225 protein-coding genes, 3 tRNA genes, 1 other RNA gene, 4 pseudogenes and 1 riboswitch (2 of these 234 cut by a window edge) are annotated in these 230,686 nt (G+C 38.8%); of the genes and pseudogenes, 124 read left to right on the top strand and 109 right to left on the bottom strand.

The window, feature by feature from the left end; all coding sequences use genetic code 11:
• From hflK to ACUXZ4_RS06650, 3 genes are all read left to right on the top strand, one after another.
• Positions 1–985: the 3' portion of an FtsH protease activity modulator HflK gene (gene hflK, locus ACUXZ4_RS06660; RefSeq protein WP_464972435.1), read on the top strand. It extends 260 nt beyond the left edge of the window; only the last 985 of its 1,245 coding nucleotides appear in the window; its start codon lies beyond the left edge, outside the window; the stop codon is at positions 983–985.
• Entirely contained in the window at positions 985–1,872 is an 888-nt protein-coding gene (gene hflC / locus ACUXZ4_RS06655) for a protease modulator HflC (protein ID WP_464972434.1), read from the top strand. Before hflK ends, hflC begins: the two co-directional genes overlap by 1 nt.
• Before the next feature lie 110 nt (positions 1,873–1,982).
• On the top strand, positions 1,983–3,281 hold the full coding sequence (locus tag ACUXZ4_RS06650; RefSeq protein ID WP_464972433.1) for an adenylosuccinate synthase: 1,299 nt from the start codon (positions 1,983–1,985) through the stop codon (positions 3,279–3,281).
• 104 nt (positions 3,282–3,385) lie between these two features.
• Here the strand turns inward: ACUXZ4_RS06650 and argG are convergent, their stop codons facing one another.
• From argG to ACUXZ4_RS06625, 5 genes are all read right to left on the bottom strand, one after another.
• Positions 3,386–4,720 carry an argininosuccinate synthase gene (gene argG, locus ACUXZ4_RS06645; RefSeq protein WP_464972432.1) on the bottom strand — a complete coding sequence of 445 codons (1,335 nt, stop codon included), beginning with the start codon at positions 4,718–4,720 and terminating at the stop codon, positions 3,386–3,388.
• Between the two features lie 78 nt (positions 4,721–4,798).
• Positions 4,799–5,599, bottom strand: coding sequence for a Rossmann-fold NAD(P)-binding domain-containing protein (locus ACUXZ4_RS06640; protein WP_464972431.1), 801 nt, complete (start codon positions 5,597–5,599; stop codon positions 4,799–4,801).
• A 71-nt stretch (positions 5,600–5,670) separates the two neighbouring features.
• A complete protein-coding gene (locus ACUXZ4_RS06635) occupies positions 5,671–6,531 on the bottom strand; it encodes a phosphoribosylaminoimidazolesuccinocarboxamide synthase (protein ID WP_464972430.1) in 861 nt (286 codons plus the stop codon).
• A gap of 167 nt (positions 6,532–6,698) precedes the next feature.
• The gene (rplY, locus tag ACUXZ4_RS06630; protein WP_464972429.1) at positions 6,699–6,986 is read right to left on the bottom strand and encodes a 50S ribosomal protein L25; all 288 of its coding nucleotides are present in this window, start codon (positions 6,984–6,986) and stop codon (positions 6,699–6,701) included.
• Positions 6,987–7,175: 189 nt separating this feature from the next.
• A complete protein-coding gene (locus ACUXZ4_RS06625) occupies positions 7,176–7,310 on the bottom strand; it encodes a hypothetical protein (RefSeq protein ID WP_464974037.1) in 135 nt (44 codons plus the stop codon).
• 105 nt (positions 7,311–7,415) lie between these two features.
• On the opposite strand from ACUXZ4_RS06625, the gene ACUXZ4_RS06620 reads away from it, so the two are divergent.
• The 5 genes from ACUXZ4_RS06620 to can all read left to right on the top strand — a co-directional run bounded on the left by ACUXZ4_RS06620 (position 7,416) and on the right by can (position 11,185).
• Complete coding sequence (locus ACUXZ4_RS06620) at positions 7,416–8,189, top strand: FNR family transcription factor (protein ID WP_464972428.1); 774 nt, start codon at positions 7,416–7,418, stop codon at positions 8,187–8,189.
• Between the two features lie 133 nt (positions 8,190–8,322).
• Positions 8,323–9,249, top strand: coding sequence for a universal stress protein UspE (uspE, locus tag ACUXZ4_RS06615; protein ID WP_464974006.1), 927 nt, complete (start codon positions 8,323–8,325; stop codon positions 9,247–9,249).
• A gap of 62 nt (positions 9,250–9,311) precedes the next feature.
• Positions 9,312–9,635, top strand: a complete 324-nt coding sequence (locus tag ACUXZ4_RS06610) for an HI1450 family dsDNA-mimic protein (protein ID WP_464972427.1) — start codon at positions 9,312–9,314, stop codon at positions 9,633–9,635.
• Positions 9,635–10,474: an NADPH-dependent 7-cyano-7-deazaguanine reductase QueF gene (gene queF / locus ACUXZ4_RS06605; protein WP_464972426.1), complete on the top strand. Its 840-nt coding sequence runs from the start codon at positions 9,635–9,637 to the stop codon at positions 10,472–10,474. The genes ACUXZ4_RS06610 and queF overlap by 1 nt, the downstream gene beginning before the upstream one ends.
• Positions 10,475–10,495: 21 nt before the next feature.
• Positions 10,496–11,185 (top strand): carbonate dehydratase, encoded by a 690-nt coding sequence (can, locus tag ACUXZ4_RS06600; RefSeq protein ID WP_464972425.1) that lies wholly within the window; start codon positions 10,496–10,498, stop codon positions 11,183–11,185.
• A 47-nt stretch (positions 11,186–11,232) separates the two neighbouring features.
• On the opposite strand, the gene pntB is transcribed toward can, so the two are convergent.
• The 6 genes from pntB to topA all read right to left on the bottom strand — a co-directional run bounded on the left by pntB (position 11,233) and on the right by topA (position 19,664).
• Positions 11,233–12,684 carry a Re/Si-specific NAD(P)(+) transhydrogenase subunit beta gene (gene pntB, locus ACUXZ4_RS06595; RefSeq protein WP_464972424.1) on the bottom strand — a complete coding sequence of 484 codons (1,452 nt, stop codon included), beginning with the start codon at positions 12,682–12,684 and terminating at the stop codon, positions 11,233–11,235.
• 11 nt (positions 12,685–12,695) lie between these two features.
• Complete coding sequence (gene pntA, locus ACUXZ4_RS06590; protein ID WP_464972423.1) at positions 12,696–14,228, bottom strand: Re/Si-specific NAD(P)(+) transhydrogenase subunit alpha; 1,533 nt, start codon at positions 14,226–14,228, stop codon at positions 12,696–12,698.
• 230 nt (positions 14,229–14,458) lie between these two features.
• Entirely contained in the window at positions 14,459–15,970 is a 1,512-nt protein-coding gene (gene purF / locus ACUXZ4_RS06585) for an amidophosphoribosyltransferase (RefSeq protein ID WP_464972422.1), read from the bottom strand.
• Between the two features lie 12 nt (positions 15,971–15,982).
• Entirely contained in the window at positions 15,983–16,486 is a 504-nt protein-coding gene (locus tag ACUXZ4_RS06580) for a CvpA family protein (RefSeq protein ID WP_464972421.1), read from the bottom strand.
• A gap of 86 nt (positions 16,487–16,572) precedes the next feature.
• Positions 16,573–17,013, bottom strand: coding sequence for a terminus macrodomain insulation protein YfbV (gene yfbV, locus ACUXZ4_RS06575; RefSeq protein WP_464974005.1), 441 nt, complete (start codon positions 17,011–17,013; stop codon positions 16,573–16,575).
• Positions 17,014–17,057: 44 nt separating this feature from the next.
• Positions 17,058–19,664 carry a type I DNA topoisomerase gene (gene topA / locus ACUXZ4_RS06570; protein WP_464972420.1) on the bottom strand — a complete coding sequence of 869 codons (2,607 nt, stop codon included), beginning with the start codon at positions 19,662–19,664 and terminating at the stop codon, positions 17,058–17,060.
• Between the two features lie 107 nt (positions 19,665–19,771).
• Between topA and ACUXZ4_RS06565 the strand changes: the two genes are divergently transcribed.
• Complete coding sequence (locus tag ACUXZ4_RS06565; RefSeq protein ID WP_464972419.1) at positions 19,772–20,662, top strand: LysR family transcriptional regulator; 891 nt, start codon at positions 19,772–19,774, stop codon at positions 20,660–20,662.
• 19 nt (positions 20,663–20,681) lie between these two features.
• On the opposite strand, the gene rnm is transcribed toward ACUXZ4_RS06565, so the two are convergent.
• The 14 genes from rnm to ACUXZ4_RS06495 form a co-directional block, all read right to left on the bottom strand.
• Complete coding sequence (gene rnm, locus ACUXZ4_RS06560; protein WP_464974004.1) at positions 20,682–21,506, bottom strand: RNase RNM; 825 nt, start codon at positions 21,504–21,506, stop codon at positions 20,682–20,684.
• 64 nt (positions 21,507–21,570) lie between these two features.
• Positions 21,571–22,593, bottom strand: a complete 1,023-nt coding sequence (gene pyrD / locus ACUXZ4_RS06555) for a quinone-dependent dihydroorotate dehydrogenase (RefSeq protein WP_464972418.1) — start codon at positions 22,591–22,593, stop codon at positions 21,571–21,573.
• Positions 22,594–22,671: 78 nt separating this feature from the next.
• Entirely contained in the window at positions 22,672–25,278 is a 2,607-nt protein-coding gene (gene pepN, locus ACUXZ4_RS06550) for an aminopeptidase N (protein ID WP_464972417.1), read from the bottom strand.
• A gap of 109 nt (positions 25,279–25,387) precedes the next feature.
• The gene (locus tag ACUXZ4_RS06545; RefSeq protein ID WP_464972416.1) at positions 25,388–25,894 is read right to left on the bottom strand and encodes an NlpC/P60 family protein; all 507 of its coding nucleotides are present in this window, start codon (positions 25,892–25,894) and stop codon (positions 25,388–25,390) included.
• Between the two features lie 59 nt (positions 25,895–25,953).
• Positions 25,954–26,250 carry an integration host factor subunit alpha gene (locus ACUXZ4_RS06540; RefSeq protein WP_464972415.1) on the bottom strand — a complete coding sequence of 99 codons (297 nt, stop codon included), beginning with the start codon at positions 26,248–26,250 and terminating at the stop codon, positions 25,954–25,956.
• A gap of 2 nt (positions 26,251–26,252) precedes the next feature.
• Complete coding sequence (gene pheT / locus ACUXZ4_RS06535) at positions 26,253–28,640, bottom strand: phenylalanine--tRNA ligase subunit beta (protein ID WP_464972414.1); 2,388 nt, start codon at positions 28,638–28,640, stop codon at positions 26,253–26,255.
• An 11-nt stretch (positions 28,641–28,651) separates the two neighbouring features.
• Positions 28,652–29,131 carry a hypothetical protein gene (locus tag ACUXZ4_RS06530; RefSeq protein WP_464972413.1) on the bottom strand — a complete coding sequence of 160 codons (480 nt, stop codon included), beginning with the start codon at positions 29,129–29,131 and terminating at the stop codon, positions 28,652–28,654.
• Between the two features lie 11 nt (positions 29,132–29,142).
• A complete protein-coding gene (pheS, locus tag ACUXZ4_RS06525) occupies positions 29,143–30,132 on the bottom strand; it encodes a phenylalanine--tRNA ligase subunit alpha (protein ID WP_464972412.1) in 990 nt (329 codons plus the stop codon).
• Positions 30,133–30,296: 164 nt separating this feature from the next.
• Positions 30,297–31,022, bottom strand: coding sequence for a dethiobiotin synthase (gene bioD / locus ACUXZ4_RS06520; protein ID WP_464972411.1), 726 nt, complete (start codon positions 31,020–31,022; stop codon positions 30,297–30,299).
• A 106-nt stretch (positions 31,023–31,128) separates the two neighbouring features.
• Entirely contained in the window at positions 31,129–33,105 is a 1,977-nt protein-coding gene (gene recD, locus ACUXZ4_RS06515; RefSeq protein WP_464972410.1) for an exodeoxyribonuclease V subunit alpha, read from the bottom strand.
• Entirely contained in the window at positions 33,098–36,826 is a 3,729-nt protein-coding gene (recB, locus tag ACUXZ4_RS06510) for an exodeoxyribonuclease V subunit beta (RefSeq protein ID WP_464972409.1), read from the bottom strand. The genes recD and recB overlap by 8 nt, the downstream gene beginning before the upstream one ends.
• Positions 36,827–36,891: 65 nt before the next feature.
• Complete coding sequence (locus ACUXZ4_RS06505) at positions 36,892–37,248, bottom strand: DsrE/DsrF/TusD sulfur relay family protein (protein ID WP_464972408.1); 357 nt, start codon at positions 37,246–37,248, stop codon at positions 36,892–36,894.
• A 16-nt stretch (positions 37,249–37,264) separates the two neighbouring features.
• Complete coding sequence (locus ACUXZ4_RS06500; protein WP_464972407.1) at positions 37,265–38,560, bottom strand: NCS2 family permease; 1,296 nt, start codon at positions 38,558–38,560, stop codon at positions 37,265–37,267.
• A 49-nt stretch (positions 38,561–38,609) separates the two neighbouring features.
• A complete protein-coding gene (locus ACUXZ4_RS06495) occupies positions 38,610–39,578 on the bottom strand; it encodes an oxidoreductase (RefSeq protein ID WP_464972406.1) in 969 nt (322 codons plus the stop codon).
• A gap of 62 nt (positions 39,579–39,640) precedes the next feature.
• On the opposite strand from ACUXZ4_RS06495, the gene ybaK reads away from it, so the two are divergent.
• From ybaK to ACUXZ4_RS06475, 4 genes and pseudogenes are all read left to right on the top strand, one after another.
• On the top strand, positions 39,641–40,120 hold the full coding sequence (gene ybaK / locus ACUXZ4_RS06490) for a Cys-tRNA(Pro) deacylase (protein ID WP_464972405.1): 480 nt from the start codon (positions 39,641–39,643) through the stop codon (positions 40,118–40,120).
• Between the two features lie 80 nt (positions 40,121–40,200).
• Positions 40,201–40,581, top strand: a complete 381-nt coding sequence (locus tag ACUXZ4_RS06485; RefSeq protein WP_464972404.1) for a hypothetical protein — start codon at positions 40,201–40,203, stop codon at positions 40,579–40,581.
• Positions 40,582–40,707: 126 nt separating this feature from the next.
• Positions 40,708–40,794: transfer RNA gene (locus tag ACUXZ4_RS06480), tRNA-Leu, on the top strand.
• Positions 40,795–41,030: 236 nt separating this feature from the next.
• A pseudogene (locus ACUXZ4_RS06475) lies at positions 41,031–41,249 on the top strand (integrase arm-type DNA-binding domain-containing protein); the annotation flags it as partial.
• On the opposite strand, the gene ACUXZ4_RS06470 reads toward ACUXZ4_RS06475, so the two are convergent.
• Positions 41,197–41,691: a phage tail tape measure protein gene (locus ACUXZ4_RS06470; RefSeq protein ID WP_464974003.1), complete on the bottom strand. Its 495-nt coding sequence runs from the start codon at positions 41,689–41,691 to the stop codon at positions 41,197–41,199. The pseudogene ACUXZ4_RS06475 and the gene ACUXZ4_RS06470 sit on opposite strands and share 53 nt — an antisense overlap.
• 280 nt (positions 41,692–41,971) lie before the next feature.
• On the opposite strand from ACUXZ4_RS06470, the gene ACUXZ4_RS06465 reads away from it, so the two are divergent.
• On the top strand, positions 41,972–42,343 hold the full coding sequence (locus tag ACUXZ4_RS06465; protein ID WP_464972403.1) for a hypothetical protein: 372 nt from the start codon (positions 41,972–41,974) through the stop codon (positions 42,341–42,343).
• On the opposite strand, the gene ACUXZ4_RS06460 is transcribed toward ACUXZ4_RS06465, so the two are convergent.
• The 9 genes and pseudogenes from ACUXZ4_RS06460 to ACUXZ4_RS06420 all read right to left on the bottom strand — a co-directional run bounded on the left by ACUXZ4_RS06460 (position 42,338) and on the right by ACUXZ4_RS06420 (position 50,428).
• Positions 42,338–42,472, bottom strand: a complete 135-nt coding sequence (locus ACUXZ4_RS06460; protein ID WP_464972295.1) for a GpE family phage tail protein — start codon at positions 42,470–42,472, stop codon at positions 42,338–42,340. The two genes, ACUXZ4_RS06465 and ACUXZ4_RS06460, sit on opposite strands and share 6 nt — an antisense overlap.
• Before the next feature lie 20 nt (positions 42,473–42,492).
• Entirely contained in the window at positions 42,493–42,771 is a 279-nt protein-coding gene (locus tag ACUXZ4_RS06455) for a phage tail assembly protein (protein WP_464972296.1), read from the bottom strand.
• A gap of 84 nt (positions 42,772–42,855) precedes the next feature.
• Positions 42,856–43,374 (bottom strand): phage major tail tube protein, encoded by a 519-nt coding sequence (locus ACUXZ4_RS06450; RefSeq protein WP_464972402.1) that lies wholly within the window; start codon positions 43,372–43,374, stop codon positions 42,856–42,858.
• A 9-nt stretch (positions 43,375–43,383) separates the two neighbouring features.
• Positions 43,384–43,743 (bottom strand): annotated as a pseudogene (locus tag ACUXZ4_RS06445) (phage tail sheath family protein); the annotation flags it as partial.
• Positions 43,744–44,065: 322 nt separating this feature from the next.
• Positions 44,066–44,530, bottom strand: a complete 465-nt coding sequence (locus ACUXZ4_RS06440; protein WP_464972401.1) for a phage virion morphogenesis protein — start codon at positions 44,528–44,530, stop codon at positions 44,066–44,068.
• A 173-nt stretch (positions 44,531–44,703) separates the two neighbouring features.
• Positions 44,704–45,984: a phage head morphogenesis protein gene (locus ACUXZ4_RS06435; protein WP_464972400.1), complete on the bottom strand. Its 1,281-nt coding sequence runs from the start codon at positions 45,982–45,984 to the stop codon at positions 44,704–44,706.
• Positions 45,981–46,343, bottom strand: a pseudogene (locus tag ACUXZ4_RS06430) (DUF935 domain-containing protein); the annotation flags it as partial. The gene ACUXZ4_RS06435 and the pseudogene ACUXZ4_RS06430, both read right to left, overlap by 4 nt.
• Positions 46,344–46,441: 98 nt before the next feature.
• Positions 46,442–46,936, bottom strand: a complete 495-nt coding sequence (locus ACUXZ4_RS06425; protein WP_464972399.1) for an OmpA family protein — start codon at positions 46,934–46,936, stop codon at positions 46,442–46,444.
• Between the two features lie 54 nt (positions 46,937–46,990).
• On the bottom strand, positions 46,991–50,428 hold the full coding sequence (locus tag ACUXZ4_RS06420) for an autotransporter outer membrane beta-barrel domain-containing protein (protein WP_464972398.1): 3,438 nt from the start codon (positions 50,426–50,428) through the stop codon (positions 46,991–46,993).
• A 117-nt stretch (positions 50,429–50,545) separates the two neighbouring features.
• On the opposite strand from ACUXZ4_RS06420, the pseudogene ACUXZ4_RS06415 reads away from it, so the two are divergent.
• A pseudogene (locus ACUXZ4_RS06415) lies at positions 50,546–50,677 on the top strand (IS3 family transposase); the annotation flags it as partial.
• 58 nt (positions 50,678–50,735) lie between these two features.
• Here ACUXZ4_RS06415 and ACUXZ4_RS06410 read toward each other — a convergent pair.
• From ACUXZ4_RS06410 to ACUXZ4_RS06385, 6 genes are all read right to left on the bottom strand, one after another.
• Complete coding sequence (locus tag ACUXZ4_RS06410) at positions 50,736–51,347, bottom strand: hypothetical protein (RefSeq protein ID WP_464972397.1); 612 nt, start codon at positions 51,345–51,347, stop codon at positions 50,736–50,738.
• Positions 51,348–51,414: 67 nt separating this feature from the next.
• Positions 51,415–54,282, bottom strand: coding sequence for a valine--tRNA ligase (locus ACUXZ4_RS06405; protein WP_464972396.1), 2,868 nt, complete (start codon positions 54,280–54,282; stop codon positions 51,415–51,417).
• A 264-nt stretch (positions 54,283–54,546) separates the two neighbouring features.
• Complete coding sequence (locus tag ACUXZ4_RS06400; protein WP_464972395.1) at positions 54,547–55,302, bottom strand: ADP-ribosylglycohydrolase family protein; 756 nt, start codon at positions 55,300–55,302, stop codon at positions 54,547–54,549.
• 222 nt (positions 55,303–55,524) lie between these two features.
• Entirely contained in the window at positions 55,525–56,025 is a 501-nt protein-coding gene (gene tpx, locus ACUXZ4_RS06395; protein ID WP_464972394.1) for a thiol peroxidase, read from the bottom strand.
• Between the two features lie 215 nt (positions 56,026–56,240).
• The gene (locus ACUXZ4_RS06390; RefSeq protein ID WP_464972393.1) at positions 56,241–56,693 is read right to left on the bottom strand and encodes a DIP1984 family protein; all 453 of its coding nucleotides are present in this window, start codon (positions 56,691–56,693) and stop codon (positions 56,241–56,243) included.
• A gap of 8 nt (positions 56,694–56,701) precedes the next feature.
• Entirely contained in the window at positions 56,702–57,151 is a 450-nt protein-coding gene (locus tag ACUXZ4_RS06385; RefSeq protein WP_464972392.1) for a DNA polymerase III subunit chi, read from the bottom strand.
• Between the two features lie 163 nt (positions 57,152–57,314).
• Here ACUXZ4_RS06385 and queA point away from each other — a divergent pair, with 163 nt between their 5' ends.
• The 8 genes from queA (at position 57,315) to ACUXZ4_RS06345 (ending at position 65,241) form a co-directional block, all read left to right on the top strand.
• Positions 57,315–58,382 carry a tRNA preQ1(34) S-adenosylmethionine ribosyltransferase-isomerase QueA gene (gene queA, locus ACUXZ4_RS06380; protein ID WP_464972391.1) on the top strand — a complete coding sequence of 356 codons (1,068 nt, stop codon included), beginning with the start codon at positions 57,315–57,317 and terminating at the stop codon, positions 58,380–58,382.
• A gap of 56 nt (positions 58,383–58,438) precedes the next feature.
• On the top strand, positions 58,439–59,590 hold the full coding sequence (tgt, locus tag ACUXZ4_RS06375) for a tRNA guanosine(34) transglycosylase Tgt (RefSeq protein WP_464972390.1): 1,152 nt from the start codon (positions 58,439–58,441) through the stop codon (positions 59,588–59,590).
• A complete protein-coding gene (locus tag ACUXZ4_RS06370; protein ID WP_464972389.1) occupies positions 59,583–60,095 on the top strand; it encodes a hemerythrin domain-containing protein in 513 nt (170 codons plus the stop codon). Before tgt ends, ACUXZ4_RS06370 begins: the two co-directional genes overlap by 8 nt.
• Complete coding sequence (locus tag ACUXZ4_RS06365) at positions 60,095–60,319, top strand: sulfurtransferase TusA family protein (protein ID WP_464972388.1); 225 nt, start codon at positions 60,095–60,097, stop codon at positions 60,317–60,319. Before ACUXZ4_RS06370 ends, ACUXZ4_RS06365 begins: the two co-directional genes overlap by 1 nt.
• Before the next feature lie 76 nt (positions 60,320–60,395).
• Entirely contained in the window at positions 60,396–60,689 is a 294-nt protein-coding gene (yajC, locus tag ACUXZ4_RS06360; RefSeq protein ID WP_464972387.1) for a preprotein translocase subunit YajC, read from the top strand.
• A gap of 22 nt (positions 60,690–60,711) precedes the next feature.
• The gene (secD, locus tag ACUXZ4_RS06355; protein WP_464972386.1) at positions 60,712–62,562 is read left to right on the top strand and encodes a protein translocase subunit SecD; all 1,851 of its coding nucleotides are present in this window, start codon (positions 60,712–60,714) and stop codon (positions 62,560–62,562) included.
• A gap of 80 nt (positions 62,563–62,642) precedes the next feature.
• On the top strand, positions 62,643–63,536 hold the full coding sequence (secF, locus tag ACUXZ4_RS06350; protein WP_464974002.1) for a protein translocase subunit SecF: 894 nt from the start codon (positions 62,643–62,645) through the stop codon (positions 63,534–63,536).
• A gap of 247 nt (positions 63,537–63,783) precedes the next feature.
• The gene (locus ACUXZ4_RS06345; protein WP_464972385.1) at positions 63,784–65,241 is read left to right on the top strand and encodes a DASS family sodium-coupled anion symporter; all 1,458 of its coding nucleotides are present in this window, start codon (positions 63,784–63,786) and stop codon (positions 65,239–65,241) included.
• Positions 65,242–65,326: 85 nt separating this feature from the next.
• Here ACUXZ4_RS06345 and thiP read toward each other — a convergent pair whose 3' ends face one another.
• From thiP to fdhD, 5 genes are all read right to left on the bottom strand, one after another.
• Positions 65,327–66,955 (bottom strand): thiamine/thiamine pyrophosphate ABC transporter permease ThiP, encoded by a 1,629-nt coding sequence (thiP, locus tag ACUXZ4_RS06340; protein WP_464972384.1) that lies wholly within the window; start codon positions 66,953–66,955, stop codon positions 65,327–65,329.
• Positions 66,931–67,932 carry a thiamine ABC transporter substrate binding subunit gene (gene thiB / locus ACUXZ4_RS06335; protein WP_464972383.1) on the bottom strand — a complete coding sequence of 334 codons (1,002 nt, stop codon included), beginning with the start codon at positions 67,930–67,932 and terminating at the stop codon, positions 66,931–66,933. The genes thiP and thiB overlap by 25 nt, the downstream gene beginning before the upstream one ends.
• Positions 67,933–67,986: 54 nt before the next feature.
• Positions 67,987–68,083: riboswitch (TPP riboswitch) on the bottom strand.
• Positions 68,084–68,123: 40 nt separating this feature from the next.
• A complete protein-coding gene (gene rarD / locus ACUXZ4_RS06330; protein WP_464972382.1) occupies positions 68,124–69,005 on the bottom strand; it encodes an EamA family transporter RarD in 882 nt (293 codons plus the stop codon).
• Positions 69,006–69,009: 4 nt separating this feature from the next.
• Positions 69,010–71,190 (bottom strand): DNA helicase II, encoded by a 2,181-nt coding sequence (uvrD, locus tag ACUXZ4_RS06325; RefSeq protein WP_464974001.1) that lies wholly within the window; start codon positions 71,188–71,190, stop codon positions 69,010–69,012.
• A gap of 86 nt (positions 71,191–71,276) precedes the next feature.
• A complete protein-coding gene (fdhD, locus tag ACUXZ4_RS06320) occupies positions 71,277–72,122 on the bottom strand; it encodes a formate dehydrogenase accessory sulfurtransferase FdhD (protein WP_464972381.1) in 846 nt (281 codons plus the stop codon).
• A 177-nt stretch (positions 72,123–72,299) separates the two neighbouring features.
• On the opposite strand from fdhD, the gene fdnG reads away from it, so the two are divergent.
• The 4 genes from fdnG to fdhE all read left to right on the top strand — a co-directional run bounded on the left by fdnG (position 72,300) and on the right by fdhE (position 77,935).
• The gene (gene fdnG, locus ACUXZ4_RS06315; RefSeq protein WP_464972380.1) at positions 72,300–75,365 is read left to right on the top strand and encodes a formate dehydrogenase-N subunit alpha; all 3,066 of its coding nucleotides are present in this window, start codon (positions 72,300–72,302) and stop codon (positions 75,363–75,365) included.
• A 1-nt stretch (position 75,366) separates the two neighbouring features.
• Positions 75,367–76,281, top strand: a complete 915-nt coding sequence (gene fdxH / locus ACUXZ4_RS06310) for a formate dehydrogenase subunit beta (protein ID WP_464972379.1) — start codon at positions 75,367–75,369, stop codon at positions 76,279–76,281.
• Positions 76,281–76,970 carry a formate dehydrogenase subunit gamma gene (locus ACUXZ4_RS06305; RefSeq protein ID WP_464972378.1) on the top strand — a complete coding sequence of 230 codons (690 nt, stop codon included), beginning with the start codon at positions 76,281–76,283 and terminating at the stop codon, positions 76,968–76,970. The genes fdxH and ACUXZ4_RS06305 overlap by 1 nt, the downstream gene beginning before the upstream one ends.
• Positions 76,971–77,035: 65 nt before the next feature.
• Entirely contained in the window at positions 77,036–77,935 is a 900-nt protein-coding gene (fdhE, locus tag ACUXZ4_RS06300; RefSeq protein WP_464972377.1) for a formate dehydrogenase accessory protein FdhE, read from the top strand.
• A 146-nt stretch (positions 77,936–78,081) separates the two neighbouring features.
• Here fdhE and ACUXZ4_RS06295 read toward each other — a convergent pair whose 3' ends face one another.
• Positions 78,082–80,175: an autotransporter outer membrane beta-barrel domain-containing protein gene (locus ACUXZ4_RS06295; RefSeq protein WP_464972376.1), complete on the bottom strand. Its 2,094-nt coding sequence runs from the start codon at positions 80,173–80,175 to the stop codon at positions 78,082–78,084.
• 425 nt (positions 80,176–80,600) lie between these two features.
• Between ACUXZ4_RS06295 and ydiJ the strand changes: the two genes are divergently transcribed.
• The 6 genes from ydiJ to ACUXZ4_RS06265 all read left to right on the top strand — a co-directional run bounded on the left by ydiJ (position 80,601) and on the right by ACUXZ4_RS06265 (position 89,332).
• Complete coding sequence (ydiJ, locus tag ACUXZ4_RS06290) at positions 80,601–83,690, top strand: D-2-hydroxyglutarate dehydrogenase YdiJ (protein ID WP_464972375.1); 3,090 nt, start codon at positions 80,601–80,603, stop codon at positions 83,688–83,690.
• Positions 83,691–83,713: 23 nt separating this feature from the next.
• On the top strand, positions 83,714–84,142 hold the full coding sequence (locus ACUXZ4_RS06285) for a hotdog fold thioesterase (protein WP_464972374.1): 429 nt from the start codon (positions 83,714–83,716) through the stop codon (positions 84,140–84,142).
• The gene (gene hemH, locus ACUXZ4_RS06280) at positions 84,135–85,106 is read left to right on the top strand and encodes a ferrochelatase (RefSeq protein ID WP_464972373.1); all 972 of its coding nucleotides are present in this window, start codon (positions 84,135–84,137) and stop codon (positions 85,104–85,106) included. The genes ACUXZ4_RS06285 and hemH overlap by 8 nt, the downstream gene beginning before the upstream one ends.
• 48 nt (positions 85,107–85,154) lie before the next feature.
• A complete protein-coding gene (prlC, locus tag ACUXZ4_RS06275; RefSeq protein WP_464972372.1) occupies positions 85,155–87,191 on the top strand; it encodes an oligopeptidase A in 2,037 nt (678 codons plus the stop codon).
• An 11-nt stretch (positions 87,192–87,202) separates the two neighbouring features.
• Complete coding sequence (locus ACUXZ4_RS06270) at positions 87,203–88,504, top strand: L-cysteine desulfidase family protein (RefSeq protein ID WP_464974000.1); 1,302 nt, start codon at positions 87,203–87,205, stop codon at positions 88,502–88,504.
• Between the two features lie 81 nt (positions 88,505–88,585).
• Positions 88,586–89,332: an SDR family oxidoreductase gene (locus tag ACUXZ4_RS06265; protein WP_464972371.1), complete on the top strand. Its 747-nt coding sequence runs from the start codon at positions 88,586–88,588 to the stop codon at positions 89,330–89,332.
• A 57-nt stretch (positions 89,333–89,389) separates the two neighbouring features.
• Here ACUXZ4_RS06265 and mdh read toward each other — a convergent pair whose 3' ends face one another.
• Positions 89,390–90,319, bottom strand: a complete 930-nt coding sequence (gene mdh, locus ACUXZ4_RS06260) for a malate dehydrogenase (RefSeq protein ID WP_464972370.1) — start codon at positions 90,317–90,319, stop codon at positions 89,390–89,392.
• Between the two features lie 252 nt (positions 90,320–90,571).
• On the opposite strand from mdh, the gene argR reads away from it, so the two are divergent.
• The 4 genes from argR to ACUXZ4_RS06240 are packed head-to-tail and all read left to right on the top strand — an operon-like array spanning position 90,572 to position 95,870.
• Entirely contained in the window at positions 90,572–91,039 is a 468-nt protein-coding gene (gene argR / locus ACUXZ4_RS06255; protein WP_464972369.1) for a transcriptional regulator ArgR, read from the top strand.
• A 1-nt stretch (position 91,040) separates the two neighbouring features.
• Complete coding sequence (locus tag ACUXZ4_RS06250; protein WP_464972368.1) at positions 91,041–91,943, top strand: TIGR01777 family oxidoreductase; 903 nt, start codon at positions 91,041–91,043, stop codon at positions 91,941–91,943.
• A gap of 32 nt (positions 91,944–91,975) precedes the next feature.
• Positions 91,976–93,220, top strand: coding sequence for a PqiA/YebS family transporter subunit (locus ACUXZ4_RS06245; protein ID WP_464972367.1), 1,245 nt, complete (start codon positions 91,976–91,978; stop codon positions 93,218–93,220).
• Complete coding sequence (locus ACUXZ4_RS06240) at positions 93,210–95,870, top strand: PqiB family protein (protein ID WP_464972366.1); 2,661 nt, start codon at positions 93,210–93,212, stop codon at positions 95,868–95,870. Before ACUXZ4_RS06245 ends, ACUXZ4_RS06240 begins: the two co-directional genes overlap by 11 nt.
• A 67-nt stretch (positions 95,871–95,937) precedes the next feature.
• On the opposite strand, the gene pepT is transcribed toward ACUXZ4_RS06240, so the two are convergent.
• Positions 95,938–97,176, bottom strand: a complete 1,239-nt coding sequence (gene pepT, locus ACUXZ4_RS06235; RefSeq protein ID WP_464972365.1) for a peptidase T — start codon at positions 97,174–97,176, stop codon at positions 95,938–95,940.
• Between the two features lie 303 nt (positions 97,177–97,479).
• Here pepT and potA point away from each other — a divergent pair, with 303 nt between their 5' ends.
• From potA to argA, 5 genes are all read left to right on the top strand, one after another.
• On the top strand, positions 97,480–98,592 hold the full coding sequence (potA, locus tag ACUXZ4_RS06230; protein ID WP_464972364.1) for a spermidine/putrescine ABC transporter ATP-binding protein PotA: 1,113 nt from the start codon (positions 97,480–97,482) through the stop codon (positions 98,590–98,592).
• The gene (potB, locus tag ACUXZ4_RS06225) at positions 98,576–99,433 is read left to right on the top strand and encodes a spermidine/putrescine ABC transporter permease PotB (RefSeq protein WP_464972363.1); all 858 of its coding nucleotides are present in this window, start codon (positions 98,576–98,578) and stop codon (positions 99,431–99,433) included. The genes potA and potB overlap by 17 nt, the downstream gene beginning before the upstream one ends.
• On the top strand, positions 99,433–100,203 hold the full coding sequence (gene potC / locus ACUXZ4_RS06220) for a spermidine/putrescine ABC transporter permease PotC (RefSeq protein WP_464972362.1): 771 nt from the start codon (positions 99,433–99,435) through the stop codon (positions 100,201–100,203). Before potB ends, potC begins: the two co-directional genes overlap by 1 nt.
• Before the next feature lie 133 nt (positions 100,204–100,336).
• Positions 100,337–101,386 (top strand): extracellular solute-binding protein, encoded by a 1,050-nt coding sequence (locus tag ACUXZ4_RS06215; protein ID WP_464972361.1) that lies wholly within the window; start codon positions 100,337–100,339, stop codon positions 101,384–101,386.
• A 155-nt stretch (positions 101,387–101,541) separates the two neighbouring features.
• Positions 101,542–102,855, top strand: coding sequence for an amino-acid N-acetyltransferase (gene argA / locus ACUXZ4_RS06210; RefSeq protein ID WP_464972360.1), 1,314 nt, complete (start codon positions 101,542–101,544; stop codon positions 102,853–102,855).
• A gap of 90 nt (positions 102,856–102,945) precedes the next feature.
• On the opposite strand, the gene ACUXZ4_RS06205 is transcribed toward argA, so the two are convergent.
• Positions 102,946–103,587 carry an OmpW family outer membrane protein gene (locus ACUXZ4_RS06205; RefSeq protein WP_464973999.1) on the bottom strand — a complete coding sequence of 214 codons (642 nt, stop codon included), beginning with the start codon at positions 103,585–103,587 and terminating at the stop codon, positions 102,946–102,948.
• Positions 103,588–103,848: 261 nt separating this feature from the next.
• Between ACUXZ4_RS06205 and ACUXZ4_RS06200 the strand changes: the two genes are divergently transcribed.
• From ACUXZ4_RS06200 to ACUXZ4_RS06170, 7 genes are all read left to right on the top strand, one after another.
• The gene (locus ACUXZ4_RS06200; RefSeq protein WP_464972359.1) at positions 103,849–104,628 is read left to right on the top strand and encodes a hypothetical protein; all 780 of its coding nucleotides are present in this window, start codon (positions 103,849–103,851) and stop codon (positions 104,626–104,628) included.
• Positions 104,629–105,162, top strand: coding sequence for a septation protein A (locus tag ACUXZ4_RS06195; RefSeq protein WP_464972358.1), 534 nt, complete (start codon positions 104,629–104,631; stop codon positions 105,160–105,162).
• A 3-nt stretch (positions 105,163–105,165) separates the two neighbouring features.
• Entirely contained in the window at positions 105,166–105,621 is a 456-nt protein-coding gene (gene yciA, locus ACUXZ4_RS06190) for an acyl-CoA thioester hydrolase YciA (protein ID WP_464972357.1), read from the top strand.
• Positions 105,622–105,634: 13 nt separating this feature from the next.
• Entirely contained in the window at positions 105,635–105,919 is a 285-nt protein-coding gene (locus ACUXZ4_RS06185) for a YciI family protein (RefSeq protein ID WP_464972356.1), read from the top strand.
• Between the two features lie 69 nt (positions 105,920–105,988).
• Positions 105,989–107,929, top strand: a complete 1,941-nt coding sequence (locus ACUXZ4_RS06180) for a DNA topoisomerase III (protein WP_464972355.1) — start codon at positions 105,989–105,991, stop codon at positions 107,927–107,929.
• Between the two features lie 100 nt (positions 107,930–108,029).
• Positions 108,030–108,374, top strand: coding sequence for a preprotein translocase subunit SecG (secG, locus tag ACUXZ4_RS06175; protein WP_464972354.1), 345 nt, complete (start codon positions 108,030–108,032; stop codon positions 108,372–108,374).
• Between the two features lie 12 nt (positions 108,375–108,386).
• Positions 108,387–108,472 (top strand) — tRNA-Leu (locus tag ACUXZ4_RS06170).
• A gap of 98 nt (positions 108,473–108,570) precedes the next feature.
• Here ACUXZ4_RS06170 and sucD read toward each other — a convergent pair.
• From sucD to sucA, 4 genes are read right to left on the bottom strand one after another with little or no spacing between them, the layout of a single operon-like run.
• On the bottom strand, positions 108,571–109,440 hold the full coding sequence (gene sucD, locus ACUXZ4_RS06165) for a succinate--CoA ligase subunit alpha (RefSeq protein ID WP_464972353.1): 870 nt from the start codon (positions 109,438–109,440) through the stop codon (positions 108,571–108,573).
• An 8-nt stretch (positions 109,441–109,448) separates the two neighbouring features.
• On the bottom strand, positions 109,449–110,609 hold the full coding sequence (sucC, locus tag ACUXZ4_RS06160) for an ADP-forming succinate--CoA ligase subunit beta (protein WP_464972352.1): 1,161 nt from the start codon (positions 110,607–110,609) through the stop codon (positions 109,449–109,451).
• Between the two features lie 36 nt (positions 110,610–110,645).
• Positions 110,646–111,869, bottom strand: a complete 1,224-nt coding sequence (gene odhB, locus ACUXZ4_RS06155) for a 2-oxoglutarate dehydrogenase complex dihydrolipoyllysine-residue succinyltransferase (protein ID WP_464972351.1) — start codon at positions 111,867–111,869, stop codon at positions 110,646–110,648.
• 18 nt (positions 111,870–111,887) lie between these two features.
• Positions 111,888–114,707 (bottom strand): 2-oxoglutarate dehydrogenase E1 component, encoded by a 2,820-nt coding sequence (sucA, locus tag ACUXZ4_RS06150; RefSeq protein ID WP_464972350.1) that lies wholly within the window; start codon positions 114,705–114,707, stop codon positions 111,888–111,890.
• Positions 114,708–114,976: 269 nt separating this feature from the next.
• Here sucA and ACUXZ4_RS06145 point away from each other — a divergent pair, with 269 nt between their 5' ends.
• Complete coding sequence (locus ACUXZ4_RS06145) at positions 114,977–116,260, top strand: citrate synthase (protein ID WP_464972349.1); 1,284 nt, start codon at positions 114,977–114,979, stop codon at positions 116,258–116,260.
• A 61-nt stretch (positions 116,261–116,321) separates the two neighbouring features.
• Here the strand turns inward: ACUXZ4_RS06145 and pgi are convergent, their stop codons facing one another.
• The 4 genes from pgi to ACUXZ4_RS06125 form a co-directional block, all read right to left on the bottom strand.
• On the bottom strand, positions 116,322–117,971 hold the full coding sequence (pgi, locus tag ACUXZ4_RS06140) for a glucose-6-phosphate isomerase (RefSeq protein ID WP_464972348.1): 1,650 nt from the start codon (positions 117,969–117,971) through the stop codon (positions 116,322–116,324).
• Positions 117,972–118,088: 117 nt separating this feature from the next.
• Positions 118,089–119,165 (bottom strand): alanine racemase, encoded by a 1,077-nt coding sequence (gene alr / locus ACUXZ4_RS06135; protein ID WP_464972347.1) that lies wholly within the window; start codon positions 119,163–119,165, stop codon positions 118,089–118,091.
• 20 nt (positions 119,166–119,185) lie between these two features.
• Positions 119,186–120,031 (bottom strand): PhzF family phenazine biosynthesis protein, encoded by an 846-nt coding sequence (locus tag ACUXZ4_RS06130; protein WP_464972346.1) that lies wholly within the window; start codon positions 120,029–120,031, stop codon positions 119,186–119,188.
• Positions 120,032–120,060: 29 nt separating this feature from the next.
• Positions 120,061–121,458 (bottom strand): replicative DNA helicase, encoded by a 1,398-nt coding sequence (locus ACUXZ4_RS06125; RefSeq protein WP_464972345.1) that lies wholly within the window; start codon positions 121,456–121,458, stop codon positions 120,061–120,063.
• Positions 121,459–121,648: 190 nt separating this feature from the next.
• Here ACUXZ4_RS06125 and ACUXZ4_RS06120 point away from each other — a divergent pair, with 190 nt between their 5' ends.
• The 3 genes from ACUXZ4_RS06120 (at position 121,649) to rnb (ending at position 125,170) form a co-directional block, all read left to right on the top strand.
• Positions 121,649–122,263: a histidine phosphatase family protein gene (locus tag ACUXZ4_RS06120; protein ID WP_464972344.1), complete on the top strand. Its 615-nt coding sequence runs from the start codon at positions 121,649–121,651 to the stop codon at positions 122,261–122,263.
• A gap of 70 nt (positions 122,264–122,333) precedes the next feature.
• Positions 122,334–123,122 (top strand): SDR family oxidoreductase, encoded by a 789-nt coding sequence (locus ACUXZ4_RS06115; protein WP_464972343.1) that lies wholly within the window; start codon positions 122,334–122,336, stop codon positions 123,120–123,122.
• A gap of 68 nt (positions 123,123–123,190) precedes the next feature.
• Positions 123,191–125,170, top strand: coding sequence for an exoribonuclease II (rnb, locus tag ACUXZ4_RS06110; protein WP_464972342.1), 1,980 nt, complete (start codon positions 123,191–123,193; stop codon positions 125,168–125,170).
• Between the two features lie 40 nt (positions 125,171–125,210).
• Here the strand turns inward: rnb and ACUXZ4_RS06105 are convergent, their stop codons facing one another.
• The 3 genes from ACUXZ4_RS06105 to rbfA are packed head-to-tail and all read right to left on the bottom strand — an operon-like array spanning position 125,211 to position 127,398.
• Positions 125,211–126,023 carry a glycosyltransferase family 8 protein gene (locus ACUXZ4_RS06105; RefSeq protein ID WP_464972341.1) on the bottom strand — a complete coding sequence of 271 codons (813 nt, stop codon included), beginning with the start codon at positions 126,021–126,023 and terminating at the stop codon, positions 125,211–125,213.
• Between the two features lie 53 nt (positions 126,024–126,076).
• On the bottom strand, positions 126,077–127,000 hold the full coding sequence (gene truB, locus ACUXZ4_RS06100) for a tRNA pseudouridine(55) synthase TruB (RefSeq protein ID WP_464972340.1): 924 nt from the start codon (positions 126,998–127,000) through the stop codon (positions 126,077–126,079).
• Positions 127,001–127,002: 2 nt separating this feature from the next.
• Positions 127,003–127,398 (bottom strand): 30S ribosome-binding factor RbfA, encoded by a 396-nt coding sequence (rbfA, locus tag ACUXZ4_RS06095; protein WP_464972339.1) that lies wholly within the window; start codon positions 127,396–127,398, stop codon positions 127,003–127,005.
• 338 nt (positions 127,399–127,736) lie between these two features.
• Between rbfA and ACUXZ4_RS06090 the strand changes: the two genes are divergently transcribed.
• Positions 127,737–128,996, top strand: coding sequence for an NRAMP family divalent metal transporter (locus ACUXZ4_RS06090; RefSeq protein WP_464972338.1), 1,260 nt, complete (start codon positions 127,737–127,739; stop codon positions 128,994–128,996).
• A 108-nt stretch (positions 128,997–129,104) separates the two neighbouring features.
• Here ACUXZ4_RS06090 and infB read toward each other — a convergent pair whose 3' ends face one another.
• The 5 genes from infB to ACUXZ4_RS06065 all read right to left on the bottom strand — a co-directional run bounded on the left by infB (position 129,105) and on the right by ACUXZ4_RS06065 (position 134,082).
• Positions 129,105–131,615, bottom strand: a complete 2,511-nt coding sequence (infB, locus tag ACUXZ4_RS06085) for a translation initiation factor IF-2 (protein WP_464972337.1) — start codon at positions 131,613–131,615, stop codon at positions 129,105–129,107.
• 16 nt (positions 131,616–131,631) lie between these two features.
• On the bottom strand, positions 131,632–133,164 hold the full coding sequence (gene nusA / locus ACUXZ4_RS06080; RefSeq protein ID WP_464972336.1) for a transcription termination factor NusA: 1,533 nt from the start codon (positions 133,162–133,164) through the stop codon (positions 131,632–131,634).
• Positions 133,165–133,199: 35 nt separating this feature from the next.
• Positions 133,200–133,655, bottom strand: a complete 456-nt coding sequence (gene rimP / locus ACUXZ4_RS06075) for a ribosome maturation factor RimP (protein ID WP_464972335.1) — start codon at positions 133,653–133,655, stop codon at positions 133,200–133,202.
• 175 nt (positions 133,656–133,830) lie between these two features.
• Positions 133,831–133,907 (bottom strand) — tRNA-Met (locus ACUXZ4_RS06070).
• A gap of 52 nt (positions 133,908–133,959) precedes the next feature.
• Positions 133,960–134,082, bottom strand: a complete 123-nt coding sequence (locus ACUXZ4_RS06065; RefSeq protein ID WP_464972334.1) for a hypothetical protein — start codon at positions 134,080–134,082, stop codon at positions 133,960–133,962.
• A gap of 155 nt (positions 134,083–134,237) precedes the next feature.
• Here ACUXZ4_RS06065 and ACUXZ4_RS06060 point away from each other — a divergent pair, with 155 nt between their 5' ends.
• The gene (locus ACUXZ4_RS06060; protein ID WP_464972333.1) at positions 134,238–134,801 is read left to right on the top strand and encodes a YceB family lipoprotein; all 564 of its coding nucleotides are present in this window, start codon (positions 134,238–134,240) and stop codon (positions 134,799–134,801) included.
• 71 nt (positions 134,802–134,872) lie between these two features.
• Here the strand turns inward: ACUXZ4_RS06060 and ACUXZ4_RS06055 are convergent, their stop codons facing one another.
• Positions 134,873–138,013: a type I restriction endonuclease subunit R gene (locus ACUXZ4_RS06055; RefSeq protein ID WP_464972332.1), complete on the bottom strand. Its 3,141-nt coding sequence runs from the start codon at positions 138,011–138,013 to the stop codon at positions 134,873–134,875.
• 291 nt (positions 138,014–138,304) lie between these two features.
• Between ACUXZ4_RS06055 and ACUXZ4_RS06050 the strand changes: the two genes are divergently transcribed.
• The gene (locus ACUXZ4_RS06050; protein WP_464972331.1) at positions 138,305–138,790 is read left to right on the top strand and encodes a transposase; all 486 of its coding nucleotides are present in this window, start codon (positions 138,305–138,307) and stop codon (positions 138,788–138,790) included.
• Between the two features lie 140 nt (positions 138,791–138,930).
• Here the strand turns inward: ACUXZ4_RS06050 and ACUXZ4_RS06045 are convergent, their stop codons facing one another.
• The 3 genes from ACUXZ4_RS06045 to ACUXZ4_RS06035 all read right to left on the bottom strand — a co-directional run bounded on the left by ACUXZ4_RS06045 (position 138,931) and on the right by ACUXZ4_RS06035 (position 141,156).
• Positions 138,931–139,842 carry a hypothetical protein gene (locus ACUXZ4_RS06045; protein ID WP_464972330.1) on the bottom strand — a complete coding sequence of 304 codons (912 nt, stop codon included), beginning with the start codon at positions 139,840–139,842 and terminating at the stop codon, positions 138,931–138,933.
• The gene (locus ACUXZ4_RS06040) at positions 139,839–140,246 is read right to left on the bottom strand and encodes a restriction endonuclease subunit S (RefSeq protein ID WP_464972329.1); all 408 of its coding nucleotides are present in this window, start codon (positions 140,244–140,246) and stop codon (positions 139,839–139,841) included. Before ACUXZ4_RS06040 ends, ACUXZ4_RS06045 begins: the two co-directional genes overlap by 4 nt.
• Positions 140,247–140,475: 229 nt before the next feature.
• Positions 140,476–141,156 carry an XRE family transcriptional regulator gene (locus ACUXZ4_RS06035; protein WP_464972328.1) on the bottom strand — a complete coding sequence of 227 codons (681 nt, stop codon included), beginning with the start codon at positions 141,154–141,156 and terminating at the stop codon, positions 140,476–140,478.
• Positions 141,157–141,387: 231 nt separating this feature from the next.
• Between ACUXZ4_RS06035 and ACUXZ4_RS06030 the strand changes: the two genes are divergently transcribed.
• The 22 genes from ACUXZ4_RS06030 (at position 141,388) to ACUXZ4_RS05925 (ending at position 154,646) form a co-directional block, all read left to right on the top strand.
• Positions 141,388–141,657, top strand: a complete 270-nt coding sequence (locus tag ACUXZ4_RS06030) for a helix-turn-helix domain-containing protein (protein ID WP_464972327.1) — start codon at positions 141,388–141,390, stop codon at positions 141,655–141,657.
• A 34-nt stretch (positions 141,658–141,691) separates the two neighbouring features.
• Positions 141,692–143,701, top strand: a complete 2,010-nt coding sequence (locus ACUXZ4_RS06025; RefSeq protein WP_464972326.1) for a transposase domain-containing protein — start codon at positions 141,692–141,694, stop codon at positions 143,699–143,701.
• A 13-nt stretch (positions 143,702–143,714) separates the two neighbouring features.
• Entirely contained in the window at positions 143,715–144,635 is a 921-nt protein-coding gene (locus ACUXZ4_RS06020; protein ID WP_464972325.1) for an AAA family ATPase, read from the top strand.
• The gene (locus ACUXZ4_RS06015; protein WP_464972324.1) at positions 144,632–144,931 is read left to right on the top strand and encodes a hypothetical protein; all 300 of its coding nucleotides are present in this window, start codon (positions 144,632–144,634) and stop codon (positions 144,929–144,931) included. The genes ACUXZ4_RS06020 and ACUXZ4_RS06015 overlap by 4 nt, the downstream gene beginning before the upstream one ends.
• 226 nt (positions 144,932–145,157) lie before the next feature.
• The gene (locus ACUXZ4_RS06010) at positions 145,158–145,676 is read left to right on the top strand and encodes a host-nuclease inhibitor Gam family protein (protein WP_464972323.1); all 519 of its coding nucleotides are present in this window, start codon (positions 145,158–145,160) and stop codon (positions 145,674–145,676) included.
• A 65-nt stretch (positions 145,677–145,741) separates the two neighbouring features.
• Positions 145,742–145,939 carry an ANR family transcriptional regulator gene (locus ACUXZ4_RS06005; protein WP_464972322.1) on the top strand — a complete coding sequence of 66 codons (198 nt, stop codon included), beginning with the start codon at positions 145,742–145,744 and terminating at the stop codon, positions 145,937–145,939.
• Between the two features lie 2 nt (positions 145,940–145,941).
• Positions 145,942–146,106 carry a hypothetical protein gene (locus tag ACUXZ4_RS06000; RefSeq protein WP_464972321.1) on the top strand — a complete coding sequence of 55 codons (165 nt, stop codon included), beginning with the start codon at positions 145,942–145,944 and terminating at the stop codon, positions 146,104–146,106.
• Positions 146,103–146,264, top strand: a complete 162-nt coding sequence (locus ACUXZ4_RS05995; RefSeq protein ID WP_464972320.1) for a hypothetical protein — start codon at positions 146,103–146,105, stop codon at positions 146,262–146,264. Before ACUXZ4_RS06000 ends, ACUXZ4_RS05995 begins: the two co-directional genes overlap by 4 nt.
• A gap of 66 nt (positions 146,265–146,330) precedes the next feature.
• Entirely contained in the window at positions 146,331–146,627 is a 297-nt protein-coding gene (locus ACUXZ4_RS05990) for a hypothetical protein (protein WP_464972319.1), read from the top strand.
• Positions 146,624–147,082, top strand: coding sequence for a gp16 family protein (locus ACUXZ4_RS05985; protein ID WP_464972318.1), 459 nt, complete (start codon positions 146,624–146,626; stop codon positions 147,080–147,082). The genes ACUXZ4_RS05990 and ACUXZ4_RS05985 overlap by 4 nt, the downstream gene beginning before the upstream one ends.
• Positions 147,083–147,248: 166 nt before the next feature.
• The gene (locus ACUXZ4_RS05980) at positions 147,249–147,629 is read left to right on the top strand and encodes a Mor transcription activator family protein (RefSeq protein ID WP_464972317.1); all 381 of its coding nucleotides are present in this window, start codon (positions 147,249–147,251) and stop codon (positions 147,627–147,629) included.
• Between the two features lie 243 nt (positions 147,630–147,872).
• Positions 147,873–148,118, top strand: a complete 246-nt coding sequence (locus ACUXZ4_RS05975; protein ID WP_464972316.1) for a hypothetical protein — start codon at positions 147,873–147,875, stop codon at positions 148,116–148,118.
• A gap of 81 nt (positions 148,119–148,199) precedes the next feature.
• Positions 148,200–148,745: an N-acetylmuramoyl-L-alanine amidase gene (locus ACUXZ4_RS05970; RefSeq protein WP_464972315.1), complete on the top strand. Its 546-nt coding sequence runs from the start codon at positions 148,200–148,202 to the stop codon at positions 148,743–148,745.
• 96 nt (positions 148,746–148,841) lie between these two features.
• Positions 148,842–149,066 carry a DUF2644 domain-containing protein gene (locus ACUXZ4_RS05965; protein WP_464972314.1) on the top strand — a complete coding sequence of 75 codons (225 nt, stop codon included), beginning with the start codon at positions 148,842–148,844 and terminating at the stop codon, positions 149,064–149,066.
• On the top strand, positions 149,063–149,317 hold the full coding sequence (locus ACUXZ4_RS05960; RefSeq protein ID WP_464972313.1) for a DUF2681 domain-containing protein: 255 nt from the start codon (positions 149,063–149,065) through the stop codon (positions 149,315–149,317). Before ACUXZ4_RS05965 ends, ACUXZ4_RS05960 begins: the two co-directional genes overlap by 4 nt.
• A complete protein-coding gene (locus ACUXZ4_RS05955) occupies positions 149,310–149,441 on the top strand; it encodes a hypothetical protein (RefSeq protein ID WP_464972312.1) in 132 nt (43 codons plus the stop codon). The genes ACUXZ4_RS05960 and ACUXZ4_RS05955 overlap by 8 nt, the downstream gene beginning before the upstream one ends.
• Positions 149,438–149,767, top strand: coding sequence for a DUF2730 family protein (locus tag ACUXZ4_RS05950; RefSeq protein WP_464972311.1), 330 nt, complete (start codon positions 149,438–149,440; stop codon positions 149,765–149,767). Before ACUXZ4_RS05955 ends, ACUXZ4_RS05950 begins: the two co-directional genes overlap by 4 nt.
• Positions 149,764–150,057 carry a VpaChn25_0724 family phage protein gene (locus tag ACUXZ4_RS05945; RefSeq protein WP_464972310.1) on the top strand — a complete coding sequence of 98 codons (294 nt, stop codon included), beginning with the start codon at positions 149,764–149,766 and terminating at the stop codon, positions 150,055–150,057. Before ACUXZ4_RS05950 ends, ACUXZ4_RS05945 begins: the two co-directional genes overlap by 4 nt.
• Before the next feature lie 22 nt (positions 150,058–150,079).
• Positions 150,080–150,652, top strand: a complete 573-nt coding sequence (locus tag ACUXZ4_RS05940) for a DUF3486 family protein (protein WP_464972309.1) — start codon at positions 150,080–150,082, stop codon at positions 150,650–150,652.
• Positions 150,639–151,952 carry a terminase large subunit domain-containing protein gene (locus ACUXZ4_RS05935; protein ID WP_464972308.1) on the top strand — a complete coding sequence of 438 codons (1,314 nt, stop codon included), beginning with the start codon at positions 150,639–150,641 and terminating at the stop codon, positions 151,950–151,952. The genes ACUXZ4_RS05940 and ACUXZ4_RS05935 overlap by 14 nt, the downstream gene beginning before the upstream one ends.
• A gap of 1 nt (position 151,953) precedes the next feature.
• Positions 151,954–153,375, top strand: a complete 1,422-nt coding sequence (locus tag ACUXZ4_RS05930) for a DUF935 domain-containing protein (protein WP_464972307.1) — start codon at positions 151,954–151,956, stop codon at positions 153,373–153,375.
• Complete coding sequence (locus ACUXZ4_RS05925) at positions 153,372–154,646, top strand: phage head morphogenesis protein (protein WP_464972306.1); 1,275 nt, start codon at positions 153,372–153,374, stop codon at positions 154,644–154,646. Before ACUXZ4_RS05930 ends, ACUXZ4_RS05925 begins: the two co-directional genes overlap by 4 nt.
• Positions 154,647–154,851: 205 nt before the next feature.
• On the opposite strand, the gene ACUXZ4_RS05920 is transcribed toward ACUXZ4_RS05925, so the two are convergent.
• Entirely contained in the window at positions 154,852–155,439 is a 588-nt protein-coding gene (locus tag ACUXZ4_RS05920; RefSeq protein WP_464972305.1) for a hypothetical protein, read from the bottom strand.
• A gap of 13 nt (positions 155,440–155,452) precedes the next feature.
• Here ACUXZ4_RS05920 and ACUXZ4_RS05915 point away from each other — a divergent pair, with 13 nt between their 5' ends.
• From ACUXZ4_RS05915 to ACUXZ4_RS05870, 10 genes are all read left to right on the top strand, one after another.
• On the top strand, positions 155,453–155,917 hold the full coding sequence (locus ACUXZ4_RS05915; RefSeq protein ID WP_464972304.1) for a phage virion morphogenesis protein: 465 nt from the start codon (positions 155,453–155,455) through the stop codon (positions 155,915–155,917).
• A gap of 258 nt (positions 155,918–156,175) precedes the next feature.
• Positions 156,176–157,270, top strand: coding sequence for a peptidase (locus ACUXZ4_RS05910; RefSeq protein WP_464972303.1), 1,095 nt, complete (start codon positions 156,176–156,178; stop codon positions 157,268–157,270).
• Positions 157,271–157,281: 11 nt separating this feature from the next.
• Positions 157,282–158,217, top strand: coding sequence for a major capsid protein (locus ACUXZ4_RS05905; RefSeq protein ID WP_464972302.1), 936 nt, complete (start codon positions 157,282–157,284; stop codon positions 158,215–158,217).
• A gap of 87 nt (positions 158,218–158,304) precedes the next feature.
• A complete protein-coding gene (locus tag ACUXZ4_RS05900) occupies positions 158,305–158,595 on the top strand; it encodes a DUF7210 family protein (protein ID WP_464972301.1) in 291 nt (96 codons plus the stop codon).
• Entirely contained in the window at positions 158,595–159,026 is a 432-nt protein-coding gene (locus tag ACUXZ4_RS05895) for a gp436 family protein (RefSeq protein ID WP_464972300.1), read from the top strand. Before ACUXZ4_RS05900 ends, ACUXZ4_RS05895 begins: the two co-directional genes overlap by 1 nt.
• Positions 159,027–159,527: a Gp37 family protein gene (locus ACUXZ4_RS05890; RefSeq protein WP_464972299.1), complete on the top strand. Its 501-nt coding sequence runs from the start codon at positions 159,027–159,029 to the stop codon at positions 159,525–159,527. It begins immediately after the preceding gene.
• Positions 159,528–159,542: 15 nt separating this feature from the next.
• Positions 159,543–160,928 carry a phage tail sheath family protein gene (locus tag ACUXZ4_RS05885; RefSeq protein ID WP_464972298.1) on the top strand — a complete coding sequence of 462 codons (1,386 nt, stop codon included), beginning with the start codon at positions 159,543–159,545 and terminating at the stop codon, positions 160,926–160,928.
• Positions 160,929–160,937: 9 nt separating this feature from the next.
• A complete protein-coding gene (locus ACUXZ4_RS05880; RefSeq protein WP_464972297.1) occupies positions 160,938–161,456 on the top strand; it encodes a phage major tail tube protein in 519 nt (172 codons plus the stop codon).
• An 84-nt stretch (positions 161,457–161,540) separates the two neighbouring features.
• A complete protein-coding gene (locus tag ACUXZ4_RS05875; RefSeq protein WP_464972296.1) occupies positions 161,541–161,819 on the top strand; it encodes a phage tail assembly protein in 279 nt (92 codons plus the stop codon).
• A 20-nt stretch (positions 161,820–161,839) separates the two neighbouring features.
• Positions 161,840–161,974, top strand: coding sequence for a GpE family phage tail protein (locus ACUXZ4_RS05870; RefSeq protein ID WP_464972295.1), 135 nt, complete (start codon positions 161,840–161,842; stop codon positions 161,972–161,974).
• Here ACUXZ4_RS05870 and ACUXZ4_RS05865 read toward each other — a convergent pair.
• On the bottom strand, positions 161,969–162,340 hold the full coding sequence (locus ACUXZ4_RS05865) for a hypothetical protein (protein ID WP_464972294.1): 372 nt from the start codon (positions 162,338–162,340) through the stop codon (positions 161,969–161,971). The two genes, ACUXZ4_RS05870 and ACUXZ4_RS05865, sit on opposite strands and share 6 nt — an antisense overlap.
• Positions 162,341–162,377: 37 nt before the next feature.
• On the opposite strand from ACUXZ4_RS05865, the gene ACUXZ4_RS05860 reads away from it, so the two are divergent.
• The 13 genes from ACUXZ4_RS05860 to ACUXZ4_RS05800 all read left to right on the top strand — a co-directional run bounded on the left by ACUXZ4_RS05860 (position 162,378) and on the right by ACUXZ4_RS05800 (position 173,300).
• Positions 162,378–164,837 (top strand): phage tail tape measure protein, encoded by a 2,460-nt coding sequence (locus ACUXZ4_RS05860; protein ID WP_464972293.1) that lies wholly within the window; start codon positions 162,378–162,380, stop codon positions 164,835–164,837.
• The gene (locus tag ACUXZ4_RS05855) at positions 164,837–165,784 is read left to right on the top strand and encodes a phage tail protein (RefSeq protein ID WP_464972292.1); all 948 of its coding nucleotides are present in this window, start codon (positions 164,837–164,839) and stop codon (positions 165,782–165,784) included. The genes ACUXZ4_RS05860 and ACUXZ4_RS05855 overlap by 1 nt, the downstream gene beginning before the upstream one ends.
• Positions 165,765–165,995: a tail protein X gene (locus ACUXZ4_RS05850; protein ID WP_464972291.1), complete on the top strand. Its 231-nt coding sequence runs from the start codon at positions 165,765–165,767 to the stop codon at positions 165,993–165,995. Before ACUXZ4_RS05855 ends, ACUXZ4_RS05850 begins: the two co-directional genes overlap by 20 nt.
• The gene (locus ACUXZ4_RS05845) at positions 165,988–167,052 is read left to right on the top strand and encodes a phage late control D family protein (RefSeq protein WP_464972290.1); all 1,065 of its coding nucleotides are present in this window, start codon (positions 165,988–165,990) and stop codon (positions 167,050–167,052) included. The genes ACUXZ4_RS05850 and ACUXZ4_RS05845 overlap by 8 nt, the downstream gene beginning before the upstream one ends.
• Positions 167,033–167,572 (top strand): phage baseplate assembly protein V, encoded by a 540-nt coding sequence (locus tag ACUXZ4_RS05840; protein ID WP_464972289.1) that lies wholly within the window; start codon positions 167,033–167,035, stop codon positions 167,570–167,572. Before ACUXZ4_RS05845 ends, ACUXZ4_RS05840 begins: the two co-directional genes overlap by 20 nt.
• A 53-nt stretch (positions 167,573–167,625) precedes the next feature.
• Entirely contained in the window at positions 167,626–168,003 is a 378-nt protein-coding gene (locus tag ACUXZ4_RS05835; protein ID WP_464972288.1) for a GPW/gp25 family protein, read from the top strand.
• Positions 167,993–169,105 (top strand): baseplate assembly protein, encoded by a 1,113-nt coding sequence (locus ACUXZ4_RS05830; protein WP_464972287.1) that lies wholly within the window; start codon positions 167,993–167,995, stop codon positions 169,103–169,105. The genes ACUXZ4_RS05835 and ACUXZ4_RS05830 overlap by 11 nt, the downstream gene beginning before the upstream one ends.
• Entirely contained in the window at positions 169,098–169,664 is a 567-nt protein-coding gene (locus ACUXZ4_RS05825) for a phage tail protein (RefSeq protein WP_464972286.1), read from the top strand. The genes ACUXZ4_RS05830 and ACUXZ4_RS05825 overlap by 8 nt, the downstream gene beginning before the upstream one ends.
• Before the next feature lie 27 nt (positions 169,665–169,691).
• Positions 169,692–170,900, top strand: coding sequence for a hypothetical protein (locus tag ACUXZ4_RS05820; protein ID WP_464972285.1), 1,209 nt, complete (start codon positions 169,692–169,694; stop codon positions 170,898–170,900).
• The gene (locus ACUXZ4_RS05815) at positions 170,900–171,487 is read left to right on the top strand and encodes a DUF4376 domain-containing protein (protein ID WP_464972284.1); all 588 of its coding nucleotides are present in this window, start codon (positions 170,900–170,902) and stop codon (positions 171,485–171,487) included. The genes ACUXZ4_RS05820 and ACUXZ4_RS05815 overlap by 1 nt, the downstream gene beginning before the upstream one ends.
• Positions 171,488–171,489: 2 nt before the next feature.
• Positions 171,490–171,981, top strand: coding sequence for an enoyl-CoA hydratase (locus ACUXZ4_RS05810; RefSeq protein WP_464972283.1), 492 nt, complete (start codon positions 171,490–171,492; stop codon positions 171,979–171,981).
• Positions 171,978–172,418, top strand: coding sequence for a Gp49 family protein (locus ACUXZ4_RS05805; RefSeq protein ID WP_464972282.1), 441 nt, complete (start codon positions 171,978–171,980; stop codon positions 172,416–172,418). The genes ACUXZ4_RS05810 and ACUXZ4_RS05805 overlap by 4 nt, the downstream gene beginning before the upstream one ends.
• 96 nt (positions 172,419–172,514) lie before the next feature.
• The gene (locus ACUXZ4_RS05800) at positions 172,515–173,300 is read left to right on the top strand and encodes a hypothetical protein (protein ID WP_464972281.1); all 786 of its coding nucleotides are present in this window, start codon (positions 172,515–172,517) and stop codon (positions 173,298–173,300) included.
• A 106-nt stretch (positions 173,301–173,406) separates the two neighbouring features.
• Here the strand turns inward: ACUXZ4_RS05800 and ACUXZ4_RS05795 are convergent, their stop codons facing one another.
• The 4 genes from ACUXZ4_RS05795 to rsmI all read right to left on the bottom strand — a co-directional run bounded on the left by ACUXZ4_RS05795 (position 173,407) and on the right by rsmI (position 178,317).
• Positions 173,407–174,396, bottom strand: coding sequence for a restriction endonuclease subunit S (locus ACUXZ4_RS05795; protein WP_464972280.1), 990 nt, complete (start codon positions 174,394–174,396; stop codon positions 173,407–173,409).
• On the bottom strand, positions 174,389–176,143 hold the full coding sequence (locus ACUXZ4_RS05790) for a class I SAM-dependent DNA methyltransferase (protein ID WP_464972279.1): 1,755 nt from the start codon (positions 176,141–176,143) through the stop codon (positions 174,389–174,391). The genes ACUXZ4_RS05795 and ACUXZ4_RS05790 overlap by 8 nt, the downstream gene beginning before the upstream one ends.
• 221 nt (positions 176,144–176,364) lie before the next feature.
• A complete protein-coding gene (cra, locus tag ACUXZ4_RS05785) occupies positions 176,365–177,354 on the bottom strand; it encodes a catabolite repressor/activator (protein WP_464972278.1) in 990 nt (329 codons plus the stop codon).
• 120 nt (positions 177,355–177,474) lie between these two features.
• Positions 177,475–178,317, bottom strand: a complete 843-nt coding sequence (gene rsmI, locus ACUXZ4_RS05780) for a 16S rRNA (cytidine(1402)-2'-O)-methyltransferase (RefSeq protein WP_464972277.1) — start codon at positions 178,315–178,317, stop codon at positions 177,475–177,477.
• Between the two features lie 73 nt (positions 178,318–178,390).
• On the opposite strand from rsmI, the gene ACUXZ4_RS05775 reads away from it, so the two are divergent.
• The 6 genes from ACUXZ4_RS05775 to ACUXZ4_RS05750 all read left to right on the top strand — a co-directional run bounded on the left by ACUXZ4_RS05775 (position 178,391) and on the right by ACUXZ4_RS05750 (position 183,329).
• Positions 178,391–180,118 (top strand): penicillin-binding protein activator, encoded by a 1,728-nt coding sequence (locus ACUXZ4_RS05775; protein ID WP_464972276.1) that lies wholly within the window; start codon positions 178,391–178,393, stop codon positions 180,116–180,118.
• Between the two features lies 1 nt (position 180,119).
• Entirely contained in the window at positions 180,120–180,479 is a 360-nt protein-coding gene (locus ACUXZ4_RS05770) for a YraN family protein (RefSeq protein ID WP_464972275.1), read from the top strand.
• 1 nt (position 180,480) lies between these two features.
• A complete protein-coding gene (locus ACUXZ4_RS05765; RefSeq protein ID WP_464972274.1) occupies positions 180,481–181,068 on the top strand; it encodes a D-sedoheptulose-7-phosphate isomerase in 588 nt (195 codons plus the stop codon).
• 57 nt (positions 181,069–181,125) lie between these two features.
• Entirely contained in the window at positions 181,126–181,707 is a 582-nt protein-coding gene (dolP, locus tag ACUXZ4_RS05760) for a division/outer membrane stress-associated lipid-binding lipoprotein (protein ID WP_464972273.1), read from the top strand.
• A 74-nt stretch (positions 181,708–181,781) separates the two neighbouring features.
• Positions 181,782–182,444, top strand: a complete 663-nt coding sequence (locus ACUXZ4_RS05755; protein ID WP_464972272.1) for an NAD(P)H-dependent oxidoreductase — start codon at positions 181,782–181,784, stop codon at positions 182,442–182,444.
• Between the two features lie 66 nt (positions 182,445–182,510).
• Positions 182,511–183,329 (top strand): pyridoxal phosphatase, encoded by an 819-nt coding sequence (locus ACUXZ4_RS05750; RefSeq protein ID WP_464972271.1) that lies wholly within the window; start codon positions 182,511–182,513, stop codon positions 183,327–183,329.
• A gap of 94 nt (positions 183,330–183,423) precedes the next feature.
• Here ACUXZ4_RS05750 and araD read toward each other — a convergent pair whose 3' ends face one another.
• The 8 genes from araD to yiaK form a co-directional block, all read right to left on the bottom strand.
• The gene (araD, locus tag ACUXZ4_RS05745; RefSeq protein ID WP_464972270.1) at positions 183,424–184,116 is read right to left on the bottom strand and encodes an L-ribulose-5-phosphate 4-epimerase; all 693 of its coding nucleotides are present in this window, start codon (positions 184,114–184,116) and stop codon (positions 183,424–183,426) included.
• On the bottom strand, positions 184,110–184,970 hold the full coding sequence (locus ACUXZ4_RS05740) for an L-ribulose-5-phosphate 3-epimerase (RefSeq protein ID WP_464972269.1): 861 nt from the start codon (positions 184,968–184,970) through the stop codon (positions 184,110–184,112). The genes araD and ACUXZ4_RS05740 overlap by 7 nt, the downstream gene beginning before the upstream one ends.
• Positions 184,971–184,985: 15 nt before the next feature.
• Complete coding sequence (locus ACUXZ4_RS05735) at positions 184,986–186,443, bottom strand: FGGY-family carbohydrate kinase (RefSeq protein ID WP_464972268.1); 1,458 nt, start codon at positions 186,441–186,443, stop codon at positions 184,986–184,988.
• A 227-nt stretch (positions 186,444–186,670) separates the two neighbouring features.
• Positions 186,671–187,654, bottom strand: a complete 984-nt coding sequence (locus ACUXZ4_RS05730; protein ID WP_464972267.1) for a TRAP transporter substrate-binding protein — start codon at positions 187,652–187,654, stop codon at positions 186,671–186,673.
• A 17-nt stretch (positions 187,655–187,671) separates the two neighbouring features.
• Positions 187,672–188,952: a TRAP transporter large permease subunit gene (locus ACUXZ4_RS05725; RefSeq protein ID WP_464972266.1), complete on the bottom strand. Its 1,281-nt coding sequence runs from the start codon at positions 188,950–188,952 to the stop codon at positions 187,672–187,674.
• Positions 188,949–189,431, bottom strand: coding sequence for a TRAP transporter small permease subunit (locus ACUXZ4_RS05720; RefSeq protein ID WP_464972265.1), 483 nt, complete (start codon positions 189,429–189,431; stop codon positions 188,949–188,951). Before ACUXZ4_RS05720 ends, ACUXZ4_RS05725 begins: the two co-directional genes overlap by 4 nt.
• A gap of 8 nt (positions 189,432–189,439) precedes the next feature.
• Positions 189,440–189,904: a NanQ anomerase/TabA/YiaL family protein gene (locus ACUXZ4_RS05715; protein ID WP_464972264.1), complete on the bottom strand. Its 465-nt coding sequence runs from the start codon at positions 189,902–189,904 to the stop codon at positions 189,440–189,442.
• 11 nt (positions 189,905–189,915) lie between these two features.
• Positions 189,916–190,914, bottom strand: a complete 999-nt coding sequence (yiaK, locus tag ACUXZ4_RS05710) for a 3-dehydro-L-gulonate 2-dehydrogenase (protein WP_464972263.1) — start codon at positions 190,912–190,914, stop codon at positions 189,916–189,918.
• A 212-nt stretch (positions 190,915–191,126) separates the two neighbouring features.
• Between yiaK and ACUXZ4_RS05705 the strand changes: the two genes are divergently transcribed.
• Positions 191,127–191,912: an IclR family transcriptional regulator gene (locus ACUXZ4_RS05705; protein ID WP_464972262.1), complete on the top strand. Its 786-nt coding sequence runs from the start codon at positions 191,127–191,129 to the stop codon at positions 191,910–191,912.
• A gap of 32 nt (positions 191,913–191,944) precedes the next feature.
• On the opposite strand, the gene ulaR is transcribed toward ACUXZ4_RS05705, so the two are convergent.
• A complete protein-coding gene (gene ulaR, locus ACUXZ4_RS05700) occupies positions 191,945–192,694 on the bottom strand; it encodes an HTH-type transcriptional regulator UlaR (RefSeq protein WP_464972261.1) in 750 nt (249 codons plus the stop codon).
• Between the two features lie 106 nt (positions 192,695–192,800).
• Positions 192,801–193,892 carry an L-ascorbate 6-phosphate lactonase gene (gene ulaG / locus ACUXZ4_RS05695; RefSeq protein WP_464972260.1) on the bottom strand — a complete coding sequence of 364 codons (1,092 nt, stop codon included), beginning with the start codon at positions 193,890–193,892 and terminating at the stop codon, positions 192,801–192,803.
• A 371-nt stretch (positions 193,893–194,263) separates the two neighbouring features.
• Here ulaG and ACUXZ4_RS05690 point away from each other — a divergent pair, with 371 nt between their 5' ends.
• The 4 genes from ACUXZ4_RS05690 (at position 194,264) to ACUXZ4_RS05675 (ending at position 198,777) form a co-directional block, all read left to right on the top strand.
• The gene (locus tag ACUXZ4_RS05690; RefSeq protein ID WP_464972259.1) at positions 194,264–196,057 is read left to right on the top strand and encodes a PTS ascorbate-specific subunit IIBC; all 1,794 of its coding nucleotides are present in this window, start codon (positions 194,264–194,266) and stop codon (positions 196,055–196,057) included.
• A 61-nt stretch (positions 196,058–196,118) separates the two neighbouring features.
• Positions 196,119–196,589, top strand: coding sequence for a PTS sugar transporter subunit IIA (locus ACUXZ4_RS05685; RefSeq protein WP_464972258.1), 471 nt, complete (start codon positions 196,119–196,121; stop codon positions 196,587–196,589).
• Between the two features lie 56 nt (positions 196,590–196,645).
• Complete coding sequence (locus tag ACUXZ4_RS05680) at positions 196,646–197,323, top strand: 3-keto-L-gulonate-6-phosphate decarboxylase UlaD (protein WP_464972257.1); 678 nt, start codon at positions 196,646–196,648, stop codon at positions 197,321–197,323.
• Positions 197,324–197,565: 242 nt separating this feature from the next.
• A complete protein-coding gene (locus tag ACUXZ4_RS05675) occupies positions 197,566–198,777 on the top strand; it encodes an aromatic amino acid transporter (RefSeq protein WP_464972256.1) in 1,212 nt (403 codons plus the stop codon).
• Between the two features lie 29 nt (positions 198,778–198,806).
• Here the strand turns inward: ACUXZ4_RS05675 and ACUXZ4_RS05670 are convergent, their stop codons facing one another.
• Positions 198,807–199,079, bottom strand: coding sequence for a YcgL domain-containing protein (locus ACUXZ4_RS05670; RefSeq protein WP_464972255.1), 273 nt, complete (start codon positions 199,077–199,079; stop codon positions 198,807–198,809).
• Between the two features lie 85 nt (positions 199,080–199,164).
• On the opposite strand from ACUXZ4_RS05670, the gene sfsA reads away from it, so the two are divergent.
• Positions 199,165–199,881, top strand: a complete 717-nt coding sequence (gene sfsA / locus ACUXZ4_RS05665; RefSeq protein ID WP_464972254.1) for a DNA/RNA nuclease SfsA — start codon at positions 199,165–199,167, stop codon at positions 199,879–199,881.
• Between the two features lie 206 nt (positions 199,882–200,087).
• On the opposite strand, the gene kdsA is transcribed toward sfsA, so the two are convergent.
• The 14 genes from kdsA to ACUXZ4_RS05595 all read right to left on the bottom strand — a co-directional run bounded on the left by kdsA (position 200,088) and on the right by ACUXZ4_RS05595 (position 211,693).
• A complete protein-coding gene (kdsA, locus tag ACUXZ4_RS05660) occupies positions 200,088–200,939 on the bottom strand; it encodes a 3-deoxy-8-phosphooctulonate synthase (RefSeq protein WP_464972253.1) in 852 nt (283 codons plus the stop codon).
• 36 nt (positions 200,940–200,975) lie between these two features.
• Positions 200,976–201,794 carry a SirB1 family protein gene (locus tag ACUXZ4_RS05655; RefSeq protein ID WP_464972252.1) on the bottom strand — a complete coding sequence of 273 codons (819 nt, stop codon included), beginning with the start codon at positions 201,792–201,794 and terminating at the stop codon, positions 200,976–200,978.
• The gene (gene prmC / locus ACUXZ4_RS05650) at positions 201,791–202,675 is read right to left on the bottom strand and encodes a peptide chain release factor N(5)-glutamine methyltransferase (protein WP_464972251.1); all 885 of its coding nucleotides are present in this window, start codon (positions 202,673–202,675) and stop codon (positions 201,791–201,793) included. Before prmC ends, ACUXZ4_RS05655 begins: the two co-directional genes overlap by 4 nt.
• On the bottom strand, positions 202,672–203,223 hold the full coding sequence (locus tag ACUXZ4_RS05645) for an RDD family protein (protein ID WP_464972250.1): 552 nt from the start codon (positions 203,221–203,223) through the stop codon (positions 202,672–202,674). The genes prmC and ACUXZ4_RS05645 overlap by 4 nt, the downstream gene beginning before the upstream one ends.
• Positions 203,224–203,277: 54 nt before the next feature.
• Positions 203,278–204,360 carry a peptide chain release factor 1 gene (gene prfA / locus ACUXZ4_RS05640; RefSeq protein ID WP_464972249.1) on the bottom strand — a complete coding sequence of 361 codons (1,083 nt, stop codon included), beginning with the start codon at positions 204,358–204,360 and terminating at the stop codon, positions 203,278–203,280.
• Between the two features lie 76 nt (positions 204,361–204,436).
• Positions 204,437–205,099 carry a hypothetical protein gene (locus tag ACUXZ4_RS05635; protein ID WP_464972248.1) on the bottom strand — a complete coding sequence of 221 codons (663 nt, stop codon included), beginning with the start codon at positions 205,097–205,099 and terminating at the stop codon, positions 204,437–204,439.
• Positions 205,100–205,110: 11 nt separating this feature from the next.
• Positions 205,111–205,614: a GNAT family N-acetyltransferase gene (locus ACUXZ4_RS05630; protein ID WP_464972247.1), complete on the bottom strand. Its 504-nt coding sequence runs from the start codon at positions 205,612–205,614 to the stop codon at positions 205,111–205,113.
• Positions 205,604–205,897, bottom strand: coding sequence for an AbrB/MazE/SpoVT family DNA-binding domain-containing protein (locus ACUXZ4_RS05625; RefSeq protein ID WP_464972246.1), 294 nt, complete (start codon positions 205,895–205,897; stop codon positions 205,604–205,606). The genes ACUXZ4_RS05630 and ACUXZ4_RS05625 overlap by 11 nt, the downstream gene beginning before the upstream one ends.
• A 181-nt stretch (positions 205,898–206,078) precedes the next feature.
• Complete coding sequence (locus tag ACUXZ4_RS05620; RefSeq protein ID WP_464972245.1) at positions 206,079–206,336, bottom strand: YkgJ family cysteine cluster protein; 258 nt, start codon at positions 206,334–206,336, stop codon at positions 206,079–206,081.
• Positions 206,324–208,108 carry a DNA repair protein gene (locus tag ACUXZ4_RS05615; protein ID WP_464972244.1) on the bottom strand — a complete coding sequence of 595 codons (1,785 nt, stop codon included), beginning with the start codon at positions 208,106–208,108 and terminating at the stop codon, positions 206,324–206,326. Before ACUXZ4_RS05615 ends, ACUXZ4_RS05620 begins: the two co-directional genes overlap by 13 nt.
• A 62-nt stretch (positions 208,109–208,170) precedes the next feature.
• Positions 208,171–209,256, bottom strand: coding sequence for a chemotaxis protein (locus ACUXZ4_RS05610; protein WP_464972243.1), 1,086 nt, complete (start codon positions 209,254–209,256; stop codon positions 208,171–208,173).
• Positions 209,257–209,269: 13 nt separating this feature from the next.
• A complete protein-coding gene (locus ACUXZ4_RS05605; protein ID WP_464972242.1) occupies positions 209,270–209,656 on the bottom strand; it encodes a DNA repair protein in 387 nt (128 codons plus the stop codon).
• 109 nt (positions 209,657–209,765) lie between these two features.
• On the bottom strand, positions 209,766–210,791 hold the full coding sequence (locus ACUXZ4_RS05600; RefSeq protein ID WP_464972241.1) for a biotin/lipoyl-containing protein: 1,026 nt from the start codon (positions 210,789–210,791) through the stop codon (positions 209,766–209,768).
• A gap of 11 nt (positions 210,792–210,802) precedes the next feature.
• Positions 210,803–211,693 carry a helix-turn-helix transcriptional regulator gene (locus tag ACUXZ4_RS05595; RefSeq protein WP_464972240.1) on the bottom strand — a complete coding sequence of 297 codons (891 nt, stop codon included), beginning with the start codon at positions 211,691–211,693 and terminating at the stop codon, positions 210,803–210,805.
• 217 nt (positions 211,694–211,910) lie between these two features.
• Here ACUXZ4_RS05595 and ACUXZ4_RS05590 point away from each other — a divergent pair, with 217 nt between their 5' ends.
• From ACUXZ4_RS05590 to ACUXZ4_RS05550, 9 genes are all read left to right on the top strand, one after another.
• A complete protein-coding gene (locus ACUXZ4_RS05590) occupies positions 211,911–212,264 on the top strand; it encodes a helix-turn-helix domain-containing protein (RefSeq protein ID WP_464972239.1) in 354 nt (117 codons plus the stop codon).
• Between the two features lie 169 nt (positions 212,265–212,433).
• Positions 212,434–213,012 (top strand): electron transport complex subunit RsxA, encoded by a 579-nt coding sequence (rsxA, locus tag ACUXZ4_RS05585; RefSeq protein ID WP_464973998.1) that lies wholly within the window; start codon positions 212,434–212,436, stop codon positions 213,010–213,012.
• Between the two features lies 1 nt (position 213,013).
• On the top strand, positions 213,014–213,601 hold the full coding sequence (gene rsxB / locus ACUXZ4_RS05580) for an electron transport complex subunit RsxB (protein WP_464972238.1): 588 nt from the start codon (positions 213,014–213,016) through the stop codon (positions 213,599–213,601).
• A gap of 1 nt (position 213,602) precedes the next feature.
• A complete protein-coding gene (gene rsxC / locus ACUXZ4_RS05575) occupies positions 213,603–216,044 on the top strand; it encodes an electron transport complex subunit RsxC (protein ID WP_464972237.1) in 2,442 nt (813 codons plus the stop codon).
• 9 nt (positions 216,045–216,053) lie between these two features.
• On the top strand, positions 216,054–217,124 hold the full coding sequence (gene rsxD, locus ACUXZ4_RS05570; protein WP_464972236.1) for an electron transport complex subunit RsxD: 1,071 nt from the start codon (positions 216,054–216,056) through the stop codon (positions 217,122–217,124).
• The gene (gene rsxG / locus ACUXZ4_RS05565; protein ID WP_464972235.1) at positions 217,124–217,726 is read left to right on the top strand and encodes an electron transport complex subunit RsxG; all 603 of its coding nucleotides are present in this window, start codon (positions 217,124–217,126) and stop codon (positions 217,724–217,726) included. Before rsxD ends, rsxG begins: the two co-directional genes overlap by 1 nt.
• Positions 217,727–217,765: 39 nt before the next feature.
• Positions 217,766–218,416 (top strand): electron transport complex subunit E, encoded by a 651-nt coding sequence (locus ACUXZ4_RS05560; RefSeq protein WP_464972234.1) that lies wholly within the window; start codon positions 217,766–217,768, stop codon positions 218,414–218,416.
• The gene (nth, locus tag ACUXZ4_RS05555; protein ID WP_464972233.1) at positions 218,413–219,048 is read left to right on the top strand and encodes an endonuclease III; all 636 of its coding nucleotides are present in this window, start codon (positions 218,413–218,415) and stop codon (positions 219,046–219,048) included. Before ACUXZ4_RS05560 ends, nth begins: the two co-directional genes overlap by 4 nt.
• 12 nt (positions 219,049–219,060) lie before the next feature.
• Positions 219,061–220,299 carry a DUF2254 domain-containing protein gene (locus ACUXZ4_RS05550; RefSeq protein ID WP_464972232.1) on the top strand — a complete coding sequence of 413 codons (1,239 nt, stop codon included), beginning with the start codon at positions 219,061–219,063 and terminating at the stop codon, positions 220,297–220,299.
• Positions 220,300–220,322: 23 nt separating this feature from the next.
• Here ACUXZ4_RS05550 and zevB read toward each other — a convergent pair whose 3' ends face one another.
• Genes zevB through ACUXZ4_RS05535 form a run of 3 tightly spaced genes read right to left on the bottom strand, consistent with a single transcriptional unit; the run spans position 220,323 to position 222,546 of the window.
• Positions 220,323–221,315 (bottom strand): zinc transporter permease subunit ZevB, encoded by a 993-nt coding sequence (gene zevB / locus ACUXZ4_RS05545; protein WP_464972231.1) that lies wholly within the window; start codon positions 221,313–221,315, stop codon positions 220,323–220,325.
• Complete coding sequence (gene zevA / locus ACUXZ4_RS05540; protein ID WP_464972230.1) at positions 221,306–221,935, bottom strand: zinc transporter binding subunit ZevA; 630 nt, start codon at positions 221,933–221,935, stop codon at positions 221,306–221,308. The genes zevB and zevA overlap by 10 nt, the downstream gene beginning before the upstream one ends.
• The gene (locus tag ACUXZ4_RS05535) at positions 221,935–222,546 is read right to left on the bottom strand and encodes a riboflavin synthase subunit alpha (RefSeq protein ID WP_464972229.1); all 612 of its coding nucleotides are present in this window, start codon (positions 222,544–222,546) and stop codon (positions 221,935–221,937) included. The genes zevA and ACUXZ4_RS05535 overlap by 1 nt, the downstream gene beginning before the upstream one ends.
• A gap of 75 nt (positions 222,547–222,621) precedes the next feature.
• Here ACUXZ4_RS05535 and ACUXZ4_RS05530 point away from each other — a divergent pair, with 75 nt between their 5' ends.
• A complete protein-coding gene (locus ACUXZ4_RS05530) occupies positions 222,622–224,028 on the top strand; it encodes an MATE family efflux transporter (RefSeq protein ID WP_464972228.1) in 1,407 nt (468 codons plus the stop codon).
• Between the two features lie 24 nt (positions 224,029–224,052).
• Here the strand turns inward: ACUXZ4_RS05530 and ffs are convergent.
• From ffs to ACUXZ4_RS05510, 4 genes are all read right to left on the bottom strand, one after another.
• Positions 224,053–224,151: signal recognition particle sRNA small type (gene ffs, locus ACUXZ4_RS05525), an RNA gene on the bottom strand.
• Positions 224,152–224,318: 167 nt separating this feature from the next.
• The gene (locus tag ACUXZ4_RS05520) at positions 224,319–225,644 is read right to left on the bottom strand and encodes an SLC13 family permease (RefSeq protein ID WP_464973997.1); all 1,326 of its coding nucleotides are present in this window, start codon (positions 225,642–225,644) and stop codon (positions 224,319–224,321) included.
• A gap of 242 nt (positions 225,645–225,886) precedes the next feature.
• Positions 225,887–226,525 (bottom strand): tellurite resistance TerB family protein, encoded by a 639-nt coding sequence (locus ACUXZ4_RS05515; protein ID WP_464972227.1) that lies wholly within the window; start codon positions 226,523–226,525, stop codon positions 225,887–225,889.
• 119 nt (positions 226,526–226,644) lie between these two features.
• Positions 226,645–228,663 (bottom strand): BCCT family transporter, encoded by a 2,019-nt coding sequence (locus ACUXZ4_RS05510; protein ID WP_464972226.1) that lies wholly within the window; start codon positions 228,661–228,663, stop codon positions 226,645–226,647.
• 232 nt (positions 228,664–228,895) lie between these two features.
• Between ACUXZ4_RS05510 and ACUXZ4_RS05505 the strand changes: the two genes are divergently transcribed.
• Positions 228,896–230,155 carry a NupC/NupG family nucleoside CNT transporter gene (locus tag ACUXZ4_RS05505; RefSeq protein ID WP_464972225.1) on the top strand — a complete coding sequence of 420 codons (1,260 nt, stop codon included), beginning with the start codon at positions 228,896–228,898 and terminating at the stop codon, positions 230,153–230,155.
• Between the two features lie 49 nt (positions 230,156–230,204).
• Here the strand turns inward: ACUXZ4_RS05505 and rsmC are convergent, their stop codons facing one another.
• Positions 230,205–230,686 carry the 3' portion of a 16S rRNA (guanine(1207)-N(2))-methyltransferase RsmC gene (gene rsmC, locus ACUXZ4_RS05500; RefSeq protein ID WP_464972224.1) on the bottom strand. 517 nt of this gene lie beyond the right edge of the window, so the window shows 482 of its 999 coding nt (coding positions 518–999); its start codon lies beyond the right edge, outside the window; it ends in the stop codon at positions 230,205–230,207.

Raw genomic sequence — 230,686 nt, 5'->3', positions numbered from 1 at the left:
TGCTGTTGGTATTGGTGCAGTAATTTGGGGATTAAGCGGGTTTTATACCGTAAAAGAAGCGGAACGTGGTGTGGTAACACGTTTTGGACAATTACATTCGATTGTACAGCCTGGTTTAAACTGGAAACCGACTTTTATCGATCAAGTGTTGCCAGTTAATGTTGAGCAAGTAAAAGAGCTGAAAACCCAAGGTTCTATGTTGACGCAAGATGAGAATATGGTGAAAGTGGAAATGACGGTGCAATACCGCGTACAAGATCCTGCAAAATTCTTATTTAGTGTAACCAATGCCGAAGACAGCTTAGGGCAAGCCACAGACAGTGCTCTACGTTATGTGATTGGTCACATGACAATGGATAACATTCTGACAACAGGTCGTGCTGTTGTGCGTGAAAATACGTGGAAAGCACTAAATGATATTATCAAACCTTATGATATGGGTTTAGAAGTCATTGATGTGAACTTCCAATCTGCTCGTCCACCTGAAGAAGTGAAAGATGCATTTGACGATGCGATTAAAGCACAAGAAGACGAACAACGTTATATTCGTGAAGCTGAAGCTTACGCGCGTGAACGTGAGCCAATTGCTCGTGGTAATGCACAACGAATTTTAGAAGAAGCAACTGCTTATAAAGATCAAATTGTGCTTGATGCTAAAGGGGAAATTGAACGTTTCCAACGTTTATTGCCTGAATTTAAACTTTCTCCTGAAGTATTAAAACAGCGCCTATACATTCAATCCATGGAAAAAGTGATGGCTAAAACGCCGAAAGTGATGATGGATTCAGGTAATAATATTACTGTATTACCATTAGACCAAATGTTGCGTGGTAAATCAGAAAATGTACAAGAAAACACACCAAAAGCCATTGAAAGAAGCGCTCCAGTACGTTCTGAGCCACAAAGTGCGGTGAATTCTCAGCCAGTTTCTGAATCTTACAAAGGGGCAAATACAGAACAAGAACGTAGAGGGAGATTTAACTAATGCGTAAATTTTTAACGCCAATTATCATTGTTTTAGGTTTAGTCATCTACTCTAGTGTTGTTATCGTACAAGAAGGTTCACGCGGTATTATGTTGCGTTTTAGCAAAGTACATCGTGATGCAGATAATAAAGTGGTCGTGTATAACCCAGGTTTACATTTTAAAGTGCCATTTATTGATAACATCAAAATTTTAGATGCACGCATTAAAACTCTTGATGGTCAGCCAGACCGTTTCGTTACTGTAGAGAAAAAAGACTTATTAGTAGATTCCTATGTAAAATGGCGAATCAGCGATTTTGGTCGTTTTTATACAGCAACAAGTGGCGGTGACTATAACCGCGCTTCTAGCCTATTACGCCGTAAAGTCAACGACAGATTACGTTCAGAAATTGGTTCTCGTACCATTAAAGATATTGTCTCTGGCACCCGAGGCGAATTAATGGAAGGAGCGAAAAAAGCATTGAATTCAGGGCAAGATAGCACCGCTGAATTAGGTATTGAAGTAGTTGATGTTCGTATTAAACAAATCAACTTACCTGATGAAGTGTCTTCATCAATTTACCAACGTATGCGTGCTGAACGTGACGCGGTAGCGCGTGAACATCGTTCACAAGGTAAAGAAAAAGCCGCTTTTATTCAGGCTGATGTAGATCGTAAAGTCACCTTAATTTTAGCCAATGCCAATAAAACAGCACAGCAATTACGCGGTGAAGGCGATGCCTTAGCAGCTAAACTCTACTCTGATGCTTTTAGTCAGGAAGCTGAATTCTATGGTTTCTTGCGTAGTTTAAAAGCATATGAAAACAGCTTTACCGGTTCTGAAAACATGATGATCTTAAAACCGGGTAGTGAGTTTTTCCGCTTTATGCAATCACCAACAAAATAAATAAAAATACCAGCCTAATCGTCCAATGATTAGGCTTTTTTCATTGAGATTTTAGCTAAAAAATAGTAAAGTAACGGCTGTCATTTTTTGAAATACAACAGGAAAAGATTATGGGAAAAAGTGTTGTTATCCTTGGCGCTCAATGGGGCGATGAAGGAAAAGGTAAAATCGTTGATTTATTAACAGATCGCGTTAAATATGTTGTTCGTTATCAAGGCGGACATAATGCTGGTCATACATTAATTATAAACGGTGAAAAAACCGTATTACGTTTAATCCCAAGCGGTATTTTACGTGATAACGTGACCTGCTTAATTGGTAACGGTGTTGTACTCTCCCCTGCTGCATTAATGCAAGAAATGGGCGAATTAGAAAGCCGCGGTATTAAAGTGCGCGAACGTCTGTTAATTTCTGAAGCTTGCCCATTAATCTTACCTTACCATATCGCAATGGATCACGCGCGTGAAGCGGCATTAGGTAATAATAAAATCGGTACAACGGGACGTGGTATCGGTCCAGCTTATGAAGATAAAGTGGCACGTCGTGGTTTACGCGTTAGCGACTTATTCAATCGTGAAAAATTCGCAGAAAAATTAAAAAATATCTTAGAATACTACAACTTCCAATTAGTGAATTACTACAAAGTAGAACCTGTTGACTACCAAAAAACCTTAGATGAAGTCATGGCAGTAGCAGATACATTAATTGGCATGGTAGCTGATATCAGCACTATCTTAGATAAAGCACGCAAAAATGGCGACAATATTTTATTTGAAGGTGCTCAAGGCACTATGTTAGATATCGACCATGGTACTTATCCATTCGTAACGAGCTCTAATACTACTGCTGGCGGTGTGGCAACTGGTGCAGGTTTCGGTCCTCGTAATATCGACTATGTATTAGGTATTATCAAAGCTTACTGTACTCGTGTTGGTGGCGGTCCATTCACCACTGAATTATTTGATGATGTAGGCGCAGAAATTGCACGCAAAGGCAATGAATTTGGTGCGGTAACAGGTCGTCCTCGTCGTTGTGGTTGGTTTGATGCAGTAGCAATGCGTCGTGCAATTCAAGTCAACAGCATTTCTGGTTTCTGTATGACTAAATTAGACGTATTAGACGGTTTTGATGAAGTGAAAATCTGTGTAGGCTACAAACTACCAAACGGTGAAGTGGTTGACTTTGCCCCACTTTCAGCAAAAGACTGGGAAGGTGTGGAACCAATTTACGAAACTATGCCAGGTTGGAAAGAAAATACCTTCGGTGTCACTGATGTAAACCAATTACCAGAAAATACCCGTAAATATGTCAAACGTATTGAAGAAGTAACCGGTGTTCCTGTAGCTATTCTTTCAACAGGTCCAGATCGTGTTGAAACAATGATTCTACAAGATCCATTTGCCGCTTAATCTTTCTATAAAAATCTCCTTTCAATTGAAAGGAGATTTTTTATGCTCAGAAAATAACATAAAAAAATACCGCACTTTTGTGCGGTATTTTTAGTTGGATAATCTTATTTTTTACCTAGCTGTGGTAAAACTGATTCTTTACCAGAAATTAATAACCCAGCATTTGCATAAATACCTAATTTATCGCGTGTATCCACGATATCTAAATTACGCATTGTTAATTGACCGATACGATCGATTGGATCAAATGGTGCATTTTCCACTTTTTCCATACTCAAGCGTTCTGCTGCATAGGTTAAGTTTGGTGAAACCGTATCTAAAATTGAGTAGTCATTACCACGACGTAGTTCTAAGGTCACTTCACCTGTAATTGCACGCGCGACCCAACGTTGTGCAGTTTCACGTAACATTAATGCTTGCGGATCGAACCAACGACCTTGATACAATAAACGACCTAAACGTAAACCATTGATACGATATTGTTCGATGGTATCTTCATTGTGAATACCGGTGACTAAACGCTCATAAGCAATATGTAATAATGCCATTCCCGGCGCTTCATAAATACCACGAGATTTTGCTTCAATGATACGGTTTTCAATTTGGTCTGACATACCTAAACCATGGCGACCACCAATACGGTTTGCTTCTAAGAACAGTTCTACTGCATCACTAAATGTTTTGCCATTTAATGCGACAGGCACACCTTCTTCGAAACGAACGGTAACAGTTTCCGCTTTCACTTCAACGTTTTCATCCCAGAATGCGACACCCATAATTGGTTTCACGATTTTAATGCCTGTGCTTAAGAATTCTAAGTCTTTTGCTTCGTGAGTCGCACCAAGCATATTTGAGTCAGTTGAATATGCTTTTTCTACTGACATTTTATAGTCAAATCCATTCGCAATTAAGAATTCAGACATTTCAAAGCGTCCGCCTAATTCGTGGATAAATTGATCATCTAACCAAGGTTTGTAAATTTTTAAATTAGGATTGGTTAATAAACCGTAACGATAGAAACGTTCAATATCATTACCTTTGAAAGTGGAACCATCACCCCAAATATTTACATCATCTTCTTTCATCGCAGAAACAAGCATTGTACCCGTAACTGCACGACCTAAAGGCGTGGTGTTAAAATAAGTAATACCACCAGTAGAAACATGAAAAGCACCTGATTGAATTGCCGCAATACCTTCATGAGCAAGTTGTGCTCGGCAATCAATTAAACGTGCTTTTTCCGCACCATATTCCATTGCTTTTCTTGGAATCGCTTCATAGTCTTCTTCATCTGGTTGACCTAAATTCGCGGTATAAGCATAAGGTACCGCACCTTTTTGGCGCATCCACAATAAAGCGGCACTCGTATCTAAACCACCAGAAAAAGCGATACCGACTTTCTGACCAACGGGAAGATTTTGTAAAATAGTGTTTGACATACATTATCCTATTGTTGCTGATTACTTGTTAAAAAATCATTTTATTATCGGTTAAAAATTTCGAATTTTCAACCGCACTTACATGGAAAATGGATCTGGATATTGATAAACAAAATCCAGTTCCTGACAAATTTTATTCGCTAAAATAATACGTTTTGGATCTTGCTCAGAGCACTTAAAGCGCGCTGGTTTTATGCCAAATTTCTGCGCCATTGCTTCGTAATATTCCGCTCTCGTTGGATGTTTCGGTGCAACCAAATGATATAATCGATGACCACTACGAGTTTCAAGCAAACTTTGTATTGCTCTTGAGCAATCCTCTAAATGAACAAGATTCACCGGCATATTGCCTAAGCTCACGTCCTTATCTGCCATTGAATATACGGGATGACGATCTTCACCTATTAAGCCACCAAAGCGCACAATATCCACATCAATATCTTGTAATTGAAACAACATTTGTTCCACTTTATATAAAGCTGAGTCTGTGTTTGGCTGCGATTTTTCATCAAACTCCCCTGCTTCCATATTAAATACGGACGTGGAGCTAATGAAAATAATATGATGTACACCGCACAACAAGGCTTCATGAACTAAATTTTCAATGCCTTTGATGTAACTGTCTGCATCAAAAAAATACTCACTAGGTGGAATATTTATCACTAAACTATCCACCGAAAGCAATGCTGCCAGATCATCGGGATCGGCATTAATTTCAGGATCTAACTGCAGTTGATAGGTTTCCAAACGCCACAAACGCATTTCATCAACGCCGTCATGGGTGCGTTTACTGCCTTTCACATCCCAACCAAGATTGCGTAAATCGCGCGCTAAAGGCAATCCAAACCAACCTAAACCAACAATAGCGACAGATCGCATACTACTCCTTAATTCAATGAAAAAGTGCGGTGATTTTTCAAAAAGTTTTGAAAAACACACCGCACTTTTGTTTATTTAGTTAATAAATCTAGCGCTTCTCGATATTTTGCAACCGTTTTTTCGATCACATCTGCTGGCACTTTTGGTGCTGGAGGCTGTTTATTCCATCCGCTATTGTTTAACCAATCACGCACGAATTGTTTATCAAAAGATGGTGGATTTGTGCCTTCTTTATAAGTCTCAATCGACCAAAAACGGCTTGAATCTGGTGTTAATACTTCATCCATTAACGTTAATACACCGTTTTCATCTAAACCAAATTCAAACTTAGTATCACAAATAATAATACCTTTTGTTAATGCATAAGCCGCAGCTTCTTTATATAACTTAATCGCAGATTCTTTCACTTGCGCTGCTAATTCAGCACCAATTTGGCGCTCACATTCCGCATAACTGATATTAATATCATGATCGCCCACTTCTTCTTTGCTTGAAGGGGTAAAAATAGGTTCCGGCAATTTACTTGCTTCCACTAAGCCTTTTGGTAATTCTAAGCCACAAATTGTGCCTGTTTGCTGATAATCTTTTAAACCTGATCCCGTTAAATAACCACGCACAATACTTTCAATTTTAATTGGCGTTAATCGTTTACATACAACTGCGCGATCTTTTACTAAATCTGCTTCTTCTTTTGGTAAGACATCATAAACTGTGTCACCAGTAAAGTGATTAGGCATAATATGTGCTAATTTGTTAAACCAAAAATTAGAAATTTGCGTGAGAATTTCCCCTTTACGTGGAATAGGATCATCCAAAATCACATCAAACGCAGATAAACGGTCTGTTGCCACCATTAACATGCGTTTATCATCAATTTCATAAAGATCACGCACTTTACCTGAATAAATTTTTTTAAGACTTAATTCCTTCATTATGTTGCCCTTATCATATTGTTATGAAAATTTCCGCAAATTATACCGCACTTTTCATTAAAGATAAGCAAACGATTGCATTTTTCTTAAGAAAATTTTTTAAGGAAAAAACGGAACAACAAAAAAGCCCTTTGTATTAACAAAGGGCTTTTATCTTTCAAAACAAATTACGCACGTTTGAAATCAATGTGAACTAATTTTGGTTTGAATGGGTGACGTTGCATTGCTTGTACTTTTACAGCAACTTCTTTACCATTGATAACCAATGTGATCACTTCTGAATAGAAGCTATCATGAGCTTGCGCGTTGTTTAATTCATCGTGGTTTAATACGATTGAAACTGGCTCTTCACTACCACCGTAAACGATAGCAGGGATTTGACCATTGTGACGCAGGCGGCGGCTCGCACCCTTACCTTGCGCTGTACGAACTTCAGCGTTAAATTTAAATGCCATTTTATGTTCTCTTTAAATAAAAAGTTAAATTCAGAAATTGCAGGCGACCCAGCAATTCCCCAGTGTTTAGCTCAAAGATAAACTTTGAGAGGGCGTAATTATAATCAAATTTCATGAAAAAGCAAATTTTATGTGCTTCTTTTAGCTGTTAAATTCAAAAATTACGCCATTTTACACCGCACTTTTAAGCTATTGTTTTTCTACAATCGTTTCTTTTTCTGCTTCATAATGCTGATAAGTTTTATAAAAAAATGCAGATAATAAGATACCAAGCATAACAATGAGTTGAATAAGGCGTTTTTTTGTTAATTTTTCAGCTGGCATAGGCTTTCTTTCACTATTTATTACTTCTTTATTTACTATTTTAATGCTATCATTTATTGAGTTAGATCAATTTTATCACATTTTATTATAAATATTGGGAACATAATGAGTATTTTATCTTCAGAACATCGCATCGGACGCCGAATTCAGTCAGGTGGTTGTGCTATTCACTGCCAAGACTGCTGTATTAGTCAATTATGCATTCCATTTACTTTAAACAAACACGAACTCGACCAACTTGATAATATTATTGAACGTAAAAAGCCGATTCAAAAATCACAAGTTATGTTTAAAGCTGGAGATGAATTAACCTCTCTTTATGCTATTCGTTCTGGCACCATAAAAACCTACACCATTAGCGAAACAGGCGAAGAACAAATTACCGCTTTCCACTTACCAGGTGATTTGGTGGGTTTTGATGCTATCACAAATATGCGCCACCCAAGCTTTGCGCAGGCATTAGAAACTGCCATGGTGTGTGAAATTCCTTTTGACATTTTAGATGATCTTTCAGGAAAAATGCCGAAATTACGCCAACAAATTATGCGTTTAATGAGTAGTGAGATTAAGAGCGATCAAGAAATGATTTTGTTACTATCAAAAATGAATGCAGAAGAACGTTTGGCAGCTTTCATTTACAATCTATCTAATCGTTATTCTAACCGCGGTTTTTCTGCTCGTGAATTCCGTTTAACCATGACACGTGGTGATATTGGTAATTACCTCGGTTTAACCGTAGAAACCATCAGCCGCTTATTAGGACGTTTTCAAAAAATGGGAATTCTATCGGTGCAAGGGAAATACATTACGATCAACGATTTGCCACAATTAACTGAAATCGCTGGTATTAACCGCACTAAAATTCAATTTGTTGATTAATAGATTCAGGCTGATATTTCAGCCTGTTTTTTTTATTGAGGCATATCACATTTTGACATACTCTAACTTGTTATTTATTTCAATCTACTCTATGATGAACTAGAGTCGTGACTATAACGTAATGGAGGTTATGATGAAATTCAATAATATTTTAGTGGTACTCAACCCTGAAAATGAAAAACAATATGGACTTGCACGTGCAGTACGCTTAGTTAAAGAACAAAAAAGCGAAAATCCTGTTAACATTACCGTATTTTTACCCATCTATGATCTTTCTTACGAAATGTCAGCGTTACTTTCTTCTGAAGAAAGACAGGAAATGCATCAAACGGTTATTACACAACGCCAAAAAGAGTTACAGCCCTATTTGGATAAATATGCCGATCCGATGATCAATTTCCGACCTGTTGTTGTATGGAACAGCAACGAAGCCGAAGCGATTGCGGCAGAAATTGAAAATCAAAATTACGATCTTGTCGTTAAATACACCAAAGAAGAAGAAAGCCTCACTTCCCTTTTCATTACTCCAATGGATTGGCAATTATTACGCAAATGCCCGACTCCATTATTAATGGTTCGTGATGGAGATTGGAAGCACCAGCGTCGCATTTTAGTTGCGGTCAACGTATCTGGTGATGAAGAATATCACGAGCAATTTAATAAAGAATTAGTTTCCTTAAGTATGGACTTAGCGGATCAATTAGAACGTGGTAATATTCACTTAGTCAGCGCGTATCCGCCGACACCAATGAATATTGCCATTGACTTACCAGAATTCCACACTGCTGAGTACATTAATAGTTTACGTGGTCAACATTTATTAAATATGAAAGCACTACGTCAACATTTCGGTATTTCTGAAGATCATACACATGTACGAGAAGGTTTCCCTGAAGAAATCATTCCTGAAGTAGCGAAAGAATTGGAAGCCGAATTGGTTGTATTAGGCACCGTTGGGCGCACAGGACTCTCCGCCGCCCTGCTCGGCAATACAGCAGAACATGTGATTAGTAAATTAAAATGCAATTTACTTGCCATTAAACCGTCGAAAAAATCCTAATGAATTGAACAAAAAAGTGCGGTTAATTTCACCGCACTTTTTGTTTTTATAGAGAAAAGCAAATGAATGAAACAACAAACAAACTAACTCCTGATGAAGCAATTGATATCGCCTATGATATTTTCTTAGAAATGGCAGCAGAAAATCTCGATCCTGCTGATGTTTTGTTATTTAACCTACAATTTGAAGAACGTGGCGCAGTCGAATTTGTTGATACTGCTGATGATTGGGACCAAGAAATTGGCGTATTAATTGATCCTGAAGCCTATGCTGAAGTTTGGATTGGCCTGGTCAACGAACAAGATGAAATGGACGATATTTTTGCTAAATTCTTAATTTCTCATCGTGAAGAAGATCGCGAATATCATGTAATTTGGAAGCAATAATGTACGAAAATAATCAAAGTTTAAAAGAATTAAAACTCGGTCAAAAAACGGAATATCAATCAATTTATGACCGCACTTTATTACAACCTGTTCCTCGTGCACTTAACCGCGATAGCTTAGCTATCACAGAGGTCCAACCTTTTCATATTGGTGCAGATATTTGGACAGCTTATGAAATTTCATGGTTAAATAACAAAGGTGTACCACAGGTTGCCATTGCTGATGTTGAAATTGATTTTCGCTCAGAAAATCTTATCGAATCAAAGAGTTTTAAACTTTATCTCAATAGCTTTAACCAAACAAAATTTGATTCTTGGCAGCAAGTGGAACAAACCATGCAACAAGATTTGAGCGATTGTGCCAAAGGTGATGTCAAAGTGCGGTTAAATTCTTTAGCTTTTTATCAAAACCAAGCCATTGCAACCTTAGCTGGCGATTGCATTGATGATCAAGATATTGAAATAACAAGCTATGATTTTAACGCTGATTTACTACAAGGTTGCACACAGGATCAACAAGTTGAAGAATATTTAGTTAGCCACTTATTAAAATCTAATTGTTTGATTACTAGTCAACCCGATTGGGGAACAGTGCAAATTCATTATGTTGGTAAACAAATTGATCGTGAGAAATTATTACGTTATTTCATTTCTTTCCGTCAACACAATGAATTCCATGAACAATGTGTAGAGCGCATTTTCTGTGATTTAATGCGTTTTGCACAACCAGAAAAATTAACTGTCTATGCGCGTTATACAAGACGAGGTGGGTTAGATATTAATCCATTCCGCTCTAATTTTGAGTCAGTTCCTGAAAATCAGCGCTTGGCAAGACAATAAAAACACATAAAAGGATGTACTATGAAACGAATTGAACAGCTTTTTGCCAACAATCACAGTTGGGCATTGCGCATGAAAGAAGAAAACTCGCTTTATTTCAAAGAGTTAGCAGAACATCAAACGCCACATTATTTGTGGATTGGTTGTTCTGATAGTCGTGTACCTGCTGAAAAGCTGACAAATTTAGAACCGGGCGAATTATTTGTTCATCGTAACGTGGCAAACCAAGTTATTCATACCGACCTAAATTGTCTTTCTGTTGTGCAATATGCTGTCGATGTGCTGAATATTGAACATATTATCATTTGTGGTCACACTAACTGTGGTGGTATTAAAGCAGCAATGAGCAGACAAGATCTTGGGTTAATCAATAACTGGCTATTACATATTCGTGATATTTGGTTTAAACACAGCCATTTGTTAGGTAATTTAAGTCCTGAAAAACGCGCAGATATGTTAACCAGAATTAATGTTGCAGAACAAGTTTATAACCTTGGGCGCTCCTCTATTGTACAATCAGCTTGGGCGCGTGGTGCAAAACTCTCTTTACATGGCTGGGTATATGATGTCAACGATGGTTTTTTAGTGGATCAAGGGGTATTAGCAACCAGCAGAGAAACACTTGAAATTTCATATCGCAATGCTATTGCACATTTGCTTACCCTAAGTGAAGAAGATGATATTATAAAGAAACCATTAGAAGAAAAGTAAACGAAAAAATACCGCACTTTAAAGTGCGGTATTTTTTTACTTCGTTTTTATAATGCTTTAAGAATGTCATCAACGCGTTCTTTGGCATCACCAAACAACATTTGAGTATTTTCTTTAAAGAATAATGGGTTTTGTACGCCCGCATAGCCAACAGCCATTGAACGTTTAAATACCACAACATTCGCTGCTTTCCATACTTCTAATACAGGCATACCTGCGATTGGGCTATTTGGATCTTCCATTGCCGCAGGGTTAACCGTATCGTTCGCACCAATAACCAATACCACATCGGTATCAGCGAAATCGTCATTGATTTCATCCATTTCTAATACCACATCATAAGGTACTTTTGCTTCCGCTAATAATACGTTCATATGACCAGGTAATCGGCCTGCAACTGGGTGAATACCAAAACGCACATTAATACCACGATCACGTAGTTTTTGCGTAATTTCAGCCACTGGATACTGTGCCTGTGCAACAGCCATACCATATCCCGGAGTGATGATAACAGAGCTTGCATTTTTCAACATCTCTGCCACTTCTTCAGCTGTGGTTTCACGATGTTCACCTTGTTCTTCATCGCTTGATACTTGAACGTCGTTACCGAAGCCACCAGCAATTACGCTGATAAATGAGCGGTTCATCGCTTTACACATGATGTAAGAAAGAATCGCACCTGAAGAACCCACTAATGCACCTGTTACGATTAATAAATCGTTGCTTAACATGAAACCGGCTGCCGCTGCTGCCCAACCTGAGTAAGAGTTAAGCATTGACACGACTACTGGCATATCCGCACCACCGATAGATGCCACTAAATGCCAACCGAATGCAAGCGCAATTGCGGTCATTAATAATACAGGGAAGATATTATGTGGATTGTTTAAAAATGCCACCATTAATAATGCAGAGAACACTAACGCAGCTAAATTTAATTTATGGCGATGAGGTAGCATTAAAGCTTTAGAATTGATAATGCCACGTAATTTACCAAATGCAACCACAGAACCTGTGAAGGTTACCGCACCGATAAAGATACCTAAGAACACTTCAACATTGTGGATATTCGCTAATACTTCTTGTTTCGCTTCGAAAGCTGCTTTTGCTTTTTCTAATGCTTCTTCGCTAATAAATGCGGTGCCTTCTGGCGCAACAAAATCAGGCGTGATATGTAAACCAAAGCTATTGAAACCTACTAAAACAGCCGCTAAACCAACGAAGCTATGTAAAATAGCCACTAATTCAGGCATTTCAGTCATTTCAACTTTAAGTGCACGTTGAATACCTAGCACACCACCTACAGCCATTGCGATCAGGATCCAAAATTCACCATTTGTTGCAGGACCGAAAATAGTCGCAACTAACGCAATCGCCATACCGATAATGCCATACCAACAACCAGCTTTAGCGGTTTCATGTTTAGAAAGACCGGCTAAGCTCATAATAAACAGTAATGCCGACACAATATAAGCGGCTTGTACAAGACCTACTGACATTTACTTTCTCCTTAACCTTTTCTAAACATAGCAAGCATACGTTGGGTAACTTTGAAACCACCAAAAATATTGATACTTGCCACTAAAATTGCAATAAATGCTAATATGCTGACAAAGAAGCTGCCTTGCGCAATTTGCAATACCGCACCAACGATAATAATACCTGAAATAGCATTGGTTACCGCCATTAATGGTGTATGCAGTGCATGGCTTACGTTCCATACAACATAGTATCCGACTACGCAAGATAAAACGAATACGGTGAAATGAGAAAGGAACTCAGGTGGTGTGACTGAAGATAAACCAAGGAACAATAACGCAATTACTGCCATCACACCAAATTTAATGCGAGGATCTGCTGGTTTTTCTTCTTTTTTCGCCACAGGTGCAGCTGCCGCTTTTTGTTGCGGTTGAGCAGAAACCTGAATTGGCGGTGCTGGCCATGTGACTTCACCATCACGAACCACTGTTACACCACGTAATACCACATCGTCAAAATTAATATCAATTTGACCATCTTTATTTGGCGCTAATAGTTTCAATAAATTCACTAAGTTTGTGCCGTAAAGTTGGGAAGATTGAGTAGGTAAACGTGCAGGGAAATCAGTATAACCAATCACTTTCACTTGGTTATCTGTAACGAAAATTTCATTTGGTTTGGTGTATTCACAGTTACCACCTGTTAATGCAGCTAAATCCACAATCACAGAACCTGGTTTCATTGAATCAACCATTTCTTTAGTAATAAGGCGAGGCGCTGGTTTACCCGGAATCGCAGCGGTGGTAATGATAATATCCACTTCTTTCGCTTGTTCCGCATAAAGTGCCATTGCACGACGGTTAAATTCTTCAGACATCACTTTTGCATAGCCATCGCCTGAACCGCCTTCTTCTTCGAAATCAATTTCTAAGAAGTCTGCACCCATTGATTTTACTTGTTCTTTTACTTCTGGACGTGAGTCAAATGCACGAACAATCGCCCCTAAGCTGTTAGCTGCACCGATAGCGGCAAGACCTGCAACACCCGCACCAATCACTAACACTTTCGCAGGAGGCACTTTACCTGCTGCCGTAATTTGTCCAGTGAAGAAACTACCAAATGCGTTTGCGGCTTCAATAACCGCACGATAACCCGAAATATTTGCCATTGAAGAAAGCGCATCTAATGCTTGTGCACGAGAAATTCGAGGTACCGCATCCATGGCTAACACATTAATTTTCTTAGCTGATAATTTTTGCATTAATTCTGGATTTTGCGCAGGCCACACAAAGCTTACTAAGGTGGCGCCCTCTTTAATGAGTGCAATTTCTTGTTCTGTTGGCGCATTTACTTTAAAAATAATATCAGCATTCCAAACCTCTTGTGCTGAGCCAACTTTAGCCCCAGCAGCTACAAATGCTTGATCTTCAAAACTTGCCTTAAAGCCCGCATCATGCTCAACGATAACTTCAAAACCTAATTTTAAAATTTGTTGAACCGTCTTTGGCGTTGCCGCAACACGAGTTTCATTATCAAGCAGTTCTCTAGGTACACCAATTAACATAATGTTTCCTTCAAATTGGTTGATTTTATTTCCCTGAGGAAAATCCTCCTCAAGCCCGAATATGACAAAAAGTCAAAGCTTTCTAAATGTATCTTAAATGCCAAGAAATTGAAAACAATTTTTACAGGAAAAAGAAGTAAATTTGACTTAAATTAGAAAATAAATAAAACAATATAAAAAAGAACCGCACTTTATCTAAAGTGCGGTGGAAAAAGGAGGAATTTTATGAATTATCTTTCATTGTGAATTTCAAGATTGGTCGCGTCTTTTTCTCGCTTTGTTTTCGCGCCATCATTACGTTTAGCTGCAATATTATCCAAGTATTCCGGAGTCACATCACCTGTCACATAATGTCCGGTGAAAACAGAGGTATCAAACTCACGAATTTTTGGATTTTCCTGCTGAACAGAAATCTGTAACGCTTCTAAATCTTGGAAAATTAAGCCATCAACACCAATCAATTTCGCTACTTCTTCTACATTACGATTATAAGCAATGAGTTCGTGCTTGGTTGGCATATCAATACCATACACATTCGGGTAACGAATTTCTGGTGCAGCTGAAGCAAAATAAATTTTATTAGCGCCAGCCGCTCTTGCCATATCCACAATTTGTTCAGACGTTGTGCCACGCACAATCGAGTCATCTACTAATAACACATTTTTGCCTTTGAATTCAGAAGCAATGGTATTTAATTTACGACGAACCGCACTAATACGTTGTTTTTGCCCTGGCATAATGAAGGTGCGACCAACATAACGGTTTTTCACGAAACCTTGGCGATAAGGCTTATTCAACACATGAGCAATGCGTAATGCAATATCATTTGAGGTTTCTGGCACTGGAATAACCACGTCAATATCAATATCCTTCCATTCACGCGCAATTTTCTGCCCTAAGCGTTCGCCCATATGCACACGAGCTGCATAGACTGATACACCATCAATGGTACTATCAGGACGTGCAAAATAGACGTATTCAAAAATACAAGGACACAATTTTGGATTATCCGCACAAATTTCAGAATAAATTTGATGATCAAAGGTGACATAAACTGCTTCACCAGGTTCAATATCGCGAACAAATTCAAAGCCCGCGGTATCCAATGCAACGGTTTCTGAAGCAAACATATATTCCATTTTGCCATTTTCTTCACGCTGACCTAGCACTAATGGGCGAATACCATTTGGATCACGAAATGCCACTAGGCCATGGCCAATAATCATCGCAATACAAGCATAAGCGCCTTTAATATCTTGGTTAGTCGCACGAATCGCCGCGAAAATATCATTTGGCGTTAACTGTTCTTTATCAATTTGATCAATATGATATGCCAAAATATTTAATAGAGATTCCGAGTCAGAGGTGGTGTTCACATGACGACGTGCTAATTTGTAAAGTTTGTCCTTTAATTCTTGTGAATTGGTTAAATTCCCATTATGGACTAAGCTCAAACCATAAGGTGAATTCACATAGAATGGTTGTGCTTCTGACACGCTAGAACAACCAGCAGTTGGGTAACGAACATGCCCAATACCTGCATTACCTTGTAATCTGTTCATATGAACTTGCTGGAAAACGTCACTTACCAAACCATTGGCTTTACGTAAGCGGAAACAATTTTCGTCATCGATTGTAACAATACCTGCTGCATCTTGACCGCGGTGTTGTAACACCGTTAATGCATCATAAATAGATTGGTTAACTGGGCTTTGGCTAATGATACCGACAATACCACACATGGAAACGACCTTTTATTGAGTTGGATTTAACGTTGAATTTAAGAAACTAGAACTGGCTTGTAATTGTTGGAAAAACCATTCTACAACAAAGCCAAAGTGCGGTATTAATTGAGACGATTTCCACACATCGCTTTGTTCAAAATTAGTAAAGGTATCCACAAAAAACAATAACGCGGCAACGATTAATACGCCACGTAAGAAACCAAAACAGGCACCTAAAATACGATCTGTGCCTGATAAACCTGTTTTATCCACTAATTGTGAGATCACATAATTGACTACGCCCCCCACAATGAGCGTTAAAATAAATAAAATACCAATGGCAACGCCATTGCGTACATATTCTGATTGGATTTGAGTTAAGAAATTGGCAAGGTAAGGATAAAATTTGCTTGCAACAACAAACGCCACTACCCAGCAAGTAAGGGACATGACTTCGCGCACAAAACCGCGCAATAAACTCACAATCACAGAAAAGGCAATAATGCCAATAATAACATAATCAATAACAGACATAATCACTTCAAAATATCGAATTTTTTAACCGCACTATTCTACCCAAATCATCTAAAAAAGAAAACGTTTGCGTAGAATAAATTTCATTAAAGTTCATTCCAAAAATCAGTAGACAAATGCTGCTCCGCTTTTTGCAGCAATAACGCTAAATCTTGATAAGTGGGCTTTTCAACAGGCATAACCGCAACATTTTCTTTGCATAATTGCGAAAAAAGTTGCTGATATTTCACCGCACTTTGTGGCGATAAAGCTTGGGTTGCCCGTTTTCCCAACCAATATAATCCCTGCAAAGGGAGGCAAAGCGCAAAAAGTGCGGTCAAAATCGCAGCAGTTAATGCCACGAAATGATGTGGTGCTAACATTTGTTGCCAAACAATCGCAAACACTGCAATAAATGGCATCATTTTTTGTGCAAACGTTGTGGCTTTAATTACCCGATTTTCAGGAAATATTGCCCCTAATTTAGGGTGCATTGGCCAAGTTTTTAGATAAGTTTGCCCTTGGTTAAAAATAGTCAATAAACTCATTGCTAAAAAAAGATAAGCCATTCTTGAGAATGGCTTAATTAATATTATTTGCTACGTACTTTCCATTGTCCATCAATAAAATCGACAATCCATTTGGTTTGTTTACCATTTTTTTCGGAAGTCACATATTGACGTTTTTCTTTACGACTAAAGCGCACAATAGCTTCATTTCCTTCAGGATCTTTAGCCGGCGCATCAGCTAAATAGCGTAATTTTTCTGGTAAACGATCTCGATATAATGCTAATTCTGCCACTTTTGGTGCGCGCGTCTCTCTTGATTTAGGGAAATTATGTGCTGACATAAACACCCCACTTGCACCATCTCGCAACACAAAATAAGCATCAGATTTTTCGCATTTCAATTCAGGGAAATGTGTTGGTTCTTCTTTTGGTGGCGCTACTTCGCCATTTTTCAAGATCTTGCGCGTATTATCACAGCTTGTGCAAGCCATGTATTTACCAAAACGACCTAATTTCAAGTGCATATCTGCGCCACATTTATCACATTCAACAATTGGCCCATCATAGCCCTTAATTTTAAATGTGCCTTGCTCAATAAGGTAGCCATCGCAATTTGGGTTATTACCACAAATATGAATTTTTCTTTCAGGATCAATTACGTAGCTATCCATGGCAGATTCGCATTTCGGACAACGTTTACGTGCCATGAGAGCCTTAGTTTCACTTTCGCTATCCAGTACATTGAGCAATTCAGCTTCTGGAATTAAATTCATTGTGGTTTTACAACGTTCTTTCGGTGGTAAAGCATAGCCTGTACAACCTAAGAAAACGCCGGTACTTGCAGTACGAATTGCCATATTACGTCCACAAGTTGGACAAGTGATTTCTGTTGGTACCAAACTATTGGGTTTCATTCCACCTTCAAGTTCGTCTAATTCCGCTTGACTTAATTGATGAGAAAAATCTTTAAAGAATTGGTTTAATTCTATTTTCCAATTTTTACTACCATTAGCAATTTTATCCAAGGTATCTTCCATGTTGGCAGTAAAATCATAGTTCATCAAATCAGCAAAGGATTGATTTAAACGATCTGTTACAATTTCGCCCATTTTTTCTGCATAAAAACGACGATTTTCTGTACGTACATAGCCGCGTTCTTGAATGGTTGAAATAATTGCAGCATAAGTTGATGGACGACCAATACCGCGTTTTTCCAATTCTTTTACTAACGCCGCCTCAGTAAAACGTGCTGGTGGCTTAGTGAAGTGTTGACTTGGTAACACTTGTTGTAAACTGAGTAATTCTTTTAATGTTACCGCCGGTAATTCTTGATCCTCTGGCGACTTACTCATTTGTGGCAATACTTTGGTCCAACCATCAAAACGTAAAATACGCCCTTTTGCTTTTAACTCATAATCGCCCGCACTAACAGTTAATGTCGTACTATCATATTGTGCCGCTGGCATTTGGCAAGCCACAAACTGACGCCAAATCAGATCGTATAAACGCTCTGCATCTTTTTCCATACCCGTTAATTGGGCGGCAGAAATATTGACATCTGAAGGACGAATTGCTTCATGGGCTTCTTGCGCATTTTCTTTGCTGGAATAGAAGTTTGGTTTAACTGGCAAATAATCTTTACCATAATTACTATCAATATAACCACGCACCATATTCAACGCATCTTGACTTAAATTTGTTGAGTCTGTACGCATATAAGTAATGTAGCCCGCCTCGTATAAACGTTGCGCTAACATCATGGTTTTCTTCACACTAAAGTTTAATCTTGTGCTCGCCGCCTGCTGTAATGTCGAGGTAATAAATGGCGGACGCGGTTTTGAATTTGTCGGTTTAGTCTCTAAGTCTGATACTACGAACTCAGATTTTGTTAAAAAATCCACCGCACTTTGAGCTTGTTGCTGATTTTTAGGTTCAAATTTTTTATTTTGATAAGCCACTACATCCAAACGAATTGGATCTTTTTTCGCTGTTAAGCTATCAACTACAACATGCCAATATTCTTCTGGCTGAAATGCTTTAATTTCGCGCTCACGTTCGACTAATAATTTCACAGCAACGGATTGAACACGTCCTGCAGATAAACCACGAGCCACTTTTTTCCATAGCAATGGCGACACCATAAAACCAACAACGCGATCTAAAAAACGACGGGTTTGTTGCGCATTCACGCGATCCATATTTAGTTGTTCAGGGTGCTCAAATGCTTGTTTAATGGCATTTTTAGTGATTTCATTAAATACAACACGACTAAAACGCTCATCATCGCCACCAATAACTTCGCGTAAATGCCAAGCAATCGCTTCTCCTTCTCTATCCAAATCGGTTGCCAGATAAATATGATCCGCTTTTTTAGCTAATGCTTTCAATTCAGCAACCACTTTTTCCTTACCAGGCAAAATTTGATAATTGGCTTTCCAATCATGATAAGGATCCACGCCCATACGTTTTACAAGGGATTGTTGTTCCTTCTCTGCTTTAATGCTCGCTTTTTGTTCTGCACTTAATCCTTTAGTTGAAACAGGTTTCGCTTTCTCACCAGTACTACTTCCTGCAGTGGGTAAATCACGAATATGCCCAACACTCGACTTCACCACATACTCATTACCTAAGTATTTATTAATGGTTTTCGCTTTAGCTGGTGATTCCACGATAACTAAAGATTTACTCATATATTTATTACCTAATTCACTTAATTTGTGTAAAATTTTAAAAATTCTATTTATATTGCCTAACGAGAGGTTATTAGGTCAATATTTTTTTTCAAAAAGGGGGATAAATGGATAAACTAAATGCAATTTCGGTCTTTTGTAAAGTCGTAGAAACGCAAAGTTTTACCCAAGCCGCTGCCCATGAAAACATTTCCGTTGCCATGGCAAGTAAACTCGTTGCACAGCTCGAAGAACAATTACAAATCAGATTGTTACAACGCACAACAAGAAAAATCTCCACAACGGAAGCCGGCTCTCTCTATTACCAAATGTGTCACCCCTTGTTAGCGGAATTAAAAGAAGCGGATGAAAGTATCAGCAATCTTTCAACTTCATTACAAGGTAAATTAACCATTTCAGTGCCAATGGATTTTGGTCTGCGATTTATTGCCCCTAATTTATCCGCCTTTGCGCAAGCTCATCCCAACCTACAAATTGAAATGGATTTTAGCGATCGACGAGTCAATTTAACGGAAGAAGGCTATGATATGGCACTACGTATTGGCAGATTACGCGATAGCTCTTTAATTGGAAAAAAATTATCAACCAGCACCATTCATTATGTTGCTTCTCCTGATTATTTAGCCAAACGTGGCATACCTCAAAATGCAGAAGACTTATTGCAGCATGACTGCCTACTCTATAAAGCCATTGGTAACCAAATTTATTGGGAATTTACTTTGCCCGATGGACAAACCCAACGCCTAAAAATGCATTCCAATATGATTTCCAATAACGGTTCAACCTTAGTGGAAATGGCAAAAGCGGGGCTAGGTATTATCAAAGCACCACATTTTCTAATTAAAAAAGAACTTGACTCTGGCGAACTTGTGGAAGTATTAGCCCATTATCCTAAACAAACGATTGATTTAACGGTACTTTATCCAAATCGTCGTTATTTACCTGCAAAAGTAAAAGCCTTTATTCAATTTTTAGAAAGCTTAAACTTATGCAAATAATGTGGCTATTTGAGCAATACTAAAACACCGTTAAAATTGACCGCACTTGTTGCGGCAAGGCTAAGCCTTTTCCGAGTTCAATCCAACCACAAGGGAAATGGAAATCAGATCCTGCCGATGCTAGCAAGTCAAATTCATTTGCCCAACGAGCAAGTAATTGGCGTTGATCTGGCGATTGACCACAACCCGCCACTTCAATGCCATCTCCGCCCCATTGCTTAAAGTCCGTAATCAGTTTTCGAATCCAACGGTTCGTCATGGTATAACGCAAAGGATGCGCAATCACAGCTAATCCTCCCGCTTGATGAATCACCTTAATTGCGGTTGGAATATCAACCCATTCCGATTTTACAAAGGCTGGTTTTCCCCCTGACAAATAGCGTTTAAACGCCTGCTCTTGATTATTCACTACACCAATTTGCATCAGATAACGCGCATAATGTGCTCGCGTCACTTCGCCCGACGCTAATGCTTTCGCCCCTTCAAAAGTATTGGGAATCCCCATTTTGTCAAATTTTTCCCCAATGGCTAAAGCACGTTTTAATCTTAATTCTGCTTGTTGCTGTAAAAGTGCGGTCATTTCTGGCGAAGTTTCATCAAAATTTAACCCTACAATATGAATACCGCGGTTTTCCCATAGCGTTGAAATCTCAACCCCATTAATCAATTTAATATGATGGCGCACCGCAGCTTCTCGTGCTTCGGCTAAACCTGAAATACTATCATGATCGGTCAATGCTAATATGTTCACGCCCATTTCTGCGGCACGTTGCACCACTTCCGTAGGTGTTAATACGCCATCAGAGGCGGTACTATGGCAATGTAAATCGTAAATTTGTTCAATCATTCTTTTCTCTAAAGCAAATAAAAAATGCGGTAAAATCCACCGCACTTTTTGTCGTTTGTGATTATTTTATTGCGCTAACCAGCGCTTTTATTAAAGCTGGTCCATGGTAAATCAATCCTGAATACACCTGTAACAATTGGGCTCCCGCCTCTATTTTTTGTTGTGCATTTTCAACACTATCAATGCCACCACTACCAATAATTGGAATGTCACCTTTTAATTCTTGCTGTAAACGGCGAATAATTTCAGTACTTTTATGTTGTAATGGCTTACCGCTTAATCCGCCTACTTCTTGCGAATTTTTTAACCCCGCAACTGTATCTCTGCTAATTGTGGTATTGGTTGCAATCACACCATCCATTTTGTGACGACGTAACTGATCCGCAATTTCTACCACTTCTTGTTCCGATAAATCTGGCGCAATTTTCACTGCAATCGGCACATATTTATTGTATTTATCCGCTAAAATATGTTGACGTTCTTTAATGCTTTTTAATAAATCTTCCAACGCATCACCATATTGCAGTTGGCGCAAATCAGGCGTGTTCGGTGAGGAAATATTTACCGTAATATAATCTGCATAGTTGTAGGCTTTATTTAAGCAGAAAATATAGTCGTCTTTACCATATTCAATGGGGGTAACTTTGTTTTTACCAATATTTATTCCTAAGGTGCCATCATATTTTGCTTTTTGCACATTTTCGATTACATAATCGATACCTTTGTTATTGAAACCATTGCGATTAATGATTCCCTCCGCTTCTACAAGACGAAATTGACGTGGTTTCGCATTGCCATCTTGTGCTAATGGTGTCACCGTTCCCACCTCAATAAAACCAAATCCCATTGCACCAAAACCATCAATGGCTTCGCCATCTTTATCAGCACCCGCGGCTAAACCAATTGGATTTTTGAATTTAATGCCCATTACTGTTTTTTCTTGACCTTGAGGACAAGCCAGCAGTTTTTTCAAAGCAAAATTCAGCACAGGATTACTCGCCAAATGCAAAGCTGAAATGGCTAAATTATGGGCGGTTTCAGGTTGTAATGCAAAAATACCTTTGCGGAGAATTGGATAAAACATAGGTCATCATCTCATTAGCAAATAAATAAAAAGTGCGGTTAATTCTACCGCACTTTTTCTGTTTACTCTAGATCTTCGTTACTGCAACGCTTTCTCAATTTTTTCATATAAATCTTTGGATAGATTATCTAATTCAGATAAGCGCATTAACGCACGTTTCATTAACGTTTGTCGTTGGCTATCATAGCGACGGAAACGAATTAATGGTTCAATTAAACGAGCCGCAACCTGAGGATTACTTTCATTTAAACGTACCAAGACCTCGGTCAATAAACGATAGCCTGAGCCATCAATGGCGTGAAAAGCACGTAAATTGTGATTAATAAAGCTACCTACTAAGGCTCTTAAGCGGTTTGGATTATTGAAGTTAAAACTTGGATGATCCATTAAACGTTGAATGAATAAGCTGTCCGCATCAGGTCTCGTCGCTTGTAAATTAAACCATTTATCCATGACTAAACCATCTTTTTTCCATTTTTGCTCAAAATCGCTGAAAATATCATCGCGACAAACGAGCTGCGCCTTGCTTGCGGCATTTAATGCTGCCAGAGTATCCGTCATATTATCCGCATATAAATAATGCTGATTAACTAAGCTATTACCAAATTCAGTGAACGCCAAATAATGCAAGCAAAGATTACGCAAAGCACGCAATGCAATATCTTCTGTCGTGATTTGGTAGCCTTGTAACTGAATTTTGCGATATAGCGCTAACCACTCATTTTTCAGACTATTGGCTAAGGCACGCTGCATAAAATCACGTACTTTAGCAATGCCTTCCGGATCAATAATATGGAATTGCTCCGCAAACTCCACTTCTTTTGGCAAGGTAAGAATTAATGTGGCTAATTCAATATTTTCTTCATATTGGGCTAGCACTTGTGAAAGTGCAGTTAAAATTTCTTGAGAAAATTCAAGCGATTGCTCTTGTTGATATAATTGTAACAAACGGCGTAATTCACTGGTCAGCAACATCTGCGCGGCATCCCAACGAACAAATTCATTCTGTGAGAATTTAAGCAATGTGATTAGTTGTGCCGTACTGTAATCATAATCCAATTTCACTGGCGCTGAGAAATCGCATAATAATGCCGGCACAGGGCGACTGCTAATATCATGAAATTCAAAGGTATGTTCATTTTCAGTGAGATGTAATAAATCCCCTGTTAATTCCCCGTTATTCAACAAGGTGAATGGCATACCATTTTGTGCATACAAAGCAATCTTTAACGGAATATGTAAATTAGCTTTGCTTAATTGATCCGCAGTTGGTGGTGTCATTTGTGACACCATTAATTTATAAATGCGATTTTTCTCATCATAGCTGTCGGTAATAGTTAATTCAGGCGTGCCTGATTGACTATACCAACGACTGAATTGTTTTAAATTTAATCCTGACGCTCGTTCCATTGCAGAAACGAAATCTTCACAGGTGGCCGCTTTACCATCATTTTCAGCAATATATAATTTCATGCCTTGTTGGAATTGCTTTTCACCTAACAGCGTATGCAACATACGAATGACTTCTGCCCCTTTTTCATAAACAGTCATCGTATAAAAATTGTTCATTTCTAATACTTTTTCAGGGCGAATTGGGTGCGCCATTGGACTAGCATCTTCCGCAAATTGTGCGGTACGCAACAATTTCACATTGTTAATACGATTAACTGCTCGAGAACCTGTATCGGAAGAAAATTCTTGATCGCGGAAAACCGTCAAGCCTTCTTTTAGACTTAATTGGAACCAATCTCGACAAGTCACGCGATTTCCCGTCCAGTTATGGAAATATTCATGAGCAATCACGCTTTCAATGGCGAGATAATCTTCATCCGTTGCGGTTTCAGGGTTAGCTAACACAAATTTAGAATTGAAAATATTTAGCCCTTTATTTTCCATCGCCCCCATATTAAAGAAATCAACAGCAACGATCATGTAAATATCGAGGTCATATTCCAAACCAAAGCGTTGCTCATCCCATTTCATTGATTTTTTCAAGCTTTGCATTGCCCAATCTGCACGATTAAGATTACCGCGATCCACATAGAGTTCTAATGCTACTTCTCTGCCACTTTGCGTAGTAAATTTATCTTGTAATAAATCAAAATCGCCAGCGACCAAAGCAAACAAATAGCAAGGCTTAGGGAAAGGATCCTGCCATTCAACCCAATGGCGACCATCTTCTAATTCCCCATTTGCAACACGATTACCATTGGATAATAAATAAGGATAACGCGCTTTATCTGCCGTAATACGCACGTCATAACGGGCTAATACATCGGGACGATCGAGCGTGTAAGTAATTTGACGAAATCCCTCTGCTTCACATTGTGTACAAATCGCTTCGCCTGATTGGTACAAACCTTGTAACGATGTATTTTCTGCAGGAAGCAAATTCGTCACAATTTCAAGTTCAAATTGCGCTAAATCCTGCTGACTTAAATCAAGGGTTAGACTTTCGCCATCTTTCTGATAAGCTGTAAAAGCATTGCCATTTAATTTAATCGAAACAAATTGAAAACTGTCTCCATCTAAACGTAATTGTTTAGCTTCAGGATTTAATCGTTCAAACTGGCTAATTGCAGTGACTTGGGTATGTTGAGGATCAAGTTGGAAATCAAGGAAAATATGCTTAATGGTAAAATCAGGCGTTTTATAATCTTTTCTGTATTTAGCTTTAGACAACATAGGGATATCTCAAAATCAGATAAAAAATTTGTACTTAGGATAGGTCTTTTACTGCGAAGTTGCAATAGGAATTAAAAAAGTGCGGTGGAAATTACCGCACTTTTGAGCATTAAATTCGGCGCACTTGCCAAAAGGTTTTGGTCCAATAGGGACTATTTAAAGAAGAATAAATCACACCGCCTTTAGTGGAAGCGTGTAAGAATTTATCCTCTTTAACATAAATGCCTACATGGTAGCCATTAGGTCCTCTGCCCGTTTTGAAAAACACTAAATCCCCAGTTTGTATTTGAGAACGAGGCACTTTTTTGCCATAAGTTGCTTGTTCTGTTGTTGTACGAGGTAAATGAATATTAAAACGATCCATAAAGGTCGTTCGGGTAAAACCAGAGCAATCCACCCCAGCTTTTGTATTACCACCCAGCATATAAGGCGAACCAGCCCATTCACGCTGTTGTTCACTTAACAGGGTAATAACCATAATGGGATCATCTAGCTGCCCTTTGTAATTTATACCGTCATATTCAGAACGATTTAGTACATGATTAGAAGAGGAGCAACCCGCAAGAATAAAGGGAAAAAACAAAGCAAATGCTTTTAATTTTTTAAAATAATGCATTTTATTTCCGTTATAAATCGTCAAAAAAGCTACCTAAATTGATAGCTTTTTTAATGACTTTAATCTTTTGGTTTAGCCTTTTCTACACGAGAACGCAATTTTTGTCCTGGTCGAAACACAACAACACGACGCGCGGAAACCGGTACGCTTTCTCCTGTTTTAGGATTTCGTCCTGGGCGTGTTGCTTTATCGCGTAATTCAAAATTACCAAAGCCAGATAATTTAATATCTTCTCCACGCTCTAGAAAACCTCTAATTTCTTCAAAAAAGTTTTCAACTAACTCTTTTGCTTCCATCTTCGTTAAACCATGTTTGACGATCAGATTTTCTGCAATTTCTACTTTTGTTAAAGTCATAATTAATCTCTCAAGTATGCATTAAAACGTTGTTTTAATTCGGCTAATACAACAGAAATTACCGCATTAATATCCTCTTCTTCCAAGGTTTTTTCAGTGTCTTGAATAGTTAAGCTAATCGCTAAGCTCTTATGACCTTCAGGTACACCTTGACCTTGATAAACATCAAATAAATTCACTTGGGTTAATGTCTTGCCTGCAACAGCTTTACAGCTATCAATAATATCGCCGGCTGCCACGTTTTCTGCGACAACTAAAGCTAAATCGCGGCGGTTAGCAGGGAAACGTGAAATTTCTTTCGCCTGAACCACAGAACGATTCGCAATCTTATTCCAAAGAATTTCAAACACCACAACTTTGCCATTTAAACCAAGTTGTTGGCTTACTTTTGGATGAAGCGTGCCGATAAAACCAATTTCTTCGCCATTAAGCATAATAGCGGCTGATTGTCCTGGATGTAAGGCTGGGTAAGATTTTGCAACAAATTTCACCACATTGCCTGTTGCTGTTAACGATAAGATACTCTCTAAATCGCCTTTTAAATCAAAGAAATCAACAGATTCCGCTTTACCTGTCCAATGTTCCGCTTTTTTACTGCCCGTAATCACTGCAGATAACACTAATTCTTGACGCACACCAAATTCAGCACTTTGATCTGGAATAAAGCGTAATCCTGTTTCAAATAAACGAACGCGCGTTTGCTGACGATTTTGGTTATATTGTACCGCACCTAACAAACCACTTAATAGAGACAAACGCATTGCTGACATTTCTACAGAAATTGGGTTAGGTAAAATCAATGCTTCTTGTTGTGGATGTAATAGATTCTGTACTTTTGGATCCACAAAGCTATAAGTAATGGCTTCTTGGTAATCCGCGTCCACAAGTGCGGTCTTAATTCGTGCTAAATCTAAATCCGCTTCTTTATGCTCTCTCATTCTTAAATGCGCTAAAGGAGCATTGTTTGGAATACTGTTATAACCATAAATGCGAGCCACTTCTTCGATGAGATCTTCTTCAATTTCAATATCAAAACGCCAGCTTGCTGAAGTTACCGTCCAAACATCATCGGCATAGCTTACTTCTAAACCTAAACGTTGGAATATCTCAGTCACTGTCTCAGTTTCAATATGATGACCAAGTAGTGCATCTAATTTGCTACGACGCAATTGTACTTGATTTAATTTTGGTAAATCCGCTTCACTCACTGCTTCACAGATCTCACCAGCTTCACCACCACAAATATCGATGAGTAATGCTGTCGCACGTTCCATGGCGTGACGTTGTAACTCAAAATCCACACCACGCTCAAAACGATGAGAAGAATCTGTATGTAAGCCATATTGTCTTGCTCTACCAGCGATAGCTAAAGGTGCAAAGAATGCAGCTTCTAAAATAACATCTTTAGTTTCTGCATTAACGCCACTGGCTTCACCACCAAAAATACCAGCCATTGCTAAAGGACCTTTTTGGTCCGCAATCACAAGAGTATTTTCTTTTAATTTAGCCGTTGAACCATCTAATAATACAAGTTCTTCCCCTGTTTTAGCCATACGTACTTGCACTGGTTGAGCCACTTTCGCCATATCAAATGCGTGCATTGGTTGACCTAATTCCAACAAAATATAGTTAGTGACATCCACTACAGGATCAATGGAACGAATACCGCAACGGCGCAATTTCTCTTGTAACCACATTGGCGATTGAGCTTGTACATTTACATTTTTCACAACACGCAATAAATAGCGAGGGCAAGCTTCTGGCGCATCTACTTGCATTGCAACCTTATCAGCAATTGTTACTTTTGCCGCTTCAAACTGCGGTGCATTTACAGTAGATTTATTCACAACGCCTACTTCACGAGCAATACCCGCAATACTTAAACAATCGGCTCTATTCGGGGTTAAGCTAATCTCAATGCAGTTATCATCTAGTTGTAAATATTCTCTTAGGTTAACACCTACGGGCGCGTCTTGTGGTAATTCAATAATGCCATTTGACTCAACTGAAATACCTAACTCAGTGAAAGAACAAAGCATTCCTTCTGAAGGTTGACCACGTAATTTGGTTTTCTTGATTTTGAAATCGCCAGGTAATAAAGCACCTTCTGTTGCACAAGCTACTTTTAAACCTTGACGGCAATTTGGCGCACCACATACGATATCTAATAAACGATCACTACCCACATTCACTTTGGTCACGCGTAATTTATCCGCATCTGGATGTTGTGCACATTCCACTACTTCACCAATCACAACGCCTGAAAAATCACCTGCTACTTTTTCCACACCATCTACTTCTAAACCAAGCATGGTGATTTGGTCACATAATTGATCCGTATTTACAGCAGGATTCGTCCACTCACGAACCCATAATTCACTAAATTTCATCTATACTCTCTCTATTTTAAAACTCTAAATGATAATCCCTTAAATACGGTGTCATTAAATTGCACTTCCAATGTGTAATTTCCAATTGGATCTTTTTTATCGAAAATCCAGCATTGGTGAACAGCATTATTTTGAATTGCATTTTTTGGAATAGTGAAGCTCACTAAATGTTCTTTTTTATCTTCAGAAGATTGGATATTAGCTTGTCCTTTAATATTCAGCTCCATTGCATTAGGTGCTTTAAAAAACTGATGAAACGTATTTTGTTCTTTAATTTCGACATTGCCAACAACAACACATAATTCTCTCATCTTAGAACGAGAAAGTGCATTGCCTTCCAATAATTTTCGTTGTTTACCAGAAGTATCAAAGATCTGTAAGACTGCTAAAGGTTTTTTAGCTTCAATCGCATTTTGAATTTCGTTTTTTTGTTCATTCGCCAATGCCACTGCAGAGAAAAACACCAATCCCATTGCCATTAATTTTTTCATTATCCTATCTCCTATTTAAACTGTTTTAAGAAGCGTAAGTCATTTTCAAAGAAAGAACGTAAATCTGTGACGTTGTAGCGCAACATGGTTAAACGCTCAACCCCCATACCTACGGCAAATCCAGAGTATTCATTTGGATCAATACCTACATTACGAAGTACATTAGGATGAACCATACCACAGCCTAACACTTCCAACCATTTGCCATTTTTGCCCATTACATCCACTTCAGCAGATGGTTCTGTAAATGGGAAATAAGATGGACGGAAACGCACTTGTAAATCTTCTTCAAAGAAAGCGCGTAAGAAATCATGCAACAACCCTTTTAACTCAGTAAAGTTGGCTTTTTTATCTACATAAAGTAATTCAATTTGGTGGAACATTGGTGTGTGTGTTTGGTCGTAGTCGTTACGATAAACACGTCCCGGAGCCATAATACGAATTGGCGGCTGCATTTTTTCCATGGTACGAATTTGCACACCTGAAGTTTGAGTACGTAATAACAACTCAGGGTTAAACCAGAATGTGTCATGATCAGCGCGCGCAGGGTGATGTTTAGGAATATTCAACGCATCAAAGTTATAATAGTCACTTTCAATTTCTGGACCACTTTCTACTGAAAAACCCAATTCAGAAAAGAACTTTGTAACTCGCTCAATAGTAATAGAAACAGGATGCAACCCACCCGTTTCTACTTTGCGACCCGGCAACGAAACATCAATACGTTCTTTTTCTAATTGCGCATTTAATGCTGCCTGCTCTAACTGTTCTTTTTTTAGATTTAAAATATCCAATACAGCTTGTTTTGCTTCATTAATTTTTGCACCAACAGCTGGACGTTCATCTGCAGGCACATCACGTAGCCCTTGCATTAATTGAGTAAAATGCCCTTTTTTACCGAAATATTCTACTCGGAAATTTTCTAAAGCTTCTAATCCTTGATGATGAAGCTCATCTAACACTGCTTTCGCCTGTTCTGTAATCTGTTTCAGGTCTTGCATACTATCCTTCTTAACCTCAAGATTTATCGTTCAAAATTGCCATAATGATAATATTAACTCATTAAAAAATCACGCAATTTCTCATAAAAACTGAATTTTTGACCGCACTTTAAAAAAAATTCAAAAATAAAGGGGCAAAAGCCCCTTTTCAAATAGAAAATTAATTATTTGACCAACTCCGTTTTCATATAAGTCAAACGATCAATATTTGTAATGAATTTACCAATTTCCTGTGTTTCTGGTTTATATAAATAAGGGATTTCACCGAGTAATGGCGCATCAATTTTCTCAGTGAGAATATCAATAATTTCTGCATAATGTGCCAATCCTGGATTAATGCGATTCGCTACCCACCCCAATAATGGTAATCCCGAATTCATAATAGATTGCACAGTTAATAAAGAATGATTAATACAACCTTCTTTAATCCCTACCACCAACACAATTGGCATTTGTTGTTTTTTCGCCCAATCCGCAAAACTAAAATGTTTATTAATCGGCGAAAGCCAACCAAAACAGCCTTCAACTAATACAGTTTGATATTTATTGTTCAAACGAGAGAGATCTTTATCCAATTTCTCAATTTGAATTCGCTCACCTTCATCAGTAAAGAGCGGAATAGTATGCGCAAAAGTATAGCTATTAATATCTTGATAGCTCACTTTTTGGTTGGTTGCATCAATTAAGGTTAATACATCTGAATTATTTTGTTCCCCATAATCGCTTTCTTGCTGAACAAAATCAGGCGTTTCATCGCCTTCTTGTGCACAAGCGATAGGTTTATATCCCACAATTTGCACATCTGCCGCTTGTAAGGCTTGAATAATTGCTCGGCTAGCAACGGTTTTCCCCACATTCGTATCTGTGCCAGCGACAAAAAAACAGCTCATAATTTATTTCCTCGAATATAAAACAGGCAAATTGTAAAATAAATTTAACAAATAGATGTTGAGCTAACGCAAATTTTTCTTATTTTTTACGGATTTTTATCGCAATTTATTGATCTATAACAAATCTTAAGCCACTTTGTCGTTTGGTATTTTTTTGCACCGCACTTTTCCAAACCGCTTCTGTACAGAAAACCGTAAACTGCTCTTTTGCTCTGGTTACTGCGGTGTAAACCAATTCTTTACTCAATACAGGATTCATTTCGGGTGGCAATACTAAAATCGTATGCTCAAATTCAGACCCCTGCGATTTATGCACCGTCATCGCAAATGCTGTTTCATATTGAGTAGGAATACGGCTACGCGAAATTAATCGATAGCCTTTGCTTGTATCGAAACAAAGTTGATTTTTACCAATATACAAACCAATATCGCCATTTGATAATCCCGTATTATGATCATTTCGCGTAATCATAATAGGTTTACCAATATACCAATCACGTTCATATTGAAAAGACACCAATCCCGCATTTTTTAACTGTTCGGCGATCTGCTTATTTAATTGCTCAACGCCGAAATGCCCTTCACGAAGTGCGGTTAAAAAACGGATCGAATTAAATTTTTTGAATAATTGTTGTAAAAATGCTTCATCTGTTCTATTCGGATTTTCGGTTAAGAACAATAAATAATCTTGATATTTTTGCACCGCACTTTGTGTGATTTGGCTTACACAATGCTGCACATAGTTTGCTGATTCCGTCTCTTGTGATGGATAACATTCAATATCCACTCGCCCTTTGTTAAATTGTTGTTGCAGAATAGACCAACTCAATTCTCCCGCTTGTTTATCTTTTCGATTAATCGCAGTCGCTAATTGTCCGATACCTGAATCTTGGCTAAAACGGCGGCTATCGGGTAAATAACATAAACAATTGGCTAAAGGGTGAAGAGGTTGTGAACTGCTTTGCAAATTTTCATCAGTCACAGAAGTGAGATATTCGGTGAATTCATATCCATAGCAACCTATCATTTTTTGACGCTGTTCATCATAATACATCCCCATAAATTGCCCTAGCTCACCCAAAATTGCTCCTGCCTCCACCGAAGCCAGCTGATCTTTATCGCCTAATAAAATCAATTTGCAATTTGCTGATAATGCTGCACGCAGCTTGTCCATCATAGATAAATCGATCATAGAAGCTTCATCCACAATCAATACATCATAAGGCAAAGGATGATTTGCATTGTAAAGCGGTTGCTCGCTAAAAGGTCGAACACCAAGCATTTTATGCAAGGTTTGTGCTTGAGTAATTGTCAGATTATGTTTTAACTCAGAAATAGCCTTTTTAAGCGCCTGACTTGCAAATTCTTTTGCAATACTTTCATCTAATCGGGTAGCTGCTTTCCCTGTTGGTGCCGCCAAACCAATTTTCAATTGACCATTATGTAATTCTTGTAACGCTAATAATAAACGAGCAACCGTATAGGTTTTGCCGGTTCCTGGTCCGCCTGAAATCAAACAAAAAGATTGGCGCAGAGCAATGGCGACCGCTATTTTTTGCCAGTTAGTTTGTTCACTTACAGGCGCAAAATAACGCTGTAAAATCGTTTTAACCTGTTCTTCATTAAAGAAAACTTGCTCTTTTTTCACCGCACTTTTAATAAAATCAGCTAAACGATATTCATCTTGCCAACTGCGATAAAAATACAATGCATTATGCTGAAAAACCAAAGGAGCAATTTTATCCAAAGGCGCACAACTAAAAGCAATATGATCTTGCAAGCTATTTGCCCATTCAGACATGGGAAGATGTCCTATTTTCTGCTCAATTTCTGCCATATAATCCACGTCTAATTTGGCAAATCCCAATCCGAAATAATTACGTTGCAGATCTTTATCTAAAAATAAACAGGTATTGCCCTGCGATAAACTATATTGGCAAAGTGCAGCTAATAAAATGGCGAGATCTTGCGTTTCCTTAGGATAATCAAAACCCTTTTGTTTCTCTGCAATAAATTTTGCGAAATAATAATCAGCTCGGCTAATTCGCTGCTGTTGGCAAAGTTCTTCTAAAAGTTTAAGCATTGAATAATCCCTCTAATTCATTGATGAGCTGATAACTTGGGCGATCAAAAAAGAGGCCATAGTCAGTATTCTGTCCATTCATTCCACGTAAAAACGTATAAATGACGCCACCAAAATGGGTTTCATATTGGTAATCAGGCAAACGAGAACCTAAATAGCGATTTAATGCTAAGCAATAAAGCAAATATTGAATATCATAATGATGATTTTCCATCACCTTATTTAACTCATCGCGATGATAAGCTTGTTTATTCTTGCCCAAAAAGTTGGATTTGTAATCCACAATGTAATATTTGCCCTGATGTTCAAATACTAAATCAATAAAGCCTCGCAGCATGCCTTGAATATCATCAATATTTAGCGGTTGGCTGGCTAATTTATGGTGCTGTTTCAATATGCGATTGAACGTTTCAGCCTTAAAAGTGCGGTGTAAATTAAAGTAGAATTGCATTTCTTTTAAGCAATGTTTTGGCTGCAATTGCGCTAGGCTGAGATCATTATCAGCCAATAATGGCGTATGTAAAATCTGTTCAATCCATTGATGTAATGGTGCTTGCCAATTTTCATCTAATTGCAATTGCTGGCAGAGCTTAGCGATATTTTCTGCATTAATCGCTTGATTAAAAGGCTGTTTTTCTAAGAAATGATGTAGCAATGTGCCCACATAGCTGCCTTGTGGAAAATCAACGGGACGGTATTGTTCAGGATAATCTTCCCAACCGTCTTCTCTATCTAAAAGATTGGCTTCATTTTTTAATGGTATCAAAGTTTGATCCTGATCTTTGGCAAGATCAAAAACAGCTAAATTTTGCACCGCACTTTGTGATTGCTGCTTGTGCAAATTATTTTCATGATTTCGGATCAATCCAGTAAAACTGGACAATTGCCAGTTCATCTCAATATTACCTGTAAAAGTTGCAGCTTGTAATTTTTCCGTTGCTTCGATGGATTGATACTCAATATATGTAAACTGTTGTTCTTCTATTTCTTTAACCACAACGTCTAGCCCATTTTGTGTCAATGAGTTAAGTAGTTCCAAAGTATTATCTACCTGATCTGGCTCAATTTTCCCTCGACTTAACACATACCAAATAGAAGACCACTTTTCGCTAAAGAACGTTGGCAACGTAATATTTACCTGCTCTTCCGCTCGCGTTAATGCCACATAGAGCAAACGAATTTTCTCCGCCTTCTCTTCATCCAAGCTAAGTTCATTTTGAGTACCATCTATATTCCAGTACCGCTGTTCAGTTGTTGCATCATAATAAGTAGCAAAATCGCTTTTATGTGGATTGGAAAAAGCTAAGAAAGGCAACCAAACTAAAGGATATTGCAAGCCTTTCGATTTATGAATGGTGATGATTTTCACGCGTTCATTTTCACTTTCTAAACGCTGTTGTTGCTCATCTTCTCGCGCTTCTTGATTCTGAATTTGTAACTCAAACCAACGTAATAAACTCGCTTCCGTTTCATTTAATGGCGCGGCTTGTTGCAATAATTCAGCTAAATGTAAGAGATCAGTTACTCGACGTTCACCATCTTGCATTGAACGTATTTTGTCTAAAATGCAGCGCTGATGTTGATCTTTTGCCAAAAAGAGTTGATACAACATCGCCAATACACCTTGGTTCAACCAACTTTTTTGATAATATTCAAATCGCGTAACCCAACGATCTAGCAAATGATCATCAAGTTTAATTTGTTGAATTTCTTTTTGTGTTAAAGCAAAAATACTGGTCGCAAGGGCATTTAAAATCGCGGAAATATTCGTTGGATTTAAACAAGCTGCAAGAATATAGCTCAGCTCTTGCGCTTCATCTGTATCAAAAACATTACTACGATCTGACAAATAAACCGAGGCAATACCGCGATCTGCCAATGCCAGTTTAATAAGCATTGCTTCATGCCAACTTTGCACTAACACTGCGATATCATTATCTTTAACTGGAGTCGTTTTTTCGCCTTTCTCAAAAACTGCTGTATTTTCCACCGCACTTTGCTCCCCACAAGAAGAGGTTTGCAACCATTCGGCAATGGAATTCGCGCAAGTGTCGGCAAAAAGTTGTTTGGTTTCCGTCCCAAGTAAAGTGATATCGCCCTTTTTTGATGTTTTTTGTCTATCACCAATATGAAATATCATCGCTGGCTGCTTTTTGCCTTGAAATGAGAATCTTGTCTGTGAACGAAAAGCCTCGACAGGCAAGAACTCAATTTCAGAATATAAAAAAGGCTTAGGCGTAAAATTAAATAAATGATTGATGGCTCTCACTAATGGTTCAGTAGAACGATAATTACGCTCTAATGTGAAACGTTTTGCCTGCTTCGATGCATTTAAATAGGTAAAAATATCAGCGCCGCGGAATTTATAAATGGCTTGTTTAGGATCGCCAATCATGATAAAGCCAGTATCTGATTGATGTTGATAGATTTTCTTGAAAATTTGATATTGACGACTATCAGTATCCTGAAACTCATCGATCATTGCAAAAGGATATTGGCTACGAATTCGCTGAGCAAGCTCATCACCTTGCGTTGACATTAATGCATCACGCAATAAACGCAGCAAATCATCGAAACTTTTTTCCTTATGATCTTGCTTATATTCATTTAAACGCGTTGTTAGCCATTGAATGTAATGATAAAGTACTACATTTTTATATAGAGAAAAATTGATTTGCTGAACTTCATCCACCAAACTAAATACGGGATGAGATAGTGGCTCTGCGCCTTCTACTAAATCATATGTATCAAATCGTTGTTGAGAAAAATATTTCGTCAAACCTTCTGGTAATTTTATCTGATAAGTATCATTTGCCCATTCATTAATCTTACGTATTGCCAATTCAAACCAACGCCATTGGGACGGTGTATTATCCCCTTTTGAACGATATCTTTTATATAATTCTTCTCTTAATAAACCGGTAACTTCCTCTACTTTTTCTAACCAAATCTGTTTTAAATCAATGATTTTTTGTAATTCAGGATCAAGGTAAGTAGTCAAAAATTCCGATAACGTAGGCGTTAATAAGTGCGGTTCATTTATGCTGACTTTTGGTAAATCGCCTTTTAAAAAAGATTGCACATTGCTCAACATCTTTGAGGGCGATTGTAAGTATTGATGAATAAAATAAGTGGATAAGTAAGAAGTTGGATAAAATTGCTCTCGCCAAAATTGATTGCTCAATTGTTGCAATAATTGGTTTTCGTCTTTGGTTAATTCTAATTCGAAATGAATACCTGAATGGAACGCATATTGCATTAAAACGCGGCGGCAAAAGCCATGAATGGTATAAATAGAAGCTAAATCTATATTTTGTTCAGCTAAACGTAAACGTTGAATAGCAATATCAAGATCATCAATATAATCCAGCAAATCAATTAAAGGCTGATTATCAGCAAAAATCGCCTTTATCATTTGCTCTTTATTGTCTTTTGTTATTTGCGCTCGTTGCTGACAATACTGCTCAAGTTGTTGTTTGCAAAGATGGATACGTTCTCTAATTCGTTCTTTTAATTCTTGTGTCGAAGCTTCAGTAAAGGTTACCACCAAAATTTCATTTACCGTTAAGGCTCGAGGAAAATTATTCTCACCCGCCTGTAATAATAAACGAATATACAACGAAGCCATGGTATAGGTTTTACCCGTTCCAGCCGAAGCTTCAATTAATGAGGTGTGGATTAAGGGAGTTGTCACATAATTTAAAGACGCAAATTCTGACATAAATGAAAATAAATAAGGCTAGCAATCATTATTGCTAGCCTATCATATTATGAAGGTATTTTTAATTAGAAATTGATCACTTTATCTGCCCATAAAGTCCAAGCAGAAACATCGTCTAAAGTCCCCACAGACACACCTTGAACTAAAGGTAAATTTGTAATACCGCGTGCTTTAGTACAGCTTGTGCAAAGTTTTGCTTCAGCGCCTAAACCTGTTAACACTTCTAATGTTTGTTGCACATTGTAGCCATCATTTGGATTCTGACCCGCTAGACCAGCTAACACCGCATCAGAAAAGAAAAAGGCTTTCACTTCCACTTCTTTGCCAAATTCTTCCAATAAATTAACAGCATAGCGTAAACCATTAAAGGTTTTCTCTGTACCATAAGGTGATTCATTAAAAATAAATAATAACTTTTGCATAACATTCTCCTAGGAATTAACCAACCCAAATAAATTTAATTAAGAATAAAATCGAGACTACCCATACCGAAGCATTCACTTCTTTAATTCTACCGCTAAAGGCTTTCATAATGCAGTAACTCATAAAACCAAATGCAATACCTTCGGTAATTGAATAGGTAAATGGCATCATTACTGTTGTGATAAACGCAGGTGTCGCTTCTGTTAAATCATCCCATTTCACTTCAATTAAACTAGAAGCCATTAAGATCCCTACGAACACTAATGCACCTGCCGTTGCATAAGGCGGCACAAGACCCGCTAATGGCGAGAAGAAAATAGTTAACAAGAAAAGTACGCCAACAACGACCGCAGTTAATCCTGTACGTCCACCAACAGATACGCCAGAGCCACTTTCAATATAGGTACTAATGGCCGAAGTCCCCATAAATGTCCCCACCATTGCAGAAGTACTGTCCACCAACAAGGCTTGTTTCATTTTTGGAAAACGTCCTTTTTCATCAGCAAAACCTGCTTTGGTTGTAACCGCAATTAATGTGCCGGATGAATCAAATAAGTTGACTAATAAGAAAGAGAAAATAATCCCTGCTAAGCCAACATCAAGGGCCCCCATCACATCCACTTGACCAACAACTGCGTCAAGACTTGGTGGCATAGACATCACACCATTAAAGCTCACCGCAGGATCAAACATCAATGCAAGTGCGGTGATAATGACGATAGAAATTAACACACCTGAATGAATTCCTTTGGCTGCTAATACCACAATAATAAAGAAGCCCAAAGCGCCCATTAATACTTTAGGATCATGCAAGTCACCCAATGCCATCAAGGTTGCAGGATTGGCGACTACTAAGCCCATATTTTTAAATCCAATCAAGGCGATAAATAAACCAATACCCGCACCGATGCCCACTCTCAATCCTAATGGAATGGCAGACATAAACCAGTAGCGCACTTGTAATACCGTCAACAAGAATAAGCCAACCGATCCTAAGAAGATAGCGCCCATCCCCACTTGCCAAGAATAGCCTAATTTAGATACAACGACATAAGCGAAGAACGCATTTAACCCCATTGCTGGCGCTAAAGCGATAGGTAAATTACTAAATAAGCCCATCGCAATGGTACCAAAAGCGGCGATTAAACAGGTGGTAACAAATACCACTTGTGTATCCATGCCTGCCACGCCCAAAATAGAAGGGTTAACAAAAACAATATAGACCATAGTAAAAAAGGTTGTGATACCAGCGATCACTTCCGTTTTTACATTTGACCCTTTTTCTTTTAGCTGAAAGAATTTTTCCAACATAATTTTTCCTTAGTTTTGTGACAAATCTAATGCTCCTATCAAAACCTGCTTAATAAGCAGATGGCGATAAGCTCATTTTTTCTAATAACTGCACTGTTAAAAATGCCAAGCTGAAACGCTGATCATCAGCAACGGTCCAAAATTCTACGCCATTTTCCACCGCACTTAAATCACTAATATGCAATTTTACTTTTTCCTCATGCGCTTCTCTTTCTCCATTTAACACTGGCGTCATTTTTTCCTGTTCAACTTGAATAAAATCATTTTCACGCCAATTTTGCATGAAGTTTTCCGTATCTAATCCATAGTTCGAAACTAATGTCACTTTTTGCGCTAACCCATAAAATACAGGCACTTGAATACTATGGAAAACCACATTAATAGAAGGAAATATTTTCTGAAATTGTGTGGTTAAACTCGCCATAGAATGAGGGAAAACATCAAAAGCAAAGCGAGGTTCATTATCCTCTAATGGAATACCATTTAACAAACGAGCTGTTTGCCCCGCTAATTTCTCAACAGTTTCACTGTTTGTATAAGAAGTAGGTAATAAAGAAGTGGCAAAGACGGAATGGATCTCAGCTTGCTGAAGAGTTTGCGCTAAAACCAAAGCTAATTGACTCACTTGAGGATCTGGCAAACACACTATATTACGTTGTGACAGGTTAGCTAACTGCTCATCATTCACATTTGGTACAACAACAGGCACACCTGAAATACTTGCACAAATCGCTTTCATATCAATAACGATAACACCCGCTTCCGCTGCATCCGCAATTTGTGCAGCCTGTGATACATCACCAGCAAATAAAAGATATTGATAATTCGACCAATTCAGATCCTCAGTAGATAATTGTTCTACTGCGCGATTATTAAAACGAATTCCTTGTTCCTCACTAAAGGGATAAATTTCCCAAATCGACAGCTTTTCAACTGCAATCTGCGATTGCTCTAAAAACTCAACCACTTTCTCACATAGCTCAAATTCTGCTGCAACAAGAAGATTTAACTTATTCATTTTTTCATCCTGACATTATAAAATAACTCGCCTATTCTACTGATTTTTAGGATAAAAATAAAATGACACCCGCAATAGATTTATTAAAAAAGCACAAAATTCCTTTTACATTACATAGCTATGATCATGATCCTAATAATACGCATTTTGGCGATGAAGCTGCGGAAAAATTAGGTATCTCACCCTCACAATCTTTTAAGACCTTATTAGTCGCCGAAAATGGAGATCAAAAAAAGCTCGCTTGCTTTGTCTTACCCACCGCTAATATGCTCAACTTAAAGAAAGCCGCCAAAGCCATTGGTGCTAAAAAAATTGAAATGGCAGACAAAGAGATGGCACAAAAAAGTACAGGATATTTAGTCGGCGGCATCAGCCCATTAGGACAAAAGAAAAAACTGAAAACAATTATTCATCAAAGTGCGGTGGAATTTTCACACATTTTTGTATCCGGTGGGAAACGAGGACTTAGCGTTGAATTATCGCCCAATGACTTAGCACATTTACTCAATGCGCAATTTATCGACATTGTAGATGAAGAATAAAATAAACCGCAATAAAATATTCGTAAAGTAAAAAATATTTAGTAAAATAGCGCCCTTTTTATTGCTATCGGAAATCTACGATGAAATTATTAAACATAGTTATTTTTACTGCGTCTTTCTCTATGTTAGCTGCCTGTAGTAGCAGTTATTCATCAACAGCAGATGAAAGCCTCAAACCTTACAGTGTTTATGGAAGTGCGACAAAACGCATCAATACGACTCAATGTAAAGATGTTGATGACTGGTATTTAGACGGATATCGCGTGGGTAAATCCTTCAACCAACAAAAACAGCAACAATTAGAACAAAGAGTCCATTTTTGTAAAACAACTGTTGCACAATTGTCTGCTGAATTGAAGAAAAGTTGGGATCAAGGCTTTGCGATTGGTTATAAAGAAAGCAGTCATCCTCAAGTAACAAAAAACACAAGAAAACAAAAAGGAAAAAAACGGAAAAAATAACTTAATTTCACACTAAAAAAGAAGGACTTGATGAAAATTAAATCAAGTAATTCTTTATTTAGAGTTTATACTTGAAACTATTTTTCATCATTGTATAATGCTGCTCGAAAAATAGTTTCAACACTTGCCAGTGTGACGAAATTGGTAGACGTAGCGGATTCAAAATCCGCCGCCCTTAAAAGCGTGTCGGTTCGAGTCCGACCACTGGCACCATATTGCCTTTTCTACTCTTTCGTAATCTTCCCAACTCTTACACTAAACCCCTTGATACATAAGGCTTCATAGCGCATTTATCTTTTCTATTCTTTCGCGTTCTTATCAAATTATACATTTACAATCGCGGATTTTTGTAGGATATTTAGTAGGATAATATTGTAGGATAGCTTTTAAATATCAAAAATCACTAAAAATATCCTACAAAGAACGTGGCAAGGCTTGAGGGGTAAGGCATGGCAAGGGGTGGAAAATCTTTAACTGATACACAAATAGCAAAGGCAAAACCAAAACTAGAAAATGGGGCGTTAGTTGAAAACTGTCTTTATGATAAAGTCGGCTTGCAATTAGTTGTTACCCCAAAAGGTCGCAAGATATGGCGGTTTAACTATTGTAAACCTATCACAAAAAAGCGAACTGAAATAAGTCTAGGCAAATATCCCGAAATTTCACTACAACAGGCGAGAAAGTTACGAGATGAATATTTAGTCTTACTTGCGCAAGGTATAACCCCAACATTCTTGTATCCGAACCTGCGCGAGCGATCACATTCACAATATCTGCTGCTTTAGCATTTGCGTTGTCTGATAAATGATTGATCACATCGCCAAAACGTGCCATTTCCTTGATAGGCTTACCGAGTACGTTTGCCATTGTTGCCATTGCCGTCCCTGCATCGCCTGCTGCCATATCAAAAGCAACACCCATTTTGGCTGCGTCCTGCGCATAACCAAGCAAATATTCTCGAGCGATACCAGCTTGTCCTCCTGCTGCCACAATCGCTGCTATTTCCTCGCCAGCCATCGGAATTGTGCGCGTTAATTGCAGAATATCTTGCCCCATTTCTTTAAACTGTTTTGGGCTATCAAAATTGACAACCTTTTTCACATCTGCCATTGCGCTTTCAAATTTTATCGCGGGCTGTGCTGCTGCAAGAATGGAGCTTGCGGTAGCAGTTCCCAAAGAAATAAGAGAGCCAGTACTTAATGCTGCATTTTTGAATAATGCTCCGATACGTTGTCCCGTAGTTTGTGTATCATCTCGAAATAGCTTTAGACTGTTTCGCACATTTCTGATGCCCGAAATCGCGCCACCAACAGAGGCTCCGATGACTAAAGATATTGCTAAATTAGACGACATAATTTATAGTTCCCTTTAAATGTAGAGGAGAAAAAGTATGATATTGAAAGCACTTTTTGAGTTCATTGAGGATGTACTTATCTTAATCGGCGCTTGTATTTTGCTGCTCATCCTATTCATTGGAGTGATGATTGCCTTTCATTTCTATCCAATTATCACAAGTATTATTGGAGGTCTTATTGTCTTTGGCTGTGTTGGCGCGTTATTAGAAACGATACTAACAAAAAGACAATTAGAACTCACATCAGAATGGTTTGCTTATACAATAGCAGCTGGGTTATTGCTTACTGCTATCGGTTTCGCCTTTTACTATTTCACCAAAACCACCGCAGTTATCTGCGCTTTTATTTTGCTCGGTTTGATTGTCGAACAAGTCGAAAAACACAAAGCTAAAAAAGCCACGTCATAGCGTGGCTTTTGTATATCCTGCTTTAATTTGGCGGTTGGCTTGTTCCATCCAAGTTTGTAGCTCCGCTAAGCTCATTTGCTCAATTTCGCTGACATTCCAACCATACCACCAAGCCACATCTGCAATCATTTCATCAAGCTGACTACTAGTTACTTTCCCTTTTGCATCTCGGCAAAGGCTTTTTGCACATTGGCATAGTCAGCAATATCCAAATCATCTAAATCTTCAGGGACTAATCCTGTAAGCAATGCCAGCATATAGACTTCTTTGTCCGCATCGCTACCTTGTAATTCGTTCATTCGCTTGATGTCGCGCACTTTAGCTCGGCGTACATTCAACTCAGTAATTTCTTTGCCTTCGCCGTCACGAATAGGGAAAAGCAATTTAATTTTGCGATAGAGATTAATTTCTTTGGTTAGTTCAGACATAAAAAAACTCCTTAGTGGTTGTTAGATTTCACTAAGGAGTTTAATTAAATTGCGGTTAAATTGATTTTAAACCAGTTTAAAGATTTACTGACCAATATTGGTGCGGTATTTGCGCAATACATCTTCGCCATTAACGCGCAGGATATTAGCAAACGCATCATAGAACAAGATTTCTTTACCATCCACCATTTGCTTAATAGAATGGATTTGGAAACTGTCTTGATGTTCGGTTGCCTCTTTATTTTTTAGGCTACCACCTGTGGTTTTATTAAAACTCACATTCATCACCGTAACCATTGGCACTTCAGCCTCTAAGCCGCGCGAACTGAAGACCTGCAAGTTGGACCGCACCATTAATTGCACGTTTTTAAACGGATTATAAGCACGTGCGCGCACTTCAGGATAAAAGCTATCCCAAGTAACCTCACCTTCTAAGGCGTTCATGCCAGCTGGCAATTTAATTGTACCAATAAGCCCCAAACCTTTATGTTCAATTTGTTCGAATTCAATGTCTGGCAACTTGAACTCTTTGGCTTTACCCAATAAGGAGTTGCCATCCATATAAACATTGGCGTTGACGATTTGATTAATTGTAGTACTCATTTATCACTCCTATTTTTGTGATACCAAATTGACCAGATATTTACGGGTCATCACCGATTTATTGGTAATGCGCTCCCCAGGGATTTTTGGAGTGTAGTCATAAACCAATGGGATTTGTCCCTCACTAAAGGCATTGACGAGATCATATTCATGGTCAAGTCCGACACTATAACCCACCAACGATTTTTGCGAACGCAGGAAGGTATCCAAGGTTTCGATAAAACTATCAATTAAGGCATCATCAATCGGTTTATCAATGTATTGCAATTCGGCTTGACGAATACTTTCGTCGATAATATCACCTGTGCGTGATGCCACCTCAAAATTGCTAATATGAGTGACCGTTGGGTAATTAGATGAACGGTTACCTGTATCGAAGATACCGAAAATATCTGCTGTATCAGAGGTGAATTCGCCTGCTCGGAAAATTTCGATCAGTTCCACGCTTACTCCTATAAGCAATTCGCTTTAATAAAGTTTAGCGTAGCGAAAAAATGATGAGAATAATTTTAAAGCACTTTAAAGATTAGTCTGTTTCTTTACTGCTTTTTAAAATTCCAGTTAAAGTGGAAAGTGGGATAGCGTTAAAATGGCGTTAAAATGGATTAAATGGCGTTTAAATTTTTTTAGATGATAAATTACAACATAACTCCACTGAGAGCGATTGTGGCGTTATTTTAATAATTATTCATTAGCGCACAAGTTGATTAATTTGTCGTTGCAAAAGTTCGGTGGCTTTTTGTAATAATTTCTCGCCATCTTGTTGATTAATGCCAAGCCAAGGACGTGCAGGAATAGTTACTTTATGTCCTTGTCCTGCTTTACCACCAAATTGGTGCAGTCGTGCGTATGGCATTTCCGAACCAAACTCTACACCGCGATCATCAAAATTATAAGCCAGCCGATCAGCAAGATTACCATCTTGGCGCAAAATCTTACGGCTTTTACCGCGTTTTGCTTTGGCAACCAATGTTTTCGGCGCAAGTGGCTGCCATTTTTTGCCATCAGGATCAACTTCTAACTTAAAGCGTTCAGTGTGGATTTTCTTTAAGGTTTCACCGAGCACACCGTAGAGCTTTCGAGGGTGTTTGAGTTGCAATGCTATACGCTCAAGCTGAGCTTGGGCTTGGCTGTCTTTGAGTGTAATTTTGATCATAGTTGATGATCTCCGTAGCTTGAATTAATGACTTAATTATGTATAAACAAACGCTTATTGTTGATTAAAAAATCGTTTGGGCGTATATTTAACTTACTCACAGGGGGTTTCCTACTGGAAAGGTTACGCTGTAAAAGGGGTATTATCCTGTTCGAATCAGGCAAACCTGTGAGTTAATCTAAATTCCCCCATAATAACTCAAAGTCGTATAATGCGGTTTTATCCTTAAATATACTCCCAGTCGTCACCATATTAATTTTAGCCATTTGCTTTTTACCGCTTAGTTTGTCTTTCAATCTGACTTCATAGTCCATTTTGATTGCCACTTTTCCTTTGTCGGTTTCATAAACAAAGAGTAAGGTATCAAGGTTTTTTGCTGGATTTTCAAAACCCTCTTTCGGTTGTAATAAAATCGCTTTTGGCTGACGCAATTTCTCAGGCAACTGTTGCCAAAATTCTAATGGTAACGCAATGCTTTCGTTTTGTTTAAGCTCTCGCAATCCATGCAATACATCTTTATCTCGTACTGCAATAACCGCACTTTGCGGCGATTTATCAAGTGCAGTTAATTTTTCGATGACTTTTTCAGGTAGTACGCCGACGTATTTCATCTCGCCACGTGCAACTTTTTCAAAGCTGACGCGCTGCACCATTGCCGACATTGATTGGTTTAACATCGCCACAGTTGCAGGATATTTTATCATCACATCTTTAATCAATAGACTGGCGAACTGCGGTGTAGAATTAGCGAGTTTTTGAAAGAGTACCTTGTCAATTTCCGCATTTCGCCCAGCAGTGAGTCTGTCAAAATCATGGGGTACAAACCCCACATCATAACCTTTCGGCAAATTCACTATACGTGGATTGCCAGCACGTACGCCTACCCATTTTTCTTGATATTCAATTTCCACTGGAGGACTGACAGTTTTGCCCATGTTTTTTAAATCTGCTTCATCATGGGCAATGACGGTGCAATGGCAGCCATAAGCTTTGATTGGGTAGTAATATTTCCAAAATGGATCGCTCGCAGGACGAATGGTGCCATCTAAATCAACGTGTGCTTGGCGAGGATGGGCATTGTCATTGTGTTGATATTCCCAATAAGGTAGCACATCAGCTAGTTCTAAATGCTGTTTGAGGCGACCGCGGTTGTATGCCCCATAAACATTGGTGTCGTAAATAATACGTGTGCGCCAATTACGTCCGCCTTTGTATTGCCAACCTGTGTTGTCCACAATCTCGTCAAAGTCTTTGCGAAATTGTGACAAAGTGGCGCCTTGTTCTATGGCGTTATCAACAGCCTGCCTAAAAGCGTCCACGATTTCATTACGATTTGCACCTGCGACCACGAAAAAATAATCATGCTCTTCGCCTTGAATATCGAGGTAGCTTTCTGTTGGCAGGTTTATTTTCTTGGCAAAATAACGCGCTTGCTCTTGGAATTGAAATGTCATTTTTGCTCCTCAATCACCGCATATCGACCTGCTAACTCTGCGACGGTTGATGCCCACGCTAACACTTCTGCGTATTCCACGAAGCTGAGTTCAGGGATCAGGCTATCCAGTTGATGGCGAAAATCCTCCAAACTATCTGCTTGCTGAAGTCTATCTTGGATAGCTTGCATCCAATTTTCCACATAGGGTTCGCCTTCTAACTCAAGCTGTTCTACGATACCGTCTGCAATATTGGGTGGTAGTTGGGGTTCGTTAAATTGTGCGGACTTTTGCACCGCACTTTCAGATGAGAGTACAATATCACCTTGTTCAAAACCGTAGGTCCGCGCGAGATATTGTTCGGTAAATTGCACGCCCATACAGCAATGAATTTAGTAGTATTAATTAACCTCACAGTATAAATAAAGCCTTTCGTTATTTATCGAAAGGCTTTAATTTTAATTATTTCTAATAGCTATTATTGTTTTTTAATGCCATGAATTTTGACTGCTACACGTCTATCTGGTTGTAAACAAGCTGTTAATGCTTTTGTGGCTTTTTCGCCAACGCAATCCTTAGTTAAAGGCATTGTTTCACCTGCACTTTCAACGCTCATTGGCACAGCTATTTGTTTATCTGCTAAATACTGTTTTACTGTATTTGCTCGTTTTAACCCCAACTCATAGTTATATTTTTCACTACCTAAACGATCTGTATGACCAACTAAGTGAATATTCTCTACTTTCGCATAGCCTGAGGTTAATTTATCTGCTAATTGATCTAATTCTACTTTTCCTTTTGGTAATAAATCTTTTACATCTGATTTATCAAAGCGGAATAATGCATCTGCGGATAAATTCACTTCTTCAGTCTGTACTGGAGGACACCAGCTATGCTCTACATCTTTTAATTGTGAACAAGCCGTTAAGCTTAACAATGCACAAGATAATAAGGTTAATTTTACATTTTTCATATTTCTTTCCTTATTTGATAAAGGGAAGATAAAACCTCCCTTTACCTCATCAAATTACCAGTTATATTTAATACCTAAAGAACCACGATATCCATCACGTCTTTGATGTTTAGAGAAACTACCTTCATAGTGAGCATCTAAATAAACGTAAGCTTTTTGAGCAACTGGATATTGCACTCCAACACCTGCATCCCACCAAGTTTTTGCATATTTTTCACGTAACTTATCTTGTCCGATTTGAACAGACTTCATATTAGTGAAATCATGCAATATATTTGCTGTTACATAGAATGTTTTCGTTCTATTATCTTCTGTTGGTGCGTTGTATGCTAAACGAACTCCAGCGCGACCTCTCAAGCCAAATGTATCGCCTTGATCAACTTTTTTACCTTGTTCATCAGTAAAGCGTTTTAAATCAAGATATTGTGCAATTAATTGTGCTTGTGGCTCAATTAACCAGCCGCCTTCTGTTTTACCTCTTTCACCTAATGCATAAGGGCGACCAACTTCAGCAGAAAGTAAGTAGCTCATACCTTTATTTTTCGCACTAACGTTATTTCGAGAAGTATATTTATTATTGATAAATGAAACTTGACCAACTAAATCAACATAACTGCCATTTGCTGCATAACGAGTATGAGTCAAACCAAAGCTCCAAGATTTAGATTTACCTGAACCAGTAAATTTATCATCAACAAGTTTTGCATTCACTCTTCTTTCATCATCAAAGAAGTTCGTTTTCGCTTGTGTATATGTTGCGTAAACACCAGTTAAACGATGACCGTTCTCTGCAGTACGTTGTACAGCAAAATCATGCCCAAGTTGAACACCAAATAAATTTGTATCAAAATTTAACCGCACTTTTCCATCAGCTTCTAAGTGCGAACCAAAAACTCTTGCCCAACTTTGTCCTTTTACATCACTTCCACAACGGCTGCAATCATCCCAAGCTAATGTCTGATTTTCACCACGACGCGTATGCAATGTTGCAATCGAAGCATAACCCTGTTCTAAGTTTACGCGAGGCATTTGTACATAACCTGAAACAGATTGCGCATAAATAGGGGTTGGTTTCGGTTGTGGTTTCGGCTCAGGTTTAGGTTCTGGCTTCATCCCTGGTTTAGGCGTTGGCTCAGGTTCTGGCTTCGGCTCAGGTTTAGCATCTGGCTGCGGTTCAGGTTCTGGCTCAGGCGGAATAGGATTTACCGCAGTAATGGTCCAATAATACTCACGTACCATTTTGCCGTCTTTTTCCACAGTTCGTTCTGCTAACTGTAATTCTCCAGCACCCGTTGTTTGTGCTGTTCCTTCAAAGGCATGGTTATTACCTGCACTAAGATCATGTACACGAACAACAACTTCACTGTTTTTATGTAAATCTGCTGCAATAGAACCAATAGAGCCATCAATTACGTTTTCTGCACTACCGTCAGCTTTAACCGTAACAACATTAGTTCTTCCAGAAGCAGCCCCTTTAATTTCAAATAAATCCGATTTAGAATTTTCACCATTCTCACCGCCTGGCGAATTCCATTCCGTATTCACTTTTAAGGTTGCACCAGCAGCACCTGCATAATTGCCTTCAAGGGTTAACACATCATTGTATCTATCATTCGCTAAGGTAATCACCCCACCGTTTTTCAAAATACCATCTGTATTTGTACCATCACTAGTTAAACGGACTGTATATTCAGCACGATTTAGAGGACCTTTTGCTGCTAAATCTTGAGCAGCCACTAAATTTGCAGTAGCGGTCTCTATTGTTTTTTGTTTTCTAACATTAAATTTCTCTACAGACTCATACCAAGCTCTTTCCATATTATTAGCTTTATTTAATGCATCTTGTGCAGCAGCAACGCTATCATCTAGCTCTGCTTGTGTTAAAGAAGACATTTTAGACGCATCTAATACACCGCCATTATTTAGATTTACACTATTTGCAGTACTAATGTTATCGCCTTTTTTCTTTAATTCCCAAGTGGCGTCATCCACATTCATAATTAAAGAAGACGATAATTCTTTATGCACTAATCCCACAACTTTTGCTTTCTTTTCAATGTTAGCAGTTAGGCTAGAAGAATTATCTTTTTGTCCTTGCACTTCAATTAACCAACCTTTATCTGCGGCAGTTGCTAAGGATTTATCACCTGTTAAGGTAAATGTCGCATTTTGAACATTAAAAGAGCCTGAATTTAGCTGCGATGAAAATTTAGAGGCATACCCAAAACTTTCATCTCTCACTTGTTCCGCTTTGACTTTAACTAAACTAGCATTCTCTGAATTTGTTTGCAGTTTTGTATTATTCAAAATAACAGATTGATCAATGCCATTCTCATTACGGGAGGCTTTAATTTCTCCCAAAATAGTTTCCGCTTGTAATTGATAATCTTGCGTATCAAAAACAATCGCAGAGTTGCCTGAATGAATTAAAGATTGTTCTTCCGTTTTCTCCCCGGTTACTTTCAATTGAGAAGAGTTACCAAATAAACGAATAGCAGCAGAATCTTTTGTCTCCGTGGTATCCACCACTAATTTGCCATTAGCAATTACTGAAGAACCTTTCTCACCAACAACAGTGCCACCATCAAAAGGTTTACCAATTTTAATACCCGCCGAGTTAATACCATTCGCTGACACCTTAATTTCTGTATCGCCATTAAATGTTGCTTTCGAACCATGGCCTGAAATATACAGACCAACTAAATAATCACCCGCTTTAGCTACACTGCTATCCGTCACATTAATATTAACCTTACCATTTGAGGTAAACTCAGGTATAGCACCATCAGTTCTATAAATTTTTAAGCCTGATAATTGATGACCGAAAATAGCCGTTGCTGAAACCCAGCCACTACCTACAGTTCTTCTTGAGTATTTAGTATTAGGCGTATTAGTGACATTGATTTCCGCATTTTCTACGGTTAATAAGGATTTATCCGCACTACTACCTCCAGCATAATTATAGCCAACGGCAACGCCATATCCTGCATTAGAATCTGCGGGTACTGAATATGCTTCAGTCTCACTCGCCAAAACAGCATTGACTAATAAATCTTTGATTTGTGTATCTGACTTAGATCTAACAATGATACCTTTTGGGCGATTATGAAGATTTGTTCCGACTGGTTGGTAATTGATGGAAACTTTGCCGTTTGCAATTAAATTACCATTAGTAATATCAAAACCTCTTGGTTCTGATTCATTTCCAGTTTGTAAGTTTAAAGTAAGAGGATCATTCAATGTTGCGGTTGCTGCATTACCGATACTAATTGCAGAACCGCCATTAACTGAAAGATCTCTCACGCCACCAACTAATGTTGTATCAGTAGTAATTGACTCAGGATTACTCGGTGCTGCACTAACAGAACTAATGACACTTGCAGTAAGTAACACAGCTCCCGCTGAAACTTTTCCAGCTCGTTTAGCTAATTCAGAACAAGCCACATAAGTTTGTGTTGCTACACACCATTTTGATTTGAAAATTTTATTCATGGAAAATCTCCTTTATCGATCATATTTCTGCTTAATTATAATACAAATAAAGATCAATTAACGAACAGATTTTTGTTAATAAATGTAAAGACATGAATAAAGTAGGGATTTAAAAACAAAAAGTTTGAGTGTTTTGCTGAACTAGAGCGTACTATTCACGAATACGTGCATTACTACAACAATGAGCGTATTCAAGTGAAATTAAAAGGACTAAATCCCGTACAATACAGAACTCAGTCCTTCAATTAAATCAGTCTAACTTTTTTGGGGCAGATCAAAAGATAAGCCTTTTCAATACTATGGACGACTAATTTGAAATAGCCTTTGGCTGTTTGGCTTCTTTTTCAAACTCTTCAAATTTTTTTCCGTCTGGTAAAAGCCATTCAGAAGGTTTTAGTAATTCCTTTTTGATGTTTATCTGCTCTAACCAAGAGTAAAGTGATTGGAATGCCTTACTATCTTCCTCATAGTTATTTTTAAATCTCCCATTACCTAATATGCGAACAGCATCAAAATTACCGATATAGACTACTTCACCTTGCTTAATACTAAACTCAAACGGCTCTTTTGGCTTTTCGGCAGGCTTCCCTTGCGTACGAATAAATTCCCAAGAAGTGAATTTATAATTTCCTTCAGGTAATTCAAATGCACGAAAGAATTTTCGCACTCCTCTTTTCTTTAATGAAAAGAGTTCATCCCAATCATTTACAACTAAAACAGTCTTTTTATTATTTATATCTTCTATAGTAAAAGAGATTCCTGTCGCAGTAAAAAGAGCTCGATCAGTCACTGCTAGGAGAAGAACCCCTTTCTCTTGAAGATTTGGTTTTCCATATTTTGAGATTCCATTTGTTGTAGAACAGGCACTTAGCACTAAACTCAAAAATACAGAAAAAAGTAGGAAAATTTTTCTAATCATAATCTTTACTCTCCGATTAAAGAAAGACAGTCCATTCTAAATGAGCTGCCTCTATCTTATTTAATAATTACAACGCTTCAATCGCTTGATACTGCTGTTGCAGTTTTTCCAAGCCTTCAGCGTATTCCGCCATTTTGGCGCGTTCTTTGTCGATGACTGCTGGTGGGGCTTTGGCGACAAAGGCTTCGTTGGCGAGTTTGTTTTCAATACGTTGGATTTCGCCTTGGTATTTTTCAATCTCTTTATTCAAACGAGCCAGTTCTGCGTCTTTGTTGATGAAACCTGCCATTGGCACAAGCACTTCGGCGTTACCCACTAATTTCGCTACGGAAAGTGGGGCGGTGGCGCCAGCGTCGAGTGCGTTCACACTGTCGAGTTTCGCCATTGCCTGCAACAAGCGGTGGTTTTCTGCCAAGATTTTACGATCTGCGTCGGTGATGTTGCGAACGAGTAAATCTAGCGGTTTGCTTGGAGCGATGTTGCTTTCGGCACGAATGTTACGCACGGCGACGATGATTTCTTTCAACCATTCGATTTGTGCCACCGCTTCATCGTCCACAAGGCTTGCGTCAAATTTCGGGAATGGTTGCAACATAATGGTGTCGCCTTCCACGCCTGCAAAGCCTTTCACTTTCTGCCAAATTTCTTCGGTGATGAACGGGATCACTGGGTGAGCTAAACGCAATAATTTTTCCAACACGTTCACCAGCGTAAAGCACGCACCGCGTTTTTGTGCATCCGAACCGTTGGCGAAGACTGGTTTGGTAAGTTCCAAATACCAGTCGCAGAATTGGTTCCACGTGAATTCGTAAAGGGTGTTCGCTGCCAAGTCGAAACGGTATTGCGAAAGGGCGGTACGGAAGGTTTGCACGGCGTTGTTAAATTCTGCTTGGATCCAACGATCCGCCAAGCTGAACGCTTTTTCGCCTTCGCCTAATTCTAAGTTGTTGATATTCATCAGGGTAAAACGGCTAGCGTTCCACAATTTGTTGCAGAAATTGCGGTAACCTTCCAAACGTTTCATATCCCAGTTGATGTCACGACCGTTGCTCGCCAACGCAGCCAACGTGAAACGCAATGCGTCCGTACCGTGAGCAGAAATGCCGTCTGCAAATTCTTTGCGTGTGGCTTTGGCGATTTTTTCCGCTAATTGCGGCTGCATCATATTGCCCGTGCGTTTTTCAAGCAGATCTTCAAGGCTGATGCCGTCGATCATATCGATCGGATCCAACACGTTACCTTTCGATTTGGACATTTTCTGCCCGTTTTCATCACGAATTAGCCCCGTGACATACACAGTTTTGAACGGCACTTGCGGCTTGCCATTTTCGTCTTTGATGAAGTGCATCGTAAACATAATCATACGCGCAACCCAGAAGAAAATGATGTCAAAGCCCGTGATCAACACATCCGTTGGGTGGAACATTTTTAGATCCTTGGTTTGCTCCGGCCAGCCAAGAGTGGAGAACGTCCACAAGCCTGATGAGAACCAAGTATCCAACACGTCTTCATCTTGTTTTAACACTAAATCCGCAGGCAAGTTGTGTTTCGCACGCACTTCCGCTTCATCACGCGCCACATACACATTGCCTTGCTCGTCATACCACGCAGGAATGCGGTGCCCCCACCAAAGTTGGCGAGAAATACACCAGTCTTGAATATCACGCATCCAAGAGAAGTAGAGATTTTCATACTGTTTCGGCACGAATTGAATTTCGCCATCTTCCACCGCTTTCACCGCCACTTCCGCCAGCGGTTTCACGCTCACATACCATTGGTCAGTAAGCATTGGCTCAATTGGCACGCCACCACGGTCGCCATAAGGCACTTTCAAATCGTGCGGTTTGATTTCCTCTAACAAGCCAAGGGCTTCAAAATCCGCCACAATTTTCTTACGCGCCGCAAAACGCTCTAAGCCTTGATAATCCGCTGGAATAAGTGCGGTGTAATTCTCAAGAATTTTACCGTCTGAACCGACGATTTCCGCTTCCGCACGAATATCGGCGTTCAGTGTCATCACATTGACCATTGGCAAGCTATGGCGTTTGCCCACTTCGTAGTCGTTGAAATCGTGGGCAGGGGTAATTTTTACCACGCCCGTACCAAATTCACGATCCACATAATCATCGGCAATAATTGGAATTTCACGATTGGCTAACGGCAACACCACGGTTTTACCGATAAGTGATTGATAACGTTCATCTTCTGGATGAACCGCCACCGCCGTATCGCCCAACATTGTTTCAGGACGCGTGGTCGCCACCACTAAATAATCCTTGCCGTCTGCGGTTTTCGCGCCATTTGCCAACGGATAGCGGAAGTGCCAAAGTGAACCTTTGCTCTCTTTGTTTTCCACCTCCAAATCAGAGATCGCCGTGTGAAGTTTTGGATCCCAGTTCACAAGGCGTTTGCCACGATAGATCAAGCCTTCTTCGTGCAAACGTACAAACACTTCTTTCACCGCATTGGACAAACCTTCGTCCATTGTGAAACGCTCACGATCCCAGTCAATTGAGTTACCCAAACGGCGAATTTGTTGGCTGATCGTACCGCCTGAATAAGCTTTCCAGTCCCAAATTTTTTCGATGAACGCTTCACGCCCATAATCGTGGCGAGTTTTGCCTTCTTCCGCAGCAATTTTACGTTCCACCACCATTTGGGTGGCAATCCCAGCGTGGTCAGTCCCTGCCTGCCACAAGGTATTATTACCTTCCATACGGTTAAAACGGATCAGCGTATCCATTAAAGTCTGCTGGAAAGCATGCCCCATATGCAATGAACCCGTCACATTCGGAGGCGGAATGGCAATGCAATAACTTGGCTTAGTGGTATCTTCCGACGGTTTAAAATAACCGCTCTCTTCCCAGTGTTTATACAGGGCTTGTTCTACTGCTGACGCATCAAAACGGTCAGCCATTTCAAAGGTTTTTGTCATTGGTTTTTCTCTTGATCTTTATTTTCAAAATCTAAAATTGTAGGGTAAACCCAAATATTTATTGCATCTTCTGCAAGTTGTCACCCCGCTAGCGCTCGTGTCCACACGAGTGCTTTTCTAGTCAAAATTACAGCACTCGTCAAAGACGAGCGCTATCTATTTACATCGCTGACAACGGATCACAATGTTGAAAATTTTTGCACTTTATTTCTCAAATCTGCCTCTTGTAGCCATTTGCGTTAATTTTAAAAGTAGTCCAACGAGCTAAATCCGCTCAAGAATACTCAACATTTCATCAGGCAAATAGGCTTTTACTTGTTGTTTTAGAGAGTCTGGCACGCCGTAAAAGGCTTCGGCAATGGATCCTGTAATCGCTGCCAATGTATCGGAATCACCTCCTAAGGAAATCGATAATCTCAACGCTTGTTCAAAATTTTCGCTTTCCAAAAACGCGATGATAGCAGGCGGCACAGAGCCTTGACAACTCACATCAAAGGTGTAATTTGGGCGAATTTCATCGCAAGTACTGTTTAAATTATAGCCAAATAGCTCAATAAATTGCTTAATTGCCGCTTTGTTTTCGCCTTTACGAGCCAAGAAAATGGCGGAAGCAACAGCTTGTGCCCCTTTAATTCCTTCTGGGTGGTTGTGGGTAATGTCTGCGGAGCGTTTGGCGTATTCCAACACGCTTTCCATATCCTCACACAACCAGCCCACCGCTGAAACTCGCATCGCGGAACCATTGCCCCAGCTATTATAAGGTTGTGGTTCAAAACGGGGGTTTAGCCAACGGCAAAACATTCCACCATAGCCCGCATTGCGGTATTTGTTGCCCCATTTCCGTACTGTATCAGGCAAATCAAGTTGAAAGCCACTCAATGCCCATTCTGAAATAGCGACGGTACACACCGTATCATCAGTAAACTTGCTAGCAGGGGTAAAGAGTTCAAAATCTGTGCCTTTGTAGTTATTCCACTCAAAACGAGAGCCGATAATATCGCCGATTGCTGCACCTAACATAGTTATTCTCCTAAATGTTGTTTATAAATTATGGCTATTCAAATAATGCTAATGTCAGTATAAACAACTGGTGCGACAGGTTGTGTCTCATGACATCTATTTCTATTAATTTCAGGATAAAAATCGACCTTAGAACTTAAATGCAAATTCTTTGTTTAAATCAGAATAACCTATCATTTAAACAACATCAGGGGCAATTGCCCCTGTATCACTTAGTTAAGCTTATTTCAATACTGCTAAAGCGGCTTCGTAGTTTGGTTCTTGTTTAATTTCTGGCACTAATTCGCTATGTAGCACGTTATTATTTTCATCTAACACGATCACTGCGCGTGCAGTTAATCCAGTTAATGGGCCCGTTACCATATCCACACCTAATTGTGCATGAACTGCTTTGTTGCGGAATGAAGATAAGGTTAATGCGTTTTCAATACCTTCTGCACCACAGAAACGTGCTTGAGCAAATGGTAAATCCGCAGAAATGCATAACACAACGGTATTGGTTAAATTTGCGGCTTGTTGATTAAACATACGAACTGAAGCTGCGCAAATGCCTGTATCAATACTTGGGAAAATGTTTAATACTTTGCGTTTACCCGCAAAATCCGCTAATGCCACATCCGCTAATTCATTATTCACTAATACAAAGTTTGCAACTGTTTCACTTGCTTTTGGGAAGTTACCCGCTACTTCTACTGGGTTGCCTGCTAATGTAATTTGACTCATAAGTTTGTCCTCATAATAAAAATAAAATCCCCGTTCCCACCCATTTTTATTCAGATCAACACAGGGTTGTTACAATACAAAGTATGTGTACCATGTCACTTGTACGGAGCAAAAGTTGTTCAGAAAAAAATGAACTGCTCTTCGTTCTCGTAATGGTGTTTTTTGTGTTCGCCTCTGAATAAAAATACCTAAAATTTCACCGCACTTTATTCAGATTAGATCTCGTATTGCCAGTTAGCCTGTTGCACTAAAACATCTAACTCGCGGTGTTGTTTCGCAAGTTGATCCGCTTGCTTGCGAATAGCCTTAATGTCCACCGAAGCCAAGGTTTTAATTTCACTGCGACTATAACGATCTTGCTCTGGTAACGCTGACTCAGCTAAACGAATTAAGGTTGAATGTTCTTCTTTTAATCGATCACGTTTGGCCAAAGCTTGTAACATTGTTAAACCATTGGATAGGCTAATTGTTTGATTTGCTTGGTTAATTTTCACCACTAAAGTTTCCAAACTATCCGCAGTTTGTCGATATTCTGCCAATAATTCCATTGGATTTTCCGCAGGAGTTTCGCCTTCTTGGTGCTTCGCATTTTGTTGTAATCGTTGTTGAAGCTGTGCTAAACGACGTTGTGCATCTGCACGTTCCATTAATGCTTCTGCTAATTTCATATAAATCCTTATTTCGTACTCTGTTCTGTCGATAATTGCCAACCCTGTTGTCTGAGTTGTTTATAACGTTCTCGCGCCAATACTTTTTGTTGTTCATCAGCGGGAACAAAATCAATGAGTTGGTTAAAACTATTAATAAAATCCGGCAATTCTCGTTGTAATAAAATGAGCACATCTCGACGCTGTGCATTACGTTTGCCTTTCCAGCTAATTTCAATCGGTGTGGCATAATTTGTCACTTCACCTGAAAGATTGTGTGGCACAAATTGCTCGGGTTCTCGCTGCCACAAAGCTTCATCTAAACGCAATGCTTGTTGCTCTGTTTCACAAGCGATTAATACTCGCTTGCCTGCTCGCCATATTTCAGCGGACAAATCGCAAGCAAGCGCTTCATCAGGCGAAAGTTCGCCTTGATATTCTGTGGAAGAGAGAAGATAAAATGTTGCTTGCTTAGCCATGCGACTTTCCGTTGAATAAGAAACTGATCTGCGAGATTCTAACTAAGAATGAGGCAAAAATAAAGGTTTTACTTGTACTTAGGCAAAAATCACAATAGACTACCACCACTTCATAAAGTGGGTAAATTTACCCGCACTTTTTAGATAAAAAATTCTCATACATATGTTAGTTTCTGATTTTTATTTTGACTTACCCGATGAACTGATTGCTCGCTACCCAAAAACAGAGCGTAGTTCTAGCCGATTGCTACATTTGGATGGCAAAAACGGTGAATTTTTTCACCGCACTTTTACCGATATTCTTGATCTTATCGACGCTGGTGACTTGTTAATTTTTAACAACACACGAGTGATTCCTGCGCGTATGTTTGGTCGTAAAGCCAGTGGCGGAAAAATTGAAGTGTTGGTAGAGCGCGTATTAACCGAAAGCACCTTTCTCGCGCATATTCGCTCAAGCAAAGCGCCTAAAGTGGATAGTGAATTATATTTGGGCGAAGATAAATTAGGCGAAGGCAAAGGAATCAAAGCCATTATGCGAGGGCGACAAGATGCCTTATTCGAAGTGGAAATTGTGGATAAATCCACCGCACTTTTAGATTTATTACAGCAAATCGGGCATATGCCATTGCCTCCCTATATTGATCGTCCAGATGAAGACAGCGATCAAGAACGCTATCAAACCGTTTATAACAAAGTACCGGGCGCTGTTGCTGCACCAACCGCTGGTTTACATTTTGATGATGCGCTATTAGAAAAGCTCAAAAATAAAGGAGTAAATTTTGCTTTCGTCACCTTACATGTTGGCGCTGGCACGTTCCAACCTGTTCGAGTGGAAAAAATTGAAGATCATCATATGCACGCCGAATATGTTGAAGTGAGTCAAGATGTGGTAGATGCGATTTTAGCAACTAAAGCCGCAGACAAGCGTGTTATTGCTGTAGGCACAACTTCTGTTCGTTCTATCGAAAGTGCAGCTTTAGCAGCAGAAGAAAAAGGCTCAAATGAATTAATTACGCCTTTTTTTGCTGACACGTCTATTTTTATTTATCCAGGTAAAAAATTCCGCGTTATTGATTGCTTAATCACCAACTTCCACTTACCTGAAAGTACGTTGATTATGTTAGTTTCCGCCTTTGCTGGCTATGAAAATGTGATGAACGCTTATAAAAGTGCGGTGGAAAATCGCTATCGTTTTTTCAGTTATGGCGATGCGATGTTCATCACTAAATAATATGTAAAAATTTAAATTAATTTCGTTGAACTGTTTATTCGACAAAAGGAAAATACATGAAATTTAACCTAAAAACCACGAGTGGCACAGCTCGTCGTGGAGAAATGATTTTTAAACGCCCACAAGGCGAATTTTCGGTACAAACGCCCGCCTTTATGCCTGTTGGTACTTATGGCACTGTAAAAGGCATGACGCCTGAAGAAGTACGAGCCACTGGTGCAGAAATTCTATTGGGTAACACTTTCCATTTATGGCTCCGCCCAGGGCAAGAAGTGATGCGTAAACATGGGGATTTACATGATTTTATGCAATGGCATCGTCCAATTCTAACGGACTCTGGCGGCTTTCAGGTATTCAGCTTAGGTAAACTACGTAAAATTAAAGAAGAAGGGGTCCATTTCCAAAATCCAATTAATGGCGAACGTATTTTCCTATCGCCTGAAAAATCTATGGAAATTCAATATGATTTGGGTTCCGATATTGTGATGATTTTCGACGAATGTACACCTTATCCTGCTACATTTGATTATGCTAAAAATTCAATGGAAATGTCATTGCGTTGGGCACAGCGTAGCCGTAATCGTTTTGATGAATTAGGTAATCAAAATGCGCTATTTGGTATCGTACAAGGCGGCACTTACGAAGAATTACGCAAAATTTCGGTAGAAGGTTTGGTCAATATTGGCTTTGATGGCTATGCTGTCGGCGGTTTAGCTGTGGGCGAACCTAAAGAAGAAATGCACCGTATTTTAGAATTTGTTACTCCATTATTACCACAAGACAAACCACGCTATTTAATGGGCGTGGGCAAGCCTGAAGATTTAGTGGAAGGCGTACGTCGTGGCATTGATATGTTCGATTGCGTTATGCCAACCCGTAATGCACGTAATGGACATCTATTTGTCAGCGATGGCATTGTAAAAATCCGCAATGCCAAATATAAAGATGACACCACAGCCTTAGATCCGGAATGTGATTGTTATACCTGTAAAAATTACACCAAAGCTTATTTATACCATTTAGATAAGTGCGGTGAAATTTTAGGTGCAAGATTAAATACCATTCACAATTTGCGTTACTACCAACGTTTAATGGAACAAATTCGTACAGCGATTGAACAAGATCGTTTTGAACAATTTGTAACAGAATTTTATGCCAAAATTGGCAAAGAGGTTCCGCCATTACAACAGGAATTAGCCAATGATTAATTTAGCACCTGAACAATTTGCTAGCTGGGAGCAACCGATTGATATGCTTTATGCTTGCCATAATCGAGTAAAGAGTTTCTGTCGCCAATTAGCGATTTTGCCAGAATATTTACAGAAAAATGGTGTTAATCAAGCTGTAAAAAATGATGTTCAGCAAATTCTGACCTATTTTAATGTGGCTGCTCCGCTGCATCATGATGATGAAGAAAAAGATTTTTTCCCTGCGCTATTGAAATATGCACCTCAAGCACAGAAAAATATTGATGAATTGGAAAGCCAACACATTGTGTTACACAAGAATTGGGATAATCTTTCCATTCAATTGCAAAAATTATTGGATGATGAAATCAGCCATATTGAGCCAGAACTGATTCTTCAATTTATTTCAGGTTATGATGTACATATTGCCTTAGAAGAACCCTTGTTCGCTTTAGGTCAACAACATATCCCTGCGGAAGAATTAACGACTATGGGTCAAATCATGGCAAATCGTCGTAAAATTTAATGGAATATCAGATAGATCTCCGTCAATACCATTGCCCTCTGCCACTGTTTATGGTGCAAAAGGCAATGGAGCAATTGGAATCAAAAGCGATATTATGTGTCATCCTAAACCACACAAGTGCGGTGCAAGATTTTAAAGTTTTATGCGATAGGAAAGATTATCGCTGGATTTCTTGTCAGAAATTAACCGCACTTGGATGGCAAATCAAGCTACAAAAGCCTTAGCTTTTCCCTTGATTTTGTGGTATTTTAGCCACCTCAATTTTTATTTATCAACTTTATCAACTAAAAGGAAATTATCATGGACGCACAACAAGGCAGCCCAATGTTAACTGTGATTATGCTTGTCGCATTTGGTTTAATCTTCTATTTTATGATTTACCGCCCACAAGCGAAACGTAACAAAGAGCACAAAGCGTTAATGGAATCATTAAACAAAGGCTCTGAAGTTTTAACTTCAGGTGGTTTAATCGGCAAAATCACAAAACTAGCAGATGATGAAGTAGTGATTGCATTAAACCCAACAACCGAAGTAACAATCAAACGTAACTTTATCGTTGCAGTATTGCCAAAAGGTTCAATCAAATCTCTTTAATTCCAATGAAGGTTATTAACTTATGTTAAACCGTTTTCCTTTATGGAAGAATCTAATGGTGATCCTCGTGATCGCCATTGGTGCTTTATATGCGCTTCCAAATATTTATGGCGAAGATCCTGCGGTACAGATTTCTGGCGTTCGCGGACAACAAGCCAACGAAACCACATTAAACGATATTCAACATCTACTTAACGCCAACCAAATTGAACCAAAATCATTGTTATTAGAAAATGGATCAATCTTAGCGCGTTTCCACGACACCACAGCGCAATTACTTGCTAAAGATAAAATTGCTGAAAAATTAGGAAATAGCTACTCTACTGCCCTAAACCTTGCGCCATCAACACCTGAATGGTTAAGAAATATTGGTGGTAATCCAATGAAATGGGGCTTAGACTTGCGTGGTGGTGTTCGCTTCTTAATGGAAGTAGATATGAATACTGCGCTTGGCAAACGCCAAGAGCAATTACAAGATAGTTTACGTACTGAGTTACGCAAAGAAAAATTGCAATATTCTGCTATTAAAGCAGGGGAAAATTTCAGTACGCTTGTGACTATCATTAATCCTGAAAAAGTCTTTGCAGCACAACAATTCTTACGTAAACAACATCCTGAATTAGAAATAAATAAAGTCTCTGATAACACCATTTCTTTAAGCCTTTCTGAAGCAGGATTAAACACCTCTCGTGATAATGCAATTGAGCAAAACCTCAGTATTTTACGTAAACGTGTTGAAGAATTAGGTGTGGCAGAAGCTGTTATTCAACGTCAAGGTGCTGAACGTATTGTTGTTGAATTACCAGGTATTCAAGATACCGCACGTGCAAAAGAAATCTTAGGTGCAACTGCAACCTTAGAATTCCGCATTGTAAATGGCAATGTTAGCCCTGAAGCACTCTCTCGCGGCGTTGTGCCATCAGATACTGAAATTAAATTTAACCGAAACGGTCAGCCTGTTGCCCTTTATCGTAAAACCGAATTAGGTGGTGAACATATTACCAATGCAACAGCGGGTATTGACCAACAAACTTCTACCCCTCAAGTGAGTATTACTCTTGACAGCGAGGGGGGGAACATTATGGCAGATATCACTCGTTTGAATTATAAAAAACCAATGGCAACCTTATATGTAGAATATAAGGACAATGGTAACAAAGACGAAAATGGTAAAGTCATCTTAGAAAAACATGAAGAAGTCGTGAATGTGGCGACAATTCAAGGGATCTTCGGTAGTAAATTCCAAATTACAGGTATTGATAGCCTAGCTGAAGCACAAAACCTTTCTGTTTTATTACGTTCTGGTGCTTTAACTGCCCCTATTCAAATTGTTGAAGAACGTACTGTTGGACCTTCATTAGGGGCTCAAAACGTTGAACAAGGCTTAAAAGCAGGTCTTTGGGGCTTGGCTATCGTTATTGTCTTCTGTTTAATTTTCTATAAATTATTTGGTTTAGTAGCAAGCCTTGCTCTTTGCGTCAATATGATTTTGGTAGTAGGTTTAATGTCACTTCTTCCAGGCGCAACCTTAACCATGCCAGGTATTGCAGGGATTATTCTTTCTGTGGGTATGTCCGTCGATGCAAACGTATTGATCTTCGAACGTATAAAAGAAGAAATCCGTAATGGAAGACCAATACAGCAAGCGATTCATGAAGGATATAATGGTGCTTGGACATCAATTTTTGATGCTAACCTCACAACAATCCTCACCTCAATTGTACTCTATGCGGTAGGAACTGGTCCTGTGAAAGGCTTTGCGATTACACTTTCATTAGGGGTTGCAATTTCTATGTTCACAGCAATCACTGGAACCCGTATGCTAGTCAACTGGTTATACGGCGGTAAACGTGTTGAGAAATTATCCATTTAGCAAGGAGAGAAATTGTGAGCTCAATTAAATCAAAACATGAATACCAAGGTGTTTCCTTGCCATTCCCATTAATTCGCTTTATGAGATACCGTAAATTCGGTTACATTTTCTCATTATTGATAACCAGTTTCTTCCTGTTTACTATTTTTACAAAAGGGTTTAACTGGGGGCTTGATTTTACTGGTGGTATGGTGGTTGATACCCATTTTTCACAAGCAGTAAATCTTGACAATATTCGCTCAAGCTTAGTGGAAAATAATATTACTGGTGCATTAGTGCAAACATCAGGCTCAACAAGTGATGTTATTATTCGCTTGCCGACGTCTACAAGTGATGCACAAATGAGCAGTAAAATTAAAGAAATTATGACCGCACTTGATCCTAATATTCAAATCAGAGCGGTTGAATTTGTAGGTCCAAATGTAGGGGAAGAACTGACTCAAGGAGCTACTTATGCGATGTTAGCAACCCTTGTGATGCTACTTGCGTATATTGGGATGCGGTTTGAAGTGCGCTTAGGCGCAGGTGGTATTTTAGCACTCGCCCACGACGTGATCGTTACATTAGGTATTTTCTCTTTCCTACAAATCGAAATGGATCTGAGCTTCGTTGCTGCGATTCTGACGGTTGTGGGTTACTCGCTCAATGATAGTATCGTTGTATTTGACCGCGTACGTGAAAACTTCCGTAAAATTCGCCGTATGAGTAGTGAAGAAATCATTGATATTTCTTTAACGCAAACCTTAGCGAGAACAATGATTACTTCGGTAACCACGTTATTCGTGGTATTCGCCTTGCTCTTTTTCGGTGGTCCAACAATTTATAGCTTCTCATTAGCCTTATTAATTGGTATTGGATTTGGTACCTATTCATCGATTTTCGTTGCGATTGCAGTTGCATTTGATCTCGGCTTAAAACGTGAACATATGCAAATCAAAATTAATGAAAAAGAAGATTGGGAAGAAGGTTTCTAAATACACAAAACACAAAAAACGCCACAATAAAATGTGGCGTTTTTTATTGAAAAATTTGAACAAAGTGCGGTGAATTTCCTTCTATTTTATATATCATTTAAATAATATCGTTTCAGTATTAAATAACACTTACTAACTCATTAGTGGTATGCTAGAATCGATACTCGAATGATGGTATTTTATACATAACCTCATTTGGCGGGGATATCATCAAGATATCCCTTTTTTATTTTGTTGGAGGGAATATATGATGGCTCAAGCAAAAAATCATATTGAAGTAAAACTCGGATTTAAGTGGCAAGGTTTACTCATCGCCATTTTAGTGGGATTGGCGATTTGGTTTTGCCCAACTCCTGAAAATTTATCACCTAAAGCATGGGGAATGTTAGCTTTATTCGTTGCAACCATTGTTGCAATTATTGCGAAAGCGATGCCTATGGGGGCTGCTACTCTCGTCGCTTTAGTGGTAAGTGGTTTAACGGGATTAACACCACTTTCAGCCAAACAAGGCGATGTTGGTATGCTTTCAGGCTTTGCCAATGGTACTATCTGGTTAATTGGTATTGCCATGTTTTTATCACGTGCCGTCATAAAAACAGGCTTAGGGAAACGCATTGCACTCTATTTCGTAGCTCGTTTTGGTAAAAAAATGATGGGTGTTGCCTATGGTATCGCCTTAGCCGATGTAATTATCGGACCTGGTATTCCGTCAGCATCTGCTCGTGGGGGCGGTATTATGTACCCTATCATGCAATCCATTGCTGATGCTTACGATTCAAAACCTGGCCCAACGGCTCGCCGCGCAGGTGCATTTTTAGCAATCGCTGTATCACAAATTGATACCATAGTTTGTACTATGTTCTTAACCGCTATGGCAGGAAACCCGCTTATTGCCGAACTAGCCAAAGGGCAAGGCGTTAATATTTCTTGGATGACTTGGTTCTTAGGTGCCATTGTTCCAGGTATTGTGAGTTTAATTGTCTTGCCTTATTTTGTGTATCTGATTTATCCACCAGAACTCAAAAACACGCCAAAAATGGCAGAAATGGCAAAAGAAGAACTCAAAAATATGGGACCTATGAGTAAAGCAGAAATCATCCTTGCTTTAGATTTCGTTTTACTTTTATTCCTTTGGACTGTTGGTGATCTTGTTTTCCATATTCCAGCTACAGTTTCTGCCTTTATTGGCTTAGTCATTTTATTATTTACTAATATCATGACGTGGAAAAACATTGTCGAAGAAACAACCGCTTGGGATACTATGTTCTGGTTTGCTGTATTAGTTATGATGGCAAATGCATTGAATAAATACGGTGCAATTGCGTGGGTGTCAAACCATATCGCAAATTCAGTAGGAACATTTAGCTGGCCTATTGCATTCTCTATTTTGGTACTGGTTTATTTTTATACCCGTTACTTCTTCGCCTCTGCTATGGCGCATATTTCAGCGATGTATTTAGCCTTCTTGGCAGCTGCTATCGCAGTAGGGACACCACCAATTATTGCGGCAATTGGTCTAGGTTATACTTCTACGTTATCAATGAGCTTAACACAATATGCTGGCGGTCCAGGGCCTGCATTATATGGTTCAGGTTACAACAGCACTGGGCAATGGTGGGGAGTAAGCTTCGCAGCTTCAATTGTCTCACTCATTATTTGGTTTGGTGTTGGCGGTATTTGGATGAAAATGTTAGGTTGGTGGTAATTCCATCTCCCAATAATCAACAAGGCAAAGTTTAATCACTTTGCCTTTATTTTTGCTTAAAAGTGCGGTGGATTTTCTGCTATTTTTATTCGTTATGTTTATGCTTTTCTAACCAGTAGAATAATCCCAAACAACTTAATAATAAAATCAGTGCTGTAACTGCACTTTCATCACCACGATAGCTGCCTAATTGTTGATAAAGCAAATAAGGCAGTGAACTAAAGTCTTGATTACCAAATAATGCGATCGCCGTAAAATCGCCCAGAGACAGACAACAAGCAAGTGCAAAAGCATATTTCATTGGTGCCGATAAACTGTGCCATTCAATTAATTTGAAACGTTGCCACCCCGTAATGCCTAATGACTGACAAAGTTTTTCATAATGGCTCAGATTATATTTCATTGGGCTTGCGAGAATACGAATTACAAAAGGCAATGCCATCACAGAATTACAAAAGATCAGTAAAATAAAGAGATGAATTCGGGTAAAGTCCCATTCTCTTAACCATAAGAACAGTCCCATAGCGAGCAATAACATTGGAATCGCTAAAATTGCCAAACTAAAATGGATCATTCCATCAGAAAATCGTTGAAATCCTAACCAATATAATCGTCTTGACGCTAGCAATAATGATATTGCCATAACAACAGATGCCAGCGCGGATAAAGGAGCGATACTCATTGAATAAGTGACTGCTTTCCATAACGCGACTTGTTTCCATGCAGTCAAAATCGCCTCAGATGAAACCGCACTAATCACAATATTCATTAAGGGTAAAAGTAAAAATAAGCTCGTGATGAATATCAATGTAATCTGCCAGTATTGTACCCATTTTGATTGGTGCGCAACCCAATAGCTACGTTGGCTTAGTTGTGTTTCTGCTGTTGGGCTAAACCAACTGCTTAATAAAAATAATAGGATACAAAAAACAAATTGTAATAATGCAAATTGCACCGCTTTGGGTAAATCAAAATCAAATATGATCGCTTGATAAATAGCGACTTCTAATGTGGTGTACTTAGGTCCACCGCCCAATACAAGTACAATAGCGAAACTGGTAAAACACAGCATAAAAATCATAATAAATACGGGCAATATTTGTTGTTTTAAATAGGGAAGTTCAATCCAACGAATAAATTGCCAACCGCGTAAATTGATCTGTGCTGCAAGCTGATGTTGTTGATAAGGAATTGATTGATATGCTTGCAAAAACAATCGGGTTGCTAAAGGAATATTAAAAAATAAATGCGCAATCAGAATCCCTGTCAAACCATAGATAGAAGGCGTCCAACTAAAAGCGAATTGTTTACTTAATCCGCCTAACCAACCAGATGCACCATAAACACCAAGGATACCGAAAATAGCAACGAGTGAAGGTAATACAAAGGTCAATGAAAATAATCTGAGTAAGACACTTTTGCCCTTAAAACTTTGATAGAAAAAAGCGCGGGCAAATAGTAATCCAATAATCAGAGATAACAAAGCTGATAATGAGGCTTGAGTTAAGCTAAAAGAGATAACTTGATAAATATAAGGATCTTGCCATACACCTTGCAAAACGTTGTCGCCAACTTGCCAAACCGCGCGCAAGCTAGAAAAATAAACAGACAATAAAATAGATAAAACGATCAAGGCAGCAATATAATGCTGCCAAGATAAACGCGGTAAATTTTGTTTAACGGCAATCTTTATTGACTTAAAATCGATTGCCATGCCGATGTCCATTGCTTAATGTTTTGCTCTGTTACTTTTTCTGTATTCAGGCTTTTCACCTTAAACTGTTGTTGTTTTAATGCATCAAAATGTGGCTCTACTTCTGTTGCAATCACAGAAAGCATGACATTTTTCTGACTAATCTCTTTTTGTGCTGCTGGTGATAGGACAAATTGGATAAATTGATCCGCACATGGATTATCATGCCTTGCAATTTTCGCCATAGTATCCACTTGATACAAAGCTCCTTCACTAAAATCAGTGGCAACATATTGATCAGTTTTATCATTAAGCACATGGTAAATTGGCGAAGTATTGTGACTAAATACTAGATCTGATTCACCTTTGAGGAATACACCGTAAGTTTCGCTCCAACCTTTACCCACTGTTACCGTATGTTTCGCTAAGTTTTTCCAAGCTTGTTCAATTTTATCTGCGGGATAAACCACATTCATCCAAGCTAATAAACCACGCCCCATACTGCTAGTACGAGGATCTTGATAAATGATGCGCAAGTCCTGACGCTCAACTAATTCTTGCAAACTTTTTGGTGGATTTTTCAATTTGTTCTTATCATAAATAAAGGCAAATTGACCAAACTCATAAGGAACAAAAGTTTGATCTTGCCAATCAAATGGTAGTGAAAGTGCGGTTAAATCTACTGATGTTTTTGCAAATAATCCTGTTTTTTGTGCAGCTTCCATTTGGAAATTATCCAACCCTAACACAACGTCCGCTTTGGTTTTCTTTCCTTCTAAACGAAGACGATTTAATAAAGTATTTCGGCTATCGAACACTTGATAATTCACTGAACATTGTGGGAATTGTTTTTCAAACAATTGTTTCACTTCTCCACCCGGTCCCCATTCAGAACCAAAAAACTCTTCAGAATACACATTGACAGTGGTGCTATTAGCAAGTACAGAAGTGGAAAATAAAGAAAGTGCGGTGATAAAACCATATGTTTTGTTAGACATAAAAAATCCTCTAATCAAAAATTAAAGGAATTTAAGTGCGGTCAAATTTTGTTAAAGTTGACGTTTCTCAAATCCCTACGCTGATATTAATCGGTTCAGGTTCAACGGGTATTTTCTCAGCCAATGAATATTAGCACCCCGATGAGAACGGTTTAGTGTAAGTGTTTTTGCCCAAACTTAGCAATAAAAATCTATACCTTAATTCGTCTTTTAGGTAAATTCGCAATACCATCCCAAACTAAAAGCGCAACGGCAATAAGTAAACAGATCATTAAAAGGTAAGAATCGCTTTGTAAGCTTTCACCAATTAAGAAAGAAACACATAACATGAAAAAAGGTTCAAAATATCCTAATAATCCCAATAAATTAATAGGTAAACATTGGCTTGATAAAATATATAACCCCAGTGCTAAACCACCTACAGCACCAAGCAACGCAAGCCAGAGATAGATATGAGGATTTTGACTTTGAATCCAAACCATATCCGTTTGGGAAGCAAAATAAATTGAAGCGGGTACCAGTAACAACATTTCAAAAATAAAACTGGATAAATGCAGCACATTAAAATATTTTCTTACAGCAAAATAGACGGGATAGCCAATACAAACCAAGCCCGTTTCCCAAGAGAAAACGCCCGTCAAAATCACTTTACTTAGCACGCCGATAGCTGCAAATAAAACCGAATAAGTCTTTATTTTAGACATCCGTTCTTTATAGAAAAAACGCCCAATTAATACCATAATTAAAGGCATTAATAGATAACCAATTGAAACCTCAATGGCTCGATTATGTACAGGCGCCCATACAAATAACCACATTTGCACACCCATAGTGGCACTTGTAAAAAGCAGAACAATAAATAAGCGCGGTTGATTTTTTACTTGGATTAAAAATTGAAAAAAGGCTTTGTGCTGTTTCAAGCTGTAAAGTAGCACAGCTAGAAAAGGTAAGGTCACTAACGTTCGCCAGCCAAATAACATTTCGCCTTCCAGCGGTTGTAGCACCGTAGAAAGAAAATACACAATGCCGAACAATAAAGAGGCAATGATAGAAAACGAAATCCCTTTAATCATATATTTATAACCGTTCTAATTTTGCTAAATGCGCAATAAGCCACTTAATGCCTTGACCTTGGAAGGCGATTTGTAATCTAGTGTTGTTATCCGCACCTTCGACATTAATAATGGTGCCTTGGCCAAATTTCTCGTGGCGCACTTTTTGTCCTGCTTTCCAACCACTATTTTCGTCCACAAAAACTCGGCTAGAATTCACCGCACTTTGATTGTAGGCGCGGGTTACTGTACCACGTAAACGCACCGCTTGGATACATTCATCAGGCAATTCACTAATAAAACGCGAAGGGATATGGCGTTCTTCTTTACCATATAAACGGCGGCTTTCAGCATAACAAATAGTTAATTTTTGTTTTGCTCGTGTAATGCCCACATAAGCCAAACGACGTTCTTCTTCTAAGCGCCCTGGTTCCTCTAAGGATAAGAAACTCGGGAAAATGCCCTCTTCAACTCCTACCATAAAAACACGAGGAAACTCTAACCCTTTCGCTGAATGTAAGGTCATCATCTGAACACTTGCTTGATGCGGATTGGCTTGTTCTTCGCCCGCTTCCAATGACGCGTGCGTCAGAAATGCAGTTAAATCAGACATATCTTCCGCATCATCAGGTTTAATAAATTCTCTCGCTGCAGACACTAATTCAGCTAAGTTCTCAATACGTACTTCGCCTTTTTCGCCCTTTTCTTGCTCATACATTTGATATAAACCAGAATGTTTAATCACAAAATCGGTTTGCTCAAATAATGGCATATCCATACTATCTTGGGCTAATGAATTGATTAATTCCACAAAACGTAATAACGCGGTGGCTGCTCGCCCTGCTAACATATTCTCTTGCATCGCAATTTGCGTGGCTTGCCACAGAGTGACTTCTCGCTCTCTGGTCAGTTGACGTAAGGTATCTAAAGTGCGGTCACCAATTCCTCTGGTTGGTGTGTTAATCACACGTTCAAACGCAGCGTCATCATGTCGATTATTAACTAAACGTAAATAGGCCAAAGCGTCTTTAATTTCTTGGCGTTCGAAGAATCGCATTCCACCATAAATGCGATAGGGAATTTGCGCGCGAATTAATGCTTCTTCTAGCACACGAGATTGGCTATTGCTACGATAAAGCACTGCACAATCATCTAATTTACCACCATCTTCTAACCAAATTTTAATTTGCGATGATACAAATAAGGCTTCGTCTAATTCATTAAATGCCGCGTAAATTCCCACAGGATCACCCTTATCGCCATCCGTCCATAAATCTTTACCTAAACGGTTGTCATTATTAGCAATCAGCTCATTTGCAGCTTGTAAAATATTGCCTGTGGAGCGGTAATTTTGCTCTAAACGAATAGTTTGAGCTTGATGGAAATCATCTAAAAAATGCTGAATATTTTCAATTTGTGCACCACGCCAACCATAAATTGACTGGTCATCATCGCCTACAATCATCACATTTGTGTTCTGACCGGCTAATAATTTGATCCAAGCATATTGAATTTTGTTGGTGTCTTGAAACTCATCCACCAGAATTTGACGAAAACGGCGTTGATAGTTTTGTAAAATGATGGGTTTGGTTAAAAAGAGCTCATAAGCTCTCAATAGAATTTCAGCAAAATCCACTAAACCTGAACGATCGCAAGTATCTTGATAAATTTGATAAATTCGAACCCACTCTTTCTCTTGCCGATCATTCATATGATCAATTTGATGAGGTCGCAATCCTTCATCTTTTTTCTGATTGATATACCAACAAGCTTGTTTAGGCGGAAATATTTTTTCATCGTAATGATGTAACTTCAATAAGCGTTTAATTAAACGCAATTGATCTTCACTGTCTAAAATTTGGAAATCTTGCGGTAAATTTACATCAGCATAATGAGCTCGTAATAAGCGATGAGCAATGCTGTGGAAAGTGCCGACCCACATACCAAACAAACTATGTTGTGAATATTGCGCAAGGGTTGATTGAATACGATGACGCATTTCAGCCGCAGCTTTATTGGTAAAAGTGACCGCCATAATACCACCTTCCGAAATCCCTTCTACTGCTATGAGCCACGCAATACGATGAGTAAGCACACGCGTTTTTCCAGAACCCGCGCCAGCCAGTACCAAATAATTGCCTAAAGGTGCTGCCACCGCTTCACGTTGCTTGTCATTTAATCCATCAAGAAGTTGCGAAATATCCATCATCTATTATTTATCATTACTATCTGTTTATATTTACAGTGCATTATAGAGAAAACTTATAAAAAAACAACCGCAGTTTTATCTACTTATTCGTTGGGATTGTCCCAAATTAAACGCTGTTCGCCATGATAAACCGTTGCTCGCCCTTCTCGCACAAAACCTAATAAGGTTAAATCAACCTCTTCCGCCATGTTTACCGCAAGCTCTGTTGCTCCTGAAATAGCCGCCAGAAGCTCAACACCACAGGTTGCGGCTTTCTGCACCATTTCGTAACTCGCTCGGCTAGTGACCAAAATAAAGCCCTGCGGTTTATTTGATTTCGCTTGCCAACCTAATAATTTATCCAAAGCAACATGGCGTCCCACATCTTCGCGAATAGCTAATAAATCGCCTTGAATATTAAAAAAGGCTGCGGCATGCGTTGAACCTGTTTGCTGACCTAATGTTTGAACTTGATACAATTTATTTAAACAGCTATCTAACAAATGCAAATTGAGCTGTAAAGTGCGGTCTAATTTGGGTAACTTTTTCGTGACTTGTTCTAATTGTTCCGAACCGCAAATCCCACACCCTGTTCTGCCTGTTAAAGTGCGGCGTAGTTCTTTTAAACGAACAAAACAACGGGTTGCCAACTCGATCTGCACTTCAATGCCATTGCAGGTTTCCACAATATCGATACCATAAATATCCGACGGTTTATCAATAATGCCTTCGGTTAAAGAGAATCCATAAGCAAAATCCGCTAGATCAGTTGGAGTGCACATCATGACCGTATGAGAAATACCGTTATAAACTAAAGCAACAGGCACTTCTTTAGCCAGAAAGTCCTCTTTCTCCTTTAAAACCGCGGATAAGTGAAAATCATTATCAATATGTTGATTATTTGTTAATTTTTTGAAAAATTTAATTGTTCTTTTTGTAATCTGTGTCAAAATATACCTCATTGCTAAAAAATGGTTATAGATTTCATACGCTAACATAAGGTATGCTACTCACAATTTCTGTGCCCTGTTTATTTTAGGGACAGAAAAACCATTACGCAAATAATTCTACTAAACTTATTTAACGAATCTTTCCACCCTACTTCCAATTTTGGATAAGGATTATCTATGCAGATCACAAGACGTAAGTTCTTTAAGGTCTGTGCAGGTGGTATGGCGGGGACATCTGTTGCAGCATTAGGTATGTTACCTACCGCTGCATTAGCCGCACCTCGAGAATACAAACTATTACGCACTCGTGAAACGCGTAACACCTGTACATACTGTGCTGTTGGCTGTGGTATGTTGCTATACAGCCTAGGCGATGGCGCAATGAATTCCAAAGGCAAACTCATTCACATTGAAGGGGACCCAGATCACCCAGTAAGTAGAGGGGCATTATGTCCTAAAGGCGCAGGCGCATTAGATTATGTAAATAGCGACCGCCGCGTTAAATATCCTGAAGTCAGAGAACCTGGCTCAAAAGAATGGAAACGCATTTCTTGGCATGAAGCAATTGAACGTATTGCTCGCCATGTAAAAGACGACCGAGATGCTAACTTTGTTGAGAAAAATGAAAAAGGCGAAACTGTCAATCGTTGGATGACAACGGGTTTTCTAGCCGGCTCAGCTTGTAGTAATGAAACCGGTATATTAACCCAAAAATTTGTGCGTTCTCTCGGTATCGTCTTTACCGACAACCAAGCGAGTATCTGACACGGACCAACGGTAGCAAGTCTTGCTCCATCATTTGGTCGCGGTGCGATGACAAACCACTGGGTTGATATTAAAAACTCTGATTTAGTAATTGTAATGGGCGGTAACGCTGCGGAAGCACACCCTGTTGGTTTCCGTTGGGCGATTGAAGCCAAAAAACAAAACGGTGCGAAGTTAATGGTGGTGGACCCACGCTTTAACCGCTCTGCAGCTGTGGCAGATATTTATATGCCTCTGCGTCCCGGCACTGATATTGCTTTCTTATCTGGCGTTATTCGTTATTTATTGAAAAACGATAAAATTCAACACGAATACGTTAAGCACTACACCAATGCGGCATTCTTAGTAAATGAAAACTTCAAATTTGAAGATGGTTTATTCACTGGTTATGACGAAGCCACTCGCAAATATGATCGTTCAACTTGGTCATATCAATTCGATGCGGAAGGTAACGCCAAACGTGATTTAACCTTACAAGATCCTCGTTGTGTCATTAATTTATTACGTGAACACGTTGAACGCTATACACCTGAAATGGTAGAACGTATTACGGGTACATCACAAAAAGATTTCCAAATTTTCTGTGAAGAAATTGCCAAAACCTCTGCACCAGATAAAGCAGCAACATTCTTGTACGCTTTAGGTTGGACGCAACATACAGTTGGCGCCCAGAACATTCGTACCATGGCAATGATTCAATTACTACTTGGTAACATTGGGGTATCCGGTGGTGGTGTAAACGCTTTACGTGGTCACTCAAATGTACAGGGTATTACAGACTTAGGTTTATTCCCTGCTCGTTTACCAGCTTATTTACCTCTACCAGGCGAAGCTGATAGTTCTTTAGAAAAATTGTTGAAACGTATCACACCAAAAACAATGCTTAAAGATCAGGTCAACTACTGGAAGAACACGCCTAAATTTATGGTAAGTATGTTGAAATCATTCTATGGTGATAAAGCAACGCCTGAAAATGAATTTGGCTACCATTATTTACCAAAATTACCATTAGGTGGCACTGATCATTTCCGTTACATGGAAGATATGTATCAGGGCAAAGTCAATGGTTTCTTCTGCCAAGGTATGAACCCTATTGCTTCTTATGCAAATTCACAAAAAATGATCAAAGCATTAAGCAAGTTAAAATTCCTAGTTATCTGTGATCCATTGATTACTGATACATCAGAATTTTGGAAAAATTACGGTGAATACAATGATGTGAATCCTGAAGAGATCCAAACTGAAGTTTTCCGCTTACCAACAACTTGTTTCGTAGAAGAAGATGGTTCAATTGCTAACTCTGGACGTTGGTTACAATGGCACTGGAAAGGTGCTGAACCACCAGCAGAAGCAAAAACAGATGGGGAAATTCTTTCTGAATTACGTGCTGAACTTATCCATCTTTACCATAAAGAAGGCGGTAAAGCACCATTAGAACCACTTGAAGCGATGTCTTGGGATTATGCAAATCCACTTGAGCCAAAACCAGAAGAAGTGGCAAAAGAAAATAATGGTTATGCCCTAGCAGATCTGAAAGATGAGAATGGCAATATCATCCTGAAAAAAGGTCAGTTACTTTCAAGCTTTGCTCAAATGCGTGATGATGGTACCACTTCAGGTGCTTGCTGGATTTATACAGGTCAATGGACTGAGCAAGGTAACCAAATGGCGAACCGCGATAATTCAGATCCATCAAACTTAGGAAATACATTAGGTTGGGGCTTTGCATGGCCGTCAAACCGCCGTATTCTTTATAACCGCGCAAGTGCTGACTTAGCAGGTAATCCATTTAACCCTAAACGTCAATTAGTGAAATGGAATGGTAAAAACTGGAACTATGTGGATATCGCTGACTATGGTACAGCACCACCAAATAGCCCTGTATTACCATTTATTATGCAACCTGAAGGTGTTAGTGGTTTATTCGTACGTGAACGTATGGTTGATGGGCCATTCCCAGAGCATTACGAACCAATGGAAAGCCCAATTGGTACAAACCCACTGCATCCAAATGTAGTATCTAGCCCAGTGGCACGTATCCTAGATAATGATAAAGCAGATTTAGGTACTAATGATGAGTTCCCTTATGTAGGTACAACTTATCGCTTAACAGAGCATTTCCACTATTGGACAAAAAATGCGTTACTCAATGTAATTGCTCAACCAGAACAATTCGTTGAAATTAGCGAAGATCTTGCGGCTGAAAAAGGCATTAAACAAGGCGATACAGTAAAAGTGTCTTCAAAACGTGGCTATATCAAGGCTGTGGCTGTTGTCACAAAACGTATTCGCACCTTAGTCGCTGATGGCAAACCAATTCACACAGTGGGTATTCCAATTCACTGGGGCTTTGCAGCCACAACTGGAGCGAAAAAAGGTTTCTTTGCCAATAACTTAGCGGTGCGTACAGGTGATGCTAATACTCAAACACCTGAGTCAAAATGTATGTTAGTTAATATTGAAAAAGTGGGGGCATAATATGGGTGTAGTTCAATCTCAAAACATTATTAAGGCCTCTGCAACTTCAAGCCTAACTCCACCACCACAAGCGCGCGATCACCAAGTTGAAGTCGCTAAATTGATCGATGTAACAACCTGTATTGGTTGTAAAGCTTGTCAAGTTGGTTGTTCTGAATGGAATGATTTACGTTCAGAGCCAGAAGCTTGCGTTGGTGTTTATGACAACCCAATCGATCTTAATGCAAAAGCATGGACTGTGATGAAGTTCAACGAAGTGGAAGAAAACGACCGCTTAGAATGGCTGATTCGTAAAGATGGTTGTATGCACTGTGCAGAACCGGGCTGCTTAAAAGCCTGCCCTGCACCAGGCGCAATTATCCAATATGCGAACGGTATTGTGGATTTCCAATCCGATAAATGTATTGGCTGTGGTTATTGTATCGCAGGTTGTCCTTTCAACATTCCACGCATGAATGAAGAAGATCACCGCGTTTATAAATGTACACTTTGTGTAGATCGTGTTGCAGTTGGTCAAGAGCCTGCTTGCGTGAAAACCTGTCCAACAGGTGCAATCCGTTTTGGTAGCAAAGAAGAAATGCTCGACTACGGTGAAAAACGCGTGGCAGATCTGAAATCTCGTGGCTATAAAAATGCGGGTATTTATAATCCTGAAGGTGTGGGCGGTACGCATGTAATGTATGTGTTACATCATGCAGATAAACCTGAACTTTATTCTGGTTTACCAAAAGATCCTAAGATTGATCTCGGCGTCCAAATTTGGAAGGATATCTTAAAACCAGTCGCTGCGGTTGCAATGGGTGGCTTGGCATTAGCTGAAATTGGTCACTACCTCGTTGTTGGTCCAAACAATGAAGAAGATGTTGAGGATCACAGCGAAAAATTTGAGCAAGAAGATAAGGAAGGGGGCAAATAATGAGTCACTCAGAAAAATTGACTGAAATCACGAATGATACCAAAATCATTCGTCATAAAACCCCTTCACGTTTAAGCCATTGGTTGTTGGTAATTTGCTTTTTTACCACCGCACTTTCAGGGATCGCATTCTTTTTCCCTGACTTTGCTTGGCTAACGGAAATCTTAGGTACGCCTCAAATCGCACGTGCAGTACACCCATTTACAGGGATAATCATGTTTGTTGCGTTCTGGATTTTAGTGGTGATTTACTGGCGCCATAATATTCCAGAAAAAAACGATCTTCGCTGGCTTAAAAACGTGGGCGAAGTCCTAAAAGGTAACGAACATGCGGTTGCTTACAACGGCAAATATAACTTAGGGCAGAAAATGTTATTCTGGACATTGATTCTCGCAATGATCACCCTATTAGTAACGGGTATCATTATGTGGCGTCAATATTTCAGTCACTACTTCCCTATCCCTGTTCTTCGCATTGCGATTTTACTTCACTCTGCAAGTGCATTTGCCTTGTTCACTGGTATTATGGTGCATATGTACATGGCATTTTGGGTCAAAGGCTCAATTCGCGGCATGGTTGAAGGTTGGGTAACTGTTCGTTGGGCGAAAAAACACCATCCTAAATGGTACAATGAAGACGTGTTGCCTCAATTAGAAAAAGAAATTGAAGCGAACAAAAACGCCAAATGATAACAATCAACTAATCAAAAAGTGCGGTAAAATCTACCACACTTTTTTACAACAGATGTAGAACTATGAGTATTCGAATTCTTCCTGAAAACGAGATTAGACAAGCGGCACATTCTTTCCAACAACCTGCGCTGCTTTTTGCTAATCCTAAAAATCTTTATCAACGCCGAGCCAAACGCCTACGGGAATTAGCTCAGCAACATCCTTTTGCAGATTATCTGAATTTTGCCGCACAACTTGTGGACGCACAATTACTCATTCTGCAAGAAAATCCCTTACCAAAACAAACATTGTCCACTGCGGAAACCTTGCCATTAAACATCAAAACATGGCAACGTGATACAAAATGGCGTGAATATTTAACCGCACTTTTAGCGGAAATGAAGCCTCATGCCAATGAACAAATTTTGGCAACGATTGACTGGTTAGAAAAAGCATCCCATGATGAACTTGAACAATTAGCGGATAAATTACTGGCACAAGATTATGCCAATGTATCCAGCGATAAAGCCATTTTCATTTGGGCCGCATTATCGTTATATTGGTTACAACTGAGCCAACAGATTTCACATAATGCTAATATGGAAAGTAACGATGGCTTACATCATTGCCCAATTTGTGCATCTGCACCAGTAGCAAGTGTAGTGCATTTTGGTTCAGCACAAGGACTGCGTTATTTGCATTGTTCCTTATGTGAAAGTGAATGGAATGTTGTACGTGCAAAATGCTCTAACTGTGATCAATCAAAAGAACTTAACTATTGGTCGATTGATAATCAAGCAGCAGCCGTTAAAACCGAAAGCTGTGGCGATTGCCATAGTTACTTAAAAATTCTCTATCAAGAGAAAGATCCACAGGTTGAAGCAGTAGCTGATGATCTAGCAAGTCTTTTCTTAGATATTGAAATGGAAGAAAAAGGCTTTGCTCGCAGTGGACTGAACCCATTCATATTCCCCGCTGAATAAATAATAAAAAAGCAAGGATTTTATTTAATAAAGCGCGGTCAAAAATAAGAAAAATTTGACCACGCTTTTTTAGTTTATCGTTTCTTAAGTACAACAAAAAAGCACCTTTCGGTGCTTTTCATTAAAATAAATAACCTAACAAGTTATTAGAATTGGCCTGTTAAATTCAAACTTACATCCCAGCGTACTGGTCCATGGTTCACTTTGGTGACTTTTGGCATTAACTCAAGACGGAAGTTCTGGTTAAGTTTGTATTCAACACCTGTCGCAAATGAAATTGACGTTTTGGGCATGGTTTTGCTGTGGGTCATTTCACCTAAATATTGGTTGTAGGCTTTCATTTCTGGGTGTTTTTGCTTGAATGCTGTTTCCACTTCTAATGCCGCTAACCAATTAAGTTTCTCTGTGACCGCTTTTTTCACATTTAAACCTGCAAATACGCTGATATCTTTGTAGCTTGCTTTACCATAGCTGATTGGGAAAGCAATATCTGTTTCATTGTAGGCATTTTGTGCTAAGCGGCTGTGGCGTACACCTGCATTCCAACCTAATGCAAATTCTTTACCTTGGTAGTTTTGACCTAAGGTTAATGACAGCATTAAGCCTTTAAAGCGTGTTTTGCCATGACCTAATTCTGTACCCGCTAACATTGGACGGTCTACGTTCATTTTATAGTTGCTGAAGCTTAACGCTGGGCGAATATAAAATTCGGTAGTGTCGTTGTATTTATTTTTCCATTGTGCGTGCACGCTTGCGCCGTAGTTGTTTTTGTTACGGTGATAGCCATCTGTCCATTTTGCATAAACTGTATGATCTAATACAAAACCTGCTGACCAGTTTTCAGTGAAGTTATAGGCACCACTTACGCCAACTTTCACTTCTCTCGCATTTTGACGACCTGCTAAATTTGAACGTGCTGATACGCAATAGCTGCCTGCTTGTTCGTTTTCAATATCACAACCGTTTAATAAACTGCGTAAACCATAATATTGGTTTTCAAACATGTTTAAAGTGCTTGCTGCACGTTTCGCTACGCTTTCACGGGTTTTCGCCGCATCAATTGCAACAGTATCAAAATCATTTTTTGGTTGTTCAGGCTCAACTTGAGGTGCTACTTGAGGCTCTATTTGTGGTTCTTCTTTTTTAATTAATTTCCATAATGTGACGGCATATTTACCTTCTGCGTTAGTCGATAAACCAGTCATCACTTCACCATCATCAGACATCGCATATACAATACCTTGATCTGTATCTTTTTGACCTAAAGTACCTAAATCTTTAGTTTCTGACCAATCTTTGCCAAACCAAATTACAGGACGATATTCCCTACGGAAATCATTACCTCCCTCAAGTTGAGGACCAGCAATTGAACCGCCTAACACCGAACCATCTTTATTTGCTACTTGTAATATAACTACACTATTAGGATCTGTTTTACCATTTAATGTTTTGCTAACAACCGTTTTTTTCTCATAATCAGGTCCTGAATACACAATATCGTGATTCATAATCACATTACCATCAGGGCTAACTTTAGCAAGTTCACCACTCACTAAACCAGAAATCCCATCTGCATATACGCCATCTTTAAAAAAGATAAGTTCTTTCTTTTTACTATAATTCTCGCCATAATACACTGTTGGGTTACCAAACTTAGTTAATAGCACTGAGCCATCATGGTTACGCCCAACAATTGGAGCGAATTTGCCTATAAATTTTTCTTTAACCACTTTATGATCAATAGGGGTTCTCAACTGAATGGCATTATCATTTCCAATACCATAGAGTAAGCCACTTGGTGTAACGCCTAATAAGGTATAATTCTCTGTCTCAGGGACTTTATGCTCAATCCATTTATCCCCTTCACGCACAGTATAAGTATTAAAATAATGAACAACAATAGAACCATCATAACTGAGCGTTGGCACACCGTTATCTACATCCCCTGAAATAATGTGTTTTTTACTAAAATCATCGCCAAAAAATATTCTTGAGGCAGTTTCCTGAGCACCAGAAAAATCTGCCGCAAACAACACAAGCACTTTTCCATCACCACTCATTATTGTATTTTGTTCTAACACACTTCCATTATCTGCATTAAGAATATGAGCAAACTCACTACCGATCTCAGTACGTGAGATTTCCTCTGGTGTTTTGGCAGTGGTTAATGAGCTAGCATAAACCGCCCCTGTTGCTAATGTAGAGGCAATCACTATTGCCAATTTTGTTTTTGAAAACATATTATGTGTTCCTTATAAGATTAAATATTAAATGAGAATATTACTGAAATATCCTTTGTTGACTTAATAACATTTGTTAAACAATTAAGTTTCATTGATAAAGCTCATCAACCCAAACTATACTGAGATTTGATTTACTTTAAACGGGCGAAATTGTACAAAAAAAAACAACTCGACTACTAATTAATCATCTTTTTGTAAAAAAATGAGTAAATTTATCAAAATTGAACGGGAAAATGATTGATTTAATCAAGTGCGGTAAAATAAATGCTATTTTACTAAGTTCTGACTACGCAAACGATGAAATGAAGCCTGATGTTTTTTACTGGTCATGTTCCTTGCTTTTTTATTGAATAAATACTTTTTTAATTCAATTTTGTGATAAGATTTCAGGCAGTTTTGACTTTAATAGGCAGAGAAATTTTATGCTACCTCGTTTAAAAGATGTGCCCCAACTTAATCCTGTTGTGGCAGATTATTTACAAGATCTACAACAACAATCTTTTGAAGGCGATATTGCTTCAAATTATGCCGATCGTCTCAGTCTTGCCACTGATAACAGTGTTTATCAATTACTTCCGCAGGCTATTTTATTTCCTAAATCCGTTGCTGATGTGGTACGTCTTACTAAATTAGCACAACGCGAAGCATACCAATCTTTAACTTTCACGCCGCGTGGCGGGGGTACTGGCACAAACGGGCAATCTCTGAATAATAATATTATCGTTGATTTGTCACGCCATATGACTGGCATTTTAGAACTCAATGTCGAACAACGTTGGGTAAGAGTACAAGCTGGTGTCGTAAAAGATCAACTGAATCAATATCTCAAACCTTACGGATTGTTTTTTGCGCCCGAACTTTCTACCAGTAACCGAGCAACCATTGGAGGCATGATTAATACAGATGCTTCGGGGCAAGGCTCATTACAATATGGCAAAACATCCGATCATGTGCTTGGCTTAAAAAGCGTATTAATCAACGGGGAAATTTTAGATACAAGTGCGGTGAAAACAGTGCAATTTTTACAGAATTTACCTGATAATCTTTCTGCCCATGGAAGACAATTACATGAAGAAATATTCAATCGTTGCCAACAAAAACGTCAATCGATTCTCAATGATCTGCCGCAATTAAACCGTTTTCTAACAGGCTATGATCTTAAAAATGTCTTTAATGATGATGAAAGTGCCTTTAATTTAACCCGAATTTTAACGGGCTCCGAAGGTTCCCTCGCCTTTATATGCGAAGCGGTGTTAGATTTAACCCCAATTCCGCAATATCGCACCTTAATTAATATTAAATACAGTTCCTTCAATGCTGCATTACGCAATGCGCCTTTTATGGTTGCAGCCAATGCGCTATCTGTTGAAACTGTAGATAGCAAAGTGTTAGGTTTAGCGAAAGAAGATATTATTTGGCATTCCGTCAATGATTTATTAACTGAAGAACCTGAAAATCCAATTTTAGGTTTAAATATTGTGGAATATGCAGGCAATAACCAAGCAAAAATTCACGCACAAGTCACCGCACTTTGTCAGCAATTAGACCAAAAAATAGCACAGAAACAGGATAACATTATTGGTTATCAAGTCACTTCAGACCTTGCTTCTATTGAACGTATTTACGCGATGCGTAAAAAAGCGGTGGGATTATTAGGTAATGCAAAAGGTTGGGCAAAACCTATTGCCTTTGTTGAAGATACCTGCGTGCCACCAGAGCAATTAGCGGATTACATCTTAGAATTTCGTGCTTTATTAGATAGCTACAATTTACAGTATGGCATGTTTGGACATGTTGACGCTGGTGTCTTGCATGTTCGTCCAGCCCTTGATTTGACGGATGTTGAGCAAGTAAAACTATTTAAACAAATCTCCGATCAAGTTGCCGATCTCACATTAAAATATGGCGGTTTAATTTGGGGTGAACATGGTAAAGGCATGCGTTCACAATATGGGGAAAAATTCTTTACCCCAGAACTTTGGCAAGAATTACGCTATGTGAAGTTCCTCTTTGATCCACATAATCGCCTCAACCCAGGCAAAATTTGCACACCACTTAATTGCGAAGATGAGCTCTACTCTGTTGCTGCAACCACAATGCGTGCAGATTACGATCGCCAAATTCCGATTCAAATACGAGAAGAATTTTCTGGCGCAATGAATTGTAATGGTAATGGACTTTGCTTTAATTTTGATGTGTATAGCACCATGTGTCCTTCGATGAAGGTTAGCCGAAACCGTTTACTTTCGCCAAAAGGTCGCGCTGCTATGGTGCGTGAATGGTTACATTTAATGGCAAAAGAACAGGTTCAACCTGAGCAATTAAAATTTAAACAAAGCAACATAAAACTCAGTGAGTTTGTTCAAAAAATCAAAAACACATTGAAAAAAGACAAAGAATACGATTTTTCTCATGAAGTGAAATCGGCAATGGATACTTGCTTAGCCTGTAAAGCCTGTGCAAGTCAATGCCCAATTAAAATTGACGTGGCAAGTTTCCGTTCAAAATTCTTTTACTTTTATCATCAACGCTATGCACGCCCAGCAAAAGATTATGTGGTGGCGAATTTAGAAGTTGCAGCGCCTTATATGGCGAAAGCACCTCGTTTTTTCAATTTCTTTACCAAAGCAAAACTGGTACAAAGTGCGGTGGAAAAAACTTTAGGAATGGTGGATTTACCTCTACTTTCCCAACCTAATTTACAACAGCAATTAGTGCAAATTGGTTATAGAGATAAACCGCTCGAGCAATTAGAATCGCTATCTGCGCAAGAAAAAACCAATATGTTGTTTATTGTGCAAGATCCTTATACTTCTTATTACGATGCTAAAGTGGTAGCTGATTTTGTTGAGTTATGCCAAAAATTAGGTTATCAACCGATTGTGCTACCCTTCAAACCAAATGGGAAAGCACAACATATTAAAGGCTTCCTCAATCAATTTGCGCAAACTGCTCGCAATCAGTCCGCATTTTTGAATCGAGTGGCAGATTTAGGGATTCCATTAGTTGGGGTCGATCCAGCCATTGTTTTGTCTTATCGTGATGAATATAAAGAAGTTTTAGAACATGAACGTGGCGATTTCCAAGTCTTAACATCGCACGAATGGTTAAGCGCTCAGCTGAATACTGAAGTATTCAAAAGTGCGGTGCAAAATCGTGAAATTTCTGACCGCACTTTAGCTGCAGAAAGTTGGCATCTATTCCCACATTGTACTGAAGCGACTGCAATGCCAACCAGTCCAAAAATATGGCAACAAATTTTTGCTGCTTTTGGAGAAGAACTACAAATTCATACGGTGGGCTGCTGCGGTATGGCTGGTGTCTTTGGTCATGATTTAAATAATCAAGAGATGTCAAAACAAATCTATGATATTTCTTGGCAAAAGAAATTACAGGGAAAAAATCCACAACGTTGTTTAGTCACTGGCTATTCTTGTCGCAGCCAAGTAAAACGATTTGAACAATTTACCGCCTTGCACCCAGTGCAAGCATTATTAACACTTTTTAAATAACGATTAACATTAAGGAAAGTAAAATGGCGATTTGGAAACGCGAATTTAGCTTACAAGACCTCAATGAAGGCTGTAAGCATTGCGCGATAGAATATCTTGGCATTGAATTTATTGCCAAAGGCGATGATTGGCTTGAAGCAAAAATGCCTGTTAATGAAAAAACAATGCAACCTGTAGGCATTTTGCATGGTGGTGTGTCAGCGGCACTAGCAGAAACCGTCGGATCATTAGCAGGTTATTGTTGCACCGAAGAAGGCAAAATCGTGGTAGGAGCTGAAATCAACGCTAGCCACTTGCGTCCTGCTAAAAAAGGGGGCTTTGTTATTGGTAAAGCTTATCCAATCAAAATTGGACGCACACTTCAAGTATGGCAAATTGACATTCGTGATCAAGAAGATAAACTATGCTGCACTTCACGTTTAACACTTTCGGTAATAGATCATAATGAATAAAAAAATTGGTATTTTATTAGCCAATCTGGGCACACCAGATGCACCAACTCCAGAAGCCATTAAGCCTTATTTGCGTCAATTTTTGACAGATCCTCGCGTTGTGGATCTGCCTAAATGGCGCTGGTGGCCATTACTTAACTTTATTATTCTTCCACCTCGTTCAAAACGAGTTGCAAAGAATTACCAATCGGTGTGGACAGAACAAGGCTCGCCTCTCTTAGCAACCACCAAGCAGCAGCAAGAAAAATTACAGGCTTATTTTGCACAACATCATGCTGATTTAGATATTGAAGTGGAAATTGGCATGAGTTATGGCAATCCTTCCATTCAAAGTGCGGTGCAAAAATTAACAGATTTGAATGTGGAAAAAATCGTTGTGTTACCACTGTACCCACAATACAGTAGTACAACTACTGCTTCCGTTTTTGATGCCTTTGCTGATGCATTGAAAAAACAGCGCCATATTGTGCCTTTTGACTTTATTCATTCTTATCATTTAGATGAAAACTATATTTCAGCTTTAGTGCGTTCCATCAAAGCGAAAATGCAAGAAGATGAGTTTTTACTGTTCTCTTATCATGGTATTCCATTAAGTTATGAACAAAAAGGCGATTATTATCGTGAGCATTGTCGTCAAACCACCATTGCAGTTGTTGATCAACTCGGTTTGAAAGAAACGCAATGGCAAATGACCTTCCAATCACGTTTTGGAAAAGAAGAATGGTTACAGCCTTATACGGATGAATTTATGCAAAATGCAGCAAAAAATGGCATTGAAAAAATTGCTGTTGTTTGTCCGGGATTTTCTGTGGATTGTTTAGAAACCATTGAAGAAATTGATGAAGAAAATCGTGAATATTTCTTAGAACATGGTGGCAAAACCTTCCAATATATTCCGGCATTAAATGCAGATGATGACCATATTGCAATGATGGCAAATCTTATTCTTACTAAAATCAACTAATAAATAACAAACGGAGCAATGTTTTCATTGCTCCCCATAAGGATATTTATGACAAACCCATTATTAGAAAATAATACATTACCTCCTTTCTCAAAAATTGAACCTCAACATATTCAACCTGCGGTAGAGAAATTAATCCAAGATTGTCGTGATGTGACAGAACAACTATTAAAGCAACCTGAGCCTAGTTGGCAAAACTTTTACTTGCCATTAGCAGAAGTGAATGATCGTTTAAGTAAAGCTTGGTCGCCAATTGGTCATTTAAATGCGGTGAAAAATAGCCCTGAATTACGCGAAGCCTATCAAGCGTGTTTGCCGTTATTATCGGAATATGGCACTTGGGTTGGGCAACACCAAGGACTATATAATGCTTATCTCGCATTAAAACAAAGCCCAGAATATGAACATTACGATGTGGCGCAAAAAAAAGCCATTGAAAATAGCCTGCGTGATTTTGAGCTCTCTGGTATTTCCTTACCAGCAGAACAACAAAAACGTTATGGCGAAATTGCTGCTCGTTTATCCGAATTAAGCTCGCAATTCAGCAATAATGTGCTTGACGCTACAATGGGCTGGGAAAAAATTATTACCGATGAATCACAATTAGCAGGCTTACCAGAAAGTGCATTACAAGCTGCTAAACAATCGGCTGAAAGCAAAGGTATGACAGGCTATCGTTTTACCTTGGAATTCCCAAGCTATTTACCTGTAATGACTTATTGCGAAAATGCTGAATTACGCGAAGAAATGTACCGCGCTTTTGTCACTAGAGCCTCAGATCAAGGCCCAAATGCAGGTAAATGGGATAACTCAGAAATCATGGGTGAAATTCTTGATTTACGCGTGGAATTGGCTCAACTGCTTGGATTTGAACGCTATACCGATCGTTCACTTGCCACCAAAATGGCAGAAAATCCACAACAGGTTTTAGATTTCCTTGAAGATCTAGCAAAACGTTCTAAGGATCAGGCAAAAAAAGAACTTTGTGATCTGAAAAAATTTGTGCAGCAAGATCAAGAATATATTTATTTACAACCTTGGGATATTTCGTTTTATAGTGAAAAGCAAAAACAAGCCCTCTATTCGATTAATGATGAAGAATTACGCCCGTATTTCCCAGAAAATCGTGTTCTTTCAGGATTATTTGAATTGATCAAACGTATTTTTAACATTAATGCGGTAGAACGCTTTGATGTTGACACCTATCACAAAGATGTTCGCTTCTTTGATTTGGTGGATGAACAACATCAAGTGCGTGGTAGTTTCTATTTAGATTTATATGCTCGTGAAAATAAACGTGGCGGTGCTTGGATGGATGATTGCGTTGGTCGCAGACGTTTAGCTGATGGTTCAATTCAAAAGCCCGTTGCCTATTTAACCTGTAACTTCAATGCACCTGTGGGCGACAAACCTGCATTATTCACACATGATGAAGTCACTACCTTATTCCATGAATTTGGGCATGGTATTCATCATATGCTCACACAAATTGACGTGGGTGATGTGGCAGGTATTAACGGCGTGCCATGGGACGCGGTGGAATTACCAAGCCAATTCTTAGAAAACTGGTGCTGGGAAGAAGAAGCACTCGCCTTTATTTCAGGACATTATGAAACTGGAGAACCGCTACCAAAAGAAAAATTAACTCAATTAATCAAAGCGAAAAACTTCCAAGCGGCAATGTTTGTTCTCCGCCAATTAGAATTTGGTTTATTTGATTTCCGTTTACATCATCAATATCAAATTGGTCAAACCAATCAAATTTTGGATACATTAAACCAAGTAAAACAAGATGTCTCTGTTATCAAAGGCGTTGATTGGGCAAGAACACCACATAGTTTTAGCCATATTTTCGCTGGTGGTTATGCAGCCGGTTATTACAGCTATCTCTGGGCAGAAGTGCTATCTGCAGATGCCTATTCACGCTTTGAAGAAGAAGGTATTTTTAATCCAGTAACAGGTAAATCCTTCCTAGATGAAATTCTGTCTCGTGGTGGTTCTGAAGAACCAATGGCATTATTTGAGCGTTTCCGCGGTCGCAAACCAACATTAGATGCGCTATTACGTCATAAAGGGATTGAATAAACTTTATGGATATGGATATCAATCAGCAAAATTTAGAACAAGCGATTCTTACCGCTGTAACTAATGAAGTGGTTCCTGCTCTGGGTTGTACAGAACCCATTTCATTGGCGTTGGCGTCTGCTATTGGACGCCAGCATTTAGGCTATATTCCTGAACGTATAGAAGCAAAAGTATCGCCTAATCTCATGAAAAATGGCATGGGCGTTACTGTTCCTGGTACAGGTACTGTGGGATTAGCCATGGCTGCTGCTATCGGCGCAATTGGAGGCGAACCGAACGCTGGATTGGAAGTATTAAAGCAGATTACTGCAGAACAAGTTAAGCAAGCCAAAGCCATGCTAAGTGAAGACAAGGTCTCCGTTTCAATTTTTGAAACAGAGCATATTCTTTACTCAGAAGCGAATTTATTCTATCAAGATGATATCGTTCGTGTTCGTATTGCTGCTCATCACACCAATGTGATTTATATTGAAAAAAATGGTCAGTGCATTTTTAGCAAACCTTGCGCCGTAGAAAATGATGAAATTGCAGATATTTTCACCGCACTTTCCGCAAAAGATCTGTTCGATTTTTCAATGAATGTCGAGTTAGAAAAAATCCGTTTTATTGAAGAGGCAGCAAAACTCAATAGTGCACTTTCACAAGAAGGCTTACGCACTGATTACGGTTTGCATATTGGTCGCACGTTGCAAAAACAAATTGGTATGGGATTAATTAGCGACGATTTGCTCAACCGAATTGTTATTGAAACCACTGCTGCTTCTGACGCAAGAATGGGCGGAGCCAATCTTCCTGCGATGAGTAACTCAGGCTCAGGCAACCAAGGCATTACTGCAACTATGCCTGTTGTAGTGGTCGCGCGTCACATCAATGCAACGGAAGAGCAACGTATTCGTGCACTATTTTTATCTCACTTAATGGCAATTTATATTCATAGCAAACTCCCAAAACTTTCTGCCCTTTGCGCTGCCACTACCGCAGCAATGGGAAGCTGCGCTGGTGTTGCTTGGCTATTAACTGGGAAATTTGAAAGTATTAGCATGGCAATCAGCAGTATGATTGGCGATATCAGTGGCATTATCTGTGATGGTGCGGCAAACAGTTGTGCAATGAAAGTGTCAACCAGTGTCACTTCGGGTTATAAGTCTGTTTTAATGGCATTAGATAACAGTCAGGTCACAGGTAATGAAGGCATTGTTGAGCATGATATTGATCGCTCCATCAATAACTTATGTAATATTGCCTCTCGCAGTATGCAATATACAGACCGACAAGTGATTGAAATCATGGTCAGTAAACCGAAATTAACATAATCCATAAAAAATCCTACGTTCATTCCATTTGCGTAGGATTTTTTGTTATGATAAATCAATATTTTAAATACAGGAGGTTATATGGCAATTTTAGTTACAGGCGCATCAGCAGGATTTGGTAAAGCGATTTGCTCAGCCTTTATCAATGCAGGCTACAAAGTCATTGGTGCAGCTCGCCGTTTAGATAAATTACAAGCACTACAACATGAACTCGGCGAAAATTTCTATCCGTTACAAATGGATGTGTCCAAAACACAAGAAATTGACACCGCACTTTCGCAATTGCCAGCTGAATGGGCTGATATTGACTTATTAGTGAATAATGCAGGGCTCGCATTGGGATTAGAGCTTGCTCACCAAGCAAAATTTGACGACTGGTTGACCATGATCAATACCAATATTGTGGGTCTTACTTATCTTACTCATCAAGTATTGCCTAAAATGGTCGAAAAAAACAAAGGACATATTATCAATTTAGGATCTATTGCGGGGACTTATCCTTATCCAGGCGGCAATGTCTATGGTGCAACCAAAGCTTTCGTTGAGCAATTTAGTTTAAATTTACGAGCGGATCTTGTTGGTACAGCTATTCGTGTTACCAATATTGAGCCAGGCTTATGTGGCGGTACTGAATTTTCCAATGTCCGTTTTAAAGGTGATGATGAAAAAGCGGCTGATCTTTATAAAGGCGTGCAATCCATTCAACCAGAAGATATTGCCAACGCAGCGCTTTGGATTTACCAACAGCCTGCCCATGTCAATGTGAATCGCATTGAAATCATGCCTGTAGCACAAGCTTTCTCCCCTCTCAAAGTGGTCAGAAAATAGAAAAAAATAAACCGCACTTCAAAGTGCGGTTTATTTTTTATAAGTTTTGAAATGTAATTAAACGAATTTTTCGCCTAATTCAATATCCGCTTTCAACTGCGGTAACATAGCGTCTAACTGCTCTTTTTCAAACGCACTTAATGGACCAATTGGTAACAATGCTTCAACACCTTCTTTACCAAAACGAATTGGTTGAGAGAAGAAACGAGCATATTCGCCATCACCTTCCACATAAGCACATTCAACAGCTAATTCACCACGTAAACCACGAACTAGTGCTAAGGTAAAGCGTGCTGCTGCCATAGCCATTGATAATGTTGCTGAGCCAGCGCCTGCTTTCGCATTTACAACATCAGTACCTGCATTTTGGATACGTTTAGTTAATTCAACCACTTCTTCATCGCCCCAAGTTGCATATTGAACTTGTGAAAGAAGAGGTAAAATTGTTGTACCTGAGTGACCACCAATGACTGGTACACTATTGCGCTCAACTTCTAAGCCTTTTTGTTCTGCAATGAAGGTTTCAGCACGTAATACGTCTAAGGTGGTCACACCAAATAATTTACGTTTATCATATACGCCTGCACGTTTTAATACTTCAGCAGCAATCGCAACAGTGGTATTAACTGGGTTAGTAATGATGCCAATACAAGCTTTTGGCGCAAATTTAGCTACATTTTGGACTAAATCACGAATGATACCTGCGTTGATGTTGAAAAGATCTGAACGATCCATACCAGGTTTTCTTGCCACACCCGCAGAGATCACAACAACATCTGCACCTTGTAAAGCTGCACCAATGTCATCGCCTGCATAGCCTTCAACTTTAACCGCGGTGGAAATATGGCTTAAATCTTTTGCCACACCCGGTGTCATAGGTGCTACATCATATAATGCTAGTTCTGAACCAGCTGGAAGTTGTAATTTCAATAATAATGAGAGTGGTTGACCAATACCACCTGCGGCACCTAAAACTGCAATTTTCATTTTTGTCTCCTTAAACATCTAAAAATTAGGGCTTATAAAAACTGTGATCAATTTTTATGAGTGCTAACTCTATTTGATTACCTCCTAGTTTACGTATAAGATCAATATAATTCAAATAGCAAAATCCAAATTTGAGATCTACTTCAAATTTTACCGCACTCTTTTTTCCACAAATAAATAATTTCAATTTTTATTGATTAATTTTGCATTTTTATGCACAATTTATGCAAATCAATTGAATAATGAAAATCTATGACTCAACAAAAAAATGATAGCTTAACAAATGCGTTTAAAGCATTACTGGCACAAGAACGTTTTGGTTCTCAAAGTGAAATCGTTACCGCTTTGCAAGATATGGGCTTTGCGAATATTAACCAATCAAAAGTTTCACGTATGCTGACTAAATTTGGTGCAGTACGAACCCGAAATACAAGAATGGAGATGGTGTATTGCTTACCTAACGAATTAAGCGTACCAAATACAAGTAGCCCTCTCAAAAATCTGGTTTTAGATATTGATTACAATTCATTATTAGTAGTTGTAAAAACAAGTCCTGGTGCTGCACAGTTGATTGCACGTTTGCTTGACTCCGTAGGAAAAGCAGACGGTATTCTCGGCACTATTGCAGGCGATGATACAATTTTCATCACGCCCACTCAAAATACAACAACAGAACAGTTAATCAAAAATATCCAACGTTTATTTGAAAATTCGTTATAGCATGGTTATTTTTATTACAGGGGGAACAGGTTTAATTGGGCAAGCCCTTGTCAGAAAATGGCTTGCACAACATCATCAAATTACAATATTAACCCGCTCTCCGACAAAAGCACTTGCCCTATTTCAACATCACCCACATTTAACTGCGGTAGATTCTTTGCCCGTTTCTCTACAAGCTAATGTAGTCGTTAATTTAGCTGGGGAACCCATTTTTAATAGACGTTGGAGTAATAAACAAAAAAAACGGTTATGGGATAGTCGAATAAAATTAACCGAAAAATTGACCGCACTTATTAATGCTGCCAACACACCTCCAGACTGTTTTATTTCCGCTTCGGCTTCTGGCTATTATGGCAATACAGGAGAACAAGCAATAAATGAACAACAGCCAGCAGACCATTCTTTTGTTGCATCCCTTTGTCAACAATGGGAAAAAGCCGCGAAATCTGCCAATACGCGAGTCTGTTTGTTAAGAACAGGTTTCGTCTTATCACCACAAGGTGGGGCATTGCAAAAAATGTTACCCCTATACCAATGCGGATTTGGTGGAAAATTAGGTAATGGCAAACAATTTATGCCTTGGATTGCTTTAGAAGATATGGTGAATGCCATTGATTTTTTAATTCATCATCCATCTTGTCATGGTGCTTTCAACCTCAGTGCACCCAATCCTGTCACAAATACGGAATTTAATCGCTTATTGGCTCGCCAACTAAAACGACCTTATTTTGCTCAGGCTCCCGCCTGCTTATTAAAATTGCTCTTAGGCGAACGTGCAGCTTTATTGTTAGACAGCCAAAATATGCAACCGCAAAAACTATTACAACAAGGTTTCCACTTCAAATATTCCCAATTACAAGACTATTTCTCGGCGACATTTGGCAAGCCTAATATTAATGTATAAAATGGTGATTTGAAAAATTATCTAGGAAAACTATGCAGGCAACTTATTCAAACGACAAAATCGATCATGTTTCTCGCTGTTGTGAATGCGATGCCTTAGTTGCTATTCCGCATTTACAAAAAGGTGAACATGCGGTTTGTCCTCGCTGCCAGCATGAATTACAATCGCAAGATCATTGGTCGCTAAAACGCTGCTCAATTATTGCCTTTTCTATTCTCATTCTCATGCCTTTTGCACTGAACTACCCTTTATTAACTATTCATTTGATTGGTGTTAATGTTGATGCGTCAATTTGGGGAGGTGTTTGGAAAATGGCAACAGAAGGCTATGCCTACACTGCATTTTTAATTTTCTTATGTGCGGTATTTATTCCTATCGCTTTTTGTCTTTTGATTATCTTGTTACAGTTCTCAAAATTAATGGGAATCAAACCTCGCAACCTATTGATTACATTAAATTATATAAAACCTTGGGTCATGTTTGATGTGTATTTGGTTGCAATTGGCGTAACAGCATTTAAAGTGAGAGATTATGCAAGTCTCTCTTTTGATATTTATTTAATTGCCTTTTTGGTTGTGGCACTACTGACAACCTTGCTTTTTGCCAAAATTGAGCCAAGTGCATTGTGGGATAACTTTTATCCTCAAAATGTCAAATATTCCGCAAAATCCTTAAAAAATACACCGCACTTTTGTATTCATTGCCAATATACTTTTGAGCAACCTATAAAAAATCATAAAAATGAGGATCGCTGCCCTCGTTGCCATAGCGCGCCAGAAAAATCAGCGGATATCAGTCTACAACAAACTTGGGCAGCACTTTTAGCTGGCATGATAATGATCTTCCCTGCTAATATATATCCGATTTCTTATATTGCGATGAATAATCTTTCTACTGGAGATACGCTCATCTCGGGCGTTATTTCCTTTATTGATATGGGTAGCTATTTTGTCGCTTTTATCGTGTTTTTTGCGAGTATTTTTGTGCCAATCAGCAAAATTATTATTATGCTCTATTTGCTGTTTAGCATACATTTCCGTTGGCAACATTCTTTAAAATGGCAACTGAAATTGTTTCATGTTGTTCACTTTGTTGGGCGCTGGTCCATGCTTGATTTGTTTGTACTCGCCCTCATGATGTCATTAGTCACACGCGGGCAAATTATCAATTTTTCTGTAGGACCTGCCGCAATTTATTTTGGTTTATCGGTATTTTTAACTATGATCGCAACGACCACTTTTGATAGTCGTTTACTTTGGAAAATTTATGACAAATAATCATCAAATTCATTCAGCAGAAGAAACTTCAGTAGCACAAAAGCTACCTGAAGCAAATGTGAAAAAAAGCCGTCGTATATCGCCATTTTGGTTACTGCCTATCATTGCATTAATTATTGGTGCGACCTTATTCTTCCAAATCATTAAAGAGCAAGGCGAAACGATCCATATTACTTTTGCAACAGGTGATGGTTTAGTTGCCAATAAAACGCAAGTTCGTTACCAAGGATTACAAATTGGTGTAGTTAAAAAAGTGAATTTTGCCGATGACTTAAAAAGTGTAGCGGTCGAAGCTAATATTTATCCTGAAGCAAAAACTGTTTTAAGAGAAACAACGAAATTTTGGTTAGTCCAACCAAATGCATCTTTAGCTGGGATTTCAGGTTTAGACACCTTAATTTCTGGTAACTATATTACGCTTCAACCGGGTGAAGGCGATTATAAATATGATTTTGTGGCGGAAACAGAAAGTCCAATCGCTCAAATTGATGATGGCGATTTATTAATTCGATTAATTTCAGAAGATTTAGGTTCTATTTCCCCTGGCGCTGCTGTTTTTTATAAAAAACTTCCTGTGGGTAAAGTATTAAAATACGGCTTTACGCCTGATCAGAAAAACGTTGAAATTCACGTAGCCATTGAGAAAGCCTACAAAAATCTTATCAAAAAAGACAGCCGCTTTTGGAATATCAGTGGTATTCGTGCTGATGTTGATTTTAGCGGAGTAAATATCAATGTGGATAGTTTGCAAGCTGTCGTTCAAGGCGCCATTACCTTTGACTCACCAGAAAAAAGCGAACTTGCCAATCAAAATGAACAATATACTCTCTATCCTGATCTTCGTTCTGCTCAACGAGGTATCGAAGTTGAAATTACACTACCCAATGATTCTTCATTTAAAGAAGGCATAACCGAAGTCTATTTACAAGGATCGCCTGTGGGCATTATTTCTTCCATTGACGATGCAGATGTCAATGATGACTATATGGAAGGCACCTTATTGTTAAATCCAAGCATTAAGGATTCATTACGCCAAACCACTCAATTTATTATCCATTCGCCTAAACTTAATTTGGGTAATTTAGAAAAATTACCTGATATGTTGCGTGGTGTTTATTTAGAAATGATTGCGGGTAAAGGCGAACCAAGCACTAAATTCAGTGCACTAAGAGAAGATGAATTATTGCTTAATCAGCCCAATACGCTCATTTTGACCTTAACCGCGCCTGAAACCTACGGCATTAACAAAGGTGAATATATTTATTACAACAATATTAATATTGGGCGATTAATCGAACAAAAAGTAGATATCGATGGCGTACGTTTTAAAGCTGTGATTTCACCTCAATACCGCAATTTAATTCATGCTGGCACACAATTTATTGCCGCCACGAATTTTGATATTTCTTTCGGATTAGATGGATTGAAAATGCATGCTGCACGACCAGAAAAATGGTTGCAAGGTGGCGTTCGTATCATTTCAGGAAAACCGCATGGCGAAGCCAAAACAAGCTATCCAATTTACAAGGATCAGTCTCATGCAGAAATGGGGTTAGTCAGCACAAATTTAAAACCAAGTATTACTTTGCAAACCAAACAATTACCAAGTATCAGCAAAGGTTCCTTGGTTCTTTACCGCCAATATGAAGTGGGACAAGTATTAGAAGTGCGTCCATTAAAAGAACACTTTGATGTAGATATCGCCATTTATCCTAAATTTGCCCATTTATTAACACCAAACAGTCGTTTTTGGGTAGAAAGTGCAGCACAAATTGATATCACACCAAAAGGCATTAGTATTCAAGCAACGCCTATTGCTCGTTCGTTAAAAGGTGCTATTAGTTTTGATAATCATGGTAGCGGAAAAAATACCGCCTTGTATGCAAGCGAACTGAAAGCAAAATCTGCAGGACAAATCATTACACTAATCACAGATGATGCCACAAATCTCAGCACTGGCATGGATCTTCGCTACATGGGATTAACCGTAGGTGAAATTGAGGAAATTAGCTTAGATAAAGCTACAAAGAAAATCAAAGCTAAAGCCTTAATGAACCCAAATTATATGTCGATTGTGGCAAAAGAAAACAGCGTATTTAAAGTCATTTCGCCACAAATTTCTGCTGGTGGAATTGAGAATATAGACAGCTTATTACAACCTTACATCGACATTGAAGCAGGAGCTGGTAAATATAAAACACAATTTAATTTATCGGATAACAACAATTCCAAAGCTCTGAAATTCACACAAGGTTTCCCGATTATTTTGGAAGCGAATGATGCGCTAAATCTTACTGAAGGCTCGCCTGTGATGTATCGTGGTGTGGATGTGGGTAAAATTCGCCAATTAACACTTAATAATTTAGGTGATCGTGTATTGATCCACATTGCAATTGCACCAAAATATGCTCATTTAGTACGACAAAACTCGCAATTCTGGATCACAACAGGTTATTCGGCAGAACTTGGTTGGTCTGGCATTGAAGTAAATACAGGATCTGTCCAGCAGTTATTGAAAGGCGGTATATCTTTCTCTACCCCGTCGTCAACTGTTGTTCAACCTCAAGCAAAAGCAAACCAACGATTCTTACTGCAAGTGAAAACTCCGAAAGACGCGAAGCAGTGGAATTCAGGTGTGCTAGCCGAATAAACAATGATAAAAAAGACCGCACTTTTCATTATAAAGTGCGGTCTTTTTCCGATTAGTTTTCAATAAGTTACTTATACAGTTGCGTTGCTAGCTGCGCTATTTTTACAATCGTTTCTACTGCACTTTGCATACTTTCCAAACAAATTAATTCATGCTTACTATGGAAATTATAGCCACCGGTAAAAATATTCGGACAGGCTAATCCCTTCTCGCCTAACCAAGCTCCGTCCGTTCCCCCGCGAATTGCTTTATGTTGCGGTGAAATACCACATTCACGCATAGCACGATCTGCTAATTCAATAGCTTGTGGTACTTTTTTAACAGTCTCATACATATTTTTATAGCTATCAGTAATCTCTATTTGAATTGGATGGAGCAAGCCTTTTTCCTGATTAAACTGAGCGACATTGCTTAACAAAAATGCCTTACGCTGTTCAAATTGTTCCGCATCGAAATCACGAATTAAATAATGTAATTCCACTCGTTCAATGTCACCAGAAAAACGATGTAAATGGAAAAAGCCTTGTTTATTCTCTGTTTTTTCTGGTACTTCCTGCGCTGGAAGCTGTTGTTGAAATTCACAAGCTAATGCCAATGCATTCACCATTTTTCCTTTCGCATAACCGGGATGAATATTGCGACCCACGAAGGTAATAGTGGCACTTGCTGCATTGAAATTTTCATATTCCAATTCCCCTAATTCGCCACCATCAATGGTATATGCCCAATCGCAAGCGAATTGTTCTAAAGGGAAATGTTGCATACCCAAACCGATTTCTTCATCTGGTGTGAAAGCGATGCGTAAATGACAGCGAGGCTGATTGCTCTCTTTTAAAATAGAAAGTGCGGTGATAATTTCTGCAATTCCAGCTTTATTGTCTGCGCCTAATAAAGTTGTACCGTCCGCAACAATTAAAGTTTTACCAATTAATTGGTGCATAAATGAATAGTAAACGGGGCTAATAAATTCCTCACCAATGCCTAAAGCTATATCACCACCGCGATAATTTTGGATCACTTCAGGCTTCACATTTTTGCCACTGCAATCTGGTGAGGTATCCAAATGTGCAATGAGTCCAATTGTTGGCGAATTTGGCACATTGCCTTCTAAATAAGCAGTTAAAACGCCTTGTTTAGAAAGTTGGATATCAGTTAAACCAATAGCTTGTAATTCTTGTGCTAAATGTTGTGCTAACTTTAACTGTCCTGAAGAACTTGGCGAACTTTTGGCACCGATTTTAGCCTGCGTATCAAATGACACATAATTTAAAAAACGTTCGAGTAAATATTGTTGCGAAGTTTGCATAATTCTCTCCTTATGGGAATTGATTATGCAAAAACATAAAGTGCGGTGCAAATTTTTTACGAAAAATTACACCGCACTTTTACCTAAATCAAATTTTATAAAAATAACACTTTCTATTACTGTTCAAAATTAATACGATTCTGTAAATTATTTAAACAAAATGATATTCTTCCCTTTTCATTAAGTCGTAATAGCTATATCATTACTGTTTGAAATTTCGGTGCTTATTTATCTGACAAATAAGCGTTTTGCTTCTATTCAAACTAATCTCATTTTAGTTTTTCAGGGAGAAAACCAAAGCTAGTGGAAAAAACTACTAAACCTATCGTTGAGCTACGCTCGCTTAAAAAAGCTTATGGTGATAACACTATCATCAATGACTTTAACTTAACCATTAACCATGGTGAATTTGTCACCATTTTAGGTCCTTCAGGCTGTGGTAAAACCACCGTTTTACGCTTAATTGCTGGTTTTGAAGAAGCGAATGCGGGTCAAATCATTATTGATGGCGAAGATGTTACCAACATTCCTGCTGAAAATCGCCATATTAATACGGTATTCCAAAGTTATGCATTGTTCCCACATATGACAATTTTTGACAATGTGGCTTTTGGTTTACGCATGCAAAAAGTATCTGAGGCAGAAATTAAGCCTCGTGTAATGGAAGCATTGCGTATGGTTCAGTTAGAAGACATGGCTGATCGTAAACCTGCACAACTTTCTGGTGGTCAACAACAACGTATCGCTATCGCGCGTGCCGTAGTAAATAAACCGAAAGTATTATTACTGGATGAATCACTCTCTGCATTAGATTACAAATTGCGTAAAAAAATGCAGAACGAATTGAAATCATTACAACGTCAATTAGGTATTACCTTTATTTTCGTTACTCATGACCAAGAAGAAGCCTTGACGATGTCTGATCGTATTATTGTGCTGAAAAAAGGTCATATTCAGCAAGATGGTTCACCGCGTGAAATCTATGAAGATCCGAAAAATTTATTCGTCGCGAAATTTATCGGTGAAATTAATATCTTTGATGCAACAGTGATTGAGCGTAAAGATGAAAAACGTGTTCGTGCCAATGTTGAAGGCAGAATTTGTGATATTTACACCGCACTTGATGTACAAGCTGGACAAAAATTAAAAGTCTTGTTACGTCCTGAAGATATTGTGATTGAAGAACTAGATGAAAATGAAAGTTCCAAAGCAATTATTGGGCACGTAGCGGATCGTAATTATAAAGGGATGACATTAGAATCTAATGTGACCTTAGATCACAATGGTATGAACGTATTAGTCAGCGAATTCTTTAATGAAGACGATCCAAATATCGATCACTCTTTAGGTCAAAAAGTGGCTCTCACATGGCACGAAGGCTGGGAGGTTGTATTAAACGATGAAAACGACCAATAAGTTCCAGAAATTCGCTGTTGGTATCATCTTTGCTTGGTTAATTTTCTTTGTTTTTGCACCAAACTTTTTGGTGTTTATTGTGAGTTTCCTCAGCAAAGACAGTAGTAATTTCTATGCCTTACCTTTTACCTTTGAGAACTATACGCGCTTATTTGAGCCATTGTATGGCAAAGTGGTATGGAACTCATTGTATATGTCGCTCATCACGACGATTTTATGTTTAGTGGTTGGCTATCCTTTTGCATTTATCATGACCAAGATAAATCCAAAATACCGCGCTTTTTTAATGTTTTTGTTGGTACTTCCATTCTGGACAAACTCATTAATCCGTATTTATGGTATGAAAATCTTTCTTGGCGTGAAAGGTGTACTAAACGAAATCTTACTCTCTATTGGTTTGATTAGTGAGCCTATTCGTATTTTAAATACTGAAGTAGCAGTGATTATTGGTTTAGTGTATTTGCTATTACCATTTATGATCTTACCGCTCTACTCTGCTATTGAGAAATTAGATCTTCGCCTACTTGAAGCGGCAAAAGATTTAGGCGCAAATGCGTTCCAACGTTTCATTAAGATTATTATCCCATTGACTATGCCTGGAATTATCTCTGGTTGCTTATTAGTATTGCTACCAGCGATGGGGATGTTCTATGTAGCCGATTTACTTGGTGGAGCGAAAGTCTTATTAGTGGGTAACGTGATTAAGAGTGAATTCTTAATTTCACGTAACTGGCCATTTGGTTCAGCAATTAGTATTGGCTTAACGATTTTAATGGCGTTGTTAATTATGGTTTATTATAAAGCCAATAAATTATTGAATAAGAAAGTGGAGTTAGAATAATGGGTCGCATACTACGTAGTTTCTTTATGTTGGTTGTGTACGCCTATTTGTACATTCCAATTGTTATCTTAGTTACCAACTCTTTTAATACAGACCGCTATGGTTTGTCATGGAAAGGTTTTAGCTGGAACTGGTACGAACGCTTATTTAATAATGATACTTTAATTCAATCTGCTATCCATTCTGTTGTTATCGCTTTTGTAGGTGCAACCATTGCAACATTAATTGGTAGCTTAACCGCTATTGCTCTTTATCGTTACAAATTCCGCGGTAAACAAGCTGTAAGTGGAATGCTATTTATTGTGATGATGTCGCCAGATATTGTTATGGCAGTATCTTTATTAGCGCTATTTATGATGGTAGGCATTTCATTAGGCTTTTGGTCATTGCTATTAGCACATATTACGTTCTGTTTACCTTATGTTGTAGTGAGTGTTTATTCTCGCTTAAAAGGCTTTGATGTGAGAATGTTAGAAGCAGCAAGAGATTTAGGTGCAAGTGAAGTAACGATTTTACGTAAAATTATTTTACCATTAGCGTTACCTGCAATTGTTTCAGGTTGGTTATTAAGCTTTACACTTTCATTAGATGATGTGGTTGTATCCTCATTTGTAAGTGGCGCAAGCTATGAGATCTTACCACTCAAGATTTACTCATTAGTAAAAACTGGTGTAACGCCTGAAGTCAATGCATTAGCAACCATTATGATCGTGCTTTCTCTTGCTCTTGTCTTATTAGCGCAATTAATTGGCAAAAAAGATAAAGCCTAGACAAAATAACGATTTACACATAAAATAACGCCGGACATTAGGCCCTAAACCGAAGTCAGGCGTTTTTTTATTTCTTCGAGAAAAAGAAGGACGGATTTTACTCTTAATTAATTCATCACAGGAGATGATCTAAATGAAAAAATTAGCAGGTCTTGTTGCAGCTGGCCTAATTTCAGTTGCATTACCAGCTGTAGCAAGTGAAGAGAATACAGTAAACCTCTACACTTGGACCGAATATGTACCAGATGGTCTATTAGACCAATTTACTCAAGAAACTGGTATTAAAGTGAATCGTTCAAGTCTTGAATCAAATGAGACAATGTTCGCTAAAGTGAAATTACAAGGTGCAGGTTCTGATAGCTATGATGTTATTGCGCCATCAAACTACTTCGTGTCAAAAATGGCTCGCGAAGGTATGTTAAAAGAACTTGATCACAGCAAATTACCTGTTATTGCAGAATTAGATCCAGATTGGTTGAATAAAGATTACGATAAAGGTAACAAATATTCTTTACCACAATTATTAGGTGCACCAGGTATTGCATTCAATACAACTGCTTATAAAGGTTCTGATTTTACTTCTTGGGGTGATTTATGGAAAGCTGAATATGCAGGTAAAGTACAATTATTAGACGATGCTCGCGAAGTATTTAACATTGCATTATTAAAATTAGGTAAAAACCCTAATACCACTAATCCAGATGAAATCAAAGCAGCATACGAAGAATTATTAAAACTTCGTCCAAATGTCCTTTCATTCAACTCTGATAACCCAGCAAGTTCATTTATTGCAGGCGAAGTTGAACTAGGTCAATTATGGAATGGTTCTGTGCGTATCGCTAAGAAAGAAGCACCAGGTACTATCGACATGGTGTTCCCAAAAGAAGGTCCAGTATTATGGGTTGATACATTAGCAATTCCAGCTAATGCAAAAAATTCAGATGCAGCGCACAAATTAATTAACTATATGTTAGGTGAAGCAACTGCTGAAAAATTAACGTTAGAAATTGGTTACCCAACCTCTAACTTAAAAGCAAAAGCTAAATTACCAACAGAAATTACTCAAGATCCTTCAATCTACCCTACAGCTGAAATCTTGCAAAATTCTTACTGGCAAGATGACGTAGGTGAAGCGGTTGAGTTATACGAAAAATACTATCAAGAATTAAAAGCAGCAAAATAATTGCTATACAAAAGGCTTTCTTAATTGAAAGCCTTTTTATTATCCTCAAAAGTGCGGTGTAAAATAACAAAGTTTTCTATTTCCATAAATTTCACTTGCATATTCATAAAATTGAATATAAATTCAATATTAGTGAATAAATATAAGGATTTATTATGCGTAGTACTGAGTTAGTCCATTGGTTTCGCCAATCAACCCCCTATGTGAATATGCACAGAGGCAAAACCTTTGTCATCATGCTTGATGGCGATACCATTGCAAGCCCTAATTTCATTAATATTATTAACGATATTCGTTTACTACATAGTCTTGGGATTAAACTCATTATTGTTTTTGGTGCTCGTTTACAAATTAACGAATTATTACAACAACATAGTATTGTTCCTCAATATCATAAAAATATTCGCATAACGGATCTCAAAACCCTTGATTTAGTGAAGCAAGCTGTAGGCAAGCTAAATTATGATATTACCTCTCGCCTTTCTATGCGTTTACCTCACGCACCATTGCTCAATGTGGTCAGCAGTAATTTCATTCTTGCGCAACCTATTGGTGTGGATGATGGAGTTGATTATCAATTAAGCGGTAAATTACGCCGCATTGAAACTGAAAATATCAAACAACAATTAGAACGTGATGCCATTGTATTAATTGGACCTGTTGCCCCTTCTGTTACAGGCGAAAGTTTTAACCTGCCTTTTGAAGAAATTGCCACTCAAGTGGCGATAAAAATTAAAGCGGAAAAATTAATTGGCTTTAGTTCAACACAAGGGATTTTGGACAAACAAAAACAAACCATTTCCGATCTGCTACCACAACAAGCCGAAGAATATTTAACTCATTTTATTCAAAAAAATGAATACCACAGTTCCCAAGCACGTTTCTTGCAGGCTGCTATTGATGTTTGTCGTTCAGGAGTAAAACGTTCCCATTTATTAAGCTATGAAGAAGACGGTTCTTTATTACAAGAGCTATTTACGCGTGATGGTGTGGGTACGCAGCTTTCTATTGAAAATTCAGAAGATATTCGCATTGCAACAGCTCGCGATATTCCGGGATTACTTCAATTAATTCATCCGCTTGAACAACAAGGTATTTTAGTAAAACGTTCGCGTGAACAATTAGAAATGGATATTGAAAAATACACCATTATTGATCGTGATGGTGTTATTATCGCTTGTGCTGCACTCAATAGTTATCCTGAAGAAAAAATGGCAGAAATGGCTTGTGTTGCAGTTCATCCTGATTACAGAAATTCATCTCGAGGCGATATTCTCCTCGAAGCGATTCAAAAAAGAGCAATCAATCAAGGAATTGAAAAATTATTTGTGTTAACCACAAGAACAGTGCATTGGTTCCAAGAACGTGGCTTTAGAATGGCAAACGTGGAAGATTTACCAACAGAGAAAAGAGAAAATTATAACTATCAGCGTCGTTCTAAAATTCTTATTCTCAATCTATCCCAATAAAAAATAAGAAAAAACACACCGCACTTTTCTTATATTTTTCCAACAAAAAAGCCCTTAATTCAATTAAGGGCTTTGCATTTCTAAATGAAATTAGAAACGGTAACCTAAACCTAGGAAGTAAACCATTGGGTCAAGTTTTACTTTTTGTGATACTGGTGCACCACCTAAATCAAATTTTGCAGTTGTTTTGATTTTTGCATAATGCATTGCTGCATTTAAGAACAAGTTATCTGCTAAATTAATATCAACACCTGCATTAGCAACTACGCCCCAAGAATCTTTTAATTTGAGGTTTGTCATGCCTGGTAACACTTCTTTCTCACTGAAGAAAGTAGTGTAGTTCACACCAACACCTACATATGGACGTGCTTTCGCATCTTTATCTAAGAAATAATATTGTGCATATAAGCTTGGTGGTAAATGTTTAGTTTTAGCAACAACAGTATTACCTAATTTGATGCTATGGCTAAATGGTGTTGCGGCTAATAATTCCACACCAATGTTATCAGTGATCATATAAGTCGCTGTTAAACCTAATTGTGCATTAGAATTCACATCTAAAGATAAAGGTGCAGCTTGTTTAGCTCCGCCAATTGATAAATCTGAATTTGAAGTTTTAGGCACAACTAATACGCCACCCGCACGAACAAGAACACTGCCTGCTTCGTGAGCCATTGTTGCACCACTTACTAATGCTGCTGCTAAACCTAATGCTAAAGCTGTTTTTTTCATCATAGACTCCTTAGTTAATATCCACAAAAAATATACGTCATTAAACGTGGAGTTAAATATACTTCTTTTTGAGTACAAAAACTGTGATCGAGATCATAAAACAATAAAAAAGTTAAAAAAAGATAATGTTGATTGTCTATTTTTTAATTTTTTACTTAAAACCTTATTTTTGATATAGATCAATTTTAACTTTTTTATACTTTTTCCATCAAAGCAGGTATAATAGACAACCAAATTTTGCCATATTTTATAAGGGATATTATGCCAATTAATTTCACGCAACTTTTCAAAGATAGCTGGCATTTTTTGCAAAATCAGCGCCAATTTTCTATCACTTTTCTTGTTATTTTAAGTTTAAATACATTGATGGCAATCCTATTACATCCAACCGTTGCTATTGAAAATGCCGAAGCATTAACTCAAGAACAACGTATGGAAATTTTATTACAGCAAACCCAAAATGCAGATGGCCGCTTAATCACCGTTGTTCAATTTTTAGTGGGGCTATTTATTTCTTATTGGGGAATATTAACTGTCCATAAAATTAGTCAACGTGAGTTTCAAGGTATTATCCCAACCGCAATCTCTCATTTACCTCGTTTATTGGGAGCCATCATCATGGCGCTCATGATTTTAATTCCTGTATTAATCAGCATTGTTTACTTAGCAACTGCTGTACTTAGCCATCTATTTCAAGGGGTTGAACCAATATCACCACTTCCAGCATTAATTTTGGTTATTATCGCCAGCTGGTTAGCAATCCGTCTTTGTTTATCCCCAATTGCTTATTTAAGTAATAATTCTTCCTTTAGAAATACGTTAAAAGTGAATTTTCAATTAGGTAAGAAAGGCTATTCATCCTTATTTTTTTACTGTGTCATCAACTATTTTCTTGCTACTATATTGAATGCGCAAATTGCATTATTAGCTCGTAATGAAGTGATGATGATTTTAGCAGTCGTCCTCACTTCTGCTCTCAACCTCTTTTTAATGGTATTTAGCTATCGTTTCTATCAAGTTTTCACGCAAAAGGCATCATAAATGAAACAACTTTTAGAATTTATCCCACTGATTTTATTCTTTGTGGTATATAAATTAGCAGGCATAAGAGAAGCGGCAATCGTACTGGTTATTGCCACAATGATTCAAATGCTAATCTTAAAATTAAAATATAAAAAAATCGAAAAACAGCAAATCATTCTAGGTGGGTCTGTTGTCTTCTTTGGTTTGCTGACTGCTTATTTTGATGATATTAAATATTTGCAATGGAAAGTCACATTAATTAATGCTCTGTTTGCCGCTGTCTTATTAATTGGTCAGTTTGTATTTAAAACCCCATTGATCCAAAAATTACTCGGTAAAGAAATTCAATTACCAACTGCGGTGTGGAATCGCTTAAATTTAGGCTGGGCATTTTTCTTTATTCTTTGCATGCTGACCAATATATATATCAGCGTTTTCCACAGTGAATACTGGGTTGGGTTTAAATCATTTGGCTTAATTGCGATGACTTTAGTTGCAACGATTATCACTGGACTTTATATTTATCGTTATCTTCCGCAAGATAAGGAGTAATTTATGAGCTGTACGCTATCAAATGAAAATGAACACCGTCAACCTAAGGGTTCATTATTGCTAAGAACATTAGCAATGCCATCAGATACCAATGCTAATGGCGATATTTTTGGTGGTTGGATAATGTCACAAATGGATATGGGCGGTGCAATTTTAGCGAAGGAAATTGCCAAAGGTCGAGTTGTAACAGTTTGTGTAGATAAAATGACTTTCCTTCATCCTATTGCGGTGGGAGATGTAGTATGTTGCTACGGACAATTAGTGAATATTGGTCGAAGCTCAATGCAAGTAAAAGTAGAAGTCTGGATTAAAAAAGTGTTCCAAGGCTCGCGTGAACGCACTTGTGTAACAGAAGCGCTATTCACATATGTTGCCATTGATAGCAACGGTAAACCAAGAATAGTACCAAGAGAAGATAACCCAGAGTTAGAACAAGCATTAAGCCAAATGTCATTATAAAAGGAGAAAGGCAATGGAATACTATGTTATTTTTGCACAAGATAATCCAAACACATTAGAACAACGCTTAGCTGTACGTCCTCAACATCTTTCACGTTTGGAACAATTAAAAGCCGAAGATCGTTTATTAACCGCAGGACCAAATCCGAGTGAAGATGGTAGTTCCATAACTGGTTCAACAGTGATTGCAAAATTTGAATCCTTACAACAAGCTCAACAATGGGCGAAACAAGATCCTTATGTTGATGCTGGCGTTTATGGCGAAGTGATTATCAAACCATTCAAAAAAGTATTTTAATTACCGTTCTCACAGTAAAAACAAGATTTTTATAGCTCATAGAAATCTTGTTTTCATTATTTTAACTTTATGCGACTTTTTATTGCCGAAAAACCCAGTCTCGCTCGCGCTATTGCCGACGTATTGCCCAAACCTCACCAACGAGGTGACGGTTTTATCCGTTGTGGCGAAAATGATTATGTCACCTGGTGTGTTGGTCACCTCTTAGAGCAAGCAGAGCCTGATGCCTATAATCCTAATTTTAAGCAATGGCGACTAGAACATTTGCCTATTGTTCCAGAGAAATGGCAATTAATTCCGCGTAAAGAAGTGACAAAACAACTCAATATTGTGGAAAAACTGATTCATCAAGCCGAAGTATTAGTGAATGCAGGAGACCCTGATAGAGAAGGTCAACTGCTTGTTGATGAAGTTTTCAGTCACGCCAATTTATCAGCAGATAAACGTGATCAAATCCAACGCTGCCTAATTAGCGATCTCAATCCAAGTGCGGTAGAAAAAGCAATCAAAAAATTACAACCGAATCGTAACTTCATTCCGCTTGCCACATCGGCATTAGCGCGCGCAAGAGCAGATTGGTTGTATGGTATAAATATGACTCGCGCTTATACCATTCGTGGACGACAAGCTGGCTACAATGGCGTATTGTCTGTTGGCAGAGTACAAACTCCTGTATTGGGACTTATCGTACGGCGCGATCTTGAAATAGAGAATTTCCAACCAAAAGATTTCTTTGAGGTTGTTGCCAATATCTCTGCCGATGAAAAAAGTGCGGTTATTTTCACCGCACTTTGGCAGCCAAGCAAAGCCTGTGAAGACTATCAAGATGAAGATGGACGTGTACTTTCTCAAGCCCTAGCTGAAAACGTGGTCAAACGCATTTCTCAACAACCTGCAGAAGTCACCGATTACGAAGATAAGAGAGAAAAAGAAACCGCCCCCTTACCCTATTCTTTATCTGCATTACAAATTGACGCTGCCAAACGCTTTGGTATGTCAGCGCAAGATGTACTAGATACTTGCCAAAATTTGTATGAAAAACATAAATTAATTACTTATCCACGTTCCGATTGCCGTTATTTACCGACCGAACATTATGCTGATCGCTTTGCGGTTATGAAAGCAATTTCTGTGCACAGTTCAAACTACCAAACAATGCCGCAAGTGGTTAATCCAGAACAAAAAAACCGTTGTTGGAATGATAAAAAAGTCGAAGCACACCACGCAATTATCCCAACCGCACTTACTCGCTCTGCACAATTAAGCTTAGCGGAACGCAATATTTACGAATTAATTGCTCGACAATATTTATTGCAATTCTGCCCTGATGCTGAATATCGTAAAAGCAAAATCACACTCAAAATTGCAGGCGGCACTTTCATTGCTCAAGCTAGAAATTTACAGATTGCAGGTTGGAAAACATTATGGGGGAAAGAAGATGAGGATCAACAATTAGATCCAGCTTTACCTGTAGTAAAAAAAGGACAAATGCTCTTTTGTCAGCAAGGCGAAATTGTCAGTAAAAAAACGCAACCGCCCAAACCTTTTACAGACGCCACTTTATTGTCCGCAATGACAGGCATTGCTCGTTTTGTGCAAGATAAAGAATTAAAAAAAATCCTTCGAGAAACCGACGGACTTGGCACAGAAGCAACGCGTGCAGGCATTATTGAATTACTGTTTAAACGTGGATTTCTATACAAAAAAGGACGGAATATCCATAGTACAGAAGCAGGAAGAATTCTAATTCAAGCCTTGCCTGACATTGCAACCTTACCTGATATGACTGCTCATTGGGAAGCGCAACTTAATGGAATAAGCAAAAAAGAAATGAGTTATCAACAGTTTATGTATCAACTCACCCAAATGTTGCCTGATTTGGTTCGCTTCGTCAATTTTTCAGCTTTACGACAACTAAGCCAAATCGCTAACCAAAACAACACTAACAAAAATAAAAAACCAATAAAAACAACAGGTAAAAAATCCAAAAGTGCGGTGAATTCCGCTTAGATTTTCAGCAAGTACGCAAAAATCACTTGATTCACCAATGAATATTCGGTAATATCGCCACGTTTTATTGATTACAAATCCTAGCAGAGAAGAATTTAGAATGTATAACGCATTATTATTTGTTTATTTAATTGTATCTATCATCATGATTGGATTAATTTTAATCCAACAAGGAAAAGGCGCTGATGCAGGTGCTTCTTTTGGCGGTGGTGCTTCAGGTACAGTTTTCGGTTCTGCAGGTTCAGGTAATTTCTTATCTCGTTTAACTGGCATTCTTGCTATTGTATTTTTTGTTACAAGTATTGCTATTGGTAACTTAAATTCACATCGTGGCAATGTAACCCAAGGTAAATTCGACGATTTATCACAAGCAGCAGAAAAAATGCAACAACAAAAAGAAGTTGCACCAGTATTAGAAAATAAAAACGCAGATATCCCACAATAAAAAGAATTAAACGCTCTGATGGTGGAATTGGTAGACACGCTATCTTGAGGGGGTAGTGTCCATAGGACGTGCGAGTTCAAGTCTCGCTCAGAGCACCAACCCTATAAACCTAGCATTCAGCTAGGTTTTTTATTGCTCACAAAAAATATCCCTCAAATGAGGGATATTCAAAAAGTGCTGAAAATTCACCGCGCTTTTACTTTAATACGGTTCTTAATGCTTTTCCTATATCAGCCAAGCTTTCCACGACAATAACTCCAGCATCTTTTAATGCTCTAATTTTATCTTTAGCCGTCCCCTTGCCACCATTTATAATTGCGCCAGCATGCCCCATGCGTTTTCCTACTGGAGCAGAAATACCGGCAATATAACTCACTACTGGTTTGGTAATATAATTTTTAATAAATTCAGCCGCCTCTTCTTCTGCGGATCCGCCGATTTCACCAATCATCACTACTGCTTCCGTTTCGGGATCTTGTTCAAATAGGCGTAGGATATCAATAAAACTTGAGCCTGAAATTGGATCGCCACCGATACCAACACAAGTGGATTGCCCAAATCCTTCTTCAGTGCTTTGTAATACCGCTTCGTAAGTTAATGTGCCTGAACGTGAAACAATGCCTACTCGTCCTTTTTTGTGAATATTCGCAGGCATAATACCGATTTTACATTCATCAGGCGTAATAATGCCTGGGCAGTTTGGTCCAATCATAAACACGCCAGTTTGGTTTAACTTTTGTTTAACCTGTAACATATCTAAAGTTGGAATACCTTCTGTGATACAAACGATGAGCTGAATACCCGCATCAATCGCTTCTAAAATCGCATCTTTACAAAAAGGGGCCGGCACATAAATCATAGTTGCAGTTGCACCTGTTTCTGCAACCGCTTCTTTTACAGTGTTAAATACGGGCAAACCAAGATGAACTCTGCCACCTTTACCTGGAGAAACGCCACCAACTAAATTCGTGCCATACGCTAATGCTTGTTCGCTGTGAAATGTACCTTGTCCACCAGTAAAACCTTGGCAAATCACTTTGGTTTGTTTATTAATTAAAATTGACATACGGCTCCTTATTTCACTGCATTTACGGCTTGTTCTGCTGCATTAGCTAATCCTTTAGCCGCAATAATATTCAAATTAGTTTCTGCTAGAATTTTACGCCCTAACTCTGCATTATTGCCCTCTAAACGAACAACAACAGGGAGAGAAAGCCCTACTTCATTAACAGCGGCTATAATTCCCTCTGCAATTAAATCGCAACGCACAATGCCACCAAAAATATTGACCAAAATGGCTTTAACATTTTTATCCGATGAAATAATTTTAAATGCCGCCGCAACACGCTCTTTTGTAGCACTTCCACCAACATCGAGGAAGTTAGCTGGCGCTCCACCATAATGTTGGATAATATCCATCGTTCCCATTGCAAGACCTGCACCATTCACCATGCAACCAATATTTCCTTCAAGGGATACATAGCTCAAATTCAGGTTTTCTGCTTCTGCTTCACGCGCATCTTCTTGTGTAAAATCTTGCATAGCTTTGAGATCTGCATGGCGAAATAATGCATTGCTATCTACTACAATTTTTGCATCTAAACAATGTAAATCGTCGTTCGATAAAATAACTAGCGGATTAATTTCGACTAAATTGAGGTCTTTTTGCATGAATAAACGCGCAAGATTTGTAAAAATCTGTGTAAATTGCGAAATTTGTTTACCAACTAACCCTAATTTAAAAGCAAGCTCTCTGCCCTGATAATCTTGTGCGCCAACAATAGGATCAATAGCAACTTGATGCAGTAAGTGCGGTGTTTTTTCTGCGACTTCTTCTATGTCCATGCCGCCTTCTGTTGATGCCATAAATACAACACGTTGCGAGCTACGATCCACAATCGCACTTAAATACAGCTCTTTTTTGACATCTGCGCAGCCTTCAATATAAATGCTATTCACAAGCTGACCTTTTTCATCTGTTTGAAAAGTAACAAGATGTTCCCCTAAAAACTGTTCAAAAAAAGACCGCACTTCTTGAGCTGATTTGACAACTTTCACACCACCCGCTTTGCCTCTACCACCAGCATGTACCTGACATTTGGCAACCCATTGCGAGCCACCTAATTTGCCAACGGCTTCTAAAGCTTGCTCAACAGATTGACAAGCATAACCTTCACTTACCGGCAAGCCATATTGGCGAAATAATTGTTTTGCTTGATATTCATGTAAATTCATTCTTGCTTTCCGTTAAAATAAAAATTGATTTGCTAATTAAATATCCAATAACAATCTTGTTGGATCCTCAAGTAATTCTTTAATGGCAACTAACGCGCCGACACTTTCTCGTCCATCAATAATACGGTGATCATAGGATAATGCCAAATACATCATAGGACGAATGACCACTTGTCCATCCAAAGCAATTGGGCGTTCTTTAATGGTATGCATACCCAAAATCGCACTTTGTGGTGGATTAATAATTGGCGTTGACATCAAGGAGCCAAATACACCACCATTGGTGATGGTAAAATTGCCGCCCGTTAATTCTTCTACACTCAATTTACCATTTTGTCCTTTTTCCGCCAATGTTTTAATGGCTTTTTCAATCTCTGCCATACTGAGCTGATCGCAATTGCGTAATACTGGCGTAACCAAGCCACGAGGCGTAGAAACCGCAATGCTAATATCAAAATAATTGTGATAAACAATATCATCACCATCAATACAAGCATTAATTTCAGGGTAGCGTTTCAAAGCTTCCACAACCGCTTTCACATAAAATGACATAAAACCTAATCTAACGCCATGGCGTTTTTCAAATTTTTCACCATATTGTTTGCGTAGCTGCATAATAGGTTGCATATCGACTTCATTGAAGGTGGTGAGCATTGCTGTGTTATTTTTTACTTCCAATAATCGCTCCGCAACACGCTTACGTAATCTGGTCATCGGAACACGTTTTTCTGTACGCAAATCTGCGGCAGAAAAATCTTGCTCAATTTGCACCGCACTTTGCATCGTCTGAGCTTGACTAATGGCCTGGTTAATATCTTCACGCGTAATACGACCACCCACGCCAGAGCCTTGAATATTATCAATATTCAACTCATGTTCTGCAATTAAACGACGCACACCAGGACTGAGATCATTATGATGATCCTGCTCTGATGAATGCGTTAACGCACCATTATAACGTTCAGCAGGTGTTAATTCAGGTGCTTTTATCACATCTTTCGTTTGTGAACCAATCATAGCCACTGTGCTTAATTTCGCTAGCACCTGATTGCTGACAACTGTTGCACCTTCCGCCTGTTGAATACTTTCTAATACACCATCTTCTGAAGCAACAATCTCTAAAACAATTTTATCTGTTTCAATTTCCGCTAAAATTTCATCACGACTCACCTTATCGCCAACGTTTTTATGCCATTTCACAACCGTTGCATCGGCAACACTTTCAGGTAAAACAGGAGTAAGAATATCTAACTGGCTCATATTGTGTTCCTTTTATTTTTATAACGTTAGTGCTTCATCAATTAAGGTTTGTTGTTGTTTTTGGTGCAACGACATATAACCAACAGCAGGCGATGCCGAGGCCGGTCTGCCAACATAGCGTAATTTAGCGTCTTCTGGAATACTTTGTAAGAAACGATGCTGACGACAATACCAAGCGCCTTGGTTGAGCGGCTCTTCTTGGCACCAAACATAGTCTTTCACATGAGAAAACTTCGCTAAAATAGACCGCACTTCGTCTAGTGGATAAGGATAAAGTTGCTCCAAGCGAATGATTGCCACATCCGTTTGCCCATTATTGCGTCGCTGTTCTAATAAATCATAATAAACTTTTCCAGAACAGAGAATAACACGTTTTACTAAGGTTGGATCAAGTGGCTCAATTTCATCAATCACATTTTGGAAATGTCCATGTGTTAGCTCTTGCAATGACGATACGGCTAATGGATGACGCAATAAGGATTTTGGCGAAATCACAATTAACGGTCGGCGCACTTTACGCAACATTTGACGGCGCAATAAATGATAAATTTGAGCGGGCGTTGAAGGCACACACACTTGCATATTCTGCTGTGCACAAAGTTGTAAATAACGCTCTAAACGTGCCGAAGAATGTTCTGGTCCTTGCCCTTCATAGCCATGAGGTAACAATAACACCAAGCCACACATTCTGCCCCATTTTTGTTCTCCCGAACTGATAAACTGATCGATAACCACTTGTGCACCGTTGGCAAAATCACCAAATTGAGCTTCCCAAATGGTTAATGTTCTTGGTGCAGCGGTGGCATAACCATATTCAAATGCCAATACAGCTTCTTCAGAAAGTACCGAATCCCATACTTCAAAACGCCCTTGTCCATTGTGTAAATGTCTGAGCGGAATATATGTCGTGCCATCTTTTAAGCTATGTAAGACAGCATGACGATGGAAGAAGGTTCCACGTCCAGCATCTTCACCTGATAAACGAATGTGATGCCCTTCATCTAATAAAGTGGCATATGCCATGGTTTCCGCCATGCCCCAATCTAATAATTTTTCGCCTTTTGCCATAGCAACGCGATCAGTATAGATTTTTTCAACACGAGCATTTACAGGATGTGTTTCGGGATATGAGGCAATTCTTAAGGCTAAATCTTCAAAACGTTTTGCATCAAAATGGCTATCAAATTCGCTACTCCATTCTTGTGTTAAGAATTTTGACCAATCCATTGTTTCGGTATCCATCTCACGCCATTCAGACACCACACAATCACCACGATCTAAAGCATCACGATAATCATTAACTAATTCAATAGCTTGTTCAACGCTAATCACCCCTTCTTTAATCAGCCGATCCGCATACACTTGTCGAGGTGTTGGGTGCTTTTTAATTTTTTCGTACATAATGGGCTGGGTTGCAGAAGGTTCATCTGCCTCATTATGCCCATGACGACGATATGACACGAGATCAATAAAAATATCGCGTTTAAATAAGGTACGAAATTCCACCGCCATACGAGCAGCATAAGCCACTGCTTCAGGATCATCACCATTTACATGAATGACTGGCGCCTCAATCATTTTAGCGATATCCGTACAATATTCTGTCGAACGCGTATCTTTTGGATTTGAGGTCGTAAAACCAATTTGGTTATTGATGACCACTCGAATAGTACCACCGACTTCATAACCTCGTGCCGCCGACATATTTAAGGTTTCTTGCACAACCCCTTGTCCAATAACAGCACTATCGCCATGTATAGAAATAGGTAATACTTTTGTGTAATCAGCATCCTTAATACGCTTTTGACGTGCACGCACCGATCCTTGCACAACGGGACTTACAATTTCTAAATGGGAAGGGTTAAATGCCAAAGCCAAATGAATTAATCCATCTTCCGTCATAAAATCAGAGGAAAATCCCTGATGATATTTCACATCTCCCGTACCATTGCCATGATGTTTTCCTGCAAATTCATCAAATAATTCCGCAGGACGTTTACCCAAGACATTAACCAACATATTAAGGCGACCACGGTGTGCCATACCCATCACTATTTCAGTAATGCCTTGCTTACGTCCATGACGAATCATTTCTTTCATCAACGGAATAAAGGCATCACTGCCTTCTAATGAAAAGCGTTTTGCTCCGGGGAATTTGGCGCCAAGATAACGTTCTAAGCCATCAGCGGCAGTCAGTTCTTGTAATAATTTGTGTTGTTCTTGAGAGGTAAAGTGCGGTCCATTTCGCCAATTTTCTAAACGTTTTTGCAGCCAAGTACGCGCTTCAAGATCATTGACGTGCATAAATTCTAAACCGATGGTATCGCAATAGGTTTTCTTTAATGCAATCCCCAATTCTCTTAAGGTAATTTTATCTTTACCAAAAACATAGCCACCGATATCAAAAACTTCGTCTAAATCATCATCGGTAAAACCATAAAAACGATAATCCAGGGTAGGCGCTTCCGTTTGAGGACGCAAACATAGGGGATCCAAATTCGCGTGTAAATGCCCTCGATTGCGGTGCCCATTTACCCATTGCAACACTTTGACCAAACGTTTGCTGACATTAGGATCGATAACCTTCACGCCATGGGGTGATTTCTCACGTGCTAAACGACGAAAATAATCTCTAACAGGTGAATGAGCTTGCTCTTGTGATGTAGATTGCGCTAAAAGTGCGGTCTCTTTTTGCCAAGAATCAAAAATACGACACCAACTTTCTTCAACAGAAGTTGGATCTTGTAAATAATCTTCATAAAGCGCTTCAATATAGGATTGATTTCCGCCCGCCAATGCACTCTGCGCTAACCATTGTTGAAGTGACGTATTTTGCATAGTTTGTTACCTGATTACCCTTGAACTTCTTATTATACATAGAATTTCTGTTTTGAAAATTCTCTCTAATTTACACCGCACTTTTATATTCAATCGCGATTAAAAAACTTGATCTATCTCACAATTTTCATGATTTAACAATTTTTTTACATTATTTTTTTAGAAATTATAGCGACAAAAGCAACAAAATAGCGTTATATTTATAAAGGTCCAATTTTGGCGTATAAAAATAATAAACTTAAACACAACATAATAAAGAAGGAAAGCTTATGTCTGATTTAACAGCTAAACTTAGTCTGAGCGATGGTCGTGAATTTGATTTGGAAGTACATAAGGGCACATTAGGCTATGAAGCCATTGATGTTCAAGCTCTCAGTAGAAATCAACTATTCACTTATGATCCTGGTTTGGTTTCTACCGCCATGTGCCAATCTGAAATTACCTATATTGACGGTGAAAAAGGTATTTTATTACACCGTGGTTATCCCATTCATGATCTTGCAATGAATGGCGACTATTTAGAAGTGGCTTATTTGTTACTGTACGGTAATCGTCCAACCGCAGAAGAACGCGAAGAATTTAATGCGAAAGTACGCAATCACACCTTGGTGCATGAACAAATTTCTCGTTTCTTCCATGGTTTCCGTCGAGATTCACACCCAATGGCCGTAATGTGTGGGGTAAGTGGTGCGCTTGCGGCATTCTATCATGATGCGTTAGATATTAACCATGAAGAGCATCGTGATTTAACAGCTATTCGTCTATTAGCGAAAATGCCAACCTTAGCGGCAATGTGTTACAAATATTCGATCGGTCATCCATTTATGTTCCCACAAAATCGTTTATCTTATGCGGGGAACTTCCTTTATATGATGTTCGCTACCCCTTGTGAACCTTATGAAGTCAATCCTGTATTAGAAAAAGCCATTAACCGCATTTTTATCTTACACGCAGATCATGAGCAAAATGCATCAACCTCAACGGTGCGTACTGCAGCCTCTTCAGGTGCAAATCCATTTGCTTGTATTGCTGCAGGTATTGCTTCCTTATGGGGACCTGCTCATGGTGGTGCCAATGAAGCTTGTATTCGTATGTTAGAAGAAATAGGTACTGTCGATCGTATTCCTGAATTTATTGCACGAGCAAAAGATAAGAACGATCCGTTCAGATTAATGGGATTTGGTCACCGCGTATATAAAAACTACGATCCTCGTGCAAAAGTCATGCGTGAAACCTGTCACGAAGTGTTAAAAGAGTTAGGTGTTACTACTCCATTACTTGAAGTAGCAATGGAACTTGAACGTATTGCACTGACCGATCAATATTTTATCGATCGTAATCTTTATCCAAACGTGGACTTCTACTCTGGCATTATTCTGAAAGCCATTGGTATTCCAGTCTCAATGTTTACCGTTATTTTTGCCTTAGCGAGAACAGTAGGCTGGATCGCCCACTGGAAAGAAATGTATAAATTTGGCAACTTAAAAATTGTTCGCCCTCGTCAAATTTATATCGGGGAAGAACAACGACCATTCACAAAGCTTGAAAAATAATTGGAGCAACATGAGAAAAAATAAACCGCACCCAAAAGTGCGGTTTATTTTTCATAAGTTTTTAGCGCCAAGCTTTAAATTGGTTAATTAAACCGTTAGTTGAGCTGTCATGGCTTGAAACTTCTTCATCTCCAGATAATTCAGGAAGGATTCGGTTTGCTAATTGTTTACCTAATTCAACACCCCATTGGTCAAAGCTGTAAATGTTGAATAAAATACCCTGAACGAAGATCTTATGTTCATAAATTGCAATCAATGCACCTAAACTAAATGGGGTAATTTTTTGCAATAAAATGGAATTAGTTGGTTTATTTCCGGTAAAGATCTTAAATGGCACTACATCTTTCACTTCATCTAATGATTTGCCTGCTTTCACAAATTCCGCTTCAACTTCTTCTTTGGTTTTACCAAAAGCTAATGCTTCTGTTTGTGCAAAGAAGTTAGATAACAATTTTTCATGATGATTTGATAATGGATTATGTGTTTGCGCTGGCGCAATAAAATCACAAGGAATTAAAGTTGTACCTTGGTGAATTAATTGATAGAACGCGTGTTGACCATTAGTGCCCGGCTCACCCCAAATAATTGGACCGGTTTGATAGTTATCAATGACATTACCATTACGATCCACATATTTACCATTTGATTCCATATTACCTTGTTGGAAATATGCCGCAAAACGATGTAAATATTGGTCATAAGGTAACAATGCTTCTGTTTCAGCACCTAAGAAATTGCAGTTCCAAATACCAAGTAATGCTAATGTCACCGGAATGTTTTTTTCAAATGGTGTTGAGCGGAAATGCTTATCCATTTCATGCGCACCTTCAAGCAATAATTCAAAGTTTTCAAAACCAATTGAAAGTGCAATAGATAAACCAATGGCAGACCATAAAGAGTAACGACCACCAACCCAATCCCAGAAACCAAACATATTGTCTGTATCAATACCAAATTTAGATACTTCTGCTGCATTGGTTGAAAGCGCGGCAAAATGTTTGGCAACGTGTTTTTCATCTTTTGCAGTTGCTAAGAACCAATCACGCGCTGATTGTGCATTAGTCATGGTTTCTTGCGTAGTAAAGGTTTTTGAAGCAACTAAAACAAGTGTTGTTTCTGGATCCACTTTTTTGAGCACTTCAGCAATATGCGTGCCATCTACGTTAGACACAAAATGCATGGTTAAATGATTTTTATATGGGCGTAGCGCTTCTGTTACCATGTAAGGTCCTAAATCAGAACCACCAATACCAATATTAATCACATCAGTAATCGCTTTGCCTGTATAACCTCTCCACTCTCCCGAAATCACGCGGTTGGTAAAAGATTTCATTTTCGCTAACACTTCATTCACATCAGGCATGACGTCTTTGCCATCAACAAAAACAGGTTTGTTGCTACGGTTACGTAATGCGGTATGTAATACAGCGCGGTTTTCTGTACGGTTAATTTTTTCACCGGTAAACATTGCTTCAATTGCTTGATCCAATGCACATTCTTGAGCTAATTGACGCAATAAAGTTAAGGTTTGTTGGTTAATATTATTTTTTGAATAATCCACCAAAATTTCATTATTGAAGGTTAATGAATATTGGCTAAAACGATTTGGCTCTTGCTCAAATAAAGCTTGAATGGTCGTTTTACCAAACTGCTCACAATGTTGCTCCAATGCTTTCCAAGCGGAAGTTTGAGATGGGTTAATATTTTGCATAATGTTTTCCTTCTTTAAATGAGTACAACTAGCCTATAAATTAATCAAATCATACCAAAAAGTGCGGTGAAAAAGTGAAATATTTTTTAAAATCTCTCACTAATTTGATCTAGTTCATTAATCCACATATTCTGTCAAAACACGCGGCGTGAGTTTTGTCATCAGCTCATAGCTCGACATTCCCGTAATTTGCGCTATTTCTTCTAACGGCAATTCTTTACCCCATAGGATCACTTCATCACCCACTTTATCTTTACAATCTAAGCCGAGGTCAACCGTTACCATATCCATTGAAACCCGTCCAACAATTGGTACTCTACGCCCATTCACAAAAACAGGCGTGCCTGTTGGAATCCCTCTTGGATAACCATCACCATAACCGATTGCTACCACACCAATTTTTGTGTCCTTATCGCTAACCCAAGTGCCGCCATAGCCCACAGGTTCCCCTGCTTTATGTGTTCGTACCGCAATAAGCGATGAAGTTAATGTCATCACTGGTTTAAAACCGTAAATTTCACTTGGTGTGTCTGTTGGCGATACGCCATACATGATAATGCCAGAACGAACCCAATCTAAATGCGAATCAGGCCAGAACAAAATCCCACCGGAAGCTGCAATAGTTCTCTCCCCGACTTTTCCTTCAGTAACCTGTAAGAAACGTTCTAATTGAATTACAGTGTAATCGGATAAAATTTCATCCGCACGACTGAAATGGCTAACAAAGCCAATTTCATTTTGAACATTCGGACATTTCATCAATTCTTGATAAAAATAATCCACTTCGTCCAAGTTCACGCCAAGGCGGTGCATACCTGTATCAATTTTTAACCAAACACGTATCGGATAAGGCAAGTCCGCTTGTTTGAGCGCTTCCAACTGCTCATGGTTATGAACAACGGTTTGAATATTATTGACCGCAATCACAGGCAAATCTGTCACAGAAAAAAAGCCTTCTAATAACAAAATAGGTTTAATAATGCCATGTGAACGCAAACTCAATGCTTCTTCCAAACGCGCCACGCCAAAACAATCCACCATGGACTCGACGGTATTCGCGACAAATTCAACACCATGTCCATAAGCGTTGGCTTTGACAACTGCAATCACTTTACTTTTAGGCGCACGTTGTTTAATTTTTTGAATATTATGTTTTAAAGCTGCTGAACTAATTTTTACTGTTGCTGGTTTCATTTTATTTTACTCATCGTTATTTACGGCAGGTTCAAATAACCTTCGCCGATTTCAATTATTCTTCCACCAATATAAATGTGTTGCTGTTCATCTAGTCGCAATGAAATCCGATTAGGACGCCCCATTTTATCGCCTTGATGAATGATGTAATTTGCGGGGAATTGTTGTTGAGAAAGGAAATAGGCACCCAAATTTGCCGCTGCTGATCCAGTGCCACTATCTTCCAAAATCACGCCTTTTTCAGCATAGAAAAAACGGCTAAAAATTTGACCGCACTTTTTATCTTCATACCAAAGATAAATGCCAATATGTTCATTCTCTTGCTGGCAAATCTCGGCTAATTTATCGGAATCAATGTTAATGTCATCTATCGATGTGCGATGATTAAGTTGTAATAACAATTGTGGTGATCCTGAATTGACCCAATAAGCCGTCGGCATAATCATTTCTTGAGTTAAACCTACCGCTTTAGCTAATTGTTGTTGATTGGCTTGGCTAGGACGAATTTCATAGTCTGAGAGCATCATCTCAACTCGGTCATTTTCGATTTGTATCTGTACAGGTTTCACTTGCGTGTTTAGGATAAAGTGCGGTGATAAATCATGCAGTTTTTGCAATACATAAGCACAACCTAATGTTGGATGACCTGCCAATGGCAATTCATATTCAGGAGTAAAAATTCTTAAATTTGCCACCGCACTTTGCGCAGAAAAAGCAAAAACAGTTTCGCTGAGGTTAAATTGTTTTGCAATTTGCTGCATTTCCTGATCTGTTAATCCATCAGCTTGTGGAAAAACAGCCAATGGATTGCCTGTAAAATGACTTTCAGCAAATACATTCACTAATTTGAACAAATACTTTCGCATATCAATTGCTCTTTTTATTATGCTGAAAATTAATACTCGTCAGATAGTTGATAATCTTTCGCTGCGTTATCAAAACGAGCAAATTGCCCTTGGAAAATCAATGGCACACGTCCAATCGGACCATTACGATGTTTACCAATAATGATTTCCGCTCGGTTGCGATTCTCATCTGTGGTTTCGTTATACACCTCATCTCGATAAATAAACATAATCAGATCCGCATCTTGCTCAATGGATCCCGACTCACGCAAATCGGAGTTCACTGGTCGTTTATTCGGACGATTCTCTAAGGATCGGTTTAACTGAGAAAGCGCAATCACTGGCACTGACAATTCTTTCGCTAGAGCTTTCAATGAACGAGATATTTCGGCAATTTCTAAGTTACGGTTTTCAAATCCAGGCGCTCGCATTAACTGCAAGTAATCCACCATAATTAAGCTTAGACCTTTATGCTCACGATGAATACGGCGAGCTCTTGAACGCAATTCTGTTGGTGTTAATCCCGACGAATCATCAATATACATATTCGGCTTATCACGCATCATGCCCATGACACTACCAATTTTAGCCCAGTCATTGTCGCCCAAGCCCCTTGCTTCACGAATTTTGTTCAATTCAATACGAGTCAAAGAAGCCAATGTACGCATCATAATTTGCTCTGCTGGCATTTCTAAACTGAAGATCAACACTGGTTTCTCCGCTAACATAGCGGCATTTTCACACAAATTCATGGCGAAGGTGGTTTTTCCCATAGAAGGGCGCGCAGCAACAATAATTAAATCCGCAGGTTGCAATCCTGATGTTTTCGCATCCAAATCGGTAAATCCTGTACTCAATCCTGTTACCGATTTATTCTCTGCTTGACTTAACAATTCGATTTTATCTATTGTTCTACTCAAAATTGAGGTAATTTTTTCAGGTCCGTCATTTTTAGAGGTACGACTTTCAGCGATTTTAAACACTTTCTGTTCTGCTTGATCTAAAAGCTGTTTAATATCTTGCCCTTTCGGTTGATAGCCTAATTCCGCAATATGATTTCCCACTTCGATCAATTCACGCAAAATGGCTTTTTCACGCACAATCTCAGCATAAGCATTCACGTTCGCTGCACTTGGCGTATTTTTGGATAATTCAGCTAAATAAGCAAAACCACCAACATCATCTAAAATTGCTTTGCTTTTTAAAGCTTGCTCTAAAGTCAAAATATCAATTGGCGAATTTTGTTGCATCAACAAATCCATTTCTTGGAAGATCAAACGATGCGCTATCGCATAAAAATCAGCGGCAACAACACGTTCAATCACATCTTCCCAATAAGAATTATTTAACATGACAGCACCCAATAACGCTTGCTCCGCTTCTAAAGAATGAGGAGCCATATTGAGTTGTTCAAACTGTTTATCTTTATGAGATGGTTGCTTTGCCATGTTTATACCTTAATGCAATTAAAATTCTGATTATCATATACCAAATCGCCCTTCGATTTAAGCGAATTATAATGAAAAAGCGCGGTGAAAAATCCGACAGTTTTACAGATGATGGAAATAGATTGTATTTAAAATGATTATTCCTATTAAATTTCGTTATAATCCTTTTTATTTACATTAGAGGAATACAATGAAAACAATTTATTTGATTCGCCATGCGGAAAGTCTAGCCAATGCGGGCGGGAAAAGTATGCAGGATTGTGATATTCCATTAAGTGAGCGAGGTCAGCAACAAGCAGTGCAATTAGCACAACGTTTACCTCCTGCCAATTTGGTGTTTACGTCGGCATTTCTACGCACTCAGCAGACCGCACAATATTATTTACAACAGCAACAACTGACAAGCCAAGTTTTACCTATTCTGAATGAATTTTCTTATTTAGCTTTTGAAGAGATTGATGGCTTAAATGCAGAACAACGCAAGCCAATCAGTTTGGCATATTGGGAGAAATCCGATCCCTATTATAAGTGCGGTGAAAAAACAGATAGTTTTGCTGAATTTAGTCAGCGTGTTGATTTATTTTTGCAACAAACCAAGAATTTTCCCGATCAAACTTGTTGTTTTACCCATGGTATTTGGATTGCATTATTAGTGTGGAAATTATTAGGTTTCAATACGAAGACTGCTGAAGATATGCGCGCATTTCGCCAATTTCAGTTGCATTTGCCTATGACAAATACGATGATTTGGGAACTCAAATTAGACGAGCAACAAAATGGCATAATTCACTGCTCCGCTTTGTAATTGGTGCAAAATTCCTTTATACTAAGCGCAATTTTTTAACAATGATTTAATCAACAAATAGGATTTTATTATGGGATTCTTAACGGGTAAACGAATTTTAGTTACTGGCTTAGCTAGCAACCGCTCAATTGCATACGGTATTGCTGCAGCAATGAAACGTGAAGGTGCAGAATTAGCATTCACTTATTTAAATGATAAATTACAACCACGCGTAGAAGAATTTGCCAAAGAATTTGGTTCTAATATTGTTCTTCCATTAGATGTGGCAACAGATGAAAGTATCCAAAATTGTTTCGCAGAATTAAGCAAACATTGGGATAAATTTGATGGTTTCGTACATGCAATTGCCTTTGCACCGGGCGATCAATTAGATGGTGATTATGTGAACGCAGCAACGCGTGAAGGATATCGTATTGCACATGATATTAGTGCATACAGTTTCGTAGCAATGGCACAAGCTGCTCGTCCATATTTAAATCCAAATGCCGCGTTATTAACATTAAGCTATTTAGGTGCTGAGCGTGCAATTCCTAACTATAACGTTATGTGTTTAGCAAAAGCGTCTTTAGAAGCAGCAACTCGTGTTATGGCAGCGGATTTAGGTAAAGAAGGTATTCGTGTAAATGCCATTTCTGCAGGTCCAATTCGCACACTGGCAGCTTCTGGTATTAAAAACTTTAAGAAAATGCTTTCTGCATTTGAGAAAACTGCCGCATTACGTCGCACCGTTACGATTGATGATGTAGGTAATTCAGCAGCATTCTTATGCTCAGACCTTGCATCAGGCGTAACAGGCGAAGTATTGCATGTGGATGCAGGCTTTAGCATTACAGCAATGGGCGAACTCGGCGAAGAATAATTTTTCTTTTTATTAAATAGGGACAGGCTAAGCCTGTCCTTTACTTTTCATAGACAATTTCAAATTATATGTTCCAAAATAATCCTCTACTTTCTCAACTTAAACAACAAATTCGAGACAGTAAACAACAGGTTGAAGGTGTGGTTAAAAGCACTGACAAAGCCTATGGTTTCTTAGAAACCGATAAAGAAACCTTTTTCATTTCGCCAGCAGAAATGAAAAAAGTCGTTCATGGCGATAAAGTAAAAGCAATTATTGAAGAAAACGACGGCAAAAAACAGGCTGTTCCAGAAGAATTAATTGAACCAATGCTCACTCGCTTTATTGCGAAAGTGCGGTTTAATAAAGACAATAAATTGCAAGTATTGGTTGATCACCCAAATATTAATCAACCCATTGGTGCAACACTGAACAAAGCGGTAAAACAGCAATTACAAGCGGGTGATTGGGTTGTAGCCAGTTTAAAAACGCACCCTTTACGCGACGATCGCTTTCTCTTTGCACAAATCAATGAGTTTATTTGTACAGAAAGCGATGAATTTGCGCCTTGGTGGGTCACACTCGCTCGTCATGAACAATCACGTTATCCAGTACAAGGTCAAGATCAATATGAAATGCAGGATACACAAACTCGTGAAGATTTGACCGCACTTCATTTTGTAACCATAGACAGCGAAAGTACGCAGGATATGGATGATGCCCTTTATATTGAAAAAATTGAACAAGCTGGACAGCAAACGGGTTGGCGTTTAGTGGTCGCCATTGCCGATCCTACCGCTTATATTCCTATTGACTCACAAATAGAAAAAGACGCACGTCAGCGTTGTTTTACTAACTATTTACCAGGCTTCAATATTCCTATGTTGCCACGTGAATTGTCTGATGATCTTTGTTCATTAATGCCGAATGAAGTTCGTCCAGCACTAGTTTGCTACATTGAAACCGATTTGGCTGGGAATATTATTAATTCGCCTTATTTTGTATCCGCGCATGTACAATCTCGTGCAAAACTTGCCTATAACAAGGTATCCGACTATTTAGAACAAGTGGAAAATGCATGGCACCCCGAAACAGAAAGCATTCGTGAGCAAGTTGAACAATTACACCAATTTGCATTAGCACGTATTCAATGGCGTAAAACCCATTCACTGTTATTTAAAGAAAAACCAGATTATTCCTTTGTTTTAGCAGAAAACGGTCATGTGCAAGAAATCAAAGCCGAATATCGCCGAATTGCTAATCAAATCGTGGAAGAATCCATGATTATTGCCAATATTTGTTGTGCCCATTATTTACATGAGCAAACACAAACAGGCATTTTCAATACGCATAAAGGATTTGATAGCAAATGCTTAACGCAAGTGCATAATTTCTTAATGAATAATTTAGCCAATGATGACAATCGTGCAGAATTAGAACAACGTTATTCCGTAGAAAACTTGGCGACCTTAGAAGGCTATTGCCAAATGCGCCATGACATTGAGCCATTTGCCAGCGATTATTATGAATTCCGCTTACGTCGTTTCTTAACTTTTGCTGAATTTAAATCGGAATTAGCACCGCACTTTGGACTAGGTCTAACAGGCTACGCTACTTGGACTTCACCGATCCGCAAATATTCAGACATGGTCAATCATCGCTTAATTAAAGCAACATTAACGCATAAGCAGTATGAAAAGCCAAGTGAAGAGATTCTCGCTCGCTTACAAGAGGCGCGTCGTCAAAATCGCTTAGTTGAACGTGATATTGCCGATTGGCTATATTGCCGTTATTTAGCTGAAAAAGTTGAAAACAAACCAATTTTTGCTGCTGAAGTGCAGGATGTTACTCGCGGCGGTCTGCGTGTGCAATTATTGGAAAATGGAGCAAGTATTTTTGTGCCAGCTTCAACTATTCATCCAAATAAGGAAGAAATGGAAGTAAATGCAGAACAAATTGCACTCTATATTCAAGGTGAAGCAAAATATAAAATTGGCGATCTTATAAAAGTGCAACTTATTGAGGTAAAAGAAGAAACCCGAAGTCTAATCGGTAATCTGGTTGAATAGTAATTAAATAGAAAAAGTGCGGTTAAAAATACCGCACTTTTTATTTCCAATATGTTCTAATTTCTTCCCATTCTAAATCATAATAATGCCAATACTTTTCTCGCAATGGAATATCAATATTAGTCAATTTCCAAGGTTTATGTGGACCAACATAATGAATAATATTTGGCGTATCATTTTGTTTTAAATATTCAATACAATGAGTTGAAGGAAGAGCTTGGAAGTTATAGCTCTCATCTAATATTTTCCATCTACCTTTTAATACAATATTCAATACATCCTGATCTAAATAAATAACTTCTGGATGATTGTTTGTTAAATATTCAGTTAATGTAAATAACTCATGTTCAATATTTTCTTCACGCCATTGCTGATTATTAATTAACATAACCCCTGAATTAAAATAAGGTTTAATATCAGGATGACCAATATAACCACAATGAGTACGGGAATTTAATCCTGAATCACAAGCTGCCATTAACAAATATCCTGAAAAATCTGAGAAATACATATCCTTCAAAGAACCTGTCACAACGAGATCAGAATCAAGATATAAAGATCTATCCATCGGTAGTTCAGGAATTAAATAACGATAAAGTCCAGCTTCTGAAATATGAGGTAAGTGCTTAAATTTAAGATCAGAAAAAAGAGATTGCTTAACTTTCACATCTAAAATACGGCTATCAAAGTAATCTAATTTTTTACTTAAAATTTTTATCCATTCTTTGGGATAATCCTTATTAAGCAGATAAAAATCGACATGCTTATCATTGCAACAAATAGATTTAATCAATGTTTCTACTTGATTAGAATAATTAAAATCAGCCGCAAGAAAAATATTTATTCTTTCCATTTTTCAATCACTTTTTTATTGAATTATACATATTGGCTCATATTAGTTTTATTTTATAAATAATTCACCATTCTACTAGGTCGAATTATATTGTGTTGATCTACTTCTGCTACCCCTAAAAACACATTCTCTGGAGAGAATAAACGAACAGGTCCAAACAGTTGTTGTGGGTTTTCAAATTTAACTCGTTGCCCGAAACCAACGGCTTTGGTTTGTTGCTGGTCTAAACACAATTCAGGTAAATTTGCCACTGCGGTATCCATTGGCAATAACTGTTTATCAAGTTCATCCAGAGAAGCATTTTCCGCTAAATGTTGTAGTTCTTCAAAACTCATCATTTTATCACGTGGATACTGTGCAACAGCAACACGACGCAGCATGGTAACATGTGCACCACAACCAAGTTTTTCACCTAAATCATCCACTAAAGTACGAATATAAGTGCCTTTGGAGCAATGCACTTCTAAGGTTAAATAAGGTGCTTGATACTCAATAAACTTTAACTCAAAAATGGTAATTGGACGCGCCTCTCGCTCAACGACGATACCTTGGCGGGCATATTGATATAGCGGTTTGCCATTATGTTTTAATGCCGAAAACATGGTCGGTACTTGCAAAATGTCGCCTCGAAAATCATCAAGTGCGGTCAAAATTTGAGAAGTTTCTACATTTAATTCACGTACTTGAACCACTTGTCCGTCTGCATCGGAAGTGTCTGTTCTCTCGCCTAATTTAGCGGTGACCAAATAACGTTTATCCGAATCTAACAAAAACTGTGAGAACTTTGTCGCTTCTCCCAAACAGATCGGCAACATACCCGTAGCCAGCGGATCTAAGGCACCGGTATGACCTGCTTTGTTGGCATTAAATAAGCGTTTCACTTTCTGCATAATATCGTTAGAACTTATGCCTTGCGGTTTATCTAACAGAAAAATGCCGTCAATATCACGCCCTTTTTTACGCGGTCTTCTACCCACAACTATTCCTTTTCGCTCTCATCAGCAACATGGCGCGCTTCGTCATTACGGATAGTTTGTGTCACTAAGTTGGACATACGCATACCTTCCACAAGGGATTTGTCGTACATAAAACGTAGCTCTGGCACAATACGTAAACGCATGGCTTTGCCTACTAGGGTACGAATATAAGGACTGGCTTTTTCTAAGCCTTTCATTCCTTGCTCAATAGCCGCTTCATCATTATCAAATAAAAAAGTGACAAAAATTTTGGCATAGGCTAAATCTTTAGACACTTCCACATCGGATACAGTAACCATACCAATACGCGGATCTTTCACTTCTCGCTGTAAAATCACAGCCACTTCTTTTTGTAATTCTTGTGCAACACGATCTGCACGACTAAATTCTCTTGCCATTCTCAATTCCTAATTTATTCCTTATTTAAAGTTGGCGAATTATAACAAACATTTCATTTTTTTGCTAAAGTGCTCATTTTTTTACTTTCTACACCACAAATTTTCTTCTTTCTGCGTTATTCCAATCCTGCCCTATTTTTAACATGAAAAATATCAATAAAAAAGATTTAAAAACTACAAATCAAACATTTCACAACCATTTATAAAAACCACAGAGCCAAAAACATAAAATAACACAACACATACAGGATATTATTTCATTTAACCCTATTGTTTTTATTCCTGTTTTATGATTAAAATCAGACATCATTAATCTAACAAAGAAAATAGGAACCATTATGACGCAACAAGTAGAAATGAAATCCAGCTGGAGAAGTAAACTATCTGCCATGGGACCGGGGATCCTTATGGCATCTGCTGCAGTAGGTGGATCGCATATCATTGCATCAACACAGTCAGGTGCAATTTATGGCTGGCAATTAGTGATTATTATCGTATTAGCCAACTTATTTAAATATCCATTTTTCCGTTTTGGCTCGCAATATACGTTATCAGCAAACAAAACATTATTAGAAGGATATCAAGAAAAAGGGCAAATCTATTTATGGGTATTCTTTATCCTAAATGTCTTTGCAACCATGATAAATACGGCGGGCGTGGGAATTGTTGCTGCGGCGATTTTAAGCTTTATGCTACCAAAATCTTTAGGGTTAACTATTCCACAATTAAGCGTTATTGTTATTGCTTCTACTTGGGGATTCTTGTTGCTTGGTAAATATCGTTTATTGGATAAAGCCTCAAAAGCAATTATGATTGCATTAACCCTTTCCACTGTTGCAGCGGTGATTATCGCAGCATTTAAAACAAAAGTTGTGGCGCCTGATTTTATTGAACCATCGCCTTGGAATTTAGCTTCCTTAGCCTTTATCGTAGCCTTAATGGGTTGGATGCCTGCCCCAATTGAAATTTCAGCCATTAACTCCATGTGGGTGGTTGCGAAAAAACGTTTTACTAAAATTTCTTATCAAGACGGTTTATTCGACTTCAATGTGGGTTATATTGGCACCGCACTTTTAGCCCTTGTTTTCTTAGCATTAGGTGCATTAGTGCAATATGGTACTGGTGAACAAGTGGAACAAGCTGGCGTGAAATACATTGCTCAATTAATTAAAATGTATGCCTTTGCCATTGGCGATTGGTCTGGTATGTTAATTGCCTTTATCGCTTTCATGTGTATGCTTGGCACAACCATTACCGTTATCGACGGATATTCTCGTGCAAATGCGGAATCTTTCCGCTTATTAATGAAGAAAACTGAACGCTCGCAAGCCGCATTAAATATTTGGATTACACTTGCATCTGCAATTGGTATCATCATTATTACAATGTTTATGAGCGATGTTGCCACTATGCTACGCTTTGCTATGATTTGTTCATTCGTTTCAACCCCTGTCTTTGCTTGGCTAAATCTATCTTTAGTATTAAAAGGGGAACACAAAGTGACTGGTGGACTATTCTGGCTATCCATTATTGGCTTAGTTTACTTAACCGCTTTCACTTTACTCTTTATTGCACATCAAATGGGTTGGTTAAGCTAAAAAAGTGCGGTCAATTTCCACCAAGTTTTGAATATAAAACTTAATAAAAATTCACCGCAGTTTTTAAACATAAAAAAGGCGTATTCAATACGCCTTTTCTCTTTTATATTAGATTGAACGTTTTACTTCAACCACTTCAAAGACTTCGATTTGGTCGCCGACTTTCACATCATTGTAGTTCTTCACGCCAATACCACATTCCATACCATTACGGACTTCTGATACGTCATCTTTGAAACGGCGGAGAGATTCTAATTCGCCCTCAAAGATCACCACGTTATCACGTAATACGCGGATTGGGTTGTTACGTTTAACCACACCTTCAGTTACCATACAACCTGCAATTGCACCGAATTTCGGATGACGGAAGACATCACGCACTTCAGCTAAACCAATGATTTCTTGTTTGAATTCAGGTTGTAGCATACCGCTCATCGCCGCTTTAATTTCGTTCAACAATTCATAAATGATTGAGTAATAACGTAAATCAATATTTTCGTTTTCAATCACTCGACGCGCTGTCGCATCTGCACGAACGTTAAAGCCAAGTAAGATTGCATTTGATGCTGCTGCTAATGTCGCGTCAGTTTCGGTAATTCCACCTACACCAGAACCTACAACTTTCACTTTAACTTCAGAAGTAGAAAGTTCGTTTAATGATTGGCAGATTGCTTCCACAGAACCCTGTACGTCCGCTTTCACGATGACATTCAATTCAGCCACATCACCTTCAGCCATATTAGTAAACATATTTTCTAATTTCGCTTTTTGCTGACGCGCTAATTTCACATCGCGGAATTTACCTTGACGGTATAAAGCCACTTCACGTGCTTTTTTCTCATCACGCACAACTGTTACTTCATCACCCGCTGAAGGAACGCCAGAAAGACCCAATACCTCAACAGGAATTGATGGACCAGCTTCGGCGATATCTTTACCATTTTCATCACGCATTGCACGCACACGACCATACTCAAAACCACAAAGTACGATATCGCCACGGTTTAATGTACCTGATTGAACAAGGATTGTTGCGACTGGACCACGACCTTTATCAAGGTAAGATTCAATCACCACACCACTTGCCATGCCGTCTTTAACTGCGGTTAATTCCAACACTTCTGATTGTAAAAGAATGGCTTCTAATAAGTCATCAATCCCCATCCCTTTCTTCGCAGAAACAGGGACGAATTGCACATCACCACCAAATTTTTCTGAAATCACTTCGTGTTGTAGTAATTCTTGCTCTACACGATCTGGGTTAGCTTCTGGTTTATCAATTTTGTTCACTGCAACAACAATAGGTGCACCAGCTGCTCGAGCGTGCTGAATCGCCTCGATAGTTTGTGGCATCACACCATCATCCGCAGCCACTACAAGCACCACAATATCCGTTGCTTTTGCACCACGTGCACGCATTGAAGTAAAGGCAGCGTGTCCCGGAGTATCTAAGAAGGTAATCATCTTACCGTCATCCGTTTCCACATGATATGCGCCGATATGCTGCGTAATACCACCCGCTTCGCCTGCAGCTACTTTTGCTTTACGAATATAGTCAAGCAATGATGTTTTACCATGGTCAACGTGACCCATAATGGTGACTACAGGTGCACGAGTCACTTTTTCCGTATTCACATCACGATCTTCCATTAAAGATTCTTCCAATTCATTTTCTTTACGAAGAATCACTTTATGTCCCATTTCTTCTGCAACAAGCTGTGCAGTTTCTTGATCGATCACTTGGTTGATTGTCACCATTTCGCCCATTTTCATCATGGTTTTGATGATTTCAGTCGCTTTTACTGCCATTTTATTCGCAAGTTCTGCAACAGTAATGGTTTCACCGATAATAACATCACGAGAAACTGGCGCCGCTGGTTTGGTAAAGCTTTGCTGTAAGGCACTGCCTTTCTTATTTTGCTTACCTTTACCTTTCATGTCTTTTTGGTTACGACGATCTGATTGGCGCTCATTTTTATTGCCATTTTCATCGTCGCGTCCACCTTTTTTCGCTTTAGCAACTTTATTTTTGCCACCACGATTGCGGTTTTCTTTACGGCGTTCTTCTTCATCTTCCGCTTCAAGCGCATAGCTTGAAGTAAAGCGATAATCTGAGAAATCTTCGCTAGAATGATCCGCACTTTCATTGCGTTCTTCTGCTGCATAACGTTTTGCTTCTTCAGCAGCTTTACGTGCTTGTTCTTCTGCTTTTTGACGCGCTAACTCATCGGCTTTACGACGCAATTCCGCTTCTTCTGCACGACGTTTTTCTTTTTCAGGATCAACCGCTTTTGCCGCTTTTTTCTCAGCTTCCGCTTTGTCCGCTTTAGCTTTTTGTTCCGCTTGTTTTTTTGCTTTCTCTTCAGCTTCACGTTTCGCTTTTGCTTCTGCTTCTAAACGAGCTTTCTCTTCAGCTGCTTTTGCTTCCGCTTCTTGCTTCGCTTTTAATTTTGCCGCTTCTGCTGCTTTTTTTGCCGCTTCCGTATCAATCTTACGTGATTTACGGACTTCTACTTGTACTGTTTTTGCTTTACCGCCATTGGTAGTTGCGCTAACAGTGGTTTTCTCACGACGTTTTAAGCTCAATTTTTTTGGGGCTTCGTTCTGATTATCACTCATTTGATCCTCCTTATTCTTAGCTGAACCAGCAGATATTACGTGCAGCCATAATTAATTCCGCTGCTTTTTCTGCGCTTAGCTCTTCAATATCTGCTAAGTCATCTACACCCTGTTCAGCTAATTCTTCTAGAGTAGTAATTTGTTTCTCAGCAAGTTTAAATGCAATATGGCGTTCCATACCTTCAAGATTTAATAAACGATCTTCAATATGTGCCGCTTCTAATGCTTTTTCTTCTGCAAGTGCGGTTGCTGTAATCACATTTTTCGCACGAGTTTGTAATTCTTCAATTAAATCTTCGTCTTCTAAACCATCAATAGCCGCTAATTCGCTCACTGGCACATAAGCCAATTCTTCCAATGTAGTAAAGCCTTCATCAATTAAAATTTGAGCAAACTCATCATCAATTTCAAGCGCACTCATGAAAAGGTTTAGAATTTTGTTATCTTCTGCTTGGTGTTTTTGATCTAACTCATCGGTTGTCATCACATTTAATGTCCAACCGGTTAATTGTGTCGCTAAACGCACGTTTTGACCATTACGACCAATTGCTTGCGCTAATGCACTAGCTTCAACCGCGATATCCATAGAATGATTGTCTTCATCTACAACGATAGAACTTACATCCGCTGGCGCCATGGCATTAATCACAAATTGTGCCGGATTATCATCCCAAAGTACGATATCCACACGCTCACCACCTAATTCATTAGTAATCGCTTGAACACGCGCACCACGCATACCAACACAAGCACCTACAGGATCGATACGTTTATCACTGCTTTTCACTGCAATTTTCGCACGAGAGCCAGGATCACGAGCTGAACCTTTGATTTCAATAATTTCTTCGCCAATTTCTGGTACTTCTAAACGGAATAATTCTTCTAACATCACAGGTTTAGCTCGAGTCACAAACAATTGAGCACTCTTACTTTCAGGGTTAACTTTGTAAAGTACACCACGCACGCGGTCACCTGGACGGAAGTTTTCACGAGGAATCATATCTTCACGCGTAATCACAGCTTCTGCTTTGGCAGGATCTTCTTTGTTACCAATTAATTCAAGTATAATTGAATCACGATTCACTTTTTTCACTGTACCAATAACAATTTTGCCTTCTTCCGCCATAAATTGTTCAACCACTTTAGAACGTTCAGCATCGCGGATTTTGGTGCTAATCACTTGACGAGCGGTCTGCATTGCAATACGGTCAAAAGCAATAGATTCAATTTGATCTTCAATATATTCGCCTAATTGAATTTCCTCATTATCTAAACGAGCCGCTTCTAAAGTAATTTCTTTTGTTGGATTAACCACTTCTTCAACCACTAACCAACGACGGAAAGTATCAAACTCCCCTGTTTTTGGATCGATAACAACTCGAACATCAATTTCAGAAGGTTTATCCACACCTAAACGCTCTTGCTTTTGCGCGTGTTTTTTCTTAGTTGAAAGGGCAATAGCGCTTTCCAATGCTTCAAAAATCACTTCTCTTGGTAAGGCTTTTTCATTGGACACAGCTTCTGCTGCTAATAAAATCTCTTTACTCATTTTTTCTCCAATTCTTTATCAAAATATGTTAATCATTAAAATTTTGCGACAACGTTGGCTTTTTGAATATTACCAAAAACAAAGGTTTGTTCTTGATTATCAACGATTAAGGTCAGCATATCGTTTTCAATTTTCTCTAATTTACCCTGCCATTTACGACGATCTAACACTGGAATACGCAAATGAATCACGATATCTTGTCCTACATAACGCGCATATTGCGACAAAGTAAATAAAGGACGATCTAAACCTGGCGAAGACACTTCCAAATTGTATTTATCGGCAATAGGATCTTCTACATCTAAAATCGCACTCACTTGACGACTCACGTCAGCACAGTCTTCAACGGTTACACCGCCCTCTTTATCAATGAACAAACAAAGGGTCATAAAACGCCCTGCTCGTTTACATTCAATTCCCCAAAGTTCACAGCCTAAATCTTCTACAGAACCTTGAAGCAAATCTGTTAATTTTTGTTCTAATGTTGCCATTTTTTCTCCACAATAAATTCAAGCTGATATCAAATAAAACAGGGCATTAGCTTGATTTCAGATATAAAAAAAGGGCTTAAAAGCCCAGTATAAAACATCCAAATTTTATGTACAAAAAAACCCAAATACTGCATTTGGGCTTCACTGAACCTTTATTTCCTTTCTGCTTAGAAAGTGGTTGCGGGGGCCGGATTTGAACCGACGGCCTTCGGGTTATGAGCCCGACGAGCTACCAAGCTGCTCCACCCCGCGTCCGAAATATTGGCTGTATTATACGGAAATTTTTTAATAATTCAAGTATTTTTTAAAATCCAATGCCAGTACCGATATTTACACCCGCACCACCAGTACCAATTCCAAAACCGCCACCGACAGTACAACCAGCCACAAGAGCTGCCATCAATACAGCTAACATCATTTTTTTCATTTAATATCCTCCAAACCAATGAAATAATTTCGTGCAATATAATAAAGATGCTAACATTAAGCAAATAATTATTTATTACATCGCTAAAATACATTGCTAAAATATATTACTAAAAAAGTGCGGTGAATTTTCATCAAATTTTTAAAGGATCTTTTATGTTCAACAAAATCAAACTCTTCCTCTTTTTATTACTTGGCTTATGCGTTGCCATGCCAACATTCGCCACACCACTTTCGCTAACAGAACAAGAAGTCAACGACTATCTAGCGAAAAAACACGAAGTACAAGACAAAATCGGTTTCCCGGGTTTATTCAGCATGGATTACAAACTCAAAAATGTGAACGCTAAAATTGGACAAAATAATTCGGGACGTGTCGAATTGAGTGGCTCAGTTGATAGTAGTCTGGTATTACATAAAAAAGCACTGGTGGGAAAATTAAACCTCAGCTTTGACACTATTCCTTATTATGATGCTCAAAAAGGCGCAATTTACCTCAAAGATCTACGTATTCTCAGTTGGTCAGGCGAACCCGATAGCTATATGTCCGAATTACAAAGTATCATGCCATTCCTAAGTCAAAGTATCGCCGCATTACTCGAAAGCATGCCAATTTACACCTTGGATGACACCAAACCACGCGATGTGATTATCAAAAAATTTGCTAAAGGTATTAAAGTTGAACCAGGCAGATTATCTTTAGAAACCAATGTTCTATAAAAAGTGCGGTGGATTTTGGGAAAGTTTTAGGGCGTATTAAATACGCCCTTCTTTTTGCCTAAAAATGATTTTTACTCTTGACTCAACTCATCCGCCAATATTTCTGCTTGTTTCAGCACGTTTTCAATGGCGGCAGCTTGCTGATCGGGCGGGTATTTGTAGCGTTGCAAGGCTCGGCGGACAAGCACACGCATTGCCGCCTGAACGGATTGTTTGAACTGCCAATCAATCGTTACCGAACGGCGGATATTGTCGGTGATTTCCTTCGCTAAGTTTTTCAAAGTATCATCGCCCAGCTCGCGAACGGCACTTTCATTTTGAGCAAGGGTGTCGTAAAACGCCAATTCGCTCGGCGTCAGCCCCAATTGTTCGCCACGTTGTAACTGTTCGTTCAAAAATTGGCTCAAGCGAATCAGCTCTTCAATCACTTCCATCACCGTCAGGCTTTGGTTATGGTATTTGTTCAAGGCTTCTTTAAGCCTTTGTTCGAAGTCTTTTTTCACCGCCAGATTATTGGCGGCTTTGCTGTTGATTTCGCTTTGAACATAACGTTCCAAAGCATTTGCCCACAGTGCTTTTAAGCCGCTTTCACGCACCATTTCCAAAAAATCGTCCGACAACAGATTGATATTCGGCTGTTCTTTTCCAAGCAAACTCACCAAATCCACCACGCCTTCGCTGGTCACTGCTTGGTTGACTAATTTTGCCAACTGCAAAGCCCTGTCAGTATTGCCGCCTGCCACTTTTTCTTTGGAAAGCATCGCACGCACGCCGTCATAAAAGGTGATTTCTTGGCGATAGCTCGCCACTTTCGGCAAAGCGTTGCACAAATTCAAGCCTTGACGGGCTTTTTTTGCCGTCTGCAGAAAAGTTTTCAATCTACGTTGATCGGGCTGCTGCTGGTCTAGGGCTAAAATATGGTTGGCGGCTTGTTGCAATAATACAAACAGCCGCTTGTCGTCCTGCTCCAAAAGTGCGGTGGCAATATCAAAGGTTTTGCCGTCCGACTGTGTGGCAAACTGCCCCCGCAAAATATCCACATATTCGAGCATTTTTTGGAAAACATCTTCCACCTGTGTGGCAGGCTCGCCCTTGCTGCCGGCATTGGTGTAGCGTTTGGTCGCCTCTTTGAGCTGCTCGCTCAAGCCGACATAATCCACGACCAAGCCGCCGTTTTTATGGGCGAACACACGGTTTACCCGTGCAATTGCCTGCATTAAATTATGCCCCTGCATCGGTTTGTCGATATACATTGTATGGCAGCAAGGCGCATCAAAACCGGTCAGCCACATATCCCGCACAATCACCAATTTGAGCGGATCGCTTGGGTCTTTAAAGCGTTTTTCCAGCACCTTTTTCTGCGGCTTTGAGTAAATATGCTGCTGAATATCGGCAGGATCCGACGCACTGCCCGTCATCACAATCTTAATCGCCCCCTGATTGACATCATTAGGGTCGCTGCCCCATTCGGGACGCAGTGCGACGATTTTGTTATACAGCCGCACACAAATTTCCCTGCTTGCCGCCACAATCATCGCCTTGCCGTCTAATAATGCGGTTCGATTTTCAAAATGCTGAACCAAATCTGCCACCAGCTGATCCAAACGGCTATCGTTGCCCAGCAGTTTTTCTTGCAAGCGGAATGCTTTGGGGTTGTCGTTTTCTTCGTCAAATTTGTTCGCCTCTGCCATTAATTCGGCAAACTCGGCACTTTCACCCAAGCGGATTTGGCGTGCTTCGTAATAAATCGGCACCGTCGCCCCGTCTTCCACTGCATCTTTGAGATCGTAAATCGACACATAACGTCCAAACACCGCCCGCGTGTCGCGGTCTTCCAATTCAATCGGCGTGCCGGTAAAACCGATAAATGCTGCAGACGGCAAGGCATCTCGCAAATGTTTGGCATAGCCGATTTTCTGCTGATTGCTCGCCACCCCCTGCGTTTTGTCTAAAGCCATCTGCTGTTTGACAAAGCCATATTGGCTGCGATGGGCTTCATCACTGATCACAATAATATTTTTCCGCCCGTTTAACACAGGATGAGAAAATTCACCTTCTAGCAAAGCGAATTTTTGAATGGTGGTAAAAATAATGCCGCCTGTTTCCCGCTTCGCCAGCTCTTCCCGCAAAGCATCACGCCCGTCTGCCTGCACAGGTTGCTGACGAAGCAATAACTCGCCCTTGCTGAAGGTTTCAAACAATTGCCCGTCCAAATCATTGCGGTCGGTAACCACCACGATGGTCGGGTTTTGTAGCTGCGGTAACGCCAATAATTTTGCCGCATAAAACAGCATTGAAATCGACTTGCCCGACCCTTGCGTATGCCACATCACGCCGATCCGCCCGTCGCCCTGCTCGCTGGTTGCCAATAAAGTGCAGTCCACCGCTTCATTCACACCGTAAAACTGATGGTATGCCGCGATTTTTTTAATCCATTGGCTGCCGTCACGCTCAAACAAAATAAAATTTTGCAGATAATTGAGCAACTGCTCCGGCACAAACAGCCCCTGCACCAAGCCTTCCAACTCGTTTTCAAACACAAGGCGGCGGCTCTTGTTTTTCTCGTCCACCACACGCCAAGGATTGAACCGCTCGAAATTCGCCGTTAGCGACCCAAGCCTAGCATCAATCCCATCGCTAATCACCAACAGCTGATTAAACACAAACAGATCGCCGATTTCCTGCTTATAGGTTTGCAACTGATGAAAAGCATCAGCCAAGGTCGCATTTTCTTTCAGCGGATTTTTCAACTCAAACACCGCCACCGGCAAACCGTTGATATAACAAATCACATCGGGGCGGCGGTTGCCCTTTTTACCTTTAATCGTTAATTGGTTAACCGCCAAAAAACGATTGTTTTGCACTTGAGCAAAATCAATCAGGCGGGCAAATGCCGTTTTTTGCTCGTCGTTGTCCTGATACGCCACCCGCACGCCTTGGCGTAGCCAAAGATACGCCTGCTGATTGCGTGCCGACAGTTCGCTGATATCCGCCCGGCATACCGTCCGCACCACTTCATCCACCGCATCAGACGGCAACTCGGGATTGAGCCGCCCCACCGCTTCACGTAATACAGGCTCAAACACCGCCTGATCGGCAGCCGACCGCCACGCACCGTCCGTTCCAATCTCACGCCCGAAAGCATAATCCCAACCCAATGTCTGCAAGGTATCCAAACAATGCTGTTCTATGGTGTTTTCGTTTATTTTCATTGGTGATCCTTAGATTTCTATAATAATTGCTTATCTGTAGGGTGTATTGCATACGTCCCAAAACCCCAATACCTAACTTCGGGATGAATTCCAATATCGCTAGGGCGTATGCAATATGCTCCTACATTTCTAGGATGTTCGCTATTCTGTGATAATTACCGATTTCATACACATCAAAACAAACCATGATTTTCAAAAGTTTTGTGATCTCTGTCGAAAAAAACAAATACAAAATATACCGAAATTGTATTTTTCACTTATGATTTAAAAAATTGTTAAATATTATTTACTATGCAACATCAACGTAAAAATCCCCGTGCCAATTGGCATAACTATCAAAATGGTACATTTTTTATTACCGTTTGTACCAAACATAAACAACATTTTTTTGGTTCAATTTATAATGAAAAAATGCATTTATCTCCATTGGGTATAAAACTTGATGAAATTATTTCCAACACAATAAACATACGCAAATCACAATATATTGAAATTCCGATTTATGTAATTATGCCGAATCATTTTCACATATTGATAACCTTAAACACGGATTTTGATATTTCACAACACCATTTCCACAGTTCCACACAAAATATCTCAGCAATTATTCGCGGAATTAAAGGTGCATTATCCAGTTATGCGAAACAAAACAATATTCCATTTGAATGGCAATCAAAATTTTATGATCGTATTGTTCGCAATGAACAAGAATTTCATAATGTTTATGAATATATCCAAAATAATGTCATAAATTGGAATAATGATGAACTGTTTTAATTATGTTTTTGGGCGTATGCAATACGCCCCTACATATCTATAATCTCCACCATTCTATGGTAATTCCTCGTCTGTAGGGACGTATTGCATACGTCCCAAATTTCTTACAACGGGTCAGATCTTTGGGGAAATTTGCAAAATTACTCTTTGTTTTTAATTATAGGAATTTTATCAATTAATTTTTCTATAATGATTTGATAACTATCGTTATTTTTATTTTTACTTAAATAATCAACAGGATTATCTTTCATTACATCAATAATTGCTTTTAATAGTTCTTCCTGCATTCTGTTTTTGATTTCTAAATCTTTAGAGCCAAAGTCCCGATCATTTAATGCATTCATATAGTTAATATATGATCTTGCAATTACTCTCTTGTGCAGATAAATTTGTGCAAATTTTCTATCCTGTTTGATTTGCCATATTAGAAATAAAATTACAATCAAAAATGGGGCATAAATCACAAATCGGATAAAAAACTGACCATATACATCACTATGATGGTATATAAAAATATATTTTAAAATATCAGAAATAATAAAGATTGATGAAAGTAAAACTACATAAAACAAAAACTGCTTAAAGAAAAGCCAATTAGCAAACCTTTCATATTCATCACTAAATTCCTTATCTAATTTCCCAATTGAAAATACTTGTCTATTTTGTGCGGACTTATCATTTCTTTCTTTTTCTGCTTTTTGAAATTGACTATCAGATTGCTTATATAATTCAACCCAGAAATTAATATTTGGGATGTCATTGAAATAGATATTTAGTCTTTCAAGGTTATCTATTATTCTCCTTGAGTCTGAATAATTAATGAAATTGATATTTTTTTGAAAAATTTCAGATATTTCTTTAGTCTTTAGATAGATTTCTTCATTACTTTCTATTAAAGCCAATATTGGCTTATTAAAAAACTTATCTAATTCATCAATCAAATTGGAAACTTCTTGCTTGTCATCAAAGTGATCAAAATCAAAACTCTCATAGTTATAAAAAATGTATTTCCAACATTCTAAAATTTTGTCATTATCATAAATAATGGTCATAATTCAATCTCCCCACTCAACAACTTCGGTAACAACAAATCCCTAACTTCAATTAAAAATTCATTTTCACCACTATTTTTTAAAATTTTTTCCAATAAGGGGCTAACATACTGTTCAAATGCAATATGTAAATTATCGGTTGCTTTAATAACAGAATAATTTAACAGCTCATTCGTACTTATATTTGCTTGTGCCGAACCTTTGGCATTTGTTTTTGCATATTCTTTAAATTTTTCTTGCCTAACAGTGCAATATAAAAAATTGTAATAGGTATACTTTTCATGGATACTATTAGGGATAAATTTAGCAACGCGTTGATTTAACATTGCTGATTTATGCTGCGGAATGCGTCCAACTTCTCCAACATATCCTGTTAATCCCACTAAAATATCACCTTCTTGCACATAAAAATTAGTGTACCCAACCACTTAAACTGAGAAATTAGGACTTATGTTGAATTAAACGGGATTATGTGGGCGGAAGGCTTATGGAATGGGGGTTAGTGCGATGCTAGCCCCCTTTTTTATTGGTTGGTTTTAAAATGAGAATTTTTTAAAACTTTTTCAAGAAAGTGGCAAATAACCACTTGAAGTGAGAAATTTAAATATGGCTTTAAAAACCATTAAAATAGGTTTAAAAATCTCGATAGCCTCGAACGACTTGCCCTATTACGATAAGTTCGTTGGCTTCTTCGGCGGTTAGTATAATGGGGGAATAGAATTTGTTGTCACTCAATAGCTTAATGCCATTAAAATCAATCTGCACTTTCTTAACCCACATACTGCCTTGGTGGTTAATCACATAAATTCGCCCTTCTCTTAATTCCTTTTTAGAACGGTCAACAATAATCTCTTCACCGTCTTTTAGCGTTGGATACATACTCTCACCGCTAACTAAAAACATCGCGCAATCGTCTGCTTTTAAGCGTCTTGCAGCTAACCAAGAGGCTTCCACCTTGGTTCTTTCAGATGCTTGTTCATCATTAAATACTCCAAAACCTGCTGAAACTTTTACTTCTCTATAATCATCAATCCAAATAAAGTTATCTTCTTTTTCTGGAATAAAATTTATATCAGGCTTTTTTGCTATTTCTATTTGCCGAGCGCTCTGTCCTGTTACTAACCACTGAAGCTCTACATTACCAGCTTCAGCTATTTTGATTAAATTTAGTCGGGATGGATCAGCTTCGCCTTTCCTCCATCTTGCAATAGTTGATAAGGTTACTCCTGTTTTACGAGCAAATTCACTTGGACCATTTAACTTCTCTATAACTAAATCAATTCTTGCTGGAAAATCATCTTCGTAATTATTCATATCTGAATACCTCTACATGCCGTAATAGTTAATGTTTTATATCTATTACGTTTTCTATTAATAAAAAATACTCCGTAATAGATAATTTAACTGCTTGGTTTATCTGTAATAAACCTAACTTGCAGTACGATATTTAAACAAATAGAACTATAACGGCAAATATTTGCTTGTTATTACTAACTATTACGGTTAATATATACCTCAATAGATACAACAACAAAGGTGTATTAAATGAGTGTATTAAGAACATCAAAAAAAACCGTAGAACAAGACTGGCATAGAGCAGATATTCTAGCGGAATTAAAAAAATGTGGTTGGTCGTTACGAGCTTTAGCCAAAGAAGGAAATGTTAGTTATAACACACTGAAATCTGTTTTGGATAAACCCTACCCTAAAATGGAAAGATTGATAGCTAATGCTATAGGAATTTCTCCAGAAATTATTTGGGCAGGGCGTTTCGCTGAACGTAACAAACGACCTATGTTGCACAATAAGTTCTGATTTTAACCATAAAAGTTATAAAAAGGAAACATTTATGGAAAAAATGGCTTTAAAAACTCATTATTCTGTATATGAATTAGCTGATTTTAATTTAACAGCTTTACCTAAAGCACCTAAAAATATTTTAGAAAAAGCCAAAAGAGAAAACTGGCAATCACGCAAACGCAAAGGTAAAGGTGGCGGACTTGAATATGCTCTCATCTCTTTACCTGAAAATGTGCAAGCTGAAATAGCTATCAAACAAAGTCAACAGGTTAAACTTGCTCCTGTCATCGCACAGCCACAGCCGACCTTAGATGCTCAAATACTTTGGCAAAGCTATGAACAAGCCACAACAAAAACACAGAACAAAGCAAAATCCAAACTCAGTGCCATATTGGCGTTAGCTGCTTTAGTTGATGCTGGTATCAACCTCATGGAGGCATTAGCGCTTGTTTGTCACAAACATAACCAATCTTGTGCTGATACAAATGAAAAAACTATTTCAACTGGCTCATTAAAACGCTGGTGGTATCAAGTAAAAGATAGCGACAGAGAACTATGGCTGCCACTGCTTATTACCACGCAAGGTCAAAATGGCGAAAATCGCGAAGCAGAATTCACCCCACAAGCTTGGGCATTTTTCAAAGCGGATTATTTCAGACCTGAACGCCCACAATTTGGCAGTTGTTATGAACGTTTAAAACGCGCAGCTGCAGCAAATGGTTGGACTATCCCTAGTTTATCAAGCATTAAACGCAAAATTGAACGTGAAATTCCTCGCATTCATCAGGTGTATTTACGCAAAGGCGAATATGCCATGAGCCGAATGTATCCCTCATTAATCCGCTCTGTTGAAAGTATTGAGGCAATGGAATGGATCAATGGCGATGGTTATAAACATAACGTCTGGGTGGAATGGCATAACGGCGATATTTTACGCCCGAAAACGTGGCTCTGGCAGGATGTACGTACACGCATGATCTTGGGCTATCGCTGCGATGCCAGTGAAAACACCAATATGATCCGTCTAGCCTTATTAGATGTAATTAACAAATATGGCATACCAAAACATTTAACCATAGATAACACCAAAGCTGCCGCGAACAAGAAAATGACAGGTGGTGTTAAAAATCGTTATCGCTTTAAAGTGCGTGAAGATGAAGTGCAAGGCATTATCCCTGCGTTAGGCATTGAGTTGCACTGGACAACAGTGCGTTATGGCAGAGGTCGCGGTCAAGCAAAACCAATAGAACGTGCGTTTTCACATGGAGGTTTAGGCGAATTAATTGATAAACACCCCGCTTTAGCGGGTTATCACGCAGGTGAAAATGCACTGGATAAACCTGACAACTATCAAGGCAACAAAGCTGGTGCGAAATATGAGGATTTTATTTTAGCACTAGAAGAAGGCATCCAAATGTTTAACGAGCGTCTTAAACGTGAAACAGAAGTTTGTCGCGGTGAATTGAGTTTTAAACAAGCCTTTGAACGCGATTTTGCCTTAGCACAAAAACGCTACGCCACACCAGAACAACTGCGCTTCTTGCTCACATTACATGAAGAAGTCCGCTTAGAAGATAACGGCACATTTGTACTGAAAGCAGGTGGCAAAGTCAACAACCTATACAACCGCTACGAAGCGTATGAATTAATCGGCATAAATCATCGCAAAGTGGTTGTGCGATATGACCCGAACAACCTACACGACAAAGTATGGGTATATAGCCTTGAGGGCGAATATCTCGCCGAAGCGACTTGCTCATTAGATGCCGCATTTGGTGATACCCAAGCAGCGCAAGACCATAGTCGTAAAGAACGCGAATTTGTACGCCATAACAAACGTGCAGCAAAAGCTGCATTGGAAATGGATATACAAGAAGCGGCACGTTATCTACCTGATGTTGAAATTGATGACAGTCCAATTGAGCCAAAAATTTGGGATGAAATACAAACTGTCGGCAATGTATATCGCAAGGTAGAAATCGTTGAAGAGGAAGAAACGGACAATGACGATGCTTTTTACAAAGGATTGGCAATGTTGAAACAAGAAAAAGGGCTTTAAAGGAGTGTTATAGATGAGTTTAGTTGAGCAAATCAAACAAATTATGGTGCAAACAGACATTAGTCAGGCACAGATCGCAAAAGAGATTGGCTACACCTCAGCAGTATTAAGTAGTTATTGTAACGGGCGCTACAAAGGCGACGTACAAGGCGTAGAACGAGCAATCGAAAACTGGTTAAAAAGCCGAGAGCAAAAACAAAAAATCTTTGTGGATGCACCGCACTTTATTGAAACCGAAACCGCGAAAAAAGTCTGGTCTGCGTTAGATATGGCGAGATTACTTAACACCATGGTTACCATTTACGGAGCCAGTGGTGTAGGTAAAACCAAAGCCAGTCAAGAATATGCCAAAACATATAGCAATGTGTGGATGATTACTGCGAGTCCTGCGCGTGCCACCCTAAGCAGTATTTTATATGAGTTAGCCTTAGAGCTAGGCGTTAATGATGCACCACGTCGTAAAGACAAATTAAGCCGCGTGATTTGTAAAAAATTAAAAGGCACACAGGGATTAGTCATTATTGATGAAAGTGACCATCTCCCTTATGACGCGTTAGAAGAAATTCGCATCATTCAAGAAGAATGTGAGGTCGGTATTGCGTTAATAGGCAATGACAAAGTGTACACAAGAATTCAAGGTGGCATCAATCAAGCCCATGAATACGCACGCCTTTGGTCGCGTGTTGGTCGCCACTTCCCTTTTAAACGCACCTTAAAAAATGACATCAAGGCAATTGCTAAGGCTTGGGGATTAGATAACAGCGACAAAGGTTTAATGGACGTCTTATTTGATATTGGTGGTAAAAGTGGCGGTTTGCGTAGCCTCACGCAATGTTTGCGCCTTGCCGCTATTAGCGCAAAAGGACAAGGTAGCCACCTTAATTTAGAGCTGATTTTAAATGCATTAGCGGACTTAAAAGGAGAAGCAAAATGATCTTACTTGACCATCCAAACTCAGTGTTAAGAGGTAATAACAAACTCACAGTGGAATATCTAAATCAAGTGCAAAAATGCGTTGAAAAACTGGATGAAATGGGGCTTACGGTCACCAATATCCACTTTGAAAGAATTAAACCCACAGTGCGAGTTAAAACCTGTACGCAAACGAAAACCTTGCAAAAAAACAAACAAGCCATCTGTTTTATTAAAGGTAACGATGGCGAACGCTTTAACGAATTTCAGATGCTTGTCGAAGGCATCCGCGTTATCTGGCGAGATTATTTACATTAGGAGGAAACATAAAAAAAACAATCGTCATTCTCACCGCATTTTTGTTGATAGGCTGCGGCGATGTAAAAAGTTACATAAAGGAAGTCTGTATTGGTGGTGTCGTTTATTTGGTTTATAACGGCTTTAAACAAGGTGGCATCACCCCGAAAATCAACGCAGATTATTACCCACATACCTGCAACACACAAACAACAGCTATACCACAATAACCAACAGGAGAAAAAACATGGCTAAAAAAGCAACCCGAATTAAAACCGACACCCACGCAGTGCGCCTACAAAGTCGTGACGACGTGGAGTTGGCAATTAAACAAATCGGCGACTTACAGCGTCAACTTGAACAAACCGCCATCGAACAAAACAACGAACTGGCAGCTATCACCGAAAAATATGCCCCCGCATTGACCGCACTTAAAGAGCAAATTGAGCCAGTGCAACAGGCGGTGCAAGCATGGTGCGAAAGCCGACGGGATGAACTTACGCAAAATGGCAAAACCAAAACAGGCGTATTTAACACAGGCGAAGTGCAATGGCGCCAACGTCCACCAAGTGTGGCAGTACGCGGTGCAGACAGCGTGATTGAAAGTTTAAAAACTCTCGGATTAGTGCGTTTTATCCGCACCAAAGAAGAAGTTAACAAAGAAGCCATGCTTAATGAGCCAGAGTTAGCCAGCACAGTGGCAGGCGTCACTATTAAAACTGGCGTGGAAGATTTTGTCATTACCCCGTTTGAGCAGGAAGTTTAAAACCCTTTTCAAAGCCCTTTTAAAAGGGGCTTTTATAAAGTGTTTTAACCAATAAAGGAGCCAACATGAACCCAGAGCAACGACGCCGATTTGATTATTACAGCAGAAATGCAGCAGAAAATGAACGCCAAGGCAGATATATGGACGCCATGCAACAATGGTCATCTGCAGCGCGTATTGCACAAAATCCTGAAAACCGAAACTGGTGCCAAGCGCGTTATGAATGGTGCCACCGAATGATAACCCGACCTTATGAGGACTAATTATGCCTAAGTATGTAGCCAGATTATATTGCGTAGTCGAAGTCACCGTTGAGGCAGAGAGCATTGAACAAGCCATGCGGCAATGCGATCTCAACGACACTGAATTAAACAGCCTACCGCACAATATTTGTGAAGTAGATGATGTGATTGAGTTGGAGGAGCTATGACAAAACATGATATTGCCCAAGAAGTGATTGATATCCAAACTATCTTGGAATGTGCCAAAGACTGCGCCCTCGAAGATAAATTACAAGATGCCAAGCAATTACTCAACACCGCGTTGTTGGAAATAAAAAAACTCGGCATACAAATTAGCGCAAACTAAAAAACGTAGGATAGGCTTTAGCCTATCAATAATCTAAATAAGAACAAATTAACAAGGGGAAAACAAATGACAAAAGATGAATTTTTTGAAAAAAATTCTTTAGCTGGTAGTTTGGCTATATTGGCTTTAGATGAAAATGACGATAGTGCAAACTTTTGTTATAACGGTTTGCTACTTTATAGAGAACTTACATTAGAAGAATGTTTTGAAAAAATGTTCGATGGAGATCCTGGGATAATAGATGATATGACCGAAGACTTTTACTTAGATTGGATTATAAGTGAATTACAAGGAACAATTGCAAGAGCTAAGAGAGCCAAACAATTTGTCAAAGAGTTAAAAAAATCAATAAAGGCTAAATGAGCATGCACTACACCAAACCCAAATTAATCCAGCTCATTCACATTGCTAAGCAACGCTTAGCAATGGATGAATATACTTATCGTACCCTGCTATTGCGCATAACAAATAAAGAAAGCACAAAGGAAATGACAATAACGGAGCTGATGAAAGTTTTTGAGGAAATGAAGAAAAAAGGTTTTAAACCAACCAGCAGACGCCATCATTCACCACGCACACATCAAGCAACAGCGCGTAGCAACATCGCCAGTAAAATTCGTGCAATTTGGATTGATATGGCGAAACAAGGCAAAGTGCGAGATGGTTCAGAACAAGCGCTCAATACTTGGGTGCGTTCTGTCGCCAACCCAATACTGCAGCAACAAAACAGACCGATTGCATTAAATGTCGGGGCGCTAGAAGATGATATAGCAACAATAGTGTTAGAGCGTTTGAAAAAATGGCAAACCAGAGAATAATTCAAATTGATAATAACTTTTTTAACCGTCAGAAATGGCGGTTTTTTATTATAATTCAATATGTTATTTTTAACTATGTTCTAGGTTGTTAAAATATTTCACATCAAGCGGAACAAAAACGATATAATTTTAACCAGTATAAAAGCCATAAGATGAGGGAGGCAAAATGAATGAACAAATTGAAGTGTTTGAGGAAAAAGCCCCTGAAATATTAGCGGATTTAGCCAAACACATTGAAACAGAATTAATCGAAAAAGTAGCAGCAAATGATGATTGCTGGCATGAAAAAGCAAAACAAATTAGTGTAGAAATCGCCCACAAAATAGCACATGCTTGGGGCGGTGAGGTTATTTATATCCCACGCAACCTTGTCCTTATCCTCAGCGAGCGAGACCGACAAATTTGGCGAGAATTTAATGGTTCAAATCATCGTGAGTTAGCGCGCAAATATGATGTGTCTATGGCATGGATTTATCAAATCGTGAAGAAAATGCGCAAAGAAGAAATCGCGAGAAGACAAATAGCGATGTTTCCTGATGAAAATTGACTTTAGTCAAGAAAATACGCCTAAAAGGGCGTTTTTTTATAGGAAAAGTAAACAATAGGTGTAAGATTATTATGTCATTTACTATGGAGAATTAATATGAAGAAATTACTAATAGTTGCATTAAGTTCATTGGCTATTACTGCTTGTGGAGAAAAATAAATTACCACCTCGGATCTTGTTTCAACATTAAAAAGTAGCGGTATTGAAATAAATGACGTAAAAGATCTAAAAGCTGATGAATTTATGGTAAAAGGGTTCAAGGAGCGTTTTGCATTTTCTATTCCAGAAGTTGCCCCTAAAGGAGGGCAAGCTTTTATTTGTGGAGAAAAAATGCATTGTGATCCTGTATATGCTTATTTTAATGCATTAAAAGATTTAGCAGGTCCATATTTATATCAATCGCCTAATGGTAAGGTGGTTATTCAGTTAAATTCAGGATTAACTCCAGAAACAGCTCAAAAACTAGAGCAAGCGATTAAAAAGTATTAGCCATTCTTTAAATCGCTTTAATATTCCAATTTAACTCTCTGTTTTAAACTCCCTTTAAATCAAATTTAAAGGGAGTTTTTTATGGCATTACCTATCAATAAAATCGTCATCCATTGTTCTGCCACTCAAAATGGTAAACAGCTTGGCAGTGCAACAGAGTCCGCCGCACAAGTTATTAACCGATGGCATGCCAAACGAGGCTTTAAACGCCATCCTATCCGAATTAAACAATTCAATGCGCACTTAAAACATATTGGATATCACTTTGTTATCGATACAGATGGCACTCTCACAACGGGTCGTCAAGTTGGCGAAACGGGCGCACATGTACAAGGACATAATCTGAACTCTATCGGGATTTGCCTTGTTGGCGGCATTACTCCTGAAGGTAAAAAACATGGTGAATACACGCCAGCACAATGGCGCACCCTGCATCAATTATTGCGTCATCTCGAAAGCCAATACCCTCATGCACGTATTTGTGGGCATCGTGATCTTAGTCCTGATTTAAATGGCGATGGCACTGTTAGCCCAAATGAATGGTTAAAGGCTTGCCCTTGCTTTGATGTGTGGCAATGGTTAGACAGTGAACAAGTGATTAATTATGAGCATTTATTCGAGGGGTAACATGAAAAAAATGAGCCGTAACGCCAAGCGTAATAAACAATTAAACAAAGGTTTAACTGCAGCAACATACTTCTATCGTATTTGGGGACGATAATAATGAAACTGAAAGAATTAATCACTAATGACAATGGTCGCCTTTCAACTACTGCATTCATCCAATTCTTTGGTGCATTGTTAATGGCGATTATTCTCGCCTACTCGGTTTATTTGGATCGGTCAAATGTATCTGAATTATTTATGACATTCGCTATTTTTTGTGGCGGTGGCGTGGCAACAAAAGGTTTTGCCAATGCCTTAAGTAATCGAGGAAGAGAACAATGAACATCCTGATTATCGTCTTAATAGTTATTGGCATCTTATTTTTCTTATTTTGCTCTTGGAAATTGAAACAAGCCAACCAGCGAATAGATGACTTGTTCAAGGAAAACCAACAATTACAAACCGAAAAAGAGATTGCGGTAACCCAAGTGAAAAATCATCAAGTAAGGAAACAATATGAACAAAACTCACGTCATTCTGACCGCACTTCTGTGCTTGACAGCTTGCACACCGAAGGCGACTTACGTGATTAATAACAGTTGTGCAGGTTTTAGTCTTATTACAGCAAGCCGACAAGATACAACCGAAACATTGCGTCAAATCTTAGTGCATAACCGCACCTATCGTGCCATCTGTGAAGCTGAGGATAAGAAATGACGGAAATACTTGATTTTGTCCAAAAGCATTGGGCGATTGTCATGGCAATTTGTGGTGCAGTATGGACGTATTTTTGGCTAACCATGGACAGTAAGTATGCACGCAAATCGGATGTATCCGAGTTGCGTAGAGCCATAGCAGACAATGAACGGAATTTATCCGAAATTAAAGGGGAATTACGCCACTTGCCCACTACTGCTGATGTGGCTAATTTGCGGTTATCTATATCAGAAATGAAAGGCGAAACTAAAGCATTGAATGCCACAGTGCAAAGTTTGATCCATCAGGTAGAGTTGCTTGTAGAGAAAGAGGTTAATAAAGAATGAGAAAAGATATTTTCGCGCAAGATCAGCGCCTAGTTATATTACGATCATTAGTGGAAGCAGGCTATGATGCCAACGAATCTATCTTAGATGATTGTTTATCTTTATATGGTCATCATATTAGCCGCGATTTAGTTCGTAACCATTTAAATTGGTTAGAAGAACAAGGACTAATTACCATTGAGCGATTGCAGAATGATTTTATGGTCGCAAGAATTACGCAAAGAGGTTTAGATGTCGCCAATGGCGAAGCTCAGGTTGATGGCGTAAAACGCCCTCGCCCTCGAACTTAAACTAGATTTTAAGGAGTTTTAAATGACAAATAAAACAACTCGAGGGCGTGCTAGCAAAGTGGATTTGTTACCACCGAATATCAAAACCCAACTGGCGATGATGTTGCGTGATAAACAATTCTCGCAGGCTCAAATACTTGAAGAGATTAACGACTTGATCCGAGATTGTGGTTTGAATGAAAGTTATTGCTTAAGTAAAACAGGCTTAAATCGTTATGCAAACCGAATGGAACAACTCGGGGCAAAAATCCGCCAAGCACGTGAAGTGGCAGAAGTTTGGACAAAACAATTTGGTGAAATGCCCCAAACCGATATTGGCAAAGCCTTAATGGAAATGGTTAAACAAATTGCCTTTGAAACGTCACTGAAATTAGGTGAGCAAGACGGTGGTATTGAGCCTAAACAGTTGGCATTGCTGTCATCTGCCATTCAGCGCCTAGAGCAAGCGGAAAGTTTGAGTTTTAAACGCGAACAAGCTATTCGTCAGGAAACCATTAAACGTGCGGCGGAAGCAGTTGAAGAAGCAGGAAAACGAACTGGGGCGAATATGGATGATGTAGCCAAAATGGTAAAAGCAGTTTATGGAATCGAATAACACAATCCTCTATGAATATCAACGTCGTTGGCTCCAAGATGAAAGTCGATTTAAGGTTGCCATGTTCTCACGACAATCAGGTAAAACCTTTACCACGACACTAGAGATTGTCTTGGACTGTTTAGAAGCAGAAGCAAAAGGCGAGAAAACCCGTTGGGTTATCCTTTCTCGTGGTGAACGCCAAGCAAAAGAAGCCATGAATGAGGGGGTAAAGCGCCACCTTGAAGCTATGGGGATTGTTTGTGAAGTATTAGAGGTGCCTTTTAAAGAAGATACAACTATCAATGCCCTTGAAGTTACCTTCCCCAATGGCTCAAAAATCACCGCACTACCCGCCAATCCTGATACTGCTCGTGGTTTCTCAGCAAATGTCTTTTTAGATGAATTTGCCTTTCATCAAGATAGTCGCGAAATTTGGAAAGCGCTCTTCCCCGTTATATCTGCTGGTTGGAAATTACGCGTGGTATCCACCCCAAACGGGAAAGGTAATAAATTCTATGAATTGATGACCGATTTACAAAATACCGAATGGTCACGTCATAAAGTGGATATTTATCAAGCTGTAGCAGATGGTTTGCCTCGTAATATTGAGCAGTTGCGCAAAGGCTTAAATGATGAAGACGCATGGGCGCAAGAATTTGAACTCAAATGGTTAGATGAAGCAAGCAGCTGGTTATCTTACGATTTAATTGACGGTGTTGAACATCCTCAAGCAGGTATTCCAGAACACTACACTGGTAACCCCTGTTTTGTGGGAATGGATATTGCCGCGCGCAATGACTTAACGGTGATTTGGGTAATCGAACAAGTAGGCGATGTTTATTGGACTCGTGAAATTATTACCCTAAAACGCACCGCACTTCGTGAGCAACTCAGTGAACTTGAGCGCGTATTTGCCGAATATCATGTTATTTCCGCCTACTTAGACCAAACAGGTATGGGTGAAAAAATGGTGGAAGATGCGCAATATACCCATGGTAAAAACCGCGTACAAGGCATGCTGTTTAATGTAGCAACAAAACTCAATATGGCAACCATCGGCAAAAATGCCTTTGAAGACCGTAAAATCCGTATCCCTCAAGGCGACAATGCCCTACGAGAAGATTTGCACAAGCTCAAAAAAGTGATGGGTTCAACAGGACAGCCACGCTTTATTGCAGAAAGTGATAGTCAAGGACATGCCGATAGAACATGGGCGTGTTTTTTAGCGCTCACAGCGGCGCAAGATGCCGTAGTTACCCCAATAAAAGCGCATAGCCGCAAAGCGAGAACTACTACAAAAATAACAGAAGGTTATTAATATGCCAAAACAACAAGATTTAATCAGCGTTATTGCAACACGTGCCAGTGCTATCGACTTTTGGTCATTTATGCACTATTTGCCCAACCCTGATCCAGTTTTAAAGAAAATGGGTCGTGATATATCCGCTTATCGTGAAATCCTCTCAGATAGTCATGTGGGCGGTTGTGTACGTCGTCGTAAAGCAGCCATTAAAGGCTTAGAATGGCGCATTACGCCAACAGGCAATCAAAAAACAGATGATGTTTTAACCGCGCTTTTTAATCAGTTGCCACTTGCCAATATCATCAATCAAATCCTTGATGCAGCCCTCTTTGGTTATCAAGCGTTGGAAATTATGTGGGAATATGACAATGGTATGTGTTTACCTGTGGATATTGTCGGCAAACCGCAAGAATGGTTTGTGTTTAATCATGACAATGAACTCATGTTGCGAGATAAAGAACATCGCGACGGTAAGCCATTACCTGAAAAGAAATTCCTACTTGTGACCCAACAAGCAGATTACATCAACCCTTATGGTAGAGCCGATCTTGCACTGTGCTTTTGGGCTGCCACCTTTAAAAAGGGCGGGTTTAAGTTCTGGTTGGAGTTTGTAGAAAAGTATGCCACCCCTTATTTACTCGGCAAACACCCTCGCCAAGCACAAGTTCACGAAATTTCAGATCTTTTAGATAGTCTTGAAAATATGGTGGGGACAGCGGTAGGTGCTATCCCTAATGATAGTAGCATTGAAATTTTAGAAAGCGGCTCAAAAAGCGGTAGCTCACAAGTCTTTGATGACTTTTTGAAATACTGCAAGTCAGAAATTGCCATTGCGTTGTTAGGTCAAAACCAAACCACAGAGGCAGAAGCAAATCGTGCCAGCGCAATAGCGGGTTTTGAAGTAACGCGTGATATTCGAAATGATGATGCAAGCCTTGTGGAAAGCACATTTAATCAACTGTTGCAGTGGATTTGTGAACTCAATTTCCACGTGGAAACCTTGCCAAAATTTGAACTCTATGAACAAGAAAGCATTGATAAATTGCAAGCAGAACGCGACCAATTGCTCGCCAATATGGGCGTGCAATTTACCGAACAATATCTCGCGCGGACCTACGGTTTTGAACAAGGTGATATTGTACTTTCCTCTGAAAGTGCGGTGCAAAAGTCCGCACAATTTAACGAACCCCAACTACCACCCAATATTGCAGACGGTATTGTAGAACAGCTTGAGTTAGAAGGCGAACCCTATGTGGAACATTGGATGCAAGCTATCCAAGACAGACTTCAGCAAGCAGAAAGTTTGGAGGATTTCCGCAATCAACTGGATAGCCTGATTCCTGAACTCAGCTTCGCGGAATACGCAGAAGTGTTAGCGTGGGCATCAACCGTCGCAGAGTTAGCAGGTCGATATGCGGTGATTGAGGAGCAAAAATGACATTTCAATTCCAAGAGCAAGCGCGTTATTTTGCCAAGAAAATAAACTTGCCCACAGAAAGCTACCTCGATATTCAAGGCGAAGAGCATGATTATTTTTTCGTGGTCGCAGGTGCAAATCGTAATGAAATCGTGGACGCTTTTAGGCAGGCTGTTGATAACGCCATAGAACAAGGCGCCACTTTGGCACAATTTCGCAAAGACTTTGACGAGATTGTGGACAACACAGGTTGGCAATACAAAGGCGGACGTAATTGGCGCACACGTATCATTTACGATACCAATGTTTATGGGGCATACAATCGCGGTCGCCTCAAACAGCATTTAGAACTAGCGGATGTGCTACCTTATTGGGAATATCAACACAATGACAATGCCCATCCTCGCCAAGCACACGTTGATTTAGATGGCACCATTCGTCCTGCGAGCGATCCATTTTGGAAATATTACTACCCAATCAAAGCTTATGGCTGCCATTGCACCGTCATTGCCCATGATGAAGCAGATTTAAAAAACATGAGCAAAACTGTCAGTCCTCCAGTGGAAATTGAATATCAAGAAAAATGGGTAGGCGTACGTGTTGGCAATCCACGTATAGTGAATTTGCCGAAAGGTTATGATGTAGGCTTTGCGCCGCATAATTTTGAGAATTTAAAGCAAGATCGATTAGATAGCGTGGATAAACTGCTTATGCAAAAACACGTTACTTCTGATCCGAAATTTACCGCAGCAATGGTGGGTGATTTACTTGAGAGAAAGGAAATAGCGCAAATACAAAGTAAATCTGTAAAATCTTGGATTAGTCAAATTGATAGTGCTCAAGATGATAAGGCAATGCGATATGTTGAGAATTTAAAATTACTCGGTGTATTGCCTGTAAAAATCATCGAAAAATTGGAAAAGTTAAACATAGCACCACAATCAGCAATTATTGCAATGGAAAAGGGCGACTTAAAGCACGCATTAAGAGAATTAAAAGATAATTTCAATATTGCTGTACCACTATCTTTTTGGGAACAAATTGCTGATAAATTAAAACATCCAAAAGCAATTCTGCTAGAAAAGCAGCAAGAAACACCAACTTTGCTTTTTATTTATGAAATCGAAAAAACAAAATTGGCAATAAAAATCAACTATGACGCAACCCTATTTGATCGCATTAATGGCAAGCGAAACAATATCAAGTTAAATCGTATAATCACGGGAAGTTTATTTAAGGATACAACTGGGCTGAAAAGCAGTTTATATGAATTATTAGAGGGGAGTTTGTAACGACGAAGGACTCGAACCTTATAATGTAGGTTATTAGCCTACAACCTTTACCAACTAGGAAACTATCGTTACAAACTTTATTAAGGACTATTGCCTGCAATAAACGTCGAATTCGAACAGCATAAAGTGGACTAAGCCACGACCTTTACCATTAGGAAACTATTATTGCAGGCTTTGTAGCTAGACTATACGCCCAAACGATTTTTTAATCAAATACTTTAGTGGCACTTATACCACCGAAAGGATGAAGTTCTCCAACTTTCGCGTGGGTTATCAGTGGATTACCCACAACGGCTGTTTGCAGAATGTCCAAGAAATAATCACCGCTACCGTAAAGTTTGATAAATTGTTCAGGTTTGATTGTGGCTATTTCAACGCCATTTTCAACAAGGGATCGCGCCTCCGTATTCATTTGTAACACGGTTTGTTGAAATTGCTGTTTATCAAAAATCAGACGCAATACGCCATCAAGCTCGCTGTATTCGGGGCTGACTGTCCAACGATAATCCGCGATAGGAATATCCCAATAAATCTCAAACTCTGTAACAGTCTGAGTAAGCGGAGAATAAATAGCGGCATCATCAGGCATTCCACATTCACAAGTGATGGGATAATAGCTCGTATTATTGTTCATTTCTTCAGATAGGGCTAAGAAATCAAATACGGTACATTCGTCCCCTTCTAAGTGATAGCCATTAAACTTAGGTTGTATAGCAATGTCTATTGCAGGCTCATCATCAGCTTGAAAATACCGAATTTGATAACCCAGCTCTGTTTTTAACTCATAAACCATAAGGCAATCTCCAATGATAAAAATTACCCTCAATGATACGCAAGCAGCACAATCCTTGCAACAAATCGCCAACCAACTCAAACACCCTCGCAAGCTCTACGGTGTACTCGGTGAAACCTTAAAGAAAATCCACACTGAACGCTTTAAGTTAGAAGTTGATCCTGATGGCAAAAAATGGCAGCCACTTGCGCCAAAAACATTGGTTGCCAAAGCAAAACGCGGTAAAAGCCGTAAAATTTTGCGCCAAGATGGTAATCTTGCTGATCGGCTGGCTTATAATTTTGATGATCGCGGTGTAGAGTTTGGTTCGGAAATGCCATACGCACGACTGCACCAATTTGGTGGTAAAGCAGGACGAGGACATAAAGTAACTATTCCTGCACGTCCTTGGCTTGGCGTTAATCAACAAGATGGCGAGAAATTATTACAAAAAGCCACCGCACTTTTGCAACAACAAATTAATCAACTTGTGCGCTAATGAATAATTATTAAAATAACGCCACAATCGCTCTCAGTGGCGTTATGTTGTTTTAGATATACAATTTATCATCTAAAAAAATTTAAACGCCATTTAATCCATTTTAACGCCATTTTAACGCTATCCCACTTTCCACTTTAACTGGAATTTTAAAAAGCAGTAAAGAAACAGACTAATCTTTAAAGTGCTTTAAAATTATTCTCATCATTTTTTCGCTACGCTAAACCTTATTAAAGCGAATTGCTTATAGGAGTAAGCGTGGAACTGATCGAAATTTTCCGAGCAGGCGAACACAAGTCTGCCAATGGCAAAACATTCAACATCTCCAGAGATGATCTGCAGTTGGTCGTTGATAACTACACACCTGAATTTCACGAAGCGCCAATGGTTGTTGGTCACCCCAAATTAGATGCCCCAGCTTACGGTTGGATTGAATATCTTGAACTGGATGGCGATACCTTAAAAGCCAAACCAAAAGGAGTGGATGCGGAATTTGCTGAGCTTGTGCGCTCAGGCAAGTTTAAAAAAATTTCAGCCGCGTTTTATTTGCCTAAATCAGATAGCAATCCAAAACCTGAAGGTTATTACTTACGTCATGTCGGCTTTTTAGGTGCCATGCCACCCGCAGTTAAAGGTTTAAAAGATCCTGTATTTAATGATAGCCAAGAGGATGTTGTTGAATTTGGCGAATTAAGTTTATGGGCAAATGCAAACCTTTGGTCACGTATGCGGGATTTTTTTATTGAGAAATTTGGCTTGGAAGAAACTGACCGCGTACTGCCGAGCTGGCAAGTACAGGATTTGCATAATGAAGCCATACGTGAAGATTTAAAACAGACCAATAGTGCCGAAATTGTACCGCACTTTAATGAACCATTTTTAACCCCTGAAGATGACAAGCCACAAGGAGAAACTATGTCGCCTGAAGATCAACAAAAAATGGCTGAGCTAGAAGCCGAAAATGCACGCCTAAAAGCCGAGCAAGCCGAAGCTAAAAAAGCAGCCGAAGCAACAGCAAATGCTGAATTTGCTGAAAACTTAGTCGCCACAGGAAAACTTACACCAAAACAGAAAGATGCAGCTATTGCATTACTGAATACTGATTTTGATGCCCCTGAATTTGGTGAAGCGGATTTTAAAACACAGTTAAAAACCTTTTTAACTGAGTTGCCAAAGTCGGTGGAATTTAACGAAGTGGCAACCAAAGAAAATGCGGTAGAGCCACAAGATGACAGCGTGGAATATGCCGAAGGCACTGATCCAGCCTCCATTGAAGCAGATCAGAAAGTTCGTGCATATATGAAAACGCATAACGTCGATTATGCAACTGCCTTCAACGCAATTTACCAATAAGGAGTAACTTAATGAGCACAGCACATAATTTGCAAAAATTACGCGTTCAAGACCCTGTTTTAACCAATCTGGCACAGGGATACCACAACAATGAACTCGTCGGCGAATTTTTAATGCCGACCGTCGAAATTGAAAAAGAAGCGGGCAAAATTCCGCAATTTGGTCGCCTTGCATTCCGCTTACCAAGTACAGTGCGTACATTACGTGGTGCATCCAACCGTCTTGACCCAGAAGACATCACAGCAATTGATGTTGCGTTAGAAGAGCATGATGTGGAATATGCCATCGACTACCGCGAAGAAAATGAGGCAATTTTCTCTTTACGCCAATTTGCTCTCAACACGACTCAAGATGTGATTGCCCTTGGGCGTGAAAAAGAAATAGCAGCCCTTGCCCTCGATGAAAGCAAATATGCTACGACAAACAAAGTAGTATTAAGTGGTACATCCAAATTCACCTCTGATACAGCAGATATTTTCGGTATCTTCGATACAGGTATCCGCGCAATCAAACGTTCTATTGGTCGCAAACCGAATGTATGTGTGATTGCTGGTGATGTATGGGAAGTTCTAAAAGACCACCCAAAAGTCATTGAAAAACTAAAATATTCTCAAGTAGCGATTATCACACCTGAAGTCTTTGCTAAATTAATTGGCATTGAAGAAGTAAAAATTGGTGAAGCGGTTTATGAGCAAAGCAGTCAACTGAAAGATATTTGGTCTGATGCTGTCGTGCTTGCTTATGTACCAACGCGAGCTAAAGGTAGCAAAGGCACTGTCTATGAACCATCTTATGGCTACACTGTACGTCGTCATAAAGGGTTGTTTGTCGATAAGTACCATGAAAATGGGGGCAAAATTGAGGTGATCCGCACTACAGATATTCATAAGCCACATCTTGTGGGTGCTTCTGCAGGTTACTTAATTAAAAAATGCATAAGTGCATAACTCCATCATTAACACCGCATTTAACCTTGCTTAAACACCCATTAAATGCGGTGTATTTTGTAAAAGAATTTCATTAGGAGAAAAACAATGGAACAAAAACTGGCTTATTTAGTCGTGGCAAGTACGGCGATTTTGCATAACGGGAAACGTTATGAACAAGGCAATAAAATTGAACTGACTGATGACGAAGCAGAAAACTTATCTCTCTATATTGAGCTAGATAAAAGCGAAGTCGAAAAACAAGCGGCAGAACGTAAGACTGCTGAAGATAATGCCGAAAAAGCACGTTTAGCTGCAGAAACAGCTGCTAAGAAAGCAGAGGCTAAAGCTGCAAAAGAGGCAGCAAAAAAAGCTGAACATAACGGAGACGATAAATAATGTACATATCGGTACAAGATTTAAATGAGGTGCTAAGTGAGCGCAGTTTGATTGAATTATCAAATGATAGCTCTCGTGCAACGGATGTTAATCAGCAAGTGTTAGAAAAAGCCTGTTTACATGCAACTGAAATAGTAGATGGCTACTTACGCTCACGCTATATCACCCCATTAAGTCAAGTACCGACTATTGTGCGTAATATCTGTTTGCAACTGGCTCGTTATTGGCTTTACTCGCGTCGCCCAGAAGGCAAGGGATTTCCTGACAATGTGAAGGAAACCTATAACCAAGCCTTAAAAGATTTAGAACGTATCCAAAATGGCAAATTACATCTAGGGTTAATTGAATTAAGCGCCACAGATGATAGTTTGCCAGCAGTGGCGAAGTTCCAAGTGCGTGGCGCAGAAAAGCTTGATTTGTCGGGGTATTAAATGTCAGCAACCTTGCCTATTTTAACCAGTATTCGTGACCATTTGCTTGAGCAGGTAGAGCGTTTTGCGGTAGAGCTTTTTCCTGAAGATGTAGCGAGTTACTACCTCAAAGACGAACTAGGTGCGATTTTGGTGCAATACGCAGGCTCGAAGTTTGAAAGCTTAGATAGCGTGGACATTGTCCAACAACACCGTCTTGTGCATATTGCCCTTACAGTGATTGCGCGTAGTCAACATGATGACAGTGGTGCTTTAGATATCCTCGACAAAGTGCGGTTAAAAATAGTGGGATTTTGCCCTACAAATTGTACTGCATGCCAACTCGTCAGCGAGGAATTTGCAGGCGAAGCAGATGGTCTTTGGCAATATCAACTCATCGTGCGAACGGAAACTTGGCAGGTGCAACAAATTACTGTGCCTGATCTACCTAAGTTTGTCTCTGTACACTTACGTCGTAAAGATCAACCTGTACGTCCCGATTTAATGTTAAAAAAAGAGTAATAAGAGGAGAAATGTATGCCATTTCATCATGGTTCTGAAACCCATCGCGTCAACGGTGGATCTGTCCCTGTACGTGTCGTTGACAGTGCCATTATCGGTATTGTAGGTACTGCCCCGAAAGGTGTTGTCAATGAGTTAACCCCTTGTATGACGCGCAAGGACTTTGCACAATTTGGTACGATTTTAGGACAAGGGTTTACCTTGCCTGATGCCTTCGATATTTTAGCGCGTTATGCGGCTGGGCGTGTATATGTAGTTAATGTACTTGATCCAACAAAGCATAAAAGCACGATTGCGAGCGAAGAATTAACTGTCGATAGTGCCACATTGACTGCGCGTACTAGCAAACAAGGCTTGATTAATTTAACCCTAAGCAGCAATTCAGGCAGCTTAAATGAGGGGGCGGATTATCGCGTCAACCTTGAAACAGGCGAAATCACCCTAAGTGCTGCACAAACTAATCTCACTGCAAATTATGATTATGCCGACCCATCGCGTGTTACCGAAGATGACATCAAAGGCGGTGTAGATAGCTTAACTGGCAAACGCAAAGGTTTTGAATTATTGCGTGATGGTTTTAACCTTTACGGTGCTGATGCCAAAATCCTTATTTGCCCTGAGTTCGATAAAACAGCAAGCTGCGCTGCCGCCTTGGCGACCTTGGCTGACCAATTGCATGCTAAAGCCTATATTCAACTCCCGAAAGGCACAAGCCTTTCTAAAGCAATTCAAGGACGAGGACCTCAAGGCACAATTAACGCTGCAGCAAGCAATGAAAATGTGCGTCATTTCTTCCCTTATGCCATTGGCTCGACCAATAGCTTAGAAAGCTTAGCCACACATGCGGCAGGATTGCGTATGTGGGTGGATGTGGAAAAAGGCTACTGGTTTAGTACGTCTAACCACGAATTACGTGGTGTTATTGGTATGGAATTACCGCTTACTGCTCGCGTGGATGATATCCAGTCGGAAACTAATAACCTAAACGCAGTGGGTATTACGACCATCTTCAATAGTTTTGGTACAGGTTTTCGTTTATGGGGTAACCGTTCATCTAATTACCCAACGGTCACTCATATTAGCAATTTTGAGGTGGCATCACGCACAGGTGATATTATCGACGAAAGTATTCGTCAAGCCGAATTGCAATATATTGATAAACCGATTGATGATGCCTTAATTGATAGTTTTATCGAAACCTTGGATACCTTCCTGCGTTCGCAAAAATCGTTGGTGGGTTATAGTGTCGGACTTGACCATGAATATGATCTCGTCAATGCCTTTAGTGAGGGACAAATCCCGTTGGTTTATGACTACACCCCAAAAATCCCTGGGGAGCGCATTACCAATAAATCGGTGATGACCCGTAAATATCTGGTCAATTTGGTATCACAAAAATAGGAGTGATAAATGAGTACTACAATTAATCAAATCGTCAACGCCAATGTTTATATGGATGGCAACTCCTTACTGGGTAAAGCCAAAGAGTTCAAGTTGCCAGACATTGAATTCGAACAAATTGAACATAAAGGTTTGGGGCTTATTGGTACAATTAAATTGCCAGCTGGCATGAACGCCTTAGAAGGTGAGGTTACTTGGGATAGCTTTTATCCTGAAGTGCGCGCACGTGCTTATAATCCGTTTAAAAACGTGCAATTAATGGCGCGGTCCAACTTGCAGGTCTTCAGTTCGCGTGGATTGGAAGCTGAAGTGCCAATGGTTACGGTAATGAATGTGAGTTTTAATAAAACCACAGGTGGTAGCCTAAAAAATAAAGAGGCAACCGAACATCAAGACAGTTTCCAAATCCATTCTATTAAGCAAATGGTGGATGGTAAAGAAATCTTGTTCTATGATGCGTTTGCTAATATCCTGCGCGTTAATGGCGAAGATGTATTGCGTAAATACCGCACCAATATTGGTCAGTAAATCTTTAAACTGGTTTAAAATCAATTTAACCGCAATTTAATTAAACTCCTTAGTGAAATCTAACAACCACTAAGGAGTTTTTTTATGTCTGAACTAACCAAAGAAATTAATCTCTATCGCAAAATTAAATTGCTTTTCCCTATTCGTGACGGCGAAGGCAAAGAAATTACTGAGTTGAATGTACGCCGAGCCAAAGTGCGCGACATCAAGCGAATGAACGAATTACAAGGTAGCGATGCGGACAAAGAAGTCTATATGCTGGCATTGCTTACAGGATTAGTCCCTGAAGATTTAGATGATTTGGATATTGCTGACTATGCCAATGTGCAAAAAGCCTTTGCCGAGATGCAAAAGGGAAAGTAACTAGTAGTCAGCTTGATGAAATGATTGCAGATGTGGCTTGGTGGTATGGTTGGAATGTCAGCGAAATTGAGCAAATGAGCTTAGCGGAGCTACAAACTTGGATGGAACAAGCCAACCGCCAAATTAAAGCAGGATATACAAAAGCCACGCTATGACGTGGCTTTTGTAGCTTTGTGTTTTTCGACTTGTTCGACAATCAAACCGAGCAAAATAAAAGCGCAGATAACTGCGGTGGTTTTGGTGAAATAGTAAAAGGCGAAACCGATAGCAGTAAGCAATAACCCAGCAGCTATTGTATAAGCAAACCATTCTGATGTGAGTTCTAATTGTCTTTTTGTTAGTATCGTTTCTAATAACGCGCCAACACAGCCAAAGACAATAAGACCTCCAATAATGCTTGTGATAATTGGATAGAAATGAAAGGCAATCATCACTCCAATGAATAGGATGAGCAGCAAAATACAAGCGCCGATTAAGATAAGCATATCCTCAATGAACTCAAAAAGTGCTTTCAAGATCATACTTTTTCTCCTCTACATTTAAAGGGAACTATAAATTATGTCGTCTAATTTAGCAATATCTTTAGTCATCGGAGCCTCTGTTGGTGGCGCGATTTCGGGCATCAGAAATGTGCGAAACAGTCTAAAGCTATTTCGAGATGATACACAAACTACGGGACAACGTATCGGAGCATTATTCAAAAATGCAGCATTAAGTACTGGCTCTCTTATTTCTTTGGGAACTGCTACCGCAAGCTCCATTCTTGCAGCAGCACAGCCCGCGATAAAATTTGAAAGCGCAATGGCAGATGTGAAAAAGGTTGTCAATTTTGATAGCCCAAAACAGTTTAAAGAAATGGGGCAAGATATTCTGCAATTAACGCGCACAATTCCGATGGCTGGCGAGGAAATAGCAGCGATTGTGGCTGCAGGAGGACAAGCTGGTATCGCTCGAGAATATTTGCTTGGTTATGCGCAGGACGCAGCCAAAATGGGTGTTGCTTTTGATATGGCAGCAGGCGATGCAGGGACGGCAATGGCAACAATGGCAAACGTACTCGGTAAACCTATCAAGGAAATGGCACGTTTTGGCGATGTGATCAATCATTTATCAGACAACGCAAATGCTAAAGCAGCAGATATTGTGAATGTGATCGCTCGCGCAGGTTCGGATACAAGAATGTTGGGGTTAACCGAAAATCAAGCTGCCGCATTGGGTTCAACTTTTCTTTCAATGGGTAAAGCCCCTGAGCTGGCAGCGCAAGCCATTAAAGGGATGAGTGCCTCTTTTGCAGACTTAAAGGCTGGAAAGCACGCCAAAGAATTAGCGATGTTAGGATTAACACCTAAATCTTTTGCTAAAGCAATGAATAAAGACGCGCAAGGCGCGATTTCAGATTTTATTGAGCGCGTGAAGAAATTGCCAAAAGACAAGCAATACCCAATCCTCGCCAAAATGTTCGGTCGCCAATATGCCGATGACATGATGTTGTTGGCACAAAACACCGCGGAATACAACCGTCAGCTCGGCTTGCTTGAAGAGCGCGATGAAAACGGAAATTTGAAATATATCGGCTCAATGGAGCGAGAATTTCAAAACCGAAGTGCAACGACTGAAAACAATTTGCAACTATTGAAAAATAGTTTTACTGAAATTGGGAACACGATTGGCGAAAAATTACTTCCTGTTATCAATACCTTTGTCAATTGGCTCAAGCCGATAATTTACAACATTGTCGAATGGATTGATGCTAATTCTGAGCTGGTTACCATGGCATTGCAAGTTGGCGGTGCAGTTATTGGGGCTGCAGGGGGATTTTTAGCCATGAAAAGTGCTTTATCATTAGGATTAGCAATCCTTCTTTCATTTAAATGGGGCGTGGTTAAATTATTTTCAGGTGTTGTACGACTTGCGGTTGGATTGGGGCGTACCATTGTCTATATCGCCAAGGCAAGTATGTTTGCGTTCAATCTTGGCAAAATACTTGCAGGCTTATTGTTCAAAGGGATTGTTTTTGTTAGCAAAGCAGCTTGGGGGCTAGCTAAAGTTCTCGGCGGTGCTTTAGTGAAAGGCATTACCCTTGCTGGTAAAGCTATGCTTTTCCTCGGACGTGCTTTAATGGCAAACCCTATCTTAATAGTGATCGGTATTATCGCTGCAGCTGCTTATTATGTGTGGAGCAACTGGGCAACCCTTCAACCGAAATTCCAAGCCCTTTGGCAAACCATTACAGGCTACTTTGAAGGCGCCTGGCAATGGATTAAGGGTGCGTGGTCTGGAGTTGGAGAATGGGTTTCTTCCGTTTGGGATAGTGTAACCATCTATTTCAGTAACCTTTGGGGAAGTGTTACATCTCTATTCTCAGGCAATTTTAACCAACTCGGCAATCTAATCCTTGCTTTCAATCCATTGGCGCTCTTTCAGCAAGCTTTTTCAGCTGTCCTCTCATGGTTCGGAGTTGATATGCCTGCCATGTTTACCAACTTTGGTAAAAATATCATCGACGGTTTAGTCAATGGTATAAAAAACACATGGGAAAGTGTGAAACAAAGTGTGTTGGACCTTGGCGGTAATATCACTTCTTGGTTTAAGGAAAAACTGGGTATTCACAGTCCTAGCCGCGTATTTATGGGGTTTGGTGTCAATACTGTTGAAGGATTGGCAATAGGTTTGGATAAAAGCGCCCCTATCGCTACCCAATCTATCGCCAAAATTAGCGAACAGATGCAACAAGGCATGTCGGCAGAAACTGCGCTAAAAATGACCGCGCTTTCTTCACAAGCTGAAACACAACCTTATCAATCCTTACAACAAACCTATCAACAACACCAAATTGAGAGAGATACACAAGGACGCGAAGCGATTAACATCAACTTTAACCCAACCATTCAAGTTAATGGTAGTCAGGAAAAATCAGGATTATTAAACGATATTCAACAGGGCTTAAATATGAGTTTAATAGAGTTTGAACAGCTATTAAATCGCGTATTAGATCAACGTCAACGGAGGGCTTATTAATGTATTTTATGCTCGGCAATATTTCCTTTGAGCCTGCCAATCTCACTGATTTTAATGAAACCCATGCAGCTGAATTTGCTGAACATCAGGTGTTAAAAGGCAAGCCACAACTGCAAGCCATGGGGGAAAAGCTCATTGAGTCACATTTTACCTTGCGTTTGCATTATCGCTTAGGTGGCGTAGAAAGCCGCTATCAAGCCTTATTGGAAGCACAATCTAAGCAAGAAGCACTCGCGCTCATTTGGGGACGAGGTAAATATCGAGGTAATTTTGTGATTACCGCTATTAGTTCAACCACACTATTTACTGATGCTGAAGGCAATGTGCTCTGTCGTGAAATGGATATCAGCCTAAAAGAATATGCTGGAGAACTTGAAAATAATCCTCTCGGTGCGGCGTTGAATTTGTCTAGTGGCTCATTGTTGGGGTCGTTATTGCCTGCAGGTATAACTAATGGTTTGTCACAGGTCAAAAATGCGGTGCAAAAAGGGCTGGAATATTACAATCAAGGTAAACGTATTGTGGATGAGGTGCGTAATACTGTCGCCTTGGTACGTCAATTTGCTGATAATCCTTTGGCGGCAATTAATCACTTACCACACGCCCTAACGGGTTTAGATCAGGCTTTAGGCTGTTTTAGTGAGGTGAAATTACTGTCCAATATATTTTCTGAGGCACAAAAGGTACTCCCTATGGTCGCTGAATTCGGGCAAGAGGTTGCCTCGATTTATGACGAACTCAACACTATGCGCCAGCATTTCAGTGGTGCAAATACAGAAAACGCATGGGATGATTGGTTTACTCCTGCTGATACCGCATTAAATAATGTGAATAATAGTATGGATATGCTCGCGCCACGCGTGGCGAAAATGACAGCTTGGATTGTATTGCGCAGCGATGAAACAATAGAAGAAACGGAGACAGATAATGGCACAAACCTATCTTAAGCACATCGTCAAACAAGGAGAGCGTTGGGACAGTCTTGCCTATCATTATTACGGTAACGCCTGTGAATACAGTCGTATTATTGATGCCAATCCTCACATCAGCCTATGTGAAATGCTACCCACTGGTGCGGTGTTGTTTATCCCCGTTTTGCAAGTTAAAGCAACTAATAATGCAGATATGCCACCTTGGCTAAGAGGTCGAGATGAGTAATGTGCCACAACCTGATTTTTCACTTTTTTATGAGCAAACCAATATCACTGCCGATATTGAGCCTGATTTAATTGAGCTTAATTACACTGATTATCTTGAAGGGCAATCGGACGAGCTATCTGTTGAGTTTTACGACAAAAGCGGAAAATGGATTCGCCAGTGGTTCCCAACACAAGGTGATAAGCTCAAAGCCGCAATTGGCTACAAAGGCACGCAACTCGTAGATATTGGTGCATTTGAAATAGATGAAGTGGAATATCGCTACAAACCCTCAACTATTCAGTTGCGCGCGCTTAGTACAGGGATTAGCAAGTCCAATCGCACCTTAAAGCCAAAAGCCTTTGAAAACACCACTCTTGCACAAGTGGTAAACAAAGTGGCAGAACAGCTGAAATTGAAAGTGGTCGGCAAAATCAAACACATCCCGATTAAACGTATTACGCAATATCAAGAGCGGGATGTGGAATTTTTAGCTCGTTTAGCACGTGAATATCATCATAGTTTTAAGATTGTGGACAATCAGTTGGTATTTACTGACAAATCTGAGTTAGGTGTCAGTGAACCTGTGTTGATATTGGATGAACATGATGTGCTGAGTTTACGCCTACGTGACCGCATTAAAGATACCGCCAAGGCAGTGGATATTAGTGGTTATGATGCCAATGGTAAAAAACTAGTCAAAAAACGTAAAAAATCCACCGCGCTTCGCCCTCAATTGAAACAAGCACAAACCGCAAGTGGCGATGTGTTGAAAGTGGTGACACGCGGTGAAACACAAGAACAAATTGATGCACGTGGTGAGGCGGCATTAGCGGAACAAAATGACGACCAATCTGCAGGTAATATCAGTCTTGTAGGTAATCCAAAACTCGTGGCTGGCGCAACGATAGAATTACGCAACCTTGGTGTGTTTTCGGGTAAATATCTCATCAAGTCCTCGCGCCATCGCTTTGCAAAATCACAGGGGTACACCACAGACATTGAAGTGCGTCTGCTCGAATTTATCCCCGATGATTTAAACCTAACGGAAGCCAAAAATGAAACAACCAACCCATAATTTCGGTGCAACCTATCAAGAAGGCATTGTCAGTGCAGTAGATGCTGCCAAACACAAAGTGCGGTGTAAAATCCCTGCACTTGAAGACTTGGAGACTACATGGTTGCCGTTTCTTACACCTAATGCAGGTGGCAATCAGTTTTACTGCTTACCTGATAAAGGCGAGCTTGTGGCAATACTACTTGATGCTCGTGGTGAAGGCGGTTGTGTACTTGGTACGATTTACAACGAGCAAGATCCTACTCCGACACAAGATAATGCCATGTGGATGAAAAAGTTTAGTAACGGCACTGAGATTTCCCATAATCGCAAAACAGGCGATGTCATTGTCAATACCACTGGCAACGTGATAGTAACCGCAGGTCAAGCCATTGTGCATGCGGATACACGAGTCAATGGTAATTTGCATGCTACAGGGGCTATCACTTCAGACACCTCTGTTGATGCGCCATCTGTTACCTCTAACGGTGTTGTATTGGATAGCCACCGCCATAACGGTGGACCAACACCTGACAAATAATTCTTTAAACCAGTTTAAAATCAATTCCTTGTTATAGCCTGTATCCTCAGGCTATGAACACACAAGACAGTATCTATTCAACCCATTGGCAACTTTCACCACATGATGATAAATCAGCGGTGGTGCAAGGTGTTGATGATATCCATCAGTGCATAGCTAACATTCTTGCCACGCATAAAGGCTCGGATGTGCTGCGTCCTGAATTTGGCTCTGATCATTTTCGTTATATTGATGCGCCTGAAGATGTTGCTATCCCAAATTTTGTGCGCGAAATCACCCAAGCGCTACAACGCTGGGAAAAACGCATCAACATTGAACAGGTGTTAATTGCAGGCTCAGCTCCTCACTTTACTTTTACTGTGCTATGGATGTTGACCGATGCAGTCTATCCCGAAATTCATGCGACAGAGGTAAGCCACAATGGATATTAATAACCGCTACGACATTAAAGTGGTGCCTGAAGATGTAAAACAAATTCTCGCCGATAGCATTGCGAAATATGAGAAAGACACAGGCAAAATGTTGCAACCTGCTCATATTGAACGCTTGATTATTAATGTCTATGCCTTCCGCGAATTATTAACTCGTAAAGGCATTAACGAGGCATTTCGTCAAACCTTTCCACAAACCGCCACAGGCATTGCTCTCGATTTATGTGGTGAAACCATGGGGTGTTACCGTTTAACAGACAAACCAGCACGTTGTATTTTACGTTTTTCAGTGCAAGGCGTTCATCAATCCATTCTTATTCCTAAAGGCACTCAAGTCGCCGTTAGTGATGATCTTTATTTTGCCACATTAAATGATGATGTGATCACTCCACTCATTTCATACGTAGAAATTGAGGCTGAATGTAATCAAGTGGGATTGAAAGGCAATGGTTGGGAAGTGGGACGCATTAAAAATCTCAAAACTGCACTAAATTCCACTGTAGTTGAAGTGCGTAATGTCGATATTTCTAGTGGCGGATTAGTCCGAGAAGCTGATGATGACTATCGCAAGCGCATACTCGCAGCACCAGAGGCATTTAGCTCGTGCGGCTCAATCGCTGCTTATGATTACCATACGCGAGCAGTTTCACAAGCCATTGCGGATGTCAATATTGCTACACCTAAAGGTGGGCTTGTGCGTATCACTGTACTGACAAAAACGGGACTCCCTGATAGTCGCCTGTTGCAAGATATAAAAAAACACCTCAGCGCAGAACGCTTGCGCCCACTTTGTGACACCGTAGAAGTTATCGCACCAACTCAGCGAGATTATCAAATTCGCGCAGAATTAACCTTGTTAGATGGCTATCGCGAAGACGTTGTTAAAACCAAAGCAAGAGACGCACTGCAGCAATATTTATCGGACAAAACCAAAAAGCTAGGAATGGACATTGTGCCAAGTGCCATTATTTCGGCATTGCGTGTTGAAGGAGTTTATGATGTCAACCTTATCCAACCGAGCAAAACAGTCGTCGCAGACAATGAATGGGCAAACTGTACAAGCCTAAGTATTGAAGTCGCAGAAGGACGCACTAATGGCTAAGTTGCAATATGCAGATATTATCGTTAATGACCCTAAATATACCGCACTTGCAGATTTAAGCTTACGTTTAGGGCAATTAAGTACTCAGCAAATTATGACAACGTTAGTTGAGTTGCTAGGAGATGAATTTACCCCCTTATTAGCGGAAAAATGGAGTGTAACAGGCTATGACGGTGAGTTTGTAGCGGAAAGCGAAGGCTCGAAGCAAGCATTAATCAAAAATGCCATTGAACTGCATCGACGTAAAGGCACGCCAAGTGCTATCCGAGAAGTATTGCGCAAACTTGGTTTTGGTGAAATCGAAATTGACGAAGGGTTAAAAGATCGTGTTTATGAAAACACCAATGTGACTCGCATACCAACTGAAGAACGCTGGGCGCATTATGCTATCCGACTCACTCAACCTGTCACTAATGAACAGGTTGCCAATATCCGCAAAGTGTTGCGTAATTTTGCCCCCGCAAGATGTATTTTGGCAGTGCTGGACTATAAAGCTGCAGCAATCCGATACAACAACAAAGCGCGCTATGACCGCACTTATAACCATGGCTCTAACTAATTTTAAAGTAGATTAAAGGACGTTTAAATGGGATTTTTTGCACAAGTAAAAAAATGGGTAAATCAAGTTTACCTCATCGAAGAAAATGACCCAGTACATGGTGGTGAAAAAGGCATTACCAACCGCCCACTACGTGAACTGGCGGACCGTACTGAGTATTTAAAAGCACATTTACAGCCTAAGGACATTAGCGCAAGCAGTAGCAATACCTCTGATACACAAGGTCATAGCCACGCCATCGACCAAGCCAGCACCACACAAAAAGGGATTGTGCAACTCACCAATGACACAGGACTGGATAGTGAAAGCTTAGGACTCACCGCCAAAGCGGGTAAAAAACTGGCGCAAATGATTGCAACAGTGCAGCAAGCATTGGGTAACTATATCAAAAATGATAAAAAATCCGACTCAGTGGCAAGTGATTCCTCTGACAATGTGGCGACAAGCAAAGCGGCGAAAACTGCCCACGATAAAGGTGTTGAGGCATTGAATAAAGCTAATGATGCAAACGATAACGCCAACGGAAGAGTAAGCAAAAGTGGCGATACAATGACCGGCAACCTGGAGTTTGACAGTAGTTATAATTTTGTCAGAGGCAAAAAAAATGGTGTTAATAACTGGTATGTGGGTAATCAGCGTGAATCAGATGACGATATTGCATTACATAGTTACGCTTATGGTTGGGGTATTTATATCAAGTCGGACAGAATAGAGGCTAATAAAGATTTATATGTGGATCAGTACAGGGTACACCATAATGGCAATACTTACCTAGATGTTACAACTAGCCAATATGGGGGCTTAACTATTATCCGTCCAAGTCGCCAAGATAAAATGATAATAGAGAGTAATAGCAATAAATTTGTACTTTATCGGAGAGATATCAATAACAGCAGAAATTACTACGAAGTATCAGTCCCAGAAAAAAGTGGCACGCTAGCTCTCAAAGGCGATATTGCAATATTAACGGGGGCGGTAGGTAATAATTCAACTTTACCACTACCAGCGGGATTCAGTGAAAATGAATGCTACTTTCACATATCAATCCGACGCAGTACGGAGTTAAGTAAATTGGACGGTAGAAACCCAAATTATATGGTATTAGATTATTACCTTACAGGGAGAGTGGTTACAGCTAAAACTTACAGTATAAATGGTACACACACAGAACCGGGTACTGGCAGAAAATACGATAATGCCAGCGTCAATTATATTGTGATAGGAGTGAAAAAATAATGTACTACATTTTTAATCAACAAGGTGATTTTGTGGCAAGTTGCAATCTTGAGCCAGATTCTGCGGATTTGATGAGCCGAAACGAGACTGTGGTGCAATCAGAGGATATTTTTGATAATCCAGTGTTAATCAACGGGATAATTGTAGAGCAATCCCCTCGACCTAGCTCCTATCATAAATTACAAAATGGCATTTGGGTGATTTCAGATGAACATCAAGTCCAATTAAAAGCCGAACAACAAACACAAGTCTGGGAGCAAATCAAACAAAAACGCCATGATAATTTGCGCGGTGGTTGCTATGTTAAATCGGTGGATAAGTGGTTCCATACTAATGATGAAAGCCGTCAACAATACATTTTTATGCGTACCCTAGACCAGCTACCGCCAATCCAATGGAAAACCATGGATAACAGTTTTGTGACACTCACTAAAGCGTTATTGGATGAATTATCTATGCAAATGCTACTCAATGAGCAAGCAGACTTTACCAACGCTGAACGCCACAAGGCGCTGATGGAGCAAGCGGACACCCCCCTTGATTATGATTTTAGCACTGGCTGGTCGGCGGTTTATCAAGGAGATTAACTATGGAGGCACAAATCTATTTGGCTCTCTACAAGGGCAAAAAAACGGGTAAAAATCCCACCGCACTTTTGGCACGCTTTAGCGACTGGCTTACTCGTAAATTGACCAAGGGTATCTACTCCCATTGTGAGCTTGTGGTTGAGAAGAAAGAGTTTGTTGGTGGAGATCCATACCCTTACGTTACTTATGATTGTTATTCATCCTCTATCCGTGATGGCGGTGTGAGGTATAAAAATATGTTGCTAGACCGTGACAAATGGGATCTGATTCCGATAAATATGATATCCGAGCAGCAAATCATCCGCTATTTTAATCAGACTAAAGGCGCAAAATACGACTGGTGTGGCGCGTTTGGCATTGTATTTGGTGTTAAGCACAAACGCAGCCGATATTTTTGCAGTGAGTGGTGTTTTAACACCCTTTTTAACAGCACCGACGGGTGGCGATTTAGCCCAAATGATTTAGCAGAGATTGTAAGAGGACTTAACAAATGACCAAAGTAACTCCAGCGTATTTAAAAAGCCTAATTGTTAACACTGAGTACGTGCATCAAGGTGTACTCACTATCTGCACGCTCACCCTTAAAAACGGCTTTAATGTTGTGGGGACAAGCGCTTGCGTGGATGAGTCAAACTACAATCAAGAGGTGGGCGATAAGGTGGCATTTGAGGATGCCTTTGACAAAATTTGGGTGCTAGAGGGCTACTTGCTCAAACAAAAAATGTATGAGCAAAAACAACCTAGTCAAGTTAAATTACGCAATGGCAATGCAGCTCAAATCGTCCATGAGAGCGATTTTGGCAAGTTATTGGTAGTTGAGTTTAACGGAGATGAGCTACCACCTACCCATTGGCATAATGCCGATGGCTCTTATTGGGCAGATGCACAAAGTGATTTAGATATTGTGGAGGGGGTAGATGGATTACACTAAAAATAACAAACAAACAAACAAACAAACAAACAAACAAACAAACAAAGCGTAGTCCATTTTAAACAAGCTCCGCTACCATTTATTGGGCAAAAGCGCATGTTTTTAAATCACTACAAGCAAGTGTTAAATGATAATATCCCCAATGATGGCGAGGGGTGGACAATTATTGATGCCTTTGGCGGTAGCGGTCTATTAAGCCACGTAGCAAAACGTATCAAGCCTAAAGCACGCGTTATTTACAATGATTTTGATAATTACGCTGAGCGCGTAGCACATATTGATGATATCAATCGCTTGCGACAGCTTATTTATCCACTACTGGCAGATGTGCCAAAACAAAAGCGTTTGTCGGCAGAGTTAAAACAACAAATCATCAATGTAATTAAAGGTTTTGATGGTTATATTGACAGTCATATTCTTTGCGCATGGCTACTATTTAGTGGTCAACAGGTAAGGGGTTTGGATGAGTTGTTCAAAGAGGATTTTTGGCACTGCTGTCGCCAAAGTGATTATCCAAGTGCAGATGACTATTTAGATGGGATTGAGGTAGTTAATGAGAGTTTTCACTCTTTACTGCCCAAGTTTAAGGATGACCCCAAAGCGCTATTTATGCTTGACCCACCATATTTATGCACCCATCAAGCTAGTTACAAACAAGCGCGCTACTTTGACTTGGTTGACTTTTTACGGTTGATAGATTTAACCAGACCTCCATACCTCTTTTTCAGCTCAACCAAAAGCGAGTTTATACGGTTTATTGATTATCTAATCACAGATAAGGTCAAAAACTGGCAAGCCTTTGATAATGCCCAACGCATTGCTATTAACACCTCAACAAGCTATGCGGGCAAATATGAGGATAACTTGGTTTATAAATTCTAGTTTAAACGCCTTTTAAGGACATTTTTAAAGGTACTTAAATCTCAAAAATCTTAGGTAACAAATAACCACTTGAACTGAGAAAATGCGCTAAAAATCGTTTCTCACTTCAAGTGGTTATTTTTCTCAAATTTCGCGGTCGGCAACAATTAGGTCTGGAAAATTGATTTTCTTCACTAACAAATCCATTTCCTTCTACTTCAACAATCATTGGTTTAACGGAACCAATTTTTATGACAGGTAAGCCTTCATCAGTCCATTCGCTACTTTTGAATGCATATCCGTTTCTCATTGATGAAATATCAGACAAAACGCTAATATCCCACCCCTTCGGCACTTCTACACCATCAATCACATCCAATTCGCTGGGGAACTGGTGGGCGAGTTGGGCGAGTTTGTTGTAGTCTTCGGGGTGGGTTTGGCGGTAGGTGGCAAGTTCGGCGGGGGATTTTCCGCTGATGATGCCCATTGCCGCTTGGTCGGCTTGATCGTCCGTTGCCCCTTGTGCTTTGGCGGCGGCTTTGGCTCGCACAGGGTCGAAGTCGATAAACCAGCTTTTAAAGATGGCTTGGGCGATCTGTTCTAGGGTTTGGTTGATTTGGGTGTTGAGTTGGATTTTTTGGTCGAAAGCACTTAAAAATGCCCCTACATTTTTTCTGTTCTCTTTATCAGGAAAGTTAAACTCAAATTCTGATAAGGATTGCCAAGAAACTCTCTGCCTTCCCGATGTTCCTTCCATTCGTGATTTGGCATATTCTCTAAATTCAGGTAATTGAGCAAAATAATATAAGTAATCTTGATCAAATTCTGGTTCCTTGGCAGACATAACAATAAACTCTGTTGAACCAAAAGCAACTTCATCATCTTTTAATTCAAAAACTTGAGCTGTTTTACCATTTTCTAGGCAGGGAGTTATACGAGCAAATAAAACGTCGCCATTTTTAAACTTTGTTCCAGAGCCACTAAATTCTTTTAGTTCAATTTTCTCTATATATCGTGCATTAGTAGGCAATGAAGCCATTTCTATAAAAGATGTTACAGTTCCCTTTTTTAAAGATCTTGTTGGGTTAAATACCACAATTTCTGATAACTTACTCATACCCCAACTCCTTTAAATTCGCTTTGATTTTGGCTTCCAACTCGGCACTTTGTTTAAATTGTTCGGCTAAACAAGCGGTGAGTTTTTGCATTTTGTCGCTAAAAGGTATGCCGTCGTCTTCCTGTTCGGCGGTGCCGACATAGCGTCCGGGGGTGAGTACAAATTGTTGTGCTTCAATTTCGGCAAGTGTGGCGGAATAACAATAGGCGGCTTGGTTTTCATAGCCGTCTGCAGCTTGCCATCGGTGGTAGGTGCCGGCGATGTGGGCGATGTCCTCAGGTTTGAAATCCCTTAAAACGCGGTCTTTCATATAGCCGATTTGGCGGGCATCGATAAACAGCACTTCGCCTTTACGTTTCTTGCTTTTGTTTAAAATCCAAATGCAAGCGGGAACAGTCGCATTAGTGAATAGATTACTAGGCAAAGCAATCATTGCTTCAACTAAATCAGCATTGATGATGTTTTTGCGAATCTCGCCTTCGTTATTTGTTTGGCTAGACATTGAGCCATTGGCAAGCAGCAATGCCATTTTGCCTTTGGGCGATAAATGGTAAATCATATGTTGCATCCAAGCAAAGTTAGCGTTGCCTTCAGGTGGTTTACCATATTGCCAGCGAGGGTCACTTTCGAGCTTGGCATTCCACCACTCTCTCATATTAAACGGCGGATTTGCCATCACGAAATCAGCACGCAAATCAGGATGTTGTGGATTACGTAATGTATCAGCACTGCCTTTGCCAAAGTCGAACTCCAAACCACGAATCGCCATATTCATTGCTGCCAGTTTCCATGTTGTTGGATTGGATTCCTGCCCATAGATGGAAACATTGTTGATATTGCCCTGATGGGCTTGGATAAAGCGTTCGGTTTGCACAAAAAAGCCGCCCGATCCCATTGCTGGGTCGTAAATTCTGCCTTGGTAGGGCTCAATCATTTCGACAATCAGGGAAACAATGGATTTCGGGGTGAAATATTGCCCTGCACGCTTACCTTCAGCAAGAGCAAATTGCCCGAGAAAATATTCGTAAACGTGCCCGAGAATATCTTTGGCGGCAAGGTGCAGTGGCGTGCCGTTGTAATCTTTGGCGGTAAAACTGGTGCTGGAAAATAAATCGACCAAGCCGATTAAGATGCTTTCATCCACATTAAAGGGGGAGATGCGTTGGATCACGCCTTTGAGTTTGTCGTTGTGATTTTCAATGGCTTGGAAAGCATCATCAATCAAATTCGCCACGCCTTTGAATTTATCGCCCCAAGGCAGCGGATCGCCGTTATTGAATTTGACGACTTTGTTGAGATTATTCCAACGGGCTTTTTCCGGCACGATAAAGACGTTGTCTTTTTGGTAATAATCGGCTTGGTTCAATTCATCGGCTAAAAGTTGTTGATATTCGCTGTCGCTGTAGCCTTCGGGCGAGAGATAAAAGGGATTGTCAGGGTCGGTCAGCTCTTGTCGGATTTTTTCGCGTTGCTGTTCGAAGGTGTCGGAAACGTATTTGAGAAAAATCAAGCCGAGCACAACGTGTTTATAGTTGGCGGCATCGAGCTGTTGGCGGAGTTTGTCGGCGGATTGCCAGAGTTTGGCATCGAGTTCGTTAAGAAAGGCTTGTTGGGCGGCTAGAATTTGAGCCTGCTGTGCTGTGCTGTGCTGTGCTGTGCTGTGCTGTGCTGTGCTGTGCTGTGCTGTGCTGTGCTGTGCTGTGCTGTGCTGTGCTGTGCTGTGCTGTGCTGTGCTGTGCTGTGTCATAATTTTAAACCTTAACCATTTGAAAGTAAAGAAAAAAGTCAAAGAAAGGACATTTAACCTTATAAATATTGGTTATATTATACCTGTTTATAATAAAGATGGTAGAGGGCAGGTTACATCGCCTATTGGCATAGGTGATGCTTAATCTAAAAACGAGGATCTCTGTTGATCTTATATCCTCGAGAAGAAAAATTTATCTTTTTTACACCGCACTTTTTAAACTAGCCACAGTTTCGGCACTGGATATCTCGTTCGATTGGTTGGATTGGTTGGTTTATGGGTTGATTATCTAGTTGGCTAAAAGTGAGTTGTAGTAAGCTTTCCACGATTTTTTCGTGATGTTGTACACTGCAAATCACTTTATTTTCTAATAAATCGAGCATTTCATGATTGCCAAATGTCGCGATAGCTAATTGTTTTGGAATGGCTTTGTATTTGGCGAGCAAGGCTTGGAATACGCCGCGTAATAATGTTAAAGAAGTAACAAAAATCGCTTCTGGTAATGGATTGTGCTCAAGCCATTGTTGCATAATTTGGGCAGCACTTTGTTTGTGGAATTGTTCAGCATATAAAAACTGTGCAGAAATCGACCGCGCTTTTAATGCTTGGCGAAAGCCTTTTTCTCGTTCACAGCTTGTCGCTAATTCTGGCACTGCACCGAGGAATAACACGTTATTATAGTTGTTTTGCAATAAATTTTCCGCTAGACGAAAAGCGTCTTGTTCATCATTGCTTAATACATTCTGTACCTTGTCCACCATAATTTTTCGGTCGAAACCAATGATGGAAACTTTATCTGCCTGCTGTTGATAAAAAGGATCATCAGAGGCTAAGGCGCTAGACACAATGAGGGCATCCACTTTACGACGTAGAAGTTGTTGAACACAGGCTATTTCATTTTGCGCGTTGTCGTTGGTGCAACCGATTAATAATTGGTAACCTTTTTCGCGACAACGATTTTCTAATAGATTGGCGATTTGCGCGTAGCTGATATTTTCAAAGTCTGGAATGATTAAACCGATAGTATTGGTTTTGCCAGCTCTTAAACTGGCAGCAAGGGCATCAGGTTTGAAGTTATGCTCTTTAATTAAGGCGTTGACTTTAGCAATGGTTTTATCGCTCACGCGATATTGTTTCGCTTTGCCATTGACCACATAGCTTGCTGTTGTGCGTGATACGCCCGCTAATTTTGCTAATTCATCTAACTTCATCCTAATCCTTAACCATTCCGTCCATAAAAATGAGGGGAACGATTATAAACAGATCATTTAATACAAATAAAGTATAAATCTTCCGAAGTTTGATCAGGATCGCAAAATTTATCTTCTTTTTTAGTCAAAATGTTCTAGCCCGTATTGATAAAGGGCATTTTTTTTGTAGCCATATAATTCAGCGACAATTGCTGCTGCTTTTTTTAATGGTAATTCTTGGCTTATCAGTTGTAAGGCTTTAATAGCTTTCGGTTCAAATTCTTCCTCTGCCCTTTGTGTATTTCCTTCCACAATCAACACCATTTCGCCTTTGGTTCGATTCGCATCCTGTTGCAACCATTGACGTAATTGGCCAACTGCATCGCCGGTTATGGTTTCCCATGTTTTTGTAATTTCGCGAGCAAGCACAACATAACGTTCTGCCCCAAAAACGCTTTCTATATCTTCTAGGGTATCCAAAATGCGATGGGTACTTTCATAGAAGATTAAAGTGCGGTCTTCTTTGACTAAGTTTTGTAATTTATCTTGTCTTGCTTTGCTCTTGGCAGGTAAAAAACCTTCGAAGCAAAAACGATCTGAAGCAATACCAGAAGCACATAATGCAGTAATAGCGGCACAAGCACCCGGCACTGGCACCACTTTAATGCCTGCTTGACGACATTTTCTCACCAAATGAAAACCTGGATCGCTAATTAATGGCGTGCCAGCATCAGAAATCAGCGCAATATGGCTCCCCTGTTGCAGTTTTTCTACCAATAAATCCGCTTTTTGCTGTTCATTATGATCGTGTAAAGCAAAAAACGGCTTTTTAATCGCGTAATGGCTCAACAATAAACCGCTGTGACGCGTATCTTCCGCCGCAATTAAATCTACTTGTGCAAAGGTTTCTAAAGCGCGCTGGCTAATATCTTGCAAGTTGCCAATTGGCGTTGCCACTATATATAAAATGCCTGAATTCATCATTTTGTGTCTTCTTTTATTGCTTTTAATCGATGAGAGAAGTAAGATCCTACCATCTTTCTGACGAGGAGTAATTATGACTATTCTATTACAAGGTACTAAATTTAAAAAACGTTTAATGCCACTTTTATTTCCTGTGATGTTAGCCGGCTGTACCAATCTATTTGGCAGCAACTTTGCAGAAGTATTAAAAAACGACGCCAATGCTAGTTCTGATTTTTATATGAATAAATTAGAACAAACTCAGGATCTTGAAGATAAACAAACCTATAAATTACTTGCAGCTCGTGTATTAGTTACTGAAAATAAAATTGCACAAGCAGAAGCCTTATTAGCAGAACTTGTGGATTTAACACCAGAACAATTATTAGATAAATCATTAATTGAAGCTCATATTTCTGCGCTTAAAAATAAAAATAGCAATGCAGAAAACCAATTAAGTTCAATCAATTTAGCTTTATTAAGCCCATCACAAAAAGCACGTTATTATGAAGTGGTTTCTCGTGTGGCAGAAAATAAACGCGATATGATTGAAGCGGTTAAAGCGCGTATTCAAATTGATGCCTTACTCACAGATGTGCAACGAAAACAAGAAAATATTGACCGCACTTGGGCATTATTGCGTAACACCAATAAAGGCACTATTAGCAACACTTCAGCGGAAGGCAATGCAGCTTTAGGTGGTTGGTTAGCCTTAGCACAAGCTTACAATGATAATTTGAATAATCCATCTCAACTTAACCAAGCATTACAAACTTGGAAAGCGAATTATCCAAATCATAGCGCAGCTTATTTGTTCCCAACTGAACTCAAAACCATGTCTAATTTCCAACAGACGCAAATCAATAAAGTAGCATTGTTGTTACCATTAAGCGGTAATGCTCAAGTGATTGGCAATTCTGTGAAATCAGGTTTTGATAGCGCGCGAGGTGATGCAGCTGATATTCAAGTTGATGTGATTGATACGGTAGATAAAGATATTCCGACAATTATCGAACAAGCCAAAATGTCAGGCGCGAAAGCGGTTGTTGGTCCATTGTTAAAAGCCAATGTGGATGCGGTATTAAATAATCCAAATGCAATTCAAGGGTTAAATGTGTTGGCATTAAATGCAACAGCAAATGCTCGTGCCGTAAACCAGCTTTGCTATTATGGATTAGCTCCAGAAGATGAAGCAGAATCAGCCGCAAACAAAATGTGGGATGATGGTATTCGCTCACCATTAGTGATGGTACCACAAAGTGATTTAGGGCAACGCACAGGTAATGCATTCACTGTACGTTGGCAACAACTAGCTGGCACAGATGCGAATATTCGTTTCTATAATAGTGCACAAGATATTGCCTTAGCTTTAGAAGAAGGGGTATCAAAAGAAGCGCAAGCCATGTATATCGTTGCGTTAAGTGAACAGCTTTCTGAAATTAAATCTGTGATTGATAATGTCAATCCAAATTTAAAACTTTATGCAAGTTCACGCATTAATTCATCCAATAATACACCAGAATATCGTTTACAAATGAATGGATTACAATTTAGTGATATTCCATTCTTTAAAGAAACTGATTCTGAGCAATACAAAAAAATTGAAGCACAAACAGGCGGTGATTATTCTTTAATGCGTTTATATGCAATGGGAGCTGATGCTTGGTTATTAATCAATCAATTCAATGAGTTACGCCAAGTACCAGGCTATTCAGTGAGCGGTTTAACTGGTAAATTAAGCGCGGGGCCAAACTGCAATATTGAACGTGATATGACTTGGTTCCAATATCAAGACGGTAATATTCACACCTTAAAAAATTAAGATGTTCTCTTCTAAACGTCAACAAGGGGCGCAGTTTGAATATCAAGCTCGCCTCTTTTTAGAAAATCAAGGGCTACAATTTGTCGCAGCTAATCAGCAATTTAAATGTGGCGAGTTGGATCTCATTATGCGAGATGGCGAAACCTTGGTGTTTGTGGAAGTTCGCCAACGTAAAAATGATCATTTTGGCTCTGCTATTGAAAGTGTGGATTGGCGTAAACAACAAAAATGGCTTGATGCGGCAAGTCTTTGGCTCGCACAACAAGGACAAAGTTTAGAAGATGCAGATTGTCGCTTTGATTTAATTACCTTTGAACAAAGTCCCTCTTCAATTGAATGGTTACCTAATTTCCTTGAATAATATGTTAAACAAAATTAACGATCTCTTTGCTGAAAATATTCAAATTCAAATTGCAACGTCAAAATCTCTCGCCAATCAACTTAATGTGGCAACGCAACATCTTGTCAGTTGCTTACTGCGTGGTAATAAAATTATCGTGTGTGGTATTGGTCGTTCTTATGCTAATGCGCAATGTCTTGTGGCAAATTTACTCAATCGCCACGAATTAGAACGCCCAAGCTTTCCTTCAGTATTACTAAATTTAGATAGTGCGGTGGGTTCTGCCATTGTTTTTGATAATCCATTGGAACAATTATTACAACGCCAATTTAACGCGGTGGCACAACAGGGCGATATCTTAGTTATTCTCTCTCCTTTTGGTGATGAATTACCGATTATCAATGTAATCAATCAAGCCTTTACCAAAGAAATCCCCATTATTGCTTTAACGGGTGATAATGCGCACCACTTGCGCGGTTTATTAAGTGAAAATGATTTGGCTCTTTCTGTGCCTAGCAATAAAGAAAGCCGCATTTTAGAAAGCCATTTATTTATGATTAATTTATTTTGTGAATTAATTGATCACCAATTATTTACACAAAATAGTTGACAAAGTAGCCCTAGCACAACACACTAAGGCAAACAAACATTGAAGGAGAAATGGTCAATGAATATGAAAACATTTAAGAAAATCAGTCTGTTATTAGGTGCTACTTTTCTTTTACAAGGTTGTATCGCTTTAGGTTTAGGTGGTGCTGCAGTAGCAACAAAAGTAGGGACCGATCCTCGCACAATGGGGACACAACTTGATGATGAAACCCTCGAATTTAAAGTTTATGATGCTGTAACCAAAGATGAGCAAATCAAAGCGGAAGGTCGTGTGGTTGTGGTTTCTTATAGTGGTCGTGTGTTGCTATTAGGTCAAGTGCCTGATGAAAGTTTGAAATCCGTCGCAACGGGATTGGCGCAAGGCGTAGAAGGTGTGAATGATGTTTATAATGAAATGCGTACAGGCACGCCAATTTCATTTGGTCGCAAATCACAGGACAGTTGGATAACAACCAGAATTAAGTCAGATATGTTGTTAAATTCAGCCGTTAAGACAACCGATATTAAAGTGGTCACCGAAAACAAAGAAGTGTTCTTGATGGGTAATGTAACACAAGAACAAGCTGATGCTGCTGCTGAAGTCGCTCGCAATGTATCTGGTGTTGAAAAAGTGGTTAAAGTATTCAAATACCTTAACTAAAATTTAGCAAAAATAGACCGCACTTTTAAGGTGCGGTTTATTCTTTTTTACTTTTGAATTTAAAAGGGGAATATATGTTTAATATCAGTAAACAACAGGTTTTAGATGCATTCAATTATCGCGCAGCTTGCCGCTACTATGACATCAATAAAAAAATCAGCCGAGAAGATATGGATTATATTTTAGAATTGGCTCGACTTTCACCAAGCTCTGTGGGCTCTGAACCTTGGAAATTTATTGTCTTACAAAATCCAGCATTACGCGAAAAAATTCATCCTGTCTGTTGGGGAATTAAACATCCTATTGCTGAAGCAAGCCATATTGTAGTTTTATTAGCGAAAAAGAATGCACGCTACGATAGCGAATTCTTTCGCGTTTCTTTAGCTAAACGAGGTTTAACAGCGGAACAAATGGAAGCGACGATTGCGCGCTATCAAAGCTTCCAAATCAATGATATAAAAGTGCTTGAAAATGACCGCACTTTATTTGACTGGTGCAGCAAACAAACCTATATTGCCTTAGGCAATATGATGACAGGGGCCGCGCTAATTGGTATTGATAGTTGCCCAATTGAAGGCTTTAACTATGACGAAGTAAACCGTATCCTCGCAGAAGAAGGTTTGTTTGACCCAAATGAATACGGCGTTTCTTGCATGGTGACTTTCGGTTACAGAGCAAAAGAAATCACTAAAAAATACCGCAAGCCAACTGAAGAAGTAGTTGAGTGGATTGAATAAAACATCATGAAAAATGACCGCACTTTAGCGGTCATTACTTTTATCACAGATAAAATTGGAGAAAAAATGAACTATAAAGTTGTTGCCTTTGATCTTGACGGTACCTTATTAAATAGTGAAGGAAAAATTTTACCTTCAAGTAAACAAGCGATTCAACGCTGTATTGAGCAAGGTATTAAAGTGGTGCTTGTTACAGGTCGCCACCACACTGCTACTTATCCTTATTATGTTGAGCTAAATTTAGATACACCAATGATTTGTTGTAACGGTACCTATTTGTATCAACCGCAAAATGACGAAGTGCTGATTTCTAATCCTTTATCATTGCAACAAGCAAAACAACTCATTGATTTAGCAGAAAAATATCAATTACATTTATTAATTTATTCCCGAGATAAAATGAATTTTGCCAGCTTAAATCCTCATATGGCCAAATTCTCACAATGGGCAAATAGTTATCCAGAAAATATTCGCCCAAAACTAAATCTGTTAGACAATCTGAATTCGCTGATTGAAAACAAAGAAATTATTTGGAAAGGCGTACTCAGCCACCCAGATAAATCGCTAATGGAACAAGCTCTCGCCGAATTATCTCCACAAGAATTTAGCTGTGAATGGTCTTGGTTTGATCGTGCCGATATTGCTAATTTAGGTAATACCAAAGGTGCCCGATTAGTTGAATTGTTAAAAATGTGGAACATCGAGCCACAACAGGCTATCGCATTTGGTGATAATCATAATGACACCTCAATGATCACCGCTGTGGGTTTAGGTGTGGCAATGGGGAATGCTGAACCCGAAGTGAAGCAACAAGCTAAACTTGTTACGCTAAGCAACAATGAAGATGGGATTGCCCAAGTTCTTGCAGAATATTTAGCAATATAAAAACGAAAAGTGCGGTGAATTCCACCGCACTTTTTTATTGCTTAAGATTTTACTTTTTGCAAAAGTTATATAATACCCTTGGTTCGCTCAACAATTATTGTCCGTAATAAGCATTTTTACCATGTTTGCGTAAATAATGCTTATCAAGTAATTCTTGTTGCATTGATTGCACATTTGGACGAATCAGTTTGCTACAGAAATTCATATAAGCCACTTCTTCTAATACAACGGAATTATGCACTGCATCATGTCCATTTTTACCCCAAGTGAACGGGCCATGTGAATGAACTAATACGCCTGGCACCATATTAGGATCGATATTGCGTTTACGGAAAGTTTCTACAATCACTTTACCTGTTTCAAGTTCATATTCGCCCGCAATTTCTTCTGGGGTCATTTTGCGCGTACAAGGCACAGAACCGTAGAAATAATCGCCCTGTGTTGTGCCTAACGCTAAAATATCTTCACCCGCTTGTGCCCAACCCACTGCATGGCGTGAATGGGTATGCACTACACCACCGATTTCAGGGAATTGACGATAAAGCTCTAAGTGCGTAGGTGTATCTGAAGAAGGCTTTTTATCGCCCCATACTCTGTTGCCATCTAAATCAACAATGACAATATCATCAGCGGTCATCACATCATATTCCACGCCAGATGGTTTGATCGCCACTAATCTTGTTTCAGGATCAATTTCACTGACATTTCCCCAAGTAAATGTCACTAAGCCATATTTTGGCAATTCAAGATTTGCTTTTAATACACGTTCTCTCAATTCTTTTAACATTGGAAACCTCCCTCTTTCATTTTTTGTTCAATCCAACGGCGTGCATTAATAATTTCCGCAATTGGTTCTTCTGCTTTTTCTGTCCACATTTCAATTAAAAATGCACCGCGGTAATTTAATTCCGCTAAGGTTTTAAAACAAGATGCGAAATCAACACAACCATCGCCAAAAGGTACATCGCGGAATTGACCCTTACAGGTTTCTGTCACTTTAAATGTATCTTTTAAGTGGATAGCAGAAATTTTGTCGATACCTAATTTTAACTCTTCTGCCACATTGTCGTTCCATGCAGAAAGGTTGCCTAAATCGGGATATACGGTAAACCAAGGCGATTTGATAATATCGTCCCATTTTTTCCAGCGAGAGATTGAACTCATAAATTTGGTATCCATAATCTCAACTGCAATGGTCACTTGATTGCTTGCTGCAAGCTCAACTGCCCATTCTAATCCTTGTTGGAAACGCTCAATTGTGCCTTCATCTTGCTCTTCGTAATATACATCATAACCAGCAAGTTGGATTGTACGAATACCCAAATCCACAGCAAGCTGAATGGCTTTTTCCATAATTTCATAAGCTTTCTTACGCGTTGCTTCATCTCGGCTACCAAATGGGAAACGACGATGTCCAGAAAGACACATTGACGGAATAGTCACGCCCGTATTCACAATCGCTTTCACTAATTTTAAACGTTCTTTTTTCGTCCAATCTAAACGTGCTAAACGTTCATCAGTTTCATCAATTGAGATTTCAACGAAGTCAAAACCACACGCTTTCGCAATAGAAAGGCGATCTTGCCAACTGATATTTTTTGGTAAGGCTTTCTCATAGATGCCTAATTTATGTTTTCTCACAAACCACTCCTATTTTTATACTGTTTTTAATGCTTCAACTAAGCATTGATAGCGTTGATATTTTTGCTGATAAGCATCAAAATTTTCTGGATTAGGTAAAATTTGTTGCATTTTACCACTTAAAATTGCCATGTCACTTAAATTCATACCAGTACCTTGCATTGCCATTAAGGCTGCACCTAAACAACCCGTTTCCTCTACAGCTGGAATTTCTAATTTCATTCCAGTTAAATCCGCTAACATTTGCATCCATACTTTAGATTTAGCTGGACCACCAGTTACTCGTAAGACTTGCGTATTCGGAAAACGTTTTAACATGCGATTTAAATGGTGCATTAAACTAAATAGCACGCCTTCATAAATCGCTTGCAATAGATGCATTTTTGTATGATAAGCTTGCATACCATAAAAGCCCGCTTGCATACCTAATCCTGCATTTGAACCATATAAGAAAGGCACAAATAAAACTGAACTTGCAGCTGGTGGTAGTTCAGCTATGCCTTGATTGATTTCATCGTAGCTTAAATCACCCCATTGCTGCACGAACCATTCTAAATTCCCCGCAGAAGTTGGGCTGGCTTCATGAACAATAAATTTATTTTCTTCTGCATAACGACCATAAACAAATGGCAATGTTTGTGTACTATCAATATGTGAGGTAATGCCACTCACCACAGACCAAGTACCCAATACCGCGTTTAATTTGGTTTCATCATCTAATCCTGCACAAAGTGCGGTGGAAACTACGTCAAATAATCCGCCTACAACTGCAGTACCTACAGCTAATCCTGTTTGTGCGGCCGCCTGTTCAGTGACATAACCAGCCACTTGATTAGCAGCAATCACCGGTGGCAATTTGTCCATTATTTCAGATAAGCCTAACAATTCAGCTAACTCAGGATCGTAGCGTCCCTCTGCCATATTATAAAGATTCGATTCTGAAATATTGGTTTCTTCGCAATGCAATTCACCAGTTAAGCAAAAACGTAAATAGTCGTGAGACATCAGTACTGAACCAATTTTTGCATAGCGTTCAGGCTCATTCTCTTTTATCCAACGTAAAATCGAAACAGGATGACCTGTCCATAAGGTTTGACGAGTGATAGGATATAATTTTTCAGGAATACCCTGTTGCTGCCATTGTTTTACAATTTCAATAGAACGCTGATCTGAAGATAAAATCGCTCTCCCTAAAGGCTGGCGATTTTTATCCAATAGGAATGCTCCTTTACCTTGTGCCGAGATTCCCACAGCCTTAACTGCGGTGGAATTTACGCCACTTTTTTCAATTGTCTTTTTAATTACATCTGCACAAGCTGACCATAGCTGCGGCATATCACGTTCCGCATAGCCTGCAATATCACTAATTAACATCACGTTCTCTCTTGTGCTGGCAAGCATATTGCCCGCGGTGTCAAATAGTGCAGCTTTGATAAACGTACCACCACAATCAATACCAAGGTAATAGTTCATAATTTTTCCTATTGAAAAGTTAAACGATAAAGGCTATTCGATGCCGTAATAAATCATGTTTTTTGATCGTTGCCAAACGTACAATTTGAAGTTGTTTTGCCTAGAATAAAGCGTCCGGGTAAAAAAATAATAGGTTATCGCTGGGCATGTCATCATTTCGACAACGAGGAAAGTAAAAAAGTGCGGTTAAATTTGACCAAGTTTTATCAAATTTAACCGCTTATCAATTATTGAGCTAATGCATCAATTTGTTTTACTAAACCATCGCCATTTTTCTCGATGAAGGCTTTACGCACATCTTTTTCGATAATCGCTTTGAATGGTTGTGTATCTACTTTTTCAACGATTTCAATGCCCGCTTTTTGTAATTTTTCGAAAATACCTTTTTCATTTTTTAAATTAAGCTCACGTTGGAATTTACCCGCTTCTTGAGCTGATTCCACCACTGCTTGTTGTAATTCAGGACTTAAACCATCAAATTTTGCTTTGTTCATCACAACAATTAATGGAGTATAACCATGGTTAGTTAAGCTAAGGTGTTTTTGTACTTCATACAATTTCGCTGACCAGAAAATACCTACTGGATGCTCTTGCGCATCAACAGCTTTAGTTTCTAACGCAGTGTACAGCTCACCTAATGGCATTGGCACTGGGTTTGCACCTAATAAGCTAAATGCTTGAATGTACATTGGGTTTTGGTTAGTACGTACTTTTAAGCCTTTGATATCATCAGGTGTTTTAACTGGGTGTTTAGAGTTTGTGAATGAACGGAAACCTACTTCCCAGAAAGCTAAACCTTTTAAGCCTTGTGCTTCTAAATCTTTTAATAAGCCTTGACCAATTTCACCATCTAATACTTTGTAAGCATGCTCACGATCTTTGAAAATAAATGGAATATCAATTACATTTAATTTTGGCTCTAAACCAGAGAAATTTGGAGATCCTGACATTTCGATATCAAGTGTACCACCACGAACTGCGCTAATCATGGTTTGTGCATTACCTAATGTGCTATCAGGGAAAAGGCTTAATTTGATTTCGCCTTTCGCTTTTTCTTTTAACAACTCATCAAATTTTTTCGCCGCTGCATGTTGGGTATCGCTGCGAGGTGCTTCATAACCAAAGCGTAATTTCACTTCAGCATTCGCTGTTGATAATACAGCCATACCTGCAACAAAAGCTGCTAAAGTTTTAAGATTAAATAATTTCATAATAATCTCCTAATAGATTAAGGTTGCATCCACGAAAGTGGGGTTAAAATTAATGATGGAACAAAAATAAAGGTAAACAATAACACGACCATCATCAGCATATAAGGCAGAATACCTCTTGCTGCTTGGTCAAATGGTAATTTTGATACCCCTGTTATAACGTTTAATACATTACCGACTGGTGGTGTAATCAAACCAATAGAGGTGTTTAAAATAAAGAGTACGCCAAAATACACTGGGTCAATACCCGCTTCTTCAACCAATGGCATTAATACAGGTGTTAAGATTAATACCGTTGGGGTTAAATCCATTACCATACCAATGACAAAAACAACGAACATAATGACAATCAGTAGTAAGGTTGGCGAATCAATTAATGGGCCAAGCAATTCTGTCATCATTTGTGGTAATTCAGCGATAGTGATTAACCAGCCAGTCACATTTGCTGCAGCCACTAAGAACATAACTACCGCTGTTGTTTTACCCGCTGCTAAAATCACTTTATATAAATCTTTGAACTTAAGTTCACGATAAACAAAGAGTGAAACAACAAGAGCATAGAAGGTTGCCACAGCACCCGCTTCTGTTGGGGTGAAAATCCCTGTACGGAAACCACCAATAATAATCACAGGTAATAATAGCGCCCAGATACTGTTTTTAAATGAGATGCAAAGTTCTTCTTTAGATGCTTTAGAGAAAGTCATTAAATCTAAACGTTTTGCTTGCCACCACCAAAGTCCAGCTAAACAGAATCCCATTAAGACACCAGGGAAAATACCGGCTAAAAAGAGTTTAGTGATTGATACACCACTTGCTACACCAAATACAATAAATGGAATAGAAGGTGGAATAATTGGTGCGATAATACCCGCAGTACCAATCAAGCCAGCAGAACGATCAATTGGATAACCTGTTGTTTTCATCATTGGCAATAACATTGCAGCAACCGCTGCTGTATCTGCAACAGCAGAACCCGATAAGCTCGCCATAATCATTGCAGCTAAAATCGCAACAAAGCCTAATCCACCACGTTTATGACCAACCAGTTTCATTGGTAAATCAATAATACGCTTAGACAATCCGCCTTCATTCATGATTTCGCCAGCAAGAATAAAGAATGGAATCGCCATTAAAGAAAAGCTATCTGCACCACTCACTAATTGTTGCGCTAAAATTTGCGCATCAAATAAATCTAAATGAAGCATTAATGCTACGCCACAAACTAATAGCGCAAATGCAACAGGGATACCAAGAATGATCGCCCCTAATAATACAGAGAGGAAAATCACAACTGTCATTGGTTATCTCCTTTCACTAACAAGCCAACCGTAGTTACAAGTCTAACTAAAATTAAGATGCCAATTAATCCCCCTGCAACAACACTTGCAAAAAAGGTAATCCCTTGCGGTAAACCAGAAATTGGCGCTAAATTATTAAGGTTTAACTGAAATTGAATCCAGCTCCCCGTCACAATTAAATAACAACAAAATAGCATTGCACTATCTGTTACCAAGCTTAATAAATGACGTTTCGTTGCCGATAATTTGCTTGTTAAAATGCCTACACTCACATGTTGATTATCTCTAAATGCAAGGATTGCACCTAAAAAAGCTAACCAAACAAAAAGATAACGAGACACTTCTTCAGTGACATTAATACTGCTATTAAAGCCATAGCGTAAAACAACGTTTAAGAAAACCAAGCAAGACATAGCGGCTAATATGGCAACCACCAATCCTTCTAATATCTTGCCTACAAATGTTGCTAAAGATTTCATTTTCAACCTCAAATCTCGCTCATTGCAATTTTTACAACAACTTTGCGAATTTTAGATACTTCACCATCAATGCAAGCTGGGCGATGCACATCATGTGGGAAGAAGACAGCAAAACTGCCTTCTTTCATAATAAGTTCATTTTCGCCTTCAGCATCTTGATAGAACTGAATATCACGTTCTGGATCATATTCAATGGCAACCTGGTTATTACCCAAATCAGGTGCAAATCCCATACGCTCTTTGCCTGAGTGAAGATATTGCACATCAAGATAAGCGCGGTGGATTTCTGGCAAGTTTTCAGATTTTGGTTTGGTTTCCAAATCTAATACTTGCACATAAATCAGATTATCTTTAATCGAATAACGGCCTGCAGGCAGGTTATCAAAATCCGTATCTTGCAAATATTTCAACGCTGTTTGAATTGCAGCTGGATAAACTTTTAAATCCACATTAGAAATATGACCAAAAAACATAATAACTCCGATTATAAGGATTTTAATTTCGCCCAAACGGTTTCATCAACTGGGATACCATTGGCTTTGTTGTCAGCTAAAATTGTGGTGAACTCATGACCAGGTAAACGTACTTCCACATTAGGATCTGCACGCTCAGCTGTTTTCACATAATCCATAATGCGTTGTAATTTCTCATCTTTAGTTTTGCCATCAATTAAACGATCCACTTCGATAGCAATAAACACTTGAGAAACACAGTATTCATCATCTTTATCTTCTGTTACTGCTGCAGTAGATAAGCCGTTAGAAAGTAAAGTTGCGATCATATCTAATACGATTGATAAACCAGAACCTTTCCAGAATCCCATCGGTAATAAGCGACGGTTACGTTCTACTGTTGCAGGATCACGTGTTAGGTTACCATCATCATCAAAGCCTGCATCAACCACAGTTTGACGCCCCGCTAAACGATTGACTTCTAACATACCATAAGAATACATAGAGCAAGACATATCAACCATTGTGATTGGGTTACTTGGTACCGCAATAATTAATGGGTTAGTACCAATGCGACATTCTTTTGCGCCCCAAGGTGGCATAACCGCTAATGCGTTAGTCCAACAAATCCCGATATAGCCTTTTTCAGCAGCTTGCCAACCGTAACCACCACCACGCATCCAATGGTTTGCATTTTTAAGTGCTACTACACCAATACCAAATTGATCCGCGATTTCCATTGCGCGATCCATCATTTTTTGTGCAGTTAAGTTACCAATTGCTTGGTGAGCATCCCATTGTTCAATAGCCCCTAAAGAAAGAACTTTTGTTGGCTCAGCTTCAGGCACTACATCGCCTTTTTCTAATTGTTGAATAAAACGAGGAAAACGATTCACACCATGTGAATACGCCCCTGCCTGAGTGGTATCCGCAAACAAGGTTGCGCAATCTTCAGCAATATCTTCTCTTACGTTACGAGCAAGTAAAACACGTTTAAATTCTGCTTTTAAATCAGCATAAGAAACTCTCATAAAAAACCTCGATTTCAGATTGTAAAATTTCGTTTCATAAATTACGCTTAGTTAGGTTTAAAGTCAATTGTAGCCCTAAAATAAAAAACCTTTAAAATCATACAATTATTATTTATTTTTCAATTTTGTGAACTAGATCACAAAAATAAATCAAATCATTTCATATTATGGAACCCTACAACAATATATAAAAAATACGAGGGAGAAGTACCATGTCTGAAGAAAAATGCAATGGAAACCAGAGTTTAATCAGAGGATTACGTTTAATTGAGTTACTCAGTAATTTTCCCAACGGTTGCCCATTAGCACAAATATCTGAAATCTCAGGCTTAAATAAAAGTACTGCACATCGTTTACTACAAGGGTTACAAAATGAAGGCTTTGTTCAACCCGCTAGCACAGCAGGAAGCTATCGTTTAACAACAAAATGTCTTGGTTTAGGTCAGAAAACCCTATCTTCTCTTAACATTATCAATGTGGCAGCACCCTATTTGGAAAAACTCAATCTCACTTTAGGCGAAACTGTTAATTTCTCAAAACGAGAACAAGATCACGCCATTATGATTTATAAGCTTGAGCCCACCACAGGCATTATGAAAACGAGAGCTTATATTGGGCAGCATTTACATCTCTATTGCTCAGCGATGGGCAAACTCTATCTGGCTTATGAAAAGGAACGCCATTATTTAAGTAAATATTGGCATTCACACCGCGAAATTATTGCCCCATTGACCGCCAATACGGTGACGCAAATGGATATGATGGAAAAAGAATTACTCGAAATTCGCCAAGAACAGTTCGCAATGGATAGAGAAGAAAATGAGCTTGGTGTCGTGTGTATCGCTGCACCAGTGTTCGATTACTTACATAATGTGGATTATGCAGTGTCCGTTTCTATGTCCATTTATAAACTAAAACAATATGGTATTCATTTCTTCTTAGACGAAATTAAACAAACTGCGCAGGATATTTCAAAGGAATTAGGGTATTTAGGCTAATATGACGCAAATATAAAGGGACCTCTGTCCCTTTATGCCAAAATCACATCTAAGCCTTTTTGTTTCAATTGTTGAATAATTTCGGGATCGGCTTCTCTTCCAGTCACAAGCATATCAATATGCTGAATGTCACTGAATAACATCCCCATTTGCTTACCTAACTTTGAGCTATCAAGCAATACAACCAATTTACCGACTTTCGATAACATTCTTTGTTCCGAATTCGCAATCAACATATCGGTTTTATACAACCCCTCTGCCGTAATGCCTCTGCCACTGGTAAACATAATATTTGCCGCATACATCGACTCCGCATCGCTACTGATAGACAAAGTAACTGCTTGATTTTTATGATATTGCCCACCAATGATCACAACATCATCATGATCATTTTCAATTAAATAATTAGCAAGAGGAAGAAAATGTGTAATAATTTGCACATCACGACCACAAAGGCAACTACCAAGCATTTTCATAGTGCTACCACAGGTCAAAATAACACTTTCTCCTCCAACACAAAGTTTTGCGGCAGCTTCTGCGATACGTTGTTTTTCTTCCGCATTCGTTGTTGGTGTATTCGTTAAAGTGCGGTGTATTTTTGATGAGATTTTTTCTGCACCATTACGCACTTTTTTCAATCTGCCCTGCTCACTCAATTTGGTAATATCACGACGTGCTGTTGCTGGCGACACACCTAACAACTCAATAATGTCCTGAGTAGAAAGTGCAGTTCGTTCTTCTAATAATGTTAATAATTGTCGGTGACGATAATTTTCGTTCATTATTTATCATTCCTTAATTGACGAGATATTATTCCATCAATAATGAACAAATAAGCTATGCCTAAAATAGAAAAATGAAGGGCGTATGAGATACGCCCCCATTAAATTACAGCATTGATTTAAATTGAATATTTGGTTCTTGTTCGAAGCAATCATCGAATCCACGAGGGTGATGATATTCAATTAAATCTTTGTCCTGTGGATAAACATATTTGCCGCCCACTTCCCAAATAAATGGATGGAATTTGTATTGTAAGCGGTCTTTACGCATACGCCATAAATCAATGATTTCTTGCGTACTTGCCATAAAGTTTGTCCAAATATCATGATGTACAGGAATAATCACGTTACAACGTAAACATTCAGCCATTCTTAATAAATCCACTGATGTCATTTTATCTGCAATACCCACAGGGTTTTCGCCGTAGTTATTTAATGCAACATCAATATCAAATTGTTTACCATGTTTTGCAAACTGAATTGAATAATGAGAGTCTGCACCATGATAAATATTACCGCCTGGTGTTTTGAATACATAGTTTACAGCTTTACGTCCCATTTCTTCATCTGATGGGCAAAGACCTGCTAATTCACCACCTTGTTCTTCTGCACCTTCAACTGGTAATGTCACTAAACAAGTGCGGTCAAAAGAATCTAATGCGTGGATCTCAACGTCTTTTAATTTCACTACGTCGCCTGGTTTCACCACAATAATACGCTCTTCAGGCACGCCCCATTTTTTCCATAATTCAGCACAATGCCAAGGACCCACAAATTTCACATGATCCAATTTCGGATTATTGACAATTGCCGCCGCCACATTCACATCAATATGATCACTGTGATAGTGAGAAGCTAAAATGAAGTCCACTTCATTAATCGCAAATGGATCTAACACCATAGGTTGTGCACGTAAGTTTGGTTGTAATTTACGTACACCCGCCATATTTGCCATTTGGTGACCACGCACCATGTCTTTCACTTTTTTAGTGGATTTACCGCGACCACACCATAAATCCATACAGATATTTGCACCAGCAGGAGTTTTAATCCACACGCCCACACAGCCTAGCCACCACATTGCGAAGTTGCCTTCTGGCACGACTTCGTTTTCAATTTCTTCATTTAACCATGTGCCCCACTCTGGAAAAGTAGAAAGGATCCAACTTTCACGAGTAATTTCACTAATTTTGCTCATCGCTAACTCCTAAAATATAAAATGGAATGAAATAATCAAAAGCAATCATATATAATCAAAAATAATAACTCAACATAAAAAAATGAATTTTGTGATCTTGATCTAATTTTTTATGTTTTTCTTTCTTTTATATGAGATCATCAATAGATAAAGCTTTCTTCAAAAGTGCGGTGGAAAAATCAATATTTTTTCAAATATGATAAAATAAAATGTGACATCGCTCACAAATAATCAAATTAAATCTTTTTTAATCTTTATAAATTGATATTATTCATTCCGCAATCTTCCATTTCTGGAAAATGATTTTATGGCAAGTAAATAAGTGCCATCAGTTATTATTAATATATCAACACATAATAAGAGGTAATCTTATGGAAATGCTAACCGATTTTCTGCTCTTTCTAAAAGATCAGGTATTGAATAAAGCACCATTCTTACTAGGTATTGTAGCCTGCTTAGGCTATATTCTTTTGAAAAAAGACACCACAACTGTTGTGAAAGGAACCATCAAAACTATTGTTGGTTTTATGATTGTACAAGCGGGTTCTGGTTTCCTTGTTTCTAACTTTAAACCTGTTATTGAAGGTTTATCTAAATTCCACAACCTTACAGGTGCGGTAATCGATCCATACACCAGTATGCAAGCGACAATTCAAACCATGGCAGATAACTATGCTTGGGTGGGTTATGCAGTCATCGGCGCGCTATTCTTAAACATCTTATTAGTGGTATTTAGACGCTTTACTGGTATCCGTACCATTATGCTTACTGGTCATATTATGTTCCAACAAGCCGGTCTTGTTGCAGTATTCTATATGATTATCGGCGCGTCAATGTGGGAAACGATTATTTATACCTCTGTATTAATGGCATTATATTGGGGTATTTCTTCTAATATTATGTACAAACCAACGCAAGCAGTAACTGGTGGTGCAGGTTTCTCTATTGGTCACCAACAACAAATCGCTTCTTGGATTGCTGTTAAATTAGCACCAAAACTTGGTGATAAAAATGACAGCGTAGATAATATGAAATTACCAAAATGGTTACATATTTTCCACGACAGTATTTCTGCAACTGCGTTAGTAATGACCATCTTCTTTGGTATCATCTTACTCTCATTCGGCTTTGACAACTTACAAACTATGGCGGGCAAAACCCATTGGTTTATGTACATCTTAGAAATGGGCTTGAAATTTGCGGTAGCAATTCAAATCATCGTAACGGGTGTACGTATGTTCGTTGCTGAACTTTCAGAAGCATTCAAAGGTATTTCTGAACGCTTAATTCCAAACTCTGTATTAGCGATTGACTGTGCGGCGATTTACGCCTTCTCTCCAAATGCAATGGTATTCGGTTTTATGTGGGGTGCAATCGGTCAGTTCGTTGCAGTAGGTTTATTACTTGGCTTTAGCTCACCAATCCTCATCATCCCAGGCTTTATCCCAATGTTCTTCTCTAACGCAACCATTGGTGTATTTGCAAACCAATTTGGTGGTTGGAAAGCTGTGATGAAAATCTGTTTTATTATGGGTATGGTTGAAGTATTAGGTTCTGCTTGGGTTATCCAAATGTTAGCAAGCCAAGGTACTGTGTTCAATGGCTGGATGGGTATGGCAGACTGGGCATTATTCTTCCCTCCGATCCTACAAGGTATCATCAGCGTACCAGGTTTCTTCTTCATCATTGTGGCTTTAGCAGTAGTTTATATGGCGTCTGCGTCAAAAAGATTACGTGCTGAAGAAGCAGAAGCTGCAGCAAAAGGTTTAACACTTGAACAATTAGATGGTTACGGCTTAGATGAAGTTGCTCAAGCAGCTGAAAAAGAAGTAAAAGTTGAAACTGTGGTTAATACCAATGCTGATGTAAAACCAATCCGTATCTTAGCAGTTTGCGGTTCAGGTCAAGGTTCATCAATGATGATGAAAATGAAAATCAAAGGCTACTTAGATAAACATGGCGTACCAAATGTGATGGATTCTTGCGCAGTAACTGATTACAAAGGCAAATTAAACGAAGTTGATATCATCGTATCTTCTCGCCACCTTGCTGATGAAATTGAAGTAGGTGAAGGCAAATCAGTACTTGGTGTACAAAATATGTTAAATCCAAACTCATTTGGTGACGAGCTCATCGCTCTCATTAAAAAACATCAACAACAATAAAAGATATGAATATTATGTAGGACCTATATAATAGGTCCTCTTTATTCCCAAAGGACGATATATGAATTTAAAACAAGCTCTGATTGAAAATAACTCAATCAAATTAAATCAATCTGCCAATAACTGGCAAGAAGCAATCAAAATTGGTACAGATATGTTAGTTGCTTCTGGTGCTATTGAAACACGTTATCATGATCGCATTATCCAATGCATTAATGAAATGGGACCTTATATTATTCTTGCACCAGGCTTAGCAATGCCGCATGCTCGCCCAGAAGATGGCGTAAATCGCACAGCCTTTGCGTTGGTAACATTAGAAAAGCCGGTTTATTTTGAAGGTGAAGACGAAGGTGTTGATGTCTTCTTAACACTTGCAGGTAGCGATTCTGACCAACATATGCAAGGTTTAATGGAAATCACACAAGTACTTGATGATCCTGACAGTGAAACTGGTGTTGATTTAGATAAAATTCGTCGCTGCAAAACAGCAGAAGAAGTTTATGCAGTGATTGATGCAGCATTAAACCAATAAAACTCAGCAAAAATTAACCGCACTTTTATACAAAATATTTTAGAAGGAAAAATAAAATGTCTAAACCTTTACTTCAAATTGCACTTGATTCTTTAAGTTTAGAAAAAGCCGTCGCTGATGCGAAACAAGCAGAAAGCGTAGTAGAAATTATTGAAGTTGGCACAATCTTAGCTTGCGCAGAAGGTATGAAAGCAGTGAGCACATTACGTGCTTTACACCCAAATCATATTTTAGTTTGCGATTTAAAAACTACTGACGGCGGTGCTATTTTAGCTAAAATGGCATTTGACGCAGGCGCTGACTGGTTGACAGTTTCGGCAGCAGCACATCCAGCAACGAAAGCGGCTTGTAAAAAAGTAGCTGATGATTTCAACGCAGCAAACCCATACTTAAAAGTGAAAAAAGAAATTCAAATCGAAATTTATGGTAACTGGACTTTTGAAGATGCGAAAGAATGGGTTGATTTAGGCGTTAAACAAGCGATTTATCACCGTTCTCGCGATGCCGAATTAGCAGGCAAAGGTTGGACTGATGAAGATATTGAAAAAATGAAACGTCTTGAAGAGATTGGCTTAGAACTGTCAATTACTGGCGGTATCGTTCCTGAAGAAATTCATTTATTCAAAGAAATCAAAAATGCGAAAGTCTTTATCGCAGGTCGTGCTTTAGTAGGCGAAAAAGGCAAAGCAACAGCGAATGCAATTCGTGCTGAAATCGACAAATATTGGGCATAATCAGACCAATTTTTACCAAACGCTTAGCTAAAGCTAAGCGTTTTATTTTATCGATTAAATACAAAACTAAGGTCTCAATTAAAATTTATAAAAATTACACCGCGGTTTAGTATATTATTTTAAATTTTCCTCAGTTTTATCCTCAATATCAGAAAAAATCACTCTTTTTTAATTACAATTACAAAACTTATCGCTAAAATGGTAACTCTTTTTTTATCGATTTTATACTTAAGGAGCCTTTAATGAAAAATAAAACGTTAGGTAGTGCTTTAATCATTGCTGGCACAACCATCGGTGCGGGAATGTTAGCAATGCCACTCACATCGGCCGGCATGGGCTTCGGTTTTACCTTATTACTTTTAGTGGGATTATGGCTTGTTTTAGCCTATACAGGACTATTATTTGTTGAAGTTTATCAAACAGCAAAACAAAAAGACGATGGTGTCGCCACCTTAGCCGAACAATATTTTGGCTTATTTGGTCGCGCCCTTTCTACCATTAGCTTATTAGTGTTGTTATATGCACTCTCTGCTGCCTATATTACGGGAGGTGGTTCATTGCTTTCTGGTTTACTGCCAGATTTAGGCGACAACACATCCAAAATCGCCATTATTTTATTTACTGCGGTATTAGGCACCTTCGTTGTAGTTGGCACTAAAGGGGTGGATGGCATTACTCGCCTACTATTTATGGGGAAACTCATTGCTTTTGCCTTTGTATTATTAATGATGTTACCGAAAGTGGCATTTGAAAATCTATTGGCATTACCCTTAGATTACGCTTTCGTTATTTCAGCAACCCCAATTTTCTTCACCTCTTATGGTTTCCATATTGTAATGGGTACCATTAATAGTTACTTAGATGGTGATGTAAAACGCTTCCGTCGTGCCGTATTTATTGGTACTGCTATTCCATTATGTGCCTATTTATTGTGGCAACTAGCCACTCATGGCGTACTAAGCCAAAATGAATTTATGAACATTTTGAAAGCTGATCCAACTTTAAACGGATTAGTGAATGCCACACGTCAAATTACTGGTAGCAATCTATTAGGCGAAGTAGTACGCATTTTCTCATCTTTAGCACTCATTACTTCTTTCCTAGGTGTTATGTTGGGAGTATTTGAAGGTTTAGGCGATTTATTCAAACGCTTTAATCTTCCTGCAAACCGCTTAACATTAAGTATCGCCGCATTTACGCCGCCATTGGCATTTGCGTTATTCTATCCAAATGGCTTTATTGCCGCTTTAGGTTATGCGGGTTTAATTTGTGCATTCTATCTATTAATTTTACCGGTAGGATTAGCTTGGCGTGCACGTCAACAACACCCAAATCTGCCATATCGTGTTGTCGGAGGCAATGCTGCGCTGATTATTGGTTTGTTATTAGGCATTATTATTATGATTATTCCATTCTTAATTGAGGCAGGCTATTTACCAACAGTAGCTGGATAATCTATCTTTTCAGAACAAAAAAGTGCGGTTTATTTCACCGCACTTTTTTTATGAAGTTCCAACAGATTTTCTTCCTGTTGAGGCATTTGCAAATAAAAACCTTGTTGTTCAATTTTTTGCATAACTTCTTCATTATCCGCTTGACGTAATGCTTTCTGACCTTTCAAATTAAACAGCATTACAAAAATGGGCGTCCCAAAAAGCTCGCGCAAAACCTGTGGCACCATATCAAATTGATCTCGCTTGGCAACGTACAAATACATTCCCTCTTTTTTCTTACTTTTATAAATTGCACATAACATAACTTTACCTCAAATTAAAACGCTTGCGAGAATAACAGAAATCATTACAATGCACAGCAACTTTTTAGCTTAACAAGGAAAAATCATGCAACTGCCTGCAATGCAATCTGCAAAACTTATTCGCCGCTATAAACGCTTTTTAACAGATATTGAACTCAATAATGGCGAAACCTTAACGATTCATTGTGCCAATACTGGCGCAATGACAGGCTGTGGTGAAAAAGGCGATACAATTTGGTATTCCGATTCAGGCAGTGAAACCCGCAAATATCCTCATTCGTGGGAATTAACACAGTTGGCGAATGGTCAATTGGTTTGTATTAACACCCACCGTTCTAACCAATTAGTTTATGAAGCTCTGCAAAATAAACAAATCAAAGAACTGGCTATGTACGATCACATTTTTCCAGAAGTAAAATATGGCGAAGAAAACAGTCGAATTGATTTTTTACTCAAAGGTGATGGTCTGCCTGATTGCTATGTGGAAGTAAAATCCATCACCTTAGTAAAAAACAATATTGGTATGTTTCCTGATGCAGTTACAACCAGAGGACAAAAACACGTGCGTGAATTATTGGCGATGAAAAAGCAAGGTCATCGTGCTGTCGTGCTTTTTGCCGGATTACATAATGGATTTGATTGCTTCAAAATCGCAGAATACATTGATCCTGAGTACGATCGCTTATTAAAAGAGGCTGTGAAACAAGGCGTAGAAGCCCTTGCTTATGCCGGAGAATTTGAAATTTCTAACGGAATTCCCACCGCACTTTCCTTAACGCAGGCGGTTTCTTGGGTAAAATAAAAATTATTTGAGAATAATTCTTATTTATTACTTGACTTTGTTATTGAGAATAACTATCATTAGCTCATTCCAAAACAATAATAGATAATCACTCCAACATTTCATGCCGCTTTCCCCCACAACAAGCGGCATTTTTTTATGCATAAAAAACGAAAAAAATGCACCGCACTTAAAAATAAAGGGAAGATAATATCTTCCCTCTTTGCTTATTTTGAAGTATCTAATTCAGGAAAAGATTTCACTAAATCATCTACAGCTTTTATTTGGCTCACAAAACCTTCAAGCGCTGAAAGTGGTAACGCTGATGGGCCATCACATTTCGCGTTATTTGGATCTGGATGAGCTTCAAGGAATAATCCAGCCAAACCAACAGCCATACCCGCTCGCGCAAGTTCTGTCACTTGAGCACGACGACCACCAGAAGCTGCACCAAACGGATCGCGGCATTGTAAAGAATGGGTGACATCAAAAATCACAGGACAACCTTTGGACACTTGCTTCATCACGCTAAAACCAAGCATATCAACGATTAAGTTATCATAACCAAAGTTCGTACCACGATCACATAAAATCACTTTGTCGTTGCCACATTCTTCAATTTTTTCAACGATATTGCCCATTTGCCCCGGACTTAAGAATTGTGGTTTTTTCACGTTAATCACAGCACCAGTACGCGCCATCGCTTCCACTAAATCGGTTTGACGTGCTAAAAAAGCAGGTAATTGAATCACATCAACCACTTCTGCCACTGGCTGACATTGATAGATTTCATGCACATCGGTAATAATTTTCACTCCAAAAGTGTCTTTGAGTTCTTGAAAAATTTTTAATCCTTGTTCCATTCCTGGACCACGATAAGAATGGATCGAAGAACGATTAGCTTTGTCAAATGAGGCTTTGAACACATAAGGTACGCCCAATTTTTGCGTCACTTCGACATATTTTTCACAGACGGCCATTGCCATATCACGACTTTCTAACACATTCATACCACCAAACAATACAAATGGCTTGTCGTTAGCAACAGCAATATTTCCAATATTAATTACTTTGTTCATTGTTTTTTCCTCTTTAATCATCGTTCTCACGATAGTTTAATGTAACAAATCTTTCTCTAATTCTTTCTTCATCTCAGGTAGCTGAGATAACAACAGAAAAGCGGTGGGATCTTCTGGGCATTTATCCACAAAATATTGCAAATCATCTATTGCAGCATGATAAGCACCCATTTGTGCTAAAACCAAGCCACGATCACGACGTTCATAAGGATCATCTGGCTCCCCCCTCCATTTGGACATGGTTAAACGTCGTTCAATATATTTAAATGCTTGCGAATTTAATTCCTCTCGAATTAAACAATTTTTTGCGACCTGTGCAAAGCGTTCAATTAAATCTCTTGAAGGCGCAATATCAAGTTCCTCTGTACTCAACTCAACGCCAAACCCCATAGCACCTTCATATAATTTCTGCAATTTTTCTTGTGAAATATATTGCCCATTCCAAGGATCGATAAATGCAGTTTCACTATCCACATCAACACGCAAAATCAATTGTGTTGGGAACATCACAGGAAAAATAGGCAAATCTAATTTGTCTGCTAAATATAATAAAATGCTACCCAAACTCACTGGCATGCCTTTTTTCTCGCGCAAGACATAGTTTAAATACAGATTTTGCGAGTAAAAATAACCTTCTGGATCGCAACCAAATCCCCAGTCACCATACATTAATTGCAATAATTTATGGACTTTTACTTTCACATCATCATCTTCAGGAATGGCTTTACGCGCACGACGAACAAGAGTCCCCATCGCCCTTCTAATCTTGCCTAATTCTTTTCCATCATCAAAGCCCGTCAGCAAATAAAAGGCTTCTAATTCAATATATAGCGCTTGTTTATTATATTCTTTCATACTGCTAATTTTGCTAGAGTTACTCGCTCATTGTCGCCATAATCTTTTGCTGTTGCAACCTTTTCCCATAAATTCTGTGAAAAAAAGGACCGCACTTTTTCCCCTTGCTGCCAACCATGTTCAAGTAATAACCAACCTTCAGGTTTCAAATAATTAGGTGCTTGCGCAATGATATGACGCAAATCCGCATAGCCTTGCTCATCGGCAATCAAAGCGCTTAATGGTTCAAAACGCACATCGCCTTGTTGTAAATGGCTATCTTGCGGGGCAATATAAGGCGGATTACTGACGATGACATCAAATTTTCCCTTCACATTCTCAAACCATGAACTTTGCAAAAAGGTCACTTCATCTAATTGATTTCGTTGTGCATTTTGTTTAGCCAATTCAACAGCACCAGCAATCAAATCCACACCAAAAATCTTACATTTTACACCGCACTTTTTCATCTCAGCCGCAATGGCTAAAGCAATAGCACCAGTTCCCGTCCCCAGATCTAACAATTTGATTTCACCATCAAAGTGCGGTGAATTTTGACGAAGTTTTATTACACCTAAAGCCTGCTCCACAAGTATTTCTGTATCAGGACGAGGAATTAGCGTATCAGGAGACACTTTTAAATTTAATGACCAAAATTCCGTCTCACCTAAAATATATGCCATCGGCTCGCCTTGGCTGCGACGTTGTAAAAGTGCGGTCAAATTTTGCAACGTTTTTTCTTCCAACACTGTTTCAGCAAAAGCCATAATCTGAGATTGAGATTTTTTAGTCACAAATTGCAATAACAAAGTGGCATCCAATTTCGCATTCAAATAAGGATCATTTTTCAGATTTTCTAATAAAAATTGTTTGGCATGAGCGAGCCATTGTTGATAGTTCATTTAATTTTAATCTCTTTTAAAACAATCACATCATCCGTATCCAGATATGCACTTAAATCCACACTTTCTCTACCACGTAATAAATCAATCAATTTAAAAATAAACTTGAAAAATAACACCATATAGAAAAGGGCGGAGGTGAGATAGGCAACCAACAGATAAAAAGCTTTGATTTCTCGCCAAATATAATTACCAAAGGACAATTTATCCTCTGAATTTCGGAGACTCACATGAATTTTCATCATTTTTTTACCTAAAGTTTGTCCCCATATTTTCATCAAAATTAATTGAAATAACACATAACACAGAAAGGCGATAAATCCTGCTCGCGCAATAGGGATAAAGATCTTAAAAAGATGAACAAATAGAAATAAAAAGAAAAGATTGAGTAACACCGCTGATAAACGTTCAAAAAAAGTGGCTGTTCGATATCTCACTTGTGGTGCAACATCATCCTGTTTTAGCCTATGAATATTACTATTAAATTCAATGGTATTCTTAGATTGTTTCTTTCTTGTTTTGGGATTTTCTACCAGCATTGCTGCCATATCCTTTATTAACCAAAAGGACAGGAATAATGCCTGTCCTCTGGATATTTCAACTTAACTATTTTCTGACAGTGCAGCCAATTGATCAGCTTGATATTCTGTCACAATCGGCTGAATCAGCTCATCTAAATTCCCATCCATAATGGCAGGTAAGGAATAAAGTGTTAAGTTAATGCGGTGATCATTGACGCGGTTTTCTTTGTAGTTGTAAGTACGGATTTTATCAGAACGGTCGCCCGACCCCAATAAATTACGTCTTGTATCCGCTTGCTCAGCAGCTTGACGTTCCTGCTCAACTTGAACAATACGCGAAGCCAATACAGATAACGCCTTGGCTTTATTTTTATGCTGTGAACGCTCGTCCTGACATTCCACCACAATCCCCGTTGGAATATGGGTAATACGCACCGCAGAATCCGTTGTATTTACGTGCTGACCACCTGCACCTGATGAACGGTAAGTATCAATACGCAAATCTGATGGATTAATTTCTGGCAATTCACTTTCTGGCAATTCAGGCATAACTGCAACAGTACAAGCCGAAGTATGCACACGCCCTTGCGACTCAGTTTTTGGCACGCGTTGTACACGATGACCGCCAGATTCAAATTTCAAACGACCATACACTGCTTCGCCCGAAATTTTAACAATGATTTCTTTATATCCACCTTGCTCACTTTCATTGGCACTCAAGGTTTCTACTCGCCAGCCTTTACTTTCTGCATAACGGCTATACATACGATATAAATCGCCCGCAAAAATCCCAGCTTCATCACCACCCGTTCCCGCACGCACCTCTAAATACGCGTTATATTCATCATTTGGATCTTTCGGCAGCAATAAGATTTGTAATTGTTGCTCAACTTGCTCGATTTCCGCTTTACATTCTTCAATTTCAAGTTGCGCCATTTCTTTCATATCAGGATCATCAAGCAACATTTCAGCTTCTTCGATATTAGAATTAAGCTGCGTCCAACGTGCAAAGGCTTTCACCACATCTTCTAATTGGGAATATTCCTTTGAGTAAGCGCGAAATTTATCTTGATCACTAATCACCGAAGCATCACCCAACAAGGCTTCCAGCTCCTCGTGACGCTCCTTCAAACTGTCTAATTTCGTAATAATACTGGCTTTCATCAATTAACCTGTCATTTTGCTAATAAAAAAATCGGCGTATTTTAGCATAGATTTAGATTGGTATAAATATGATGAACTAGTTATTCACTACTGGATAAAATGGCTTGCCCCAATCAATTTCAGCATGATGTTGCAACATAATATTCAACATTGCGGGAATTAATAACGACAAAATATTGCAACCGTCTCGCAGCTGTTCACGATTAACTCGGCTTTGATAAGTAGCTCCACCATGTATAATTTGATTGCGTAGAGTGTATAAACGACCAAACATTACATCCAAAATTCGCTCTGTTTTTTGAGCTTCTAAAGCAGACAAGAAGCGCTCACGCTCTTTCATTTCTTCGATTAAATATTGTTTTTCCGTTATTTTTTGGTTATGAAAATCCCAAAAAGGCTGGAATACAAATTTATTGTTAATCCACAAGCGAATAGATTGAGAAAATTTCAGCCAAACAAGATTGTACACTGTCTTATCTTCATCAAAAGCACAAATACGAAGCAGAAATTCATTGAAATTGACACGATCCCCAAAATGTTCATCGAGTTCTTTGGCATAGGCTGCGTTAAAAGCAATCCATAACGAAATAAATTTCATATCCAAATCATCTTCTTTCTCTGCTTTTTTCAGCCAACTCAAAGCGCGGTGCATTCGTAAAGAAAAATTATCCGAAAGTGCTTTAGTTTCACGAAGTTGCTTAAATTTCTCGGTTAAAGTAATAGTGTTGAGATAATTCATTTGAGATCCTTTTAGAATAAAGATTTGATTGTATTAAATGGCAAAATAAGCGACAAAGGTCTATCAATTAAAGGAACAGCACCAAAAGATTGGTACCAGCTTGCTACTTTTTGATCTTTGGCTTCAATAAATAACCCAATTCCGCCAACCTGATCCGCGACTAACATACAGCGTTGAGCCGCTTTTAGTAAAAGCTGCCCCCCTACCCCATTGCCTTGAACGTTTTTAGAAACAGCTAATCTAGCAAGGGTAAAAAGAGGAATTTGATGAGAACCTAAACGTTTTGCTAAAGTATCAGGCAATGTTTTGGGCGAAATTGAATTTAGCGTAATCGTATAAAAACCTAAAATTTGCTCTGAATTATTATCAATTGCCACATAGGTTTTAGATGTGCTTCTTTCGTGAGATTGGCGAGCGTATTTACTAAGAAAGTCATTGAGTTGTGCGTTACCACAATCAAATTCTTCTCTTTTATGACTTTTACTCAGCTTTTCTTCTCGCCAATTAAAATTCATTATAGCTTTCCTTTAATGCAAGAGCGGCTTTTTTCAAACGTTCATTCGGTGCAGGTGGGTTATCGAGCAACTCACAAATGAGTTCCCAATCTTTTTCAGAAAGCGTTTTTTCTTCAACGACTTGTGCTTTATATACAGGCTCAAAAACCAAACGAGAAAGATCCGAAGATGTAACCAAACGCAGTGAATCTCCTTCAGATAGATTAAATTTAGCAAGAAGCGTTTTAGGCAAACGAATGGCGGTGCTATTTCCCCATTTGCTGATAGTAAGTGATGCTGACATATCAACTCCGTAGATACATTAATAGATACATTGAATTTTATATCAGTAGAAAATTTAGTCAATAAAAAAGTGGGACAAGCCCACTTTATTTACCTAATCATTTCACAGTAACATTTTTAATTCATACAATATTCTTATTTAAACAAGAATTATCAAATTATATTAATATCTACAACTAAGTTTATAGCTTTTCACAAATAGAGATGTTGATTTTGACAAACTCTTCCCAAGTATAAACATCAGATAAGAAATTTTTATAATAGTCTTCAACTCTGCAGACAAGTGGTCTTGTTTCATATATTGTACACAGATTAGTATTTTCATCGAAATATTGGCAAACACCATCGCCACGATCTAAAAAAATGGTTTGTTCACTCAGATTGACTCGGCGACAGCATTTACCACAAGCAGTGCAAGGAAATTGGGTTAGTTTTTGCATTTACTTTTCAAAAAACGACGTATATCGTTAGGATTTCCTGATTGATACGGTAATTCAATGTTTCTGCGTTGAATTTCTTGGTTTAGAATAAAATTACGTTCGAATTCGTTACTGCTAAGAGTGAGAGAATCAGAGAATGCTTTTAATTCTTGAGTATTTAGATTAAACTCAATTTTTGTTAATTCAGTCAGATAGCGATCTAATTCAGCATTGATCTGCTTCATTTTCTCAATACCATATTCTATGGTATCTTTTGGCTTAAATTGATTAAGAAAATTCCAGATTTTTTGTGTGATCTCACTATGTTCAAGGAAGTAAACAAAACCTAAGTTTATAATTCCTGTTACTAAAGCACTTATGAAGGAAGATATGGCTTCTCCAAAAGGGATTGTTAATATAGCAGCTAAATGGCTGTGCAATAGAGTTCCAACTAATGCAGAAATACCTAACCCTAATAATTTAAATGCCTCTCTTAGCAAATCTCCCATAGCTAATCTATTCGGATTAAAAGCAATTAATTTAATGACTCCGATAAGACTATTCCATAGCTCTCGAATCATCTTTCCAATCATTTTTTGGGTCGTTAAAAACGTATTTAGTAACGTAGTATTTAAACTCGATAATGCTCCCCCAATGTAACTATCTTTAAATGTTACTAAAAGATCATTAAACCGTTTTTTTATCTTTTCCCAAATACGCTGAAAAGAAACTGCAATATCTTGCAAAAAAATCTCGAAGTCAAAATTATTTTTATGCTTTTTATAGATTGCAGGTATTTGCTTCCGTAATTCAAACCATACTTCAGCTAATACCATACCAATAGCTTGACGAGCCCCCATTGCCAACCCTTTTTTGTGCATATCTTTTGCAGTAGCAGTAAAAAATTTTGAACTTGTATAGTAAGACCAGTTGATTTTTTGGTTATATTTATCTCTAGCATCTTTCTCTATTTTTTTCATCTTTTCTTCATCAAGATTTTCTAGTATTTCTTTTTTCTTTTTTAAATCTTGAATCTCTTTTTTTATTTTTTCTTTATCTGGTTGAGATAAATCTGAGCATAGTAATTCATTCTCTTTTTTAGTTAACTCATTTTTGAAATTTTCTACTTTCTTATCTCTAACACCTCCTTCTTTGAAGAAGTCTTCAAGAGAATGATCGCTTTTAGCATTGTTGATTACCCAATGAGTAGAAACAAGATTATCATCACAATTAGCCAAACTGACACCATCGATGTCTGCTAATATTCTTCCTAAATCATCGTGAATTTCGCTAGCTGCTACAACGTGATCTAATTCTGTAACATAATTATATTCTTCACCATTTCTTGATTTTTTTACATCATTAGATGATATTTGTTTTCCTGTATAACCATCAACCATTGTTCCTTGATCTTCTTTTTGACGATCTTGCTCTTTTCTATTTGTATATTGCTTACTTTTTTGATGATAATCGTCTTTTTTTATTGCTTTTCCTTTAGAATCAACTTTGATATTACCTTGCTCATCATATTGGATTTTTTTATATGGATCGACATTTCTTCCATTTAAGTCGATTTTTTCGGAAAGATCTTCAGATAAATTAATGTCAGAATAGCCATCATGTTTAATTTGTTTTTGATATTCTCTTGCATTATGAATAGTATCAACATCCCCTCCAGTTTTATCTTCAGCAAATAAAAAATCCAATCCAAACGTAGTTACAAGGGAATTAACCATCGTTTTTTCTAACTCACCTTGCCAATTAAATTCTTTTAAAACTGCATTGTTATTCATAAATTATTCCTTAGTATATTAAGTGTAATTTAGCGAGATATTTCTATCTCGCTAATAAATTATTAACTTCTAGCTAACTTTTTTAGCTCCTCATAAGATCCCTTATGAAGAACTGCTTTTAGTTCATCTTCGTTAATAATTTTCATATTATCCTTATCTAATTCCATTTCAGGAATGCCATCTTTATTTATAATAGCATTTCCTGAGAAGTCGGTTTTCACTTTGAATAAAGGAGTAGTAATAATATCAGTTAAAATAGCAGCAACTTGATATCCATTATCAATTGACAATAATAAAGAATCACTTACAACATCTAAATTTATGCTACCAGATTTTAATAACGTATTGATGGATTTTAACTCTTCAAAGTATTGTTTAAATACAGTGTAAATACGCTCCAATTCTTTATGTAAGCTACTGACATAACTTTCTGTTTCACAAAGATGTTTTGTAGATAAACACATCTTATATATAGCATCTTTAACCTCTGAAGCGTATTTTTCTGCATTTGCTTTTGCTTTTTCAGCATGGCTATTATATGCCCAACCAGCCACGGCAATAATTGGAGCTGCAACAGCAGCGCCTAGCACCATTGCTCCACCAGCCATTCCGAATCCTCCAGCCGCAATAGAGCCGCCACCAATAGCAGCCATAGCGGCATTATGGGCAGCCACACCAGCAAGAGCTGTGATAGGTGTTCCTGTAGAAGCAGCAGCGAAAGCCATTACTCCACCATAGACAGCATAAGCAGCAGCCGTTCCCGCCACAGCTCCAGTAGCTAGTTGTCCAAGATACTCTGTAGCAGAAAGAGAAAGATCTGCAATTTTATCTAATTGATGTTGAGGTAAATTAATTTCTAAATCTTTATTTTGAGATTTTTCTACCTGATTTAATAATTCTTCAGCAATTTCTTGGAAACTCTTAAAATCAACGCCAATCTGTAACTGTAATTCGCCTAATTTATCTAAAGATTTTGTGGTTAATTCACTTTGTTCTTCAAATAAATTTTTATGAATCTCGTATTTATCAGTAGCTCTTTTGGAAATGGCTTCAGCTGCAGATTTAATTTGATAGCCATCATATCCTTTCTTAGCTCCAAAACCTGCGGCAGCGACAGCTGCCCCAGCTAAAATAAATGGTAAAGGCATAGTAAACTCCTAATTAAGATAATAACATTTCAATTTCAACAGATAGAGCAATTTGCTTCTCTACCCAAAATTCTAATTCATTTAAAGTTTCAGGGGAAACATTCAAATGTTTAGCATATGAACTAATTAAGTCTTTCTCATCAAGATGATATTCATTATCAGCGTGAGCAATACCTAATAATTCAAGTAATAAAGAATGTTTTTCTTTATTGGTTGTAAAAATAGTTGATAAGTTAGCTAAATCAACAGAACTTGCTTTAGCATCAGGATTTGCTTGAGATTTTAAAATTTCAAGCATTGCTGTTTCAGCATCAGTTAAATTTGAATCTGCAGCAATAATTTCTTGTGCTAAAGATAATAATACAGACTGTTGCTGTGTATTTAAGTTTTGTACAAACATAGTAGTTCTCCAATTGTAGGTTGATAAATAAAATTAAATCTTTTTCTTGTATTTAACATTGATTCTATTATTAACAATATCTATTTTAGATATCAGGAAAGTAATGAAATTACTTCTTATAAACCACATTCACTTTTCCATCCCAGAAATTTTTTCCAATTTCAAAATCAGGATCAAAAGTCGCTAAATTGTGTGCAGCAATAGCAACTCCAGCAGCGATACTAGCAATCATTCCCACACCTGGTACAGCGGCGGCTGCCATTGCAGAAGCTCGGTTTTCCATATAAACACGGCATTTATAACCACATTTTTCGATCATTTCCTCAACCTCATCAACAACGCTTGCAATATCATCGGTTTTTATGGAAAAGTTACACTTATGCAGAATCAGTTCTCTCATCAAGGCTGGGGTCATATCTTCAGTTTGATAGGTTTTATCGCCATATTTACGAGCAAATTCTTTATTCGATAATTTCTCATCTTCACCGAAACTAGGCGGTTCAGCACCATTATTCATTAAAGCATAATAGGCTTTGTGCATTTCTTTTGGAGCGGCTTCTAATTCGCCTACAAGTTGTTTTAACTTGTCAAATTCTTGATTTAATTCTAATAAGGCTACATCGTTCTCAGATAATGGGGCGACTTTGGCAATAACATCGCCTTTTCTAATGGTTTGCCCTTCCTTAACGCAAATTTCAACTACTTTTCCTGCTAATGAAGGGTTGACCATTTTAAATTCATATTCTTCATTTTGGGCGCAGAGCAAATATTCTTTATAATCATCAAGAATATCGCCGAGCTTAATCTTCATTTCTTTAATTACTGCAGAGTCAAATTGCGTAAAAATAATCTCTTTATAATTTTCACCTTCGAATTTTTGTTCTTCAATCTTAACGTTTTCATCAATTTCAATATCAACAATCAAATTATCTTTTCTAATAACTTGTCTGCCACCAATGGCATATACCTTTTTAATCGTGCCATTGACAGGGCTTTTTATGGCAACTTCGACATCATTATATTCAACGTAATAAAGAATCTGATCTTTTGTAATGTAATCCCCTTCTCTTAGCTTAATCATTGGAATAATCAAACCTTCATCTGCTTGGGTAAATTTTACGGTATGTAGTTTCATTTCTTTTTTCCTTAATTTTTATTCGCCAAATAATTCTGCAACTTCTCAATCATTTTCCCTTGTAATTCCACAGGGTTAATAATCTCTAAATGAGGTATCCAATATTGCACTAAAGGGATAATATCCATTTCATTCACATTGTGGCTGGCAAGTAATAATCCGCCATCATCAAGGGAATGTAATAGTTTTTGATTGGGTAATAAATTGCGTCTTAAAAAATAAGGGGCGGCAAATTTGCTGACTTTAATAATAACTTCAGAAATTTGATTGCCGTGAGAAATGCTGTCATTTTCTTTGATTTCTTTTAAAAATTGTTCGTTTGGTGCAAAGGTTTCTGGCAAGATTCTGAGCATTGACATTTGAGTAAAACAGAAAGTTTTTTGTTTATCGTGATCAGAGCCGATCAAATACCAAATGCCATTTTTATTTAGTAACGCATAAGGCGCGATCTTGTAAAATTTTCCTCCATTTTGTCCGCTTTTTGTATAGTTAAAATCAATATATTGATGCTGAGAAATAGCTTTTTGAATGAGATCAAATTCTTTATGTAAATGATGAATATCTTCATATTCAAAACCTTTCACTTGCACACTTTCAGTTAGTTTATTTTGGAAAAATTCACGATCTAACTTAGGAAACAACTCTGATACACTGGAAAAATTAGCGAAGCGCTGAATATCAATTTCATTTAATAAACCTAATTGTTTCAGGTTAAGTTGATAATAACGCGCTCCTTTTTCTTTCCATTCAAGGAAGCCAAAACGTTCATTGATATCCCGCTGAATCGTTCGTACCGATACATCAAATTGTTCAGCAAGTTGATAAATATCAATACGACTTCCTTTATTTAGTAAGGTTAGAATTTTGGCAAGGCGTTCAGCTAGCATTTTATTTTTTGACATGAATAAAAACCTCTTGTCCGTTAATGTTTTTCCATTCTAGCAAGAACTCAGAAATAAATATCGTCAGGTTGTGTCGTGCAAACATTTTTATTTTATTTTTTCTAAATATAGACTTCATCACCAAATATTATACTTTAAAAGTATAATGCAAGTATATTCAGCCCTTTATTAGCAAAAGTCAATATCTATAATTACGCCTAAACGAAGGAGCAATGGCGTGTTAGATAAAAATCAGCAATTAATCAATACTATTGGTAGAGCAATCACAAAATATCGACAAGCTATTGGCTTAACGCAGGCTGAACTCGCTGAAATATTGGGAATAGGCAATGATGCGGTTTCTCGAATGGAGCGAGGAACAACTGTTCCTACTATCTCTCGTTTAATTGAGTTATCCGACATATTCCAATGCGAACTTGCTGATTTAATTACGGATACGAGTCATCGTTCTATGGATCAAGCACGTAGCCTTGAGCGTTTACTCAATCAATTAGATGAATTTGAACGAGCTGAATTACTTGTATTAATCGAAAAAATGATAAATTGGAAACGATCAACTCATAAAAGTTAATCATCTCCCTTCAAATAAAAACTCGCCCAATTTCCACCGCACTTTTCTTATTAACTTCATCAGCTACCTCGATTTTTTTATTGTTCTTAGGGATTAAAACAAGGATAATATGGGGTTTGTTGAGGGGAGCTTTGTTTGTGGTGCACTTTGCGTCACTGTATTGATTACTATGGAATATATTTTACTCATTATTTCAACCGCACTGATTAATAACTTTGTGTTGGTTAAATTTTTAGGCTTATGTCCGTTTATGGGCGTATCTAAAAAAGTAGAAACCGCAATTGGTATGGGATTAGCCACTATGTTTGTGCTAACCGTTGCTTCCCTATGCTCCTATTTAATTGATACCTATATTTTAAAGCCGCTTGACGCTGAATTTTTGCGTACGCTACTGTTTATTTTAGTGATTGCAGTTGTGGTGCAATTTACGGAAATGGTCATCAATAAAACCAGCCCTACTCTCTATCGTTTACTCGGTATATTTTTGCCACTGATTACCACAAACTGTGCTGTATTAGGTGTGGCATTATTAAATATCAATCAAGCTCATAATCTGGTGCAATCTGTTATTTATGGTTTTGGTGCGTCCTTAGGCTTTGCTTTGGTATTGGTGTTATTCTCATCTTTACGCGAGCGCTTAGCCGCTGCGGATGTTCCTACACCATTTCGAGGTGCATCTATTGCATTAATTACCGCAGGTTTGATGTCCCTTGCCTTTATGGGCTTTGCTGGATTAGTGAGAAGCTAAGATGAGTATTTATTATATTTTCATTGCTGTCGCTATTTTGGCATTGATTTTCGGTGCAATATTAGGCTTTGCGTCGATAAAATTAAAGGTTGAAGCCGATCCCATTGTCGAAAAAATTGATGAATTATTACCTCAAAGCCAATGCGGACAATGCGGTTATCCTGGTTGTAAACCCTATGCAGAAGCCATTGCTAATGGCGATGAAATTACCAAATGTGTTCCCGGCGGTCAGCCTTTAGTAGTTAAAATTGCAGAATTAATGGGGGTTGATGCGCCTCATATTGAAGGCGATGCCGCACCTGAAGTCAAAGTAGCTTGGATTGATGAAGCTATGTGCATTGGTTGCACTAAATGCATTCAGGCCTGCCCTGTGGATGCTATTATTGGCACCAACAAAGCAATGCATACTGTCATTGCTGACCTATGCACTGGTTGTGAACTTTGCGTAGCGCCTTGCCCAACAGACTGTATTCATATGATTAAAGTTGAAGAAAAATTAGAAAATTGGCATTGGAAAATCGATCCGAAACAAGTGATTCCAATTATGAATACTACTGACGGACAGAAAAAATGGGTTGTGGGAGAATAAAATGACAGATGTATTAACTCGCTACAATTCAGGCAAATTATGGGATTTTGAGGGTGGCTTGCATTTACCCGATATGAAATCGCAATCCAATTCTCAGCCAATTAAGACCGCACTTTTAAGCAACGATTTCTATGTTCCTGTTAAACAACATTCAGGACAAGCGGGCAATTTATTGGTCAAGGTTGGTGATAAAGTACTAAAAGGTCAGCCTTTAACACAAGGTGAAGGCTTACGCGCTTTGCCTGTTCATAGCCCAACATCTGGCACAGTGATTGATATTGCGCCCTATGTAGCAGCTCATCCTTCAGGTCTATCGGAATTATGCGTTCATATTCAAGCGGATGGCGAAGATCGTTGGCGTGAACAACAACCTATTGAAGACTTTTTTACCCATTCTGCTGAGCAATTGATTGATCGAATTTATCAAGCTGGCGTAGCAGGCTTAGGTGGCGCAGTGTTCCCAACTGCTGCCAAAATACATTCTGCACAACATAAAATAAAACTGTTAATTATTAATGGTGCCGAATGTGAACCCTATATCACCTGTGATGATCGTTTAATGCGTGATTACGCCGACGAAATTATCGAAGGATCTCGCATTTTACGCTATATTCTACGCCCAGAAAAAATTGTTATTGCGGTTGAAGACAACAAACCAGAAGCCATTTCTGCCTTACAAAAAGCATTACAAGGGGCAGATGATATTGAGGTTCGAGTCATCCCAACTAAATATCCTTCAGGCGATTCTGACCGATTAATTTATGTGCTAACAGGTATGGAAGTGCCCAATGGTCAACGCGCGTCTAGCATTGGTGTAATGATGCAAAATGTAGGCACCGTTTTTGCGATCAAACGAGCAGTCATTGATGATGAACCCTTAATTGAACGAGTCGTGACCTTAACTGGCGATAAAGTTGTAAATAAAGGTAACCTTTGGGTTCGCTTAGGTACGCCAATTAATCAATTATTGCAACAAGTTGGCTACCAAACGGATGAACGCTTCCCTGTGTATTTAGGCGGGCCAATGATGGGATTAGCACTCCCTAATTTAGCCGCGCCCATCACAAAATTGGCTAACTGTATTCTTGCTCCAGACCATTTTGAATATGCACCACCTCCTGCAGAACAATCTTGTATTCGTTGTTCTGCTTGTTCGGATGCTTGTCCTGTGCATTTAATGCCACAGCAACTCTATTGGTTTGCTCGTGCAGAAGAACATGATAAATCTGAACAACATCAATTAATGGACTGCATTGAATGTGGCATTTGTGCCTATGTTTGCCCAAGCCACATCCCGCTTATTCAATATTTCCGCCAAGAAAAAGCGAAAATCTGGGATATTGCAGAAAAAGCGAAAAAAGCAGAAGAAGCAAAAATTCGTTTTGAAGCACGACAAGCGCGGTTAGAAAAAGAAGAACAAGCACGTAAAGCAAGGGCGCAACGTGCCGCAGCTAATCGTCGTGAAGAAGTCGCAGCAAGTAATGGCGAAGATCCTGTCAAAGCTGCTTTGGCACGTTTAAAAGCGAAACAAGCTAATGAAAATCAAGCGGTTAAAACAATTGTTGGCGAAAAAGGTGAAGTGCTACCTGATAATACAGAGTTAATGGCAGAACGTAAAGCTCGCCGCTTAGCACGTCAACAAGCACAACAGGAAACAAACAGCGAACTCAATTCATCAGAAAAAACGTCGCAAAATTCCACCGCACTTGATGATAAAAAAGCCACTGTTGCCGCCGCTATTGCGCGTGCCAAAGCGAAGAAATTAGCGCAACAAGCTGAAAATGCATCAAACGAACATCCAGCTGAAAGCGAAGTTGATCCGAAAAAAGCTGCGGTTGCCGCCGCTATTGCGCGAGCTAAAGCGAAGAAATTAGCACAACAAGCTGAAACTACATCAAGCGAACAGCTTGCGGAAAACGAAGTTGATCCGAAAAAAGCAGCGGTTGCCGCCGCTATTGCACGTGCCAAAGCGAAGAAATTAGCGCAACAAGCTGAAACTACATCAAACGAACAGCCTGCGGAAAACGAAGTTGATCCGAAAAAAGCAGCGGTTGCCGCCGCTATTGCGCGTGCCAAAGCGAAGAAATTAGCGCAACAAGCTGAAACTACATCAAACGAACAACCGACTGAAAGCGAAGTTGATCCGAAAAAAGCAGCGGTTGCCGCTGCTATTGCACGCGCCAAAGCGAAGAAATTAGCGCAACAAGCTGAAAATACACCAAACGAACAACCGACTGACAACGAAGTTGATCCGAAAAAAGCAGCGGTTGCCGCTGCTATTGCGCGAGCTAAAGCGAAGAAATTAGCGCAACAAGCTGAAAATGCATCAAACGAACAACCGACTGAAAGCGAAGTTGATCCGAAAAAAGCTGCGGTTGCCGCTGCTATCGCGCGAGCTAAAGCGAAAAAATTAGCGCAACAAGCACAGACAGAAAGAAAATAATGAGTAAATATGTTTAGAATAACCAGTTCACCACACAGTCATTCAGGTAAATTAACCGCACGCATTATGTTGTGGGTTATCGTTGCAATGCTCCCCGCTTTAGCAACATTAATTTACTTTTTTGGTTTTGGCGTGTTATTGCAAACCACTCTAGCACTCAGCTTTGCCATTTTTTTAGAACTTATAGTAACTAAATTGCGCCGTAAGCCTACCCTATTTTATGTGGCTGATTTTAGCGTAATTTTAACCGCACTTATTTTGGCAATAGCAATTCCCCCTTACGCGCCTTATTGGATTGTACTTATTGGTACCTTCAGCGCGGTTATTTTAGGTAAACATGTTTATGGCGGCTTAGGACAAAACTTATTTAATCCAGCCATGGTTGGCTATGTCGTATTACTGGTTTCATTTCCTGTCCAAATGACATCTTGGATGCCACCGATCAGCTTGCTGAATGAACCTCCAACATTCGCCGATAGCCTAAGCCTCATTTTCTCAGGCTCCACCACCGATGGTTTTAGCTTAAGCCAATTAGCGCAATCTATTGATGGTTTAACAGCAGCAACCCCGTTAGATAATGCAAAAACCCTGTATAAAATGGGCAATCCTGATGTACTACATTATGATTTAATCAAACAACCGCTTTTCAACAATGCCTTTGAGTTTGGATTAGGTTGGTGGCAAGTGAATTTAGCCTTTGCATTGGGGGGGGTATTCCTTATTTGGAAAAAAATCATCCATTGGCAAATTCCTGTTGCGATGTTGATCAGCTTTGCATTATTTAGTTTCGGCACAGAAGTCATTATCGGTTCAAAAGTGCTATCTTCTCAGGCTCAATTGCTCAGCGGTGCGATGATGTTCGGTGCATTTTTCATTGCAACCGATCCCGTTACCGCCTCTATCACACCAAAAGGAAAACTCATATTTGGTGCTTTGGTTGGCTTACTTGTGTATTTAATTCGCTACTATGGCAATTACCCTGATGGCGTGGCATTTGCCGTTTTATTAGCCAATATTTGTGTGCCATTTATCGATCAATACACTCGTCCAAGAGTTAGTGGTCATTTAGGGAGAAAATAATGAACATCGGTAAAATTTCGTCTAAATATGGCTTATTGTTAGGTTTAGTAGCATTAATTTGCACCGCTATTTCAACGGGTGTTTATCGTCTGACAAAAACGAAAATCGAGGATGAAATTGCCAAGCAACAGCAAGCTTTATTGCTAGAAATTATCCCTCAACATTATTTTGACAATCCTGTTATGCAAAATTGTGAGCAACCCAATAACCCACAAATTCAAAAAATTTGCACCGCACTTTTAGCGGGCAAGAAAACAGCTTATTTGGTAGAAAGCACCGCACCTGATGGCTATTCTGGCAATATTCGCTTATTAATGGGAATCACACCACAGGGCGAAGTATTGGGCGTTCGCGTACTTGAACACAAAGAAACACCGGGGTTAGGCGATAAAATCGAAACCCGAGTATCAAATTGGATCCTGAGCTTTAACCATAAAAAAATCCATGAGGATAACTTACAAGATTGGGCAGTAAAAAAAGATGGCGGTCAGTTTGACCAATTTGCTGGCGCCACGATTACGCCACGCGCTGTTGTTAATCAAGTAAAACGTAGCGCTTTAGAAATTCTCAAAATAGAACAAACCTCATCGCCACAACCTTAAAAGTGCGGTGAAAAAAAGACAATTTTTAATGAGTTTTATATGACTGAACAAACAGAAAAAAGTATCTGGTCAGATTTATTAAGCCAAGGGCTATGGCGTAATAACCCTGCGATTGTGCAATTATTAGGTTTATGTCCCTTGCTCGCGGTCTCAAATTCCGTCACTAATGCACTGGGATTAGGCATTGCAACCCTTGTGGTATTAGTTTGCACCAATACCATTGTTTCCCTATTCCGCAAACAAATTCCTTATGAAATTCGTATCCCAATTTATGTGATGGTTATCGCTACAATGGTAACCACTGTCCAATTATTAATGAATGCCTATACTTATAATCTCTATCAATCCTTGGGCATTTTTATTCCCTTAATTGTAACAAACTGTATTGTTATTGGACGAGCAGAAGCCTTTGCTAGTAAAAATACCGTTATTCATTCTGCCTTTGATGGCTTTGCAATGGGCTTAGGGATGACATTAAGTCTTGTTCTACTTGGTGCATTACGTGAAATTTTGGGCAATGGCACCTTATTTGATGGTATCCATTTATTGTTGGGGGATTGGGCAAAAGTACTGAGAATCGAACTATTCCATCAAGAAAATCATTTATTGTTAGCCATTTTACCACCAGGAGCCTTCATCGGTTTAGGTATTATTTTGGCATGCAAAAATAAGTTGGATCAGAAAAAATGAATAAACAAAAACGCATTGAAATTTTAACGCGCTTACGCGATCAAAATCCGCATCCAACAACAGAGCTTAACTTCAGCACGCCATTTGAATTGCTTATTGCAGTCATTTTATCCGCTCAAGCCACAGATAAAGGCGTGAATAAAGCAACAGACAAATTATTTCCCGTTGCCAATACACCCGAAGCCATTTATGCACTCGGCGTTGATGGATTAAAAGAATACATCAAAACTATTGGTTTATTTAATAGCAAAGCAGAAAATATTATCAAAACCTGTAAAGACTTAATTGAAAAACACAATGGTCAGGTGCCTGAAAACCGCGAAGCCCTTGAAGCACTAGCGGGAGTAGGTCGTAAAACAGCGAATGTAGTGCTAAATACTGCTTTTGGTCACCCAACTATCGCTGTTGATACCCATATTTTCCGCGTTTCCAACCGCACGAATTTCGCTCCCGGAAAAGATGTGGTGAAAGTAGAAGAAAAACTGCTTAAAGTTGTTCCTGAAGAATTTAAAGTCGATGTTCATCATTGGTTGATCTTACATGGACGTTACACTTGTATTGCCCGTAAACCAAGATGCGGCTCCTGTATTATTGAAGATTTATGCGAATTTAAAGAAAAGACGGAATGTTAATGGGGTATTTTCATGTTCTATAAATGGCTACTCATGCTCAAAAAACCGAGCAATCAGTTATGGATTACACCAAGTTATTGGACCATAGTCACCATTTTATTTGTCTTTTTATTGAGATTAGGTGCTCAAATTCCTGATAAAAATATACTGCCAGGGATTCCAGACAAAGTCTTACATGACCTATTAAATATTATTGCCTCAAGTATGCTAGCTGTAACCACCTTTTCATTATCGATCATGGTTTCAGCCTATTCTGCAGTAACAAATGGCGCAACACCAAGAGCTATCGATTTAGTCGTTGATGATCAAAGCACAAGAACAGCTATTAGTAGCTTTATTTGTGCTTTTATTTACGCCATTATTGCTAAAACAGCATTAAGTATGGGATTCTACGAGCAAAATGGACATTTTGTTTTATTTATTAGTACGGTTGCTGTACTTATTTATTTAATTATTACTTTAATTAAATGGGTTTATACCTTATCTCAACTTGGTCGTTTAGGGAATACATTAACAAAAATCGAAAATGCCACCAGATTATCTTTGGAAAACCATTGGAATAGCCCAACAATGGGAGCCACAAGCAATGTGGATATGATATCTAAAAATCTGCCTACATATGCTGAATTTACAGGCTATCTCACCCATATTAATATGCAGACATTACAAAAACTGGCTGAAAATCATGATTGTAATCTCCATATTAATGTTCGACCAGGCGAATTAATTACACCTCATACGATTCTCTATTACGCAGAAAAAACAATTCCTGATGACAAAGCATTTAAAGCATGTTTTATTCACTCAACAGAAAGAACTTTTGAGCAAGATCCCTCTTGGGGATTTATTGTACTAAGTGAAGTTGCACAACGTGCATTATCACCTGCTGTAAATGATCCGGGAACAGCTATTAATGTGATGACAAGAATGATGTCCTTGCTATCAGAAAAAGTCACACCCCAAGAGGATAAACCTGATTATAACCGTTTGTCCATAAAACCTTTTGACTATGGTAAATTAATTAGAAATGGTTTTTGGCCTATTGCGCGAGATGGTATCAATATCATCGAAGTGAATCTCACAATACAAAAAGTATTAGCTAGTATTGCTATAAATAACTCACATCATGAAATAGCCATTGAAGCGCAAAAAATGGCGCAACTTTCATTAGAAAGAGCAATGGAAGAAATTAAATTTGATGTTGAGAAAGAGATTTTAACGCAGAAATATAACAAATTATTTCAATCATAAATAATCCCAATCTGTTGGGAAGTTTACCTTCCCAACAACAATGCCCCGCCACTACTTTGCAAGGTTGTGGCGTACATTAGGCTTAATGCAAATCCCATTAATAGTAAAGCAAAAATCAATTTCACAATGCTTGGGATATGTTGTTTAAACTGTGGCGAAACATACCATTTACCTAATTTAACCGCAGTTTGTCGCGCATATTGCACTAATAATGCAAAACTCGACAAAGTAATTCCCGTTCCTAATGCCATTGCCATTGTGGCTAACATCCCCCACCAATAAAGATCAAGCATATAAGAAAGAAATAAAATAAAAATCGCACCAGTACAAGGGCGCATGCCAATACTGAAAATGACTAAACATTGTGATTTAAAATCAGTAATTCCCTCAAGCTGAACAGAATTAGGCAAATGTTGGTGACCGCACGCACAGTTTTCACTATGCTGATGAAAAACTTGTGGATTTTTCACCGCACTTTTAGATAGTTGCGCTTGAGAAATTGGCTGAATGGCACGAATTTTCGGTTTACCTTTCTGTGATAGCACATTTTTAATGGCTTGCCACAACCATTGTAAACCCAATAAAAAAATTAAGCCGTACGCCACACGTTCCAACCAAAGCTGGCTTGTTTTAAATTGCGCAGAAGAAAGGTTAAGCAGCACCACAATAATCGAAGTAGCAGCAATCGCTACAATACCTTGCATTAATGAAGATAAAAAAGTTAGCCGCATACTGGTTGCTAATTTGGATTGATGTGTAGATAAATAGCTCGTGATAATAAACTTACCATGCCCTGGGCCTAAAGCATGAAACACACCATATAGAAAACTCGCTGCTACTAAACCAATGCCAGCGGAAATAGGTTCTTGCTTAATTTGATGTAGTTGTTGTGAAAGCAATTGATTAATATCCTTTTGCCAACCTACAACCTGTTGAAATAACAAAGGGAATAAAAAGCAAATGCCTGCAATCAACAGGCACAATAATACAACTAATCGATATTTTTTTATTTGCATTGAATTATCACTTTTTGCGCAAATAACACGCCTAATGAGAAATCCGCCTCTTTTTGTGTTTTATCCAAAGATGACGCATATTTTTCTGTTTTTTCATCCACTTGCTGATGAATTAATTTGCCTTCACAATTTGAAGGAAGTGGCGAAAAATCAACCGCACTTTGAGCATCATAAAACATGGCAACATAATAAGTGGGATCATACACCATAAAAGTTAACTGATTATCCACCAACGCCTGAGGTTTAGATAAAAAGAAATCAAAGTAATAGGCAATTTGGTTACCAACCGCTTTTAAACCATAATTTTTAGGCTGAGAGGTATATTTGACTTTATTTCCTTTTTTATCATACAGATAGCTAAAATAATGCTCAGCAATCACATTTTTGATAATATTTTCTGCCATCTCTTTCTTGGCTTTTTCATCATCCTGAGCCAATTGGAAATCATACAGAACTTCTGCAGAACTCGCTTCATCCAACAACCATTGCAGCGAAAAACCAATTAGCTGATTGTTTTCCACTAGAGGTTTAGTCTGCATACTAATAAAGGCATGAGGATGAGCCAATGCCGTTTGCTGCCACATAAAAAGTGCGGTGAAAAAAAAGAGAATTTTTTTCATTATGCTTTGGTCGCCAAATAACGTTCTACTGTATCCACAATGGCTTGCGTTTGCGGATCAATTTCAATATTCACCAACTCACCAATGGCTTTTTTCGCGATTAATGTGCGTTCGATAGTTTCAGGAATGAGATTAACACAGAATTTCAGACCTTTTACTTCACCAATGGTCAAACTAATACCGTCAATAGCAATAAAACCTTTGGTTAAAATATATTTCATCACTTCTTGATTAGGCAACTCAAACCACAATTGCAGGTTGTTTTCTGTTGCAATACGTTCGCTAATTTTAGCGGTGCAATACACATGCCCCGAAAGCAAATGCCCGCCAACTTCGGCCCCAAAACGCATAGCTCGTTCCACATTGACACTATCGCCTTGTTTTAAAGCGCCTAAATTTGTAATACGTAAGGTTTCTTGCATTAAATCGAAGCTAATTAAATCACCTTCAATTTGGGTAACGGTTAAACAAACACCGTTATGCGCCACTGACGCCCCTAATTGCAAGTCTGCCAACAATTCCTGTGGCATTTTGATGGTATGTGTTCTAAAATTCGTTTTATTCTCAATTGAATGAATTTGTGCAGTACCTTGCACGATACCTGTAAACATATTAACTCTCTTAACCCGCAAAAGTGCGGTGTATTTTCCAAGATTTTTCCATTATAAAATAAACTCGGATTTATTATGCAATTATTTCAACGTTGGCAAGCATACCACGAACAAGCAAAAAAATTAATTCAAATTGCCATTCCTATTTTATTGGCGCAAGTGGCACAAAACTCCATGGGGATTGTGGATACTATTATGGCGGGACGCGTTAGTGCAGCGGATATGTCAGCCATTTCGGTTGGTGCTTCCATTTGGTTTCCCTTGGTGTTATTTGGTCAAGGACTTTTACTTGCGCTACCTCCGACTATTTCTTATTTGAATGGTTCAGGTCAACGTCATCGCATTGCACATCAAGTACGACAAGGCTTGTGGATTGTATTGGCTAGCTGTATTCCCATTGCTTTTCTTATTTATCACAGTGATATTGTGATTATGGCAAGAGAAATGAAAAAAGATCTTGCGGATATCACCATCAGTTATTTACGCGTGATGCTTTGGGGGCTACCCGCTTATTTATTGATGATCAACTTTCGTTGTTTAAATGATGGTATCGCCAAAACGAAACCCGCAATGGTGATTACGGTTCTCGGTTTATTATTAAACATTCCCCTCAATTACATTTTTATTTATGGCAAATTTGGCTTGCCGGCTTTTGGCGCGGTAGGCTGTGGCATTGCAACCGCAATTGTGAACTGGGCAATGTGCATTATGATGATAAGTTACAGTAAAGTTGCCGCAAACCAACGGGATCTTAAGGTGTTTGAACATGTTATCGAAAAACCAAATGGCGAAACATTAGCTAAATTATTGCGCTTAAGCTTGCCCATTGCCCTCGCCCTATGGGCAGAAGTGGCACTATTTTCTTTAACCGCTTTATTCCTCTCCCCACTTGGCGAAATTGTGATTGCAAGCCACCAAATCGCATTGAATACCAGCTCATTTATTTTTATGTTCCCAATGTCCTTGGGCATGGCAGCAACAATTCTGATCGGACAACGTTTAGGTGAAAAAAGCCCACATCAAGCAAAACAAATTTCCTATATTGCACTCGCCGTTGGCTTGAATATCACGATTATCACTGTATTAGTGACCGTATTATTTAGAGAGCAAATCGCAGCATTATTTGTGAATAGTGATAAAAACAAGGAAGTTATTGCACTGGCGAGTTCCTTATTTTTAATTGTCGCACTTTATCAATTTTCCGATACAGTACAAGTTGTGATTAGTGGTATTCTAAGAGGATATAAAGACACAAAAGCAATTTTATACATCACGCTATTTTGTTATTGGGTGATTGGTATTCCCCTTGGTTATAGCTTAGCAATGACAGACCTCATCTTGCCTCATTTGGGCGCGAAAGGCTTTTGGATTGCTTTTGTCGTTGCATTAACTGCTGCCGCAATTTTGTTGTTCTATCGAATGAGAAAAATACAATCTCAACCAGAAGAATTGTTATTAGCGAAATTGGAAAAAATGAAATAAAAGGGAAGGTCTTATAGGGCGGAAACCTTCCCAGCGAATTCTCGGCACACAGAAATTCTGACTTTGGCTGCTTTCTTCCGAACCTGACCGAGTAAACCAGACACCATTGCGAGAGACCGAGAAGGTTTCCATTGAACTAAGCCAACGGCTTAGGCTGTGCATTATGCTATAAAGCAATCTTGATTGCAAATATTTATTTGGCAAGTCAAAAACAAGACATAAGCAACAAAAAAGTGCGGTGAAAATCTTTACTCTTTTTCACCGCACTTTTTACTGTTATCAACTAAGAACTAGAATAATAAATAAATTAATAATACCCAAGCAATACTCAGAATTGGACCTAATAAGCCGATAACAACCCCACCTAAACGGAATTCTGCTTGTTTGACTAATCCCGTACTAAATGCAATCGCATTTGGTGGAGTTGATACAGGTAAGAATAAAGCACAAGAAGCACTTAAACCGATCACAAGAGGTAATATAACTGGATTGACATCCGTACTATTTACCATTGCTAATAAGGATACCCCCATAGGAATAAGAATTGTCGTCGCTGCAGTGTTACTCATAAAGTTCGATAAAATCACAGTGATAAAACCGAAGATAAATAACAACATCATAAAGCTCACTTGAACATTGCTTAATTGTTCAACGAAATGCGCAGCAATACGCTGTTCTTCAATCGCCAATCCTAACGCCAAGCCACCAGCAACTAACATTAAAGTATCCCATGGCAATTGACGTATGTCTTTGGCATCTAAAATACCAAACATAGTTAAGCACACAATTGGAATTCCTGATGCTGCCGCAACGGGAATACCAATTAATTTAGAAGTCAACCAACAGAACAAGGTAACCGCTAAAATAACAATAACGATTAATTTATCAAAATTTTCTTGGACTGTTGGTATTTTTGTATTGGTTTCATTTAAAAAGCTAAAGTCGAGATTTTGTTCTTTATTGACTTGATATTTGATGACTAATACACGCCAAAAAACAAAAAGTAACACAAGAGCAAGTGGCGTCCCCACCATCATCCATTCTAAAAATGAAATTGGATGACCTAATTTATCTAACGCCCCCACCGCAATAGCATTAGGTGCTGAACCAATGATCGTCCCCATTCCCCCAACGGAAGCTGCAGCAGGAATTCCTAATAAGAGTGCTTTAGATAATTTAGATTCACTGTCTAATCGGGTGAATAATGGACTGATAGTTGCGATCATCATTGCAGTTGTTGCCGTATTACTCATTAACATCGACATGACTGCGGTTAATAACATTAGCCCCCATAATACATTCACCGGCTTTTGCCCAAATTTTGGCAACACAGATTTCAATAATAGCAAGTCCAATTGCGTTTTTTTCATCGCTTCCGCTAAGAAAAAACCACCTAAAAACAACCAGATAACACTATCTGACCAAGTCTGTAAATATTGAATTGCATCATGAGCCTCACTTTTCCCCATGACAAGAACAAGGAAACCCACAATTAAAATACTGACTGAGAACGCTGGAATTGCTTCGGTTACCCACAAAGAAATTGCTAGAAATAATAAGAAAAGAACGTAATTCTGAATAGATGTGAAAGATGAATCAGAAAGCAGAACTGTCATTGAGACAGCGAAGATCACAGAAAAAATAAAAAATAATGCATTACGACCAATAATGCGGCTTTTTCCTTGATAGAGCTGTTGTATGATTTTCATAAATACCTCAAATTAATTTTAATAATTATATTCTAATAGAAAATAGGTAGGTAATCTCTGATCAAGGTCACAAATTGACAACATTGCTCCAAATTTAGCAATAAAAAAGGGACTTTCGTCCCTTTTTTAAACTTATTTGAAGTTATATTTTAAAATCCAGCTTGTTTTTCCAATTGCTCAACTAATGCATCATCTAAATGTAATGCCTCAGCGAGTTGTGAAAGGAAAACAATTTCTTTACGAGAAAGTTCTTTACATACCACTCTTGCCGCTAAATAAACTTGGCTCGCTAATGCCATATCACGACCAACAATTTGGGCAATTTCTTCAACAGAAATTGGGCGTTGGATTTCATTAATTAACCACTGTTGTAATTCTGGGTTATCACCACTTTCACGCTCAATTAAAGCTTGTTCCTGCTCATCTAAATCACCATCAGATAAAGCAGCAGCGATCATAGTACGTAAAATCACCATGCTTTTTTCATTCGTTGCTGTTGATGGCATTGAATCAAAATCACTTTCAGTTAATTGGCTAGCTGACATTTGGCTTTTTTGATAATTTTGGTATGCTTGATAAGCTAAATTACCTAATACCGCTAAAGAGCCTAATTTCGTTAAACCTGCACCACCATTACGGCCAAGCACCATTGATAGAATACCCGCTAAAGCGGCACCACCACCCATTTTATTAATCATATCTGATGGGGTTTCACTCGGTCTTCTTACATTTTCAGCTGATTGTTTTGCTGTACTTAATACCACACCTAAAATGTCATTAACATTCATATTGTTACCTTATTGGTTTGTTGAAATACATTGCTTAGACAAAATATAAAAGAAAATGTTCCCAATGAGAAAATAAATTAATGAAAAATTGACCGCACTTTTTTATGCGGCCAATTAAGTTACTCTGCTAATTCTGTTTGCTCATGAGACATCAGCTCTTGCCCTACATTATCAAGCAAGCCTAAATAGCGTTCATATTGTTTTAACACATCGGCGATTAACTCATTTTTTGACATATATTGAACATCATAGCCTGTTCGTCCATCAAAGAAATAAGTAATTGGCTCATAAGTCACCGCATGTTGAATATGAGGTAGATTATCGTCATTAATCAACTGATCTGACACCTCTTTCGCGACAGATTTAATACCATATATAAAATCTCTCATTGATTCTTTCTTAATGTGAATTTCTACTGCGGGCTCATTATCAAATAACTCAATAACTTCCACATTTAAATTATGCACATCAATCAATTCTTGGCGTAATTCTCTCATAGCAGGCAAAGCTTTACGTTTCAAGAATTTTAAAATATCTTTTTCTTGCGTTTGGTTTAACATTTGACCTAAACGCTCTTTCCAAGAATCGCCAGTCCAGAAAATACTGGTTGGTGTCACTTTTGCTTCAAAATATTGGCTATCCGCTTTTGCGCCTTTCCATAAACTCACACACATCACCAGCATTAGCATGGCAAAAGGCAAAGCAACAATTAATGTCATGGTTTGTAAGGTTGCTAATCCACCTGTTTTGATTAATGTAATAGCAACTGCTGACATTAAACAGCCCCACATCACCGCTTGCCATTTTGGTGAAACCAAACTTTTATCACGAGAAGCGATATTGTTTAATACATAAATGCCTGAATCCGCAGAAGTGATGAAAAACAAGGAAATAATCACCAATGCAACTACACTTGTCAGCGTTGATAATGGGAAATAGTCTAAGAAACGGAATAATAACATTTCTGGCGATGAAGTAAGCTGACTTAACGCACCATTAGCAATGTTATCATCTAACCAAATCGCTGAATTACCAAAAACAGTAAACCATAAAATACAGAAAAGACTTGGAATGGCTAATACACCAAAAATAAATTCACGAATTGTACGTCCACGAGAAATACGCGCGATAAAAAGCCCTACAAATGGAGCCCAAGAACACCACCAAGCCCAATAAAGTACGGTCCAACCAGTGAACCAGCCCGTATGTTCACTATCATAAACATAGGTTTTAAAACTAAAAGAAATAATATTACTTAAATATGTGCCTAAGTTATCACTAAAAGAAGACAATAAATAAAGTGTAGGACCCGCAATCAACACAAATAACATTAATGTGAAAGCTAATCCTAAGTTAATTTCACTGAGTAATTTAACGCCTTTGCCCACGCCAGAAATAGCAGAAAAAACCGCTAATCCCATGACAATAACAATAATACCAGTTTGAATAGCAAAATTACTTTCTGATAATAAACCTATTTGCACTAAACCTGCACTTAATTGCGCCGCGCCAAAACCGAGTGTTGTAATAATACCGAAAAGTGTTGCTATTAAAGCAACAATATCAATTAAATCCCCTAATTTGCCATTGATACGATCTTTCAATAAAGGATAAAAACAAGAACGCAGCGCTAAAGGCAATTTATAACGGAAACCGAAATAAGCTAAAGCGAGGGCAATAACTGCATAAACTGCCCAAGCATGAATTCCCCAGTGAAAAACGGTATGTAATAAGGCTTGTTGCTGTTGCTGACCAGCAGAACCAACAGTAATATCTGAAGAATAATGAGTGAGTGGCTCGGCAACACCGAAGAACATCAAGCCAACCCCCATACCAGCAGCAAATAACATTGCTAACCAAGAAAGAAACGAAAATTCAGGTTCTTCTTCATTGCTACCTAATTTAATAGCACCAAAGCGGCTGACAGATAAAACAATTAAAAATCCGAGGAAAATAGAAAAAGATAAAATATAGAACCAACTAAAATGGTCAAAAATACCTTGTTTAGCCCAGTTTAATCCTGACTGCATAGCATCTGGTGCAACAAGGGTAAAAGCGACTAATAAAATAACAAGAAATAATGTCGTGGAAATAACGAAAGGGTTAAAAGATGATTTTAAAGAGGATTTATGAAACAAAACGATATTTTCTCCTAAAAAAATTAATAATCCAGAATATTATATCAGAAAATCCATTTTCTCACAAATCAGCCCTATTTAGAGACACTTACAAGCTATCCAACATTGTCTTTTGCCAAAAGAAAATGGCAGTTCTCAAATTAGTATAAAAGTTTCATATAGAAAGATCCTATTTCACTCAAAATAAGGTAGAATTGCGCCCAACGTTGATTTCTTTCGTATTGAGGTCCCCATGAGTATATTAAACAGTCTATTTGGTATATTTGTACTCTTATTGATCGCATTTTTGCTATCCAATAATAAAAAAGCGATTAATTACCGCACCGTATTAGGCGCATTTGCCATCCAAATTGGTATTGGCGCACTAATTCTTTACTTTCCTGTCGGGCGAGATGCCTTAATGTCCGCGTCATCAGCAATGAACAAAATTATTGATTTCAGTAGCGAAGGCATTAAATTCTTATTCGGCGGTTTAGTCAGCCCGAAAATGTTTGAAGTTTTTGGTGATGGTGGTTTTGTCTTTGCCTTTCGTGTACTGCCGCCAATCATTTTCTTCTCAGCATTCATTTCTGTGCTTTACTACCTCGGCATTATGCAATTTGTGATTAAAATTTTAGGTGGCGGATTACAAAAAATCCTAAAAACCTCTAAAGCAGAATCAACATCTGCTGCAGCAAATATTTTTGTGGGTCAAACTGAAGCTCCGCTTTTAGTTAAACCATTTATCAATAATATGACACAATCCGAATTATTTGCTGTAATGACGGGGGGATTAGCCTCAGTTGCTGGTTCTGTATTAGTAGGATACGCCAATATGGGTGTGCCACTCCCCTATTTAATCGCAGCTTCATTCATGGCAGCTCCGGGCGGTTTATTATTCGCAAAACTACTCTGCCCACAAACAGAAAAAGTGCAAGATAACATTACCATTACGGATGAAGAAAAACCGGCAAATATTATTGAAGCAGCGGCTGGTGGTGCAATATCTGGCATTCAATTAGTGTTAAATATTGGTGCGATCCTACTTGCCTTTGTTGCCTTGATCGCCATGTTGAACTGGGGAATTGGTAGTATTGCGAGTTTATTCGGTTATACCGACGTGACGATGCAATCCTTATTAGGTTATGCCTTCAAGCCATTAGCTTGGGCAATTGGTGTACCTTGGGAAGAAGCACACATTTCAGGTTCGATGATTGGGCAAAAAATTGTGTTAAATGAATTTGTTGCTTACGCAGACTTCAGTAAATATCTGACTGCCGATGCGCCAGTACAACTCAGTGCGAAAACCGTCGCCATTATTTCCTTTGCATTATGTGGCTTTGCAAATCTCGGTTCCATTGCAGTATTAATTGGTGGCTTAGGTGGCATGGCACCAAATCGCCGCAGTGATATCGCTCGTTTAGGTATTAGAGCGGTGATTGCAGGTTCTATGTCTAACTTAATGAGCGGCGCCATTGCAGGATTATTTATTGGTATTGGTGGCGCAATTTAATCAACGTAAATGCAAACAAAAAGTGCGGTGAAAAACACCGCACTTTTTTCTAGGCTCTCACCGAATATACTTTAAATTTATTATTTTGTGCTAATACTTGATGACTACCGAAATAGCGATCTAATAAATCAGGATAAGGCAAAAAGCTATTAGCAACAATACGCAGTTCTCCGCCCGAATTTAAATACCATTTGGCTTGCTCAATTAAATTCGTTACCGCTTGATAAGCGGTATCAATGCCATCATGGAATGGTGGATTAGAAATGATCAAATCAAATTTATTTTGCACATCCAGTTCAGAAAAAACGTCGCTGGCAAGCACCTTGCCCTCCAACTTATTTTGACGTAACGTTTCTTGTGCAGAAGCGACTGCCATAGCGTGAATGTCAGTCATTGTCAATGTTACCTTTGGATATTTATGCTTAATCATTGCGCCAATGACACCCGCTCCACAGCCAAGATCGAGCACTTTACCTCTTATTTGGCGATCCAAAGTAGTTAATAATAATGCTGTTCCGCCATCAAGTTCAT

This window comes from Reella acinonychis (assembly GCF_052828705.1).
The sequence above is the reverse complement of the archived record's forward strand: the minus strand, read 5'-3'. Positions and strand labels throughout refer to the sequence as shown.

Bases quoted from the DNA above. Each gene is read 5' to 3' on its own strand.
- ACUXZ4_RS05805 (WP_464972282.1), top strand. From the start codon at position 171,978: ATGACCAAAGTAACTCCAGCGTATTTAAAAAGCCTAATTGTTAACACT.
- ACUXZ4_RS05990 (WP_464972319.1), top strand. From the start codon at position 146,331: ATGACAAAAGATGAATTTTTTGAAAAAAATTCTTTAGCTGGTAGTTTG.
- ACUXZ4_RS05750 (WP_464972271.1), top strand. From the start codon at position 182,511: ATGAACTATAAAGTTGTTGCCTTTGATCTTGACGGTACCTTATTAAAT.
- ACUXZ4_RS06000 (WP_464972321.1), top strand. From the start codon at position 145,942: ATGCCTAAGTATGTAGCCAGATTATATTGCGTAGTCGAAGTCACCGTT.
- ACUXZ4_RS06240 (WP_464972366.1), top strand. From the start codon at position 93,210: ATGACAAATAATCATCAAATTCATTCAGCAGAAGAAACTTCAGTAGCA.
- ACUXZ4_RS06295 (WP_464972376.1), bottom strand. From the start codon at position 80,175: ATGTTTTCAAAAACAAAATTGGCAATAGTGATTGCCTCTACATTAGCA.
- secF (WP_464974002.1), top strand. From the start codon at position 62,643: ATGAGATACCGTAAATTCGGTTACATTTTCTCATTATTGATAACCAGT.
- ulaG (WP_464972260.1), bottom strand. From the start codon at position 193,892: ATGAGCAAAATTAGTGAAATTACTCGTGAAAGTTGGATCCTTTCTACT.
- purF (WP_464972422.1), bottom strand. From the start codon at position 15,970: ATGTGTGGTATTGTCGGTATCATTAGCCAAAGCCCAGTTAACCAATCT.
- prmC (WP_464972251.1), bottom strand. From the start codon at position 202,675: ATGAACTATCAACAATGGCTCGCTCATGCCAAACAATTTTTATTAGAA.
- pheT (WP_464972414.1), bottom strand. From the start codon at position 28,640: ATGAAATTTAGTGAATTATGGGTTCGTGAGTGGACGAATCCTGCTGTA.
- yciA (WP_464972357.1), top strand. From the start codon at position 105,166: ATGAGCTGTACGCTATCAAATGAAAATGAACACCGTCAACCTAAGGGT.
- sucA (WP_464972350.1), bottom strand. From the start codon at position 114,707: ATGCAAAATACGTCACTTCAACAATGGTTAGCGCAGAGTGCATTGGCG.
- ACUXZ4_RS05735 (WP_464972268.1), bottom strand. From the start codon at position 186,443: ATGAACTATTACCTTGGTATTGATTGTGGTGGTACGTTTATCAAAGCT.
- ACUXZ4_RS06025 (WP_464972326.1), top strand. From the start codon at position 141,692: ATGGAAAAAATGGCTTTAAAAACTCATTATTCTGTATATGAATTAGCT.
- ACUXZ4_RS05520 (WP_464973997.1), bottom strand. From the start codon at position 225,644: ATGACAGTTCTGCTTTCTGATTCATCTTTCACATCTATTCAGAATTAC.
- ACUXZ4_RS05595 (WP_464972240.1), bottom strand. From the start codon at position 211,693: ATGTCAAAAAATAAAATGCTAGCTGAACGCCTTGCCAAAATTCTAACC.
- ACUXZ4_RS05865 (WP_464972294.1), bottom strand. From the start codon at position 162,340: ATGATCTTGAAAGCACTTTTTGAGTTCATTGAGGATATGCTTATCTTA.
- ACUXZ4_RS06390 (WP_464972393.1), bottom strand. From the start codon at position 56,693: ATGAAATTAGCAGAAGCATTAATGGAACGTGCAGATGCACAACGTCGT.
- pntB (WP_464972424.1), bottom strand. From the start codon at position 12,684: ATGTCAGTAGGTCTTGTACAAGCCGCTTATATTGTGTCGGCATTACTG.
- ACUXZ4_RS05670 (WP_464972255.1), bottom strand. From the start codon at position 199,079: ATGTTATGTGCAATTTATAAAAGTAAGAAAAAAGAGGGAATGTATTTG.
- nth (WP_464972233.1), top strand. From the start codon at position 218,413: ATGAATAAACAAAAACGCATTGAAATTTTAACGCGCTTACGCGATCAA.
- ACUXZ4_RS05835 (WP_464972288.1), top strand. From the start codon at position 167,626: ATGAACACACAAGACAGTATCTATTCAACCCATTGGCAACTTTCACCA.
- ACUXZ4_RS05855 (WP_464972292.1), top strand. From the start codon at position 164,837: ATGTATTTTATGCTCGGCAATATTTCCTTTGAGCCTGCCAATCTCACT.
- ACUXZ4_RS05675 (WP_464972256.1), top strand. From the start codon at position 197,566: ATGAAAAATAAAACGTTAGGTAGTGCTTTAATCATTGCTGGCACAACC.
- yfbV (WP_464974005.1), bottom strand. From the start codon at position 17,013: ATGAGTTTATTGACTATTTTTAACCAAGGGCAAACTTATCTAAAAACT.
- ACUXZ4_RS06285 (WP_464972374.1), top strand. From the start codon at position 83,714: ATGGCGATTTGGAAACGCGAATTTAGCTTACAAGACCTCAATGAAGGC.
- mdh (WP_464972370.1), bottom strand. From the start codon at position 90,319: ATGAAAATTGCAGTTTTAGGTGCCGCAGGTGGTATTGGTCAACCACTC.
- queF (WP_464972426.1), top strand. From the start codon at position 9,635: ATGTACGAAAATAATCAAAGTTTAAAAGAATTAAAACTCGGTCAAAAA.
- ACUXZ4_RS06495 (WP_464972406.1), bottom strand. From the start codon at position 39,578: ATGAATAAGTTAAATCTTCTTGTTGCAGCAGAATTTGAGCTATGTGAG.
- rsxG (WP_464972235.1), top strand. From the start codon at position 217,124: ATGAACATCGGTAAAATTTCGTCTAAATATGGCTTATTGTTAGGTTTA.
- prlC (WP_464972372.1), top strand. From the start codon at position 85,155: ATGACAAACCCATTATTAGAAAATAATACATTACCTCCTTTCTCAAAA.
- rimP (WP_464972335.1), bottom strand. From the start codon at position 133,655: ATGGCAACATTAGAACAAAAATTAACAGATTTGCTTCAAGGTTCTGTA.
- ACUXZ4_RS05645 (WP_464972250.1), bottom strand. From the start codon at position 203,223: ATGGCAGCAATGCTGGTAGAAAATCCCAAAACAAGAAAGAAACAATCT.
- pepT (WP_464972365.1), bottom strand. From the start codon at position 97,176: ATGCAAACTTCGCAACAATATTTACTCGAACGTTTTTTAAATTATGTG.
- ACUXZ4_RS05885 (WP_464972298.1), top strand. From the start codon at position 159,543: ATGCCATTTCATCATGGTTCTGAAACCCATCGCGTCAACGGTGGATCT.
- ACUXZ4_RS05900 (WP_464972301.1), top strand. From the start codon at position 158,305: ATGGAACAAAAACTGGCTTATTTAGTCGTGGCAAGTACGGCGATTTTG.
- sucC (WP_464972352.1), bottom strand. From the start codon at position 110,609: ATGAATTTACATGAATATCAAGCAAAACAATTATTTCGCCAATATGGC.
- ACUXZ4_RS05945 (WP_464972310.1), top strand. From the start codon at position 149,764: ATGAGAAAAGATATTTTCGCGCAAGATCAGCGCCTAGTTATATTACGA.
- ACUXZ4_RS05870 (WP_464972295.1), top strand. From the start codon at position 161,840: ATGATTGCAGATGTGGCTTGGTGGTATGGTTGGAATGTCAGCGAAATT.
- ACUXZ4_RS05995 (WP_464972320.1), top strand. From the start codon at position 146,103: ATGACAAAACATGATATTGCCCAAGAAGTGATTGATATCCAAACTATC.
- ACUXZ4_RS06125 (WP_464972345.1), bottom strand. From the start codon at position 121,458: ATGGCAAAGCAACCATCTCATAAAGATAAACAGTTTGAACAACTCAAT.
- argG (WP_464972432.1), bottom strand. From the start codon at position 4,720: ATGTCAAACACTATTTTACAAAATCTTCCCGTTGGTCAGAAAGTCGGT.
- ACUXZ4_RS05975 (WP_464972316.1), top strand. From the start codon at position 147,873: ATGGTAAAAGGGTTCAAGGAGCGTTTTGCATTTTCTATTCCAGAAGTT.
- rnb (WP_464972342.1), top strand. From the start codon at position 123,191: ATGTTCCAAAATAATCCTCTACTTTCTCAACTTAAACAACAAATTCGA.
- ulaR (WP_464972261.1), bottom strand. From the start codon at position 192,694: ATGAACGAAAATTATCGTCACCGACAATTATTAACATTATTAGAAGAA.
- ACUXZ4_RS05825 (WP_464972286.1), top strand. From the start codon at position 169,098: ATGGCTAAGTTGCAATATGCAGATATTATCGTTAATGACCCTAAATAT.
- ACUXZ4_RS05960 (WP_464972313.1), top strand. From the start codon at position 149,063: ATGAACATCCTGATTATCGTCTTAATAGTTATTGGCATCTTATTTTTC.
- ACUXZ4_RS05610 (WP_464972243.1), bottom strand. From the start codon at position 209,256: ATGCCTTTACCATTTATTTTAGCTGGGGCAGCTGTCGCTGCCGCAGGT.
- ACUXZ4_RS05950 (WP_464972311.1), top strand. From the start codon at position 149,438: ATGACGGAAATACTTGATTTTGTCCAAAAGCATTGGGCGATTGTCATG.
- tpx (WP_464972394.1), bottom strand. From the start codon at position 56,025: ATGAGTCAAATTACATTAGCAGGCAACCCAGTAGAAGTAGCGGGTAAC.
- ACUXZ4_RS06425 (WP_464972399.1), bottom strand. From the start codon at position 46,936: ATGAAAAATGTAAAATTAACCTTATTATCTTGTGCATTGTTAAGCTTA.
- ACUXZ4_RS06410 (WP_464972397.1), bottom strand. From the start codon at position 51,347: ATGATTAGAAAAATTTTCCTACTTTTTTCTGTATTTTTGAGTTTAGTG.
- ACUXZ4_RS06065 (WP_464972334.1), bottom strand. From the start codon at position 134,082: ATGAAAAAAATGATGTTAGCTGTATTGATGGCAGCTCTTGTGGCTGGT.
- sfsA (WP_464972254.1), top strand. From the start codon at position 199,165: ATGCAACTGCCTGCAATGCAATCTGCAAAACTTATTCGCCGCTATAAA.
- zevA (WP_464972230.1), bottom strand. From the start codon at position 221,935: ATGAAAAAAATTCTCTTTTTTTTCACCGCACTTTTTATGTGGCAGCAA.
- sucD (WP_464972353.1), bottom strand. From the start codon at position 109,440: ATGTCAATTTTAATTAATAAACAAACCAAAGTGATTTGCCAAGGTTTT.
- ACUXZ4_RS05625 (WP_464972246.1), bottom strand. From the start codon at position 205,897: ATGTCAGCATCACTTACTATCAGCAAATGGGGAAATAGCACCGCCATT.
- ACUXZ4_RS06305 (WP_464972378.1), top strand. From the start codon at position 76,281: ATGAGTCACTCAGAAAAATTGACTGAAATCACGAATGATACCAAAATC.
- ACUXZ4_RS06540 (WP_464972415.1), bottom strand. From the start codon at position 26,250: ATGACTTTAACAAAAGTAGAAATTGCAGAAAATCTGATCGTCAAACAT.
- ACUXZ4_RS05560 (WP_464972234.1), top strand. From the start codon at position 217,766: ATGACTGAACAAACAGAAAAAAGTATCTGGTCAGATTTATTAAGCCAA.
- ACUXZ4_RS05840 (WP_464972289.1), top strand. From the start codon at position 167,033: ATGAAACAACCAACCCATAATTTCGGTGCAACCTATCAAGAAGGCATT.
- bioD (WP_464972411.1), bottom strand. From the start codon at position 31,022: ATGAGCTGTTTTTTTGTCGCTGGCACAGATACGAATGTGGGGAAAACC.
- ACUXZ4_RS06005 (WP_464972322.1), top strand. From the start codon at position 145,742: ATGAACCCAGAGCAACGACGCCGATTTGATTATTACAGCAGAAATGCA.
- ACUXZ4_RS06020 (WP_464972325.1), top strand. From the start codon at position 143,715: ATGAGTTTAGTTGAGCAAATCAAACAAATTATGGTGCAAACAGACATT.
- ACUXZ4_RS06115 (WP_464972343.1), top strand. From the start codon at position 122,334: ATGGGATTCTTAACGGGTAAACGAATTTTAGTTACTGGCTTAGCTAGC.
- alr (WP_464972347.1), bottom strand. From the start codon at position 119,165: ATGAAACCAGCAACAGTAAAAATTAGTTCAGCAGCTTTAAAACATAAT.
- ACUXZ4_RS05730 (WP_464972267.1), bottom strand. From the start codon at position 187,654: ATGAAATTATTTAATCTTAAAACTTTAGCAGCTTTTGTTGCAGGTATG.
- ybaK (WP_464972405.1), top strand. From the start codon at position 39,641: ATGACACCCGCAATAGATTTATTAAAAAAGCACAAAATTCCTTTTACA.
- ACUXZ4_RS05630 (WP_464972247.1), bottom strand. From the start codon at position 205,614: ATGAATTTTAATTGGCGAGAAGAAAAGCTGAGTAAAAGTCATAAAAGA.
- ACUXZ4_RS06145 (WP_464972349.1), top strand. From the start codon at position 114,977: ATGTCTGATTTAACAGCTAAACTTAGTCTGAGCGATGGTCGTGAATTT.
- ACUXZ4_RS05770 (WP_464972275.1), top strand. From the start codon at position 180,120: ATGTTCTCTTCTAAACGTCAACAAGGGGCGCAGTTTGAATATCAAGCT.
- ACUXZ4_RS05845 (WP_464972290.1), top strand. From the start codon at position 165,988: ATGAGTAATGTGCCACAACCTGATTTTTCACTTTTTTATGAGCAAACC.
- thiB (WP_464972383.1), bottom strand. From the start codon at position 67,932: ATGTCTAACAAAACATATGGTTTTATCACCGCACTTTCTTTATTTTCC.
- ACUXZ4_RS06500 (WP_464972407.1), bottom strand. From the start codon at position 38,560: ATGTTGGAAAAATTCTTTCAGCTAAAAGAAAAAGGGTCAAATGTAAAA.
- ACUXZ4_RS06050 (WP_464972331.1), top strand. From the start codon at position 138,305: ATGCAACATCAACGTAAAAATCCCCGTGCCAATTGGCATAACTATCAA.
- ACUXZ4_RS05915 (WP_464972304.1), top strand. From the start codon at position 155,453: ATGATAAAAATTACCCTCAATGATACGCAAGCAGCACAATCCTTGCAA.
- ACUXZ4_RS06200 (WP_464972359.1), top strand. From the start codon at position 103,849: ATGCCAATTAATTTCACGCAACTTTTCAAAGATAGCTGGCATTTTTTG.
- ACUXZ4_RS05810 (WP_464972283.1), top strand. From the start codon at position 171,490: ATGGAGGCACAAATCTATTTGGCTCTCTACAAGGGCAAAAAAACGGGT.
- ACUXZ4_RS05550 (WP_464972232.1), top strand. From the start codon at position 219,061: ATGTTCTATAAATGGCTACTCATGCTCAAAAAACCGAGCAATCAGTTA.
- recD (WP_464972410.1), bottom strand. From the start codon at position 33,105: ATGCTTAAACTTTTAGAAGAACTTTGCCAACAGCAGCGAATTAGCCGA.
- ACUXZ4_RS05965 (WP_464972314.1), top strand. From the start codon at position 148,842: ATGAAACTGAAAGAATTAATCACTAATGACAATGGTCGCCTTTCAACT.
- recB (WP_464972409.1), bottom strand. From the start codon at position 36,826: ATGTCAGAATTTGCGTCTTTAAATTATGTGACAACTCCCTTAATCCAC.
- ACUXZ4_RS05925 (WP_464972306.1), top strand. From the start codon at position 153,372: ATGACATTTCAATTCCAAGAGCAAGCGCGTTATTTTGCCAAGAAAATA.
- ACUXZ4_RS05620 (WP_464972245.1), bottom strand. From the start codon at position 206,336: ATGCAAAAACTAACCCAATTTCCTTGCACTGCTTGTGGTAAATGCTGT.
- ACUXZ4_RS06035 (WP_464972328.1), bottom strand. From the start codon at position 141,156: ATGAATAATTACGAAGATGATTTTCCAGCAAGAATTGATTTAGTTATA.
- odhB (WP_464972351.1), bottom strand. From the start codon at position 111,869: ATGAGCCAGTTAGATATTCTTACTCCTGTTTTACCTGAAAGTGTTGCC.
- ACUXZ4_RS06580 (WP_464972421.1), bottom strand. From the start codon at position 16,486: ATGTCTGTTATTGATTATGTTATTATTGGCATTATTGCCTTTTCTGTG.
- ACUXZ4_RS05815 (WP_464972284.1), top strand. From the start codon at position 170,900: ATGTACTACATTTTTAATCAACAAGGTGATTTTGTGGCAAGTTGCAAT.
- yiaK (WP_464972263.1), bottom strand. From the start codon at position 190,914: ATGAGAGTTTCTTATGCTGATTTAAAAGCAGAATTTAAACGTGTTTTA.
- kdsA (WP_464972253.1), bottom strand. From the start codon at position 200,939: ATGAACAAAGTAATTAATATTGGAAATATTGCTGTTGCTAACGACAAG.
- queA (WP_464972391.1), top strand. From the start codon at position 57,315: ATGTTAGTTTCTGATTTTTATTTTGACTTACCCGATGAACTGATTGCT.
- ACUXZ4_RS06635 (WP_464972430.1), bottom strand. From the start codon at position 6,531: ATGAAGGAATTAAGTCTTAAAAAAATTTATTCAGGTAAAGTGCGTGAT.
- potB (WP_464972363.1), top strand. From the start codon at position 98,576: ATGAAAACGACCAATAAGTTCCAGAAATTCGCTGTTGGTATCATCTTT.
- ACUXZ4_RS06055 (WP_464972332.1), bottom strand. From the start codon at position 138,013: ATGAAAATAAACGAAAACACCATAGAACAGCATTGTTTGGATACCTTG.
- ACUXZ4_RS06215 (WP_464972361.1), top strand. From the start codon at position 100,337: ATGAAAAAATTAGCAGGTCTTGTTGCAGCTGGCCTAATTTCAGTTGCA.
- ACUXZ4_RS06565 (WP_464972419.1), top strand. From the start codon at position 19,772: ATGGATAAACTAAATGCAATTTCGGTCTTTTGTAAAGTCGTAGAAACG.
- ACUXZ4_RS06195 (WP_464972358.1), top strand. From the start codon at position 104,629: ATGAAACAACTTTTAGAATTTATCCCACTGATTTTATTCTTTGTGGTA.
- ACUXZ4_RS06450 (WP_464972402.1), bottom strand. From the start codon at position 43,374: ATGAGTACTACAATTAATCAAATCGTCAACGCCAATGTTTATATGGAT.
- ACUXZ4_RS05715 (WP_464972264.1), bottom strand. From the start codon at position 189,904: ATGTTTTTTGGTCATATTTCTAATGTGGATTTAAAAGTTTATCCAGCT.
- nusA (WP_464972336.1), bottom strand. From the start codon at position 133,164: ATGAGTAAAGAGATTTTATTAGCAGCAGAAGCTGTGTCCAATGAAAAA.
- ACUXZ4_RS05655 (WP_464972252.1), bottom strand. From the start codon at position 201,794: ATGAAAGAATATAATAAACAAGCGCTATATATTGAATTAGAAGCCTTT.
- ACUXZ4_RS05605 (WP_464972242.1), bottom strand. From the start codon at position 209,656: ATGTTTGTACAAAACTTAAATACACAGCAACAGTCTGTATTATTATCT.
- pepN (WP_464972417.1), bottom strand. From the start codon at position 25,278: ATGTTGTCTAAAGCTAAATACAGAAAAGATTATAAAACGCCTGATTTT.
- pyrD (WP_464972418.1), bottom strand. From the start codon at position 22,593: ATGTTTTATCCAATTCTCCGCAAAGGTATTTTTGCATTACAACCTGAA.
- ACUXZ4_RS05535 (WP_464972229.1), bottom strand. From the start codon at position 222,546: ATGTTTACAGGTATCGTGCAAGGTACTGCACAAATTCATTCAATTGAG.
- ACUXZ4_RS05765 (WP_464972274.1), top strand. From the start codon at position 180,481: ATGTTAAACAAAATTAACGATCTCTTTGCTGAAAATATTCAAATTCAA.
- cra (WP_464972278.1), bottom strand. From the start codon at position 177,354: ATGAAGTTAGATGAATTAGCAAAATTAGCGGGCGTATCACGCACAACA.
- ACUXZ4_RS05970 (WP_464972315.1), top strand. From the start codon at position 148,200: ATGGCATTACCTATCAATAAAATCGTCATCCATTGTTCTGCCACTCAA.
- potC (WP_464972362.1), top strand. From the start codon at position 99,433: ATGGGTCGCATACTACGTAGTTTCTTTATGTTGGTTGTGTACGCCTAT.
- ACUXZ4_RS05850 (WP_464972291.1), top strand. From the start codon at position 165,765: ATGGCACAAACCTATCTTAAGCACATCGTCAAACAAGGAGAGCGTTGG.
- rbfA (WP_464972339.1), bottom strand. From the start codon at position 127,398: ATGGCAAGAGAATTTAGTCGTGCAGATCGTGTTGCACAAGAATTACAA.
- ACUXZ4_RS06530 (WP_464972413.1), bottom strand. From the start codon at position 29,131: ATGAAAAAATTAATGGCAATGGGATTGGTGTTTTTCTCTGCAGTGGCA.
- ACUXZ4_RS05940 (WP_464972309.1), top strand. From the start codon at position 150,080: ATGACAAATAAAACAACTCGAGGGCGTGCTAGCAAAGTGGATTTGTTA.
- pgi (WP_464972348.1), bottom strand. From the start codon at position 117,971: ATGCAAAATATTAACCCATCTCAAACTTCCGCTTGGAAAGCATTGGAG.
- ACUXZ4_RS05830 (WP_464972287.1), top strand. From the start codon at position 167,993: ATGGATATTAATAACCGCTACGACATTAAAGTGGTGCCTGAAGATGTA.
- ACUXZ4_RS05920 (WP_464972305.1), bottom strand. From the start codon at position 155,439: ATGGTTTATGAGTTAAAAACAGAGCTGGGTTATCAAATTCGGTATTTT.
- ACUXZ4_RS05635 (WP_464972248.1), bottom strand. From the start codon at position 205,099: ATGAATTATCTCAACACTATTACTTTAACCGAGAAATTTAAGCAACTT.
- fdhE (WP_464972377.1), top strand. From the start codon at position 77,036: ATGAGTATTCGAATTCTTCCTGAAAACGAGATTAGACAAGCGGCACAT.
- ACUXZ4_RS06610 (WP_464972427.1), top strand. From the start codon at position 9,312: ATGAATGAAACAACAAACAAACTAACTCCTGATGAAGCAATTGATATC.
- infB (WP_464972337.1), bottom strand. From the start codon at position 131,615: ATGAGTGATAATCAGAACGAAGCCCCAAAAAAATTGAGCTTAAAACGT.
- ACUXZ4_RS06460 (WP_464972295.1), bottom strand. From the start codon at position 42,472: ATGATTGCAGATGTGGCTTGGTGGTATGGTTGGAATGTCAGCGAAATT.
- ACUXZ4_RS05705 (WP_464972262.1), top strand. From the start codon at position 191,127: ATGTCTGAAGAAAAATGCAATGGAAACCAGAGTTTAATCAGAGGATTA.
- ACUXZ4_RS05860 (WP_464972293.1), top strand. From the start codon at position 162,378: ATGTCGTCTAATTTAGCAATATCTTTAGTCATCGGAGCCTCTGTTGGT.
- ACUXZ4_RS06265 (WP_464972371.1), top strand. From the start codon at position 88,586: ATGGCAATTTTAGTTACAGGCGCATCAGCAGGATTTGGTAAAGCGATT.
- rsxA (WP_464973998.1), top strand. From the start codon at position 212,434: ATGGAATATATTTTACTCATTATTTCAACCGCACTGATTAATAACTTT.
- rarD (WP_464972382.1), bottom strand. From the start codon at position 69,005: ATGATTAAAGGGATTTCGTTTTCTATCATTGCCTCTTTATTGTTCGGC.
- pntA (WP_464972423.1), bottom strand. From the start codon at position 14,228: ATGTTAATTGGTGTACCTAGAGAACTGCTTGATAATGAAACTCGTGTT.
- ACUXZ4_RS06130 (WP_464972346.1), bottom strand. From the start codon at position 120,031: ATGCGAAAGTATTTGTTCAAATTAGTGAATGTATTTGCTGAAAGTCAT.
- ACUXZ4_RS05600 (WP_464972241.1), bottom strand. From the start codon at position 210,791: ATGAAACTACATACCGTAAAATTTACCCAAGCAGATGAAGGTTTGATT.
- argR (WP_464972369.1), top strand. From the start codon at position 90,572: ATGACTCAACAAAAAAATGATAGCTTAACAAATGCGTTTAAAGCATTA.
- ACUXZ4_RS06205 (WP_464973999.1), bottom strand. From the start codon at position 103,587: ATGAAAAAAACAGCTTTAGCATTAGGTTTAGCAGCAGCATTAGTAAGT.
- ACUXZ4_RS05515 (WP_464972227.1), bottom strand. From the start codon at position 226,525: ATGAATGTTAATGACATTTTAGGTGTGGTATTAAGTACAGCAAAACAA.
- ACUXZ4_RS05725 (WP_464972266.1), bottom strand. From the start codon at position 188,952: ATGACAGTTGTGATTTTCCTCTCTGTATTATTAGGGGCGATCATTCTT.
- ACUXZ4_RS06625 (WP_464974037.1), bottom strand. From the start codon at position 7,310: ATGCCAGCTGAAAAATTAACAAAAAAACGCCTTATTCAACTCATTGTT.
- ACUXZ4_RS06545 (WP_464972416.1), bottom strand. From the start codon at position 25,894: ATGCATTATTTTAAAAAATTAAAAGCATTTGCTTTGTTTTTTCCCTTT.
- hflC (WP_464972434.1), top strand. From the start codon at position 985: ATGCGTAAATTTTTAACGCCAATTATCATTGTTTTAGGTTTAGTCATC.
- ACUXZ4_RS06015 (WP_464972324.1), top strand. From the start codon at position 144,632: ATGATCTTACTTGACCATCCAAACTCAGTGTTAAGAGGTAATAACAAA.
- ACUXZ4_RS06470 (WP_464974003.1), bottom strand. From the start codon at position 41,691: ATGGCAGATGTGAAAAAGGTTGTCAATTTTGATAGCCCAAAACAGTTT.
- ACUXZ4_RS06105 (WP_464972341.1), bottom strand. From the start codon at position 126,023: ATGGAAAGAATAAATATTTTTCTTGCGGCTGATTTTAATTATTCTAAT.
- zevB (WP_464972231.1), bottom strand. From the start codon at position 221,315: ATGCAAATAAAAAAATATCGATTAGTTGTATTATTGTGCCTGTTGATT.
- ACUXZ4_RS06640 (WP_464972431.1), bottom strand. From the start codon at position 5,599: ATGCGATCTGTCGCTATTGTTGGTTTAGGTTGGTTTGGATTGCCTTTA.
- ACUXZ4_RS05690 (WP_464972259.1), top strand. From the start codon at position 194,264: ATGGAAATGCTAACCGATTTTCTGCTCTTTCTAAAAGATCAGGTATTG.
- dolP (WP_464972273.1), top strand. From the start codon at position 181,126: ATGAATATGAAAACATTTAAGAAAATCAGTCTGTTATTAGGTGCTACT.
- yajC (WP_464972387.1), top strand. From the start codon at position 60,396: ATGGACGCACAACAAGGCAGCCCAATGTTAACTGTGATTATGCTTGTC.
- ACUXZ4_RS05530 (WP_464972228.1), top strand. From the start codon at position 222,622: ATGCAATTATTTCAACGTTGGCAAGCATACCACGAACAAGCAAAAAAA.
- ACUXZ4_RS06370 (WP_464972389.1), top strand. From the start codon at position 59,583: ATGATTAATTTAGCACCTGAACAATTTGCTAGCTGGGAGCAACCGATT.
- ACUXZ4_RS06400 (WP_464972395.1), bottom strand. From the start codon at position 55,302: ATGTTAGGTGCAGCAATCGGCGATATTATCGGCTCTCGTTTTGAGTGG.
- thiP (WP_464972384.1), bottom strand. From the start codon at position 66,955: ATGGCAATCGATTTTAAGTCAATAAAGATTGCCGTTAAACAAAATTTA.
- ACUXZ4_RS06180 (WP_464972355.1), top strand. From the start codon at position 105,989: ATGCGACTTTTTATTGCCGAAAAACCCAGTCTCGCTCGCGCTATTGCC.
- ACUXZ4_RS06405 (WP_464972396.1), bottom strand. From the start codon at position 54,282: ATGACAAAAACCTTTGAAATGGCTGACCGTTTTGATGCGTCAGCAGTA.
- ACUXZ4_RS06505 (WP_464972408.1), bottom strand. From the start codon at position 37,248: ATGCAAAAGTTATTATTTATTTTTAATGAATCACCTTATGGTACAGAG.
- uspE (WP_464974006.1), top strand. From the start codon at position 8,323: ATGAAATTCAATAATATTTTAGTGGTACTCAACCCTGAAAATGAAAAA.
- ACUXZ4_RS06185 (WP_464972356.1), top strand. From the start codon at position 105,635: ATGGAATACTATGTTATTTTTGCACAAGATAATCCAAACACATTAGAA.
- ACUXZ4_RS06245 (WP_464972367.1), top strand. From the start codon at position 91,976: ATGCAGGCAACTTATTCAAACGACAAAATCGATCATGTTTCTCGCTGT.
- ACUXZ4_RS05935 (WP_464972308.1), top strand. From the start codon at position 150,639: ATGGAATCGAATAACACAATCCTCTATGAATATCAACGTCGTTGGCTC.
- ACUXZ4_RS05820 (WP_464972285.1), top strand. From the start codon at position 169,692: ATGGGATTTTTTGCACAAGTAAAAAAATGGGTAAATCAAGTTTACCTC.
- hemH (WP_464972373.1), top strand. From the start codon at position 84,135: ATGAATAAAAAAATTGGTATTTTATTAGCCAATCTGGGCACACCAGAT.
- rsxD (WP_464972236.1), top strand. From the start codon at position 216,054: ATGTTTAGAATAACCAGTTCACCACACAGTCATTCAGGTAAATTAACC.
- ACUXZ4_RS06620 (WP_464972428.1), top strand. From the start codon at position 7,416: ATGAGTATTTTATCTTCAGAACATCGCATCGGACGCCGAATTCAGTCA.
- ACUXZ4_RS06030 (WP_464972327.1), top strand. From the start codon at position 141,388: ATGAGTGTATTAAGAACATCAAAAAAAACCGTAGAACAAGACTGGCAT.
- uvrD (WP_464974001.1), bottom strand. From the start codon at position 71,190: ATGGATATTTCGCAACTTCTTGATGGATTAAATGACAAGCAACGTGAA.
- ACUXZ4_RS05930 (WP_464972307.1), top strand. From the start codon at position 151,954: ATGCCAAAACAACAAGATTTAATCAGCGTTATTGCAACACGTGCCAGT.
- ACUXZ4_RS05905 (WP_464972302.1), top strand. From the start codon at position 157,282: ATGAGCACAGCACATAATTTGCAAAAATTACGCGTTCAAGACCCTGTT.
- ACUXZ4_RS05800 (WP_464972281.1), top strand. From the start codon at position 172,515: ATGTTTTTAAATCACTACAAGCAAGTGTTAAATGATAATATCCCCAAT.
- tgt (WP_464972390.1), top strand. From the start codon at position 58,439: ATGAAATTTAACCTAAAAACCACGAGTGGCACAGCTCGTCGTGGAGAA.
- ACUXZ4_RS06270 (WP_464974000.1), top strand. From the start codon at position 87,203: ATGGATATCAATCAGCAAAATTTAGAACAAGCGATTCTTACCGCTGTA.
- rsxC (WP_464972237.1), top strand. From the start codon at position 213,603: ATGACAGATGTATTAACTCGCTACAATTCAGGCAAATTATGGGATTTT.
- ACUXZ4_RS05615 (WP_464972244.1), bottom strand. From the start codon at position 208,108: ATGAATAACAATGCAGTTTTAAAAGAATTTAATTGGCAAGGTGAGTTA.
- ACUXZ4_RS06365 (WP_464972388.1), top strand. From the start codon at position 60,095: ATGGAATATCAGATAGATCTCCGTCAATACCATTGCCCTCTGCCACTG.
- rsxB (WP_464972238.1), top strand. From the start codon at position 213,014: ATGAGTATTTATTATATTTTCATTGCTGTCGCTATTTTGGCATTGATT.
- araD (WP_464972270.1), bottom strand. From the start codon at position 184,116: ATGTTAAAAGAATTGAGAGAACGTGTATTAAAAGCAAATCTTGAATTG.
- ACUXZ4_RS05795 (WP_464972280.1), bottom strand. From the start codon at position 174,396: ATGAGTAAGTTATCAGAAATTGTGGTATTTAACCCAACAAGATCTTTA.
- argA (WP_464972360.1), top strand. From the start codon at position 101,542: ATGCGTAGTACTGAGTTAGTCCATTGGTTTCGCCAATCAACCCCCTAT.
- ACUXZ4_RS06345 (WP_464972385.1), top strand. From the start codon at position 63,784: ATGATGGCTCAAGCAAAAAATCATATTGAAGTAAAACTCGGATTTAAG.
- ACUXZ4_RS06010 (WP_464972323.1), top strand. From the start codon at position 145,158: ATGGCTAAAAAAGCAACCCGAATTAAAACCGACACCCACGCAGTGCGC.
- ACUXZ4_RS06120 (WP_464972344.1), top strand. From the start codon at position 121,649: ATGAAAACAATTTATTTGATTCGCCATGCGGAAAGTCTAGCCAATGCG.
- ACUXZ4_RS05680 (WP_464972257.1), top strand. From the start codon at position 196,646: ATGTCTAAACCTTTACTTCAAATTGCACTTGATTCTTTAAGTTTAGAA.
- ACUXZ4_RS06440 (WP_464972401.1), bottom strand. From the start codon at position 44,530: ATGATCAAAATTACACTCAAAGACAGCCAAGCCCAAGCTCAGCTTGAG.
- secD (WP_464972386.1), top strand. From the start codon at position 60,712: ATGTTAAACCGTTTTCCTTTATGGAAGAATCTAATGGTGATCCTCGTG.
- ACUXZ4_RS05720 (WP_464972265.1), bottom strand. From the start codon at position 189,431: ATGAAATCTTTAGCAACATTTGTAGGCAAGATATTAGAAGGATTGGTG.
- ACUXZ4_RS05755 (WP_464972272.1), top strand. From the start codon at position 181,782: ATGTTTAATATCAGTAAACAACAGGTTTTAGATGCATTCAATTATCGC.
- ACUXZ4_RS05890 (WP_464972299.1), top strand. From the start codon at position 159,027: ATGTCAGCAACCTTGCCTATTTTAACCAGTATTCGTGACCATTTGCTT.
- ACUXZ4_RS05880 (WP_464972297.1), top strand. From the start codon at position 160,938: ATGAGTACTACAATTAATCAAATCGTCAACGCCAATGTTTATATGGAT.
- ACUXZ4_RS05685 (WP_464972258.1), top strand. From the start codon at position 196,119: ATGAATTTAAAACAAGCTCTGATTGAAAATAACTCAATCAAATTAAAT.
- prfA (WP_464972249.1), bottom strand. From the start codon at position 204,360: ATGAAAGCCAGTATTATTACGAAATTAGACAGTTTGAAGGAGCGTCAC.
- ACUXZ4_RS05895 (WP_464972300.1), top strand. From the start codon at position 158,595: ATGTACATATCGGTACAAGATTTAAATGAGGTGCTAAGTGAGCGCAGT.
- pheS (WP_464972412.1), bottom strand. From the start codon at position 30,132: ATGCAAGACCTGAAACAGATTACAGAACAGGCGAAAGCAGTGTTAGAT.
- ACUXZ4_RS05875 (WP_464972296.1), top strand. From the start codon at position 161,541: ATGTCTGAACTAACCAAAGAAATTAATCTCTATCGCAAAATTAAATTG.
- ACUXZ4_RS06455 (WP_464972296.1), bottom strand. From the start codon at position 42,771: ATGTCTGAACTAACCAAAGAAATTAATCTCTATCGCAAAATTAAATTG.
- secG (WP_464972354.1), top strand. From the start codon at position 108,030: ATGTATAACGCATTATTATTTGTTTATTTAATTGTATCTATCATCATG.
- topA (WP_464972420.1), bottom strand. From the start codon at position 19,664: ATGAGTAAATCTTTAGTTATCGTGGAATCACCAGCTAAAGCGAAAACC.
- ACUXZ4_RS06465 (WP_464972403.1), top strand. From the start codon at position 41,972: ATGATATTGAAAGCACTTTTTGAGTTCATTGAGGATGTACTTATCTTA.
- fdxH (WP_464972379.1), top strand. From the start codon at position 75,367: ATGGGTGTAGTTCAATCTCAAAACATTATTAAGGCCTCTGCAACTTCA.
- can (WP_464972425.1), top strand. From the start codon at position 10,496: ATGAAACGAATTGAACAGCTTTTTGCCAACAATCACAGTTGGGCATTG.
- ACUXZ4_RS06045 (WP_464972330.1), bottom strand. From the start codon at position 139,842: ATGACCATTATTTATGATAATGACAAAATTTTAGAATGTTGGAAATAC.
- rplY (WP_464972429.1), bottom strand. From the start codon at position 6,986: ATGGCATTTAAATTTAACGCTGAAGTTCGTACAGCGCAAGGTAAGGGT.
- ACUXZ4_RS06435 (WP_464972400.1), bottom strand. From the start codon at position 45,984: ATGACATTTCAATTCCAAGAGCAAGCGCGTTATTTTGCCAAGAAAATA.
- ACUXZ4_RS05980 (WP_464972317.1), top strand. From the start codon at position 147,249: ATGAATGAACAAATTGAAGTGTTTGAGGAAAAAGCCCCTGAAATATTA.
- ACUXZ4_RS06090 (WP_464972338.1), top strand. From the start codon at position 127,737: ATGACGCAACAAGTAGAAATGAAATCCAGCTGGAGAAGTAAACTATCT.
- ACUXZ4_RS06650 (WP_464972433.1), top strand. From the start codon at position 1,983: ATGGGAAAAAGTGTTGTTATCCTTGGCGCTCAATGGGGCGATGAAGGA.
- ACUXZ4_RS06420 (WP_464972398.1), bottom strand. From the start codon at position 50,428: ATGAATAAAATTTTCAAATCAAAATGGTGTGTAGCAACACAAACTTAT.
- rsmI (WP_464972277.1), bottom strand. From the start codon at position 178,317: ATGATGAATTCAGGCATTTTATATATAGTGGCAACGCCAATTGGCAAC.
- ACUXZ4_RS05790 (WP_464972279.1), bottom strand. From the start codon at position 176,143: ATGACACAGCACAGCACAGCACAGCACAGCACAGCACAGCACAGCACA.
- ACUXZ4_RS05985 (WP_464972318.1), top strand. From the start codon at position 146,624: ATGAGCATGCACTACACCAAACCCAAATTAATCCAGCTCATTCACATT.
- ACUXZ4_RS06385 (WP_464972392.1), bottom strand. From the start codon at position 57,151: ATGGCTAAGCAAGCAACATTTTATCTTCTCTCTTCCACAGAATATCAA.
- ydiJ (WP_464972375.1), top strand. From the start codon at position 80,601: ATGCTACCTCGTTTAAAAGATGTGCCCCAACTTAATCCTGTTGTGGCA.
- ACUXZ4_RS05505 (WP_464972225.1), top strand. From the start codon at position 228,896: ATGAGTATATTAAACAGTCTATTTGGTATATTTGTACTCTTATTGATC.
- ACUXZ4_RS06250 (WP_464972368.1), top strand. From the start codon at position 91,041: ATGGTTATTTTTATTACAGGGGGAACAGGTTTAATTGGGCAAGCCCTT.
- ACUXZ4_RS06485 (WP_464972404.1), top strand. From the start codon at position 40,201: ATGAAATTATTAAACATAGTTATTTTTACTGCGTCTTTCTCTATGTTA.
- ACUXZ4_RS06060 (WP_464972333.1), top strand. From the start codon at position 134,238: ATGTTCAACAAAATCAAACTCTTCCTCTTTTTATTACTTGGCTTATGC.
- ACUXZ4_RS05775 (WP_464972276.1), top strand. From the start codon at position 178,391: ATGACTATTCTATTACAAGGTACTAAATTTAAAAAACGTTTAATGCCA.